Source organism: Bacillus sp. CGMCC 1.60114 (assembly GCF_042676365.1).
GTDB classification, from domain to species: Bacteria; Bacillota; Bacilli; order Bacillales; family Bacillaceae_G; genus Bacillus_A; species Bacillus_A rhizoplanae_A.
In genome coordinates, this window is the sequence record NZ_JBHTHG010000012.1 from 121168 (window position 1) to 300358 (window position 179191).

Consider the following 179191-nt stretch of genomic DNA (forward strand, 5'->3'; position numbering starts at 1 on the left):
GCGGAAACCGTTTTGGAAGTGTTATTAACCGTCTAAAAGGAGAAACAGTTCAATTGAATCAAGGTCCGAAACAAATAGAAGGAACTGTTGTCGGACGTACTAGAGATCATATTCTACTTGAGGTTGATGGTCAAGTTACGTATGTACCAACGTTCCATGTTCAAAGTATGCGTTGGAACTATAATAATGACAATAATGATGATAACAATAATAATGATAATAATGATAACAATAACAATAATGATAATAAAAATGATGATAACGAAACACGCAATAGCAATAGCGATAACAATCAAAAAAAGAAATGCAAACGTTGCAAAAAACGCCGTTAAGACGATAACGGCTCATGTACTAGAAAATAAAAATATAAGTAAATCCCAGATTACTCATTTTATAATCTGGGATTTACTCCTTAAAAGAATGGAATCCATTCTTTTATTTTATTCATCCAATTTTCCTGCTGTTCTTTTCTCTGTTTTTCTTCCTCTTGTCGTTTTTTCTCTTCTTCTCTTCGCTTCTTTTCTTCTTCAATAGTTTGTAACTGTTTTGTATACTCAGCTTCTGGTATAAGCGATAAATCAAAGTTTTTTTGACTCGGTTTTCCAACTGCTTTTTTCATAATATCTTGAAACATCGTTGTCGTTATTTGGCTACCGCCAGGAACAAAATGTTCACTATCTGTTTTATCGTAACCAACCCAAATGGACGCAACCAACTCTGGTGTATAGCCAACAAACCATGAATCTTTTGCACCGCTGTTCGGTCCATCTACAAGTTGTGTTGTACCTGTCTTCCCAGCAGTCTCTACATATTTAAGTTTTGCTTTTTCTCCCGTTCCTTTCTCTACAACCCCTTTTAATAAATATGTCATCTTTTGTGCCGTTTTTTCATCCGTAACATGGGTTTCTTTTTTATACCATTTTCCTACTATACTCCCTTCACTATCTTGAAGTTCCCGAATCGCATGTGCTTCCATTTGTACACCATCATTTGCAAATGTCGCATACGCTTGTGCCATGACAAGAGGAGACGTTCCTTCACTCATCCCTCCTAGCGCTAACGCATAAGATTGATCATTATCTTGAAGTGGAATACCAAAACGTTCTAAAGACTTCAATCCCTTTTCCAGGCCAATTTGCTCCAATAGCCAAACGGCAGGTACATTATAGGAATTAGCAAGTGCTTCATACATCGTCACATTACCATGGTATACATTCCCACTATTTTTCGGTGCATATCCATTAATGTCTAATGGTTCATCTTTTAAAACATCATATACCTCATATCCTTGTTCCAATGCTGGTGCATATACTGCTAATGGTTTTAATGTTGAACCTGGCTGGCGTTTTAATTGCGATGCATGATTAAACTGTAAAAATTGATACGGTCCTCTTCCCCCTACAAGAGCCGGAACACCACCTGTTTGGGGATTCATAAGTACAACACCTGTTTGCATAATCTGATCAGAAGTAGCCTTCGGAAAATAATGATCATTATTTACAACATCCTCTACCGCTTGTTGCATCTTTGGATCTAATTCTGTGTAAATATGATAACCACCTGATAAAATTTCATTTTGTGTCAAGTTGTATTTATTCATTGCCTCACGAACAACATAGTCAACATAGTAAGGATATTTCCCCTCATATTGATTTTCGACACCACGGTGAAGTGAAAGTCCTTCACCTTTCGCTATTTGAAATTGTTTCTCTGTAATATAGCCTTGTTCCTTCATTAAAGAAAGAACAACATTTCTTCTTGTAATCGATTTATTAAAGTCTTTAAACGGCGAATACGTAGAAGGTGCTTTAATTAATCCAGCTAAAGTGGCAGCTTCAGGAATTGTCAGCTCTTTTACTTCTTTATCAAAGTACGTCTTTGCAGCCTTTTTAATCCCCCATGCTCCTTCACCAAAATAAATTTGATTCAAATACATTTCGATAATTTCATCTTTTGTATATGTGCGTTCAATTTTCTTTGTAATAAAATATTCTTTAAATTTTCTTGAAAACGTCCGATCTTGTGTTAAAAATACGTTTTTAGCAAGCTGTTGTGTAATTGTACTTCCCCCAGCAACAACTTCTCCTGCTGTTACATTTTTAATAATAGCATTAAAAATTCCGCTATAAGATATGCCACGATGCTTATAAAACTTTTGGTCTTCTACTGCAACAACAGCTTGAATCATAACGTCTGGGATATCTTTCCGCTTAATTCCCTCTATTTTCGAAGAAGACAATTTTGCTGCCACTTGCTTATTTGCATCGTAAATCAGTGTTGGCTGAGGTACTGCATGTTTTAATGCCGATATATCTTGAATTGTAATCATAATGTTCACAAAGATAAACAAAGATAAGCCAAAACTTCCTAAAATCAACAATAATATTCGCAATTTTTTTCTTGTTTTGAACCACTCTCGTATACTTTGTAATTGAGTGCTGTTCAACTTCATTCATTCACTTCCTCTACCTTACTTTTAAATGTATATATATGGGTAACATCTATATCTTTACAAATTTTCTATGATATCGTTATAATTCGTCAAGTCTAAGCTATCTTTTTCATACTTTTTGCATGAAAAGGACATTCTATAAGTACAAGTATTACTAAAGAATTATTAATATTACTAATTTTTCAACTTGTCTAATGTTAAGTTTTTGTAAACTTTTCGATAAAATGTTTTAAAAACCGACAGCTTTTTGATAGAATGAACTAGCCAATATGCTTTACATAACTATTTTTTGGTGGGGGTAACAATATGGTTTTCAAATCGAAGAAAGATAAATTTTCAGAAATGCTAACGAATATTTCTGAAAATTTAAAAGAAGGCGCGCAATTTTTTGTGGAGTATAAAATTAAAAACGCAAGTGATTTAAAAGAATTCTCCATGCGCATGAAAGAATATGAGTCAAAGGGTGACTCATTTATTCACGAAATCATTATGGAATTAAACAAAGCATTTATCACTCCAATTGAACGTGAAGACATTTTGCAGCTTGCAATGAGTATGGATGATGTATTAGACGGATTAGATCATAGTGCAGGTCTATTTGAAATGTATTCTATTACAGAAGCAGACGAATACATGATTAAATTCGTTGATGCAATTAATCAGTGTGCAATTGAAATTGCATCGTCTATTGAGTTGATGTCCAATAAAAAGCTACTCGATATTCGTACAAATGCAATCAAAATTAAAGATTACGAATCAAAATGTGATGATATTCGCAGACATGCTATTAAGAATCTATTCTCCCGTGAAAAAGATCCAATTAAGATTATTCAATACAAAGAAATTTACGAAGAATTAGAAGAAGTTGCTGACAGCTGTCAAAGCGTAGCAAATGTTTTAGAAACAATTATTATGAAGAACGCATAAGGAGTTTGGTCATGGATACACTCTTGATTTTAACCGTTTTAGTTGTCATTTGTGCTCTGGCTTTCGACTTTATTAACGGGTTCCATGATACAGCAAATGCTATCGCAACAGCTGTTTCAACAAAGGCTTTAAAGCCAAGACAAGCCATTCTTATGGCATCTATTATGAACTTTTTAGGTGCAATGACATTTACGGGTGTAGCAAAAACTATTACAAAAGATATTGTCGATCCATTTACATTACCAAATGGTAGTGTTGTTATTTTAGCAGCGCTGATTGCTGCTATCGCATGGAACTTAATTACTTGGTACTATGGAATTCCAAGTAGTTCGTCTCATGCAATTATCGGTTCTATTGCTGGGGCGGCTATCGCTGCTGCTGGTTTTGGTTCATTAAATTATAAAGGCTTCATTAAAATTATTGAAGCTTTAGTTATTTCACCGATTATCGCTTTCGTCATCGGTTTTATCGTATATAGTATTTTTAAAGTTTCCTTTAAAAATTTTAACCTGACGAAAACAAATAAAAATTTCCGTTTATTCCAAGTGTTCACAGCCGCATTGCAATCTTATACACATGGCACAAACGATGCTCAAAAAGCGATGGGTATTATCACAATGGCCCTTATCGCAAATAATTATCATGCTTCAACAGATATCCCTTTTTGGGTACAATTGGCGTGTGCAACTGCAATGGGTCTTGGTACTTCTATTGGTGGATGGAAAATTATCAAAACTGTCGGTGGACAAATTATGAAAATTCGCCCTGTAAATGGCGTAGCTGCTGATTTATCATCATCAATTGTTATTTTCGGTGCAACTTTCATTCATTTACCGGTAAGTACAACACACGTTATTTCATCTTCTATTTTAGGTGTTGGCTCTTCACATCGCGTAAAAGGTGTAAAGTGGGGAACAGCAAAACGCATGTTAATTACATGGATTATTACACTCCCAATTTCAGCTTCATTAGCTGCTTTATGCTATTACGTATTAAACCTTATTTTCTAAAGAAAAGTCGTCTTCTTATCTAGAAGACGACTTTTTTGTGAACTCACATCATTCTGATTCAAAACATTGTATAATATATGATGTATTTGTTGCAAAAGAGGAGTTGTTACAGTTGGAATATATTATGCTATTATTTGTTGGATTATTAGCAGGAACAATTGGAAGTCTAGTTGGTCTTGGTGGGGGAATCATTATCGTTCCGCTACTGATTAACTTACATACTCTTTCTCCCCAATTGGCTGTTGGTACTTCAATTGTTACTGTCGTATTTACAGGTTTAGCTTCTACCCTCACATATATGAAGCATAAGCGAGTTGATTACAAAAGTGGCCTTATTTTATTTATTGGGAGTGGTCCTGGAGGAATTATCGGATCATGGGCAAATAAATTTTTAAATCAAGATTCATTCTCTTTATACTTTGGAGTTTTTCTCATTTTCGTATCTATTTTACTGATGCTAAAAGATAAAATGAAGCCCCTCTCCCTTTCAAACAGTTCAGTTATTAAACGCTCCTTTACAACTTCTGAAGGAGAGACAATAATCTATCAGTTCCCACCTTTTCTTGCTACCATTATTTCATTTGGTGTAGGTTTTATTTCTGGTTTATTTGGAATTGGTGGAGGTGCTCTATTAGTTCCAGCGATGATGCTTCTCTTTGCTTTTCCAGCACAAATCGCCGTTGCTACATCAATGTTTATTGTTTTTTTATCTGCAATTGTAAATTCAGCAACTCATATTTCACTTGGTAATGTAAGCTGGCTCTATGCCCTTGTTTTAATCCCCGGAGCATGGATTGGTGGGAAAATTGGAGCTTATATTAATACAAAACTAAGCGGTAACGCTATTATCAATTTATTACGCATTACCTTAATCATTCTCGGTGCACGTATGATTATTAGTTCCATTTTGTAACGCATTCTATTAGAATGCGTTATTTTTTTATATACATGTGTAAAGAAACACTCCTAATATAATACATAATAATGAGCAGACACAAAGTAAGATAAAGTTAGAAATGCGTAAATTCCTCAAGATAATCACTCCTATATTTATTACATCTTTTGTATTTTATCCTACTCTAACGTACAGTAAGACCCACCCTGAATTAAGTTGATAAAAATAAAGTGAAACTTCCATCAGTAGTGGATTAAGAATCCTATTTGCTTTATCATACCGAAAAAAAACAAGTTATACATTTACAATGCCCTAACAATATAGAAGCGAGTGTTACAAATCATATGTAATTATTACATTACATATACAATTTCATTGGTTTACATTTATAAAGTGAAACTTCTATTAGAGTGGAGGTACTACTGCCCGCAAATAGCGGGATAAAGTGAAACTTCCTTCCGGGAGCGTTTTTTCCCAGAAGATTAGTTGAACCAATCGGGCTTTTACGGGCAGTTATCCCACACCTATCTTCTTCGCCTCTCTCTCAATCTTGAGGTGGAGGCTTACTGCCCGTTAATGCGGGATAAACAAAAAACAAGCCGAGAAATACCTCTCTCCTAAATAAGGAGAAGCATTTCTCGGCTTGTTATATTTCCTTCAGTGTACAAGCGACCATCCCATAAAATCTTCATGGACTTTTCTTGCCCGTTTATCGTTTCTATCATATAATTCTGCGTAACTATCTGTTTCTTCATCATAAGCCATCGTATAAATAATTTGTCCATCTATTTCGACCGATAGAACAACTCCACCCTTCATTTCTTCTACATGTATCACTGCATCTGTTGAAATCTTCACATCAGTCATTTTTTCATCTAACATGGTATGCCCCCTAAAAAATATTCCTTTCTAGTACCGGTCTTACACATACACACTAAACAGTATACTACTGTAATATGATATATTTCGTCAATAAAATTGATGGACTTTATGTAAAAGTGTGTGTGTGTTTATATAAAGTGAATGTGGGCATAGGTTACTAAATTGCAGAATAAATCTATAAGATTTATTCTGCATTTCATAACTATAGTCTTATACAAACAATTCCTCTATAATAAAGCTAAAAGCAATATATAAAGAGGTGCTTACATTGATTTTACATAAAGGAGAAATACTATTTCGTCAAGGAGAGGAAGGCCCTCTATATTTTATAAAAAGTGGTCTATTAAAGGTAGTTCGTCTCCAAGAAGATGGCACGCCTTTTTTATTTAATATTATTGTTCCAGGTGAAACGATCCCTCACCACTCTTTAATCTCTCCAAAAGAATATCATGGCACTGCAATCGCTTTAATTAAGACAGAAGTAGAGCCGATTTTGTGCAACGCATGGTATGAACAATTACATGCAAATCCCGAATCTTATGCCGATATAGCCCTTCAGCTGCAAATAAAATTACGAACGATGCAAGAGCGTATTGATCAGCTGACAACCGTTTCTCCAAAAGAGCGGCTACTTCGTTTACAAAAATGGTTTACAACATATTTAGGAGACATTCCGATATATGAAATTTTAAACCAAACAGAAATTGGTCAACTCATTGGCATTCGGCGTGAAACAGCGAATCGTCTACTTCGAGAACAAACAAAAAACGAGGTGAACTAACACCTCGTTCTTTTTAATTACTGCAAGCTAGCTGCTGGTCCAAAGAATTCAAAGTGAATATTCTCTGGTGCCACTCCCCATTCTGTCAAAGCTGCATGAATATGCTTCATAAATGGTACCGGTCCGCAGAAGTAGAAATCTGCTTTAGCGGAAGGAACAATAGTTTGTAACCATGCTAAATCAATGAAACCTTCTTTATCATAATTTTTTACTTTCATATCTTGCTCAGTTGGATTAGAGTAGCAAGTATATACTTCTACTTTTTCATGTTCTTTTGCTACATTTGTAACATAGTCTTTCATTGCGTGTACATCACTGTTTAACGCTCCATGAATAAAGTATACATTACGGTTTGGCGATTGCTCAATTAATGTATTTAACATACTCATCATTGGTGTAATTCCTACACCACCACTAATCAATACAACTGGTAACTGTGAATCCATATTCAGCACAAAATCTCCTGCTGGTGCGCTTAACGGTAAAATATCTCCTTCATTTACATGATCATGTAAATAATTCGATACCATTCCATCTAGGCCTTCTGCACCTTTCTCACGTTTTACACTAATACGGTAGTAATCCTTTCCTGTTGCATCTGATAAACTATACTGACGGTTATGTGTATATGTTTCTCCTTCAATATTTAACTGTACACTTACATATTGTCCTGGTAAGAATGAAGATAGCGCTCCCCCATCTTCTGGTTTTAAATAAAAGGATGTAATCACATCACTCTCTTTTTCTTTTTTCACAACGATAAAGTTACGGAAATCTTTCCAACCGCCCGTTTTCGCTGCAGCTTCTTCATACAGCTCTGCTTCTATACCAATAAATGCGTCAGCTATCACACCATAAGCTTCTCCCCAAGCATCTAATACTTCTTGTGGAGCATCAGCTACTTCTTTAATAGCTTGTAGCAAGCATTTACCAACAATTGGGTAGTGTTCTGCTTTAATACCTAAGCTGCGATGTTTGTGTCCAATTTGTTTCACAACTGGAATGATCACCGCTAAGTTATCAATATAATTAGCAGCTGCGTATACTGCATTTGCTAATGCTTGCTGCTGTCTCCCTTGTTTTTGATTTGCATGGTTAAAAATATTTAATAGCTCCGGATGCTCAGAAAACATAATTTGATAAAAACGTGTTGTAATCTCCACACCTTTTTCTTGTAATAATGGTACAGTTGATTTTACAATTTCAATTGTTTTTGGACTTAACATACTATCCACTCCTCTATTTCCTTAGCTATTTCCTTAACTATTTCCATTGTATACGATATCAAAGATATAAGTTGTGATTTTAATCACTATAAACATGGTGGTTTTGTGAAAAACGTCATTAAGGAAACTTTAATCAGCGTCCGCTCCTACCTTATGTACTTGTCTCTCCATCTTGAGATGAGGCCTTACTGCTCGCGAATAGCAGGATAGATGACACCCTCTATCTTCTTTAAGAAATTCCTCGCGAGATTGAGAAGAATGTTACTGTATATGAAAGTAACATCAATAATAAAAAGACATACTAAGTATGCCTTTTTTACTGTGCTTGTAATGCCTGTTCTATTACTTTTACATCTTTCCCATTTCCAAACTCTGTATATCCCCAAATATTCGTCTCACCTGTATATTTATTTACAAGAATATCAAGGTCATGGTATATACGATGCGCATAAATAATATATTCAATATTACGAGCTGCTACCCCTTTTTTCAAAATTTCATAACTTCGTTTCACATCTCGTTTTATTTGCTTATTTTTCACTTTTGTTTCAACATCTTTTAATGAATGTTCCTGTTCTTGAAACCATTTAATTAAATGGTTCCAGTCTCCATCTGTATAGTTTTCTGCTTTTCCATAATTTAAAAAGCTGTTATAACTTTCATGTGTCGTGCGAATAAATTGCAGCACTTCTTTCGTCTCATTCACTTCTTCTATTTTCGGCATTGCTGCTACACCAACTGGCTTACTCGCATAGTGTACAAAAAATTTGGTTAAGCTGTAACTCATGATTCCCATGACAATAAGAGTTCCAAGTATACTCCACATTTTTTTCATACACCCTACTCCTTTTCCTTGTATAAATATTACATTTATTTCTATAAAAAGTAATATTTGTAATATTCTATAAAAAGAATGAGCATTCCTGTATAAATTATTCTTACCATTTCGACAACGTTTTTCTACAAATTACGTGTCGGAAGTTGTTCTTGCAAAATAGTATTTCCTTGATATGTAACATATCCAAGGACTGCAAGTAGTAACATATATAAAATGAACATACTTATACGAGTTTTCATATTTGCAGAATAGTACGTTTCATATTGTTCTTTTTCTTCTTCCCACTTATGTAATTTTCGCTCTGACACTGCTACTGCATCTTGCATCAATAAAAGATACGGTTCTCTTTCCTCTTCATACGGTACGTAATCAAGTGGTTCAAATTTAGGATACAAGTAATCTAATGCTATTTTTCTTTGACGCTCTTCTTTTGTTAGTGTTTTATCTCGTTCTTTTTGACTAAGCATCATCACTTCATGATGCATCATATAGATGGTGCGATGAAGTGCATCTGTTTCTCTCAATTCGTCTTTCAAACGTATAATATATTCTTTTACGGTATCTATTTTCCAACCAAGCTCTTGGATTGGTTGATTTCGCTTTGATACTCTGTGCCATTCTAAACAACCTAATACAAAAATAAATCCAAGGAAAATACTTTTTTGTACAATTGCATAACCAAGTAATATAACAAGGCCCAGCGCCCAAATTTTCGTACTTACAACAGAAACAATTCGTCCACCATCGAGTGGTGATACGGGAATTAAGTTAAAGAAATTAATCATACTACCAAGTACAATAACAAGTGCCCAGAACGGTTCTTTTGTTATCATATACAGCGGAATTGCTGGCAAAAAAGAAATTAAACCAAATAACGGTCCCATATATGCAATGTATGCCTCGTCTTTTGCGTTTTTAGGCAATTCTTTCATTCCTATAACCGCTCCCATAAATGGGATAAAAATAGCAGGTGATGTTGCAATCCCTTTTCTTCTTGCTGCCCACAAATGGCCCATTTCATGAATAAGTAATAAGTATACAAGCGCAACACCAAATTTCCATCCATATATCGCTGCATAAGCACCTAGAGATAACAACATACTAAATACAGTAGAAAACTTTGCTAATTTCACAATAGCAAATACCCATTTTAATTTAGACAGCAAAAAAACACCAACTGCTGCAATAATTCCCCATAATCCTTTTGTATTTTGTTTCATATTCCTCTCCTTACCAATAGTCTTTTTCTTCTTAATTATGCCATATATTTTAATTTTATTGGGAACGACTGTTTAATTCATCCATTTTTAGCCAATACTATACATGCAAGGAGGTGAAAACAGTGACATTACAATCTGTTATGATCGGTGCCTTATCTTTTCTAGCTTCTATGCTTATTTTTTATACTGTTGGACATGTATTACTATTGGATTGGCTGCCAAACAATATTTTTATTAGCTCCATTATCCTTTCTGCACTTATTATCGCTTATTTCATTACGCGAAAATCTATGAATGAACCGTCAACAAAAACAAAATAAAAGAGTGATGAGATTTTATCCATCACTCTTTTTCTCATTTCCTAGAAAAAACTTTACCTTTGTAAATCCATCTTCTCTCCATATTCTTTCACTATTTGAATAATATTTTGAAACGCACCAATCTCTTCTTTTTTATAATTAAACATTTTTAAATCATATTGGTCATAGTACGTTTCTAACATTGTTAGCTGAGAGGATGATAAATTGTTAGCAGGAATTAAAAAATTAACTTCATACTGTTTATATCCTTCTTTCACCATTTCACCTTGAATTTGTTCACTTTTTTCTTTATTGATTATCTTTTGTACTTTCGGAGGAAAATATATTTGAAAATAATAGTTTTTTTCTTTTTCTAGCTTTTTATATAATGCATCTGAAATCGTGTAATATACCGTATAATGAACTATATTTTCCTTTGTTTTAATATGAAAGCGCGTAATTTGTAAATCCTTTTTAGTAATTTCAGTTATAGTTGGCTGTTGTTCATCCTCATTTTGTGTTGAAGATACTGTCGGAAACAAAGAAAGTAGCTTTTCTGTATCCGCCTTTGATATAAGATAGAAATTATTTGTATCTGTTTCTTTTTGTAACCAACCTGTTCTCGCTTCTGTGCGAAGCCAAGCTTTATACTTTTCTTCTTGTCCGTTTTTCCTAATTTTAATTACATATTCTGGTTCACCTAATTCACCTATTACGTTTTGTTTCTCCGCTTTGTTTATAATATTTGAAATAATTTTCGCTTCCTCGTCCTTCAATATTTTATCCTCTTGTCCTGTTTTGGATACAATTATTTGTATATTCTCTTCCATAACACTCCCCGCTTCTTTTGCTGATTTCTCACCTTGTTCTATTTTCTTCCCCGTTTGATTACATGCAACTAATAAGAACAGAACAAATATAAACGACCATTTTTTCCGCATAGCTCCCATCCTCATTTCTCAAAATAAGAAAAACTTATTGTTCTCAAAAGAAAACAAAATCAACCTAACAAACAAAATTAGATATACTATACATGAAAGGAGGCTTTCAACATGTCAATAGATTTCCACAGTCCAAACAATAAGTATACGTATACAAATCGTCAAGCAACGGATTCATGGACATCTATGATCCAAAATATTGTAAGCATCAAAGAAAAGAGCGTGATTGATATTGGGTGCGGTGGTGGTATTTATACAAAACAACTCGCTATGATGGGGGCAGCTGAAGTAGTTGCTTTTGATTTTTCAAATGAGATGCTCGAAGCTGCCAAGGAAAATTGCGCTCACATACAACATGTTTCATTTGTACAAGGTGACGCTCATAACCTTCCTTTTGCAGATGCAACCTTTGATATTGTTATATCACGAGCTGTTATTCATCATCTAGAGCATATTCCTCAATTTTTCCAAGAAGCATTTCGTATTTTAAAACGAAACGGTATACTCATTCTCCAAGACCGAACAATTGAAGATTGCACGATTCCAGGAAGTTCAGAACATATTCGCGGCTATTTCTTTTCTTGTCATCCAAAATTAATCTATACAGAAGCAAAACGCAGACCTAAAGTAAATCAAATACTGCATTGGTTACACGACAGCGGCTTCCATACAAATCCTATTGAAACTCTTTGGGAAGTTCGTAAAGTACATCCTTCAATTGAAAGTTTACTTCAAGATTTATCTCCTCGGACAGGCCGCTCTATTTTACATGAATTATCGGACGATGAGCTTTTTCAATTATTACAGCATATTCACTCTAAACTTCACAACAAATCTCCTATTATAGAACAAGATCGTTGGACTATTTGGACAGCCGTGAAAGAGTAGCAAGCCTCACAATATGTGAGGCTTGCTACTCTTTCATAATCTTGTTCGGCAACACTCTTGATATCCACCGCTTCTTGCCTGTGCTCTACCACACTTTGAACATACTAAAAATCTGGATTGGTTTGCAAACAAACTACCTTTATCAAAAAGTAACACTCCTGCTTGTTTAAGCGAACGAGAATAATATAACCATATAAAACCACAAATTGCAGTAATACATAACAATACACCCATTACAAGCATCTTCGTCACCTCTGCTTTGTCTGTTCTTTCCAGCGAGTGGATGATTACATTATTCTCTACACTGAACAATAAATCCTTCTTTTCTTCATGAAAACTCCCTATACTTATCTTCCTCTCTTCTCTTTGAACCTTGAGGGGGGGGCTTATTACTCAAGAATAGCAGGATAAAAAATCTTATAATCTCCACAAAAAATTTACGATTTTTTAATAAAATAAAGTGTTGTCCTTCTATTACAATAAAAACACCAATATATGTAAAGGGGTGACAACATGATTAACTTTCTTTTATATATTCCTCTTCTCATTTCTATAACTCTTTCTTCATTTTTTTCCACTGCAGAACCTTCCGAAATACGGGTGCAAATAATCGGATTAAATGATTTACACGGACAAATTAATACGACTACAATGCTGCACGGACAACCTGCTGGCCGCGCCGATTATATAGCCTCCTATATCAAATCATATAAAGAACAATTTCCCCATACCTTACTTGTTCATGCCGGTGATATGATTGGTGGAAGTCCCCCCATTTCTGCTCTCTTTCAAGATGAGCCAACAATAGAGTTTTTAAATATGCTGAAATTTGATGTCGGAACAGTTGGTAATCATGAATTTGACGAAGGTACAGAAGAACTAAAACGACTAATTGATGGCGGTTTTCATCCAAAAACAGGTATGTTTCCAGGTAGCTCTTTTCCTTACGTTTGTGCAAATGTAGTAATTACTAACACAAATAAACCGCTATTTCCACCATATGCGATTAAATGGATTGATGGTATTCCCATCGCTTTTATTGGCATCGTTACAAAAGATACACCATTTCTTACTATGCACAATGATATGTCGGCGGTCACCTTTTTAGATGAAGCTACTGCTGTTCAAACATACGTACGAGAATTACAGCAAAAAGGCATCCATGCAATTATCGTTCTTGCTCATCTAGATGGTAAGACAACAGGCGGAATTACTTACGGACCACTTGCTGATTTAGCAAGCAAACTTGACGATGATGTAGATGTATTATTTGGTGGACATAATCATTCTTATATGAATGGTTATGTCAATGGCAAACTACTCGTTGAAGCGTATTCTTACGGAAGGGCTCTCGCGGATGTACAGCTCACAATCAATCGCAAAACGAAAGATATTACAAAAAAAACCGCAAAGATCATTCCTACTTATCATAATCAAATACAACCTAATCCAATTATCCGAACATGGCTACAGAGCTATCAAACAAAAATAGCCCCATTAACCGAGCAAATACTTGGAAAAAGCATACACAAGCTGACACGAGATCAAAATAGAAACGGTGAAGCAGATCTTGGTGCTCTTCTTGCTGCATCTCAGCGTCAAGCTATGCAGGCTGACATTGCATTCGTCAATCCAGGTAGTATCCGCCATGATTTACCAGCTGGTTCTATTACATGGGAACATACCTTTCTCATTCAACCTTTTGAAAATAAACTCATTAAAATGGAGTTAACTGGAAGAGAAATTCGAAGTGTACTGCATGAACAGTGGACTGAGGAAATACGTATGTTACAAATATCCGGAATTCGTTATACATGGGAAAAAAACGAGGTAAAATCGATTACACTAGAAAACGGTGAACCACTCCAGGATGATGCAACCTACTCTGTCGTAGTAAACTCTTTTCTAGCAAACGGCGGAGATAAATTTACAATTTTTAAAAATGGACGAAATCGTATTGAAGGTCCGACAGATCAAGAAGCATTTGTAAATTTCATCCGTTCGACTCCATCTTTGGAAATTATTCAAGCTAATCACATTCAAAAAATATATTAACGCTATAAATATGCCAAAAACAAATACACTACAGAAGATTTCTTAATCTTTTCTGAACATAAAAACTCCCGTAAATGGGAGCTTTTATGTTTGATATTCATATTATTGTTATAATACTTGCAACACATTCACGTAGTTTTCTAACTTTACTTTTTGCTGATTTCTTTCAAGTATTGTTTGAACCAGCATATAATCCCTCGTATGATGACACTTACATTTTTTATGGTCAATACATACAAAATAAAAAAGGCTTCTATATAGCCCCTTTATCCCGCTATTCACGGACAGTAGGACCCCCGCTGGGAAGTTCCACTTTATTTTGTAAGCTGATGACGAAACGCATAAATAACCGCTTGCGTACGATCACTTACATTTAATTTATTTAAAATATTACTTACATGTGTCTTTACTGTTTTTAAGGCAATAAAAAGCTCATCTGCAATTTCTTGATTACTCTTTCCTTGGGCAATTAATAGTAAAATTTCAAACTCTCGCTCTGTTAAATCTTCATGTAGCGACTGTTCTTTCTTTTGTCTCATACGTGACATCATTTTCCCGGTAACTTTCGGTTCAAGCACTGTTTCCCCATCGTACGTTGCCCGTACTGCATCTGCTATATCACTTGCTTTCGATGTTTTTAATAAATAGCTAGTTGCACCAGCCTCAATGACTGGATATAGTTTTTCATCGTCTAAAAAACTTGTTACAACAACAATTTTAGCTTCCGGCCACTCTTGAATGATCGCACGCGTTGCCTCAACACCGTCCATTTCATCCATAACAAGATCCATTAAAATAATATCTGGTTTTAGTGCTAATGCTAATTCTGAACCTTTTCTTCCGTTTTCTGCTTCTCCTACAACTTCAATATCCGGCTGAGTTGATAAATAAGCAGATACACCCATACGAACCATTTCATGATCATCAACGAGCAGTACTTTAATCATGCTGTTCCCCCTCTCTTTCTATAAGAATCGGCACTTTCACTTCAATTTGCGTTCCTTTATTCGGAAAACTTAATACTTTTAAAGTTCCGCCAATTTCATGGACACGTTCTTGCATAGAACGAAGACCGTATGATCCAGCTTTATTGACGCCTACTTCAAAACCTACGCCGTCATCAATAATCTTTAAAATTGCATATTCATCAATTTGACGCAGCCTTACTTCCGTTTTCTTTGCTTTTGCATGTCGCAACGTATTGGACAACGCTTCCTGTACAATACGGAATAAGTGATCTTCTACACCTTTTTTCAATTGAATTGGCTCAATCAACCATTCAATCTTCATATGTTGTTTTCTTGAGAGCTCCGATAATAATTCTTCAATACCTTCTGTTAATTTTTTTCCTTCTAATTGAACAGGACGTAAATGAAGAAGCAACGCTCTCATTTCTGATTGTGCATTTACAATCATATTTTCAACAAGTTGTAATTGTTTTTGAGTACCCTCTGATATATTAGTGGTTTGCTCATTAATTGCTGCCATCATCATCGACATAGCAAAGAGTTGTTGACTTACAGAATCATGAAGCTCCCTAGCTAAACGATGCCTCTCTTCTGAAATAACCTTTTGTCTCATTTCTTCATTCCAATGCGCCCGTTCATTGGTTACTTTTTGAAATAATCCCGCTTGCTCCTCTAATCTCTTAGCAAGTGCAAGTACCTTTCGCTCCACTTCATGGAATTCATCTTCTGCAGTAAACGAAGCATCCTTCGGGAAATTTCCTCGTTCTACTTCGAATAAAAAAGTCGTTAAACCTTGGATACGCTGCTGCATATAATAACCAATTGCATATCCAACAACTCCACCAATGAGAAGACTCATGCAGATAAGAAACAATCCAATTGGGACAGAAGCAATAGATTCTTTCCATAATAAATCATATACAGATTGCTCACTTTTCCATACATATACGATGGTACAAATGAATGCAATACTACTAGCAGATAACATGGAGTATCGAATATACATCCATGAAATATTCTTTTGCCTTTTCATTATACTTTCCTCACTTCCGTATCGCCTACGATAAGCGAAGAAATAATTTTAATACGCCTAGGAGCTTCTTTATAGTGTTCTGTTTTAAATGTTACATTACGATTAAATCCTGTTTCTTCATGATTCGGAAGCGAAATTTTTCCAACAATAACAGAATGATTTAAAGATAGTTCAATATCATATGGAACATACAAACGAATATTACCAATAACACCACGAATAACAATGACTGTTTCTCCTTCTGGAATCATAGCTGTTGTTAAATCAATTTCAACATCACCGATTCCATACTGGACATTAATATCTTCTAACTCATAAATATGATCCATTATTCGTACATTACCAACCATTATATTCTTAAGATACGGTTCTGTTCGATAGATTTGTTTTTCTTCATTTATATATCCTTTTTCCTTAATTTCGACCTGTACCATTTTTGACTTCTGCTGACCTTGCATAAGCTGATAACCAACGAAAGCTAAACAAGCAAATAGAACGAGCACGAAGGCTGCTGATGAAAACAAGAAGAATACGAAAATGAGTCCTCCGACAAATAAAAGCACATTCCCTCTCACATACCGACTCTTTTTTCGATAATTCCTTCCAAACATAATCATGATAAAAGCAAAAATAAGGGCACCCGGCTCAAAATGTCCGAGAATCATATCAAGAACAAGACCAAATCCAAATATAATGAGGAGCATCCCTATAAATTGTGTTTTTGAAATTTGTTTCTTCATCTCAGCTCCCCTTTCTTTGTCATATGTAAAGTGAAACTTCTATCAGTGGGGGAGTTTTTTTCATCCCCCACTGATAGTTAGTTGAACCAATCGGGCTTTTACGGGCAGTTTATCTCTCACCTAACTTCTTTGCTTTCACCGGATTTTGAGGTGGGAGTATTACTGCCCGTTAATGCGGGATAAACAGAAGAAAAAGGTATTGCATTCCAACACCTTTTCTTCTATCACTATATCATAAGCTTGTTTTATAATGTACTACAATTATTTTACTGATTCTTTTGTTAAAGATACTTCATCCTTTTCCTTCATTTCGCGCTCAAGTTTAGCAATTTTCATATCAAATGTATCCCGAGCATATTCATCATTGATGCGCAGCTCTATATTACGAATATGATCTTCAATTTCTTCAAATCGTAAAAACGGATTATTTTCCTCCATCTTATGAAGCGCAGAATTCATACGACGGTTTGCGTGTGCCATATTTTCACGCGCCATTAATTCCATACGCTTTGCATGCAGTTCTTTTAATTTGTTTTTCATTTGAGATAAACGATGTTCTAATTCATCAATTTGTTCCACAACTCCCGCGTACATTTCTTCTAAGCGAGCAACTTGCCCTTCATAATATGCTACTTCTTCTAAAGCTCGCTCATGCAACTCTAGGACGCCTGCTTCTTTTGCAACTTCCGCTTGTTTCGCTCTTTTAGTTGCGAGGTAACGGGCCCCTTCAAGTTCACGAGAAAAATTAGATTTTAATGTTTTATGACGCTCAATTAACTTTTCAATTTTTGTTACTTCACGCTCACTATCACGTAAATATTGATTTAACATCGCAATTGGATTTTTTCTTTCCTTTTCGTCTAAAACATTATGAAAATCTGCAAGTATTGCATCACGTACACGTCCGAATAATGATTGTTTCATTTTTAATCTTCCTCTCTTCTACTTTATTATTTTAGTTGTTTAATATTAGTTATTTTTCATTAATTTGTTCCATTCATCTTCAAAATTGCTATATGGTTTAGAACCTTCTGAAGCAAACTCTACTACAGCTTTTTCTTTTTTCCATTCGCGGTATCCATAATATAGAACAACTAATGCGACGATACCGATTAATGCTGGTGAATTTGAAAGGCCAATTGACAAGCCAACTAAACCGACAATACCCCAAGCTAACTTTCCAAAAAATGATCGTGCTCGCACAAATGATTTATAGCTCCAGTACACAATCCCCGCTCCAATTGCTAACCCTATAATACCAGCAAGACTTCCAAGAGCAATTAAAGCCAAAATACCGGCTGCGATAAACGCTAAAAACTGTTTCATCTTGTGCTTGCCTCCCTTCGATTTGATACTCTTATCTTAACTACTTTTTCATTTTTCTATAACGAGCTTAAGAACTGTTTTCTTCTCAGACTTAAGTCCTATTTCCTTTCAGACTCTTACTGTAATGAAATGCAGTGAAATTACTGCCCGCAAATAGCGAGATAAACAAAAAAGGATGCCTTCTACAAGACATCCTCTTTTTCTTACGCTGTTTTTACATATTCCTTTTTCTTGGCTACAGGTGAAAGACGCGGAAAATTAATTATAATTGAAATAATACCGCAAACTGCAACTAACATTGGATAAAATGAATACGGTAATAACTCAACTGGTGAAAGTGAAGCAAATCCTGCTGCTGTTAACATTTGCGCACCGTACGGGATTAACCCTTGCACGCTACAAGAAAATAAGTCTAACAAGCTCGCAGATTTTTTCGGATCAATATTGTATTGATCTGCAACATTCTTTGCCAGTGGACCTGTGAAAATAATAGAAATCGTATTATTTGCTGTGCACATATTTGTCATGCTTACAAGACCAGCGATTCCAAATTCAGCACCTTTTTTCGAGCGAATATTACGCGTTAGTACATTCATTAAATAATGAATACCGCCGTTATATTGAATAATTTCAACCATTCCACCGATTAAAATTGCTAATAATACCATCTCCATCATACCATTAATTCCTACTGTGACACTTTTAAAGAAACTTGCTAATGTGTAGCTGCCATCTAACATGCCAATGATACCAGCAAACACTGTTCCTCCAGTTAATACAACGAGTACGTTACATCCAAGCAGCGCTGTAATTAACACCCCTGCATACGGTAAAATTTTCACCCAGTTAAACGCATGTGCCGTCATATTTGTATGAGTTCCTAACGTAAGAACGATTAAAAGTATAGTCGTAATAATGGCAGCCGGTAAGACAATCAAGAAGTTTGTTTTAAATTTATCTTTCATTTCCGTTCCTTGTGTACGCACCGCAGCAATTGTCGTATCTGAAATAAAAGATAAATTGTCACCAAACATTGCTCCGCCAACAACTGTCGCCATAGCAAGTGCCATAGAAATATCAGTGTGCCCACTAATTCCCACTGCAATTGGCGCCAATGCCGCAATTGTACCCATTGACGTTCCCATCGCTAATGAAATAAACGCACCAATAATAAACAGTCCAGCAACTAATAAGCTTTGTGGAAAAATAGTAAGAGCTAAGTTTACTGTTGCTTCAACAGCGCCCATACCTTTTGCTGTTTCAGAAAATGCACCTGCTAATACAAAAATTAATACCATAATCATGATATCTGGATTGCCAGCCCCTTTAGCAAAACGTTCAACCTTTGTCGTAAAGTTCTCTTTTCTGTTCATTACTAATGCAACAGCAACTGCAATTAAAATAGCTACTACGATTGGTAACTTATAAAAATCCCCTGTAATGACACCAGAACCAATAAATAGTGCTAAAAATACACCAAGTGGCAATAGTGCCCATCCATTTCCTTTTGTTTGTTCCAAAGTAATATCCTCTCCTATTTCTAAATCTTTCCTTCACAAGAGCGAAAAAGACCTCTTCTAAAGAGAAGAGGTCTTATATATCATATAAGAAACACTCTTCTCATCTATCAAGCATATCGCTTGCTGGATTTGGCACAGCACTCTACATGAGTCCGCTGCCGAGGCATCTTAGGGCCAGTCCCTCCGCCTCTCTTGATAAGAAGGTTTCATATTATATTTTGTGTAAGTCAATCCTTTATTACTTTACTCGCTGCAAAAGAAAATGTCAAATATTATTTCTATCAAAATAGTTGGTATTTTTTGATATTTATGCGAAATTAGAAATAAATCACCCATTTCACACAATTAAAGACTATCTTTTATTTTCTGAATTTCTGTTTCTAAAATGGAAAACCATAAAAAATGTTCTTCTTCATTTTTTTTCATAAGCCACTTTGCTGTATCCCAGGCTAAATTATACTCTTCTTTTGAAATATTTCCGTTTGCATACGCATCTTCTAACTCATCTTCATCTAGTAAATACATATCACCATTTTGTAACAGCACAACATCTAAATATAAATCATCAAAATAAGGCATTCCTCTCGTATCAATTTTATACTCTTTTGAAACATCAATATAATATTGTACAAGCTCTTTTTTCTCATTTAACATAGCTGTAATCGCAAAATTTTTTCCATTTATAAAATACTGTACCCAAGTATAGCCGTTATTTGCAATACAAACCTTGCCATTACGATATTGCTTGTAGCTAGGCTCTTTCACTTGTTTTATATGTAGTATACCTAACATGCCATCTTGTACCTTTTTTACTGAATATGCTCTATCAATTAGCCGTTTCCATGATGATCCATCTCCATATTTTCGTTTCATTTGCAGCCACCTCTCTCATATAGAAAAACCCTCACGTTATACGTGAGGGTTTTATCGTAATTTAAGCTGCTTGCTTCTCTGAAATCTCTTTCAAATAAGCTTGTCCTTTTTCTGCGTCATATTGTCCTTCCCATTTAGACATAACAACTGCAGCTAATGAGTTACCTACTACGTTTACTGCTGTACGTGCCATATCTAAAACACGGTCAATACCAGCGATAAACGCTAAACCTTCAGATGGAATACCTACTGTATGAAGCGTTGCTAATAATACAACGAATGATACACCTGGTACACCGGCAATCCCTTTTGAAGTAACCATTAATACAAGAAGCAATGTAACCTGTTGTGTAATAGATAAATGAATACCATACATTTGCGCTAAGAAAATGGCCGCAATTGCTTGATATAATGTTGAACCATCTAAGTTAAATGAATAACCTGTTGGAATAACGAAAGATGTGATTGCTTTCGGACAACCGAAACGCTCCATCTTTTCCATAATCTTTGGTAGAACCGTCTCTGAGCTTGCTGTAGAATAAGCTAAAATAAGCTCGTCTTTTAAAATCTTAAAGAATTGAAAAATATTAATTCCAAATAACTTTGCCGTAAGACCTAATACAACAACAACGAAGAAAATCATTGCCCCATAAACAACAATAACTAATTTACCTAGTGGAACTAATGATGCTACACCAAACGAAGAAACCGTTACGCCAATTAACGCAAATACACCAAACGGCGCAAATTTCATTACTTGATTTGTCACCCAAAACATTGAATCTGCTACACCTTGGAAGAAATTCAGAACTGGTTTCCCTCTTTCCCCAATTGCCGCTACTCCTAAACCAAATAATACAGAGAAGAAAATAATTGCAAGCATATCACCTTTTGCCAATGAATCCATAATATTCGTTGGAACAATATTTACAAATGTGTCTGCAAATGAGTGGTGCTGTACTTGTTCTGTTGTAGCTGCATACTTAGAAATATCTGTTTTTTGTAAACCAGCCATATTCACGCCTTTTCCTGGCTGGAATACGTTTGCTACTAATAAACCAACAACAATCGCAATTGTTGTAATAATTTCAAAATAAAGGATTGTTTTTCCGCCTAAACGTCCAAGCTTTTTCACATCGCCAACGCCGGCAACACCAACAACAATACTTGCTACTACAATTGGTACAACAATCATTTTAATTAAACGAATAAAAATATCACCAATCGGTTTTAGAATAGTACCAACCATCGGATTGTGATAAAAGATTGCCCCTACAGCAATACCAGCTACAAGACCAATTAAAATTTGCCACGCAAGTCCAATTCTTTTCATACTTGCTGCAACCCCCTTCTTATATGTTCTTAAATCTCTTATATTCTATTTTTCTATAAAATATAAAAATCGCAGTATTAAATATTATAAGACTATTCAATACTTTCGCCCCTATTAAAATGATAAGACAAAAATAGAAATCTGACAACTAAATAAATTTTCCTCTGTCCAAATATTTTTCTTGACAAAAACAAATCTCATGTCAGAAAACCTCACATGAAATCGATTCCTCCCTTCTTATTTCTCGATATTTATTAGGTCCCTATATACACGAATTACTATAGTATAAACGAACAATTTATACATGATTTCTTTATAATTTTCGATATTTAATAACAAATACTTAAATTTTTTTTACATTATCATTACAACAATAGACATTTTTCTCCTTCCTATGATTATATAGAATAGGGAAAGGGGACAGACAGATGAACAAAAAAATAACAGCATTTAGTTTACTGACAGCCGGCACTATGTTCGTTTCTCCATTGCTTTCACCAGCATATGCGGAGACGAGTCAAGATAAATTATCTAATATCCAATCACAATTAGAGGGTAAACAACAAGAAATACATACGAAATCAGCTGAAAAACAACAAATCGAGAAAGAGATACAAGATTTACAAAAAAAAATCGATGAATTAACTACTTCTATTAATAAAAATGAAGCAGATTTAAAAGCAACAAAAGCTGAAATCGAAAAAACACAAAACATAATTGCAGAGAAAAAGAAGAATATTGAAGAGCTGCAAAAAAAAATCGATTCACGTCAAGAAGTAATTAAGCAGAGATTACAGTCCATGCAAGAAAAACCACGTACAAATATAATTACAGAAGTATTAATTAACACGAACAATATCGCTGAACTAATAGAAAATATGTATTCTGTAAGTGTAATTTTAAATAATGATACAGATATCGTGAAACAGCAAACACAAGATCAAGAAACTGTTAAAAAAGAAAAAGAAGTGATTGAGAAAAAGGAAGCACAACTTAAGGAATCTGAACAAACATTACAGAAACAACAGCAAGAACTACAAGGAAATCAGCAACAACAACAAACATTAATTACTGATTTACACGAAAAAGCTTCAAAAGTAGATTCTGAGATGGAAAGTTTAGAAGAAGCAAAGACTACTTTAGAAAACCAACGTCAAGCTGTTCAAAATGCAATTGAAGAGGAAAAACGTGCAGAAGAAACTAAAAAAGCTGAAGAAGCAAAAAAAGCTCAAGAACAAAAACAATCTCAGCAATCTGCTCCTTCAACGCAAAACTCAACTACATCTCAAGCGAAAAATACTGGCGGTTTTATTAAACCAGCAGCTGGTAGCTTTACTTCTGGATTTAATGATCCATCACGTGATCGTCATAAAGGACTTGATATTGCAGCTCCTGGAACCGTACCAATTTTCGCTGCAGCCGATGGAGTTGTTATTCGCTCCGATTTCTCTAGTAGCTACGGAAATGTTGTATACTTATCGCACCGTATGAACGGTCAAACATATACAACTGTTTATGCTCATATGAGCAGCCGCTCTGTTTCAGTTGGACAAAAAGTAACACAAGGCCAACAACTCGGTGTTATGGGGAACACGGGTGATTCACACGGACAACACTTGCACTTCGAACTACACATCGGCGAGTGGAATATAGAAAAATCAAACGCTGTAGATCCAGCTCCTTATATTAAATAAAAAAAACTCGGCAATTGCCGAGTTTTTTTATTTATGGAAAACAAGCGAACCCCATCATTCACCTTTCCATCAGTGACGCTTTTCTCACTGATGGAAAGCTCTCACCAATCGGGCGCATGCCAGCAGTTATCCCCCACCTATCTTCTTTGTTTTTTCTGAATCTTGAGGTGGGGTCTTACTGCCCGCAAATAGCGGGATAAAAAACGGAGAATATTCTCCGTTTTTTATTAACTAAAGTACACCAATAACGTTTAAAAAGACAAAAAGAACCGTAATTGGAATAACGTAGCGAAGCAAGAAAAACCATACATGAAATAATATTTTCCCTCTTGTGCCTTTGACTTCTAATTCCTGCATTAACAACTCTTTCTTCATTTTATTTGGTACAAAAAGCGAAATTGCTAACACACCAAGTGGAAGTAATACATTACTCACCGAAAAATCCAATAGATCAAAAACTGTCTTTCCGAATAATTTCACATCGCTCATGACTCCAAATGATAATGCTGCTGGAATTCCAACTACGAAAATAAGCAATCCAATTAAGAGCGATGCTGATGGACGCTTCTTTTCATCCTCTTTCGCTACGGAAGCAACTACAATTTCGAGCATAGACATTGCCGATGTAATCGTTGCAAAGAAAAATAGAATTAAGAATAAAATAAAGAAAAAATGCCCGAAAGGAATTTTTCCAAACACAGCTGGAAGAACGATAAATAGTAACCCTGGTCCTTCTGTTGGACTAACACCTAACGCAAAAATTGCTGGAAAAATCGCTAGTCCTGCAAGTACAGTAATAAAAACTGTTAAGCTAGTAATCGATATTGCTGATTTTGCTAAATGTTCTTCTTTTTTCAAATAGGAGCTGTATGTAACCATAACAGAAGCTCCAACTGTTAGTGAAAAGAATGATTGCCCCATCGCATATAAAATTGTTTTTGCTGTTAATTTCAAGAAATCCGGTTTTAAGAAAAATTTGACACCTTCCCACGCCCCGTCCAATGTAAGAGAACGAACAATAATTGCAAGAAACAGAATAAATAATAGCGGCATCATATACTTACTTGCTTTTTCAATTCCTTTTTCTACACCTTTACTTACTATAAAAATTGTGCACAGCATAAAAATAAATTGTGCTCCAATCGCACTTACTGGATTTGAGATTGTTTCTCCAAACAACCTTGCGTAATCAACGGCATTCCCCCATAATCCACCTGTTACACTATAAAACAAATAAAGTAAAATCCAGCCCCCTACTACGCTATAAAATGCTAAAACACAAAAACATGTCACAACCCCCATGCGGCCAATCCATGGATATAATTTATTATTTGGTACTAATACTTTATATGCTGTCACTGCTTCTTTCTGCGTACTGCGACCGATAACAAATTCCGCTACTAAAAGCGGCAGACCGATAAATACTGTCATGAATAAAAAGACAAGGAAAAAGGCTCCTCCTCCACTATTTCCGGCAACATACGGAAATTTCCAAATCGCTCCAAGTCCAACTGCTGCCCCGGCTGCTGCGAGTACAAAACCAATTTTCGACGTCCATTGCTGTGTTTCTTTCATTTCTACTTCTCCTTATCTGAATATCTTCATTTCTCCTGCTTATATACTTTCAGTTCATACTCGCTCACCTCCTTTAGAAAATAAAAAAGTCCCCTACACGCTGTTATGCATGTAGAGGACGATATATGTAATATAATACCGTGGTACCACCTCAATTGGATATAATTATCCCACTTTTCAGGTACAGGAATGCTTCCGATACCTTATCCTTGTAACGGCGGAACCCGGGTTGCCTACTATTAGTTCAACATACCTCTCGCAAGCCCATTCTGTATATTTTATCGTACTGGGCTCACACCTTTCCCCAGCTCTCTGAACGCTTCAAATATACGTACTCTTCTTGCTCATTGATTTCATGTATTGAAGTCAACTGTGATTATAGAGGAGATTTCTGTATTTGTAAAGGACAAATTAATTTACATCTCCTAAATATACTTCCGTCTTTTCATGGCGAATAAAATGTTGTTGCAATCGCACACGTAGTATTTGCGGATAGAGGCGATACTGTGTAATGTTACGTAACGGTAACCACTCTATTCCAATTTGACCCGTATCTAACTCTGTTGCTCGTTCTACATTCGGTTCACTAAGAAGTGTACATGAGAACATATATTCAATTTGATGAACATCAAAATCAAACGCGGCATATTCATGATTTTTACCAATATATTCTCTAATAAACAATAATTCATTTGGTTTAACTTCCGCACCGATCTCCTCTATACACTCTCGTTTTACCGTTTCCGTAAATGTTTCACCCGGTTCTTGACCACCGCCGACCAGTGTATAATATTCCCCATATTGGTCACGCTTTTTAATTGCCAAAAAATGATCATCCCGTACAATTAATGCTTTTACTGAATTTCTGATTTTCATATCTCTTCTCCCCCTTTTCAGGAATGCATTCTTTATTTTATTCAAAAGAGGGGAATATTACAAACTATCAAAATACTAGGTTTTCATCTAACGAATAGAAAAATTTTTCTCGTTGCTGTGCATTTTGTACATAAACAGACTTAAGTACTTCCTGTAACACAGCATTCTGCGTCTTCTTATCAACTTGTAGCCGCTTCACTTTCATACGTACATCATATAAGAAATTCACATATTCCTCATAACTATCATCATATTTCCCTGCAATTTCATCACGAATTTTTTTCGCAAGCTTTGGACTTGCCCCGCCGGTAGATACAGCAATATTTAATTTCCCACGATGAATAGCTGCCGGAAAATGAACATTACCACTCTCAGGATTTGTAATTACATTTACAAGTTGATTCGGCGCTGCGTCATTTGCAATTCTCTCATTTAACAGTGCATCACTCGTTGCAGCAACAACTAAAAACGCACCTGCAAGATCACTTGCTTCATATTCTTTTTGAAACCAGCGAATTTTTTCTTCTTCGACAAGCTGAACTAAACTTTTATCAAGTTTTCTACTAATCACAATAATATTAGCTTCTTCTTGCAATAAAGGTGCAATCTTAAATGCCGCGACTCGTCCACCGCCAATGAAAACAACACGTTTATTCTTTATTCGCACTGTTAATGGGTACATGTACATCCTCCCTTATCATTTCTTCGGTACGTTCAATTAGCATATCTTGAAAAGCTTGATTCTTACTTAAATACGGACATAATACAATATGAGAATGGTTATTTTTCCGAACTGCTTTTTCAATTCTCTTCATTAACAATCCTGTAAATAAAAGATACGGAAGGATAACAATTGGGGCATTCGTTGTTTGAACAAGTTCATGTAGCTTCTCCTCAAATTGCGGCTTGGCTGCTGCTAAATAACATACTTCGACCCTTACTACCTCATCTGCAGCTTCAAACAATAACGCAATATCTCTTACATCTCTTAACGTCTCCGCATCACTACTCCCTCTCGCCACAAGTAACAGGGTAACTCGTTTGCCAATCATTTTAATTCCGCTACCATTTAGAACTGCAGTAACAAGTTTACGAGAAACACCAAATGGATTTCCATATGAAAATGACACATGAGGATACTGATTTTGTAACCGTTCTAACTCCTCAGGAATATCCTTTTTCACATGAACTGCCGCTAATAAAAAGATAGGGACAATCACAATTTCAGTTGCCCCTTTTTGTACACAAGTTGTAATCCCCTCAGCGATAGAAGGTGGTGCTAATTCTAAAAAACATATTTGTTGAATAGGAGCTGATACACGTTCCATACACGATGTAACAAAAGCAGTCGCTTCTTTACATGCTTCCTGTAAACGACTGCCATGACAAATATATAATATTGCTTTCATATTAAAGTGCTCCGCTCAGTGGATACGACTGTTCAAATGTTTGTTCAAACCAATGAATTTTCTCACGGAAGCGTACGACTTCACCAATTACAATCATACTTGGATTTTGAACTTGCTCATTTTCTGCTACAGATACAATTGTTCCTAATGTTCCTGTAATTGTACGCTGAGATGCTGTTGTCCCCCACTCAATCATGGCTACCGGTGTATGTTCACTTTTCCCATGTTTTAAAAGCTGTTCACATATATAAGAAAGGTTGCTTACGCCCATATAAACAGCAAGCGTATCCACCCCTTTCGCTAAGTTTTTCCATTTCACTTCTTCCTCTGCCCCTTCTTTCCGATGCCCTGTTACAACCGCAAAACTTGTACTAGCATCTCGGTGTGTAACAGGAATTCCCGCATACGCAGCCGCCGCAATACCAGCTGTAATGCCCGGAACAACTTCGAATGGAATACCATGTTTCACCAAAGCTTCCGCTTCTTCGCCACCTCTTCCAAACACAAAGGGATCCCCGCCTTTTAGACGCGTTACAATCTTTCCTTTCTTTGCATATTTCACTAGAAAAGCATGAATGGTTTCTTGCTTCATTGTATGGTAGTTCGGAAGCTTCCCGCAGTAAATTAAATCCGCTTCTTGCTTTGCATAAGAAAGTAACTCTTTATTCACAAGACGATCATATAAAATGACATCTGCTTGTTGAATACATTTTACTCCTTTAACAGAAATTAAATCTGGATCACCAGGGCCTGCACCAACAATGTACACTTTTCCCATACTTTCTCCCCATTTCTTCTATAAAGTGAAACTTCCATTAGTAGATTTTTTTCTACTGATGGAAGTCTGCAAATCTTCATCTTACTGCCTATTAGCAGGCCTATTAAATCGTTTCTTGTTCATGCAAAACAAAAGCTGCACCCTTTCGAATTTTCTTTTTCTCATATAAAGAAATCTCTTTCACTTCGGGTAAAGGCAAAAAATATTTTTCAAGTTCTATTTCAACAAGACGAAATGCCTGCTCTTCACTTTGTGCAACAACGACTACAGGAACAACACCATTTGCTAAAACAGCCTCAAAACGATATAAGTCCATATTGTTCACCCTCCTACGATGCAATCACTTCTTCTAAAATCGTATCTAATGCTGCTTGTAAATCCGTTATTCCAACACGACCAACAAACTCATAAAATGTTTCACTAGGAAGTTTACTTTCTTTAAAGTATGTTAAAAATGCAACGAGAACATGCGGCAAGTCTTCACCATCAATTTTTCCTTTTAGCTTTTCATTATAAGCACCGCCATCTAGTAACGTCCCGCCTACATAAATTTCAAAAGCTTCCACAATTCCTTTTTCTTTCGTTTTCATTTTGACACCTTGCAAACCGATATCAGCAATTTGCCTTTGTCCGCAAGAGTTTGGACAACCGATCATATGAATACGAACTGGCACATCCAGTACAAGCTGTGTATCTAAATAATCCGCAATATTACGTAATCTTTCTTTTGTCTCTACTAATGCCAAGTTACAATATTCAATACCTGTGCAAGAAACTGCATAACCGATAAATGACTTTGGTTTTGTAGAGATTGCTTCTAATAATGGTTCTTGCAATAGTTCGTCAATATTTTCTTTTGGTACATTCGGAATAATAAAATTTTGTGAATTACATGTACGAATTTCACCGTTTCCATACTGTTTTGCAATTCTAGCAATCTCATACATTTCTTCTGCATGTAAGCGGCCAACTGGTACATTAAAACCAACATAGTGTAAATGATCTTGCCTTTGCTTATGAACACCGTAGAAATAACCAGCATTCCAACCCTTCAATGCACTTTCTCCTCTATCATGTAAAGGTCCTGTGTATTGTAATAACTGTTCTTTAAATTTTTCTGGTCCCCAATCTGCAACAAGAAATTTCAGACGAGCTAGATGACGCTTTTCACGATATCCAAAATCACGGAAAATGGTTGCAACGGCAATCGCTACATCTTTTACTTGCTCTGGTAAAACAAATACATCTAGTTCCTCTGCTAAATATGGCCGTGCTGATAAACCACCACCTACTTTTAAATGGAAGCCAATAACTGTTTCTCCGTTAACTTCTTTCGTTGCAGGTGTAAATGCCACACAGTTAATCTCAGCATTTGCTGAATTGAACACATTCGAACTAATCGACATTTTAAATTTGCGAGGTAAATTTGAAAACTCTTCATTATGCTGAAAATATTCATATACTTCCTGCACAATTACTTGTGTATCAAACAATTCATTTTCATCAATTCCAGCAAGTGGATTCCCTGTAATGTTACGTGTAATATCACCGCATGCACCTGCTGTCGATAACCCTACTTTCTCTAGCCGCTGCAGAATATCTGGGATTTGCTCAATTTGCAGCCAGTGAAACTGAATCGCTTGACGCGTTGTAATATCAAGTACATCACGGCCGTAATCTTCGGCGATAGAAGCAAGAGCCTCCACTTGTTCGTTTGTTATGATTCCAGATGGTATATTTACACGCATCATGAAATACCCCGCCTCTTTTGGGCGCTGCAAATATAAACCTGCCCACTTAAAAGAATCCCATTCTTCTTTCGGAATAGACGCAAATCCATGCTCAGCATAATACGGAATATCTTTAAAAATTTCTAAACCGTCTTTTTCTAATTTCTTTTTTTCTGTTGCATTTAGCTTTTCATTGTTCGCCCATACTTTTTCATACCCCATCATGTATCTCCTCCTATATAAAGTGAAACTTCTATAAGTGGAGGTTTTCTTCATCCCCCACTTATGGAAAGCCCGCCCAATCGGGCGCATGCCAGCAGTTATTCCCCACCTATCTTCTTCGCTTTCTCTAAATCTTAAGGTAGGGGTCTTACTGCCCGTTAATGTGAGATAAAGCCTCTTTCTTGCAAATAAGCAATAATTTGATCTGCACATTGTTCAATAGAATGACGATGCGTTTCTACAATAACTTCAGCTTGAATTGGCTCTTCATAAGGAGAATCGATTCCTGTAAACTGCTTAATCTCCCCGCTTCTTGCCTTTTTATAAAGTCCTTTCGGATCACGTTTTTCACATTCTTCAATCGGGCACTTTACGAACACTTCAACAAATTCACCTTGTTCTAATATGTCACGTACTTGCTGACGATCTTCGCGAAACGGTGAAATAAATGCTGTTAATACAATTGTTCCATTATCAACAAATAATTTCGCTACTTCACCGATGCGGCGAATGTTTTCTGTGCGATCACCTTCCGAAAATCCTAAATCTTTATTTAAACCGTGACGGATATTATCTCCATCTAACACATAATTACCAATATTCTTATCAAATAACTTGCGAGCTACTGCGTTTGCCACCGTTGATTTACCGGAAGCTGATAACCCTGTAAACCAAAGAACAAAACTATGATTTTGGTTTTGCTTTCGGCGTTCTTCCTTTAAAACAGATGCTGTATGCCAAGTAATATTTGTCTCCATCTTTTTCTCTCCTTACTTTGTCACGACTTCTTTTTGCAAACCACGAATTAATACTTCTACAACTTCTTTACGGCTAAATGTACTTGGCGGCAGTTCTCCATTTCGTAAGAGCTCTCTTACCTTTGTACCTGATAAAATGACATGATCTTCCTTTTCATGCGGACATGTTTTCGTTGATGCCATTCCCTCACATTTCACACAATAGAAACTATGTTCAAAAAAGAGGGGTGTAATTCCTAATTCTTCTATTGTAAAGTTCGTAAAAATTTCCTGCGCTTCATACGTACCATAATAATTTCCAACACCAGCGTGATCACGACCGACAATAAAATGCGTACACCCAAAGTTTCTTCTTACAAGTGCATGAAAAATCGCTTCACGCGGCCCAGCATATCGCATCGCTGCTGGAAATACCGCTAAAAAGACACGATCTTTTGGATAATAGTTTTCTAAAAGTACTTCGTAACTTTCCATTCGAACATCAGCTGGAATATCATCTGACTTCGTTTCTCCAACAAGCGGGTTTAAAAACAGGCCATCAACAATTTCAAGCGCTGTTTTTTGAATATATTCATGTGCGCGATGAACTGGATTTCTTGTTTGAAAACCAACGATTGTTTTCCAATCACGCCGTGCAAACTCTGCTCGTGTTTCACTCGGATCTAAATGATAAGCGGCAAATTTTTCTTTTCTAATCCGTTTCACAAGCGTAATCGGTCCTCCCACGTATATATCCGGACGCTCGTATAATTTCTTAACACCCGGATGTGCTTCTTCTACCGTTTTATAGACAAGTAACGCCTCCTTTTCTTTATCAGGCGTATAAATCTCTTGAACTTGAATCACACCGTAAGTTACACCTTCTTTTACAAGCCGAACTTCTTCTCCTACTTCTAATTCCTTCGCTTTTTCCTCTGTTATAGGCAATGTAATTGGAATGCTCCAAACATCTCCATCTACTAATCGCATTGTTTCTACTACTGATACGTAATCATTCTTTCCTAAAAAGCCAGTAAGCGGGCTATATCCACCAATCGCAATGAGCTCTAAATCACTTAATGCAATTCCATCTAACTCAATTTCTTTTACGATATGTGCTGTTTTATATGTTGTATCGATTCGATTTACTAATGTTTTTATATCACTCATTTTCTTTTCCCCTTCTTTATCAAGTTTTAACAGATAGTAACTTTTACCTCGCACTAACGTGCAGTAAGAACCCGATTGGTGAGAGCTTTCTATTAGCGGGCGATAAAGAAAAAATCTACTGATGGAAGTTTCACTTTATTGATAATGAAGACCACACTCTGTTTTCAGCTTTCCGGCCCAGCGCCCATCTCTCGAATCTCCACCCGCTTGCACCTGCACTGTACATTTTTCACATCCGATGCTCGGATACCCAATATCATGGAGTGGATTGTATGGCAAATTATGCTTATATACGTAGCGCCATACTTCTTTCCAAGTCCAATGAATAAGCGGACAGATTTTAACAGATTGAAAGCGATGATCTTGATTGACAAACTGTGTATGTTTTCGCGTTTCAGACTGTTCTCTTCTTAAACCGGATATCCATGCTTTCCTACCTGTTAGCGCTTCTTCTAACGGCTTAATTTTCCTTAATTGACAACAAAGGTTTGGATTATGTTCCCATAATTTATCACCATACTCTTTTGCTTGTTCCTCAAGTGTAAGTGCCGGTTGCTTTTCAATAATATTCAAATTAGGAAATCGCTCCCTGACTTTTTTGATCAAGTCATATGTTTCTTGAAAATGAACATTTGTATCTAAAAATACAACCTTTGCAGATGGATTTACTTGGTTAATTACATGCAATAAAACCATTCCTTCTATTCCAAAGCTGCATGCATAAACAATATCCTGATCATAATGTTCATATGCCCAGCGTATTGCTTCCAAAGCGCCTTTCGTTTCGTCGTCTTCCTGAAAGGAAACAAAATTATCTTGCCATGTTTCGTACGTTAACATCGTTCTCCCCCTTCACAACGCCCATATAAAAAGGCGGCTTTAATCTATAGAAATAGATTAAAGCCGCCTCTAGTTTTTCTAGTCAGCGTGCTTATTTTAAGCGTACTTTTTCACTTTTTTCAAGCTGAATCACTTTACCATCTTGCACAACAATTGTAATAGAACCATATTTCATATCAGTAAGCATAGATTGAATCTTATTTGCTACTTCTTCAAATTGTCCGCGTACTCCCACGAACAGCCCCCCCCTTTTTCATAAAAAAAATCTTTCCCATTTCGAAAAGACTGTTCCGGTAACGTATCTACCTTATCTTCCAAAATGGATGCCATTTTGCTGGAAGTAGCACCTTACTCCTATAAAGTAGGTTGCCGGGCTTCTTCGGGCCAGTTCCCTCCGCCACTCTTGATAAGAATTATATTTGTATTTTATCACAATTCTGATTTTTTTCAATCCCAGTTTTCCGATAAATTTTATTTATTATAAAAAAAAGGAGCTGTTCACCTAAACAACTCCCCCTTCAGCTAAGTAAGAACGTAGTCATACAAGTTCCTTTACACGTATGCGATCGTTCTCAATAAGATTTTCATACGATTCTCTTTCGACAACAACTTGTGATTTTCCGTTTTTTGCAAATACAACTGACGGGCGACGAATACGATTGTAATTATTCGCCATCGAATAACCATATGCCCCTGTACAAGAAATAGCTAAGAGATCACCAGAAACAACTTTTGGAAGCTCTACATCCCAAATGAGCATATCTCCACTTTCACAACATTTGCCCGCAATTGAAACAACCTCTTCAGCAGATTCATTCGCTCGGTTTGCTAGCAATGCTTCATAACGAGCTCCATAAAGTGCTGGGCGAAGATTATCTGTCATACCTCCATCAACTGATACATATTTACGGATGCCTGGAATATCTTTAATTGCACCTACTGTATACAACGTTGTTCCTGCATCTCCAACAATACTACGGCCTGGTTCCACCCAAATTTCTGGAAGTGGATATTCGCATACTGTAAACTGCTCGCGTACCGCATCCGTCACAGCTTTCACATATTCACCAAGGGCAAGCGGTGTATCCCCTTCCGTATAACGAATTCCAAAACCGCCCCCTACATTTAATACTGGAGCTACATAGTTCATTTCTTTTCGCACTGTTTCCAAGAAATTCTGAAGCACTTCAATCGCACGAATAAATCCTGCCGTCTCAAAAATTTGCGATCCGATATGAGAATGAATTCCTAATACACGATAGTTTGATTTTTCTAATGCATTTTTTATCGCTTGTGATGCATGCCCTGTTGAAATACCAAAACCAAACTTAGAATCATCTTGCCCGGTTGTAATATATTCATGTGTATGCGCTTCTACTCCCGGCGTCACACGCAATAAGATATTCACAATTTGCCCGTATTCTTTCGCTAAATCATGCAATACTTCTAATTCAAAAAAGTTATCTACAACAAAACAGCCGATGTTAGCTTCTAATGCCATTCTTATTTCTTCTTCTGTTTTATTATTACCATGAAAATGGATGCGCTCTGCTGGAAATCCCGCTTGCAATGCCGTATATAGTTCTCCACTGGAAACAACATCTAGCGACATGCTTTCTTCGGCAGCTAACCTGCACATTTCCATGCACAAGAACGCTTTGCTTGCATACGCTACTTGATAAGAGAACCCACTTTCCCTAAAAGCACGATGAAATGCACGACATTTCTCACGAATTGCTGCTTCATCGTAAACATAAAGTGGTGTCCCATATGCTCTTGTAAGTTCAGTAGCATCGCATCCTCCAATTTCTAAGTGTCCTTGCTCATTAATGCGGCTTGTGCCGTGTAAATACATGTGAATTCCTCCCTTATTTTCGCAAAACCCTCTATTACATTTATTATTTATTACTATTATTCCTAATTTGGATAAACAAAAAACGCGCGGAACAATGTTCACACGCGTTTCTTATTAGAAGAATATATGACGAAAAAATAAACGTAGTGTTATTTTCTCAAATAAGAAACCGCATCAAACATCTCCTAATAGCTCTCCATAAGCAAAATACTTATGACAGTACTACATTTATTCAATGCAGTCCCAATATATGAATGAAGTGGTCATTCATATATTTCGGCGATAACCCCTTTCAACCTATGATCACGAATACCACTTTATTTCCCATAGTTTACTTTTGATTATCGCAGCCTCTACCTTTGAGTGTAGATGAGGTAAGTCTATTTAATTTTCAAGCATCTTTTTGTTGCTATTAACAATAACAAATGACTAATTTATTTGTCAAACACTTTTTTTATATTGGTTTAGGACAAGTGAGTTTCGTATTATCTGGTAAGCGCTTTACATCTATATTTTTCACAGTCCATTCACCACTATCATTTTCAAATATAATCGTTACTTTTTCAAACGGAGGAAGCTTTTTCCCCGCTGTTCCTGGCTCATATTTAATTATTTCAATAGATGCCTGAAACAAATATGTACCACTGTACATTTTTTTTAGACTAACAATTTTCGGACAATCGTACGGCTTTTGTTTTCCATAATGTTTTTGAATTGCTTCATTTATCCTTGGAAACAACACAGAATAAAGCGCATCTTCTAGTAATAACGGTTCATGCTCAGCAGAGAAAGAAGCTGGATTTCCAAGTAAAATGAAACAACTTAATATAAAACAACATATTTTCTTCATAGTACTCCTCCATCTTTCAATCAATGCCTTTATTTTATCCTTCTCTTCTTTTTCTATCCAATTGTTAGAAAATCATCCACAATTTCGCTATGTTTTTATATAATAGTACACATAGTAAAAAACATATAGATATGTAGCCTATCATATACATAAAAAAGGCGATACTTGTAGGTAGTGGGAGGAGCCCTTTATGAGACAACGTTTGTTTCCAAAAGTACGATTTGCTCTCGTAGCTGTCGTCTTGTTATGGATTAAAACATATATTGTATACAGATTAGCTTTTGACATGAAAATTGATAACGCTTTCGAACAAATTATGTTGTTCTTTAATCCATTAGCTTCGTTATTGTTATTTTTCGGTTTCGCTTTATTAGCAACAAAACATCGAAACCGAATCATTATAAGTATTAGTATCGTGCTATCCTTTATTTTATTTGGCAATGCTATGTTTTATGGATTTTACGATGATTTTGTAACATTCCCTGTATTATTTCAAACAAATAATATGGCTGATTTAGGGACAAGTATTAAAGAACTATTTACGTATAAAACACTTCTATTATTTGCTGATGTAATTATTTTAGCCATTTTATCTCGTAAATCCCCTAGTTTTTGTGATACTACTCCTCTATCTCGGCAAGAGAAACGAACGTTTTTTAGCGGTGTAACAGCAGCATTAGCTTTACAAATGGTTATTTCAGTTATTTATAAACCACAACTTTTTTCACATTCATTTGATCGCCAAACAGTTGTGAAAAATCTTGGTTTGTATACTTATCATGTTTATGATATTGCACTACAATCGAAATCTTCTGCTCAGCGTGTCTTTGCAAGCGGAGATAGCTTTTCCGAAATTGATAACTACGTAAAAACAAAAGATAGACAAGAAAGCAAAGAGTTATTCGGTGTGGCAAAAGGTAAAAATGTTATTTTAATTTCAATGGAATCCACACAAAGTTTTGTCATCAACCAAAAAATAAATGGAAAAGAAATTACACCCTTTTTAAATGACTTCATTAAAGATAGCTATTATTTTGATAACTTTTACCATCAAACTGGACAAGGAAAAACATCAGACGCTGAGTTTATTATTGAAAACTCTTTATACCCGCTTGATCGCGGCTCTGTTTTCTTTACACATGCTAATAATGAATATACAGCTACACCAGAGCAACTCAAAAAATATGGATATTACTCTGCTGTATTTCATTCAAATGATAAAACATTTTGGAATCGTGATTCGATGTATCCTGCACTCGGATATGATCGCTATTTTAACTTACAAGACTATACAAATGCAGAACAAATGTCTGTTGGTTGGGGATTGAAAGATAAAGAATTTTTTGAGCAATCTATCTCAAAATTAAAATCTTTACCACAGCCATTCTATTCAAAATTCATTACATTAACAAATCACTTTCCTTTTTTACTAGAACCGGAAGATCGATTCATCGATGAATACAATTCGGAAAGCGGTGTTGTAAATCGTTATTTTCCAACTGTACGTTATACAGATGAAGCACTGAAACATTTTGTTAAACGATTAAAAGAAGAAGGATTATACGATAATTCTATTATTATTATTTACGGAGATCATTATGGCATTTCTGAAAATCATAATGCTGCTATGGCACAATTTATTGGAAAAGAAACGCTCACTCCTTTTGATGCGATGCAGCTGCAAAGAGTCCCACTCATCATTCACATTCCTGGCCAAAAAGGAAAAGTCATTTCAAAAGTTTCAGGACAAATTGATGTAAAACCAACACTTCTTCATTTACTGGGTGTAAAAACAAACAATTCTATTGAATTTGGCACAGATTTATTTGAAACAAACGATGAGCCACTTATAGTTATGCGCGACGGGAGTTTCGTAACAAATGATTATATGTATACAAAAAATGTATGCTATAACAAAAAAAACGGTGAGCCAGCTGATATTAACATTTGTCAACCATATATCAAAAAAGCGAAAACAGAATTGAATTACTCTGATAAACTCATTTACGGTGATTTATTACGCTTTGATCCGCATAATAAATATAAAACTGGTACGATGATAACGAAATTTGAATAAGGTGAAATTTTAATCAGATAGGGGTTTTCCATCCTTCACCTAGTTTCTTTGTTTTCTCTCAATATTGATGTGGTTGTAGGTCTTACTTCCTATTGATACAAAATAATAAACTAACCTCGAATTGTGACGATTCGGGGTTTATTTTTAACGTAATATGTCCTTTAATAAAAAATTCCTCCAAAAAGCAGGTTGTATTATATACTTTATTCATCCCAACAACATAATGGATTTCCTTGATTAATACTTCCGGTTTTACAACAAATGAAAATCCGTTGAAATCTTTCTCAAACCGAAGAATTTTTTCGTACGAGCACAGGAAATTTATGTTATGATAAAAAGGATAAACTTTCATAAACTAATCAAGAATCTATAAAAGAAAGCAAGGGATCATATTTTGTACAGAGCAGCCATTCCAAACTTATTTACGCTCGGAAATTTATATAGTGGATTTCTATCCATCGGCTACGCTTCATTAGGATACTACAAGTCAGCGGCAATTTTAGTTTTAATCGGAATGATGCTAGATAGTCTTGATGGAAGAATCGCACGCCTGCTTCGCGTCGATTCGCAACTCGGAAAAGAACTTGATTCATTAGCAGACGTAGTTACATTTGGTGCTGCACCCGCTGTATTGATGTATTACACATCCTTCTCTAATTACGGTATTATCGGACTATACATAGCAGGACTTTTCCCTCTATTTGGAGCATACAGATTAGCTCGCTTCAATGTCACACCATCATCAACATCAATGAAATATTTTACTGGTGTACCAATTACAGCAGCAGGTGGTCTTGTTGCCTTCCTTACTTTATTTTCACATACGATTCCAAAAATCGTACTTATTACAGTATTCGTGACATTCGCCTTTCTTATGGTTAGTCGCATTCGTATTCCAAGTATGAAAGATGTACCGATTCCAAAATATAGTATTATCGTGACACTCTTTTTAATCGGAATCATTTATACGATGTATAAAACGAGCTTCGGTAATATTTCAGTGTTTTTATTCATTGCTATTCCACTCTATATTTTATATATGCTGTCACAATTTCTTAGACATCGACCAGCACAAAAGAAACGAGCAAACAAATAGTAAAAAAGAATCCTTCCTTATGATAGGAAGGATTCTTTTTTATCCCGCATTAACAGCTGTAAGAGCCGGATTCGATTGGGCGGGCTGTACAGTCTTTACCGTAGAATCATAGTCTTCACGAGCTGCTTGTCAGCTACGAGGCGACTAGGCTCTTACCTCGACCGGACTATACCAGCTAGTTGTGCTTGACTTGGTTAGACACGCAATAATAAAAAGAGCTAGCAAAAATACCACTAACTCTCGTATTAATCAATAAATAGCCTAATTACAATCTTTGAATCAACCAATAAAATGCCAGCACAAAAATAAGGCAAGACGTTGAGATCATCATTTTACGATACCATGGGAACCTTCGCAGCCATATCAAGAGGGGCAATACTAGGCATAAGATCAATAGTTGGCCTGTTTCCACACCTAAATTAAACATCAGGAGTGAGCCAATCAGATTTTCTTTTGGAAGTCCTGTTTCAGCTAAAGCCCCGGCGAAGCCCATACCGTGAATCAGGCCAAATATGGCTGTCAATATCCACCGCCATTTCGCCTTTTGAACAAACATATTTTCCACTGCCACATAACAGATCGTCAGGGCAATCAAGACCTCGACCCAATGCGAACTGACCTGAACACGGTCGGTGGCCACCAAGAATAGTGTTATGCTGTGGGCGATTGTAAAAGCAGTAACAATTTTCAACGCATCCTTGAAGCGAGATGCGATTAATACTAAGGATAACAAAAACAACAAATGATCATAACCTGTCAAAATGTGTTCGATTCCAAGCTTAAAGTATTTCCACAAAACAGCGCCAATCTTAGGCTGGGGAACGTTGCTCAGATTATCACTTTTAGTGCTATCAATATGGGGAAGGTTGATCAGAATATCTCTATTCGTGCTATCAATCATATCCTGCTGAAAATATTCCCCTGCATGGACCATGAGTACACTCGTATGAGCAGGCGCATCGTCAAACACCAGATTGTAATGAAGATTAAATTGTTCGATTTCTTCATCGGCGATAAACTTCAGTTGAAATTCCACGCCTCTTACGGCACCCTTTTGCGCCATGTTCATCGAAACCAATTCCATCGTTAAGGGCTTCGAATCCGCATCTATGCGAAGACCTTTCTGGAGATAGGATTCGATTTTTCGCGAGGCCAGTTCATCGTTCACCATATTATCCAAGTCAGTACCGAATTGTGGAAACAAATCTTTTTGTTCAATAAAAAGATCATAGAGAACCTCGTTCCCTTCAATGTTTAAATCCGAGTAATTCATATTTATGGAATGCGCAAGTGAAGTTGTGGCAGTCCCAAAAAATAATAAGATCATGATGATGAACATGGACAGAAATGAACGCTGCTTCATAGTGGAACCTCTTTTCATGAAATGTTAGTATTACAATCTGCAATATAGTTTATCCGGTTACGAACGTTCATTCTGCAACTTGAACATGTTGCTCGACTTATTTCAAGCTGTCTAAGAGTGTTTTACTTGAGGGTTAAGGTTCAATACGTTCAGAACGATCGCAAGCGCCTCTGCGCGTGTGGAGTTGCCCTTCGGATCAAATAAGCCATTGCCCTTGCCGCTGATGATTCCCGCTTTTTCCGCATCCTTGATTTGATTTGCTGCATAAGAGCTTGCGCTTGCTATATCCACAAAGTTGCCTTTAGAAGCATTCTTTGTCCACTTTACTTAAGTCCACAATACGGGATAGAATAATAACCATTTCTTCACGGTTAATCGTTTTGTTCGGCTTGAACGTCCCGTCATCATATCCGGTAATCACTCCTGCGCTAGCAAGCTTCTCAATGGCGTCTTTATCCCAGTGTCTGTCAATATCTTTCACAACAACCGACTGGACAACAATTAGGTCAATTTCTACACCGACGGCGCCAGCGACTGTCACATTACATATAAAATATGAGCCGGTATCCCGTTGCAGAGCGAGGGAATGCAGCTTTAGTACACCTTTGGTACCATTAATCGTCCAAATAATGAGAGGAAGAAAATTGATCTCCCCCTCATTACCGATCCATCCTAAATTTCGCTAATGTGATGACACCTGCGTGTATACTTTTGGTTTCAAACACTTGAATTGCTCTACTTTTGTGTCAATACATATTGAGCGTCTCGTAGCAAATATTCAGCCGCTTCGCTTGAGATGTGCTTCCCGCATCGGTAACCAGTTCGACCGTAGCAGGCAACCCAAGAGCCGCGGCCGTCTTCGCTGTACCGTTGGCCAATTCGGTGATTGCTGCAGGTGGTTGGATGTTCAAGAGCGTCTTACCTTGATCAACGAATTTTACTCGATAAGTCGCTTTCGCTTTTAACGTTGTTCCTTCCACTGTTCCGTTCACGGTAAATGTACCCGCCTTCGCAACCATGTCTGCTGTGATTTCCTCCCATACAACATTCACTGCCCCTGTTGTTCCGTCATTGTATATGGCCTCAACCTGTGCAGGAAGTGCGGGTATTTCGCCTATGTTCGTATCTATGGCAACCGGTTTGAAGTCTACGATGTCTTCGATATTACAGTTTCTTATACAATATTTTGAACCAATTGATATTAAATCCGTCTGCAGCTGCCTGAAGCCTTATTGTATGCTTCCCGGCCGTCAGTGTAACCTCATCGGACACTGTTGACCAATTCTGCCACCCTCCTGTATTCGGCAATGCCGTTGTCTTCTGCGGAACTCCGTCTACGATAAATGTGATGCCGGATCCTGCCGACTTATTGACAGCCACCCTGTATTGCAGGGTATAAGTTCCTGATGACGGAATATCGATGTCACTGTATTCCATCCAAGAATCCGGACCAATATATCCAAGTGCCTGTCCGCCGCCAATGTCATTGGTGTCCTCTTTCTTTACATTGTTCATAGAGGTATAGTTTTCCGCCTGAATAAAAGCTGCAGCATCAACAGTTACACTGATGCTTGTTGTCAAAGGCACGTTATTGGGATTTTTCACCCCAGTTGGCAAAGTTACAGTTCCATTGACAGCGAAGGTTTGTGCAGCCTTTACAGTGGGATCATAGTTTGAAGCATCTACATTCCATGTCACATTGGCTTCTCCCTTGCCTGTATCAGTATCCAAGGATACTGATACAGGCAATCCAAGGGCATCCGCTGACTTCGCCGTTCCGATTGTCAACCCTGTTATGTCAGAATGCGCAGTGATGCTGTTTAAATTAACACTTTGAGCCTCAATGTCAATGTCCTGCGACGAACGGTTATACATGGAATCGTCGGCGAATACCCTGAGTATATATGGAGTAGTCGGCGACAAATCTGTAAACTTATAATGTCTGTATTCATCGAATGGTTTGTCTAACGGCAGCGAAAGGCTGTTAAACGATTTGTCCACTTTCCCCGTGAGCTTGTTGATAAGCTGAATATTATATTCCAAAACGCGCACATTGTCTTTTGCTTGCTTTATTGTAAAAGCAAGTTCGTTGTTTTTGTAGGAATCGACCGTAATACCCTCTTCAAACTGCGGAGCCATGAGTTCTCTTATATCGCTCCTGCTATAGGTAAAGGCCTCTTTTCCTTCACCAACGACTTTTACAGAAGGTATGCCTACATATTCATTTGTACTTAAATTATATTGTTTGATAATCATTTTCGAACCGTAAACCTCTATGAAATTCGCGATGCGAGGTGTGGTTTTGTAATTGATATACGAGCCTTCTATATATCCGCCGTACGGACCGTTATCAATATAGCTGGAATATGAACTCGCACCGCTGTCGAGATACGTAGCCGCACCTTGATAGTGAGAACGTTCGTCGGTCGGGTCGTATTGTGTATGACCTGACATATATACCACCTGCGAAAAATTATTGTCGGCAATATATTTACCTACATTATTACTTGCCGCGCTGCTCCATGCCGATCCCCACACGGTTCCGCTTATAGGGTAGTGAGAAGATACAAATATGGGTTTGGTTGGATCGTAATCCGCTTCTTTTTTAATTTGGTCAAGGAAATTTTTGGTTTTTCCCACCGTATTGTCGTTGTTATAATTTCCGTCAAAACCCACAAAATTATATCCTTTTACCTTTACCCTATAAGCACTATTAAAGAAATTGTTATCGTATGAATTCGTCGAGGCGTTCCACGCGCCCGCTGAACCGACAGGTATAAATTGTTCGGCGCCGCCCATATCATGGTTGCCTCTTACCATATAAAGCTTCGTATTGTCAAACAGACCCTCACCTTTAAGTTTATTGTATATGTCTGTCAGATTTTTCATCCACACATATTCATTGGCGTTGTTACCGCCGGTAACGTCGCCAGGAATAAAGAGTACGTCGGCCTGTGGGAATTGTCTCAGTTCTGTTCTGTAATCTTTTTCAATGCGCGCGATTGTTGCGGGATTAGCACTTACTTCCGGGTCGCTGTCCACAATCATATTTAAACCGGCGGGAGTTAATGTTTTATTGCTTTTTTGATAGATGAATATGGCGTTGTTTAGTTCACGTTCGTAATAATTGATGGTTTCCTGTGTATATAATTTTTCTTTTTGCGTTGTTGCAACCGTAGATGCCGTATTCAAGACCTTTTTCAAATAATCAAAATCGGTTTGGCTGAAGCTGTTGCCGAGACCGTCTGCTATTATTTTATTTGCTTCTGATATTTTGTCGTTAAGTGCGTTCATATCTACTTTATTTACAGCGTAACTATTATAATTAGCTTGAACTACATCACTGCTAAATGCACCTTTCCAAACATTCAGATCAGCTATATCGAATGAATTACCGCCATGTTTGCCCAATCCGTCGCTACCTATATTTAATGGATTCGATGTATCTAAAGTTCCGACCCCCAGCGAAGTTTCAGTCATTTTGTAACCATCAATATACAACGATCCGAGCATTTTATCTCTGTCTACAACAAATGTCACGTAACGCCAATTGGAAGCATTAAACGTGTCGCGCCCAAATTTTACTGATGCGGTCGGGAATCCTAAATTCATATTGACCGAATTAGCTGATGTATAAATCGCCCAGCCTTCGTTAGAGCTCTTAGTAAAATCCTTGTTTGATAATATTACCTGATTATTTTTAGTGTCACCCTTATACCAGAAGGATGTGGTAAAACTGTCATTACCAAAATTCAAGCTATGCTTCGTACCGACATAATTGCCGTCTCCGCTTTCTAAGTGCAGAGCTTTGGTCCCTGGTAACACACCGTCTACATAACTATAATTTCCATTTTCTGTCAAATTCTCTTGATTTACATCGTCCTTTAAATTATTATCGAATTTCATCGATGCAATAAGGGAGTTAGCATTTAATACTGCGTTCGTGGGTAATGAAGTTTTTTTGTCACCATTTGATGGTAAACTAACTACAACGCGTAATTTTTTACCAATATCATTTAACGTTACGGTGTAGCTTTTTGATGTACCACCCGATTTGACATTAATATATTTATCGCTTATACGTGACTCCTGTACTTGCCATTGAAATGTGAGATTTTTTCCATTTGACCCATGACCCATGATTGCACTGGCGGTGATCGTTTGACCGTAAACTGGCTGCATATTGTCGATTTTGACGAGTTTGCCGTCCGATTCGTTTGCAAGTGCGTCTGTGGTGGTCGATAACATAACGAATATCATCGTGAATACGAGGAAAATGGATAATATTCTTTTCATTATAGAAAACCTCCATATTTTAAGTATTTTAAGAGTCTGTTCAAAAGCTTGTAAAATTGAGTAAAAAACAAAGCCGTAGTGAAACTTTGATGCGGAACTCATTGATTATATCGATCATGTCGACGACTCCATTGTGCTGGAGAAGGTCGCCCCGCTTTACAAGGATGGCAGGCATCCTCCCATCGATCGAGATGAGAGGAGATTTTTTGTCACAGAAATCCCCCTTTCGTTTCCAATATTGGAACCTTGATGTTCTCCTTCTGCTGCTCTCATTAAACTGAAATGGTTCTTTTTGAATAGGCCCTTTTTGAATTGTAATGTAAAAATATTATATTTATATTTTCTCAGAGTTAATTTATTGTAAAATATGAAAATTCAGATTTATGCAAAAATGGAATTACAGATAAAAGTATCTAGTATATTCAAGGGAAACTTAATCGTTCATCGACCGAATATTTTATTTAAGGAGTACCGCCACATGTCCATCAAGCTAAGATCTTAAAGTATCCCCCAAACGGAAATTTTTTGTTTTTTATAGCACCGAAGTTCATTTTTATCGTTCTGGGGAAGAATGTGTTTCTTAACTTGATAGCGATGTGGCGGGACCCCAGACACAAAAAACGAATCATTTGATACGGTTAAAATAATCTATTTGGCAAAATAAAAAGTAGTTATCAAAAATGATAACTACTATGAAATCAAATATTATTTTATTGATTTTCTTATAAACCATTTCCTAAATAAATATACTAATCCAATTAAAGCTAAAACAGTAATAATAATTCCTGGAATCCCAAAACTATTTAATATATTGGTCCTCCTTTTTTAATATTAGCTTGGATTTATTGTAAAAGTACCACCCGAATGATTAACAGTAACCGTACACCATGTTGAAGCATAAGCTACAACCGCAGTATAATTCTTAGTTGCAGTTAACGTAGTATTTAGTCCAGAAGTAGAAATTGATCCAGAATATACTTTACCAACACCTCCACTTCCTACTAATCCATAAGCATCATGATAAACTAGTAGATTTTGTAACTTTGTAGCATATTATAACAAATATACATATATCTGTTATAAGGATATTATTTAATTTTTTGACAATTATATGTCTTAAAAGGAGGAGAGGAAGCAACCGTGACGTGAAGTGTGGGTTTGAAATAAAGTCACGATGTTTGTAAGAATGACGCGAAGCTTTGAACAAAGTTGCGATGTTTATAAAAATGATGCGATGCTTTATCTCTTTGATCGAAGAATTTTAAATGAATTTGGATTTTTTATTACATGAATTGTCCATTCAAAAAGAAAAGAATCCATTTTGATTAATGTTCTTTTTGAATGGACTCTTTTGCTTATTGTACAGTTAGTTTTCTTTAAATGGATTGTGATTTTGAATAAAATTTTGTTTTCACTTTTTGATCAAACTTTGTTTTAATGCCACACAATTTAGGATTAAGATTTTTATGGAGGGGAAGTATAAAGAAAGAAGGAATATACATTGTTGATTCTAAAGAAGTAGTTAGCAGTAATTTCAGGTGAAGATGATTGTGATATTGCATTCCATAAAAAAGAATGTTAGTCTAAAAATAGAATTATGAGAGGACTGATGGGTGAATAATGATTAACTAATCTATTTTTTAATTTGAAATTAATAACTTCAAACTACAAAATATAGGGTTAGTCTATCCATTTTTTATAAATCAGTTCATACTTTATTTGTCATGATTCCAATGATAAATAAGAACTTATTAAGTATAAGTGAAAGACTAATCCTTCCGATTACAAATTGGGAGGATTTTTTTATTCTCTTATAGGTAAGTTGATATTTATTAATCCGTAACTGTAACCTAACAAATAAAGGAGAGAGAAAAATGAGTAATTCAGACACTATTGTTACACATGTAATGCTCTATATAAGTCGTTAATATCCATCAAACTTATATAGAGGAATTAAAAAATTGATGGATATTCCGACTTTATATGAAAAGTGTTCATATATAAAGGAGGAATTATTATGTCAATGATAAAAGTTCAAGACTTAACTTTTTCATACCCAGGTAGCTTTGATAATATTTTTGAAGGTGTAAACTTTCAAATAGATACGGATTGGAAACTAGGGTTTATTGGTAGAAACGGACGAGGTAAAACGACATTCTTTAATTTATTATTAGGTAATTATGAGTATAGTGGGAAAATCACTTCTTCGGTAGAATTTAATTATTTCCCTTACCCAGTTTCGGATAAGAACAAGTTCACTCATGAAATCCTTGAAGAAATTTGTCCCCAAGCAGAAGATTGGGAATTTCTGCGTGAAATATCCTATTTACATGTTGATGCCGAGGCCATGTATCGACCATTTAAAACATTATCAAATGGAGAACAAACAAAGGTGTTACTTGCTGCACTGTTTTTGAATAAGGGTCAATTTCTATTAATTGATGAGCCAACAAATCATCTAGACACTGATGCACGAAAGATAGTCTCTGATTATCTAAGGAAGAAAAAAGGGTTTATTTTGATTTCACATGACAGAATCTTTTTAGATGGATGCGTTGACCATATCTTATCTATAAATAGAGCAAATATTGAAGTTCAAAGTGGTAACTATTCTTCTTGGAAGTTAAATTTTGATAGACAGCAGGAACACGAAGAGGCTACAAATGAGCGTCTACAAAAAGACATAGGGAGATTAAAACAGTCTTCAAAGCGTTCAGCAGATTGGTCTCATCAAGTGGAAGCTTCCAAAAATGGAACAAGGAATTCAGGATCTAAGTTAGATAAGGGTTTTGTAGGACATAAAGCGGCCAAGATGATGAAGAAAGCGAAGAACCTTGAATCAAGGCAACAAAAAGCTATTGAAGAAAAGTCAAAATTACTAAAAAATGTGGAGAAAACTGAGTCGTTAAAATTAGAACAATTGAAATTTCAGTCAAATGAATTGGTTGTTTTGGCTGATGTGTCTGTTAAGTATGATGACCAAATAATAAATGAACCAATTCGCTTCATAGTTGAACAAGGGGATCGAATTGTACTTGATGGAAAGAATGGAAGCGGGAAAAGTAGTATCCTAAAACTAATTCTAGGACATCCAATACAGCATACAGGCTCAGTTAATTTAGGTTCAGGACTCATCATTTCCTATGTCCAACAAGATACTTCTCATTTGAAGGGATCGTTATCGGACTTTATTGAAGAGCACGAGATTGATGAGACGTTATTTAAATCCATCCTACGTAAGATGGATTTTGACCGAATTCAATTTGAGAAAGGTATATCTCATTATTCTGGTGGACAAAAGAAAAAGCTGCTTATCGCTAAAAGTTTATGTGAAAAAGCTCATTTATATATATGGGATGAACCATTAAATTTTATTGATATTTATTCGCGTATGCAGATTGAAGAGCTTATTCAACAATTTAATCCCACAATGGTTATTGTTGAGCATGATAAGGCATTTCAACAAACAGTTGCAACAAAAACTATATCTATATAGTTCAAAGTGAATGATTGAAGGTATAATCAGTAAATCAAGTCATTAAACTATAGGGCGCTTTAATGGAGTGATGAAAAAAGCCTAATTCCTCTACAATAAATTGAGAAATTAGGCTTTTTAATAGGAAAAGTAGGATACATATTAACAGAATGCACTCGTAAATAGGAATATGATATAAGACCCTAAGGTTTTCCTACTATGAATAAAGTTTGACAACTTTATTCTCTCTACACACGGGCTTTCCATCAGTGGGGGATGAAGAAAATCCCCCACTGATGAAAGTTTCACTTTATTTCATAATAAGTTCTTTTTTATACACTGGAGTTAATGGCTCATTTCCTTCTAGCACTGCTAAAATATTACGCACTGCCATTTCTGCCATTGCATCCCGTGTCTCAATCGTTGCATTTCCAATATGGGGTGTTAACACAACGTTTGTTAATCCCTTTAGTTTTTCTGTAATTCTCGGTTCAAACTCAAACACATCAAGTGCTGCTCCTTCAATTTCCTTTGTTTCTAAAGCATGAGCAAGCGCGGATTCATTCATAATCGGACCACGTGCCGCATTAATAATATAAGCAGTTTTTTTCATCATTTTAAACTGTTCTTCATCAATCATATGATGCAACTTTGGATTATACGCACAGTTAATTGTAATAAAATCTGCTGTTTGTAATAGTTCTTCTAGCGTTACATATGTTGCCTCTAATTCTTGCTCCGCCTCATGCTTACGACTTGGCCCTGTATACACAATATTCATACCAAATGCTTTTGCTCGTTTCGCTACCGCTTTTCCAATTTCTCCAAGACCAATAATACCGATTGTTTTACCGTATACTTCACGTCCTAAGAAAAAGAGCGGTGCCCAGCCATTAAAACCAACTGTACGACATAGCGTATCGCCTTCTGGAATACGGCGCGCTGCTGCTAATAAAATAGCAAACGTTAGCTCTGCTGTTGCCTCTGTTGAAACTTTTGGCGTGTTTGTTACCGCTATGTCTTTTTCCACTGCATATTTATAATCAATATTGTCATACCCAGCACCGTAGTTTGCAATAATTTTCAAATGTGGTGCTGCATCGATAACTTCTTCCGTAACTTTTGTTGAAAGTAAGCTTAATAATGCATCCTTATCTTGTACACGTTTCACTAGTTCTTCCGTGCCAATTAACTCTTCCTTATCATACATTTCTACTTCATGACCTCGTAACAACTGTAGTCCGATTTCTGGAATTTGTCCTGCTACTAAAATTTTCGCCATAATTAAGCATCCTTTCCTTTTAACATAAAATGAAGCTTCTATTAGTGAAAGTTTTTATCATCTTCGTCTTCTCTGAATCTTGAAGTGAGCGTTCTTATTGCTCGCGAATAGTAAGATAAACACTTTCAATATTATTGTAAGAAATTCTATCGAAAAAAGACAAGGAATTTAATTGTTCTTGTAACCTTTCTTTACAAAATCATGAAAAAGAGGCTGAACACATTCAACCTCTTTTTTGCTATAGTTTAATTCCGCACTAATAGGCAGTAAAAACTCGATTGATGTAACTAAACATAAGTGAAGGTTATCCCCCAGTTATGGAAGTTTCACTTTATCCCGCATTAACGGGCAGTAAGACCCCCATCTCAAGATTTAGAGAAAAGCGAAGAAGATAGATGGGGATAACTGCCCTTAAAAGCCCGATTGGTTCAACTAACCATCAGTGGGGGATGAAGCCCCCCACTGATGGAAGTTTCACTTTATTTATCGCTTCCTTGCTCTAACTTTACATCAATCGTTCCTTCGGCTACTGTATCACTAATTTGTTCTTGTATAACTGATTGCTCTGATTGGTCTTTTTTTGCAACATCGCTCTGATTCGTTAACTTCCCAGTATCTTTATATTGTTGTTTCACCATAAGAACAGCCTCCTTTTTTGTTCAACGTTAGTGTAAACAAAAAAAGAAGTTTTCATCCCGCTATTCGTGGGCAGTAAGCCCCCCACCTCAAGATGCAGAGAAAAGCGATGAAGATAGGTGGGGGATAAAGAAAACCCCTACTGATGGAAGTTTCACTTTATCGCAAAACATTTTCTTCTACATATTCGATCGGTTTCATGTTCCGGATTCGTTTTTCAAATGTTGCAATGTGCGTCACACCATGATTACGAAGCGTCTCTATATTTTCTTTTACGTAGCTACCTAAATCATTCGGGAAATGCGCATCTGAAGAAATCGTAATCGGAACACCATAATGCACTAAACGTTGTAAAAACAAAGGGCTTGGGCACATTTCTCTGACAGGATACCGATAATATAAGCCAGCATTCACTTCCGTAGCTGTATTTGTTTCGATTAAAGCTTTGGCAATTTTCTCATAATACGGTAATTGCTGATTTTCATCTATGCGATAGTTAAACACTTTAATATTGTCTAAATGCGCAACGATATCAAATAATTCAGAACGTATCGCTTTTTCTAAAGTACAAAAAAATTCGGGATATAATACATGTAAATCATGCTGTCTAAAATAAGCGTCTGTATCTGGATTATCAAATCCCCATCCATTAATAAAATGAACAGAGCCAATGACATAATCCCAATTTCCTAACGTTAATAGTTTCGCTAGTTCCTCTTCCCCGCCAATAAAGTAATCAGCTTCTATTCCAAGCCGTAATATCACGCCTCGTTTGCTCCATCTTTCTTTCGCATCTTCAATTGCTTTTGTAAAATTTGCAATCGACTCTACTCTCACCTGATCCAGCCATTCTTTTTGCAGATGTCCAAGTTCTGTATCACTAATATCGACATAGCGCTCATAGTATTCCTTTGCTTCGTAAAAACGATATAAGTGGTCAACGATCCCAACTTCCCGTATTCCTTTGCGCACTGCTTCCTCTAAATATAAATCAATCCACTCCGGTGAAAATGCGCCTTCTTTTACACGCTTTTGCAAACGTTCCCCAGCTTTTAAGATCCATCCCATTGAATGTTTCTCTTCCTCAATCGGTGCAAAATACTCAAGCGCTTCATTTGTTCGAGATAACCACCGCATTGAATACGGCCCTTCTTCTAAGTGAAGGTGATAATCTACTCTCATCTTTCTCCCCTCCTATAATGTATCAATTTCTTTTCGTTCGCCCACTCTCGATAATTGCCCTTGACGTTTATTTAATTCTTCTATTATCTCTTGTAATGATACATTTTTTTCTACTAGCAATACTAAGCAATGATACGTAAAATCAACAACTTCTTTTATAAGCTCATCTTTCTCATTATTTTTCGCTGCAATCACAATTTCAGTACATTCTTCTCCTAATTTCTTTAATATTTTGTCTTCTCCTTTTGTAAATAAGTAATTCGTATACGATTCAGAAATAGGATTCTCTTTTCGCTGTTGAATTGTTTCATATAACTGTTGCAACACATCGCTCATTTCCTTATCCCCCTATAACACCTTATTATGAAAACATGACTTTTCTCCTGTATGGCACGCTACACCAACTTGCTGAACAACTACCATAATAGAATCTTGATCGCAATCTAAATATAATGATTTTACATGTTGAACATGTCCTGATGTTTCCCCCTTATTCCACAAACCTCTTCGTGAGCGAGAATAAAACCAGGTCGTTTTTGTTTCTAATGTTTTTTCATACGCTTCTTCATTCATATAAGCTAGCATCAAAATTTCTTTTGTACCCTCTTCTACTACAACAGCTGGCAATAATCCTTTTGAAAAATCCGGTTTCACAATCTCACCTCAATTTGCGCTTCTTGTAACTTTTGTTTCGTTTCTTGAATAGTCGCGGTGCCATAATGAAAAATAGAAGCCGCTAGCGCCGCATTTGCTGATGTTCGCTGAAAAACTTCTCCAATATGTTTAATTGATCCACATCCACCCGAAGCAATTACAGGAATACCAACGGCTTTTGAAACTGTTTCTGTTAAAAGTAAATCATAGCCATCTTTTGTCCCATCGGCATCCATGCTCGTTAAAAGTAATTCCCCAGCACCTAAACTTTCCACACGCTTTGCCCATTCGATTACATCTATTCCTGTATCAATGCGACCTCCATTTACATATACATTCCACTTATTTTCTCCGACCTTTCTTGCATCGATTGCAACGACTATACATTGAGAACCGAATTGCTCCGCTCCTTCTTGTATTAACTCTGGTCTTTGCACTGCAGCTGAATTTAATGAAACTTTATCTGCACCAGCTCGAAGTAATGCATACATATCTTGGACAGACGAGATTCCACCTCCAACTGTTAGTGGAATAAATACTTGAGATGCTGTACGTTCTACGACATCAATCATTGTTTTTCGTTCTTCGTACGTTGCCGTAATATCTAAAAACACAAGTTCATCCGCACCTGCCTCATTGTATGCAGCGGCAATTGCAACAGGATCGCCAACATCTTGTAACCCGACAAAATTTACACCTTTTACAACACGACCATTCTTCACATCTAAACACGGAATAATTCGCTTTGTTAACATATGCCTGTCACCTGTAATGCTTCTTCTAAAAGAACTTTTTTGTCATATAATGCTTTTCCAATGATAACGCCATATAAGTTCATATCCTGTAATTTCTCAACATCAGCAAGCGAACTCACACCGCCGGAAGCAACAATTTGAAGCGAAACCTCATCTTGCAATTTTTGTAATTGTTCAAAATTTGGACCTGCAAGCGTTCCATCTCTAGAAATGTCAGTAAAAATAAGCGTCTGCACACCCACTTTTTCCATTTCCTTTGCCAGTTGTACATAAGACGTTTCAGACACATCTAACCATCCTCGCGTTGCTACATAACCATTTTTAGCATCGATTCCAACAATAATTTTATCTCCATATAATCGAACTGCCTCTTCTACAAATGAACGATCATATAGTGCTGCTGTTCCAAGAATTACTTTCATTACTCCAACTGCTAAAAGTGTTTCAATTGCAACAATTGAACGAATCCCTCCTCCTACTTGCACCGGAATTCGCACTGCCTTACAAATGTCTTCAATGACAGAAAGGTTTTCTGAACGCCCTGCCACAGCTCCATCTAAATCGACAATGTGCAGTACACGTGCACCAAGTTGTTCAAATAGTAATGCCTGGGCAACTGGGTTTTCATTCATTACCGTTTCTTGTTGAAATTGCCCTTGATACAAACGAACGCAACGACCATTTTTTAAATCGATAGCTGGGAAGATTTCCATGTTTCTATAACCTCCTTAAAATTTCGTAATATTTGAATTCCTATCTCACCACTTTTTTCAGGATGAAACTGAGCCCCGAATACATTTCCTCTTGAAACAATTCCTGGTACGAAAACACCATACTCGCTATCGCCTACTACAACGTCATTCGGACATTGTGCATAATAAGAATGAACATAATAGACGAAAGCGCCATCCTCTATCTTATTCCATAAAGGATGTTCCTTTTTCTTTTGTAACTGATTCCATCCCATATGAGGAATTTTATATGGTACGTCTAGTTTCTTTATCGTTCCTGGAAGCAATCCTAACCCTTTCGTTCTTTCAATTTCTTCACTTTCTTCAAATAAAAGCTGCATCCCTAAACAAATTCCAAACAACGGTTTTCCTGCAATAGCAACTTGCTTCAAAACAGAAATAAGTCCTTTCTCTTCTAAACAACGCATCGCTCTTGGAAACGCACCAACTCCCGGCAAAATAACGCCGTCGCTATTCAGAAATGCTTCTGCTTCATCTGTTACAATATACTCTGCTCCAATATGTCTTAACGCTTGCTCTACACTTCGAATGTTGCCCATTCCATAATCTACAATCGCAATCATATTACAACATTCCTTTCGTGGAATTTACCCCTATAATTTTTTCATTTTTTTCGGTGGCATCATGCAGTGCACGTCCAAACGCTTTAAAAAGTGCTTCAATTTTGTGATGCGTGTTGCTTCCATATAAAACACGTGCATGTAATGTTATATTTGCTGTATGAGCTACCGCACGAAAAAATTCTTCAGCTAACTCCGTATCAAAATCACCAAGTTTTGGATTTGTAAATTCACCATCAAATACGAGATAGGACCTTCCACTTATATCAACTGTAACAAATCCTAACGCTTCATCCATCGGTACATAAGCTGTGCCATAACGATTAATTCCTGCTTTATCACCAAGTGCTTCTTTCAAACAATTCCCAAGAACAATTCCAACATCTTCTACCGTATGATGAGCATCGATATGCACATCACCATCAGCTTCAATTTGCAATCCGAAGCGGCCGTGTTTTGCAAATAATGTCAACATATGATCAAAAAAACCAACTCCCGTTTGAATTGAAACTTCTTGATTACCATCTAATTGCAGTGCTACAGATATCTTCGTTTCTGTTGTAATTCTCGTTTGTTTTGCGGCGCGCATTACTTTTCCCCTCCTTCAAAACGAATCTCAATTGCTCTCGCATGAGCTTGTAATCCTTCTTTTTCTGCTAGATTGACAATATGCTGTTGCACTTGCCCAAGAGCCTCTTTTGTATAAAATAAAAAGCTCGATTTTTTCATAAAATCATCAACAGATAATGGAGAAAAAAACCTTGCTGTTCCACTCGTTGGTAACACGTGATTCGGACCTGCCATATAATCACCTAATGGTTCCGGCGCATACGGACCTAAAAAGATAGAACCTGCATGTTGAATATATGGAAGAGCTGTCATTGGTTCTTTTATGTGCAGTTCTAAGTGTTCCGGCGCAATTTCATTTGAGAGCTGGAACGCTTGCTCCAACGATTCTACGACAAGAATCGCTCCGTTTCTGTTAATAGATTCACGAGCTATTTCACTTCTCGGAAGGCTCATCAATTGTTTTTCTATTTCTCTATTCACTTCCTGCGCTAATTCTAAACAAGTTGTGATACAAATAGCGGTTGCACGTATATCGTGCTCTGCTTGTGATAATAAATCAGCAGCAATATAAGCTGCATTTCCCGTTTCATCAGAAATCACAACAATTTCAGACGGGCCAGCAATCATATCGATATGAACTGCACCAAATACTTCTCGCTTCGCTAATGCCACATATATATTTCCCGGTCCTACAATCTTATCAACACGCGGAATCGATTCTGTTCCATATGCTAACGCAGCAATTGCTTGTGCTCCTCCTACTGTATATACCTCATCAACTCCAGCAACTTTTGCCGCAGCTAAAATATGTGGATCTACTCCTTCACAATTCGGCGGTGTTACCATGACGATCTTATTGACGCCTGCGATTTTTGCTGGTAAGACATTCATGAGAACTGATGATGGATACGCTGCCGTTCCTCCGGGTACATATACACCAACAGTTTGTAATGGCCGAACAAGCTGCCCGCGAATAATTCCCTCTTTTTCTGTATCAATAAAAGCTTGTCTCTTTTGCTTTTCATGATAGGAAATAATATTCTTCTTTGCTTCTTCCAATGCTGCTAAAAATGCTGGTTCAACACTTTGATAAGCTAACTCCATCTCTTCTTCCGAAACTTGAAATTTGGTTAACTCTACTTTGTCAAAAGCCTTCGTATACGAAAATAACGCTTCATCTTTCTTTTCTTTGACACTTACAACAATTTTTCTCACATCTTGTTGAATCGTTTCTTCGATTGTGTTTGCCTGTTCCCTTAACTGCTTCACCTTACATAAAACACCAGAATAATCCGCGCATGTAATTTCCATATTTACCCTCCTCTATTCCTTTTCTATTAAGACACTTTCCATTTTATTTATAATATTGAATATTTCGTCTTTTTTCATTTTTAAAGATGCTTTGTTTACAATTAAACGTGCTGAAATGTCACAAATTTCTTCAAATACTAGTAATCCATTTTCTTTCAATGTTTGTCCTGTTTCTACAATATCAACGATTGCATCTGCTAATCCTAATAAAGGAGCAATCTCTACAGAACCTTCTATTTTAATAATCTCTACATCTTCTCCCTTCTTACGAAAATATGCAGAAGTAATATTCGGATACTTTGTTGCAATCCTCTTTTTGTTATAACCGTTTGGACTATACGACGAAACGGAAGCAACGCAAAATTTACAACGCCCTACCCCTAAATCAATCATTTCATATACATCGTTTTCATATTCAAGCAAGATATCTTTGCCGGCAATACCGATATCAGCTATACCATGTTGTACATACGTTACAACATCAACTGCTTTTACAAGGATGAATGAAATTTGTGAGTTTTTACTTTGAAATACAAGCTTCCTTCCTTTATCCTTTAGCTCTGAGCAATCAATACCGATTCGTTCAAATAACGGAATCACATGTTTTTCTAATCTTCCTTTCGTTAACGCAATTTGAATGTTACGCATGAGGATTCTCCTTTTTTCTGCATGATCCATTTATCTTTCCAAACATATTCGACTAAAGTATCTCCTGATACATCAATTACAGTTTTCACATCATGTGTTCTTGCAAATTGAAATGTATCTTGTAAATTTTCTAACATTGACAATTCTACTTTTATACCATCTTTTCCAAGTAAAATACGTAATTTTTCTGCTTCGGAAATCATATCTAACGAATAATATATGAGAGCATCTATTTGTTTTTGGTATGAAATTTCTTTCCGTTCTTGTAAGGTACGTACAATTTGATTTACTTGTATTGCTAAACCTACTGCAGGTAAAGATTCACCAAAATTCCCAATCAATTCATCATATCTTCCACCACTAACAATTTCTTCTCCAACATCGCATATATATCCGCGAAAGATTACACCGGTATAATAATTGAGATGTTGGATCATCCCCAAATCAATAGATATATATTGACCATAACCAAGGCGATCAATGTTTTCATATATATTTTTTATCCTCGCAATTGCTCTTTTCATTTCTTTACTCACAGCAAGTTTTTCAGCTTCCTCAACTACTTCTAATCCACCAAATAAACGAGGTAATTTTTGTAATAATCGCACTGTTTCATCTTGCATATCCAACTGCTTTTCTTGTAAAAAACGGGACAAAGCGGCAAAATTTTTACTCTCAATATATTCTCGCAATGCATATTCATCTTCTTCTCGCAAAGACAATTTTTTCACAATGGATTTATAGAGTTCCACTTGGCCAATTTCAATTTTAAATGATTGAATACCAGCTGATTGTAAAGCTGCAATCGTACTTACTATACACTCGATTTCAGCACGTATATTATCAATACCGATAATTTCAATTCCAGTTTGTGTAATTTCATTATATTTACCTGTTAAAGATTCATTTGCTCTAAAAACATTCCCACTATATGTTAATTTCAAAGGAGTTTTCATCTTTTTTGTTCCAATTACACGTGCTAACGGAATTGTCATATCAGGTCTCAGAACGAGGATACGTCCTTCAGAATCAAAAAACTTATACATTTTCTCCTCATCCATAGGACGATTTTGAAATGCAAACACATCATAAAACTCAATCATAGGTGTCCGTATTTCTTCATATCCCCTATTGATAAATGTTCGTCTTAATTTTTGTTCAACCTCTTCCATCAATGTACATTCTTGAAACAAAAAATCTCTTGTTCCATTCGGATTGGCTCGTTTCCATTTTTTCATCATTACACCTCTACTTTCTCGGCACATATATACAAAAAATCTACAATGATAACATATTTAATATGCTTCTCTTACATGTCCATTATTAATTTCTTGAACTTCTCCTACTCACCACTCAGCTATCCCTTGTAACACACTAGAAGCGGGAATCTTCTGACAGAATTTTGATACATTATTTGTTACGAGTTCATCTTCGAAAATACTCATACATTCATAACATAGCGCTAAGAAAACGAAAAAAGAGCTATGTAGATAAAAATACCTACATAGCTCTTTGGAGAATGTAGGTACAACGGAACTAACCCTTGTACCTACACGTTTTTTCACGCTAGGTTCAAGGGTTTATGTATGATGATGTTGTGTAAATGAAATGACTGATTGTGTTGTGAACATTGTCATTACTCCCTTTCTCCTCTTTGTTTGTAGTCAGTATACTACCAATTAAATTAAAAGTAAATAATTTTCTATTATTTTTTTGAAATAATATACAATTTATACTCATATAAATACAAGTTAAAAAACTGACATAAAATCTTTCTTTTTAGATAAAAGAGAGCATCCAGCCATGCGAAGAAGCGGATAAACCCTTTACCTTCCCCATATAACACTAAACCAAAGAGAGGGAATAAGTGCAAGATACTTTTTCTTCTGCATAGAAGCAACTTATATACCGAAAAACCAAAGTGAATTTTTATACATTATCAACTTATTCCGCACTAACGGGCAGTACCCCCCACCTCAAGATCCAGAGAATGAGAAGAAGAGAGATAGAGCCCGATTGGGCGGGTTTTCCATCAGTGGGGATGAAGCCTTCCACCGATGGAAGTTTCACTTTATTTTCATCTCGTATTCAGTAATCGCACGCTCATACTGAAGTGTAACTCCAATATCATCTAAACCACTTAGCAACTTTTCTTTCCACATGGGTTCAATGGAGAAAGAAAAACAATCCTCAGAAGTTCTTATTACTTCATTCTCTAAATCTATTTCTATCATCGTCTGCGGTGCTACAGATGCGAGCTGCTTACGAATTTCCTTTCCCATCACAATTGGAAGAATCCCATTTTTTGTACAATTCATATAAAAAATATCTGCAAAACTTCCTGCAATAATAGCGCGAAATCCATAATCTGCAAGAGCCCACGGTGCATGTTCTCTAGAAGAGCCGCAACCAAAGTTTTCTCCTGTAATTAAAATTGTAGCTCCTTTTCGCTCAGGAGCGTTTAATGGAAACTCAGGATTTTCTTGACGATTATCTAAATAACGCCATTCATCAAATAAAAATTCTCCAAATCCCGTTCTTTCAATTCGCTTTAAATACTGTTTCGGAATAATTTGATCTGTATCAATATTATCATGCATCAATATTGCAGCCGTACCTTTATGAATACGAAATGGCTCCATCGTAGTTCTCCTTTCTCACATCAACAAAATGACCGTAAATTGCAGCTGCTGCAGCCATAGCTGGACTAACGAGATGCGTTCTTGCTCCTTTGCCTTGTCTTCCTTCAAAATTACGATTTGAAGTAGAAGCACAATGTTCACCTTCTGGCACTTGATCTGGATTCATACCGAGACACATCGAACATCCCGGTTCCCTCCATTCAAATCCCGCCTCTTCGAAAATAAGATGTAATCCTTTTTTCATTGCTGCATCTCTCACTTGCTTTGACCCAGGTACAACAAGAGCTCTTACTTCCTCTTTTACCTTCTTTCCTTTCACAACCGCAGCGGCAATTTCTAAATCAGATAAGCGAGAGTTTGTACAAGAACCGATAAATACGTGGCGAATTTGAATATCCGCTGTACTTAGCCCTGGTTGAAGTCCCATATAAGCATACGCTCTTTCATCATTGATATCATTTGCCTCTGGAAGAACTTCATCAACGCGCAGCCCCATTCCTGGATTTGTTCCCCACGTGATATACGGCGCCAAACTTGCAACATCAACTGTAATAACCATGTCGTACATCGCATCCGCATCCGTGTATAATTCATGCCATTTTGCAATCGCCTCTTCAAACTCTTTTGGTGCATATTGTCGTCCTTTTACATAATCAAATGTCACTTCATCTGGTGCAATAATCCCAGCCTTTGCACCGCCCTCAATCGCCATATTACAAAGCGTCATTCGTTCTTCCATTGTCATTTCTTTTACGGTTTCACCATAAAACTCTATGACATGCCCTGTACCGATGGCTACTCCATATGTAGCAAGCACATGTAAAATAATATCCTTTGCATATACTCCTTTTGGTAATAATCCTTTCAATTCAATTCCCATCGCTTTTGGTTTTCGTTGCCATAATGTTTGCGTTGCTAAAACATGTTCTACTTCACTCGTACCAATTCCAAATGCTAATGCCCCAAATGCTCCATGTGTTGATGTATGGCTATCACCGCATACAATTGTTTTTCCCGGCTGTGTAAGTCCAAGCTCTGGACCAATGACATGTACAATGCCTTGTTCCTCATCACCCATATCAGCTAACAGTACTCCAAATTCCTGACAATTTTTGCGAAGTGTATCCATTTGCTGTTTCGCAATTTTATCTGTAATATCCCAAACATCTTTTGTTGGAACGTTATGGTCCATCGTCGCAAATGTTAAATCAGGCCGTCTAACTGTTCGATTTGCAAGCCGCAAGCCTTCAAACGCTTGCGGCGATGTCACCTCGTGAACAAGATGCAAATCAATATATAGTAAATCCAAACCATTTTCATTCTTCGCTACAACATGTCGTTCCCATAGTTTATCTAATAGTGTTTTTCCCATTAGCGCCCTCTCCCTACTAATGCCTGTTCTTCCATTGTTTGTAATACATACTTTGTAAAAGAAGTTGTCGTTTCATTCCCTCCTAAATCCGCTGTACATTTTCCAGAACGAAGAACAGTGGAAATAGCTTCTTCAATTGCTTCTCCTTCTTTTCTTAATCCAAATGATTGCCCAAGCATCATTGCAACGGAGCGCAGCATTGCAATTGGATTCACCTTGTTTTTTCCCGCAATATCCGGAGCTGATCCATGAATTGGTTCGTAAAGAGATGGACCATTCTCCGCATGACTTGCAGACGGCAGCATCCCTAATGAACCCGCTAGTACAGATGCTTCATCACTTAAAATATCGCCAAATAAATTTTCTGTAACGATAACATCGAATCTTCTTGGATTACGAATTAATTCCATTGCAGCAGCATCTACTAATAAATGCTCTAACTCTACCTCTGGATAGCAAGCTGCTACTTCTTCTGTTACTTGTCGCCATAGTTTACTAGATTCTAAAACATTTGCTTTATCGATAGAAGTTACTTTTTTACGACGTTTCTTCGCTAATTGAAATGCATATGAAACAATTCGTTCTACTTCACGGCGATGATAAGTTAGTGTATCTGTTGCTACTTCTTCTGTTCGCTCTTTCGGAAATGAGAAATAGATACCACCTGTTAACTCGCGAACAACAACAAAATCAACTTCTTCTGCTGCCTTTAATGGTGATAAGTGCGCCGTTGCTTCTTCAACGGAAACTGGTCGAACATTTGCAAATACCCCTAAGCCTTTTCGAAGTGTAAGAAGTCCTTGTTCAGGACGCTCTTTTGCATGATCCCAATATGGTCCTCCAACCGCACCCAGTAATACTGCATCACTTGCTAAACAAGCTGTTAATGTGCGAGGCGGAAGGGGCTGACCGAATCCATCAATTGCCGCTCCCCCAAACAATTCATCCTGCAAATAAAAATGATGACCGTATAACCTTTCTACCATTTCTAATGCTTGCTTCGCGCTAGCCATAATTTCTGGTCCAACTCCATCACCAGCTAAACAAACGATTCGTTTTTCCATCTCCAGACACTCCTTTACGATTTTGTAAGTGATCGTAATGCTTTTAATTTCCCTGCTGCATATACGTAAGCACGAGCTGAAGCTTCCAGTACATCTTGCGCTACACCAAAACCTGAAACTTGGTGTCCATCTTCTTTCAATTCAACATGAACATGAGCTAATGCATCTTGTCCTTGCGTAATCGATTGAATACGATAGTCAGCAAGTTCACACTGTAAATGAAGAATTCTTTGAATCGCATTATAAATCGCTTCAATGCTACCGGAGCCAGTTGCGGCATCCTCCAGCACATTTCCATCAGCATCTTCTAAACAGATAGTTGCACTTTGAATGCTGCTTGATACAAAATGAACTTGCAATTGTTTAATATCGTACTGCTGTTTAGCAAACGCAGTTTCCCCCAATACAAGTGCCTGTAAATCTTCTTCTGTAATTTCTTTCTTTCGATCAGCTAACCGTTTAAAAGCACGGAACGCTAAGTCCCGCTCTTCTTCTGTAAATTCATAGCCTAACTCTTTCATTTTTTCTGTAAAGGCATGGCGACCAGAATGTTTTCCAAGTACAAATTTATTTTGTTCTTCCCCTACAAGAGAAGGTGAAATAATTTCATAAGTAGATGCTTCTTTTAAAACCCCATCTTGATGAATACCAGATTCATGGGCAAACGCATTTGCACCAACAATTGCTTTATTTTTCGGAACAATCATTCCTGTTAAACGGCTTACAAGTGTACTTGTTGCTTTAATTTCTTTTAATTGCATGGAAGATGACGCCCCGTAGTGATCATTTCGAATATGGAGGGCAACTGCAACTTCTTCGAGAGCAGCATTACCAGCGCGTTCTCCAATTCCATTAATCGTTCCTTCTACTTGAAGTGCACCGCCTTCAATTGCTGCTAATGAGTTGGCTACTGCCATGCCAAGATCATCGTGACAATGACAGGAGAAAATAGCTTTCTCATAAGATAGAACATGCTCTTTTAAATATCGAAAAAGAGAATAATATTCTTCTGGATTGGTATATCCTACTGTATCAGGAATGTTAATCACATCCGCTCCAGCGCGAATCGCAACCTCTGCAGCTTCCGCTAAAAAAGAAGGTGTTGTTCGCGTTGCATCTTCTGCAGAAAACTGCACCGTTGGAAATAATGACTTTCCAAGCTTTACAGAACGATGAATTGTATCTAATACTTCATCCTTTGACATACGGAGCTTATATTTCATATGAATATCGCTCGTTGCTAGAAATACATGTAACCGAGGAGATACGCCTCCTTTTAATGCTTCATATGCTGTACGAATATCACTTTCCTTTGCACGGGCCAGACTCATAACAGAAGCATTTTGAATTGTTTCAGCAATACGTTTCACCGACCGGAAATCACCTTCAGAAGCGGACGCAAAGCCCGCCTCCATCACATTAATTCCAAGCCTTTCTAACTGCCGTGCAATTTGTAATTTTTCTTGTTCATTTAAATTTACCCCAGGTGATTGCTCCCCATCGCGAAGCGTCGTATCCATGAACAAAATTTGCTTCATATTACTTAACCTCCATTTTCACTCTCGGCTTCACAAATGGCATCATCTCACGTAATTTACGTCCTACTACTTCAATTTGATGCTCATTCTCCTCCGTATTAATTGCATGGAATTTTTGTCTTCCTGCTTTATGTTCAGCAATCCATCCTCTTGCAAATGTCCCATCTTGGATATCTTTTAACACTTCTTGCATTGCTTGTTTCGTATGCTCTGTTACAACGCGCGGCCCTGATACGAAATCCCCCCACTGCGCTGTGTCCGAAACTGAGTAACGCATATTTTCTAATCCACCTTCATACATAAGATCAACAATAAGCTTTAGTTCATGTAAACATTCAAAATATGCAAGTTCCGGTTGATAGCCAGCTTCTACTAATGTTTCAAAACCTGCTTTCACAAGAGCAGTTGCTCCTCCACAAAGTACTGCTTGCTCTCCAAATAAATCTGTTTCTGTTTCTTCTTTAAATGTCGTTTGGAGTACACCGGCGCGAGTTGCTCCGATTCCATCTGCATACGATAGTGCTTTTTCATAAGCTGTTCCTGTTGCATCTTGATAAACCGCAAATAGTGCTGGTACCGCTCCTCCTTCTACAAATGTTCGGCGTACAAGATGCCCCGGTCCTTTTGGTGCTACAAGGAATACATCTACATCTTCTGGCGGTGTAATTTGACCAAAATGAACGTTAAACCCATGAGCAAACACAAGTGCATTTCCTTCTTGCAAGTTCGGTGCAATTTCTGTTTCATATACTTCCGGCTGTTGTTCATCTGGAAGCAATACCATTACAACATCTGCTAGTTTTGTAGCTTCAGCAACCTTATATACAGAGAAGCCATCTTCTTTTGCCTTTTCCCAAGACTTTCCTTGGCGAAGACCTACAACAACATCAAAACCGTTATCACGTAAATTTTGCGCATGAGCATGACCTTGAGACCCATATCCAACAATCGCTACTTTCTTTCCTTTTAAAACATTTACTGTTACATCCTTTTCATAATAAACTTTTGTCATTTTCTTTCTCCTCCTATATTTTAAAAATTAATTAATTAATTAACATTACTTGTTGTTTGTCTTGCTTTTTCATACTTCTTGTAAAAGCTGTTACTCCTGTTCTTGCAATCTCTTTTAAACCATATGGACGCAATAATTCAATAAGCGCTTCTACTTTTTCTTGCGTCCCCGTTACTTGAACGACGATGGAATCCTTCCCAACATCTATAACAGCTGCACGAAACGGTTCAATTAAACTATATAATTCAGATCTAGAAGCAATTGTCGTAGACACTTTAATAAGTGCAAGTTCTCTTGCAATCATTGCTTCCTCTGTAATATCAGATACTTTTAATACATCAATTTGCTTATGAAGTTGCTTAATAAGCTGCTCTACTTGCTGAACATCTTCAACGTGAACAACAAATGTCATTCTTGAAATATGTGATGATTCTGTATGCCCCACTGAAATACTTTCAATATTAAAATGCCTCCTCGTCATCACACCTGTAATACGGTTTAAAACCCCGCTTTGATTCCGAACCGTTGCTGTAACAATCCGTTTCACTCTTCCACCCCCTCCATTTGGTGAACACCTTTTCCTGGAGCAACCATAGGCATAACTTTTTCAGATTGTAAAACGCGGCAATCAATAAGAACAGGTTCTTGTAAACTCAGCACTTCTCGCAATTGTTCTTTTGCCGTTAGCGGATTTTCAATACGAATCCCTTTAATACCATAAGCATGAGCTAACATGGCGAAATCTGGTTGACAAGAAACTAAAGAATGAGAATAACGCTGATTATAAAACTCTTCTTGCCATTGTCTTACCATACCGAGTGCTTCATTATTTAAAATCAGCACTTTAACAGGAAGATGATGTTCCTTTAAAACACTTAATTCTTGCAATGTCATTTGAAAACCAGCATCACCTACGATCGCTACAACGAGTTCATCAGGCTCGGCAATCTGTGCTCCAATCGCAGCTGGCAGACCAAATCCCATCGTTCCAAGTCCTCCTGATGTAACCCATTTATCTGGCTGTTTCAATGTATAATATTGCGCGGCCCACATTTGATGCTGTCCAACATCTGTCGTTATAATTGCATTGCCATTTGTAAGTTCATGAAGCATTTGAATTACAGCTTGCGGTTTTAGCATTTGCGAATCGTCTTTATAGCAAAATGGATAACGACTCTTTCTTCTTTGCAGGAGCTCTAGCCATTCTTTATGATTTTGTTTCTCTCCTTTGCATACTAACAATGCTTCTAGAGCATGTTTAGCACTTGCTACAATTGGAATTTCTGTTACAACGTTTTTTCCAATTTCCGCAGGATCAATATCAATATGCGCTACTGTTGCACCCTTTGCAAAATACGCTAGATTTCCAGTCAGACGATCATCAAAACGGGCCCCTATATTTATTAACAAATCACATTCATACAAAGCCATATTTGCTGCGTAAGAACCATGCATGCCACCCATTCCAAAAAACAATGTATCATCAGATGGAAACCCTCCAAGACCAAGCAATGTATGAACAACCGGAAGCTGATACATACGAGCAAATGCAGTTAATTCACTTGCCGCTTTTGCATGCAATACACCAGCACCCGCTAAAATAAGAGGTTTCTTTGCTGCCTCAATTGCTTGCAGTAACTTGGTAATTTGCAATTGATTTGGATGATAATTCGGCTGGTATCCAGGTAAATCCATTTCTACATTGCTACATCGCTCTCCCGTTTCTACAACCATATTTTTCGGAAGATCAATGACGACCGGACCTGGTCTGCCTGTTGCAGCAATATGGAATGCTTCTTTTATAATTCTTGGTAAATCCGAAACATTTCGTACTTGATAATTATGCTTTGTAACAGGCATTGTAATTCCGATGACATCCGCTTCTTGAAAGGCATCACTTCCTATCAGCGTTGTTGAAACTTGGCCAGTAAATACGACAAGCGGTAAGGAATCCATCATCGCATCTGCTAAACCAGTAATCACATTTGTCGCCCCCGGCCCACTTGTAGCAATAACGACACCTGGCTTTCCAGTAATTCTTGCATATCCTTCTGCTGCATGAATTGCTCCTTGTTCATGCCTTGTTAAGATATGAGGAATTTCACAATCGTACAGCGCATCATATAGCGGTAAAACAGCTCCTCCTGGATAGCCAAAAATGACTTCTACCTTTTCCTTTCTAAGCGCATTTAACAATAGCTGTGCACCGGTTGCCATTTTCTCTTCCGTTTTTGAAGACATCGTTTCTACAAACCTCCTTTATGAAATACGCATATAAATAAAAAAGTCTTTCGCCCACACTCCAGCTATGTGCTGAAGGGACGAAAGACTTCGTGGTACCACCCTTCTTTGCAAGAAAAATTCTTGCCTCAGTGACTCTAATAGAGTCAAGCTAATAACGGAGCTACCGTCCAAACCTAAGCAAGTGCTTCAGCTTGGCACTCAAGGGCGATGTTCGTCAACGTGAACCATCGGTTTCCACCAACCACCGACTCTCTGTGAGGCTTCACAATCAACTACTCCTCCCTATCAACGCTTTATTCTCCCGCGAATGGAAGTTTTACTTTATACTTTCATAATTCCTCCTGTATTTGCCGAAGTAACAAGCTTTGCATATCGTGCTAAATATCCTGTTTTTACTTTCGGCTCTGGAGAAATAAATTGTTTTTTCCGCTGTTCTAATGCTTCTTTAGAAATTTCCCAATGAATAATACCATCTTTTAAATTAATAATGATTGGATCACCATCTGCCACATATGCAATTGGTCCTCCTTCAGCTGCTTCTGGCGATACATGACCAATCGCGATTCCCCTTGTCGCTCCGGAAAAGCGTCCATCAGTAATCAATGCAACCTTTGTTCCAAGTCCTCTTCCAACAATTGCTGATGTTGGAGCTAACATTTCCGGCATACCAGGTCCTCCTTTTGGACCTTCATATCGGATGACAACAACATGCCCTTCTTTCACAATACCTCTATGAATTGCAGCAACGGCTTCATCATGAGAATCAAAACAAATCGCTTCACCAACAAATGATGTAACAGATTCATCGATAGCTCCAACTTTTAGGACAGAACCATCTGGTGCTAAATTTCCAAAGAGAATGGAAAGACCACCTGTTTTACGATACGGTCGTTCTTTTGGACGAATTACTTTTTCATCTAAGATTTTTCCTTCTTCTGCTGTTTCATAAATGCTTTTCCCTGAAATTGTAATACGCTCTGGATGAATTGCACCCGGGATTTGTGAAAGCTCTTTAATAATAGCTGCTACCCCACCTGCTTCATGTACATCATGCATGGAGTAATGAGAAGCTGGGCTAATTTTCGCTAAGTATGGAACACGCTTTGCAATATCATTAATACGCTGCAAATCATATTCAATACCAGCTTCATTCGCGATGGCTAACATATGTAAAACTGTATTTGTCGATCCCCCCATCGCCATATCTAGCGCAAAAGCATCATCAATTGCTTCTTTCGTAATAATATCGCGCGGTTTTATATCACGCTCAATTAGATCCATTAAATGAAAAGCAGCTTGACGAATTAAGTTATGTCGTTCTTCACTTGTTGCAACAATCGTTCCATTTCCCGGAAGTGCAACTCCAAGCATTTCCATGATGGTATTCATAGAATTTGCTGTAAACATCCCTGAGCAAGAACCACAAGTTGGACATGCTGATTTTTCCATATCAATCAGCTGCTCTAAAGTTAATTTCCCTGACTTATGAGCGCCAACTCCTTCAAATACAGATGCTAATGAAAGCGGAGTTCCATCTTTTGATTTTCCGGCCTCCATTGGTCCTCCAGATACAAAAACAGAAGGAACATTTGTCCGAACAGATGCCATCAGCATTCCCGGTGTAATTTTGTCACAATTCGGCATAAACATAACCCCGTCAAACCAATGAGCTTGGATTACCGTTTCCGCTGCATCTGCAATGATTTCCCGACTTGGGAGTGAATATCGCATTCCGATATGCCCCATTGCAATCCCATCATCAACACCGATTGTATTAAATTCAAAAGGAACGCCCCCTGCTTCACGAATCGCAGCTTTCGCTACATCAGCAAGATCTCTTAAATGAATATGCCCTGGAACAATATCGATATATGAATTACAAATTGCAATGAATGGTTTATGAAAATCTTCTTCTTTAACGCCTGCTGCATGAAGCAAACTTCGATGCGGCGCTCGGTCAATACCTTGTTTAATCATATTGCTTCGCATCGGTTACTCTCCCATCAACCTACTTTATTTTCTTCATAAATTTTTTCGCCATCTTCTACAACAAGCTTACGAAATTCTTCTAACAAACGATTTGTATGCGCTCCTGGTTTTCCAGCTCCAATTTCTCTGCCATCAACCATTGTTACTGCAATAACTTCAGCTGCTGTACCTGTTAAAAATACCTCATCTGCTACATATACATCATGACGTGTAAATAATTCTTCCCTTACGTCATAGCCAAGCTTCTCACCAATTTCCATAATCGCATTTCGCGTAATTCCTTCCAGTGCTCCAGCAGAACTTGGCGGTGTAATTAACTTATTACCTTTTACAATAAATACGTTATCACCAGAACCTTCTGCAACATATCCTTGCTCATTTAGCATTAACGCTTCCTGCACACCGGCAAGTTTCGCTTCAATTCTCACTAAAATATTATTTAAGTAATTTAATGATTTCACTTGTGGCGTTAATACATCCGGACGATTCCGTCTTGTTGCAACTGTTACAACTGGAATTCCTTTCTCGTAATATTCTGCCGGAAATAATGCTAATTGTTCAGCGATTACAACAACATTTGGCTTTAAACACGAATCAGGATCTAAACCAAGATTTCCAGCTCCGCGTGATACAACTAAACGAATATATCCATTAGATAATTGATTACGTCGAATTGTTTCAACAACAATATTGGTCACTTCTTCCAACGCATATGGAATTTCTAGTAAAATGGATTTTGCAGATTCGTACAAACGAATGAGGTGCTCTTTTAAGCGGAAAACATTTCCACTATAGACACGAATGCCTTCAAATACCCCATCACCATATAAATATCCATGATCATAGACAGAAACTTTTGCTTCATTTTTTGGAACAAATTCTCCATTTAAGAAAATCCATTGCTCGTTCACTTGAAAGCGCCCCCTATATCCTTGAATTTTTTTATTGGTTCCTAGTTTACGCCCCCTTTTCAAATAAATCAAAGAAATTTTTTGAAAATTTTAAATTTTAGAATTTATGAACAACCCTCTTTATATTGATATATCAACATTGTTAACGTTTACAAAATGTCAAAAAATTTTTTTCGACATTTTTCTTACAAAAAAATATTTGTTTAGGAGAAGGAATTTTGTCAAAAGATGCGAATCTATTGTATTCAATAAACGGACGTTCTATCACATATTTTTAGAAAAAGACTAGTAATAAAGCGAGGTGAAAAAATAAAAAATAAAATTTGAGGATAACACTCATATTTTTTTCTTTTTACTCATAATCCTATTTTCAAAAATCATTTTGACAAATTTAAGGGGGCTAATAATATGGCATGTTTACAAATTAAAGGAACAAGACAAGAAGTAATGGAAATGCTTCAGTTATTTGATGTAATGAATACAAAAGGACTGTGTAAATTAGAAGATTATGTAGAATTACTTCCATATGCAGAGCAAAATAGAACAACGCAAAATCCTATGTACATTGCCTCAGTTGATGTACAATCAAATGATTATACGATGCAAGATGTACAAAACGATCGTTTTGTAAGCGACATGTTGACTGGGGTTTATAACGACTAACTCTTTCCTACTCCTGCCAAACATGTGAAACCTCTTTGTTAATTAGTGAATATTCTTCCGAAAAAGGAACATATTACTAGATGGCAGGAGGTGAATGATATGGCGAAAATTGGAGTAGAAGATTCTTTAACAAACGTAAAACAAGCACTAGAACAAAAAGGGCATGAAGTAGTCTCATTGCAATCTGAAAGTGACGTTCAAGGATGTAACTGCTGCGTTGTAACCGGGCAGGATTCTAACGTAGCGGGGATTAGCAACGCTGTGATAAAGGGATCTGTTATCGATGCAAGCGGGTTAACAACTGATGAAATTTGTCAACAAGTTGAGAGTAGAATTCAATAAAGTGAACTTTTAATTAGCAGGGATTCTCCTCATCCCTGCTGATTAAGAGCCGCGTTAATCGGGCTCTTACGGGCCGTTTCACATCACGAAACTTCTTACACACTGTCCGTTTCATTTAATAAAAAAGAAGGCACCTTTTACAAAAAGGCGCCTTCTTTTTTTATATTTAACTAACGGGAAAGTAACATATACTGGATGAAAGCCCTGCCTCTCTTTCATCATTGCGGTTCCAACGACCGCTCCTAATCCACTAGTACGTGTACATCTTACAAATACAATTCATCATATACACGTCACTAAAGTTGTTGGCATCATTGCCCGATCTTTAGCAAACAAGTGACTTGTATAAGTAAGGAATATCCAATATATACTAGCTGTAACCGAGACACGAAGATATATTATACTTTTCATCGATAAAAATGTCAATATTTTTACCAAAAATAAAAACAGACTGACAAGTAAGCCTGTTTGTTAAAACTGTACTTTTTCTTTTAGTAGGTACACAACAAATCCGCTCACTAACATACATAAACCGACGACAAAATTCTTGATGTTAATCATTTATACCTCTCCCTTGTTCTTTCCTAACTCTCGATTCTCTATATAGTCATTTACTTTATATTCGTATAATTTTTAAACACACTTCATCTACTATACCATAATTTCCTTAAAATGCAAGTATTCTGCTAACGCTTATTTACCAATCGCTGTACTGCATTCGGTACTGTTTCCAATGCCTTTTCTACAAGATGTGTACCGCTATGTAAGTGCATAACCTGAATTCCTTTTGCCCCAACTACTAAAAACGCAACAGGGTTAATGGAAACTCCTGCACCACTTCCACCACCAAATGGATGTAAATTTTGCCCTTCTTGTGCTTGTCTATTTCCTTCGAAATCACTTCCACCAGCACCAAAACCAAAAGCAACTTTCGAAACAGTTAAAATAACATTCCCATCAGCTGTTGATACTGGTTTTCCAACAATCGTATTCACATCCACCATTTCTTTTAAGTTTGCCATTGCTGTTTTCATTAAATTTTCAATTGGATGTTGTGTCATATAAACCACCTCTTTTTCCTATCAATTCCTTTTTATCGTTTCCAAAAATGAGGAAGACATACCAACTTTTGTAATTTAACTATTTTATGAAATGAAACTTCCATTAGGGAGAATTTTTTTCAGCCCTCACTGACGGAAATCCCTTACTAATCGGACCCTTACAGACAGTCATCTTATTTATTTTCTTAAAATCTTGACATAACGACGAAGAGGAGGATAAAAAAACAAAAGCAGTTCATACTAAACGTGAAGCTCTTTATGAAAGGAGATATTATATTGACTGATAAACATGAAGAACGTCATAGAGAAAGCGAAGATCATTTTGAAGAAGAATACGCAGCTGAAATTGCACCAAATGGTGTGCCTTATGATGGAAGAGACAATGGAAGAGACGAAGTAACAACAAAAGCAGGAGGTGCAACAGCAGGATTCATCGCTCTTGCTCTTGCAGTCTTATCTTTATTCACTTTTCCAACGCTCTTTGGACTTCTTGCTGTCCTACTAGGCATATATGCCTATAATCGCGGCGCCAATGTTACTGGTGGAATTGCAGCTGTAATGGGTGGCGTAGTAGCGATTGTTGCACTAATATTTCGAGCAGCTATTATCAGCTTGCTGTACTCTCTTTTTACGTAATAAAGTGAAACTTCCATCAGTAGGAGAAGGTTTATCTCCTACTGATGGAATGTGCCCAATTGGACACATTCCATCAATCAGAATCTTCCAGACAACTTTTCATGACGGAACATAATAAAAGGTATCTCGCTTCTCGCGAGATACCTTATCCTGTAAATACATCCTCAGATGGGTAACGAATTTTTTGTTTTGCTGGCCGTGCAAGTGAAAACACAAGTGTTAATGGTCCAATTAATCCACAAAACATAACAAACATAATCACGCATTTCCCAAAAGATGATAAATCAGCTGTAATTCCCATTGATAGTCCCACTGTTCCAAAGGCTGAAACTGTTTCAAATAACAATTCAATAAAACTAAATTGTTCAGTAAGCATAAGTATAAATACTGCTACAAAAATTAAAAATTGACTTGCAATTACAATAGATAATGCTCTCATCACTGTTGACATCTTAATTGTACGACGAAATAAAACAACATCTTCTTTTTTCTTAAAAAATGAAATAACAGATGTAATTAAAATAACAAAAGTCGTAAGCTTAATACCGCCTCCAGTTGAAACGCTTCCAGCTCCAATAAACATAAGTACCATCGTAAAGAACAACGTTGATTCCCTCATACTTCCATAATCAATTGTATTAAATCCAGCTGTACGAGGTGTAATTCCCTGGAAAAATGATGCCCACAATTTTTCACTTAACGATGATAAAGAACCCAACGTCTTAACATTATTATACTCTAATAAAAAGATAACAATCATCGCAAAAATACTCAACACAATTGTACCAACAATCATAATTTTTGAATGCAGTGCTAATTTTCGAAAACTTCGACTGTACCATATATCAATTAATACCGTAAAACCTAAACCACCTATTACAATTAAAGAACAAATACCAATATTAATAATAGGATCTCCAACATACCTCGTTAAATTATCTAGCCATAAAGCAAATCCTGCATTATTATAAGCAGCCACAACGTGAAACAAGCTGTAATATAACCCTTTTCCCAATCCGAATTCAGGAACAAAGCGGATGGCTAAAAATACAACTCCCACTAATTCAATACAAATCGAAAAGAAAAACACTCGTTTTACTAATTTTACAAGTCCGCCAATGTTCGTTTGATTTAATGCTTCTCCAATAAGAAGTCGATGACGTAATCCTATTTTTTTTCCGAGCACCCAAACTATTAAAATAGCAATTGTCATTAACCCTAAACCACCTGTTTGTATAAGAAGCATGATGACAACTTGTCCAAATATTGTAAATGTACTATTTGCATCCACTACACCTAAACCTGTTACAGTCGCAGCTGAGGTCGCTGTGAAAAAAGCATTAACCCAACTAATAGACGTTTTCGTGGCAATCGGTAATTTTAATAATATGCCGCCAACAAGAATTAAAGCAAAAAATCCAATCGCTAAAATTTGTGGTGGACTTAATCGTATAAAACGATCAGTTAAGTCACGTTTTTCTAGTATTTCCATAGTACTAACTCCCTTAATCCGTCCTCCATACATAGTTGAGCATAATCTTTTTTCTTTTGAATTTCAACTTTTATTTTTGGACAAAAAATAAAAAATCCCTTATTCTTTCACGCCAAATTCACATTGAATTCACATCATTCTTTTATAGTATAACTATCGAAGCTGTTCCTCCCTAATAATGAGACATCCCTAATGTCTCGAACAGCTTTCTATCCCTAACTTAAATTGACATAAATTGTCCCCCTTCCTAAGCCATCTTGCAATGACAAGATGGTTTTTTTTATCCCGCTATTCGCGGGCAGTAAGATTCCCACCTCAAGATTCAGAGAAAAGCGAGGAATACCTGCTCGCATACACCAAATTAGCGAAGGCTTTGATAAAGAAAAACCCCAATGATGAAAATTTCACTTTATTTAATAGCAAAGAAGAAGTGAATATGCTTCACTCCTTCCTTGATTTACTCCCTTTTTTCGAGCGATACTCTTTTCCTTTATTATCATCACCAGTAACAAACTCTGTGCCGAACTCCTGTTGATATTGTCCTACTTTGGGTGCTCCTTGATTCCCGCTTCCTTTACTACCATTACGACTTGACATACTTCTCTCTTCCCTTCTTTATAATGATATTGTTAGTATGCTCCAATCCATTCTAAATACACACGAAAAACCTTCGCGTTGATTGCGAAGGCTTTTGCATAGCAAGACCGCTCCTGCGGTATTCATTATTCTCAATATGTCATATAATTTTCTATCTTTTTAACCTTTACCTAATAATATAAGATATCAATATCGTTTCTTATCTAAATTAGCTTTTGTGTAATGGAAATCATGACTTTCATTTCCTCTTCAGACAAAGTAGAAAATCTATCTTCCAGATATATCTTTTTTTGTTTTTCCATTTCGGCTACTAGTTCTTTTCCTTTATTACTAATCTCCAAGTACACAACCCGACGGTCTGATGTACAGCGCGAACGCGTTACAAGTTCTTTTTTAATTAATTTTTCTGCAACAGCCGTAATGTGACTATTCGATACGTTTAGTTCATTCGCAACATGGGAAACCATTTCTTTTTGGACACGATTTAAAATACGCAACACGATAAATTCATTCCATGGAATATAATCACCGAAAATTTTGCTCATATCATTACGTAATGTACGAAACATAGCAAAAAAATTCGTAGACAAATCTTCCATTAGCAACTCGCGATTATTAGACATTTTGTACAGCCCCTCTATTTATTTAATATAATTAAATAAAAACATTATGAATTATATTAACGTACTTTTTGGAATTTGTCATCCATTTTATTCCGCTATTCGTAGGCAGTAAATCCCTCACTGATAGAAGTTTCACTTTATTTAGAAATTCATGTATCTTTTTTTAGTTACTTGGCAATAGATGATAAAGGTTGCTTTCATAAAATGCTGTAATTTTTATCAGCAAGAAAACGGGGTGCATAGAAGCACCCTGTTTTCATTTTATCCCGCTATTCGCAGGCAGTAAGCCCGATTGGTGAGAACTTCCCATCAGTAGGATAGATGAAAAAACCTCCACTAATGGAAGTTTCACTTTATTGTTCTAGCTTTTTACACTCGACAAAATATGGATTACCGATAAAAGTAACTTTACCAGCTTTCTCGTAAAATATTTGGTACAATATGAACAAATAGAGAAAGAGGTGTAGTACATGACATTACGTCAATGGTTTGAAAAAGGCATGTCCTTTGATACATATGTAAATAATATGACAGTCAATCAATACGAATTACTACATATTTATAACAACTTCTTAATTCCAAATGAACTTCTTCCTGTTTTAGAGCAACATCAAAACGATCGTTTAAACGTTATCGTTTTAACAGCAGATTGGTGTGGTGACGCTCTTCTTTGCGTACCAGTTATGAAACGCATTTGCGAAGTTGCCAATATCGAGATGAGTTTGCTCATTCGTGATGATAACCTAGAATTAATGGATCAATATTTAACAAATGGTACAGCACGCGCGATTCCAATTTTCATTTTTATTGACGCAGCAGGAAATGAAAAATATGTTTGGGGGCCACGAGCTCCAAAAGTTCAAGAATTCGTTACTTCTATGCGCGCTACATTACCAGAAAAAGACGATCCACAGTTTGAAGAAAAGCAAAAAGAAATGTATGCTGAGTTTCGTAAAACGTTAACTTCTGACACTTCCATTTGGGAGCACGTAATGGAAAATATGATTGAAAAAATAGCAAAATAAAAAAACTGCCAAATGGCAGTTTTTTATTATAAAACAAAGAAGTAAAACACCGCAGCAATAATAAAACGATAATATGCAAATGGTGTTAATTTCACACGAGATAATAATTTTAAGAATGAAACAATTGCTAGCATAGCAACTATAAATGCAGTAATAAATCCAGTTGCAAATAATGGGAGATCTGCTGCACTTAATTCATTCCAACTCTTAATTAAATCAAGACCTGTTGCAGCTACCATCATTGGTACCGCAAGAATAAATGTATATTCAGCAGCCGCTGTATGAGATACACGCGCTAATAAACCACCACTAATTGTAGATCCTGAACGAGAAAAACCAGGCCATAATGCTAAACATTGAAACATTCCAATCGTAAATGCTTGTTTATATGTAATGTCATCCAGTGTTTTCGCTGTGCTTGGCTTTGAGAATTTCTCAGCAACAATCATTAAGATACCACCAGCAACTAAACTAATAACAACTGGACCTGGTCCAAATAAAATCTCTTTAATTTTGTCATGGAGTAAAACACCCAGTATACCAGCTGGAATCATTCCGATAATAATATGTAATAAGTTTAACGATGGCCCTTGCTTTACTCGCCCAATTCCAACTAACGACCATAATCGCTTCCAAAATACAACAACAACCGCTAAAATGGATCCTAATTGAACAACAATTTCAAACGTTTTTGCTTTATCGCCTTCAAATCCAATTAAATGCCCTGTTAAAATCATATGCCCTGTTGATGATACAGGTAAAAACTCCGTCAACCCTTCAACAGCACCCATGATTAATCCAATTAACCAATCAGCCACGACCGTGCCTCCTTAATACTTTTTTCATACTTTATCATAATACCGCATCTTCGCTAAACACGCATCGTTTTTTTCAAGTTCCTTCAAAATGCACCAATATTGTTATAAATGCGTATTACTTTTCTAAATTCTTATTCAATAGTATGATTGAAGCGGCTTGTTCGTATTTTAGAAAGGAGTACATATGAAAGAAACTACATCGATTTCACAAAAAATCAAACAATTTGTCTTATTATTTTTCCCCATATTTGTTACACAAATGTCATTATTTTCAATGAGTTTTTTCGATACGACGATGTCAGGTCATGCAAGTGCCACTGATTTAGCTGGAGTTGCAATTGGAACAAGTATATGGCTTCCAATTAGTACAGGATTAACAGGTATTTTAATGGCAACAACTCCTATTGTCGCTCACCTTATCGGTTCCAAACAAAAAGAAAAAGTGTCTCATGTTGTGACACAAGCCGTATACTTAGCAATCTTAGTCAGTATTATTGTTATAATAATTGGATCCCTTGTGGTTTCACCAATTTTACATGCCATGCATTTAGAGAAACAAGTAGCCCAGATTGCTGCTCAATTTTTAAGCATTATCGCATTTGGTATCATCCCGCTATTTGTATATACAGTACTCCGCTGCTTTATTGATGCCTTAGGAAAAACACGCACAACAATGATTATTACTTTACTATCTTTACCGATTAATATCATTTTGAACTATATATTCATTTTTGGTCATTTCGGTTTTCCAAAACTCGGTGGAGTCGGAGCTGCCATTGCTTCAACATCGACATATTGGTGTATTTTACTTATTACTACTGTCATTATCCGTACGAAAGAGCCTTTCTCTTCTTATGGTGTCTTTCAACGTTTGTACCGCCTCTCTATATCAAGCTGGAAGGAATTATTAAAACTTGGTGTACCAATTGGATTTGCGATCTTTTTTGAAACAAGTATTTTTGCTGCTGTTACATTATTTATGAGTAATTTTAACACAACAACCATTGCCGCTCACCAAGCTGCGATGAACTTTGCATCTCTTTTATATATGACACCACTCAGTTTATCCATGGCAATGACAATTTCTGTCGGGTTTGAAGTCGGTGCTTCCCGATATAAAGATGCTAAGCATTATAGCTTTATTGGTATTGGATTAGCACTAGCTTTCGCACTGTTTTATTCCATCTTACTATTTTTATTTGATGACAATATTGCCTCTATTTATACAAATGATTCTGCAGTACACGACTTAGCGAAACAATTTCTCGTGTTTGCGATTTTATTCCAATTTTCTGATGCCGTTGCAACACCAGTACAAGGTGCACTTCGCGGTTATAAAGATGTAAATGTAGCACTTGTTATGACATTAGTTGCATATTGGATAATAGGTCTCCCGCTCGGTTATACACTTGCAACATATACAACTCTGGCTGCAAAAGGTTATTGGATTGGTCTAATTTTAGGATTAGCTTTCGGTGCAATCTTTTTACTCGCTCGTCTATTTCAAGTACAGCAAAAATATATGACATTAAAAAGTCGCTAAGCAGCGACTTTTTTACATATCCTTAATATTTCTTATATAAATAAAAAAGTAATAGGATTCTTTATAAAAGAAGGCTATAATAAATTTTGATATTTACATAAAGGAGACTAATTTAATATGAGGAAGATTTTGATCGCACTATTATTATTCATTTCTTCTATGCTTCCTATTAAGACAGCTGATGCAGAGACATACCAGCAAGAACATTTATTAATTGTCAATGTGTCAACGAATAAGATGGCATATTATGAAAAAGGTAAATTTGTAAAAGAGTTTACAGTTGCTACTGGAAAGAGCAACACACCAACACCCCTAGGAAAATATAGTATTGTCAACAAAATTAAAAATCGGCCCTACTATGCCAAAAATATTCCTGGCGGTGATCCACGCAACCCATTAGGAGATCGCTGGCTCGGTCTCGATCTTAAAGGAACGAAAGGAACAACATATGCCATTCACGGAACTAATAACGTAAGCGCCATCGGAAAATGGACAACACTCGGTTGCGTTCGCATGTATAATAATGACGTACGTTGGCTATTTGATCGTGTTCCTGTCAAAACAACTGTAATCATTACAAATCAAAAAACAACATATAAAGCAATTGCTGCTACATATGGATTCAAACTTACATAATATTTTTTTGGAAAAAAGGTTCTTAAGTAAGAACACCTTTTTTTCCTACAAACTATATACACAACACATAATAATAGGATATCTATATATCAAAACCACCTTTTATAATATCTCTCAACAATAATTTCCCCATTATTTTTATAAAAGCATTTTTTATTTTACGTATAACAAATAGAAAAATTAGATTTCCCACAAAAAAAGAAATGAAACATGAACGTATTCCCAGTTTTTTACACACAATAGAACGGGGCTTCCTTTACTATGTATCAGTCTTCTTCAATTTGATTAGATAACAAAATAAAAGAATTTCAAATGGCGAAAAATTACTTAGCCTTACGTTTATAGTTGCGGCTCTGTTTCACTCATCGATATGATCATTTTGAATGCTTTGGTATAGTAACGCAAATTATCGTATTACATTGCAGAACCTTCAGTATTAAACAAGCAATGCAATACGATAATTATGCTGTCGGACTTATGATTCTGCTATTATTCATATCTATCGGCTAGGTTCTTGCTCAGTGCTTAACATACTAAGAGTATATTTCTTCCTTATAACGTGCAACATATCAATAAAGTGAAACTTCTAACAGTAGGATTTTCTTCATCCCCCACTGATGGAAAGCTCTCATCAATCGGGCACATGCCAGCAGTTATCCCCTACCTATCTTCTTCGCTTCTCTCAATCTTGAAGTGGGGATCTTACTGCCCCAAAATAGCGGGATAAAAAACATAAAGGAGTTGCGACAGTGGACCAAAAGGACGAACAACAATCTTATCAAGAAGAATTTGCACCGGAAATTTCACCCGGTTATCGCCAAGATGTACATAAACCACCCCGTTATTCCAACATGACGTTTTTAGTCGGTATCGTTATTTTTGGAGCTATACTGCTATTACTTATTACTTTCGTATATTTTAAATAAAAGAAGGGACGAACTCATATGAATAATAACTCAGCAAGTTCAAGTAAAAGAGTTATAAAAACACAAAAAGGATACGCTGGAGATTCTTTAGACAAACATAGAGCTATCGAAAGTGCAAATCTTGATTTGAGTAAAAAGGAGATACAGCAGCAAAACGAGAATTTATAAACTGAAACTTCCATCAGTGGAGGTTTTTCATCCCTCACTAATGGTTATTTGAACGAATCGGGCTTATCCCCTACCTTCCTCGGTTCTCTCTGCATCTTGAGGTGGGGGGTCTTACTGCCCCAAAATAACGGGATAAAAAAGAAATCCCTAGCTAGGGATTTCTTTTTTATTATAACTAAACGAAAGAGGCGAAAAAGTGAAAAACTCAGACTATATGCAATATATTCAAAAAACACTCCCAACTTTTCCTATCCATTCCTTTCATCAAGATGAAAGCGGCTGGGATAATGTTGCTATTTTGATAAATGATGAATGGTTATTTCGATTTCCTAGAAAAGTTGAATACGCAAAAAAAATCCCTCTTGAAAAACAATTATATGAGGTACTGGCTCCTACGCTGCAAATACAAAAAATAGAAGTACCAAACTATCATATTCTATACGAAAATAAAACAGATACAATTCCTGTTTGCAGTTACTATAAAATGATCCATGGTAAACCATTCAAACCATCTTACTTACATAATCTCTCAATCAACGAAAAGACGAAAATTGTTACACAACTTGCATCATTTCTTGCTGCTTTCCATACAGTTCCTATTAAACTTGCAAAAGAGTGGGGATTTCAGGTCGAACAAACAGCTGAATATTGGAAGGAACTATATATGAAACTAAAACATTATCTGTTTGCTACATTTACAATAGAAGAAACTAAACAATTGCATGAACTATTTCAAACATTTTTAGAGCCATTATATACAAGCTCTTTCTCACAAACAGTTATTCACGCCGACTTAACACATAACCATATTCTATTTCATCCTCTTCTGAGACACATTGTTGGTATCATTGATATAGGAGATGCACAAATTGGTGATCCCGCATTTGATTTTGCTGGATTATACGCTGATTACGGCCATGCCTTTACATTAGAAGTATACGAAGAATATACTGCTTTAACGCATAGCAAGGATACAACATTTTTTGAACGAATTGTCTCCTTCTATCAGTATAGTCCTATACTGCATAACCTTCTAAATGGTTTTGACACAAATAATACAAAGATCATTGAAGCAAATCAACAAAAATTATTGCATGTTTTAAAGGGAATGCGCTAAACGCTTTCCCTTAATTTATTTTCTTCAAATTCCATTATTTTCTTATCCATTTCTATTACTAATTTATACAATTGAAATGCTTGAAAGATTTGTAGTCGTATCAAAAAAGGAGCTTTTTGTTTTTCTAACCATTGGAACACTTCTAATTCATTCCCCATTCAAAATTCCTCCTTTTGATTTTTCACCTCTTTACACTATAAACTTAATTCATGAAATGCTTTTCATGTCAACAATAAAAAAAGGTGCTTTTTCGCATCTTTTTTATAATAATTCGTCATTATTTGAATTGAGTTTTCCCCTGCACTTGCTTTGCCTCTCTCCCATGGTTAAGAAAAATGTTTTACAAACTCTATACCAAAACGAAGCCACGCTTCAACATCTTCGTCTTCTGGTGTTAATTCTACTTTTAATCCTTCAAGTACTACGTTAGCACCACATTCCTGTAATTTTTCTATTAAAATATCAACAGCTGCCCCGTATTTTGGATATGCAGAATCACAAGAACCAAATACCGCTGCTTTTTTCCCCATTAAATCCAATTTATCCATTTCATCATAGAAATCTAAGAAATCATCTGGTAAATCACCATCTCCCCATGTGTATGCCCCTAAAACAATCCCCTCATAATCTTCTAAAACAGACGCTTTTGGTGATGTTATAATATCAATTACTTCAATCTCTTTTCCAGCCTTGCGAATTGCCCCAGCAATATGATCTGCCATTTCTTCTGTATTTCCACTCATACTTGCAAAAATCATTACTAGCTTACTCATTGTACTCTCTCCCTTTATTATGTATCTCGTTCTCTTATTTTTAATATTTTGTATTTTTTTAGTATGAAACACAAAATTGATAATGATTATCATCTAAAAAGACATCCTTAGATTAATTGATAATGATTATCAAAGTCAATAACTTTTTTAAAAATTAATGAAAAGGTACAAGCTTGTCCGGGAGACATGCATATACTATGAATGAGCATAGTTCTTTCTTAACCCTCTCTAACGGAAAGAAATTGAAGCAACTGCGATATTCGCAGTTGCCTTTTTTTATCCTAGCATATACTTAATAAATGAAAGAGATTTCTCGTGAAAATAATCCCCATATGTTTTGAAAATTAATGAAAAGGTACAAGCTTGTCCGGGAGACATACATATACTATGAATGAGCATAGTTCTTTCTTAACCCTCTCTAACGGAAAGAAATTGGAGCAACTGCGATATTCGCAGTTGCCTTTTTTTATCCTAGCATATACTTAATAAATGAAAGAGATTTCTCATGAAAGGGCTTCCCATATGGACTGAATTTATTCAACTAATCATAAGTGAGGACCGTAGCACTGATGGAAGTTTCACTTTATCGTTTCAATAGCTTCATTGCCGCTTGCAAAAATAATTGCGCGCCACGAATTAGTGCTGTTTCATCCACATCAAATTTCGGATGATGATGTGGATAGCAAGTATCTTTGTTTATATTTCCCGTTCCTAACTTTACAAAACAGCCTGGAGCCTTTTGTAAGTATGCAGAAAAGTCCTCACCTCCCATAGAAGGGGAAAGAGAGATAATACTTTCTTCTCCAAATAATTCAATGGCACTATCTTCTACTATCTTTGTTACATAGGAATCATTTATTACCGGATCATAGCCATAACGATACGTATATGAGTACGTTGCATCATGCGCTGCTGTAATCCCCTTTACAATTTGTTCAATCATTTCTTTAGATTCTTGTCGCAATGTGTTTTCAAAACAACGCACCGTGCCTACAATCGTTGCCGTCTCAGGAATAATATTATCAGCTGTTCCTGCATGAAATTGCGTGACTGATACCACTCGTTGTTCAAATGCATCCGTGCGTCTTGACACAAGATGTTGCAAATTCGTAATCATTTGTGCACCAATTGCAATAGGATCCACTGTTTGTTTCGGATGAGCAGCATGTCCTCCTCTTCCTTTAACTTCAATTGTAAATACATCCGGTGCTGCCATCATTGGTCCATAAGAAATTCCTATTTGTCCACTCTCTAGTCCTGACATTACATGAAGACCAATGACATAATCTACCCCGTCCATAACTCCTGCTTCCACCATCTCTTTTCCTCCACCAGGGTATTGTTCCTCAGCATGTTGAAACAACAGACGAATTTCTCCATCCCAGTCCTCATTATATTTCACTAACGCCTCAGCTACGCCCAACAAAATTGCTGTATGTGCATCATGACCGCAAGCATGCATAACTCCTGGTACAATAGATGCATATGGTTTCATCGTTTGCTCCTGAATTGGAAGTGCATCTATATCTGCTCGAATGGCGATGACGTTGCCAGAGCCTTTCCCTTTTCGCCTTGCCATTACACTACATGTTGTTGGCCTCGTTAGGTCAAAATAAGAAAATGAGTGTAATGTATCATATATAAACTGTGCTGTATGCTTCTCCTGAAATGACAATTCAGGGTGTTGATGTAAATAACGTCGCCACATTCGAATGTTTTCTTCAGAAAGATATAATGACCAATCTACTTGTGATGATTTCATTCGTTTCAACTCCCTATTCTATTTTCAACAATCTTTCTACATCATCATGATAGTAACCCTTTGTATAACAAGATTTTATGTACTATTTTAGTTAGAAGAAATATAATCATGCCTCTTTCAAATGCAAAGGAATTACAATTCTATCTGGAATGTAATATAATTGTTAAGTTGGGGATTTTCTTTTTTTATATTTAGTGCTACTATCAGAAAAGAGCCTTTTGATATTACACTTTCCTAAAATGTGGAATTTCTGTGTTTTTCAAAGTGATGTAGGATATGATACTTACATACGGATACTATTTTGTAGAGGGGGAAAGACATGAAAACTTTAAAAGAACTATGGTCTCAACCACTCACGCAATGGCTTGCAAAAACTTGTTATTACCTTGCGATTTTACTTGCTTTACTATGGTTGTATGGATTCCAAGAGACAAACACAAGTACATTTATTTACAATGAATTTTAGGGTGGGAGCGTTATGAAGTTATTAGAACAAATCGAAAAGTGGGCAGCTGAAACGCCTGACCAAACCGCTTTCGTTTGGCGAGATGCGAAAATTACGTACAGACAACTAAAAGAAGACTCTGATGCATTAGCATATTGGATTTCTTCTCAATATGGAGATGACCGTTCGCCTATTATGGTATACGGACATATGCAGCCAGAAATGATTGTCTGTTTCTTAGGGTGTGTCAAAGCTGGTCATGCGTACATTCCAGTTGATGTATCCATTCCAGTTGATCGTGTGCTACGTATTGCAGAAAGTTCTGGTGCAAAGCTACTTTTATCTCCAACAGATGTTACAGTGGCTGATTTACCAGTTCAGATTGTTGACGGAACTAAATTAGAAGATATTCTTCTTACTCATAAAGGAAACAGAGCAAATCCTGAACATGCAGTACAGGGTGAAGACAACTTCTACATCATTTATACATCAGGAAGTACAGGAAATCCAAAAGGTGTACAAATTACCTATAATTGTCTTGTAAGCTTCACAAAATGGGCAATTGAAGATTTCAACTTACAAACAGGACAAGTCTTTTTAAACCAAGCACCATTCTCATTTGACTTATCTGTTATGGACATCTATCCGTCATTAGTAACAGGTGGTACACTATGGGCAATTGATAAAGATATGATTGCACGTCCAAAAGATTTATTCGCTTCTCTAGAACAATCCGATATACAAGTTTGGACGTCTACACCATCTTTTGCAGAAATGTGTTTAATGGAACCATCTTTCTCAGAAGGTATGCTTCCAAACATGAAAACATTCTTATTCTGTGGTGAAGTATTATCTAATGATGTTGCAAGAAAACTATTAGAGCGCTTCCCAAAAGCTACTATTATGAATACATATGGACCAACAGAAGCGACTGTTGCTGTAACTGGTATTCATGTAACAAATGAAGTAGTAGATAAATACCAATCACTTCCAGTTGGTTACTGTAAATCAGATTGCCGCATCATCATTATGAAAGAAGATGGTACTGTTGCACCTGATGGTGAAAAAGGCGAAATCGTAATCGTTGGCCCAAGTGTAAGTGTTGGATACTTAGGAAGCCCTGAATTAACAGAAAAGGCATTCACTGTTATTGATGGCGAACGTGCTTACAAAACTGGTGACGCTGGTTATTTAGAAAATGGACTTCTTTTCTATCATGGTCGTCTTGATTTCCAAATTAAATTACATGGTTATCGTATGGAATTAGAAGAAATTGAACATCACCTTCGTTCATGTTCATATGTGGAAGCTGCTATAGTACTTCCAATTAAAAAAGGTGAAAAATACGACTACTTATTAGCAGTTGTTGTTCCAAGTGAACATTCTTTTGAAAAAGAATTCAAATTAACATCTGCAATAAAAAAAGAACTCAATGAACGATTACCAAATTACATGATTCCACGAAAATTCATGTATCAATCTTCTATTCCAATGACACCAAATGGAAAAGTAGATCGTAAAAAATTATTGAGTGAGGTTACAGCATGACCCCATATGCATCATTTTATTTTTTCGTGATTGTAGGCATTTTGCTTATCCCTACCATCATTGCTGGGTTAAAAGGGAAAATGCTGCGCAAATATAATGCAGTTGTTACACTTATTATGCTGGCTATTATCTTTTCTGATAAACCAACACAAGCTGTTGCATTAGCGATATTTGCAATTTGGCAATTCATTTTGATTAAAGGGTACTTAACGTTGCGACAACGTGATAACAAAACAAGTACCTTTTGCATTGCTGTTATTTTATCGATTTTACCGCTTATCTTAGTAAAAATTGCACCTGTTGTACCAGCTTTAAAATCAACCTTATTTTTTGATATACCAGCTATAAAATTTGTCGTATTTCTTGGTATATCATACGTAACCTTTAGAGCGGTACAAATGATATTTGAAATTCGTGATGGGCTTATTAAAGAAGTTTCACTATTTAAGTTTTGGGAGTTTCTTCTGTTCTTCCCAGCGATTTCAACAGGCCCGATTGATCGGTATCGTCGCTTTCAAAAAGATGTAGAGAAACCACCATCAGGTGATGAATATAAGGAAATGCTTTATACGGGAATCAATCGTATTTTCCAGGGTTTTCTTTACAAATTTATTATTGCGTATTTAATTAAAACTTATATTTGGGATGCAGCAATTTCTAAACAAGATACATTTCTTTCATTTATGACTGATATGTACTCGTATAGTTTATATCTATTCTTTGACTTTGCAGGATATAGCGCATTCGTAATTGGTGTAAGTTATATGATGGGTATTAAGACGCCTGAAAACTTTAACAAGCCGTTTTTAAGTCGTAACATTAAAGACTTCTGGAACCGCTGGCATATGACATTATCTTTCTGGTTCCGCGACTTTATTTATATGCGCTTTGTCTTTTTTGCGACAAAGAAAAAACTAATTAAAAACCGTTATACAATTTCTTATATCGGTGCATTTTTAAACTTTGGAATTATGGGAATTTGGCATGGACTAACGTGGTACTATATTACGTATGGCTTATATCATGCAATTTTGTTTATTGCGTTTGATATATTCGAACGTAAAAATAAAAAGCATAAGTTTTGGCCAAATAATAAATTTACACATGTCCTTGGAATTATCATTACATTCCATTTCGTTTGTCTCGGTCTCCTACTCTTCTCAGGTAACCTAGGTAGACACTTTTAGTTAAAAACTTCTTAGGAAGTTACACATAATATATTATGGATATAAAGGAGAATACACAATGGCTGAATTTAAAGATCAAGTATTAGATATTTTAGAAGAAGTATGTGAAAATGATATCGTAAAAGAAAATACGGATGTACAATTATTTGAAGAAGGTATTCTTGATTCTTTCGGTACAGTATCTTTATTAGTAGAAATTCAAGAGCGTTTAGGTATTGAAGTGTCTATTTCTGACTTTGATCGCGACGAATGGGCAACACCAAACATGATTATCAAGAAACTGGAAGATATGCGATGAAAAAACCAACGTTTGGCCCGATGCTTCTAGCATTTGTTCTTTTTTGCGTGGTGTTATTTATCCCATCACGCTTCCTTTTACCACTTATCGGGGAGCAAAAGGTCAACGATGCCTCAACATCTTTAAAGAAAGAAATGTTCCAAGGCATTGCACTGCAACAAAAGGCGCTAGAAGATCCAAAATACCTTCCGATGTACGGTTCATCGGAATTTTCTCGGTTAGATGTATATCATCCATCTAACTACTTTAAAGTGAAAAATGAAGAATTTACTCCGTTTCTTATCGGTCGTGGTGGAACACAAAGTCTTACTCATGTGTTAAATTTATCATCATCAATGGATCAGTTAAAAGATCGCAAAATTGTCTTCGTCCTTTCACCGCAATGGTTTGAAAAACAAGGGTTAGACGAAGTTCATTTTGCGCCAAACTTTTCATCTCAACAAGCTTATCATTTAATCTTTAACAATGAATTAAAGCCTGAAATGAAAAAGCAAATTGCAAACCGCTTATTAAGTTTTGAAATTGTTCGTAAAGATACACTCCTAAAAACTTCTTTAGAAGGAATCGTATATGACGATACAAAACATAAAGTGAAAGCAGCGGTAGCAAAACCATTTGCGTACGTATATCGTAACATTTTGGATCGTAAAGATTTAGTTACATCAATGTTTGATATTAAACCGCGAAAAACACATACGGATCCTGAATTAAAATCCCTTGCATGGAACGATATTCGTAACCGTGCAGAAAAAACTGGTAAAGCGGAATCTCAAACGAATCCATTCGGTATTGAAGATCCCTACTATGACCACAAGATTAAGGATAAATTAAAACGTCTAAAAGGATATCGAGCAAATGAATCATTCGAGGAATCCCCAGAATATGATGATTTCCAATTAGTTTTAGACATTCTAAAACAATCGGGCGCAAAACCATTATTCATTTCTGTTCCAGTTAATGGTCCATGGTATGATTATGCTGGATTCCCGAAAGAACGACGTGATGTATACTATAAAAAAATAAATGAACAAATCGAAAAAGCTGGATTCCCAGTTGCAGACTTTTCAAGCCATGAATATGATAAGTATTTCTTAAAAGATACGATGCATCTAGGTTGGAAAGGCTGGGTATATGTCGACGAGGCGCTTCAGCAATTTTATAAGAGTAACTAAAAAAGAACGCTTGCATTTTCAAGCGTTCTTTTTTTATATATAGATTGTACTTTGTAATCTTTCTAATGTCTCTTTCGTTTCTTTAATCACGCGCATTATAATTTGCTCCGCCTCATCTGTTCTGGCTAATGCTGAAGCTTGTCCTGCCCAAAGTGACATATATTTACTATTATTTTGTATCGCTGCTGCTTGGCGAATTTCTGTTGTTAATACATTTTGAATTGGATATACAGGAAATTGTCCTTCTTTACTTTCCAGCTTGTCAATAAAAGTATTTCGGATTCCTCTCGCATATTTACCCGAAAATGCACGAGTCATTGTTGTACTTTGGTCTGTACTCATTATAATTGCCTCTTTATGGGCCTCATGAGCTACACTTTCATAACTCGTTAAAAATGCTGTCCCCATTTGTACCCCTTCTGCACCAAGTGCATAGGCTGCCACCACTCCCCGTCCGTCCATAATCCCTCCTGCCGCAACAATCGGAATATGCGGAACGGCATCAACAAGCTGCGGAATAAGCGCAGTTGTTCCAATCATAGAATCTTGTTCTTTTCCTAGAAATGTCCCGCGGTGTCCTCCTGCTTCACTTCCTTGACCAACAATAATATCTACTCCTAGATGGGCCAATATCTTCCCTTCTGCTACATTCGTTGCCGTACCAATTATTTTTATACCATTTCTTTTTAATAATGCTATTTCCTCCTGTTTTGGTGTATCAAAAGTAAAACTAAAAACAGGAACATTTTCCTCAATAAGAACTTGCAGCTGTTCTTTATAACTTTCCGGCAGCTGTAACGTTTGCTTCGCTATTCCCAATTGCAATTTTTCTCGAATGGGCTTTAACAGGTCTTGTGTCTCTTCTACTTGTTTTTCGTCAATTTGCACTTCTTCTGTAATAAATAAGTTCACTGCAAACGGCTTATCTGTTAACCCGCGAATGGTACGAATGGCTAAACGGATTTGTTCAGAACTCATATATCCTGCGCCCAATGTACCCAATCCTCCACTGTTAGATACAGCTGCTACTAGCTCTGGGGTTACAATTGTTCCCGCCATCCCAGCTTGAATAATAGGATATGTAATTTGCAGTTTTTCACATACTCGACTATGGAACATCTTTTCTTCTCCCCTTTCTCTTATACTTTCTTGTCACACCAAATGGTTTCCTTCTTTTCATAAGGATTGAATATCATATAAGCGAATATAATGAAAAAAAGGGGGGAATTTGATGCAGTATCCTAAACCGTTACAATACGGAGATACCGTTATGATTATTGCTCCAGCAGGTCCACCATCTATAGAACATATTCTTCAAGCAAAACAGAAATTGGAGGAAATTGGACTATCCGTTATAATTGGACAGAGCGTACAAGAAAAACAAGGCTATTTAGCCGGAGATGACGCCATTCGTGTTCATGACTTACATAAAGCCTTTGCAGATCCATATGTAAAAGCTATTTTTTGTGCAAGAGGAGGATATGGTACTGGTCGCATTCTACCTTATATTAATTATGCACTAATTCGCGATAATCCAAAAATTTTCTGGGGATATAGCGATATTACTGCTCTACATATTGCTTTTGGACAATTTTCACAACTCGTTACTTTCCACGGTCCCATGATGGAGGAAGTTGGAAAAGGTCTTGATTCTCTTTCTTTTTCCTCCTTCAAACAACTTTTCCATCCGTACTCTATCATTTTAGAAGGAGCAGAATTTATTCATTCTTTCGCTTGTTCTATTACCGCTCCTCTTGTAGGGGGGAATTTAGCTGTAATTACAAGCACACTCGGTACACCTTACGAAATTGATACAAGAAATAAACTACTTTTATTAGAAGAAATTGCAGAAGAACCGTATCGCATTGATCGCATGTTAAATCAATTGCGCTTAGGAAGGAAACTTGAACAGTGTGCCGGCGTTATCTTTGCAAGGTGTCACAACTGTACATCTCAAAAACCATCGTTATCTATTTCTGAAATTCTATATGATTACATTACATCTTATAATATCCCTCTTTTAAGCGGTTTACCAATTGGGCATATACAACCAAACATAGGAGTGCCTCTTGGCGTTCCTGTTACAATAAATGGGCCACAAAAGATACTTTCCATATCCTCTGGTATCAAGTGAAACTTCTATAAGAGAGGGCTTCTTCATCCCCCACCAATCTGCTTCGTTTTCTCTGAATCTTGAAGAGGGAATCTCATATTTCCCGTTAATGCGAGGTAAATTTTTATAGAAATAAAAAAAGGAGAAGCTACTTGCTTCTCCTTTTCTATTCATTAATTCTTATTGTTGTTATTGTTGTTATTCCCGTTATACCAATTATACCAGCAACAGTTGTTTTTATTTTTGTTATTATTATTGTTATTCTTGTTGTTATTGTTGTTATTGTTGTTATTATTATTATTACGGTTATTCCAATAGTTCCAGTTATTCCAACAGCAGTTGCTATTGTTGTTGTTGTTGTTGTTGTCGTTATTGTCGGCCATCTATCTCCATCCCCCCTTGGTCAAGCTACTAATACTATATGACGCATAGGAAAAATGGTAACGGTACTTTATAGATAATAATTAAAAATTCTTCTTGAAGCAATATCAGCAATTTCTGGAGGTGTAAATGTTTTATCGAGATCTGTACCAATATTTAAGACTGCTGTTGCTTCAGCATCAATGCTATCAAATAACTCTTTTCCACGAATCGTAATAACAGGTACATCTTCAGGCAGTACGGCCTGTAAAAATTCAAGCTGTGTAAAGAATGGTAAAATCCATCTTCCATCACCTTGGAAATAACGTAAATGCACTGTTCCTTGTGAATCTCCTTCTTCAATATCAACTGTCCCTGCAACATAAACGTATGTTGTTAACAATGTCTCATAAAATTCTTTTTGCTTTTGTTTATCATCATCAGCTAATGCTAATAGCATTTCTAGTTTTTTTACTGGAATATGTGCCATACGTTGCCACCCCTGTTTTCAAAATTATTGTAATGTAATTATACAAAATATTCTTATTTTTTTCTATAAAATTATTCTTTATTTTCTTACTATAATATTAAAGAAAAAATTCTCCTTTATTACAAACTTAATCCCGCTATTTTGGGGCAGTATGACTCCCACCTCAAAATTCAGAGAAAAGCGAAGAAGATAGGTGGGGGATAACTGCTGGCATGTGCCCGACTGATGGAAGCTTCACTTTATCTAAGCAATTTAAAACTTCTTCTGCGGTAACAAGTGTTACACACGCATCGTAAAGAGTCAAAGATGTCATTCACACCTAATATTAAACATGTCTTTCCTTGCTGAAAAATTTTTTTGCTGAATTCATTCAAAAAATACATAAAAACCCCTTACAAAAAGAATAAAAATGTATTATCATGTATTAAAATACAAAAATAAGAAAGGGGCATCACAGTGAAAATCTGGTTTTATGAAAAAACAACGACAATGGATGATTTGCTCGGTATATGGGACAATGTCCCAACTATTCCGAGAATCGGTGAAAAAGTAGAAATTTTAAAAAAAGTACGTACTGTAACAGATATTAAATATATAAAAAACGGTAATAATTTTCATGTAGAAATACTTATTTACTAAAGAGAAAAGCTCTCCGTATTTCCTTTAGGAGAGCCTTTCTCTTTCATCTACTTTTTTAATCACAATCATATCATCAACTAGTTCCACTTTTACGTAATCACGTTCTTCTAAACACAAATGATTGACAGCTTCATCAGGCAATTCCACAGCCATATAGCGTTCTGTTAATACAACTTGACTATATGCGGCTTGCTGTGCAATCCAGTTGACTTGTTTTTCTTCTTGAAGCACTCGTAGTGATGGCAATCCAACTTCTTTTACCATGCGCCAATTGTTACGAATAAAGGGAACAAGCCATAATAAACTAATGATAATAACAGCAATACCAATCCATAAATTACTTTGTGCTTGAAGATCAGCGATTTTCGCTGTTTCCTGTGCATGGCTAGTATCGCTAAATTGAATAATACTAACAATACTATTGTTGAAAGCATGCACAATAATATTCGTCCATAAGCTTTTTGTCTTAATATATAACAAGCACATAACGACACCAAATAAAAACGCACCAATCACATCTATATGTCCAAATCCAAAAATGAGTGAAGAAACAATAATAGCACGTTTCACCCCCCATTTATACGCCATTCGATTTAAGAAAAAGCCGCGAAAAATTACTTCTTCCATAATTGGTGCAAATATACAAGCTGAAATTACACTAAAAATCTTTGTAGAAGTAGTGCTCATATCAATAACATTTCCATCATTTAATAAATTAACTAGAAAGTCAGGAATCAGCTGAGCTAATATGTAAAACTGAATAAAAGACATACCAAATGAAAAAATCATTCCCATAGCAGTAGCAATCAAAATTAACATCCATGGAATTGATGCTGGTTTATCAAAAAAACTTGTAAATACTGCGTTATGTTTTTTCATCTTATAAAATAGCCAAAGTAATGGAAAAACAAAGAAAACCAATGTTTCTGAAACAAACTCAAATGAACTACCTTCAATACCTATTATTCCCAATGGAAGATATGTAATGAATGCACCTAAAATCATCCATCCAAAAAAACTACGAAGTCGAATACGTGAAAATACAAGATTAATAGAAAACACCCCCAACATGCTATATTTATATTATAGTATTAATACGCCGTAATATTTTCTTTTATTTATTCTTTTTATATCATCCTATAACCGCAGAAAATAAATCCCCGCTTAGCGGGGATTTATTTTCTTATAGAACATCACGCTTTTGGAACAATGCACTTGAAGCAACCAGTAAAACAACAAAATGGGCTAAAACAAATAACAATGAAGTTGTAAAGCTAAATTCTCAAAACATCGGTTTGGCCCCTTGACTTATCAACTCATTACTATCATACATATTTAAATTCAAGTGAAACATTACAATATATTTTGCTATACCCTTAGCAAATTGGAATAATAGTATTTTTAGCATTCCTTCCAGAAAAAAGAAAAATAGTGTAATTACTAAAGGTAAAACTGATTTTCGAAAAATATTAGCTAGAAAAAATGCAACTGTTGGATAAAATAATACGCCCTCGGCAAGCGCTGCTTCAAAAAGCTTTTGCATCGATATAGACGGAAGAATTTTTATCCAAATAAAAAAGCCCCCTTTAGGAATATTCCAGGTTGCAATTCCCCATAAATATTTCTCTAATGCTTCTAACATTGTACGGAGACGAATGGTGAGATTTACTCTAACCGTTTCAAGGTGTTGAGTATATAAACCGCTTGACAACCATTCAGCAGCTGCCCATTGTGATAATGAACTGGACCCATAATCAATTTGCATTTTAATATCAGCTAAACGATCGATTGATTTGGCTTATAAAACCCTGTTTTTACAAACTTATTCCAATCAGGGGGGCGGTATTTGCTAGTAATGTCCATGTATTATTGATTACTTTTGTACTAGCACCCATTTTCCCTTCAATTAACCCTTCCGCTTTTAATTCTTCTAAAGCTGTAACAACTGTACTTCGGTTTACTCCAAACAATTTAGCTAACTCACGTTGTGTCGGAAGCTTACTTCCTATCGGCCATTCCCCGCTTATAATTTTATTTTTTATATAAACTACAATTTGTTGATACAACGAGAGATGCGATAATTTGCTTAGTTTCCTATTTTCCTTCTCCATTAAAATCACCTACATTTGGTTGGTTTGTAAAACAATACAATTGGTTGAAGACATTTTATTAAATCCTTATTAACATAAAGGTCAATTAACATAATAAGGATGTGAAAATATGAAGAAACAGTGGGATTTTCGAATCATAGCTGCTTATGGATCTACAATTTTTCTTTGGGCTTCCGCTTTTCCAGCCATACGAGTCGGATTAGAATCCTATACTCCTGAGCATTTAGTTTTGCTTCGCCTATTAATCGCTTCGCTAGCGCTTATCTTCTTTGCTATCTTGACTCGTATGCAACTACCAGAATGGAGGGATATCCCTATTATTCTCGTATTAGGTTTGCTAGGGTTTACTGTTTACCATGTAGCCCTAAGTGCCGGAGAAGCAACTATTCATGCAGGTACCGCAAGCCTACTCGTTTCTACTTCTCCCATTTTTTCATCCATATTAGCTGCTTTATTTCTGCATGAACGATTTGGGCTTCGGGGGTGGATTGGATCTATTATTAGCTTTTGTGGTGTTGCTATTCTTTCATTAGGAAAAGATGGTTATTTCACGCTGAATAGCGAGGTTTTGTTAATTCTTCTAGCATCCTTTTCAGAAAGCATATACTTTGTGTTTCAAAATCGATATTTAAATAAATACGGGTTTCTTGCATTTACTTCCTATACAATTTGGTCTGGTACATTTTTCATGCTTCTCTTTCTCCCAGGATTAGGAGAAAGAATTATGCATTCATCTATAGAAACAACACTTAGTGTTGTTTATTTAGGTCTCTTTCCTACTATGATTCCTTATTTTGCTCTAGCTTATATCATATCACGTATAGGAACATCAGAAGCAACAACCTCTTTATACTTAACACCCGCTCTAGCAATTATTATTTCTTGGATATAGATTGGAGAAATTCCTACCGTTTTCTCAATAATAGGAGGGATAATAACTATATTCGGCGTTATTATAACAAATATAAAAGTTGATAAAAAAGAAACCCAAATAATGAAATTTGACCAAAATATTTTGTAAACTATAAATCTTACTTACCAAATGAAGAAAAAGGCTGTCTCCAAGAAGGAGATAGCCCTTTTCTTCATCTTGCTATATTAAAACTCAAAAATAAACTCCTTATCCTATAACTTCTGAACATTCGTTGCTTTTACATAACCGTCCCTCTTACAGAGAAAAAATCATGTTTTTTCGTATGAGTACGTAAACCATTTAACACAATTGGATTAATTTCTTTTTAACTTTGTCCCGCTATTCGCCAGCAGTAAGACCCCTATCTCGAGATTCAGAGAAAAGTGAAGAAGATAGATGGGGGATAACTGCTAGCATGCGCCCGATTGGGTGGGCTTTCCATCAGTTTTGGATGCAGACCCCCACTGATGGAAGTTTCACTTCATTTCGTTACCATTTCTGCCTCATTTTCTTCAAAAGGCCACTTCGGTAACATGTTACGAAGCTCCTTATCAGAACGATATCCAAGTGCGTATTCCGCTTGCATAATCGTATGAATTTCACGTGTTCCTTCGTAAATAACTGGAGCTTTTGCATTTCGTAAATATCGTTCTACTGGGAATTCATTCGAATATCCATAGGCACCGTGCACCTGCACTGCATCATTTGCCGCTTCAAATGCAGCATCACAAGCAATCCATTTTGCTAAAGATGTTTCCTGTGTATTACGTTTCCCTTGATTTTTTAACCATCCTGCTTTATAGACCAATAAACGCGATATTTCAAGATTCGCAGACATTTTCGCAATCATCTGCTGTACAAGCTGATGTTTTCCAATTTCTTTTCCAAATGTTTTACGCTCTTCACAATACTTTACACTCGCTTCTAAACTTGCTTGAATGAGCCCACACGCCCCTGCCGCTACTGTAAAACGGCCATTGTCTAATGATGCCATTGCAATTTTAAATCCTTCTCCCTCTTCTCCAAGAAGATTTTCCACCGGCACTTTCACATCATCTAGAAATACTTCTCCTGTATTGCCCGCTCTAATACCAAGCTTTCCTTTTATCGCTTTTGTCGATACCCCAGGAAATGTTCGTTCTACGATAAAACAAGAAATACCGCGGTGCTTTAATTCTGGATTTGTTTTTGCAAAAATTAAGAAGTGGTCTGCAACATCACATAAAGAAATCCATGTTTTAGATCCATTTAATACGTAGTAATCGCCTTGTTTTACCGCTGTTGTTTGCATAGCAACAACGTCTGATCCTGCATTTGGTTCAGTTAAACCGAATGCCCCAATTTTTTCACCTTTCGCTTGTGGAACAAGGTATTTTTGTTTTTGTTCTTCTGTTCCCCATTGGAGAAGTGTCATGCTATTTAATCCCGTATGTACAGATACAGCTGTACGGAAAGCTGTGTCACCACGTTCTAATTCTTCACAAACAATAGCGAGCGTATTATAATCCATACCAACACCGCCATATTGCTCTGGAATACAAACGCCCATAAACTGTAACTCAGCTAAACGCTTCAAGATCTTTTCTTCAAAATGTCCTTTTTCATCCCATTCTTTAATGTATGGAATGATTTCATTATCTACAAATGATCTCACTACTTTTCTGACACTTTGTTGTTCTTCTGTTAAAGAAAAATTCATTTGTACTGCCTCCTATATCCATTGGTTTTTTTTCATTTCCGTAATGCTTTCCTGCGAATACCCCAGTTCTTTCAAAATCTGTTCTGTATGTTCCCCGTGGAGTGGCGGATGTTTCTGCATCCGCACTGGTGTCTTTGCAAGTTTTAATGGTGAACCTACAAGTGTAAGATTTTCAATGGTTGGATGTTCCATATGAATTGTCATATCTCTCGAAACTGCCTGCTCTGTTTCTAACGCTTCCTTCACATTGAGAATTGGTCCATTTGGAATCCCTGCTTCATCCAAAAGTTGTTTCCAGTCCTCTTTCTTTTTCTTTTTCATTTCTTTTGCAATAATGTCTACAAGTTCTTCCCTATGCAAAAGACGATTTGCATTTGTTTTATAGCGATCTAAACGAGATAAATCTTGTCTACCAAGTAACAAACAAAACTTATGAAACTGTTCATCATTTCCAACTGCAACAACAAGATCTCCATCCTCCGCCTGAAATACTTGATACGGAACAATATTCGGATGCTGGTTTCCAAGTCTCTCTGGCAATTCTCCTGTACACAAATAATTGCTTGCTACATTTACTAATGCCGCTAATTGTGAATCAAATAAAGAAATATCAATTTCTTGCCCTTCTCCTGTTCTATTTCGGTGCTGCAAAGCGGCTAAAATCCCAATACACGTAAAAAGACCTGTGAGCACATCTGCAATCGCAACTCCTACTTTTGCAGGCTCTTCGTCCTTTCCTCCTGTTATACTCATAAGTCCACTCATTGCTTGAATCATATAATCATAACCAGGAAGATGTGAAGCAGGACCATTTTGGCCAAAACCACTAATAGAAGCTAGAATAATGTCTTCCTTCACCTCTTGTAACACTTCATAACCAAGTCCCATTCTCTCAAGTGTTCCAGGCTTGAAATTTTGTACAACGATATCAGCATGAGAAACAAGTTTTTTCAAAACATCCTTTCCCATTTGTGATTTTAAATTTAATGTAAGCGACTCTTTATTACGATTCGCACAAAGAAAGTAAGCGCTTTCTCCTTCTACGAAAGGTGGTCCCCATCCTCTCGTATCATCGCCATTTCCAGTATTCTCAATTTTTATTACCTCTGCTCCCAAATCACCAAGAATCATCGTACAAAAAGGACCGGCAAGAACCCGAGATAAATCAATAATTTTGATTCCGTGTAATGCTCCCTCCAACCCCTTCTCCTCCTATAGTAAAAACCAGTAAAACCAATTAGAGCAAACATAAGCATGGTGGTTTTACTGGTTTGTTTTTACACGTTATTGTATGGAATGATTATTGTACTTTTACTTGTGCTAACACTGATTCGAAAGTATTGATTACCATATCTACTTCTTTATAACTAATTGTAAGAGACGGTTCAATACGAATTGTTTTTGAATTAATTAACGTTCCTGCAACAAGGATGCCTCGATCAAACATTGCCTTCGATACTTCATAACCAATTTCATCTTTATGGAATTCGATACCAATCATTAAACCTTGACCACGAATTTCAAATACTTTGTCTTCATGTCCTTCCGCAGCCTTTTTCAACCCGTTTAAGAAATACTCCCCAACTTCCGCAGCTCGTTCTGGTAATTTGTCTTCCAATAATACATGGATTGTTGCAATTGCAGCAGCACATGCAAGTGGATTTCCACCAAATGTTGTTGTATGCATGAATGGGTTCTCAAACCAACTTTTAAATACTTTTTCTTTGGCAACAATTGCACCAGCTGGCATTACACCACCGCCAAATGCCTTCGCAAGACAAATAATATCTGGTACTACATCATATAATTCTGCAGCAAACATTTTCCCTGTACGTCCCATTCCAGTTTGCACTTCATCAAAAATGAGTAGTGATCCAAATTCATCACAGAGTTCTCTTACTTGTTTTAAATAATTTTCTGGAGGTAAAATAATACCGCCTTCCCCTTGAATTGGTTCTAAAATAACAGCTGCAACATCTTCCCCTACTAATGCACATGTTTCAAATGTTTTTCTCATCATCTCGATATCGCCAAATGGAACGTGACGGAAACCTGGAATTAATGGTAAAAATGGTTTACGGAACATTCCTTTTGCTGTTCCAGATAAAGATCCAAGACTCTTACCGTGGAAGGCACGTGTTGTTGAAATGAAAGTTGTTCGTTCACTATACATTTTTGCTAGTTTCAATGCCGCCTCCACACTTTCTGTACCACTATTTGTAAAGAAGGCATATTTCAAATCACCAGGTGTAATATCCGCTAAAATCTTTGCAAGAATCGCACGAAGTGGATCTAGTAAATCCTGACTATGCAATGCTTGACGCTTTAATTGATCCGTTACAGCTTTTACCACTTTCGGATTACGGTGTCCAACATTATAAATCCCGAATCCACCTAAACAGTCAATATACTTTTTACCATTGATATCCATAAAACAAGATCCTTCATCAGACCATTCTACTGCTGCAAATTGCCCATCTTTTGTTACTGTTTTTCTATATGCAAGAAAACCAGGATTGACATGCTCTCTAAATCCATCTACTGTTTCTTTTTGAATCCAGTTAGCCTCTTCTTCGGAGACCTTTTCTTTTTCAATTAATTGCAGTACTTTCGTAATATAATCATTTACATTTGAATTGTTTACATCCTGCTCATTGAATTTACTTTCTACATTCGTCACCATTTATTTCACTCCTATAGTCTTTTTATTTGCAAACCAACCAATTGGTTCTACTTCTAGATTTATATTAATCTGCTTAATTTCTTGGAATTCTTCTAAACCAAACGTTCCTAAACTACGACCGATACCACTTTGCTTATATCCGCCCCAAGGCGCCTCGTTGTATGTTGGATGATAGCTATTAATCCACGTAATCCCTGCGCGAAGCTTGCGGATTACGCGCATCGCTTTTGCGCCATCAACTGTAAATACGCCTCCAGCTAAACCGTAATCTGTACCGTTTGCTAGCTCAATTGCTTCCTGTTCATCCTTAAACTTTTGGATAACTACAACAGGACCAAAAATTTCTTCCTGCACAATACGCATATCAGGTTTTACATTGACAAAGACTGTTGGTTCAATAAAGAAACCATCACCTTTTCCACCCGTTGTAATACGCTTTCCTCCGCAAGCAATTTCTGCTCCTTCGTCTTTCCCAATCTCAATATAGCGTAATACTTTTTCCATATGCTCTTGACTTACAAGTGGTCCCATCTCTGATTCTAGGTTATCACCAGATCCAACATTAATTTGTTTTGCTCGTTCTACGAAATGAGTAACAAATTTATCGTAAACGCTTTCTTCTACAAGGATTCTTGATCCCGCTGAACACACTTGTCCAGTACCTGCATAAATACCAAACAATGCATAATCAACAGCAGTTTCAAAATCTGCATCTGCAAAAATAATATTTGGAGATTTCCCGCCAAGTTCTAGCGAAATCTTTTTCATATTATCTGCCGCTGTTCTCATAATGTGTTTTCCTGTTTTTGTTCCACCTGTAAAGGAAATCATATCGACTTTATTACTTGCTGCAATCTCATTTCCTACTATTGGGCCAGCACCCATCACCATATTCGCAACACCTTTTGGCAATCCTACTTTCTCAAAGATTTCAAATAACTTTGTTGCAGTGATTGGTGTAACCTCAGACGGTTTAAATACAATCGTATTTCCAGCCGCTAAAGCAGGTGCAATTTTCCATACACTCATTAATAACGGATAGTTCCAAGGAACAATTAATCCACAAACACCAACTGGTTCTCTGACTACCATAGCTTGCATTGGATCAGCTACATGATATGTTTGTCCATCTGGTTTTGTAATAAGCCCAGCATAATAACGAAAGCAAGCTGCCGCATCTCCGATATCGCCCTCTGCCTCGCGATGTGTTTTTCCATTATCCATTGTTTCAAGACGTGTAAGTTCTTCCTTATTTTTATCAATTTCATCTGCTATTTTAAATAAATAAGATGCTCTTTCAGCAGCGGATGTTTCTGACCAAATTCCGCTATCAAAAGTCGCTCTTGCCACTTCTATTGCTTCTTTTGCATCCTCGATCGTTCCTTCAGGCGCATATGCGATAACCTTGCCATTCGCAGGGTTAATAATAGGTCGTTTCTCTTGATTACTAGACTCTCTCCATTCACCATTTAGATACATTTTTAAATCTAGCATTATATATAATCCCCCTTTGTCGATCGTTCATATATTATATAAGCAATAACTGTGCCAACATTTGAAATACCAAGTAATCATACAAAAACTGACTATTTCTTCAAATAAAATGAAACTTCCATCAGTGAGGGTTTTCTTCATCCCCCACTGATGGAAAGCTCTCACCAATCGGGCGCATGCCAGCAGTTATCCCCTAGCTATCTTCTTCGAGTTCCTTACAATCTTGAGGCGGGGGGTTTTACTGCCCGTTAATGCGGGATAAAACATACGAACCTATGCATTTTTGCATAGGTTATTACATTTTGCATAATTACAACAAAAATAACAAAGAGAAAGGAGTAGTCCATGCAAACTTCTCCTTTCTCTTTTAGAAATATGGAATTGTATCAACTGCTATTTCCTTTTCGTTCATGATTTTTTGATATTTACGACTAACCGAAGATTGACTAATTCCAAGAGCTTTTGCGGCCTTCGTCGTTGTTTTATACTGCTTCATCGCAAGTAAGATTAATTGCTCTTCTACAGAATGTAAAGCTTCTTGTAATGGTAAGACCCTTGTAATAACTGGCTTTGATTTTTTAAAATCATAACCAGGGGTTAAAAATTTGCTAACAAATTCAGCTTCAATAACTGGATCATCTGCTGATACTACTAAACGTTCAATCATATTTTGTAATTCTCGTACATTTCCCGGCCATGAATAAAATTCTAGTAAATTCATTGCATCAGGAGTTAAATGGTAGTTTTTATTATATTTTTCATTTAATTGTTGTAAGAAATGAAATGCGAGTACTGGAACGTCTTCCATTCGTTCCCTTAACGGGGGAACTTGCAGCGGAATTACATTTAAGCGATAAAATAAATCTTCACGGAACGTACCAGTTTCCACCATTTTTTCGAGACTTTTATTTGTGGCCGCAATAATTTGAACGTTTATTTTCGTAGGTACCGTACTTCCGATTGGAATTACTTCTTGCTCTTGTAACACCCTAAGTAATTTCACTTGCAAATGTAAAGGCATTTCTCCAATCTCATCTAAAAATAAAATTCCTTGATCTGCTCGCTTAAAATATCCTTCTTTTCCATTTTTATCAGCACCAGTAAAAGCACCTTTCGTATATCCGAACAGCTCACTTTCCAATAATGATTCTGGTATCGCACCGCAATTTAATTTTAAAAACGGCTTTGAAGATCGATTTCCCAGTTGATGAATTGCTTGAGCAATCACTTCTTTTCCAACACCCGATTCTCCAGAAATAAGAACATTAGAAGAAAAATCAGCTATTTTTTTAGCTTGATTAATAATTTGTTCCATTTTCGGACTACAATAAATAAGTTTTTTAAGAAAACGATCTTTATTTTTAAAGTTGTCCAATTCCTTCTTATATTGTTCAGATATCTTTTTCATCTCATGCAATTCCGTCTTTAATCTCGTTGCTTCTGTAATGTCCCTTGATGCAATAATAATACGATGCAGTTCACCGGTTTCACTAAACACAGGGTTTCCAACCGCTAATATTTTTCTACCACTTTTTGTTTCCTGTACAACCGATACCTTTTTCTTTTGTTCTAGTACCAAACGAGTAACAGATGGACTAAATAAACCTTTTCGCTCTAAATCTAAAAGATTTTTTCCTAAAAGATCCTTTAAAGCTCCTCCCCAAAAATCATTGATAATGGTTTCACTATAACGAATTAATTCCCCTTTATGATTGACTACTAATATTTCATCATAAATACTAGATAAGATTGCATTTAAATCTTTATTTAAATCCTTTATATATTCAATTTCCATGGCCATATCCTCAACCATTGGTAAATCTTGTACAATAATAACCATTCCTTCAATGCTTTGATCGAAACTAGGAATCGGACTGTAATCAACTAATACTCCCATCTCATTTGTTATTTGTAACTGATTTAAAATCGTTTTTCCCGTTGCGTATACATTGTTAATATGTTCCCCATTAAAAATCTGATCTGCTGGTACATTCAATACTTTTTCAGAAGTAGATTTAATCATCTTTAAACCAGATTCGTTACAATTTACAATTTTCTTTTCCCTGTCTACCACAAAAATCCCCATTGGAATAGACATTAAAATGATTTTTAGTATATCTACACTTTTATTTTCTTGTTTAAATAATTCTGCAAAAACATCCTCTCTTCTTATGTATCCTTTTAACTCTCCTATTTCATCTTTCACAATGGCAATAGGCGCCCCAATAATTTGAAAGAGAGCCGTTAAGGAAATAATTTTACTAAGGTGACAGATTGTATCTAGTGAAACAGCATTTGAAAGTAATGCTTGGGCAGTTAATTCCTCATTTCTTGATAGCAGATCCTTTACATGGACGTATGCAAATAATTGATCATCCCTTTTTAAAAACAGAAAAGGTTCTTTTATATTTTTAACATCTATATTCCATTCCTGTTCAGGTTGATCAATAGGTAGAGAAACAATCTGTCTAATTTTTTTATGAGCAATGGAAAACATTCCGCTACCCCTCCTTTGAACTACTTAACTTGTATTGTATCACTAAAAATAGATTTTTTTAATTAATCTGACAATAAACATTTTTCCTTTATTTATTAAAAAAAGGAAGATGAATGCTTCCATCTTCCTTTTTGTTCTCTAATTAATCACTACCACCAATTAAAATATCTTCTTGAATATAAGCTAATACCATCCCTGGAATTACCTTATCTCCTGCTTCTACTTCTAAGGATTGTACTTCTCCACTACATCCCATTTTAATTACTTCCAACTCACCATTCATATTTTTAATAGCAAACAGTGGTTCCCATTCGTAAATTCGGGAGTCCTTATCAATAGCCACTTTTTCAACCGTTCCATAGCACGGGCTCGTAACGATCTCATAAAACAAAATGAATCATTCCCTTCTTTTATTCTATTAATATTGTTCTGCCAACATTTGTGGCTGAAGAATCATATGGAAAAAACTTCGAAAATCTTCTACATCTTCTACTTCAATCCCTAACTTAGGTGCCCAATATTGTTCCTGTTCAATATCTTCTTGACTTAATAGAATCATTCTTCCATTCTGAATAGAAGTAACCATTGCTTTTCCCAAAAATTGCAGTGAATACGTAACGGCTATATCATATCGATGACAATTCGACACGATACAATAATAACCGATCGGTTGTCTCTCAATTTCTTCTAATAAAATATCAAGCTTCATTTTATTCCTCCCTTTGTTAAAAGGTTAAAACTGCAACCAACCTCTTAGGCGCGATGCCTCTACAATTTTACGAACTCCCTCTATATAAGCAGCAATTTTCATATTTACTCCAAAATGTTTTGAAGTATTGAATACATCAGAAAAACTAGATGTGATTTTCTCCTTTAAGCATTGGTCGACATATTGCTCTGTCCAATAATACCCTTGGTTATTTTGACACCATTCAAAATAAGAAACAATAACACCTCCAGAGTTTGCTAAAATATCTGGAACAACCAAAATGTCTTTCCCTTCTAACATTGTGATCGCCTCTTTTGTTGTCGGACCATTTGCGGCCTCAATTACAATCTTACATCTAAGCCTTTCTGCATTATGTTTCGTAATCACTCCTCCAATTGCTGCTGGAATGAGTACATCACATTCTTTTTCTAACAGCTCTTGGTTAGAGATTGTTTTACTAAAGAGGTTTGATACTACTCCAAACGAATCTCGATTTTCTAGTAAATAAGGAACATCCAAACCATCTGGGTTGTGAATGCCACCTAAAGCATCAGATACTCCTACCACTTTCACACCAATATCATATAAATATTTTGCTAAATGACTTCCAACGTTTCCAAACCCTTGAATGATTACTCGCATATTTTGGAGTGGAATATGTTTCAGCTCGCTCACTAACTGAAGTGTATACAATACTCCTTTAGAAGTAGCTGTTTCCCGCCCTTGTGATCCCCCTAGCATCAATGGCTTTCCAGTTATAAAGCCTGGGGAATCAAATTCTCTAATATGATCATATTCATCTAGCATCCAAGCCATAATTTGAGCATTTGTATACATATCAGGAGCTGGAATATCTTTAGTAGGCCCAACAATTTGGCTCACTGCTCTTACATAACCGCGACTCAGTAACTCTAGTTCTCTAAAACTCATCTCCTGCGGATTACAAATAATCCCGCCTTTTGCCCCTCCATATGGAAGACCCGTTACTCCACATTTCAAACTCATCCAACCAGCAAGTGCTTTTACTTCCTCAGCTGTAACATCTGGATGAAACCGGATACCACCTTTTGTTGGCCCTGCTGCATCGTTATGCTGGGCACGATACCCTTGAAATACTTTTGTTCTTCCATCATCCATTCGAACAGGAATGCTTACTTCTAAAAAGCGCATCGGCTTTTTCAAAAATTCAAATACTTCCTCTGGATAACGTAAAATCTGGAGCGCCTCTTGTAATATAGACTGAAATTCCTCTAAAGGATTTTCAATCTCACCTTTTCCCTGTATAGATTGAGTTGTATTTTTTTCTGATTGAATTGCCACGATAACACCTCATTTATATATTTTTACTAGTTCTATAAAGCAATAAGCGTGCCAAATAAAAATATAATGTTTATCCCGTTATTCGTGGGCAGTAAGACCCCACCTCAAGATTGAAAGAGAAGCGTTGTCCAGCTCTAGCGGCTAGAATCTCCGGTCGTTTCGCCCCCTCGGCCGAGGCAAAAAGCGCCTCTCTGTCGGGTGCTCCAACGTCCTGCGATTCTGGGCGAACCGCTTTCGCTTTTCTACAGAAGATAGGTGGGCGATAACTGCTAGCATGCGCCCGATTGGTGAGAGCTTTCCATCAGTGGGGGACGAAAAAACCCCCACTGATGGAAGTTTCACTTTATATTCCCTTTTCAGCCTTCTCTCTGGAACTGATTTACAAATTTTCTCTCTTTCTTTATGAATTGTTGAATGACTTATGCAATATTGCATAATTTTAAAATCTCCAAAATAAAAAACATCGGAAAAATTCCGATGTCTTTTGTTATTTTACATTTCCTGTACTTCTTCAAAATGCATTTGCGGCGGAGCTGATCGAAACATGTTCGTAACATATAAAAGGTAACCAATTCCGATAGCAGCCCAGCTAAGTCCAAGAATAAGCGAATGAATATTGAGGTTAAACCATAACACAGCTACTGTACCTGCTCCTAGAATAGGCAGAACTAAGAAATTAAAAAAGTCTTTTACTGTTTTATATCTTTTTTGCTTTATAACATAGTAAGCGATTACAGATAAATTAACAAATGTAAATGCAATAAGCGCTCCGAAGTTAATAAGAGATGCTGCTGTTTCTAAATCGATAAATATAGCGGAAAGTGAAATAATTCCCACAATAATAATGTTATATACGGGAGTTCGCAAGCGAGGATGAATGTATCCAAATATCTTCTCCGGGATTACATTATCTCGCCCCATTACGTATAATAATCGCGACACACTTGTATGAGAAGCTAAACCTGATGCCAATGTTCCCATAAATGTCCCTACTAAAAAGAAAGTTTGAAATAATTTTCCTCCAACGAATAGCGCGATTTCTGGTGCCGCTGATTCTTGATCTTTAAATACGGATGCATCTGGAAAAAAAGATTGTGTGAAGTACGTAGTAACAATAAATAAAATTCCGCCAATTAAAGCGGTAAGAAAAATAGCCCGAGGAATTGTCTTCTTCGCGTTTGGTGTTTCTTCCGAAAATGTAGTTACCGCATCGAAACCTAAAAATGAAAAGCAAAGAATTGTGGCCCCCACAACTAACGATGATATGTGTATATCTGATTGAAAAAACGGCTGAATGGAAAAAACTTCTCCAGTTCCTTCTCCTGCTATCAATCCTTTTATAACAAGAAATACAAACACAACCATTACTAATATTTGAAACACTACTAAGAATGTATTGAAATTAGCAGTAACATTAACACTAATAATATTTACCAGTGAAATCAGTAGGACAAATCCAACAACCCATAACCAAGAAGGAACACCTGGAAAAAGTGCGGACATATAAATCCTCGTTAATAGCGCATTTACCATTGGTAAAAACAAATAATCCAATAACGCTGACCATCCGACAAGAAATCCAAGCCTTGCACTAATTGTCTTCTGGGTATACGTATAAGCAGATCCCGCAGTCGGAAAAACCTTTACCATTTTGCCGTAGCTTGCAGCTGTAAATAACATTCCTGCTAATGCAATAAGATAAGCTCCTGGAACATGCCCGCCCGTTTTTTCAGAAACGATTCCAAATGTATCAAACCCCACCATCGGCGTCATATACCCGACACCTAGCATGACAATTGACCAAAGTCCTAATGAACGTTTTAAACTAACTTCTTTTCCCACCTATCATTCCTCCTACTTTCTCTATCTAATTTCCATGTAAAGTTTGATAATGAGACAGAAAACGCTTTCAATAATCCGTGTATATGATATATCGCATTCCAAACCCTCCTTTTTCTATTTTTTAAATATTCATGCAATTTTTGAGCCAAAAATTTCTTGTTTAAAAACTTGAGAGGATAAGCCCATTTTCACGCTTCAAAGATACAGCAGGTAAGATTATTTTCTTTAAATTTTTTGTTAGTTTTTTATTCATTTTGACATAACTTATTCAGTCTCTCATACCACTACATACACGTGAAGTGACACTTTAATTAGTCGAAAAATAACAAATTTATTATGAAATAAAGTGAAACTTCCGTCAGTGGGGGTCTTACTGCCCGCGAATAACGGGATAATAACATTATGTAAACTATCAATACAAAAAAAGCTGCCTTCATATGAAAGACAGCTTTTTCAATCCTATCTATTAAAAATCAAATACGAAATCATCATCTGATAATTTTTCAACATTTGTTGCTTTTACATAACCATTCCCTTTTACAGAGAAGAAATCATGGTTTTTCGTATCAGTACGTAAACCATTTAATACAATTGGGTTAATTTCTTCTTCTTCAAAGTGCGGTTCTAATCCTAAATTCATTAGCCCTTTATTTGCATTGTAACGAACGAAACGATTCACATCTTCAACAAGACCAATAGATGTATAAATTTCTTCTGTGTATGCTGTTTCAATTTCATACAGTTCCACTAATAAATCCATCGTTTCTTTTTGTACTTCTTGTTGTTCTTCAGCAGAAAGCTCTGCAAAAACTTGCTGTGCTAAAATACCAACAAATACACCGTGGATAGACTCATCCCTGATTATCAAGTTGATAATTTCACCACTCGCCGTTAATTTCCCTTGCCCTGCTAAATACAACGGATAGAAGAATCCACTATAGAACAAGTAACTTTCTAAGAACACACTTGCTACCATTGCCATGTATAGTTCTTTTTTCGTTACTTGAGGTTTTAATAGACGACGGTAGTAATTTGTAATAATCCCTGCTTTTTTTACAAGTATCGGATGAGTATCTACCCATTCAAAAATCTCATCAATTTCTTCTTCACTTGCCAATGTCGTAAAAATGTGACTGTAGCTCTTCGCATGTACTTCTTCCATTGCTCCCATGAAAGCTAATACACTTTTTGCTTGTAAGTTCTCAAGGTGCACAAGAATAAGAGGCATTCCCTCGCCGCCTTGCTTCGTATCAAGGAGCGTTAAACCACCTAGTACGCGCTTATACGCTTGTTGTTCTTCTTTTGATAACTGCACCCATGTGTTTTTGTCAGAAGAAACTGCAATCTCCTCTTCTGTCCAAAACTGAGCGATGTTTTGCTTCCAAAACATTAAACTAAAATCGTCTTCTTTCTTGTTCCAGTTTACCGCGCGCATTGAATCACCCCTTCTTTATATTGTTACATTGTCCTAACGTACGGTAAAATTTCCATTTCATAATGAAAATCTAACCGTGCGTTAGAACGTAAATTTAATAACTAAGCATGAGCAGGGTGTTTCTGCCCCTGCTCATGATGATACTCTATTGTAAATACTACTTGTACAATTTGTTTCTTCTCTTTCAAAAGTAACTCATCATACCGTGCAAGCTACACACTCTTCGACACTTAACTTGCGTGTTCTTGTGTAATACAAACTCTTTAATCCTTTTTTATGAGCATAAATATAGTAACGTGCTAATTCACGTGTAGAAATATCACTATTTACATAAAGAATTGTACTAATCCCTTGGTCAACGTGCTCTTGAATTTCTGCGATTAAATCAATCAATTTAAACTGATTCATATCGTAAGAAGATTTATAATACCAGAACGTATCTTTTGATAAATACGGCATTGGATAATATGTTGTTGCATTCGCATACGTTCTTGATTCGATTTGACTTACGATTGGCATTACACTTGAAGTTGCATTTTGAACATAGCTAATCGATTGTGTCGGAGCAATGGCTAGTCGATATGAATTATATAAACCATGCTTCTGCACTTGTTCTTTTAAGTTTGTCCAGTCTTCTTTTGTTGGAATGTGGATTCCTTCAAATAATTGTTGTACTTTCTCAGTTACTGGACTGTAATCTGTTGTTTCATACTTCTCAAAGTATGTTCCTTTGGCATAATCCGATTTATCGAAGTCTTTAAATGTTTCGCTCTTCTCTTTCGCAATTTCCATACTCTTTTCGATGGAGTAGTAGTTAAGCATCATAAAGAATGTACGAGCAAACTCTTTCGCTTCTGCACTCTCATAAGCAATTTTATTTTTTGCTAAATATCCGTGTAAGTTCATCGCACCAAGCCCAACAGAATGAAGCTCATCATTTGCTTTTTTCACAGTCGGTGCGTTTGGAATAATTGTCATATCAGAAACAGCTGTTAAAGCTTCCATACCTGCATGAACCGCTTCACGTATTTCTTTATTCTCCATCACGTTCACGATATTTAATGATCCTAAGTTACAGTTAATATCACGGCGGATAATATCATCCGTACCATAATCATTGATTTCAGATGTTTCTTGTAACTGGAAGATTTCAGTCTCTAATGTTCAACTGAGGTCGCTACTCTCAGCCCGTTGCTTACACAACTGCTGTATGTCACCATACAGGACAGACTATATCATCACCTACAGCATAACCTGATTAGGTGCTCCGCTTTTCGAGCGCCGATTGCTTGCGCCCTACTCCCATATGGGATAGTCGTTAGGCATTTACTTATCTTAGTCTTTCAGAAAGTCTCTTATCATTTCATGCTGTCTCTTTTTAATTTTACATATGCAAAATGATAAGATACGCCCTGAATAAAACAACTTGTTCTAAGATAAGATTTAGCACGGTAGGTTACCTCTAATTAAGGCTTTCCCCGTTTAACGGAGTTTTCGACTAGCATTTCTACTAGAAGGTGCTACATAGTTAACACAAGTTAGACATCTTCACAGTTCCAACATCCTTTAACGGATGCTGCTTATTCGCATTTGATTTAAACATTAAGTATGGATAACCAGACTCAAGCTGAATCATTGCAATTTTAATAAGCATATCACGTGCGCTAATATCAAGTGGTTTCTTTTTGATATTCGGATTGCTCATCAGTTCATCATACATTTCATCAATGTCGATATCATCTAAATGTTTTCCGTACTCTTTATACACTGTATAAGGTGCGAAAACATGGAATGGTTCGTTTTTCTCCGCAAGCTCAAAGAACTTACTTGGAACGATAATTCCGATTGAAAGAGATTGAATACGGCTCTTCTCATCGGCATTTATTTTTTTTGTATCGAGGAACTCAATAATATCCCAATGGAAAATATTTAAATATACCGCTCCGGCACCTTTTCGTTGGCCGAGCTGATTCGCATACGAAAACGAATCTTCAAGTAATTTCATAACTGGCACAACACCGCTTGCCGCGTTCTCGATACCTTTAATTTGTTCACCGCGCGCGCGTAGCTTACTTAAGTTAAGCGCTACACCGCCGCCGATTTTTGATAACTGCATCGCCGTATTAATGTTAAATCCAATCGAGTTTAAGCTATCATCCATCTCTAACAAGAAACAAGACACCATTTCTCCTCTTCTGCTTCTTCCCGCATTTAAAAAGGTTGGTGTCGCTGGCTGATAGTTTTGTTTTACAATCATACTTGCGAATTGCTTCGCTTTCTCGACATTTCCTCGTCCTAAGTATAACGATACGATCGCTACGCGATCTGGATAGCTTTCTAAGTATCGTTTTTGATCATTTGTTTTTAACGCATAATCTTTATAGAACTTAGATGCTGCCATATAAGATTGAAACTCGAAGTTTTCGCCATATGTGATATCATATACAGCTTCTATCTCGTCCATCTTATACTCGCTTAACACATCATAGTAGTAATCGTTCTCCAACATATACTTGATGCGTTCTGCCACGCTATCAAAATGAACGGTATTCTCTTTCGCCTCTTCCATAAAGACTGCTAGTGCCTCTTTATCTTTGTGCAGCTGATAGAATCCGTCCTGCATTTGCGTGATCTCATTATTCAATTCAATGTGTCGCAATCTCTAGCACCCTCTCTTTAAAAAATTCTACATCTTTATTTGTTCCAGATAACTCAAATTTCGATACAATCGGCACTTCATATCTCGTTGCAATTTTGTCTGCACTTGCCCCAAACATATCTCCCCAATTGCGATTTCCGCTTGCAGATACTCCCTTTAAGCGTTCGTGATTACGTTCTAAAAATTTTAAAACACGTTCTGGCACATTTCCAAAACCTGTTGTGTACGTAATAAGGATAAATTCTTCGTCTAATACGAGATTTTCGTTAACTTGAACGGCCGGCATATTTAATTTATGGATGAAACGCTTCACATTTCCTGTCATAGAATCATATGCAACTAACATCTCCGACCCTCCTCTTACATCTTTTCATATCATGTTCGTTCTTGATGATTTCTCCATATATTGTATTACTTTTTAAAAAAGGACACAAGATATATGTATAATTTCTTTTTATTTAAAAATTTATTTTTTCGACAGAAACAGCCGATCTTTTTACAATACAAAGAATATGAAACAACATTCTAAAACGCATGTCAATAAAGTGTATTTCTAAAAAGTTGTCAACGGATTTACCCATGTTTTCAAAAAAGTTAACAGTATAAATTTGTCAAAAAAAGAAATATACCTACGAAATCTATTTTTCGTTTGTCAAAAAAAAACGAACAGTTTCCTTACTAGAAACTGTTCGAAACCGGTTACACATTTTCTATATTATACCCCTCTTACTTAAAAACAGCTACATTCAAATAAGAGATTTTCTTTTCAATATTCGTTACTAAAAAACTCACAATCTATCCTTTTTTGGTACACGATTAAAAATATCGCTGTGTCATTTACAACGAAAACGAGAAAAATGCGCAAAGTATCCTAAAACAAGCACGCGCAAAAGACAACTCCTATTAATTATTTTCTAGGCGCACTATGTCCTTCACAAATATATGATAGAAATTTTCATCTTTACATTGCATCGTAAAAATAGGGGATTCTTCATCGAAATACTCAATTGTACCCTTAACTTTTTGAATAGAATTTTGAAGTTTAGCTACTACAAGCACATTTTGTTCTTGTTCATACGCTGTTTTTAGTTGTTGAATGATCTCCTTCGTTCGCTTTCGTTTTTCAGGAAACATAACCATCCCAACAAATTTTCTTTCTTCCTCATCTTTCCAAAGATAATCCCAGTGCGGAAGTATTCCTTGCTTAAACTCTCCCATATGAGCTCCTCTCCTTATCTTTATCTCACCCTTTTTAGCAATTATCGCATATCTATCTTCTTTAGGCAGATAATAACTTCAAAAAAATTTACTTGTTTTAATTAGCAAACAAACTCATTAGCGTTTAAGTGGCAGGTAATTGACCTACGAGCGAGGTGTTTCCATATACGTATAGATAATTTCTCCCCCGTGCTGTGCGTTACCACGAAAATGTTTAAAATCTTGGCGTTCTACTAAAACTTCACGAAATGTATAAAAGACTTCTTTTGTTACAACATATTCTTCTATTTCCTTATTTTTAAGCTGATCTAAAATCATATTTACTTGTTGTTTATCCATACTGTTCGCCTCTCTATATTACTTTTATTTTACGATTTTCCCCAAATATCGACAATACACTTTTCTAATACAGTTAACAAATTATCCCGCTATTCGCGTGCAGTAAGACCCCCACCACTGATAGAAGTTCCACTTTATGATACAATAAAATGGACAACCAGGAGGGATAACATGATTCGGAAAGCAAAACAAACAGATACTAAGGCAATATCTCCTTTATTGTACAACGCACTGCATGAAGTTGCTGAAAAATTAACAGGTGGTACAACCGAAACCGAAGTTCTAGAAGGTTTAGAGTATTGGTTTACAAAAAAACAAAACCGACTCAGCTATGAAAATTGTTTCGTTGCAGAGCGTGATGGAGATGCAGTTGGTGTTATTATAACCTACCACGGAAGTGAAGCAACAAAGCTAGATGCCCCAATTGTAAAACGATTACGAAAAATGAAACAAGATTCTTCTATTATATTAGAAAAAGAAGCCGAAGAAGATGAATATTATATCGATACCTTGTCTGTTTCATCTACATATGGCGGACAAGGTATCGGTTCAAATTTAATTCTTGCTGCTGAAACACACGCCAAAGAAAAAGGGCATGAAAAAGTTTCATTGTTAGTAAATCTAGAAAATGAACCTGCATTTTCTCTCTATAAAAGGCTTGGTTATAAACAAGATAACACAATTACGCTTGTAGGCGAACCATATGCTCATTTAGTTAAGCATGTATAATATAAAACATTGCACCTATTTCACTTTATTCCGCTATTCGTGGGCAGTAAGCCCACCACCTCAAGATTCAGAGAAAAACGAAGAAGATAGGTGAGGGATAACTGCTGGCATGCACCCGATTGAGCGGGCTTCCATCAGTGAAGGCCCACTGATGGAAGTTTCACTTTATGGATACGTTACAAATACATTTCCTTCTATTACTTCGTCGAAAGTATAAATTGTACACTCCCACGGTTTCGTCTGAAACAGCGGCGGTCCATGCCATCCTCGAGTACGCAGCTCTTTACCAATCATCGCATTAAAATAACTATGTCCAATCAGAGCAACTCGCTGATATACGTTCGCATATCCAATCAATACATCCGCCGCTTGCTTCGCTCTTTCTTGTGCTTCTAAGTATGATTCAACATTCTTCGAATAACCGATCATCCAAAATGCGCGACCTAAAAACATCCATACCTTCGGTTTACATTTTATCCATCTTGGTACAGGTAAAAGAGAAGGAATAGCAGCTTCGCGAAAAAGTGGATTCTGTATAAAAATAATATTGTTAGTCAACATTGTTGCTGATTGAACAGCTCTTTTTTGATCACTTGCCACTATAAACTTTGAGGCTTCAATCACTTCAAGCGTTTTACTTGGAATGTCTGTGTCTCTCATAATATCTTCATACTCATATTTTTGCAGCCATTCTTGAAATTCTCGTACTGTCATCGCTTTTTTGTGAACACTAGAGCGCCCATGATTTATGAAAGAAATTTGCATCTTTCTCACTCTCCGTTCAACATGCTTCACATTATATTATTACAAATGCATGTATGTCTCATTCAGTACTTCCATCTTCATGACTAGAAAAAGAAGATACACTATCAATTCCCTCATAGTATATGTATGTTTCATGTTCTCGAATCATTTTTAATTTCGTATATGCAAACAGAAATAAAAGAATAGCTATCAAGCTCCCCACAATCTCAAGTTCCATTTTATCGCCCCTGTTCCATTATACTCCCATATATTCATGTTACAATTATGAAAATGAATTTCTTACATTCATGTTACAATTATGAATATGAGTTTCCTTCTATGAATTTCCTGTGAAAAATTAGTATTTTTTTCAAAAATTTTTCTTGGAAACATTTACAAAAGATGAAATATCGTTCAAAATAAAGAAAAATACAAAAAGAACGAATCTTGTTCTCTTTTTCGTAAAAATGTAACAAGGAGAGTTGCTTATGAAAATCGCAGAAGCTGGAGATATCATTGAATTCAAAGACGGTTTACAAGGGCGCGTTCAAAAAGTAAATAAAAACTCTGTTATCGTAGATATAACAATTATGAATAATTTTAGAGAGTTAGATATGGAACCGCTTACTGTTGTCAATCATAAAAACTATACAATTATTACGCAACATGCATAGAATACTAGAAAAAAGAGGCAGCGTATAAAGCTACCTCTTTTTTTCTTTAGCGATTATCTACTGTTTCTGGATATAAATCGTGATTCATTAAACGATATTCAGCCATTTTTTCATATTTTGTTCCAGGACGACCATAGTTACAATATGGATCAATAGAAATACCACCACGTGGTGTAAATTTACCCCATACTTCGATGTAACGAGGATCCATTAGTTTAATTAAATCATTCATAATTACATTCATGCAATCTTCGTGAAAATCTCCATGATTGCGGAAACTAAATAAATATAACTTTAACGATTTACTCTCTACCATTTTTTGCTCTGGAATGTAGCTAATATAGATTGTCGCAAAGTCTGGTTGTCCTGTTTTCGGGCATAAACTTGTAAACTCCGGACAATTAAATTTTACAAAATAATCACGATTTGGATGATTATTATCAAACGTCTCTAAAATTTCCGGGCTATATTCAAATAAATATTTTGTATTTTGATCTCCCAGTAATGTTACATCTTTCAAATCTTCATCTTTTCTTCCAGCCATTTTAAAAATCTCCCTTCATTCATACAGTAATTATACACCGCGTTTATTGCCCCATACTAAAGCGTGAAGTTGCGGTAATACTTTTGCATCATTCATTTCCTTACATTGCATTGCTTTGTCAATGAGCCATTCGTATTTTGTGAGCAGACGTTGGATTAACGATGTATCGTCTGTTGTCTGTGTATCATCATTTCCAACTTGTAAGAAAAACGGAACGTGCGGATAACGTTCATGTACTTCTTTTGCGTATACAAAATCTTGATCATCAAAGACAACTACTTTTAAACTAAAGTTTTTTCCATCTAACTTATCAATAATCGAATCTAGCATAGCAAAATTCGTTGTCATCTTTGAACTCGGTGGCTTTGGTGAAATTGTCAGCTCATCTATATGAAGTAACCAATCTTGCCACTTACTTCCTTGCGTTTCAATTGCTGTACGAATCCCTTTCTTTTTTAATAAAGAAATCAATTCTCCTAAATGTTTCAACAACGCTGGATTCCCACCTGAAATCGTTACATGCGAGAAATTTTCACCACCAATTTGCTCAAGTTCAGAAAAAATTTCTTCTGGCGACATTTGACGAATTTGATCTTTCGCAGAACCGTCCCATGTAAATGCAGAATCACACCATGAGCAGCTATAATCACAACCTGCAGTGCGAACAAACATTGTTTTTTGTCCAACAACCATCCCTTCTCCTTGAATTGTCGGTCCAAAAATCTCTAATACAGGAATGTTACTCATCCATCATCCACTCCCGTCTTGCTTCTGCATAACTTGTTGGTGTTTCAAATAAGCGCACAAATTCAACACGCGCTCCTCTATATTCATTTTGTCGATCACCTTTTTTTAGTGCCTCTTCCATTTTCTCAAAAATCCATACAACCATATTTTCAGCAGTTGTATTCATTGCTGGAAGTGTTTCATTTAGGTAACGATGATCTAAATATATTTCAATTTCATTTTTCCAAATTTCTTTTATATCACCAAAATCAATCGCTAAGCCAATTTCATTGACATAACCACTGATTCCAAAAACTACTTTATACGTATGCCCATGAAGGTTTTTACATTTTCCTTCATAACAATGTAGATGATGTGCAGCATCAAACGTAAATTCTTTACTAACCATAACGCGTTTATTATGATACTTCAGTTGCTTACGATCAATGTCTTGATCTATTTTTTGTAAGTTTTCAACAATGCGAAATCCAAAGAAGTTTTGTGTCATTATGCTTTTGCTCCTTTACGCTCTTGTACATATTTATCAAGTCCTGCTTTACGAAGCTGACACGCTGGACATTCACCGCAACCATCACCAATAATCCCGTTATAACACGTTAACGTTTTTTCACGGACAAATTCAAATGCCCCAAGTTCGTCTGCCAATTTCCACGTTTCTGCTTTATCAATCCACATAAGTGGTGTATGAATAACGAATGGATAATCCATCGATAAATTTAATGTAACGTTTAGCGATTTCACAAACACATCACGGCAATCTGGATATCCGCTAAAGTCTGTTTCACACACACCTGTTACGATATGGCGTGCCCCTACTTGTTTAGCTAACACAGCTGCAAACGATAAAAATAATAAATTACGTCCATCCACAAATGTCGACGGCAATTCCCCATCTTCATGTGTAATTTCCATATCTGTACGTGTTAACGCATTAGGAGCAAGCTGATTTAACAAGCTCATATCAAGTACGGTATGCTTCACACCTAATTCTTTTGCAATTTCAGCCGCACATTCAATTTCAAGTTTATGGCGCTGATTATAATTAAAAGTCACTGTTTCTACTTCTTCAAACTGTTCAAGCGCCCAAAATAAACATGTTGTACTATCTTGACCGCCACTAAAAACAACAACTGCTTTTTCCTTTTTCATTTCACTCATTCTCCTCTTTTCTTGATTACAAGAAGAAAGAGCGTTCTTGAACTGTCATACTAAAAAAAACAAAACAATATCTACAGAATATTGTTCTCTCCTTAGTTTTTTATAGAGGGAGTTCGCGAACCTCTCCCATGCTGTACATGGACTGTCTTCTTCAATTTTCATCTTTCATTGTAACATAGCAGGTATATAAGTGGAAAACGTCTATTTTTTCTGTTTTTTCTAAAAATAACATTTCATTTTCTTTCATATTAATAGTATGATAATTCTATATGTCGTATCTTTCACTTCTCACTACAAGGAGGTTTTAAAGCTGAAGCTTTTTATTATGTACCTCTTCTTAAATATATTGTTTATTTTGGTTACAATGTTAATTTATCATTTATTTTGGAGCGAAAAAGGAAATCGCTCTCCGAAGCTCAATTCGTTTGTATTTGTCCTCTCCTGCAGCATTGCCACTATTGTCTGTATGTCATTTGCTGCAAAAGTTGATTTTGGCTTTCAATTCGATTTCCGACATATCGTGCTAATTGTCGGAACATTATCTGGTGGCCCTGTTGCAGGTGGGGTAATTTTTAGTATTATGAATCTTTATCGTTTTCTTATCGGCGGGAGCGGTGTCATACCTTCTATTATCGCCTCTATCGTTTTGTACATTCTTCTTCTTACAACATACAAAACATATATAAAAGGGAAAATACGACCAAAAATGTATTTAGCTTTTTTTTACAGCCTAGTTTATGGAATAGTTTGGATTCCTTATTTTCTATCTATAGTCCCAAATCCAATGAACTATATACCTTATATCATCACATACGAATTATGCACAATTATAGGAACGATTTTAATTTTATACTTAATGGACGTTTTACAATCGCAAGTTCGTCTTGCAAAAGAACTTGTGAACGTCGAGAAATTTCAATTGATTGGTGAGATGGCTGCTTCAATTTCACATGAAATTCGAAACCCTCTTACATCAACGAGAGGATTTCTCCAATTGCTACAAGCGAAAAACTACTCAGAAAAAGACAAGCTGCTGTATTTAGACATCGCTATACGCGGTATTGATCAAGCCAATCATGTATTAACAGACTATTTAACATTCGCAAAACCAAGTATTGAAAAAATACAAGCGTTACAGTTAGAAGAAGAATTACTGCATGCTCTTACGCTCATGACACCATTAGCGAACCTTTCTAACGTTCGTATTCATTATACGAAACAAAGTAAAATATTTTACATAATGGGAGAAAAACAAAAGCTTAATCAATGTCTTTTAAACATTATAAAAAATTGCATTGAAGCGATGCCAAACGGCGGAGATCTTACTTTTACCTTAACACCCGCTCATAAACACATCCACCTGCATGTTCAAGATACTGGAATGGGTATGAGTAACGAACAAATAAAACGCCTCGGTTCCCCTTTTTACTCTACAAAAGAAAAAGGCACAGGTCTTGGAATGATGGTTGTGTTTAGTATTATAAAAGCAATGAACGGAAAAATTGATATCTCTAGTAAGAAAAATGTTGGAACGTCTTTCCTTCTTACATTTCCTTTACTAGAAAAAACGTGATGCAACTGCATCACGTTTTTTTCGTTTCATCCACAAGCTCCGCAAAAGTCTTCACTTTCCCATGTGGCTGCTGATGTTCTTTTCGCGCTTTCCATTGTCGTTCTTGCTCCTTCTTTTTATTTCCCATTATTTCAACTCCTTTTAAGATATCCTTATATAGGTTCCAACATATGAAGTAGGAATATACATACGGGAAGTGATACGAAATTTATGGAAATTGAAACAATAGTGGTGCATATCGCCTGCAAGAACTCTAAATAATCCATAAAAAACTTCCATGAGTGAGAATGAAGACCCACTGATGGAAGTTTCACTTTATCTTTGCAAAATTGAATGTTTTGCTTCTTTTAACTGTGTAAGATGACGTTGTTCATGTAAATCTAAGAATTGTACCCATTGATATAAATTAAGCTCATCAAATACAGGATGTTTAAGCGATTTTTCAAATAGTTCTTTTTCATTAACAATGCTATGAAGAACATGCAAGAGCTTTTCCCTTGAACTCTGCAGTAATTGAATCATTTGTGCTTTTTTCATTAGTGTTTCTGTAGGTTGCATTTGCTGAGGGGCTTCTCTCTTTCTTGTTCGATCGAGTGTAACTTGAAGGTCTTGTAGTGGAACAACTTTTCTTTCGTTCTTATGAAGTGCATATACAATTGCGGATGTAACAGATTGTTCAACAAGATGAAGGTGATGTAAAACTTGCATAATGCTCCATTTATCACGGCGCGGTTTCGTATTAATTTCTGTATCTGTTAACATTTCAATTTCGGATAAAAGCATCTGTCTTGTAGAGGACATCCCTCGTAACAACGTCTCCATATTCATATTTGCATAAGATTGCATCATATTTCTCCCCCCTATTTGGTTAAAAAGAGGCGCTTCTTCTAAAGAAACACCTCCTTTTTAATTATTCTAAATTTTCTTATATTATCTCATTTTTCCAAACATGTGTCGATTGCAATTTCATAAAAAACAGTGTATATTTTTTACAATTTTGTGTCATCTACTTTATCTAACCACGCATGAATTTCCTCGATAACACCCTTCACACATCCATCAGCAAACGGAGATGTTAAATTTGCCGTTTCAACTAATCGTAAGAATGATTTACTTCCGCCTTGACGGCAAAGATGAACATAATCTCCCCATGCCTCTTGATGATTCTCCCTAGAGCGTTTCCAAAACTGAAGCGCACAAATTTGTGCTAACGTATAATCAATATAATAAAATGGCGAATTATAAATATGCGCTTGACGTTGCCAAAAGCCTCCGCGCTCTAAATAATCATTTTCTTCATAATCACGGTGCGGTAAGTACTTTCTTTCAATCTCACGCCAAGCTGCTTTACGCTCAGCTGGTGATGATTCTGGATGTTCATATACAAAATGCTGGAATTCATCAACAGATACACCATATGGTAAAAATAGTAAAGCTGAACTTAAGTGTGAGAAGTAATATTTCTCCGTATCTTCTTCAAAGAATAATTTCATCCACGGCCATGTGAAAAACTCCATGCTCATCGAATGAATTTCACATGCCTCATATGTCGGCCAATTATACTCCGGAATTTCATAATGGCGGCTTTCATATACTTGGAAAGCATGTCCTGCTTCGTGTGTTAACACATCAATGTCACCAGACGTTCCGTTAAAATTTGAGAAAATAAAAGGTGCTTTATAGTTTTCAATATATGTACAATAGCCTCCGCCAGCTTTTCCTTTTTTCGCTACAAGATCAAGTAAATTATTTTCTAACATAAAGTTAAAAAATTCATTTGTTTCTTCTGATAGTTCTCTATACATTGTTTTGCCGTGGTTCACAATCCAATCCGCATCACCTTTTGGTACAGCGTTACCAGATGCGTATTCAAAATTCTCATCATAATACGCAAGTTTCTCTACCCCAATACGCGCCTGTTGCCTTTGTCTAAGTTCTGTTGCAACAGGAACAATATAATCAAGCACTTGCTTACGGAAATTTGCAACCATCTCTGCATTATAGTCAGTACGATACATTCTTGCATATCCAAGTTCTACAAAATTGTTAAAGCCCAGTTTCTTCGCAATTGTCGTTCTTACTTTTACAAGTTCATCATAAATACGGTCTAACTCTTCCTCATGCTCTGCTAAAAAACCATAATATGCCTCACTTGCTTGTTTACGCATATTACGATCTGTGTGCTCCATAAACGGAACAAGTTGTGATAATGTTCGCTCTTCTCCTTCAAACAAAATTTTAGCTGCCGCTAATAACTGTGTATATTGAGAAGATAATTTATTTTCTAACTGTAAATCTGCTACCACGTCATCGGAATATGTCTTCATTTCAGCCTCTGCAAGTGCAAAGAGCTGCGTACCATAATATTCTTCTAATTGTTTTCGAAATGGAGATTGTGTTAATGCGTCGTAATATTTTGTCACATATCCTTTCACAATTGGAGAATACTCATCAAAGAAATCTTGTTCTTCTTTATAGAATCCATCTGTTGTATCTATACTGTGACGAATATAACATACGTTATACATAGTGCTGAAATCATTGCGAATTGCATTAATATGTGCAATTACTTTCTTTTGTTCTTCCACTGTTTTTACATTCTTGAACTGCTGCAAAGCTTCTGTAAATCTTTCTTTTACTTCATCCATATTTGGACGTTTGTACTCATAACTTTCAAATGACATGTAAATAGCCCCTTTCTCTTCTAAAAAGCATCCTCGTACTATTATTCCATACATTTCGCAAATCCCCTTTATTGATCAGCGAAATTCACCCTACGCGTATTTTAAAATTCATACATCTTAATTTTAAACTTCAGATACATTAAAAATTCCATACGATCATCCATTAAGTAAGAAATAAGATTCAGCTAATCATCAGCAGGCTGCTCGCAAGTAGCGGGATAAAAAAAACTTTGAATTATTCATTCAAAGCTTACAAAAAACTTTATTATTTCTCATACTTTCCTATCTTCTTTAACAACGTTAATAGCTGATCTTTCTCATCCTTTTCTAACATATGGAATGATTCATGTATGACCTCTTCATGATTCGGAAAAATATTGGAAATCAATTGTATTCCTGATTCCGTTAAATGAGCATAAATGACACGCCGATCATTTGGACAAGGCTTTCGCTCTACAAGTCCTTTTTTCTCTAATTTATCAACAACATACGTAATACTACCGCTTGCAATTAAAATTCTTTCTCCAATTTGTTGCAACGGTTGATCTCCTTTATGATATAACAATTCTAGCACTGCAAACTCTGTTGGATTTAACCCGTTACTTTGAATAGATTTATTGGCAATATCCATAACCGAGCGGTGTACGCGCGATAAAGCGATAAATACTTTCAACGATTTGGAAATATCTTCTTTTTCATATTGAGACGTCATAACTCTTCAACCCTTTACTAAATTTCTTTTCAAATAATTATATTATATCGAATTTCAAAAACACCGTCTCGTTTAAATATATTTCAATAAAAAATAACATAAAAACACTGCATATTTAAGAATGTTTATATATAATGAAAATAAAAAAGAAGGAGTTAGCAATTTTGAACGTAAAACTACGCAATACTTATATATATATTTTACTTGTTATATTGCCAACCCTTTGTATGAGCGCTCTCTTTTTTTCATATCGCAAATATACAATGCAGCAGGAAAATGAAAAGGCAGCTCATAAAGTCGTATTTTTATATAGAGACTATTTAGATCGTTATCTTGGAGAAGCAACATCTGCATTAGAAATGCTTGCCATGGTTATTAGCGCAAAAACGAACAACAATAATGAAATGCAACAAGTTCTACAAAGTACAGATGAAAGAGACCCTCGCTTTTCTGGTCTGTATTATGCAAATACAGATTTTAAAATTACATTATCATCATCCAGTCTGAAAACAAATATTGATATCGCCGATCGTTCTTATGCACAAGAAACTTTGAAAAATAAAAAAACAACTGTTTCATCTGCACTTACTGATCGTGTTTCTGGACATCGAGTCATTGTAATCGCTACTCCTGTTCTGAATAAGAACAAAGATGTTTCTGGACTCCTCGTAGCAAGTTTACGATTTGACTATATTGCAGCATCTTTAAATGCAATCAAACCAAAATACCATTTTGAAGTGCATGATAAGCAAGGAATCTCATTTTTACAAGACGATCATCACAAATTTACTCAAAAAAACACACAACAAATTACTGTTCCATTAACAAGATTACCATGGAGCGTTACTGTTTACCCGCTACCTATTCAACAAACGGTTCTATATCGGAACGTCTTTACGGAATGTTTAATAACATTATTTCTTATGAATATTTTATTTTTAGTTATAAAGTATATGCTTTTGAAAAGACAAACAAAATTGGAAAGAAAACAAAATGAAGTACAAAAACTAGAATTAGTTGGCTCTTTTGCTGCAAGTACAGCTCACGAAATCCGCAATCCTCTTACAGGTATTAAAGGACTTGTTACGCTTTTGAAAGAAAAACATACAAATGAACAAGACCAATTTTATTTCTCAGTTATTGAACAAGAAATTGAGAGGATTAATGAAATTGCTAGTGAATTCCTTATCCTTGGAAAACCAACTGCTATTTTTGAAAAAACATACGATTTAAGAGAAATTATAAAAGAAGTTTCATTAATTATTAAATCCGAGGCAAATTTACATAACGTTCACATTTCCATACATATGCCAGAAAAGCCACTTCTTATTCGTTGTTCAAATGATCACATTAAACAAGTTATTTTGAATATTACAAAAAACGCTTTTGAAGCCATGTCATTAGATGATACATTGACAATTACAGCCGAAGCAAGTGGAAATATAGCTCAATTACGTATTGTAGACACAGGGAAAGGAATTCCAGAACACATCCAAAAAAAAATTTTTCATCCATTTTTTACAAATAAAGATACAGGAACAGGATTAGGCCTTGTCGTATGCAAAAGAATCGTTGAAATGTATAATGGTCAAATTACGATTAAAAGCAAAGAACATATAGGAACAACTGTATGCATTATACTCCCGCTCCATTCACAATAATCATCCCTTTTTTTCCATACAGGGATGATTATTTCATAAATGCTGTAATAAACATTCTCCAAAACATATTCGATTTCACACTATGTGACGTTTTAAAAAGTGGCGTTTTTAACATTAAAAGCCACTTCGATACTTTATTCTCTTTGTAACGTTGATATTTCATAATAAGCATGTCCAATTCTTGACTTACTTGAATTGTCTCTATGCTATCAAGTCCATTTACAAGCCCTAAATGAATCATTTCCTCGCGCTTCACATTAATATCGCGCAAAAGCTTGTCCATTGTAGATTTTCTTTTTGCTACAAACATGCATATCCCCCTCGATATTCTTCCGTAATCTGTATTTCCTTTTATCAAAAAATGGAAATTTCCGTTTCTCCCCCGCCAAATGCGAATGTTCAGAAAATTAAACATTTTCTCCCTGTAATTTACAAATCTTTATCCTCACCTTGAGAATTATTACAAATTATTCTATCTTTGTAAATACATTCGCAATAATAGACATTTTTTTTGTTTTATTTTATTTGAAATCCTACTTAATTGTAGATTTACCTTCTTTTCACAATTTTATTTTCGACATTTTGTGCGGTTAAATTACTTCAAAACGTAAACGATAACAATAGATTATCATTTATCTCGCATTAACAAACACTCACCCCGTCTCAAGATTATGAGAAATGAAAGAATATAAATGAGGAAACCAGCAGCAGATGAGATCCCCATCTACTAATGGTAGTTTTATTCGATTCATTTAAACCGGAAATGAACAATCTTTCGTCTAGTGATGAGTGTTTGTATTATTAAGAAGGGAGAATCTTACATGCGAAAATATATTGTTATCTTTTTACTTACGGCACTACTGCCAATCATAACTTTTTCTATACCGACCTACGCTCATACAAATAAAGTAGCGATTGTCATTGATGACTTTGGAAATAATATGAAGGGAACAGAAAAAATGTTATCTCTTCCTATCCCGTTAACTGTTGCAGTTATGCCCTTTCTTCCATCTACAAAACAAGATGCAACATCAGCTCATCAAAAAGGACACGAAATTATTATACATATGCCAATGGAGCCTGTAAAAGGAAAAAAGGAGTGGCTTGGTCCAAAAGCTATTACAACTGACTTAAGTGATGATGAAATTAGAAGTCGTGTCAAACAAGCAATTGAAGAAGTTCCCTTTGCAATTGGAATGAATAATCACATGGGTTCAAAAGCAACTGCTGATGAAAGAGTGATGCGTATTATACTATCAGTTTGTAAAGAACATGGTCTCTTTTATTTAGATAGTAAAACAAGTCCAAAAAGCGTTGTAAAAAAAATTGCTGAAGAAATTGGTGTACCTACTGTAGAAAATAAACTATTTTTTGATGATGTATATACTTCTTCTCACGTAACAAAACAAGCAAATTCTCTCTTGAAGAAAATAGAAAAAGAACCTGTTATGGTAGCTATTGGTCATGTTGGGCCACCGGGTGAAATTACCTCTTCCGTCATCCGGTCTTATATTCCAAAAATTCAAGAAAAGGCTGATTTCATCTTCTTATCTGACCTTGTATCACCAATACCACCTGTTTCTTCACAAAAATAGAGAGAGGCTTCTGCCTCTCTCTATTTCTAAATACGGTCTACGTGGCTGACTCGAAAACCTTTTTTCTCTAATCTCGCCACTAATATTTCTAGCTCTTTTTCGTTCAAATCTTCTGTAAGATTAACAATAACACGCCTTATATATTTATCACCATTATCTAACGTAAATAAGCCACCGATATTATAAGACTTTAATAATGTGCCAAGCTCTTTAATAATTCCTTTAGATTCATGCTTCGCTATCGTCAATATATACCCACCTGTATTCATTCCAAATGAGTCTTCAATCACATCAAAAATATTAGAATGTGTTAAAATACCAACAAACTCATGGTAATCATTTAGTACAGCTAGAAATGGCAGTCTACGAATTGTATAAAAAGCACGAAAAAAAGAATCCCGTTCAAAAATAAATGCTTGCTCATTTTCTATTAGTTCAGAAACACTTTCTTTCTTTTCTTCTTTCTCCCTGCATTTATTCTCTAGCGTATCCACTTTATAAATAATACCCTTAAAAGTCTTACTATCCTCTGTTAAAACAGGAATCGCTCTGTATCCGCTACGATTCATTATCTCTAATGCCCGCTCCACATCTTCACTCTCCGAGCAAGTCACAACTTGTTGCTTTGGAAGAAAATGATATTTAACTCGCAAAATACGTTCCTCCCCACATGACGACATGTAATCTATATATAATAAGGAGAGCCATATTTTATGAGTAAAAATTCACTTATAAAAACGCTTTCATTTTTAAGGTTACTTTGTACCTTATCACACTTCTCTTTAGGCATTTCTACCTAAAGAAAACTTTCAATTAAATAACTGAGCTTTTTGTTCCTTTAATCATTAACAGTTTTACATGGTAATTCATTAAGTACTCTAATCCTTCTAACCATTTTTTCGTTTCTTCTGGCGTTGTTCCCCATACAAATAATCCGTAATTATGAACAAGCACAGCTCCCCCACCCTCGGTAAAGCAAGGCACACTCTCTTCTAGCAAATTCGCAAATTTACTTTCATTTTCTACAATTGGAATTGTAATACCTGTAATGCCCTCCTTACCAAAAACACGTTCTACATTTCTTTGTTCAAATGTTACTTCGCCTTCTTTTCCATATAACTCAGACATTAAATGACTATCAACTGTTTGTACTTGTAAAATGCATTCTGCCTGACTTTTTTTATAAATATCTGCATGCATAAATGATTCCGAAGCTGGTTTCTCATCAATCGCAAATACTGATTCACACGTACTATTGACTACAATAAAATCATCCTCCGCAAATAACCCTTTATCTTTTCCTTCTATATTAACTAAAAACGTAAGCGGATCTTTAGACGTACACATTGATAAGCTAATTTTTGTCCCATAAAACCAATCGCGAAGAGCCAATTCCATCTTAATATCCCGTAATTCTTTCCATTTCTTTAAAAATAATAACATATCGTCACCCCCGTATTGTTATCTTCTATTTCTATGTAAAAGGCGATATTTTTTGATAATTCGCAAAATTTAATTGAATTATCACACGAGAACTCCTTTTTGTCAATATGCTTTTGCCATGTTCTATAAACTTTATCAAAATGAAAAGAGCCCTATTATAAGGCTCTTTTGTTCATCATAATTTGTAGCATAGCATTCTTCTCTTGTTCATTAATAATGCCTAGTTTTTGTAGTATATGTGCATATATAATTACCTTCTCACGCATTCTTCCACTCACCTCTTCCCCTTCTTTCCCCTGACCAACTTTTTTTCTATTGGTAAATTATATGATGCTCATGAAAAAATGTGTCCTTTTTTTATGCAAAGTCCATATCTTACAAATGTTGTTTTTTTCCATATATCTGCCTATACTAAACAATATAACTCTAAAGTCAACTCCCTACTACTTAAACACTAACTTGTCTTCTTGCATGAAAAGGTGGGGGCATCTACAAACATTGGCAAAGGAAAACTACATCCTTATGCGGAAGGGCAAAACATGCATGTATTTGCCATGACTTGCTTTAGACTGTGTCTAACCGAAATTCATCCCTTACCGCTGGGCTATTGCCCATCACGCGCTCGAAGATGGGATTTCTTGCGGAAATACGTTAAAGTTGAGGCGAAAAATATGAACATTGTTATTAGTACATTAAACGCAAAGTACATTCATACAAATTTAGCAATTCGTTATATTAAAGCATATGCTCAGCCTGAATTTGATTTAGAGATGGCTGAATATACGATTAACGATCCTGCCATGAATATTGTTACTGATTTGTATCGGCGCAAACCCGATGTAATAGGATTTAGCTGTTACATTTGGAACATTGAAGAAACAATTGAAGTCATTCAAATGCTAAAGAAAATTAATCCAAACCTTATCATTTTTGTCGGCGGCCCAGAAGTTACATACGATGTGCCGTATTGGCTAAAACGTGTTCCTGAAATCGATTTTATCATTATTGGCGAAGGAGAAGCTGCTGTAAAAAATCTTTTATTTGAAATACAAGGTACACAGCAATTTGAGAATCTTGACGGTATTGGATTTATAAAAGCTGATGGTACCCATGCAATAAAACCGCAACGTGAGAAACTAGATTTAAAAGAATTACCATCTCCATATCGTTTCCCAGAAGATATTCCACATTTAAGTAAACGCATCACCTATATCGAAACGAGCCGCGGTTGTCCGTTTAGCTGTCAATTTTGTTTATCTTCTATTGAGGTTGGAGTTCGTTACTTCGATCGTGAACGTATTAAAGAGGATATTCGCTATTTAATGAAGAATGGTGCCCGTATTATTAAATTCGTCGATCGCACTTTTAACATTAGCCGCAGCTATGCCATGGAGATGTTTCAATTTTTAATTGATGAACACGTACCTGGAACCGTGTTTCAATTTGAAATTACAGCCGATATTATGAGGCCCGAGGTCATTGAATTTTTAAATACACATGCTCCTCCTGGTTTGTTCCGATTTGAAATTGGTGTACAATCTACAAATGAGCAAACAAACGACCTTGTAAAACGACGTCAAAATTTCGAAAAATTAACGAGAACAGTTACAATGGTTCGTGATGGACAAAAAATCGCACAACATTTAGATTTAATTGCCGGGCTCCCCGAAGAAGACTATCATTCCTTCAGAAAAACATTTAATGATGTTTTTGCTTTAGGACCGGAAGAATTACAACTAGGCTTTTTAAAATTGCTGCGTGGTACGGGTCTTCGAATTCGAGCAAATGATCATCAATATATATACATGGATCAGGCACCATACGAAATGCTTGGAAATAATGTACTATCATTTGAGGATATTATTCGAATTAAACAGGTTGAAGATGTATTAGAAAAATATTGGAATGCCCATCGTCTGGACAACACTGTTTCATATATCGTGTCTTATGTATTTGACACACCTTTTGACTTCTTTCAAGAATTTGGATCTTATTGGGATACACAAAAATGGAGCCGAATTGGACACCAACTAGACGATTTATTCCAACGTCTGTATCAATTTTTACAATCAAAAAAAACTATACAACTTCATACGATTAAAGCCTTATTAACAATTGATTATTTGCAAAATCATAAATATCGTCCTCGTAAATCATGGTTAACGGAACAAAGGAAAAAGGAAGAAGTAAATTCCTACTACAAAATGATTCTAGAACATCCTAACATACTAGGAAGCGAATTTGCTGCTCTTCAATTGACAGAAAAAGACTTGTACAAACATACGGTTGTAGAGCACCTATCTTTTCACTACCATCATTACATACAAAATGGTGAAATTATTCCGAATCCTTCTATCCTTGTTGCATACTACAATCCAAAAACGACACAATGTGAATTATATGCAACAAATATAAGCCGATTAACAAAACTAGCATAACTTTATAAAGTGAAACTTCCATCAGTGGGGGATTCTTCATCCCCACTGATGGAAAACTCTCACCAATCGGGATCTTACTGCCCGCGAATAGCGGGATAAAAACAGGTGCTTTCATTCATATCGAAAGCACCTGTTATTCTAACTAACAGTCCACTGAATACCCGCTCTCTTTATTTCTTCTTCAAAGCTATGTGGCATGCTTTTATCACAAACAATATGATGTATATCTAAAAATCCAGAAATACGATAATTTCCTCTTACCCCCAGCTTCGTATGATCACATAAAATAAATGTCTCCTTTGCCTGTCGAATCATAGATTCTGATAACTTCGCTTTCTCCAATTCAAAACCTGAAACTCCGAAATTAGGCAAAAGTCCATCAATTGAAATGAATGCTTTGTCAAAGTGAAACTGCTGAATGACTTGCTGAGAAATAGAACCTGATACTCGGCAATGCTTTGGAGCCACTTTTCCACCAATAAACAACACTTGACCATCAATCATTTTCTTATTAATAAAAGAAATTAATTGCGTTGCAACAGGAAAAGAGCTTGTAATAACAGTCAAATTTTTTCGGTAAATAAGATATGGTACCATTTGGAGTGGTGTACTACCATCATCAATAACAATGACATCACCATCCTCTACAAAAGTTGCTGCTTTATAACCGATACGTTTTTTTTCTTCTAAACATAACATTTCTCTTTCTAGCATTGGAGGATCTATTTTAGTCCCTGGTAATCCAACTGCTCCCCCGTATACTTTCTTCAATTTCTTCTCGCGATCTAGGTCTCCTAAATGTCTGCGAATTGTCTCTGTTGATACCGAAAATTCTTTTGCAAGCTCTGACACCTTTACTTTTCCTCTTAACTCTACTTGTTCAATAATGATCCGCTTACGCTCTTCTCCGACAACAGACATGACTTCACCTCCAGTTATACAAATTCATATTTCTCTTCTATTGTTTTCATATGTATAATTTCAATATAAACGTAAAGTGTAAAAACCACATTAAACAAAGATTAATCTTTTGTTTAATGTTTATTTTTGTGTAATACGTTGCTACTTCTATGTTTTCTCCCTCTTTTTCGCCTACAACATAACAATGAATTTACAAACAATTAAAAAATCTATAAAAAATCCCACAAAAAAAAGAGACGTTTATAAAAAACGTCTCAATTTTTCTTGCCTTTTTTTGAGTTGCGATTTGCATATTTTGCAACATTTTCATTTTCGTACTCTACTGCAAATTCCGCATCCGGCAAGCTTTCTTTTGGAGTTTGATTGTTCTTTGCAGCTGCATTACGACTCACCTTTCGTTTTACCATACGAAACACTCCTTCATTCTTTATATAAAATCAATGCTTGTAGTACTAATATGGACATTGAAACCCTACCCTATAGATGGTAACTGTTAACAAGTTGCGAATATGCAATGTGAGGAAATGCTATAAATTAGGAAGGTATATATGCCTTTCACTTTCATAAACAAGGGGCGGTAAATGTGAAGAGAAACCAACCGATCGACTCTCCGATTCTTGATGAAACAATTCCGCATCAAATGAATTTTCCTTCTTTTAAAGGAACTGACATCACGATGCAACCACCATTCACCAATGAGTATGGCGTAATTATTGGTGATAGCCTATATAATTCAGAAAATAGCCCTCTGAACTATTGGAGCGATGATATTGATCCTGCTATTATGTCCGGAGATCAATGGATACATCCAACAAATGATATCGGCTGGATTTCTGAAGAAAATCAGGAATTACTACAAAGGAACAATAGTGATTCAGAAGACACTTTTATGCATCCGCAGTTTGGCATTAACGATTAAAGTAGAAAAAGGATTGTATTTTATAAAATACAATCCTTTTTCTTATCCAACAATAATCCGTTCTTTTGGATACTTATATCGAAGTGGTCTCTCTTTTCCGCCAATCACAAGTATGAACGTTAAAATACCAATCCGCCCAATGAACATAAGTGCAATTAATACAATTTTTCCAACTGTTGTGAGTTCCGGTGTTATTCCAGTCGATAAACCAACTGTTCCAAATGCTGAACATACTTCTACAACCAGATTCATTAATGGAAATGGTTCCGTTATACATAATACAAATAGTGCTACGGCACATAGTAAAGCACCCATCAACGTAACAACAAATGCTTTTATAATATCCTCTTCATGTAGTTGTCTCCCAAATACCCGTACACTTCTACCGCCTTTTGCAAAGGTATACAATACGAGAATACTAACTGCAAATGTTGTTGTACGAATACCACCACCGACAGAGCTTGGGGAAGCACCGATAAACATTAATATACTCATAAAGAAAAGTGTTGGGGGCGAAAATTCTTGAATATCCATCGTTGCTAAGCCGCCACTTCTTGTTGTAACAGATTGAAATAGTGTATAAAACAACATTTCATCCCATGATTTCCCATGTAAAAAATGATTCCACTCTAATAAAAAAATAACAATTGTTCCAACAACCACCAAAGCAAAAAATGTTGTCGTTGTGAGCTTTGTAAACAAGGAAAATCGAAATAATTCATGCTTCTTTTTACCTATATATTGTTTCACTTCAATCAATACTGGAAAACCAATTGCGCCTAAAATAATAAGAAGCATATGAATTATTTGTACGATATAATCTTTTTGGTACGGTACAAGCGATTCCCCCGTCAAATCAAATCCGCCATTCGTTGTAGCACTAACAGCTGCAAAAAAGCCATGGAAATATGCTTCCTTCCAATTAGGGAAATAATGTAAAAATCTTGTTCCCAATAAAATTGCGCCAATTACTTCAATCGAAACGATTAATATTAAAATTGAGCGCATTAAATGAACAAGACCTGCTAAATTCCTTTGATTTTGGTCTGCCATAATTAAACGCCGCTGCTGCAGGCCTATTTTCTTTCCTGTAATCATCCAAACAAATGTACCAAGCGCCATAATGCCTAGTCCACCTAATTGTAAAATAAGCGCTAATATAACAATGCCTGCTGTAGTAAATGTATCTGGAATCGATACAACAGATAAACCGGTTACACTTACTGCACTAACAGATATAAATAAAGCATCAATAAATGTCCACTCAACTCCTGGTTTTATAACAAATGGCATGCTTAATAATATAACAGACACAATAACAGCAATACCATAAAATAAAACGATAAGCTGTACGGGTCTTAAATGTTGTAACCATTTCCTAATATCTTTCATTCCATCACTTCTTTAACTTTTTTTACGACGAAATACTTCAAAATCTGAACTACTGCCATGTGCAAATAATTCCTGAAATATTTTTGCAAATACCATACTATAAACGGTACCATTCCCTCCATAACTTAATGCATAATAGAGGTTTGCAATCGATTCATCCTCTTTCAGAATGGGCATTCCATCATGCGTTCCGCCAAATATTGCTGCCCAATAATATTCTGCTTGTATGTGTTTCAACTGTGGAAATAATTTTGATGTTATTTGAACAAGAAGATTTCTTTTATGTAGTAGATGAGTGTCACCATATTTTTGTAACATACTCGGTTCATCTAGGCCACCGATTATAATTCGATTCTTATACGTGCGGCAATATAAATACGGACGCGCAGTTTCCCAAATTAACGACTGCTCGTACCATCCCTCAAAATTTGGTTGTTCGTTTGTTACAATTGCATAAGAAGTTGCCAAAGTTGCATTTGCTTCTTTTTTTATCTGTTGCGTTTCGTATCCTGTAGCTATAATAACAGCTTTAGATATAATTTTCTTTCCATTTTTAGTATAACAGATTGTATCTTTATGAACAGATTTAATATGAATAATCTCCGTATCTTCAAAAATACCCGTTCCATTCTTTTGCGCTGTATGAATAAGAGCATGTGTTAACACATACGGATTCACTTCCGCATCTCCTCTTGTGTATAAAGCAGCTGGTTTTGTAAATGAATAACGTTTCGTTATATCTTCTTCTGTAAAAAACTCAACAGGAAAATCATAATATCTTAAGGTTTCATACTCTTTTCTTAGAAATGAAACATCATCTTTATCACTTGCATAATATAAGCTTCCTCTACGAATAAATTCAGGATCTATATCGAGTTTTGTTACTACTTGCTCCAAAGTATCCAGCGCATCATAACATAAACGATATGCTCGAACTCCTTTTTCTTCACCAAATGTATGCACAAACGAAGTTAATGATTTATCTTGAGTGTATTGTAACAACCCCGTATTCGCAAGCGTACTTCCCCTTGCAACTTTTCCTTTATCTACAACTGCCACATGTAGTCCAATTGCTGATAACATATATGCAAGTTGAGCACCCCCTTGACCACTTCCAATAATAAGCACATCACATATCATATCATTTTCCAAATTTTCATAACAAGGTATAGAAATCCCTTCATCCCAAAACAATTTTCCAAGTAGCAGTTCCATCAAATCTCTCCTAAAATAAATTTATCTTTCTTTATCCCATTATTTTTCGTTATTTTCCATAAAAAAATCCAGCTAGTTTTCACTAGCCGGATTATACTATCATGCTTTAGCAGTGCGATTTTCCACTTCTCTCAATGCAAAATTACCCGTACTCAACTAACTATTAGTGGGAAAAATCACCCACTAATAGCAGTTTCGCTTTACTTTGAACGCTCTTCAAGCCAATTACCAATTGTCGGATATGTTTGTTTTACTGCTGTTCCTCCGTATACAATTGACATATGCCCTGTCGGGATACACACATATTGCTTATCAATACTAGAAATATGATCTAACAATGCTTCCACTTGACATGGAAGTGCAATATGATCACGTTGAGCAGAGATATTCAATACATTTGCTTTAATATTTTCTAATTTCACTTGTTGGCCGCGAATGATAAGTTCCCCTTTTACTAACTTATTCTTTTGGTAGAACTCACGAATCCATTGACGATATGCTTCTCCTGGAAACGGAATTCCATCCGCAACCCATTTTTGAACTAATCTCCAACTTTCTACAAACCGTTCGTTTTCTGAGCGATCAAGGAGCGCTACGTACGGACCTACAAAATTCGAAAGTGGTTTCAACATTTTATTTCCAAAGTCAATCATTTCTGGAGGGATATTTCCAAATGTATCAACTGCTTTATCTAAATTAAAATATTTTTCATCTAATAATGGTCCGTATAAACCTGTATCAGAAAAGTCAAATGGGCTCGTCATGAAAATTAAATTACGAATTGGCATATGCGGATGAAGCGCAGCATAAATAGAAGTTAAAGTTCCACCCATGCAATAACCAAGAAGAGAAATTTCTTCCGCATTTGCTGTACGCAATACTTTTTTCACAGCTTTTGCAATGTAATCAAGAACAAAATCATCAAATTTCAAATGACTATCTTCTAAACCAAATGTTCCCCAATCTAGCATATACACATCAAAGCCACGGTCTACTAAGTATTCCACTAAACTATTCCCTGGCGTTAAATCCATAATATACGGCTTATTAATAAGAGCATAAATTAACAAAATAGGAACAGAATGTGTTTTTTCTTGTTTTGGAATGTAACGATATAACTTCGTTTTGTTTTTCGTCCAAATAACCTCTTTCGGTGTTAAGCCTACTTGCGGCTCTGGTTCACGAAGTAACACTTCACTTGCTCGTCTAAAGCGTTTATATGCTTTTTGATATTCCTCTGGATATAACTCTAATTGTTTTTCCCATTCCGTTCTTAATGTTGTCATTTTTACAACTCCTTTATTTTCATTTCTTTTAGAAAGAAAGAAGTGCATACCTATCATAGACATGCACTTCTTTGTTGTTAGATTACATATATAAACCGCCGTTAATATTTAATTGCTGTCCTGTAATGTACGCACCATCGCGGCATAAATATACAACACCTTTTGCAATTTCATCTGCTTGACCGAAACGTTTCTTCGGAATTTTCGCTACGATTTGCTCACGAACGTTTTCCGGAACTTCTGCTACCATTTCCGTATCGATAAACCCTGGGCAAATTGCATTTACTGTTACATTCGTTCTTGCATACTCTAACGCTAAAGATTTTGTAAACCCAATCATACCAGCTTTTGCAGCTGAATAGTTCGTCTGCCCAAATCCACCAGCTTGTCCAATAATAGAAGAAATACTAATAATTCGTCCTTCTTCAGCTTCTGTTATGTATGGAAGTGCAGCACTTGTTGTATTGAATACGCTGCTTAAATTCACATCGATAACGCGATCCCAATCTTCACGGTTTAACTTTTTAAATGTACGATCTCTCGTAATACCAGCATTGTTAACTAAAATGTCTACTTTTCCAAAATGCTGTACTGTTTCTTCTACAAGACGCTTTGCATCCTCTAATTTAGAAACATCCGCTTGACAAGCATATACATCATGGCCTTCTTTTGCTAGCTCATTCACAAGGTTCTCAGCAGCATCTTTACTGCTATTGTAGTTAATCACTACTTTTGCACCTTCTTCTGCTAGTGCTACTGTAATTGCTTTTCCAATTCCCTTTGCTCCACCTGTTACGATTGCTACTTTTCCATGTAATTGAGCCATTTTTGCTCCCCCTTTGTTATAATTCGCGGCCTCATGATAGATGAACTTTTCCTAGACGTCCACCGCAATGAATAGACACATTTATAAATGATATACCGCGCTAGAAAGAGGTTCTCCCTTCCTCTTTCTGAACGAGTATATATTTAACGAAATTATTTTTTATTATCATTTTTCGCTTGTACTGCTTGTACTGCTGGTACCTGTAATTTTTCTAATACTTTATTTTGTTTTTCTAACAGTTCCAAAATTTTATCTAATTTATTTTCTAGTGTATGAATATCTTGTTTCACTTTTGTTACATCACGCTTTATTGTAGGAGATTGTCCAAGAGACTCTATCTTTTCATCCAAAAACTCTTCGATATTATCAACTTTGTTTTCTAAATTGATAACAAGAGAAGCAACTCTGGCAATATCTTCTTGCGTTGGGATATTCACTTTCTCTAAATATCCCTTCGTTGCATCATTCATCATCTTTTGATAAAACAAATTCAAATCTAGAACGCTTCCCATCCACGCAGAATATTCTTCTGTCTGGACCGTTTCATTGAGCGTTTTTCCCCAAAACTTTTCTGTCTGTTCGTAAACTTCTTTCCAAGCTTGTAATGGATCGAGTTTTTGTTCAATCACTTCTCCTACACTCCCTTATTTAGTTATTGAAACAATTCAATCTATTCATTATTTTCTAATATTCCGACTAAAAGTTCAAGTGTGTATTTAATTTTTTATTTTCCAAAAATACATTGACAAAAAATACAGATAGGTGTAAATTGCACATATAAGAAAAAAATTCCATCTAACTGATTCATGAGGTGATGCACAATCATGCTACAAAATGAACCAGAAAAAAAAGAAAGTTTGGATCCAATCCAAACGAAACAACCAAACTCCATGCCAAAAAACTTCTTAGTTCCATTCTTACTTCTCTGTCTTAAAGACTGGAGTCTTCACGGTTACAAACTCATTCAAATGCTAATGGATATTGGCTTTTCTTCTATTGATCAAGGCAATGTATATAGGACTTTACGCAAACTAGAAAAAGAAAACCTCATATCTTCTACTTGGGATACCAGTGAAGGAGGTCCAGCAAAACGGATTTATTCTTTAACGGAATATGGAGAGGAATATTTATCATCTTGCGCTACTTCATTTGAACAATATCAAAAAATGCTTCGTACGTTTTTTAACCTGTACACAAATGCATTCTTTCCATTTTCCACTGTTCCAACAAAGGATGAGAAATCTTCGTCCTCTTTTGGTGACACAGCAGATTAACCTGCGTTCACAATAAGTAAAAAATTTATTTGGAGGTCAAGTCATGGAAACGAAACCACACGAACTTGTTGATGCATTCTGGAAAAATTGGTCACACTCTCTTTCTCTTTTTTCTTCAGCGGGAAAACAAATGGAACAGCTTACATTAGAAACGTTGAAACATCAGCAGGAAGCTTTGCATAAATTAACAGAAAGTACAGAAGAAATCGAAAAAGAAATTCATCAATTTTCAGCACAAGCAAACGCGCAATATACCGAATATGTAAAACAATTTGCTGGGCATTCCTTTAATGAACAAATTGATGGCTGGCAAGAAAAATGGAATGAACTTTCTAACCATATGCAACAACTTACTGTGTCTCCAACAAAAGCATCTTTATCTTTACTTTCACAAACAAGTGAGCAATTCGAAGAAGCAGTGAAACAATTAATTAGCCAACAACAACAACAACGTCAAGAGGTTCAAAAACAATTAGAAAGTTTTTTAGAAGAATTCAAATCCATGCAACTAGACCTCGTAAAAAAGTTCGAGGAAAACTCAAACAATCTATTTACTTCCATGAAATAAGAAAAATGTGGAAACTTACTGCAAAAAATACTCGTCTCTTTCTTTCTCCCACTACATCAGGATGGCTCCCATTTTTCAACATGGAAAAGAAGGAGGAAGAAATGAATCTTTTTCAAGAAGCGGAATCTGTCCCTGAGCTTTATTATGATGAGATTCACATTGGTGATCAGGCTTCTTTAACAAAAACGATTTCAGACGAAGATATTCTTGCTTTCGCAAAACTTACCGGCGATGTAAATCCAATTCATTTACTTGATTCTTTTGCAAAAACAACGATGTTTAAAGAACGCATCGCTCATGGTATGCTTGTATCTAGCTTTATTTCAACAATACTTGGAACAAAGCTTCCAGGGAAAAATACCATTTATTTATCTCAAAATATGGCATTCCGTGCTCCTGTAAAAATTGGAGATACGCTACGTGTTGTCGCTGAAGTAATTGAAAAACGCGATGACAAAAGAATCATCACGTTACAAACAAATGTATATAATCAATACGATAAAGTTGTTGTTGAAGGTACAGCAACTGTCCTGAAAAAAGAGTAGCACTGCTACTCTTTTTTTCATTTCATCCAATAACTGTTAGTATGACCGATTACTTCCGCGTATGAGTGAAAACAGAACACATACAATAACATTATCAGCTACCATAAGCTGAAAATAAAAAAAGGGGTACATCTAATATGGCGAAAACAAATAAACTACTTGTTCCTGGTGCTGAACAAGCACTTGAGCAATTCAAGTATGAAATCGCTCAAGAATTTGGCGTAAGTTTAGGTTCTGACACAGCTTCTCGTTCTAACGGATCTGTTGGCGGTGAAGTAACAAAACGTCTTGTTTCTCTTGCACAACAACAATTACGTGGATAATTAATCAAATAGATAATGGATTTGAGACAGATGCCCTCTGTCTCTTTTCTTTTCTAATCTGTACAACATATAATCTTTTTCCTTGTTAGTAGTCTCTTCTTTTGCATGCAGAAAAAATATACATGTTAAATATGCGAGCAAACATTTTTTAATGGTTGACAAACATTAACAGTTCTCATATATTATAAGTAACAGCATATTTCCAAAGGGGAGTAGCGTCAGAGAAAATATTCTCTGAAACAAAGTCGTCATTACGTGGAATTATATTCCTCCGGCTTTGTTGGCATATCTTATTACATATGTCTAGCAAGACCTTTGCCTATCAACGGCAGAGGTCTTTTTTGCATTCTTGTCTAAATTTCTTCTCCGTTGATAGAGCTTATTTGGGGAAAGCTAAACAATGGGGAATTTTCTTCTTTTGTTTAGCACATATACAAACGAGAGGAGAATGGAAATGGATTTATCTTTATTATTGGAGTATGGCTGGGTATTACTTATTTTAATCGTTTTAGAGGGAATTTTAGCAGCAGATAACGCGCTTGTTCTTGCTATTATGGTAAAACATTTACCGGAAGAAAAGCGTAAAAAAGCCTTATTTTATGGGCTTGCAGGAGCCTTTGTATTTCGCTTTGGATCGCTGTTTATAATTTCATTTCTTGTCGATGTATGGCAAGTACAAGCGATCGGCGCCATCTATTTAATGTTTATTGCTGGTAACCATCTTGTAAAAACTTATGTAAAAAAGAATGTAACGCACGAAGAAACAAAGGAAAACGAGACAGAGAAAAAACAAGAAAACTTTTGGTGGACTGTATTTAAAGTAGAGGTTGCTGATATCGCCTTTGCTATTGACTCTATTTTAGCGGCTGTTGCATTAGCTGTGACATTACCGAAAACAAATCTTGGTACGATTGGTAGCCTCGATACAGCACAGTTTTTCGTTATTTTCGCAGGTGGTATGATTGGATTAATCATTATGCGCTTTGCCGCATCTGCTTTCGTAAACTTACTGAAACGTAAACCTGGGTTGGAAACTGCTGCATTCACGATTGTAGGCTGGGTTGGTGTGAAATTAGCAGTTCATACGTTGGCTCACCCTGCATTAGGTGTGATTCCACATGAATTCCCAGAATCAGCTACTTGGAAAATTATATTTTGGACTGTATTGCTTGGAATTGGTGCAAGTGGTTGGTTCTTATCAAAAGAAACAACACCAAATGTACAACAAAATTCGAAAAAATATAAAGAAAAAGCGCTGTAATTTCAGCGCTTTTTCTTTTCTTCAAAAATATACATTTTTTCTCATACATTGAAAATTCACCATATTATACAACAAAAATGTTAGCGCTTTCTTTTGAAATCATGTCCTTTTTGTGAAATATTGCACAAACTTATTGAAAGTAGAAACAAATACGTGTACTTTATTCATATCAAGAGTATTTATAAACGATGTATTAAAGGAGCGTAATGACTTATGCTAGAACAAGGAGTAGATTACGTTGTACAGCTTGCAAAGAAAAAGAAACAAATGCTAGATAACAATCCAATGCAATATTTTCTTCGTGCTGTACTTGCTGGTATCTATATTGGTTTTACGATTGTACTATGTTTTAAATTAGGAAATTTCTTTCATGATGCACATTCACCTGCCACATATTTAGCATCTTCTATGTTTTTTGGAATCGCACTCATTTTAATTATATATGGCGGTGCTGAATTATTTACAGGAAATACAATGTATTTCACAGTTGCAACTTTGCGAAAAGAGACCACAATTGGTGATACATTACGTAACTGGGGTGCTTGCTATGCCGGTAACTTAGTAGGGGCAATATTTTTTGCAGCACTCTTTTATGCGACTGGTATTTTTGAAACGATTAGTCACAATCACTTATTAAATGAAGTTGTTGGAACAAAGATGGGCGCATCAACAATGCACTTATTTTTTAAAGCAATTTTATGTAACTGGCTCGTTTGTCTTGCATGTTTCCTTCCTTCTCAAGTAAAGGGAGATACAGCAAAAATGCTTATGATGATGCTTATTGTTTTTACTTTTTTCTTATCTGGATATGAGCATAGCATCGCAAATTTATCGCTATTTGCACTTTCTTTAGTATCACCACACCCTGATACAATTTCTGTTGCAGGTGCAATTCATAACTTAATTCCAGTTACAATTGGAAATATTATCGGTGGATCTGTGTTTGTCGGCATGGTATATCATTATTTGACTAAAACAAAAAGTAAACCAGAATCTACAGAAAGTGGAATCATTTCCGCACAAGTTGAAGAAATCATTCCATTACAAGCGCATGTAAAATAATGCAAAACTTTCTTCAGTATGGGGGCTTCAGTCCCGCACGAATAACTGGAGCACCATCGAAAACATGCATTCCAACCTTATTGGAATGCATGTTTTTTAGTAACTTCCAACACATTTAATAAGAATAGATGAAGAAATTTCTCCGGACACCTTTCCTTTTTGTATGCGATTTAACATATAATATTGTCCTATTGTATCATTTGTATGAAGATAAATTTCCTCGACATGTAATCCTTCCTTACAAAAGGCATCGATAAAATACAATCCATTTCTCTGACGCAATCCCATATTATAATCAAGCGATAACGTATGTACCTTATTATTCCGAGTAAGCTCCAGTGCCTGTTCCACTGTCGTTGCTAACGTAAATCCTGCTGGGCAAGGTCTTTGATCATCCATATATACATTCATCTTATCCCTCCTCTACATATACATACTATATGCACCTACTGTCCCCAGTGCAATAAACGGAGCAAACGGGAGCGGTTCTTTATAAGTCATGCGCCGAAAAGCAATAGAAATAGTAAAAAAGCAAATACCAAACAATGAAGAAAAACAAAGTGATAGTAATATCGTTTTTGTTCCGACTACAAATCCAAGTAAAATGAGCAGTTTTACATCCCCACCGCCAATACCTGCTGGACAAATTACTTGAATGATATATAAAAGTACAAACATAACTGTTGCTCCTAATAATCCATCCCACCATAACGAAGGTGGAATAAAAAAACGTTCTATTACAAATATCACTGCAAAAAAGAATAAAATACGATTTGGAATTACCATATAGAGAAGGTCTGTAATTGTAACAATAAAAAGAAGGGATAATAGAGTCCAAGCGATAATAAGCTGCTCATTAGGGCCGATGAAAAGTGCTGTAAGAAGAAACGCTATACCTGCAACACCTTCAAACAGCGGATGAAAAGGTGAGATTTTTATATTACAGTGTGTACACCTTCCTTTTTGTAGGCAAAATGATAAAATGGGAATCAGCTCTTTTGCTTGTAATACATGATGACAATGGGAACAGTGTGAGCGCGGTTTTAAAATAGAATAGCCGAGTGGAATACGACCGGCAACAACTTGATAGAAAGAACCTAATATCAAACCCGTGAAAAAAGCATATACATAAAATAGCATTTCACCATCTCCTTTCGGCCTAGTATAACAAGAAAATTTAATATGCTGTATTTCCAAAAATTCACCTTTCCCTATAAAAAAACAGGCCCTTACTAGGCCTGTTTTTCTATTTATACAACAAAGTAAAATGCTTTTAACGGTCCATGTACACCAACAACAAGGTTCATTTCAATATCAGCAGAGTTACTTGGTCCTGTAATAAAGTTAATACAAGAAGCTGGTGCTTCTCCATTTTCTACACGTGTATTTAAATCACGTACTGCTTGTGTAATGCGCGGCACTAATGTTTCACGTGGAATAATAGCTACGTAAATAGTTGGTAAGAAGTGTAGTGAACGCCCTCTTCCTTTATGACTTTGCACTACAATTGTGCCAGATTCCGCTAACGTATAATCACTAAACGAAATTCCGATATTTGCTTGTTCCGCTAGCTTCATGTTTTCATCTTTCTTCTCGGGATCCCAAGTATTTACTTCTACATTTTCGCTCGGAAGTTCAGCTCCAAACAGCTCTTGTAATCCATACTCTTCAAAACGATCATCTTGAGATAACATAATTGGCCCGCCGCCATTTTCTGTGATAACTTTCTTGATTGCTGCACTTAATTCATCTCTATTCGTTTCAATGACAGTCGTATGAATGTTGTTACATTGTTTCTTAAATACTTCTAATAGTTCTTCTTGTGAGTAATCGTTTAACGTTTCCCAGTTCACATTATTTTTCCATTCCGGGCGCTGTACACCTTCTGTTTTACGCTCACGTCCAAGCTGTTTTGCGATATTCTCTAAAAATGAATCACGGTTTTGAATCGTTCCTGCCATTAGTTATTCCCGCCTTTCTTATGCTCTTTATACCAATCACGGAACCTTTCTTTGCTTGGAGCTGGGAATTCACGAATCTCCGTCCAATTTTTAAGCGGTCCCACACCTTTAGAAATGCGGTTTCCAGATGTGAATGGGCTCATTGCAGCTGGCGCCATTTTAGATCCCATTTTGTATAAAGCAGCAGAAGAAGCACCCATGCTAAACATCTTCATCGCAAGCTTTTCTGCAAGCGGTGCACGTCCTTCTTTTTCCACAATGACTTGACGATGTTTTAATAACAAGTCATGTAATGGAATTTTTACCGGACAAGCTTCTGTACATGCCCCGCATAAACTAGATGCATATGGAAGTTCTTTATAATCATCATATCCACCTAAAAGTGGTGTTAATACCGCACCAATTGGTCCTGGATAAATGGATCCGTAAGAGTGACCGCCAACATGACGATATACAGGACATACATTGATACATGCCGCACAGCGAATGCATTGCAGCACTTGACGGAATTCAGAACCTAAAATTTCAGAACGGCCATTATCTACAACAACTAAATGGAACTCTTCTGGTCCATCTACTTCGTCTTCTTGAATTGGTCCTGCTACTGTTACATAACTTGTTAGCTTCTGACCAACAGCACTGCGGCAAAGTAAACCAACAAGAACATCCAGCTCTTCCATTGTTGGAACCATACGTTCCATACCCATTACCGCAATTTGTGTTTTCGGAATAGACATCACAAGGTCTGCGTTACCTTCATTTGTTACTAAACAAAGAGAACCTGTGTTAGCAACTGCAAAGTTACATCCTGTTACGCCAATTTCTGCATCCATAAATTTTCCACGAAGAATTTTACGAACGAATTTCGTCATTTCATACGGATCATCAGAGTTTTCATATCCTAATTTTTCTTTAAACACACCTTGAATTTGCGTTCTATTTTTATGAAGTGCTGGTGCAACAATGTGAGATGGTGGATCATTGTCTACTTGTAAAATGTATTCCCCTAAGTCACTCTCAACAACTTCACAGCCAATTTCTTGAAGTACATGGTTCATACCAATCTCTTCTGTTACCATTGATTTTGATTTCACAACTTTTTTCGCTTGTTTCTTTTCAGCTACTTGTTTAATATACTCAGCTGCTTCTTCCTTCGTTTTCGCAAAGAAAACATGGCCGCCTCGTTTTGATACATTTTCGCTCAGTTTCATTAAATAATAATCTAAATTTTCTAGCGTATGCTGACGAATTTGTTCACCAAGGTTACGCCACTCTTCCCAGTTTCCTAGCTCATCAGCTGCCTCTAAACGTTTTGTATATAGACGCGTTTGTGCAGATGATACTGCTCCGCGCATAAATGAATCTTGAAGATTTTCGCCAACACGCTCATTAAATTTTTTATCACTAGTTTTCATAGACATAGCTTACTTCCCCCTCCATCAGCGGCTATTCAATACTTCAGCAATATGCATTACTTTCACATTTTTCCCTAAACGCTCGATACGCCCGCCAATGTTTAACAAACACCCACAGTCTGCTCCAATTAAATAATCTGCTCCTGTTTCCATGACACTGTCGACTTTTTCATCTACCATTTGCTCAGAAATTGGTGTCATTTTTACTGAGAACGTTCCCCCAAAACCGCAACAATTTTGTACATTTGGTAGTTCTCTCACTTCTAGACCTTTCACATTTGATAGTAAAATGCCTGGAGCTTCTTTTACTCCCAGTAAACGTGTCATATGACAAGATTTATGAACTGTTGCTACGCCATCCAAGCGAGCACCAACGTCAGTAACTTTTAACACATCAACAATAAATTGTGTCAGTTCGTATGTTTTTTCAGCTACTTTTTTCGCACGTGGTCCCCATTCTGGATCATCTTTAAATACGTGTGGATACTCGTGAAACATTGTCGCACAAGAACCAGAAGGTGTAACGATATACTCAGCGTTTTCAAATGTATGAATCATATGCTTCATTGCTTCTTTTGCCGCTTCTACGTGACCGCTATTATAAGCCGGTTGTCCGCAGCAAACTTGCGCTTCTGGAAATTCAATTTCGCAACCTAATCGCTCTAAAATTTCAACCGTTGCTTTGCCGACATTTGTTTCAAACATATCGACTAAGCATGTAACAAATAATGTAACTTTCATATTATAGTTCCCCCTCATTTCAATTCAGCCAACAATCATATGGTCATCAGATGACTTGGTAAAAAAGAAAGAAGCGAAACATAAATGATTCATGTTTTATTCTTTCTTCTATTCAGAAAACGCTTACTTATTCTTTCTCTATTTTATCAAAAAAATAAAATTTTGAAAGTACAATATTACGAATTTGTTTTCTCGATGCCTGTGACCATACATTCCACATTCGTTAGGTGATCTTGCATCGCTTGCTGCGCTGCTTCCATATCATTCGCTAACACTGCTTCATAAATTTTTCGATGCTCTTCTAGAAGTCTTTCTGCTGTTGTTTGTTCACCATATAAAATAATTCGTCTTGTTTCACCAATTGCTTCAGCAATCATTTCAGAAACATGGTTCATCAATTCTAACAAAATATTGTTGTGTGAAGCTTCTGCAATTGCCATATGGAAATGAAAGTCTGCTTTTTCACCAGCATTTTCATCTCCTACACTTTTTTGCATCTCATCTAACCAATGCTGCATATTGTGTAAATTTTCTTCTGTACGTTTTACTGCTGCGGCACGAACTGCTCCTACTTCAAGCACTTTCCGCACTTCCAATAAATTCACAATATCCTCTTGTTTCATTAATAAGGTTGTATTTAATGACGATGTTAAAGAAGATGCATCGAAATTCCTCACATACGTGCCTTCCCCTTGTTTCATCTCAATTAAGCCCATTGCTCGCAAGGCACTTAACGCTTCGCGCACAGCAGATCTGCCAACTTGAAACTGCTCTGCCAATTGATGAACAGGAAGAAGTTTGTCACCAGGCTTTAAAGTACCATTTTTAATCATTGCTAAAATGGCTTCCGATACTTCTTCGTAAATTTTTTTCGGCTTAATAGATTTGTACTCCAGTTGTATCACCCCAGTATCATCCAAACAACAATGACAACAATTTATCCCGTGCTAACGAGCAGTGAGGGATGAACTCCCTTGCCACCGCTAGAAGTTTCACTTTATATAGAAAATAGCATCCATATCCATTGTAGAACTAAATAAGCAGAAGTACAAACATTTTGTTCATAAAATAGACAAAAAAATCCCCCCACTACTCTTGGACAATAAAAAAACTACCTCAAGATTCAGTGAAAAAGATAGGCGGAAATAACTGCTGGCATATGCCCGATTGGGCGGGCTTCCATCAGTGGGAGAAGAAGCCCCTCACTGATGGAAGTTTCACTTGATCTCTTCACTCCGAAGAGATGATTGGTAAATAAATCACAATTGTTGTTCCTTTACCTTCTTCACTTTCAATATGCCACGTTCCGCCGTGAATGTGCACAATTTGTTTTACAATTGCAAGTCCTAGCCCCGTTCCACCATTATGACGACTCCTTGCTTTATCGACTCGATAAAAACGTTCCCCTAATTTTTCGAGGTGCTCGGGTCCAATGCCAATCCCAGTATCTATAATTTCTAGTTTACATTGCTCTGCTTGTTGCTCTAATTGCACATGAATAACACCGTTCTCATCTGTGTAGCGAATAGCATTATCTAATATATTATGAAGCACTTGTTGCATCCTATCTTCATCGATATTGACAATAATGTCCGGATCAAGAATTGTATGCAATGTAATTTGTTTTTCTATCACTTGTAATTCATATGTCTCTAGTACATCTTCAATTAATTGTGAAAATACAATCGGTTGCTTTTTAAGAGGAAAACGCTCTCCCTCAAGTTGCGCTAAATCAAGCAAGTCATGAACAAGACGCTGCATACGCCCTGCTTCTTTATGAACAAGTTGTGTGAACTTTAACTGTTGTTCTCCTTTTGCAACTCCATCAATAATTGCTTCACTATATCCTTTAATATAGCTAAGCGGTGTTCGAAGCTCATGTGACACATTTGCTAAAAATTCTTTTCGCTGCACATCCTCTTCTTCTAATGAACTTGCCATCTTATTGAACGCTTTGCCGAGTTTTCCAATTTCATCTTCTGATGAAATCGTAATCCGCTGCGAAAAATCTCCTTTTGCCATATGATGTGCGACTCGTTCCATTTGTGAAAGCGGCTTTGTAATTGCAATGACAATCTTTCGTCCAATCCATATAGTTAGCACAATCATTACAAGAGCAAGAGGAGCTAAAATGAGTCCCATTTCATAAATTAAATCTTTAATGCTTTTTAAAGGAAGATAAGAATATACAATACCGACTAGCTTTTTATTGTCTAACACAGGAATAACGACACCCATAATGTTACGATGAAAATGTTCTTCATACCCAATCTTCGTAATCGTATTTCCTTCTAGTAATGTCTGCCGATCATTCTCACTAATAATTGAATTGTAATGAACATCAAATGGAAGACATGCACTTAAATCACGCGGATTGCTAACAAACAGTACATCTGCGCTCGCAATTTTATCGAATGATTTTACCTTTTCTTCAAATACATCTATGGGCTCATCTGCTCTATATTGTGCCACAAGACGATTTCCCTCTGCTTTTAATGTCTCTTCAATATTTTGAACATATAATTTCTCATACGAATACAGCGAGACAAAATATAAAAACGAAACTGTTACACACACAGCACATGCAACTGTAAGCCATAACTTTTGTACCATCGTAAGCATCTTACACCTCAAATTTATAGCCTACGCCCCAAACAGTTTGAATACAATTCCCCTGTTTTTTAAGCTTTAAGCGCATTGTTTTCACATGTGTATCAACTGTTCGAGTGCTGCCAGCATAATCATAGCCCCAAACTTTTTCAAGCAATTGCTCTCGGCTAAATACTTGGCCATTATGTTGACAAAGAAAATAAAGTAAATCAAATTCTTTAACAGTTAATGAAATACCCTCGCCCTCTATTTCAACACGGCGACTTTTCTCATTAATTACAATTGGTCCAAATTCCATCTCTTCTTGCTCTTCATATTTCGTATATCTCCTTAATACCGCTTCCATACGTGCAATTAACTCTCCTGGGCTAAATGGTTTCACAATATAATCATCTGCTCCCGTCCGCAGTCCATTTACACGATTCCACTCTTCCCCTTTTGCTGTCAAAAAGATAATTGGAATATCTGATGTTTTTCGGATTTCTTTACATACTGTAATTCCATCCATTTCTGGCATCATGATATCTAAAATAACAAAATCAAAGTCTTCTGTTTCCAGTATGTGCAGTGCCTGTTTTCCATTCTGGGCTTCTTTCCACTCATAACCAAAGTTGTCTAAATACATACCAACAAGCTGCCTCATATCACTTTCATCATCAACAAGTAATACTTTATACTTACTCATTTCTTCTCCCCTACTCTTTGCACAAATTGAAATGGCCCTTTACCAACCGAAATCGTCTGTTTTATTTTCATTTCGTTTAAATCTACAACGTACACTTCATCACTATCATAGCTCGCAACATATCCTTCATTGCCAATTTGCCAAAATGCAAATGGATTCGATCCTACTTCAAGAGAATCTACTTCTTTATACGTTTTTCCATCGAACTTTCTCAGCGTGCTAGATCCGTGGCTAAGTACATAAATAAATTGTTGATCTGCAGACAAGTTGATTGGCATAAATGGTGCATCTAACGATTGAAGCATTTCGCCATTTTCGAGAGAATACTCAAGTACTTTTTCATTTACTTGTTTACCGTCACCGTGTCCACCAATAAAGATGTCCTTTCCATCTTCGCTAAGAACCGCACCAGTTGAAGCCGGCGGAATTACAAAAGAATTCACGACCTTTTTTTGTTTCACATCAATGCTAGACAATTTCGTATCATAAAAATTTAGGACATATAACATATCATTATGTTGCACCATAGTAAGCGGGCCTTTCCCCACCGGAATGCTCTCTTTTTCTTTTCCATCGGTTGTGAAAATACGAATTTTTTGCTGATTTTGATCTGCTACGAACAATTCTTTTCCACTTTCAGATAATAAGATATTTGCTATACCTTTTCCTGTATTCCATTTTTCAAGCTGCTTTCCATCTTTTAAGGAATATACATATATATACTCTAGTTGTTTTCCATACACAAGCAACCGATTCCCGTCTGGTAACAACGCTGTTCCCATAATAGCTTCATTTAAATGCCACGTTGCAATTGTTTTTTTCGTATCAGTATCGATAAAGCTAATACTTCCTTCTTTTATATTTGTCGTAATGAGAAGATCCTTTTTGGTATTAATAGATTCATAAGCTCCTCCATTACATCCTGTAAGTAATAATACGATACAAAGTGAAATAAGCCACCTTTTCAAAAAATTCCCTCCATCATGGACAATTTCGTTATACCTGTAAAATAGCAAATAATTGTGAGGAAAGTATGAAATCTTTTTTCTTTATAATAATCACTATATAATTGTAAAACAAATATAAATATAGTGGGTGTTAAAGTTATGCTATTCCCCGATTTAGCAAATAAAATTGTTCGCGAAGTACGAAGACTCATTACCGAAAATATTATTATTATTGACATAAACGGAACAATTATCGCAAGTACAGACCAAGCGAGACTTGGAAGCTTTCACGAAGGAGCTCTTCGTTGTGCTGAACAAAAAAGGACAGTAATTATTACAAACGAAGATGAAAAGTGTCTATGCGGCGTAAAAGCGGGCATCAATCTTCCTCTCCTCTTTCACGATGAAGTGATTGGTGTAATTGGTATTACAGGAGAACCAGAAAACATTTCTCAATACGGAGAAATATTACGGAAAATGACTGAACTATTAATTCACGAAAACTATTTTCTAGAACAGCTAGAACTTGAACAACGCTCATACGAGGCATTCGTATTTGATTGGCTTCAAGGTAACGATTGGTCTCCTAGCTTCTTAGACCGTGCAAAAACTCTTGGAATTGACTTACAAAAAAAGAAACAACTCATTTTATTTTCATATAATCAAGATGATACGATGCTCCAGCGGAAAATTTGGCAACATATACGCAATCTGTTACCAAAGCAAGACTTGTTTGTACGCTGGGGCAACGACCGGTTTATTTTATTTCAGTCGTTTGAAACAAAAAAAGAAACGTTTCAATTTTTAAAACGACTAAAATATGAGTGCGAAGCATTATTTCCTATTATACTAAGCATCGGTATTGGACAAGCAGTTGCACCAAATGAAATGCACCTCTCTTATGAACAGGCACTCCGAGCACTTACTGTTTCTCAAAAAACGACAGGTATTATTTTTAATGAAGATTTGCGTTTAGAAATGTGCCTTCAAGATATTACTTCCTATACGCGTGAAGAATTTTTGCAGCGCACAATTCATAAACTTCATACAGAAACAGAATTGATTCAAACATTACGTTTATTTATTGAAAACAATCAATCGTATAAACAAACAGCGGAAATCCTTCACATTCATATTAATACATTGCATTATCGCCTAAAGAAAATTGAAGAATACACCAAATTAGATCCAAAACAATTAAAGGATTTAGTCGTTTTATATTTCGCTCTACTCTTATTGGATAATCAACCAAAAAAAGAAGGGAAAATAGGATAATATTTGTTTGTTTACACATAGCGGGAGCCCCCGCTTTTTTTTATCATTAAAATATGAAAAACACTGTGACAAAGTTTGTATTCAGAAAAACTTTGCATAACAGTTTGAGGGGGATTTTCAGTATGTTAACACAACAAGTTGTTGATGCACTCGTATCTATTGTTGGTAAAGAAAATGTAGATACATCTAACATGGGACGTTTAACGTATAGTTACGATGCGACTCCAAACTTTCAAGCAATGCCAGATGCGGTTGTCGCACCTCGTAATACACAAGAAGTAGCAAAAGTTTTAAAAGTATGCAACGAACATAAGATTCCTGTATATGTACGCGGCTCTGGAACGAACCTTTGCGCAGGAACTTGTCCGCTAGAAGGTGGAATCGTCCTTATTTTCCGCCATATGAATCGTATTTTAGAAATTGATGAAGAAAACTTAACAATTACGGTGCAAGCTGGTGTCATTACATTAGATATTATTAACGCTGCCGAGGAAAAAGGATTATTTTATCCGCCCGATCCAAGTTCGATGAAAATTTCAACAATTGGTGGAAACATTAATGAAAATTCTGGTGGTTTACGCGGATTAAAATACGGAGTAACGCGTGATTATGTTATGGGACTGGAAATCGTTCTACCAAATGGTGATATGATTCGTACAGGTGGAAAATTAGCAAAAGATGTAGCTGGCTATGATTTAACACGTTTATTTATTGGATCTGAAGGAACACTTGGCGTCGTAACAGAAGCAATTTTAAAACTTGTTCCAATGCCAGAAACGAAAAAAACAATGCTAGCTTTATATCAAGATATTAATGAAGCTGCACGTGCTGTTTCTGCAATTATTGCAAATAAAATTATTCCAGCAACATTAGAGTTTTTAGATCAACCGACAATTGAAGTCGTAGAAGAATTTGCTCAAATCGGCTTACCAACGGATGTAAAAGCAGTTCTGCTCATTGAACAAGATGGTTCTCCGGAAGTGGTAAACCGTGATATTGAAAAAATGGCAAACATTTGCCGTTCTCTTCATGCTGTTGATGTTCGCGTTGCAAAAGATGAAACAGAAGCAGATGCGCTTCGCACAGCACGCCGCAGTGCGCTATCTGCATTAGCACGATTAAAACCAACAACAATTTTAGAAGATGCGACAGTGCCTCGTTCACAAATTGCACCGATGGTAGAAGCAATTAATGAAATTGCAAAAAAATATAACATTCCAATTTGTACATTTGGCCATGCTGGCGATGGTAACCTCCACCCTACTTGCATGACAGATGCTCGTAATAAAGAAGAAATGCACCGTGCCGAACAAGCCTTTGCGGAGATCTTCGCAAAAGCGATTGAACTTGGCGGCACCATTACAGGTGAACATGGCGTTGGGGCGATGAAAGCTCCTTATTTAGAGCTAAAACTTGGTAAAGAAGGCATTGCTGCAATGAAAGCTATTAAGCAAGCATTTGATCCAAACAATATTATGAATCCTGGTAAAATGTTTGCAAAAGACTCTCGTAAAAGAGTGGTGGCTCAGCAATGACTACATTAAATACAAAACAAATTCAAAAAGAATTTAAAGAACGTTTAAATGAAGATGAACTGCTGAACTGTATGCGCTGCGGCTTTTGTTTACCAACATGTCCAACCTATATTCAATCTGGGTTTCAAGAGTCACACTCTCCGCGCGGGCGCATTGCGCTAATGAAAGCAGTCGTTGATGGCTTAATTGAACCAGATGAAGACATAGAAAACACGCTAAATGTTTGTCTTGGCTGCCGCGCTTGTGAACCCGTTTGTCCATCGGGCGTTAATTATGGGCATTTATTAGAAGAAGCGCGTGATATTATAAATCAAAACAAAACATTCTCTATACCAGTCAAAGCTGTTCGTAAAATTGTCTTTAAAGGGTTATTCCCTCATCAAAATCGTATGCGGACATTAACAGGACTAATTGGGTTTTATCAGCGTTCCGGCTTACAAACATTCACACATAAAACAGGGATTATGAAGTTATTCCCTGAAACATTAGCAACAATGGATCTCGTTCTTCCCAAAGTACCGAAAATGAAAGAAATGAAAAATCGGCCTGAATTTTTATCAGCAAAAGCAGTAAAGAAAAAACGTGTTGCTTTCTTTACTGGCTGCTTAATGGATACAATGTTCTTAGAAACAAATAATGCGACGATGAAGCTATTGCAAATTGCTGGTTGTGATGTTGTTATACCAAAAGATCAAAATTGCTGCGGTGCTCTGCACGGCCATGCTGGTGAAAAGAGCGGTGCAAAAGAGCTTGCGAAGAAAAACATTCAAGCATTTGAAGACTTAAAAATTGATTATATTATTACAAACGCTGGTGGCTGCGGTGCCTATTTAGTTGATTACGACTATTTATTAAAAGATGATTCAGAATGGGCAGACCGTGCAAAACAATTTGTTGGGAAAATTAAAGATATTTCTGCTATATTAGTAGAATTAGATTTTCATAAACGCATCGACTTACGTCTGCCACCGCAAGTCATTACGTATCAAGATTCTTGTCATTTACGAAACGTGATGCGTACATCTTCTGAACCTCGCAAGCTATTACAAGCGATTCAAGGCGTAACTTATAAAGAAATGAAAGACGCTGATCGTTGCTGTGGTTCAGCTGGTATTTATAATATAGTACATTCTGAACTATCAATGGAGTTTTTAGACTACAAAATGAAACGAGTTCATGAAACCGAAGCAACAACAATTGTAACAGCAAATCCTGGCTGTTTATTGCAAATGAAACTTGGTATTGAACGTGTTGGTCTCTCCCATAAAATGCAAGGAGTTCATATTGTAGACTTATTACTTGAAGCAGTAACACAAAAAGAACAATAATTTTAAACGAAAAACGGGCGTACCTTTCTCTATTAAAGATACGCCCGTCTTTTTTATAGTCTACAACATTAAAAGTATGTTACTGTATCGTAAAAAAGAACGACAAAAAGATTACAATTATGTAAAAAATCATCCATAATATTCCTCGTTACTCCTCTATAAATGCTGATGTTATCCCTTTTCTCTTCCTCTCCACCGGAAGTTATATCCAATTTCCCTTTTATTTCTCCTCATAAAAAATACTGTCTATTCCTTATAACATCTAGTATTTCGGCATTTGTTCTTTCTCTAAAATCTAGGATAAAAAAGGAAATCTTGCAATCTATGAATTTTTTTCCAACTTTTTTTCGACAAAATCTGTGCTACGATGAGTGTGTCAGTCAGACAGGCCGACAAAAATAAGATCTGTGTGATAACAGTTTCATAAACTTTTACATAGGGGGACAATCATAATGAAAAAACGTGTTTTACTATCTGTAGCAGCAGCAACTGCTCTTACATTTGGATTAGGGACAAATGGTGCGAAAGCAGAAACAGTGCAACCATCACAAATTAAAGTTCAAAATATTTCGCAATCTCCATTTTTCATGCAGCATATGAATCAACAAGACTTCCAATCTTTCATAACATCTCTTTTAAACTCATATGCAAAATGGAATCCAGGTGCTTTCCAACCAGGTAACTGTGTAATTCCTGGACAACCAACTAACATAACTGTTACAACTCCTTGGGGAGATGTTGTAATTACAAATCCAATTAATAACAATGAAACAAATACACCTGCTGATAACAACCAAACTAATACACCTGCTGATAAACCAGCTGATAAGCCTGCTGATAAACCGGCTGATAACAACCAAGCTAATAAGCCTGCTGATAAACCAGCTGATAAGCCTGCTGATAAGCCTGCTAATAAGCCTGCTGATAAACCAGCTGATAACAACCAAGCAACTAAACCTGCTGATAAACCAGCTGATAAGCCTGCTAATAAGCCTGCTGATAAACCAGCTGAAGACTCAAAAGGTTCATTAAGCGCATTTGAGCAAAAAGTTGTTGATTTAACAAATGCTGAACGTGCAAAACAAGGTTTACCAGCATTAAAAGTAGACGCTGAGTTAAGCAAAATGGCACGTACTAAATCAGAAGATATGCAAAAAAATCATTACTTCGACCACACTAGCCCAACATACGGTTCTCCGTTTGATATGATGAAACAGTTTGGTATTTCATACAGATCTGCTGGTGAAAATATTGCACAAGGACAACAAACTCCAGAAGAAGTTGTACAAGCTTGGATGAATAGTGCAGGTCACCGCGCAAACATTTTAAATAGCGGATACACACATATCGGTGTTGGTTACGTAGAAAACGGTAACTACTGGACACAAGAATTTATTTCTAAGTAAGCACTCCGGCAAATAGCAAAATAAATAGAGCCTTCTAAAAAGGCTCTATTTATTTTGTATACATATAAGAATGTAATATATGAGAAAAATCATGAGGAAGAGGTATATCTACGTCAATTTGATGTTTTGTAATCGGATGTAACATTGTAATATGAGCAGCATGCAATGCTTGACGAGAAAGTAGGTTTGTTTTACCGCCATACAATACATCACCGACCAATGGATGACCAAGATAACTCATATGAACACGTATTTGATGTGTTCTTCCCGTTTCTAATTGAACTTTCACGAGTGTTATATTACTTTCCTTCGAATATTGCACGACCTCATAATGAGTTACAGCACGATCACCTTTTGGAGAAACACGGCGCCTCGATGCATGATGACGATCTCGTCCAATTGGAGCATCGATTGTGCCCCGCTTCTTTTGAATTTTCCCTTCAACAAGTGCCATATATGTTCTCTTAATTTTTCGTTCCATCAATAATCGATCCATAATTACACCAGCTAATGCGTGCTTTGCAAAAACGACTCCGCCTGTTGTATCCTTATCTAACCGGTGAATGTGACGTACTTTCGTTTCAATTCCTTGCATTTGTAAATGGAATGCTACATAGTTTGCTAATGTTCCTGTCCCGCCTTTATTTGCAGGATGTGTATCTACTTGAATTGGTTTATTAACAATTAATACATGGTCATCTTCATATATGACTTCTATATCGTAAAACTCTGGTTCCACGCCATACTCTTCTTGCACGAACATATGAACTTGCAATTTATCTCCTTCTTGCAGCTGTTCACTCCATCGTTTTCCTTCCCCATTAACAAGAATGCTTTTTTCCATACGATAGTGATGTAATAATTTTTTCGGAACCTGCCATTCTTCTTTCAAAATAGAATCAACCGTTCGTCCCTTCCATGCAGAAGGAACCGTAATTTCACACCATTCTCCCATTTTCTTTACTTTCACACAATCACCTAATTTCTATTAATTATCTTATTGTAACGGAAAATCCCATCTCATGCATAGTTAAAAAGACAGTTCAACAATGAATGAACTGTCCGTTAGAGCCCGATTGGTGAGAGCTAATAATCAGTGGGGGATGAAGAAAACCCCACTGATTAAAGTTTCACTTTACGCATGAAGTTTTTTTATTTCCAGCAACATTTCTTCAGCTTTTCTTTCATATGATAAGTCCTTAAAAAATTCCGCTAGCCTCTTGTAATCATTATAAGCATCTAATAATTGATCTATCGTTTTATGATTACATTTTTTCAGCGGTGTTTTCAATTTAACAGGGTAGCGATATTCTCCTACATCATGAATTTTATAATACTCCTCCTCTACTTGAATAACCTTCACAAGCTCATCTTCTTCTGCATCGAGTGTGTACCCATCAAACTCTCGCAAAAGTTCATAAATAATATGTGTCCATTCATCCTTTGGATAAAAACCTTTTTCTAACCGATAGCCGACAATGCGATACATATGTCCATCGTTTTCTGCAAATTGTACAGTATCATTCAATTTAAATTTAAAATAACGAAACATTGTCTTCACCCACTCTTATATGTAATCTCCTTATCTCATACTATTCGCTAAAAGGGTGGAAGGCTATTCATAGAAATAGCTCTCACCATATAAGATGAGAGCTATTTCTCAATGCATTTCTTTCTGTTTCTTCTTCGTAAATGGGAGCCACCAGTTCCACTCACCAAACATTTTCATTAAACTTGGTACAAGAATTAATCGAATAATTGTTGCATCAAGGAATATAGCTAGCGCAACGCCAATCCCCATTTGTTTCACTGGTAAAATATCAGTGAAAGCAAATGCACCTGTAACAACAATCATAATTAACGCAGCTGATGTAATAATTCGGCTCGTTGACACTAATCCTTCTAATGTTGCATAATCATTATCTCTTGTTTCCTCGTATAATTCATGAATACGTGAAATAAGAAATACTTCATAGTCCATACTTAATCCAAATACTAACCCGAAAATAAAGATAGGTAATACAAATAATACTGAGCTTTGTTCTAATCCAAAATGGCCTCCTTCAAAGAGCCAAATGATAATTCCAATGGTCGCACTTAAACTAAGCACATTCATCACAATTGCTTTAATCGGAATAAGTAAAGAACGAAATGCTAGCAATAAAATTAGAAATGTTGAAGTGAAAATAACAGACATACCAATAACTACTTTATTTTTTATCTCATCTTCTAGTTCTTGTTGAAATGTTGTCATTCCGCCTAAATAATACGTTATCCCTTCCGTTTTATAATTTCCTTTAAAATCTCGCACCCATTGCTTTGCTTTTTCTGTTCTTGGCTTTGTATCTAAAATAATTCCAATGGTCGTCTTATTATCTTTCACATACGCATCTAATACCGGTTCTACTTGTGCACGATTTGGCGATTGCAGCATTGCTGACAGTTGTTCTGCAGACATATTTCCAAGCTGCTCGTATAGACTTTTCACTTCATATACATCTTTATCATTCTTTAATTTCTGTACAACCTTTTGCAACACTTGTAAATTTTCTTTTTCTGTTACATTTCCTTTTGTCTCAACAACAAGTGTCACATCTGCATGAGTTTTTACCATTTTATTAAACGCGTCTTCATAACGTTCATAGGCAATGCGCGCTTCACTTTTCTTAGGTAATGCTTCTACACCAGGGAACTGTAAATCTGCACCACGAAGCGGTAATAAACAAATAATAATAAATGTAAATACAGCAACTGTCATCACAATCGGATACTTCATTACAAACTGTGCAAATTTACGCCACATAGGTGCTGTACGATGAACATTTTGGTTCTTTCCTATTAAACGTTTTCCCATTAATGCTAACAACGCTGGAAGCAACGTTAAAGAAAATAAAATACTCATTACTACAACAATCATCCCGCTAATTGCGACAGATTGAATATAATCGATTTTGAAAAAGAACAAACCAGATAAACCGACAAATACGCATAACCCTGAAAAAATAATGGCGCGTCCTGCCGTTTGATATGTAACGATAATTGCTTCTTTCACAGAACGATGCACAAGCTCTTCTCGAAAACGATTCACAAATAAAAGGGCAAAATCAATAGATAAAGCAAGCCCAATCATCGGTGCCACGTTTAACACAAAAATAGAAAGTTCCTTTTGTTCTCCAACAAAATATAAAATCCCCATCGTACTAATAACACTTAGCGCTCCGTTTAAAATAGGCAAAATAGACGCAAACAAACTACCAAAAGAAAGCAATAACACAAGAAAAGCGATCGGCAAACCAATCATCTCTGCTACTTTCAAATCATGTTGTGTTCTTGCATTTATTTCATCATTAATGATTGGATATCCAGTTGGAGACACTTTTACTTCCCCGTTACTTTCTTTTTGAATCTCCTTTGCAAAAGCTAATGTTTTTTCTTTCTGCTCTTTATTTGTTTTCCCGGAAAATAAAATGGTTGCATAAGCAATATCATCCTGTAACATTGCTTTATTTTCTATAGGATGATGAAAAGAATTATATGTTTCTTCATTTTGAATTTTTTTTACAATCTCATCTATTCTCTCTGTAAATCTTTGCTGAGACACACCTTTTTCTTTTTGAAAGACGAGCAGGAGCGTATCTTGTGACTGTTTAAAGTCTTTCTCTAATATCCCTTTTGTCGTTAGATAATCGCCTTTCGTTTGAAATCCATCTCCGCCTAATATTCCCGGAAGCTTCGGTGCAAATATGCCAAGTGTTATAGCTAGCAGTACTAATAGAGCAATCGTTGTATAGCGAAATCGATATAAGAACGCTCCAACCTTTCCCCATGCATCTACTTTATGTATAGTTGTTTTCACCCATTATCACCTATCCCTCTTCTCCATTCTATGTCTTAGTGTATCATATTCATTCTCTGGCTCGTAAAGTGAAACTTCCATTAGTGGAGGTTTTCTTCATCCCCCGCCTAGCTTCTTCGATTCTCTCTCAATCTTGGGGCGGGGGCTTACTGCCCACGAATAGCGGGATAAAAAAAAACGCGATTTCATCTAAGAAATCGCGTTTTTTTTACTTTCCTTTTCCTGTCTTTAGTTCTGTCCAGTAACGATCATAATCTTTTAATTTCCCATCCACATCAACAAGCCATTCTGTACGATTTAATTCTTCTGGTGTTAAGAAAATCATGTGATTTTCTTGGTATTCTTTACTATGAAGAGGACGAGCTTTTTCATTTGGATTACTATATCCAATGGATTCATAGTTTTTCACACTGACTTTTGGATCCATTAAGTAGTTAATAAACTTCTCTGCAAGCTCTTTATGTTTTGCGCCCTTTGGAATCGCTAATGTATCTGCCCAGATTGTTCCGCCTTCTTTTGGAACTACGTAATCAACATCTTTATTCTCTTTTGCAATGAATGCTGCATCTCCAGACCATACTGTACCAATCCATGCTTCTTCCGTAATGAAATTTTGCTTAATATTATCTGTATCAAACGCTAATACATTTGGTAATAATTTTTGAATATCCGTGAAAGCTGTTTTTAATTCAGCATCATTTTGCGTACTATTTGAAAATCCATTTTTCTTAAGTCCCATACCAAGCACTTCACGAGAATCATTTAATAACGCTACGTGACCTTTATATTTTTCATTCCAAAGATCACTCCAACTTGTTGGCGTTTCTTTCACATATTTTTTATTATAAGCAATCCCTGTTACGCCCCATGTATAAACGATAGAATATTTATTTTCCGGATCAAACGGAGGCGTTTTAAAGTTCGAAACAAGATTTTCTACATTCGGAATGTTCTTTTTATCTAACGGCTCCAACAAATTCATGTTTACCATTGTTTTTACCATATAATCAGACGGTTGAATTAAATCATACTGTGCACCGCCTGCTTGTAATTTCGCAAGCATTTCCTCATTACTTGCATACTTATCATAGTTCACTTTAACGTTATATTTCTTTTCAAAGTCTTTAATAACTTGCTCATCAAAGTTATCAGCCCAGCTGTAAATATTTAATTCCTCTTTCTTTTCGCCGCATCCTGCTAACACTCCAGCAGTAATTCCAAAAGTAAGTACTGTACTTGCAGCTACTTTCATCCATTTCATTTGCATTCCCTCCCTAATTTGAGCTTAATAAATGCCCCCATCTATTATAACGGCAGATGGCCTCCTGAATTTTCTTCTCCATCCGTACCCTTATTACGGAACACTTCAGAAGCAATCATTAATCCGACAATCACAACAATCAAAATTGTAGAAAGTGCATTGATTTCTGGCGTTACACCATGTTTTACCATACTGTAAATATACAGCGGTAATGTTGTTGATCCTGGTCCTGATACGAAGAAGCTAATAACGAAATCATCAATAGATAATGTAAATGTCAATAATGCCGCTGAAATAATAGCTGGTGCAAGTCCTGGTAGTGTCACATATCGAAACGTTTGCCACGGGGTCGCACCTAAATCATTTGCCGCTTCTTCTAAATCACGTCCCATACCAGAAAGTCGTGCTGATAAAATAATAACAACAAATGAAATACTAAATGTAATATGAGCAATAATAATTGTCATTTGTCCAAGTTCAATACCAAGCTGACTAAACAAAATGAGAAGTGATAATCCCATTAAAATATCTGGAATTAAAATTGGTAAATATACAAGTCCGTTAATTGCACCTTCAAAACGATATTTATAACGATGCAGAGCAATTGCAAACAACACACCAAGCAGCGTGGAAACAATTGTCGTAACAACAGCAATTGTTAAACTGTTTACAAACGCATCCAGTACATCCTGTTTTTGAAATAAATCTGTATACCAATGAAGTGTAAAACCTTGCCACTCCGCATTAATACGCGAGTCATTAAACGAATACACCATGAGTACCATCATTGGTAAATAAAGAAACAATAAAATCAGCCATGAATAGGTGACTAAAAACTTTTTCATATTCGTTTATTCCCCTCCGTTTCCATAGTTATATACTTTCGTAGCACGATAATATAAATAAATTAAGAGAACGGAGAATAACACAACAATGATAGACAATGCTGATCCAAACGGCCAATCACGTGCACCTAAAAACTGATTTTGAATAACGTTTCCGATTAATGCAACTTTCGAACCACCCATAATATCGGATACAACAAACATACCAATAGATGACACAAATACTAAAATAGAACCCGTCGCTATCCCTGACATCGTCATTGGAATCGTTACATGCCAAAACGCTTTAAGCGGTGTAGCTCCTAAGTCATATGCAGCTTCTAATTTTCTCTTATCAAGCTGTGCAATTGCTGCATATACAGGTAAAATCATAAACGGTAATAGCGAATATACCATTCCTAAAATAACAGATGGCATATTATATAGTAAATTTAAAGGTTCACTAATAAAGCCTAATTTCATCAATACAGTATTGACAAGTCCTTGTGAACGCAAAATAATAATCCAAGCATACGAACGTATTAAAAAGTTAATCCAAAACGGAATCGTTGCAAGAAGTAGTAAAATAGAACGCCATTTACGATCAACAATTGTTATCGTATAGGCAAATGGATACCCAATCAATAAACAAAGTACTGTTGTAATAACCGCAATTTTCACTGTTTGCCATAACGTCTCTATGTAGAGCGAATCAAACACACGTCTAATATTCTCTAACGTAAAGCTCATCTCAACTGTCCCATACGTCCCGCGCTGTAAAAATGCAAAAGCTAATACAAACAAAAGCGGAACTAAGAAGAAGATAAACAACCAAGTAAATGTAGGTAACGCAAGTAATTTCCCTTTTTTCAATTTAAGGTCACCTCATCCTCTTGCTCCCAGCCTACATATACATTATCACCAATGTTCCACTGCATTGCTTCTTCTGCACCTTGATATGCCATCCATAGTTCTGCCGTCTTCTCATCGCGAATATATAATTTCTCCATATTTCCAACAAATTCAATATCTTCAATATGACCAAAGTGGTACCCAGGGGCAGCTTGTTCTTCCACTGAACGTACTTTCACATTTTCTGGACGTACCGATACATAAGTTTCCCCTGTTTGAATAATATTATTTTCTCCAATAAACTTTGCAACGAACAACGTTTTTGGTTTGTGATAAATTTCTTTTGGTGTTCCAATTTGTTCAATATGACCTTTGTTCATAACTACGATGCGATCGCTCATGCTCATCGCTTCTTCTTGATCATGCGTCACATAAATAAATGTAATACCAAGATTACGTTGCAAATTTTTCAATTCACGTTGCAAGTCTTTTCGCAGTTTAAAGTCTAACGCTCCTAACGGCTCATCCAATAATAAAACACGAGGATTATTTACAATTGCACGCGCAATCGCCACACGCTGCTGTTGTCCTCCAGAAAGTTTAGCTGGCTTACGATTACGGAATTCTGTTAACTGTGTTAAACGCATCGCTTCCTCAGCACGCTCTTGTTGTTCAGCTTCAGCAACTTTTTGCATCTTCAGCCCAAAACGAATATTTTTCTCAACAGTCATATGTGGGAATAACGCATAATGCTGGAATACTAAATTCATATGACGTTTATAAGGAGGCAAATCGTTAATCTTTTCTTCATCAAGTGCAATCGTACCTTTTGTTGGTTTCTCAAAACCAGCAATCATACGAAGTAACGTTGTTTTCCCACAACCGCTCGGACCAAGAATTGTTACAAACTCTCCTTCTTTAATATCTAAAGAAAGCGGCGGAATAATAACTTGATCCCCAAAATATTTTTCTACTGCTTCGACTTTAATAATATTTTTCATTTCCTCATCCTATCTATCTCATATTTTTTATATGAATTTAAACAAAAATTATGTTTTATACCACATGAACGAGCGGTAAAAGTTTGAATAATTACGAAGGCTTACATTTATGTAATATATTTGATTCAGTTCCATTTTATATGATACACACCTCGAATAGAAAAACCCCTTCAATATGAAGGGGCCTTATCATACACCTACGCTAACTAATAAATACCATCACTATTTTAACAATTTTCGAATGAATTTTAAAGCACTTTTTGTAGAAGAATAGCGCAATTTCATATCAAATACTGTGGATTGAGATAAAATACTTTTATAGTGTGAAAAGGTTTGAAAGCTGTACTCTCCGTGATAACTACCCAATCCACTTTGACCAACCCCGCCAAACGGTAAATATGGAGTCGCTAAATGATACACAACATCATTGATACAGCCGCCGCCATAGGAAATGGATTGCGTCACTTGCTTCTGTACATCTCGGTCTTCAGCAAAAACATATAGTGCTAACGGCTTCGGATGACGTTGAATAGTTGCAATAACATCTTCTATATGCTCATATTCTAGCAATGGTAAAATCGGCCCAAAAATCTCATCTTCCATTACTTTATGATTCCATGTCACATCTGTAAGCACTGTAGGTTCAATAAGTAGTTTATCATTATCGTAATTACCGCCTATTACAGCCTTTCCATCTTCTAAAAACGAACACAATCTTTCAAAATGACGCTCACTTACAATACGAACATATTTTTCATTTTGCAACGGCTGCTCTCCGTATTGTTCACGCAAAGCCTTTCTCATTTCTTCTATAAACTGTTCTTTAACAGAGGAATGAACATATACATAATCCGGTGCAACACACGTTTGTCCTGCATTTAAAAATTTTCCCCATACAAGCCGTCGTGCTGTAACATCAAGCTTCGCATCTTCATGTACAATACAAGGGCTCTTACCGCCAAGTTCAAGTGTAAGAGGTGTCAATTGCTTTGCTGCTGCCTCCATAACAATTTTCCCAACTCCGACACTCCCGGTAAAGAAAATATAATCAAACGGCTCCTTTAATAAAGCTGTACTCGTCTCAGCACCACCCTCTACCACAGTAACAAGCTCCGCTGGGAATAGTTCCGTTAACATTTTCGTAAGAAGCTTAGAAACATTCGGCGTTAACTCTGAAGGTTTTAATACAACTGTGTTTCCAGCTGCAAGTGCTCCAATTAACGGGGCAAGTGCTAGTTGAAATGGATAATTCCACGGGGCAATCACTAATGTTACACCATATGGTTCAGGAATCATTTTCCCCTTCGACCCAATATGAGTCATGGCCGTTTTCACTCGTTTTGGTTTACTCCATTTAGAAAGGTTCTTTATCGTAAAAGAAATTTCTTTTAATGTATACCCAACCTCTGTTGTATACGATTCATGCTCTGATTTATTTAAATCCAGCTTTAATGCTTGGAAAATTTCAGGCTCATAGCGCTGAATACTTGCATATAGCGCTTGCAATTGTTTCTTTCTCTCATCGATTTCTCTTGTTTTCCCGCTATAAAAGTGCGTTTTTTGTCGTTCTATAATCGATGCAATCTCCATAAATATTCACCTCTCTATTTCATCATACACCATAATAGATTCTTGTTTCTTCCTATTTAAAATAAAACTTCTATGAGTGATTTTTGCATTCTCGACTAATGCAAAGCTCGCATCAATCAAGCGCATGCTAGTAGTTATCCCCCACCTATCTTCTTCGCTTCTCTCTCAATCTTGAGGTGGGGGTCATACTGCCCACGAATAGCGGGATAAAACGATATGTAGGATTTAATTATATATTACTTTACAAATGACTTGAAACATATTTGCCCATGAAAAAAGCTGTTGAAAGGAAGTCCTTTCAACAGCTTCTCCATTATTTACGGTATACGCGAATTGCACCTGCAGAATGATCGTCTGCTTGTCCAACTACTTCAAACTTCAGTCCAAGCTGCGGCACTTTACGTCCTGCATCTGGAATTGCGTCGTTCATATACGCTTTAGAGTCATCAAACTTCGTTACACCTGGTAATCCTTTGTAATCAAATGTGCCGCGTAATGGAGATACAACTTTCCAAGCCGGTGTTTGATCAAATGAGAACGCAGCATCTGCAATTTGGTATCGTGTGCTATTCTCAACAGATGGTTTACCGTTTAATGTTCCCCAAATTGCTTCTGGGTGAGAGTCAACAACACCAAGGAATCCTTCACCTGGGTGAACACCAACCCAATTATCTGTAAAGCTAGAGTCTGCATACCATACAACAAGACCTGTATTGTACACTGGTCCGCGGCCATATTGTAATGCCTCATCTGCACCAGCATAGTTTCTCCACTCTAAATAGTAGTTATGTTTCTTTTTCTCAACACCGTTTGATACAGTGAAGCCGTTTAATTTAAATTGCGGTGTACCTTCTGCATCATCAGAGAACACAACTTTGCCATCTACAGTTAATGTAGCATTATCAAGAGTAAAGCCGTTTGGAGCTAAACCACCATCTGTAATATATTCGAATACTAATTTAACTTTTTTACCTTTAAATTGGCTTAAATCGTATGATTTATCTACCCATTTACCGTCAGTTGTATCCATGCCGCCTTTAACATTTTCGTCACCGATTGTGTCAACTAACGTTTTTGCCCCATCTTCTGCTACTGCATGTACTTTAAGGAAATCATAACCAGCTTCGATTTCATACAATGATTTAAAATCAAATTTTGCATTTGTTGCATTTGTTAAATCAAATACTGGCGTTTCTAATGTTGTATGAAGATCATCGCCTTTTGTACTATAGTAGTATTTTTGGCCAAATGCAGGCTGAATACCTTTTACATCTTTATCTGGTAAATTTACACGAATCAGGCCAGGACGAGCTGATTTCGTTACACTTTGATCTAAGAATGTTGCAAAACCAATCCCTTTATTTAACTTATCATAATCTACTTCAACGATATTTGCCCAGTTACCGCCAATGTTCTTTTGAAAGAACTCTTTGTTTTGCGGAGAGAAGCTTGTTGGTGCTGTACCTGCAATGTTACCTGCCCAACTGCCGCCACTCATAATAGACCAAGCTTGAATCGGCTCACCTGCTCCAGTATATTGTGTATCATACTCATCAGGAAGACCTAAATCATGACCATATTCATGTGCGAATACACCAACTGCTCCGTCTTCCGGCTCAATTGTGTAATCGAATGCTGCCATCTTACCGCCCCAGTTATTAACTTTTGCTTTTGTACCATCAATTGGATATACTTTTCCAAGGTTCCAGCGATGTGACCAAATTGCGTCGTCACCTAACTTGCCACCACCTGCTTCTTGACCGACTCCAGCATGAATAATCATTAAGTGATCAATCAAACCATCTGGCTCATTTTGATTTCCGTCTCCATTTAAATCGTATTGATCGAATTGATCAAATTGAGATAGGTCAATACCGCTATCTACAGCTGCTTTTAATGCATCTTTTACAAGATCGCGAGGTCCTTTTGGTCCTTTATTATCATGACCGCCAGTTGCAGCATCTGCCCCATAATCTGCCGCCTTACCTGGAACTGTTAACCATTTCGTTACTGTTCCATCTACTGTATAGCTACCGCCTGATTGCTCTTCATAGTACTTCTTAAATGTTTCAATTTTTGAACCATCGAATAATGTAAACGGTTCATCACCAAATAACATTTTTTGATAATGTTCCTGATTAAAATCATTTGAATACATATAACCAGGTTCTTGATCAATGTTGTTATGCTTAAAGTCAGCATATTCTACAAGTAATACAAGAACTTTATCTTTGCGAACAGGTCCATTATATTCTTTTTGCTTCGCTGGAGTAGTTGGTACTTTGCCGTTTAGTCCCGTTTTACCAACAGCTTGTCCAGCTACCGGACCGCCGACATGTTCATTTGCTTTTTCTTTCGTGTCAGCCTTTGCATCTTTTACTTTTTTCAGAAAATCAGAAGCTTCTGTTGTAACGCTATCCCCTGCCGCTGGTTCTTTTCCAGCATTTTCACCTTTTTTCTTCTCTACGTATTTATCAACAGCTTTTAATGTGTCTTCTTTCGACGTAGAGTCACTAATTACACCACGTTTCTTTAATGCATCAGCCAATCTGTCTTCTGGAATTAAATGATCATCGATTGGACTAGAAGTTACTACATTAGATGGTGTAGCCGCATAAGCAGATTGGCTTCCAAACCCAAACGTGCAACTAAGCACAGCTGTCGCCGCAAGCGTAGACAGCACCTTAAAAGGCTTTTTTTTCATCCCTATTTCCTCCCTAAAATCAAATATGTACCAATATTTTGATAATATTAAAAATTCGGTCAATTTACAATATATTGTCTTATTTTGTAATATTTTTGAAAAAATCTGTAGTTCAATATAAACTTATATACCAATTTACCTATATATTTTCAGAAAATATTGATAAATATTGATAAACCTATTAAAATCTCTATATAGAATTACAAAATCTTAGCTATATTTTAAATAATTTTCAAATTATACATAAATTTTACATTTTCTTAACAGATTTATAGCTTTTAATATTATAATGGTATTTATGTAACTATTTATTTCTATATCTTTATATAAATAGGAAGTGTTAAGGGGGAATCGTGTTTGCAAATAAATGAGAACGAAATACTAGATCAAGAGTGGATCGATTTACTGGTGGAAGCTTTAGACATGAATATTTCTATCCAGGAAATCGTGAATTTTTTGAAACATGCAAACCAAGGATCACAGAATTAATCCTCACTGTTCTTTTTAAAGAAAAATGTGTTATAATAAATTACATCTTAAGTCGACAACATACAGTAAGAAAGGTGCGTTAACATGATTGGAGAACGTATAAAACGACTGCGACTACAAAGAGGTATTTCGTTAACAGAACTTGCTGAAAAAGCAGGCGTTGCAAAGTCATACATTAGCTCGATCGAACGGAACTTACAAAAAAATCCTTCCATTCAATTCCTTGAAAAAATCTCAAACGTTTTGCATGTTCCTGTTGATGTACTCCTTCATGACGAGCCAACAGAAGAATATGCAATGGACTCAGAATGGATGAATCTCGTTAAAGAAGCCATGCATTCTGGTGTTTCAAAAGAACAGTTCCGTGAATTTTTAGAGTTCAATAAGTGGAAGCAAAAACAAAAATAATATATTGTGAACAGAGTGTTCTCTATGGAGACACTCTTTTTTATTTACATAACAAAAGCGGGGAATTTCCCCCGCTTTTATTATATTTCTTATTTTTCTTCGCCTGCAGTTTGTGAAGCGTTGAATGTCCATTCTAAATTCAATTTGTCGCCTTGGAAGATATTTTGATCTTGTCCATTATCTTCGAAAACAAATTGCACCCATAAGTAATCTTCTGAGCCAGCTTTTAAGCCGCCTTCTTCAGTCCATTCAGGAGCAAATACATCTTTTGCAACTACATCAGGTGCATCTACTTTGTTCTTTAAATCAGCCAATGTTGTTTCATAAATTGGCTGACTTTCTTTATCCCAATTCCAGAAAAACTTAACTTTGATATGGTTTCCGAAATCTTCAGTACCGTTATCACTCTTTGCATCTGCTACTTTATAATCTGTTTTTAATTTTACATCCTTAATATCAAGTGTACCTTTATTAATTAGCTTAAACTCTCTCAATACTGTATCACCAGGCTTTAAGTTATCAACTTTAACAATTTGCTTTGGGCTAACTGAAAGATCTAACGTACCTGCTGCAAATGTATTATTTGATACCTCTTTATCGCTAAAGAATGCAAATGTTCCTCCACCAATTAAAGATAACCCTAATGCTGCTGATGCTACTCCCATACCTAACTTTTTCTTAAGACCCATTCTAATTTCCCCCAATTTTCTTTTTATAGTTAGCTCTTATGTAGATAAGAGGTGTAACTGATAGAATAATTGTTTTGTTGCGACATAAACGTTGTAAATATGATCCCTCTTTATCTCTATGTATGTTCTTTAATAAGCAACCTACGCAACCCTACGTTCATTATAAAGAACTTACGGTAATGAAATAAAATGCCAAAAACTTTTAAATTTTCTAATTTTTTCCGACTTTATTCTGTTTTCCTTTCCTTTTCGTCATCTTTCTTACAAATTCTCTTTTTTTCATACAGACATAATATTTCCAAGCAAAAAGATAAGGCACATCTTATCTTTTCTCTTTATCATCGTTTCGTTTGCTTTTGGCATACAAATACCCCACAAATAGACACCATTGTGACTCAAAATTACATTACTGATTTGTTTCCGGCAGAGTTGGTGCTTCCGGTTTTACTTCTTCTTTACTTTTTTCAGATTGTGGAGATGTTGGGTTAACTTGATTCAGCTGTTGCTCTTGCTGAGAAGAGGTTTCAGGTTGTGCAGGTGGTTGTTTCTGTTTTTCATTTGCTTGTTTCTGTTTTTCGTTTTCTTGTTTCGTTTTTTCTTCATTGATTTGTTTTTCTAATGCTTGAATCTTCTCATCGGCTTTTTGTAAAATCGCTTGCTTGTCCACATCACTGCGAATACTTTGAATTGTTGTAAACCCAGCTTGTACATATTTGAATTCAGCTTGTGTGGATTCCTTGTTTTCAGTTTGTATCTCTTCTGCCACTTTGTTGTAGTACGATTCAACCTCTGTATAAATGGTTCCTAGCGCTGCTATCTCTGTCTTAATTACTTCGCGGTTCTGTTTCCATGTAGCAAGCTTACTTTCTAACTCTGTAACAGTTGCATGTGAGTTTGTTCCACTACTTATTACATTGTAATGATTAAAGGCAGCTTCCCTATGTTGTCTTGCTTCTTCTGTTAACTTTTCAATTGTTTTCGGGAAAACTGTTGCGGCAGATAGAGTTGCATCTACTGTTTGTTGATTTGAAAAAGATGCTTCCGTATACGTTACTACTTGAGATCCCATATAAAAGGCTATAGAACATACACACGGCAATATGAGCATATTTCTTACTTTTTTTGTTGGTTTTTTCATAGTCACATCCCCCATTACGGGCATTTAAGTTCTTTATAAAAAACTTTATAATTCCAATTGAAAGAAAAGATATTACATACATCCAAGTTCCATATGTATTTGTTAACCCTCGATAGTCGAAGCGTATAACCATTTTATCCCGCATATTGATCATGCTTCCATCAGTGGGGGATGAAGAGCACCCCACTGATGGAAGTTTCACTTTATACAGAATGCTCGACATCAGAAGACTTCTTTTTCTTTTCGGAGTCTACGCTGCGTATCACTCCAAAAATAGTAACCATAGAATAACCTAACAATAAGACACCTGGAATAACTAGTAACAATGCTGCCCCCGCTTTAGAATTTGCATAGTTTAATAGATATCCAACATATGGAACTGTTATATCTGCATATTTTCCAACTACATTTTCAGCAAGAACAGGCTGTAAGTCAGGACCGTTATTGTTGTCCCCTTTTGTTTCGTAGGATACTTGCCCATTTGTATTTTTCACATCAATAATGCGGTGAGTAATAAGCTTATTATCTTTTTCTTTAAACGTGATGACATCGCCTTTTTTATATTTTGAACCGTCCTTTGTTGGTTCAATTGCGATAATAGATCCTGTTAAAAACGTAGGTTCCATTGACCCTGATAGTACTGTCTTAAATTGATATCCCATTACTGTTGGTTCGCCGCCACTTGCCTTTGCTGAAATCACAACAAATGCTAAGCAAACCATGATAGCAAACAAAACAAACGAAATGATATTACTCAGAATTTTCCAAATTAATTTCATGTGTCTCGTTCCTTTCCTTAGTCTCTATGTAAGCAAAAGTTGAACATACTTAAATTAAACGTTCGTTCAAAAGAACTTATAATTATCTTATAATGAACAACAAGGGACCGCAATAAAAAAATAGGCAAAATTTATTTGCCTATTTTTACTGCGACAATGCTCGCTTTTTTTTACGCTTCCACAGAAATACTCCAATACCAATGATAGTAAGAATACCTGCACCAATTCCAGCCATTCGTACATATGAAGGAGTTGAAGTTACTATTTCAATCTCATTTTTCTTCTCAAATGCAACATCTTCTTTTGAAAGAACCTTTATACTCTCTAATGTTTCATTATTCTTTTTAATATCTACCGTTCCAACAACATCACCGCGGTGAAGACCTGTTTTATATACTTTTTCTTTATCAATAGGATTTTCCTTAAAAACAGCTTGTACATTTTTGGCTTCACCTTGCTTTAATACAAGATCCACGCTTCGTTCTAACTCACCGTTTACTGACTTATTCAAGTAAGGCATTTCCTTTGTCCAATTGTTTTTATCAAGTACTTGTTGTTTTGCAAATTGCGGAAAAGCATAATCAGCAATTTGTTTCATATCTTCGTAAATTTCTGGCTTTTGTGAAGCCATTACAACATTAATAATACGATTTCCATCTCTTTCATTTATTTCTACAAGCGTATTACGAGCTTCATTTGTAAAACCTGTTTTCCCGCCAATACAATATGGATTTTCAAAATATCTTCCTTTATTAAAAATAGAAGCTGTTTGTCTTGACGTTGTAACAGTTGTTCGTTTCGTATTCATTGCCTTTATAATTTCCGGATACTTCATCACACCTCTTGTAATCATTGCCATATCATAAGGTGTTGTATAATGATTGGGATCATGAAGACCGTTTGGCGTAACAAAGTGACTATCCTTTGCACCCAGTTGCAGTGCCTTCTCGTTCATCATCTTCGCAAAATTTTCCGGACTTCCTGCAATATGCTCTGCAATCGCATATGCCATATCATTCGCACTCAGCACCATCAAAATCATAAGGGCATTATCCCGATCTACTGTCTCTCCTGGTTGAAATTCAATTTGATAATTACTTTTTTCTTCTTCAAGAGCTTTTGGAGAAAATGCAATTTGCTCTCCTGGCTTCGTATGCTCCATCAATAAAATACTTGTCAATACCTTTGTTACACTAGCTGGATAAGCATGCTGATGCGCGTTTTTATCATACAAAACATCCCCTGTCTTCGCATCAATAGAAACTGCATATTGTCCAAACACATTTGGTACAGGTGGAGTTTCTGCATAAAATTTAGCAGGGGCAATAAAAAATAAACCGCTTGCAATAATTAATACCAAAATTTTCTTAAAATTTCCCATACAACTCTCCTTTTCCCTCTCCCTTTATATGTACAAATAGATTATTAGATATAAATATAACAATAAAATAATATATGTTTTTTACTCACTATCTTTTACTATATCATAATTTTACAAAAAAATACAGAAAAAAACGACATAAAAAGAAGGAGGCACTATTCCTCCTCATCTGTCTTATCTGCCTTATCTTTCGCATCTTTTAATAACTCCATAAACTTATTACTAGCTTCCTCTTCTGTTGTCTCCTCCGTTATCCCTATAAATGACCAGTTCTTGGACTCTACCCATTTCATAAACTCATCTGAAAATTCCTCATGAGTTATATCTACATCAAGAATTGCTCCATTAATAGCAATTGTTCTATATCTTGGTACATACATTTTAAAAGTTTTTCTTCGCATACATACCCCTTCATTTATATATTTTTATACAAAATATTATTTGTTCGTTTATATAATATATTAATAGAATAGTAAAAAATCAACACTCATTACGCCCTAAAAAAGTCTAAAAATTTAAAATAAATATATATTCTACTTGATTTTACTATAAGACTATTTTACAATTAATTGCATATCAGTTTATACTACATATAAGTTTCCTGATCCCGTAGCTCAGCAGGGAGAGCGCCACCTTGACAGGGTGGAGGTCGCTGGTTCGAACCCAGTCGGGATCATACTGAAACCCCTTGATATTCAAGGGGTTTTTATTTTGTATTTCTCAATTCTAAGGCCACCAAAAAACCTCTAGTCACAAATTAGTCATCCTATCATAAATGATGAGTAAAAATAAATTCACGATTTCTCTATTGCAACTGCCTGTACAACTTTATTTGAATTTTAATAGGATATTATGAAAGATTTATATTTTTATAGGAGTTAACGTAGTTTGCAAAAAGAAAGAGGAAAGTTGTAAAAAACAAAATACAGTGTAAAGAAGGTGATAAATAAAATGGTGAACAATGAAGAAACACTTTGTCGTAAGTTTGCAAAAATTATAGGCGGTCAATCAGGATTTGCGGGTGGAAAGTGTGTAGCTACAATATCTCGAGATCAAATAAACGCAACGATTTTGGAAAAGAGATTTGGGGTAACTTCTTCTTTCTCATTCGAATCAATAAATAATTTAAGTGGCGAAGCTTTATGTTTAGGAAGAGTAGCACTTTTACAAAATGAAGTGGAGCCATTTATTACTGTAATTGAAGCTCAGGAAATAATAGTTTCGTCTATCCACAATGAATGGTTGTTCGATAATCCACGTTTGATTTATGTCAATATCGAATCTGTTGAAGAACCATTGACTTTTGCAAGAAAAGTCAAAAGAGCGTTAAAAGCTATTTGACCATAATCTTTGCACCAATTAAAGGAACCTCATTCTCTTTTCGTTTGACGTAAAATCATATGCACCTTACAAGTTAGATAACATAAAATTCAGAGAGAATAAGATTACTTATTCTCTCCTTCTAAAAATTAATTCTCTTTTTTTATATTTTAAAATTACATTTTTGGCTTCGATAAATCCTGCTTGAGAAGTTACCCCTGATAATAATCCTCCAAAGCCTCTGTTTTAAATTCATATTTTGTAACAGAACCCCATAAAATATTGCGCAAAGCATTTACACCTGTTGTCTTTTGAATATAGGCTATCTCGGTAGCCCTTAACAAAAGTATTTCCTTTGTAAAAAGAAAATTACTATTAATAGATTTTTATAGCCTTTCCCCATTTGTTGCAATTACATCTTTATACCAGAAAAAGGACTTCTTCTTTTTCCGTTCTAATGTGCCGCTGCCATCGTCATGTTTATCAACATAAATGAAGCCGTAACGTTTGGAGAACTCACCTGTTGACATACTTACCATATCAATACAGCCCCAGCTTGTGTAGCCTATTAATTCAACACTATCTTCAATGGCTTCACCCATTGCTTTCACGTGCTCACGAAGATAGTCAATTCGATAGTCATCGTTGATTGTGCCATCTTCTTCTATTTTGTCATAGGCTCCTAACCCATTTTCTACAACAAATAGCGGTTTCTGATAGCGATCATATAATTTGTTTAAGCTAATGCGTAATCCTTCAGGGTCGATTTCCCAGCCCCAGTCGCTTGCTTTTAAGAACGGATTTCTTATGCCACCAATAATATTCCCTTGCGTTGCTTCTGCATCTGTCTTCACTTTCTTCTCAGTGCGGGACATGTAATAACTAAATCCAATATAATCAACAGTGCCTTCTTTTATTAATTCTAAGTCACCATCTTGAATCTCTAATTCGATATTATGTTCTTTAAAGTACCTCTTCATAAAAGCTGGATACTTACCCCGTACTTGCACATCTGCACAATAGTAATTGAAAAGCTGTTCTTCCTGAAGGGCATACATTACATTTTCCGGATTGGAATCAAAGGCATATACAGGCGCAAAGAGAATCATACAACCAATTTTGGAATTAGGAATGATCTCATGGCATGCTTTAACCGCAATGGAGCTTGCGACAAATTGATGATGGTATGCCTGAAAGGTAGGCTGGTATTTATCCTCTTCTTTTTGAATGGAAAAACCAAGACCTTGAATCGGCATCACCAAGCTGCTATTGATTTCATTAAAAGTCATCCAATACTTTACTTTATTTTTATAACGATTGAAAATAGCTTTTACATATCTTTCAAAGAACGTTACCACTTGACGGTTTCTCCAACCACCATATTCTTTTACTAAATGCAGAGGCATTTCATAGTGAGAAATGGTTACAACCGGTTCAATACCGTATTTATGCAATTCATCAAAAACACGATCATAAAAAGCCAATCCTTCTTCATTCGCCTCTAACTCATCGCCGTTTGGAAAAATTCGTGTCCAGGCAATCGACATACGGAATGCCTTGAAACCCATTTCCGCAAACAACGCAATATCTTCTTTATACCGATGATAGAAGTCAATCGCTTCATGATTTGGATAGTAGTATTGATCACGATGGATTTCAAAATCAAAACCTGGATTCATTAATATTTTATACCGTTCGTTTCCACCTGGAAGGACATCGGCAATATTTAGCCCTTTATTCCCTTCACTAAATCCGCCTTCTATTTGATTAGCTGCAGTAGCCCCTCCCCATAAAAAATCTTGAGGGAATTGATATGTTTTCATTTGGATTACCTCCAGAAATTTATGCCATTATTATTTTTGTTTAAAATTCTCTTCCTTATAAGTAACTACAAAAAAATCATAACTACGTTTAACAGGATAGTAAATGAATGAAGGGTATTTAGTTTTTTATAACGGAAAAAGTGACTTGTTACATAAATGTAACGTTATGTTTCATATGAAAAAGTTGTGCTAAAATGTAGTTATCATTTTTTGCAGGTTACGATACTTTTTTACTGAAGGAGAAACTGGATCAATGTTTTCCCATGACATAATCGCTTCTTTTAATGAATTAGAAACTTCTTTATACAACTATATTTGTCAAAACGGTGATAAAGTGGCTTATATGCAAATTCGCGAACTAGCAGATGAAACCCATGTATCAACAGCTACAATTTTACGTTTTTGCAGGAAACTACATTGCGAAGGGTTTTCCGAATTTAAAGTAAAGCTTAAAATGCACTTAAAAGAGAATAAAAAGACGCTCATAAAAAGTTCCCACCGATCAGTAATAGAATTTTTTGAGCGAACGTTAAAGGGTGACTTAGAAGAAAAAATTAAGGAGGCTGCAAGTCTCGTTATCCAAGCAGATAACGTTATTTTTATTGGAATCGGCAGCTCTGGTATTCTTGCTGAGTATGGTGCAAGATATTTCTCAAGCTTAGGTAAATTTTCGCTATATATTAAAGATCCTCACTTCCCAATTCACTCTAAACTCCGTAATAATAGCGTAACGATTGCTTTATCTGTCTCAGGAGAGAATAATTTTACCGTCACTCATCTTAACCAACTTAAACAAGAAGGAAGTAAAATCATTAGTATTACAAACAATACACTCTCAACCATTGCAAAAATCTCTGATATAAACATTCCCTATTATGTAACAGAGGAATTTTTTGAAGAATCTAATATTACTACACAAGTACCTGTTGTTTATATTTTAGAATCTATGGCTCAGGAAATACATAAACTTAATCAATAGGCTGATTACTTCTACACCCATAGCATGTGTAACTGGAAATAAAGGTTTCTTTAACTACGACTCGAATTTCAACATAAAAAGACAGGAGCTTGTTGCTCACTGTCTTTTTATATTGAAATTATATATTTAGTTGTAATAATTAATCCTATTACCAATAGCTTCGATTGAATAATAAATGACTTTTATTAAATATGTACCAATCCCTATCCTAGCGTTGTGCTTTTGATTTTATCCTTGCGCAACCTTTCACAATCTCCCTGAATGTTCATATGATATAAAGATTCAGATAATCTTTTTTGATGGATGGCCATTTTCATCACATTTTACTCCATAAAGATAACTATCTTTCCAATAAACGGTATTATAATAATTCTTTTCATATATAACAATATTATTTTCTTTATTTTTCAAAATATCTTAATTGTCAAATTCCAAATTCGTATATGTTCTACATGAATCATGCTTTCATAACTAAAGGGAAAAAACAGTGCTTTAATTCCGCAAAAACACTGCCTATTTCCTTTTAGACCATTTTTATATCTTCCTAAAAATTATCACTGGTTCTAAAGATAGGACATAATTAAGCATTCAATGGCAATGATAAATTTATACAAAAGATTTATTTATATGCTTGTAAATTTTTCAAAATACAAAAATCATCTCGAGCTCTTAAGAGTTTGGGGAATCTTACGGAAGATAGGTCTTTTTCTTTAACCACTAAATTTATGCAATATTGTTTTCGTAAAGGAGAATCAGATATGTCAGAAACAATGGCAGGACAAGAGTTATCAAGTTCATCTGCTAATTCGGAACAACATGCTGTACTGAATGAACTATTAAAACCCGAAGTTCAGCAATCCTTAACTGCCTTAATAGAGCAGTTGCCAAAATTGAATGAGCTTGTAAGCATATTGACTAAGTCTTATGACTTTATCCAAGCAGTCGCTACTGATGAGGTATTAAAGAGCGATACCGTTGGAGCGATTCAAGAAATTATGGATCCTGTAACAGACTGCGTAAGAAACATCGCAGTCACTGCTATAGAAGCGAAAGATCGTGCTGAGGAAAGCAATGAGGTAATCGGTCTTTTTACTCTTTTAAGGATGATGAAAGACCCGCAAGCACAGAAGCTTTTCCGTTTTATAAATGCCTATCTCCAAATTAGCAGGGAACACAATAGACACGAATAAATCTTTTATATTCAAAATTAATAAGGATGGAGGATAAATGATGGTAAAACATATTGTCATCTTAGGCGCTGGTTATGGCGGACTTCTAGCAGCTTTAAACGTTCGCAAGTACTTAAGCAAGGATGATGCACAGGTTACTGTAGTAAACCAGTATCCAACACACCAAATCATCACGGAGTTGCACCGTCTTGCGGCAGGAAGCGTCGCTGAGCCAGCCGTATCTATACCACTGAAGAAGCTTTTCAAGGGAAAAGACATCGATCTTAAGATCAATAAGGTTGATTCTTTTTCAGTAGACAAAAAAGAAGTAAAACTTTCAGATGGTTCCACTTTAACATATGATGCTCTCGTCGTCGGTTTAGGAAGTAAAACTGCTTATTTTGGTATTCCAGGACTTGAAGAGAATAGCTTAGTGTTAAAATCAGTGGAGGATGCTAACAACATCCATCAACATATTGAAAAGCGTATTCATGAATATGCACAGACAAAAAATGAAGCTGATGCTACTATTTTAATCGGCGGCGGCGGATTAACCGGCGTTGAGCTGGTCGGTGAAATCGCTGATAAACTTCCTAACCTTGCTAAAAGCTATGGAGTGAACCCTAAAGAAGTGAAACTTTTGCTTGTCGAAGCGGGTCCAAAAATTCTTCCCGTTCTACCGGATTCACTCATTGAACGTGCACAGACTAGCCTAGAGGCGCGCGGTGTTCAGTTCCTATTAGGTCTTCCCGTAACAAATGTTGCAGGCAATATCATTGATTTAAAAGATGGTCAGAAGATTGTAGCGAATACTTTCGTTTGGACAGGCGGCGTACAAGGCAACCCTCTAGTAGGTGAATGCGGCCTTGAAGTGAATCGCGGACGTGCAACCGTTAATAATTACCTTCAATCTACGTCTCATCCAGATGTGTTTGTTGCCGGTGACTGTGCCGTTGTGTTTGGTCCAGATGATCGTCCATATCCGCCTACTGCGCAAATTGCTTGGCAAATGGGAGAACTAATCGGCTACAACTTATTTGCATATCTAGAAAACAAATCATTTGAAGAGTTTAACCCAATCAACTCAGGAACGCTTGCAAGCCTAGGCCGTAAAGATGCTGTTGCCACAATTGGAGCAAGCTCCACTCAGCTCAAAGGAATGCCAGCATCCCTAATGAAGCAGGCAAGCAATGTTCGTTACTTGTCACATATTCACGCGTTGTTTAGCTTGGCTCATTAAACCAAGCGAGTATCAAAGTGACAAACATCCTGTATATTTAAATGAAAACAGATTTAGATGTAGAAGGAATTCTGTATAATTTACAATATTTTTAGGTATTCTAAGGATGTGAGATGTTATCATTTCACACACAACCCTAAACCAAAAGGCTTCCTCACCCGAAGCCTTTTGGGCATACTTAAAATGTTCATACATCCATTAAATTTGTCGATTTATCCAGAAAACAATCAACGACATTTTGAACCCCGGCCATTTTTTATAACCAGCTTGCTTTGTAAATCCAACGTAAATCATACATATACAAATTGAATATTTTAATACCGTACCTCTCCTTTTCATTCGGATAACATATTAACCCATCAAAAAAGAAGCTAATTGTTTCGGACCCAGTCGGGATTATACAAAATAAAAAGCCTCAATCTTTTTATTTTGAAGAGATTGGGGCTTTTTTCATTCTTGCTTCAACTTAAGCATGATTCTCCTAATTCATATTAGATCTAGTCTAGTTGACCTTAACTTTTCTGTCTAACTAAGTGTAGCCTATCTAGGTATAAAGTATAAAAATTAAGGTTATAGTACTCCTTAGAAACCACCCGTACCCATACCTGGGAAACCACCCATGCCTGGGGAACTGCCCATGCCCATGCCTGGAGAACCGCCCATACCCATGCCTGGAGAACCGCCCATACCCATGCCTGGAGAACCGCCCATACCCATGCCTGGAGAACCGCCCATACCCATGCCTGGAGAACCGCCCATACCCATG

Annotated in this window: 178 protein-coding genes, 1 tRNA gene, 5 pseudogenes, 4 riboswitches and 2 other annotated features (1 of these 190 cut by a window edge); of the genes and pseudogenes, 54 read left to right on the forward strand and 130 right to left on the reverse strand. The window is 36.1% G+C overall.

The genetic code is table 11. The features are described from left to right. Positions 1-332, forward strand: the 3' portion of a protein-coding gene (locus tag ACFQZ1_RS06620) for a hypothetical protein (RefSeq protein WP_377881322.1). Its footprint begins 310 nt before the window's first position; 332 of the gene's 642 nt are visible here — the last part of the coding sequence; the start codon falls outside the window, past its left edge; it ends in the stop codon at positions 330-332. 80 nt (positions 333-412) lie between these two features. Here the strand turns inward: ACFQZ1_RS06620 and ACFQZ1_RS06625 are convergent, their stop codons facing one another. Continuing rightward, complete coding sequence (locus ACFQZ1_RS06625; protein ID WP_377881323.1) at positions 413-2452, reverse strand: transglycosylase domain-containing protein; 2040 nt, start codon at positions 2450-2452, stop codon at positions 413-415. Between the two features lie 306 nt (positions 2453-2758). Here ACFQZ1_RS06625 and ACFQZ1_RS06630 point away from each other — a divergent pair, with 306 nt between their 5' ends. The 3 genes from ACFQZ1_RS06630 (at position 2759) to ACFQZ1_RS06640 (ending at position 5302) form a co-directional block, all read left to right on the forward strand. Then, positions 2759-3379, forward strand: coding sequence for a DUF47 domain-containing protein (locus ACFQZ1_RS06630; RefSeq protein WP_377881324.1), 621 nt, complete (start codon positions 2759-2761; stop codon positions 3377-3379). An 11-nt stretch (positions 3380-3390) separates the two neighbouring features. After that, positions 3391-4389: an inorganic phosphate transporter gene (locus tag ACFQZ1_RS06635; RefSeq protein WP_377881325.1), complete on the forward strand. Its 999-nt coding sequence runs from the start codon at positions 3391-3393 to the stop codon at positions 4387-4389. A gap of 112 nt (positions 4390-4501) precedes the next feature. Then, positions 4502-5302 (forward strand): sulfite exporter TauE/SafE family protein, encoded by an 801-nt coding sequence (locus ACFQZ1_RS06640; protein WP_377881326.1) that lies wholly within the window; start codon positions 4502-4504, stop codon positions 5300-5302. Positions 5303-5941: 639 nt separating this feature from the next. Here the strand turns inward: ACFQZ1_RS06640 and ACFQZ1_RS06645 are convergent. Continuing rightward, on the reverse strand, positions 5942-6166 hold the full coding sequence (locus tag ACFQZ1_RS06645; protein WP_336482743.1) for a hypothetical protein: 225 nt from the start codon (positions 6164-6166) through the stop codon (positions 5942-5944). Positions 6167-6434: 268 nt separating this feature from the next. On the opposite strand from ACFQZ1_RS06645, the gene ACFQZ1_RS06650 reads away from it, so the two are divergent. Next, the gene (locus tag ACFQZ1_RS06650; RefSeq protein WP_377881327.1) at positions 6435-6947 is read left to right on the forward strand and encodes a Crp/Fnr family transcriptional regulator; all 513 of its coding nucleotides are present in this window, start codon (positions 6435-6437) and stop codon (positions 6945-6947) included. A gap of 17 nt (positions 6948-6964) precedes the next feature. On the opposite strand, the gene hmpA is transcribed toward ACFQZ1_RS06650, so the two are convergent. The 3 genes from hmpA to ACFQZ1_RS06665 all read right to left on the reverse strand — a co-directional run bounded on the left by hmpA (position 6965) and on the right by ACFQZ1_RS06665 (position 10231). Beyond that, a complete protein-coding gene (gene hmpA, locus ACFQZ1_RS06655) occupies positions 6965-8173 on the reverse strand; it encodes an NO-inducible flavohemoprotein (protein ID WP_377881328.1) in 1209 nt (402 codons plus the stop codon). 316 nt (positions 8174-8489) lie between these two features. Beyond that, positions 8490-9008, reverse strand: a complete 519-nt coding sequence (locus ACFQZ1_RS06660) for a hypothetical protein (RefSeq protein ID WP_377881329.1) — start codon at positions 9006-9008, stop codon at positions 8490-8492. Positions 9009-9133: 125 nt separating this feature from the next. Beyond that, on the reverse strand, positions 9134-10231 hold the full coding sequence (locus ACFQZ1_RS06665) for a site-2 protease family protein (RefSeq protein WP_377881330.1): 1098 nt from the start codon (positions 10229-10231) through the stop codon (positions 9134-9136). Between the two features lie 122 nt (positions 10232-10353). Here ACFQZ1_RS06665 and ACFQZ1_RS06670 point away from each other — a divergent pair, with 122 nt between their 5' ends. Next, positions 10354-10551 (forward strand): hypothetical protein, encoded by a 198-nt coding sequence (locus ACFQZ1_RS06670; RefSeq protein ID WP_377881331.1) that lies wholly within the window; start codon positions 10354-10356, stop codon positions 10549-10551. Positions 10552-10604: 53 nt separating this feature from the next. Here ACFQZ1_RS06670 and ACFQZ1_RS06675 read toward each other — a convergent pair whose 3' ends face one another. Continuing rightward, positions 10605-11471 carry a YhfM domain-containing protein gene (locus tag ACFQZ1_RS06675; protein ID WP_377881332.1) on the reverse strand — a complete coding sequence of 289 codons (867 nt, stop codon included), beginning with the start codon at positions 11469-11471 and terminating at the stop codon, positions 10605-10607. A 111-nt stretch (positions 11472-11582) separates the two neighbouring features. On the opposite strand from ACFQZ1_RS06675, the gene ACFQZ1_RS06680 reads away from it, so the two are divergent. After that, the gene (locus ACFQZ1_RS06680) at positions 11583-12359 is read left to right on the forward strand and encodes a class I SAM-dependent methyltransferase (protein ID WP_377881333.1); all 777 of its coding nucleotides are present in this window, start codon (positions 11583-11585) and stop codon (positions 12357-12359) included. Positions 12360-12392: 33 nt separating this feature from the next. Here the strand turns inward: ACFQZ1_RS06680 and ACFQZ1_RS06685 are convergent, their stop codons facing one another. Then, positions 12393-12602 carry a hypothetical protein gene (locus tag ACFQZ1_RS06685; protein ID WP_336483020.1) on the reverse strand — a complete coding sequence of 70 codons (210 nt, stop codon included), beginning with the start codon at positions 12600-12602 and terminating at the stop codon, positions 12393-12395. A gap of 270 nt (positions 12603-12872) precedes the next feature. Here ACFQZ1_RS06685 and ACFQZ1_RS06690 point away from each other — a divergent pair, with 270 nt between their 5' ends. Next, entirely contained in the window at positions 12873-14414 is a 1542-nt protein-coding gene (locus ACFQZ1_RS06690; RefSeq protein WP_377881334.1) for a bifunctional metallophosphatase/5'-nucleotidase, read from the forward strand. Between the two features lie 314 nt (positions 14415-14728). On the opposite strand, the gene ACFQZ1_RS06695 is transcribed toward ACFQZ1_RS06690, so the two are convergent. The 8 genes from ACFQZ1_RS06695 to gltP all read right to left on the reverse strand — a co-directional run bounded on the left by ACFQZ1_RS06695 (position 14729) and on the right by gltP (position 22207). Continuing rightward, complete coding sequence (locus ACFQZ1_RS06695) at positions 14729-15361, reverse strand: response regulator (protein ID WP_377881335.1); 633 nt, start codon at positions 15359-15361, stop codon at positions 14729-14731. Next, entirely contained in the window at positions 15354-16415 is a 1062-nt protein-coding gene (locus tag ACFQZ1_RS06700; RefSeq protein WP_377881336.1) for a sensor histidine kinase, read from the reverse strand. Before ACFQZ1_RS06700 ends, ACFQZ1_RS06695 begins: the two co-directional genes overlap by 8 nt. Further along, entirely contained in the window at positions 16415-17155 is a 741-nt protein-coding gene (gene liaF, locus ACFQZ1_RS06705; protein WP_377881337.1) for a cell wall-active antibiotics response protein LiaF, read from the reverse strand. The genes ACFQZ1_RS06700 and liaF overlap by 1 nt, the downstream gene beginning before the upstream one ends. 261 nt (positions 17156-17416) lie before the next feature. Beyond that, positions 17417-18079, reverse strand: a complete 663-nt coding sequence (locus tag ACFQZ1_RS06710; RefSeq protein WP_377881338.1) for a PspA/IM30 family protein — start codon at positions 18077-18079, stop codon at positions 17417-17419. A 45-nt stretch (positions 18080-18124) separates the two neighbouring features. Next, the gene (locus ACFQZ1_RS06715; RefSeq protein ID WP_377881339.1) at positions 18125-18481 is read right to left on the reverse strand and encodes a lmo0954 family membrane protein; all 357 of its coding nucleotides are present in this window, start codon (positions 18479-18481) and stop codon (positions 18125-18127) included. 203 nt (positions 18482-18684) lie between these two features. Next, positions 18685-20001 (reverse strand): Na+/H+ antiporter NhaC family protein, encoded by a 1317-nt coding sequence (locus ACFQZ1_RS06720; protein WP_377881340.1) that lies wholly within the window; start codon positions 19999-20001, stop codon positions 18685-18687. Positions 20002-20098: 97 nt separating this feature from the next. Beyond that, a riboswitch (SAM riboswitch) is annotated at positions 20099-20203 on the reverse strand. Between the two features lie 143 nt (positions 20204-20346). After that, positions 20347-20874, reverse strand: coding sequence for a ribonuclease FAU-1 family protein (locus ACFQZ1_RS06725; RefSeq protein WP_377881341.1), 528 nt, complete (start codon positions 20872-20874; stop codon positions 20347-20349). A gap of 61 nt (positions 20875-20935) precedes the next feature. Next, positions 20936-22207, reverse strand: a complete 1272-nt coding sequence (gene gltP, locus ACFQZ1_RS06730) for a glutamate/aspartate:proton symporter GltP (protein ID WP_377881343.1) — start codon at positions 22205-22207, stop codon at positions 20936-20938. Between the two features lie 428 nt (positions 22208-22635). Between gltP and ACFQZ1_RS06735 the strand changes: the two genes are divergently transcribed. Then, the gene (locus ACFQZ1_RS06735) at positions 22636-23901 is read left to right on the forward strand and encodes a murein hydrolase activator EnvC family protein (RefSeq protein WP_377881344.1); all 1266 of its coding nucleotides are present in this window, start codon (positions 22636-22638) and stop codon (positions 23899-23901) included. Between the two features lie 231 nt (positions 23902-24132). Here ACFQZ1_RS06735 and ACFQZ1_RS06740 read toward each other — a convergent pair whose 3' ends face one another. From ACFQZ1_RS06740 to ACFQZ1_RS06800, 13 genes are all read right to left on the reverse strand, one after another. Continuing rightward, entirely contained in the window at positions 24133-25476 is a 1344-nt protein-coding gene (locus ACFQZ1_RS06740; protein WP_377881345.1) for a sodium-dependent transporter, read from the reverse strand. 111 nt (positions 25477-25587) lie between these two features. After that, positions 25588-25833 (reverse strand) — a binding site (T-box leader). Between the two features lie 54 nt (positions 25834-25887). Beyond that, positions 25888-26352 carry an NUDIX domain-containing protein gene (locus tag ACFQZ1_RS06745; RefSeq protein ID WP_377881346.1) on the reverse strand — a complete coding sequence of 155 codons (465 nt, stop codon included), beginning with the start codon at positions 26350-26352 and terminating at the stop codon, positions 25888-25890. A 67-nt stretch (positions 26353-26419) separates the two neighbouring features. After that, the gene (locus ACFQZ1_RS06750; protein WP_377881347.1) at positions 26420-27034 is read right to left on the reverse strand and encodes an NAD(P)-binding protein; all 615 of its coding nucleotides are present in this window, start codon (positions 27032-27034) and stop codon (positions 26420-26422) included. Beyond that, positions 27003-27761: a sirohydrochlorin chelatase gene (locus ACFQZ1_RS06755; RefSeq protein WP_377881348.1), complete on the reverse strand. Its 759-nt coding sequence runs from the start codon at positions 27759-27761 to the stop codon at positions 27003-27005. Before ACFQZ1_RS06755 ends, ACFQZ1_RS06750 begins: the two co-directional genes overlap by 32 nt. Before the next feature lies 1 nt (position 27762). Further along, positions 27763-28539: a uroporphyrinogen-III C-methyltransferase gene (cobA, locus tag ACFQZ1_RS06760; RefSeq protein WP_377881349.1), complete on the reverse strand. Its 777-nt coding sequence runs from the start codon at positions 28537-28539 to the stop codon at positions 27763-27765. A 103-nt stretch (positions 28540-28642) separates the two neighbouring features. Next, positions 28643-28855: a DUF3906 family protein gene (locus ACFQZ1_RS06765; protein ID WP_377881350.1), complete on the reverse strand. Its 213-nt coding sequence runs from the start codon at positions 28853-28855 to the stop codon at positions 28643-28645. Positions 28856-28868: 13 nt separating this feature from the next. Next, positions 28869-30491: a nitrite/sulfite reductase gene (locus ACFQZ1_RS06770; protein ID WP_377881496.1), complete on the reverse strand. Its 1623-nt coding sequence runs from the start codon at positions 30489-30491 to the stop codon at positions 28869-28871. Positions 30492-30649: 158 nt separating this feature from the next. Then, on the reverse strand, positions 30650-31249 hold the full coding sequence (cysC, locus tag ACFQZ1_RS06775; protein ID WP_377881351.1) for an adenylyl-sulfate kinase: 600 nt from the start codon (positions 31247-31249) through the stop codon (positions 30650-30652). Between the two features lie 12 nt (positions 31250-31261). Next, positions 31262-32398, reverse strand: coding sequence for a sulfate adenylyltransferase (gene sat / locus ACFQZ1_RS06780; RefSeq protein ID WP_377881352.1), 1137 nt, complete (start codon positions 32396-32398; stop codon positions 31262-31264). Positions 32399-32533: 135 nt separating this feature from the next. After that, positions 32534-33238 (reverse strand): phosphoadenylyl-sulfate reductase, encoded by a 705-nt coding sequence (locus ACFQZ1_RS06785; RefSeq protein WP_377881353.1) that lies wholly within the window; start codon positions 33236-33238, stop codon positions 32534-32536. 91 nt (positions 33239-33329) lie between these two features. Then, the gene (locus tag ACFQZ1_RS06790) at positions 33330-33473 is read right to left on the reverse strand and encodes a YezD family protein (RefSeq protein ID WP_377881354.1); all 144 of its coding nucleotides are present in this window, start codon (positions 33471-33473) and stop codon (positions 33330-33332) included. 69 nt (positions 33474-33542) lie between these two features. Continuing rightward, positions 33543-33651, reverse strand: a riboswitch (SAM riboswitch). 125 nt (positions 33652-33776) lie between these two features. Further along, positions 33777-35093, reverse strand: coding sequence for a diaminopimelate decarboxylase (lysA, locus tag ACFQZ1_RS06795; protein ID WP_377881355.1), 1317 nt, complete (start codon positions 35091-35093; stop codon positions 33777-33779). Positions 35094-35274: 181 nt separating this feature from the next. Continuing rightward, a riboswitch (Lysine riboswitch) is annotated at positions 35275-35457 on the reverse strand. A 90-nt stretch (positions 35458-35547) separates the two neighbouring features. Next, complete coding sequence (locus ACFQZ1_RS06800; RefSeq protein WP_377881356.1) at positions 35548-35943, reverse strand: DUF3888 domain-containing protein; 396 nt, start codon at positions 35941-35943, stop codon at positions 35548-35550. Positions 35944-36133: 190 nt separating this feature from the next. Between ACFQZ1_RS06800 and ACFQZ1_RS06805 the strand changes: the two genes are divergently transcribed. Then, positions 36134-38020: an LTA synthase family protein gene (locus ACFQZ1_RS06805; protein WP_377881357.1), complete on the forward strand. Its 1887-nt coding sequence runs from the start codon at positions 36134-36136 to the stop codon at positions 38018-38020. A gap of 394 nt (positions 38021-38414) precedes the next feature. After that, positions 38415-39116: a CDP-diacylglycerol--serine O-phosphatidyltransferase gene (pssA, locus tag ACFQZ1_RS06810; protein ID WP_377881358.1), complete on the forward strand. Its 702-nt coding sequence runs from the start codon at positions 38415-38417 to the stop codon at positions 39114-39116. Between the two features lie 265 nt (positions 39117-39381). Here pssA and ACFQZ1_RS06815 read toward each other — a convergent pair whose 3' ends face one another. The 5 genes from ACFQZ1_RS06815 to ACFQZ1_RS06835 all read right to left on the reverse strand — a co-directional run bounded on the left by ACFQZ1_RS06815 (position 39382) and on the right by ACFQZ1_RS06835 (position 44775). Next, entirely contained in the window at positions 39382-40479 is a 1098-nt protein-coding gene (locus ACFQZ1_RS06815) for a HupE/UreJ family protein (RefSeq protein ID WP_377881359.1), read from the reverse strand. Positions 40480-40590: 111 nt separating this feature from the next. After that, positions 40591-40770, reverse strand: coding sequence for an S-layer homology domain-containing protein (locus tag ACFQZ1_RS06820; RefSeq protein WP_377881360.1), 180 nt, complete (start codon positions 40768-40770; stop codon positions 40591-40593). Between the two features lie 10 nt (positions 40771-40780). Continuing rightward, the gene (locus ACFQZ1_RS06825) at positions 40781-41020 is read right to left on the reverse strand and encodes an S-layer homology domain-containing protein (protein ID WP_377881361.1); all 240 of its coding nucleotides are present in this window, start codon (positions 41018-41020) and stop codon (positions 40781-40783) included. Between the two features lie 205 nt (positions 41021-41225). Further along, complete coding sequence (locus ACFQZ1_RS06830; RefSeq protein ID WP_377881497.1) at positions 41226-41696, reverse strand: Ig-like domain-containing protein; 471 nt, start codon at positions 41694-41696, stop codon at positions 41226-41228. Next, on the reverse strand, positions 41644-44775 hold the full coding sequence (locus tag ACFQZ1_RS06835; protein ID WP_377881363.1) for a carbohydrate-binding protein: 3132 nt from the start codon (positions 44773-44775) through the stop codon (positions 41644-41646). Before ACFQZ1_RS06835 ends, ACFQZ1_RS06830 begins: the two co-directional genes overlap by 53 nt. A 2017-nt stretch (positions 44776-46792) precedes the next feature. Between ACFQZ1_RS06835 and ACFQZ1_RS06840 the strand changes: the two genes are divergently transcribed. Next, on the forward strand, positions 46793-48271 hold the full coding sequence (locus ACFQZ1_RS06840; protein WP_377881364.1) for an Lsa family ABC-F type ribosomal protection protein: 1479 nt from the start codon (positions 46793-46795) through the stop codon (positions 48269-48271). Positions 48272-48560: 289 nt separating this feature from the next. Here ACFQZ1_RS06840 and ACFQZ1_RS06845 read toward each other — a convergent pair whose 3' ends face one another. The 21 genes from ACFQZ1_RS06845 to ilvE all read right to left on the reverse strand — a co-directional run bounded on the left by ACFQZ1_RS06845 (position 48561) and on the right by ilvE (position 69372). Further along, positions 48561-49532, reverse strand: coding sequence for an NAD(P)-dependent oxidoreductase (locus ACFQZ1_RS06845; RefSeq protein WP_377881365.1), 972 nt, complete (start codon positions 49530-49532; stop codon positions 48561-48563). 479 nt (positions 49533-50011) lie between these two features. Then, positions 50012-50170, reverse strand: coding sequence for a DUF4025 domain-containing protein (locus tag ACFQZ1_RS06850; protein ID WP_230573925.1), 159 nt, complete (start codon positions 50168-50170; stop codon positions 50012-50014). Between the two features lie 157 nt (positions 50171-50327). Then, a complete protein-coding gene (locus ACFQZ1_RS06855) occupies positions 50328-51350 on the reverse strand; it encodes a histidinol phosphate phosphatase domain-containing protein (RefSeq protein WP_377881366.1) in 1023 nt (340 codons plus the stop codon). A gap of 12 nt (positions 51351-51362) precedes the next feature. Next, on the reverse strand, positions 51363-51686 hold the full coding sequence (locus ACFQZ1_RS06860) for a phosphoribosyl-ATP diphosphatase (protein ID WP_336482707.1): 324 nt from the start codon (positions 51684-51686) through the stop codon (positions 51363-51365). Between the two features lie 12 nt (positions 51687-51698). Then, positions 51699-52004, reverse strand: coding sequence for a phosphoribosyl-AMP cyclohydrolase (gene hisI, locus ACFQZ1_RS06865; protein WP_336482706.1), 306 nt, complete (start codon positions 52002-52004; stop codon positions 51699-51701). Further along, on the reverse strand, positions 52001-52759 hold the full coding sequence (gene hisF / locus ACFQZ1_RS06870) for an imidazole glycerol phosphate synthase subunit HisF (RefSeq protein WP_377881367.1): 759 nt from the start codon (positions 52757-52759) through the stop codon (positions 52001-52003). The genes hisI and hisF overlap by 4 nt, the downstream gene beginning before the upstream one ends. Next, entirely contained in the window at positions 52753-53472 is a 720-nt protein-coding gene (hisA, locus tag ACFQZ1_RS06875; protein ID WP_377881368.1) for a 1-(5-phosphoribosyl)-5-[(5-phosphoribosylamino)methylideneamino]imidazole-4-carboxamide isomerase, read from the reverse strand. The genes hisF and hisA overlap by 7 nt, the downstream gene beginning before the upstream one ends. After that, positions 53445-54074, reverse strand: coding sequence for an imidazole glycerol phosphate synthase subunit HisH (gene hisH / locus ACFQZ1_RS06880; RefSeq protein ID WP_377881369.1), 630 nt, complete (start codon positions 54072-54074; stop codon positions 53445-53447). Before hisH ends, hisA begins: the two co-directional genes overlap by 28 nt. Position 54075: 1 nt before the next feature. Beyond that, positions 54076-54660 (reverse strand): imidazoleglycerol-phosphate dehydratase HisB, encoded by a 585-nt coding sequence (hisB, locus tag ACFQZ1_RS06885; protein WP_377881370.1) that lies wholly within the window; start codon positions 54658-54660, stop codon positions 54076-54078. After that, entirely contained in the window at positions 54660-55952 is a 1293-nt protein-coding gene (gene hisD, locus ACFQZ1_RS06890; RefSeq protein WP_377881371.1) for a histidinol dehydrogenase, read from the reverse strand. The genes hisB and hisD overlap by 1 nt, the downstream gene beginning before the upstream one ends. A gap of 12 nt (positions 55953-55964) precedes the next feature. Beyond that, positions 55965-56600, reverse strand: coding sequence for an ATP phosphoribosyltransferase (hisG, locus tag ACFQZ1_RS06895; protein ID WP_154712361.1), 636 nt, complete (start codon positions 56598-56600; stop codon positions 55965-55967). Continuing rightward, on the reverse strand, positions 56576-57838 hold the full coding sequence (locus ACFQZ1_RS06900; protein ID WP_377881372.1) for an ATP phosphoribosyltransferase regulatory subunit: 1263 nt from the start codon (positions 57836-57838) through the stop codon (positions 56576-56578). The genes hisG and ACFQZ1_RS06900 overlap by 25 nt, the downstream gene beginning before the upstream one ends. 828 nt (positions 57839-58666) lie before the next feature. Further along, positions 58667-59242 (reverse strand): 3-isopropylmalate dehydratase small subunit, encoded by a 576-nt coding sequence (gene leuD / locus ACFQZ1_RS06905; RefSeq protein ID WP_377881373.1) that lies wholly within the window; start codon positions 59240-59242, stop codon positions 58667-58669. Continuing rightward, positions 59220-60614 (reverse strand): 3-isopropylmalate dehydratase large subunit, encoded by a 1395-nt coding sequence (leuC, locus tag ACFQZ1_RS06910; protein ID WP_377881375.1) that lies wholly within the window; start codon positions 60612-60614, stop codon positions 59220-59222. Before leuC ends, leuD begins: the two co-directional genes overlap by 23 nt. Then, positions 60614-61678 (reverse strand): 3-isopropylmalate dehydrogenase, encoded by a 1065-nt coding sequence (gene leuB / locus ACFQZ1_RS06915; RefSeq protein WP_377881377.1) that lies wholly within the window; start codon positions 61676-61678, stop codon positions 60614-60616. Before leuB ends, leuC begins: the two co-directional genes overlap by 1 nt. 14 nt (positions 61679-61692) lie before the next feature. Continuing rightward, the gene (locus ACFQZ1_RS06920) at positions 61693-63216 is read right to left on the reverse strand and encodes a 2-isopropylmalate synthase (protein ID WP_377881379.1); all 1524 of its coding nucleotides are present in this window, start codon (positions 63214-63216) and stop codon (positions 61693-61695) included. 1 nt (position 63217) lies between these two features. Beyond that, positions 63218-64228, reverse strand: coding sequence for a ketol-acid reductoisomerase (gene ilvC, locus ACFQZ1_RS06925; RefSeq protein ID WP_377881380.1), 1011 nt, complete (start codon positions 64226-64228; stop codon positions 63218-63220). Between the two features lie 31 nt (positions 64229-64259). Next, entirely contained in the window at positions 64260-64775 is a 516-nt protein-coding gene (gene ilvN / locus ACFQZ1_RS06930) for an acetolactate synthase small subunit (protein ID WP_336482694.1), read from the reverse strand. Further along, complete coding sequence (ilvB, locus tag ACFQZ1_RS06935) at positions 64772-66469, reverse strand: acetolactate synthase large subunit (RefSeq protein ID WP_377881381.1); 1698 nt, start codon at positions 66467-66469, stop codon at positions 64772-64774. Before ilvB ends, ilvN begins: the two co-directional genes overlap by 4 nt. 73 nt (positions 66470-66542) lie before the next feature. Beyond that, positions 66543-66770, reverse strand: a binding site (T-box leader). 23 nt (positions 66771-66793) lie between these two features. After that, the gene (gene ilvD, locus ACFQZ1_RS06940) at positions 66794-68461 is read right to left on the reverse strand and encodes a dihydroxy-acid dehydratase (RefSeq protein WP_377881382.1); all 1668 of its coding nucleotides are present in this window, start codon (positions 68459-68461) and stop codon (positions 66794-66796) included. A 14-nt stretch (positions 68462-68475) separates the two neighbouring features. Next, a complete protein-coding gene (gene ilvE / locus ACFQZ1_RS06945) occupies positions 68476-69372 on the reverse strand; it encodes a branched-chain-amino-acid transaminase (RefSeq protein ID WP_377881383.1) in 897 nt (298 codons plus the stop codon). Positions 69373-69780: 408 nt separating this feature from the next. On the opposite strand from ilvE, the gene ACFQZ1_RS06950 reads away from it, so the two are divergent. Both ACFQZ1_RS06950 and ACFQZ1_RS06955 read left to right on the forward strand, forming a co-directional pair. Further along, complete coding sequence (locus ACFQZ1_RS06950) at positions 69781-70035, forward strand: DUF3911 family protein (RefSeq protein ID WP_377881384.1); 255 nt, start codon at positions 69781-69783, stop codon at positions 70033-70035. Between the two features lie 99 nt (positions 70036-70134). Beyond that, entirely contained in the window at positions 70135-70377 is a 243-nt protein-coding gene (locus ACFQZ1_RS06955; RefSeq protein ID WP_377881385.1) for a YkuS family protein, read from the forward strand. Positions 70378-70848: 471 nt separating this feature from the next. On the opposite strand, the gene ACFQZ1_RS06960 is transcribed toward ACFQZ1_RS06955, so the two are convergent. Together ACFQZ1_RS06960 and ytfJ are read right to left on the reverse strand one after the other, a co-directional pair. Then, positions 70849-70938, reverse strand: a complete 90-nt coding sequence (locus tag ACFQZ1_RS06960) for a phosphoribosyl-ATP pyrophosphatase (protein WP_377881386.1) — start codon at positions 70936-70938, stop codon at positions 70849-70851. Between the two features lie 125 nt (positions 70939-71063). Further along, positions 71064-71438, reverse strand: a complete 375-nt coding sequence (gene ytfJ / locus ACFQZ1_RS06965; RefSeq protein ID WP_377881387.1) for a GerW family sporulation protein — start codon at positions 71436-71438, stop codon at positions 71064-71066. Between the two features lie 258 nt (positions 71439-71696). On the opposite strand from ytfJ, the gene ACFQZ1_RS06970 reads away from it, so the two are divergent. Continuing rightward, complete coding sequence (locus ACFQZ1_RS06970) at positions 71697-72074, forward strand: imidazole glycerol phosphate synthase (protein WP_377881388.1); 378 nt, start codon at positions 71697-71699, stop codon at positions 72072-72074. A gap of 145 nt (positions 72075-72219) precedes the next feature. On the opposite strand, the gene ACFQZ1_RS06975 is transcribed toward ACFQZ1_RS06970, so the two are convergent. From ACFQZ1_RS06975 to ACFQZ1_RS06985, 3 genes are all read right to left on the reverse strand, one after another. Beyond that, on the reverse strand, positions 72220-73566 hold the full coding sequence (locus ACFQZ1_RS06975; protein ID WP_377881389.1) for a TrkH family potassium uptake protein: 1347 nt from the start codon (positions 73564-73566) through the stop codon (positions 72220-72222). A gap of 441 nt (positions 73567-74007) precedes the next feature. Then, positions 74008-74163, reverse strand: a complete 156-nt coding sequence (locus tag ACFQZ1_RS06980; protein ID WP_098309527.1) for an imidazoleglycerol-phosphate dehydratase — start codon at positions 74161-74163, stop codon at positions 74008-74010. A gap of 203 nt (positions 74164-74366) precedes the next feature. Then, complete coding sequence (locus tag ACFQZ1_RS06985; protein WP_377881390.1) at positions 74367-74786, reverse strand: MarR family winged helix-turn-helix transcriptional regulator; 420 nt, start codon at positions 74784-74786, stop codon at positions 74367-74369. Positions 74787-75256: 470 nt separating this feature from the next. Here ACFQZ1_RS06985 and ACFQZ1_RS06990 point away from each other — a divergent pair, with 470 nt between their 5' ends. Next, on the forward strand, positions 75257-75811 hold the full coding sequence (locus ACFQZ1_RS06990) for a thioredoxin family protein (protein WP_377881391.1): 555 nt from the start codon (positions 75257-75259) through the stop codon (positions 75809-75811). A 26-nt stretch (positions 75812-75837) separates the two neighbouring features. Here the strand turns inward: ACFQZ1_RS06990 and bacA are convergent, their stop codons facing one another. Next, on the reverse strand, positions 75838-76629 hold the full coding sequence (gene bacA / locus ACFQZ1_RS06995) for an undecaprenyl-diphosphate phosphatase (RefSeq protein WP_377881392.1): 792 nt from the start codon (positions 76627-76629) through the stop codon (positions 75838-75840). 184 nt (positions 76630-76813) lie between these two features. Between bacA and ACFQZ1_RS07000 the strand changes: the two genes are divergently transcribed. From ACFQZ1_RS07000 to ACFQZ1_RS07020, 5 genes are all read left to right on the forward strand, one after another. Continuing rightward, a complete protein-coding gene (locus ACFQZ1_RS07000) occupies positions 76814-78172 on the forward strand; it encodes an MATE family efflux transporter (protein ID WP_377881393.1) in 1359 nt (452 codons plus the stop codon). Positions 78173-78289: 117 nt separating this feature from the next. Then, on the forward strand, positions 78290-78808 hold the full coding sequence (locus ACFQZ1_RS07005; protein ID WP_377881394.1) for a L,D-transpeptidase: 519 nt from the start codon (positions 78290-78292) through the stop codon (positions 78806-78808). Positions 78809-79557: 749 nt separating this feature from the next. Continuing rightward, positions 79558-79734 (forward strand): 2-isopropylmalate synthase, encoded by a 177-nt coding sequence (locus ACFQZ1_RS07010; protein ID WP_377881395.1) that lies wholly within the window; start codon positions 79558-79560, stop codon positions 79732-79734. A gap of 18 nt (positions 79735-79752) precedes the next feature. Next, on the forward strand, positions 79753-79902 hold the full coding sequence (locus ACFQZ1_RS07015; RefSeq protein WP_377881396.1) for a hypothetical protein: 150 nt from the start codon (positions 79753-79755) through the stop codon (positions 79900-79902). 214 nt (positions 79903-80116) lie between these two features. Then, the gene (locus ACFQZ1_RS07020) at positions 80117-81019 is read left to right on the forward strand and encodes an aminoglycoside phosphotransferase family protein (RefSeq protein WP_377881498.1); all 903 of its coding nucleotides are present in this window, start codon (positions 80117-80119) and stop codon (positions 81017-81019) included. Here the strand turns inward: ACFQZ1_RS07020 and ACFQZ1_RS07025 are convergent. From ACFQZ1_RS07025 to ACFQZ1_RS07035, 3 genes are all read right to left on the reverse strand, one after another. Continuing rightward, a complete protein-coding gene (locus ACFQZ1_RS07025; RefSeq protein ID WP_377881397.1) occupies positions 81016-81177 on the reverse strand; it encodes a hypothetical protein in 162 nt (53 codons plus the stop codon). The two genes, ACFQZ1_RS07020 and ACFQZ1_RS07025, sit on opposite strands and share 4 nt — an antisense overlap. Positions 81178-81345: 168 nt before the next feature. Continuing rightward, positions 81346-81792 carry a flavodoxin gene (locus tag ACFQZ1_RS07030; RefSeq protein ID WP_377881398.1) on the reverse strand — a complete coding sequence of 149 codons (447 nt, stop codon included), beginning with the start codon at positions 81790-81792 and terminating at the stop codon, positions 81346-81348. A gap of 583 nt (positions 81793-82375) precedes the next feature. Next, positions 82376-83554 (reverse strand): M20 metallopeptidase family protein, encoded by a 1179-nt coding sequence (locus ACFQZ1_RS07035; RefSeq protein ID WP_377881399.1) that lies wholly within the window; start codon positions 83552-83554, stop codon positions 82376-82378. Positions 83555-83873: 319 nt separating this feature from the next. Between ACFQZ1_RS07035 and ACFQZ1_RS07040 the strand changes: the two genes are divergently transcribed. The 5 genes from ACFQZ1_RS07040 to dltD are packed head-to-tail and all read left to right on the forward strand — an operon-like array spanning position 83874 to position 88204. Then, positions 83874-84020: a teichoic acid D-Ala incorporation-associated protein DltX gene (locus ACFQZ1_RS07040; RefSeq protein ID WP_377881400.1), complete on the forward strand. Its 147-nt coding sequence runs from the start codon at positions 83874-83876 to the stop codon at positions 84018-84020. Between the two features lie 12 nt (positions 84021-84032). Beyond that, positions 84033-85547: a D-alanine--poly(phosphoribitol) ligase subunit DltA gene (dltA, locus tag ACFQZ1_RS07045; RefSeq protein ID WP_377881401.1), complete on the forward strand. Its 1515-nt coding sequence runs from the start codon at positions 84033-84035 to the stop codon at positions 85545-85547. Continuing rightward, positions 85544-86734: a D-alanyl-lipoteichoic acid biosynthesis protein DltB gene (gene dltB, locus ACFQZ1_RS07050; protein ID WP_377881402.1), complete on the forward strand. Its 1191-nt coding sequence runs from the start codon at positions 85544-85546 to the stop codon at positions 86732-86734. The genes dltA and dltB overlap by 4 nt, the downstream gene beginning before the upstream one ends. A gap of 58 nt (positions 86735-86792) precedes the next feature. Next, positions 86793-87032 carry a D-alanine--poly(phosphoribitol) ligase subunit DltC gene (gene dltC / locus ACFQZ1_RS07055; RefSeq protein ID WP_377881403.1) on the forward strand — a complete coding sequence of 80 codons (240 nt, stop codon included), beginning with the start codon at positions 86793-86795 and terminating at the stop codon, positions 87030-87032. Next, entirely contained in the window at positions 87029-88204 is a 1176-nt protein-coding gene (dltD, locus tag ACFQZ1_RS07060; RefSeq protein ID WP_377881404.1) for a D-alanyl-lipoteichoic acid biosynthesis protein DltD, read from the forward strand. The genes dltC and dltD overlap by 4 nt, the downstream gene beginning before the upstream one ends. A gap of 33 nt (positions 88205-88237) precedes the next feature. On the opposite strand, the gene ACFQZ1_RS07065 is transcribed toward dltD, so the two are convergent. Further along, positions 88238-89323, reverse strand: a complete 1086-nt coding sequence (locus tag ACFQZ1_RS07065; RefSeq protein WP_377881405.1) for an NAD(P)H-dependent flavin oxidoreductase — start codon at positions 89321-89323, stop codon at positions 88238-88240. A gap of 112 nt (positions 89324-89435) precedes the next feature. Between ACFQZ1_RS07065 and ACFQZ1_RS07070 the strand changes: the two genes are divergently transcribed. Continuing rightward, positions 89436-90338 carry a S66 peptidase family protein gene (locus ACFQZ1_RS07070; protein WP_377881406.1) on the forward strand — a complete coding sequence of 301 codons (903 nt, stop codon included), beginning with the start codon at positions 89436-89438 and terminating at the stop codon, positions 90336-90338. 131 nt (positions 90339-90469) lie between these two features. Continuing rightward, positions 90470-90742 carry a hypothetical protein gene (locus ACFQZ1_RS07075; RefSeq protein WP_377881407.1) on the forward strand — a complete coding sequence of 91 codons (273 nt, stop codon included), beginning with the start codon at positions 90470-90472 and terminating at the stop codon, positions 90740-90742. A 26-nt stretch (positions 90743-90768) separates the two neighbouring features. Here the strand turns inward: ACFQZ1_RS07075 and ACFQZ1_RS07080 are convergent, their stop codons facing one another. After that, complete coding sequence (locus tag ACFQZ1_RS07080; RefSeq protein ID WP_377881408.1) at positions 90769-91167, reverse strand: SseB family protein; 399 nt, start codon at positions 91165-91167, stop codon at positions 90769-90771. Between the two features lie 456 nt (positions 91168-91623). Between ACFQZ1_RS07080 and ACFQZ1_RS07085 the strand changes: the two genes are divergently transcribed. Continuing rightward, positions 91624-91806 (forward strand): DUF3913 family protein, encoded by a 183-nt coding sequence (locus ACFQZ1_RS07085; RefSeq protein ID WP_377881409.1) that lies wholly within the window; start codon positions 91624-91626, stop codon positions 91804-91806. Positions 91807-91830: 24 nt separating this feature from the next. Here the strand turns inward: ACFQZ1_RS07085 and ACFQZ1_RS07090 are convergent, their stop codons facing one another. The 3 genes and pseudogenes from ACFQZ1_RS07090 to ACFQZ1_RS26680 all read right to left on the reverse strand — a co-directional run. Then, a complete protein-coding gene (locus ACFQZ1_RS07090; RefSeq protein WP_377881499.1) occupies positions 91831-92859 on the reverse strand; it encodes a CPBP family intramembrane glutamic endopeptidase in 1029 nt (342 codons plus the stop codon). Between the two features lie 130 nt (positions 92860-92989). Then, a pseudogene (locus tag ACFQZ1_RS26675) lies at positions 92990-93307 on the reverse strand (ABC transporter permease); the annotation flags it as partial. Positions 93308-93585: 278 nt separating this feature from the next. Next, positions 93586-93917: pseudogene (locus ACFQZ1_RS26680) on the reverse strand (winged helix-turn-helix domain-containing protein); the annotation flags it as partial. Between the two features lie 109 nt (positions 93918-94026). Here ACFQZ1_RS26680 and ACFQZ1_RS07100 point away from each other — a divergent pair. After that, positions 94027-94938 (forward strand): annotated as a pseudogene (locus ACFQZ1_RS07100) (DMT family transporter). A 104-nt stretch (positions 94939-95042) separates the two neighbouring features. On the opposite strand, the pseudogene ACFQZ1_RS07105 reads toward ACFQZ1_RS07100, so the two are convergent. From ACFQZ1_RS07105 to ACFQZ1_RS07180, 16 genes and pseudogenes are all read right to left on the reverse strand, one after another. Continuing rightward, positions 95043-95155 (reverse strand): annotated as a pseudogene (locus ACFQZ1_RS07105) (ribonucleotide-diphosphate reductase subunit beta); the annotation flags it as partial. Between the two features lie 156 nt (positions 95156-95311). Beyond that, positions 95312-96529, reverse strand: a complete 1218-nt coding sequence (locus ACFQZ1_RS07110) for an acyl-CoA dehydrogenase family protein (protein WP_377881410.1) — start codon at positions 96527-96529, stop codon at positions 95312-95314. 12 nt (positions 96530-96541) lie between these two features. Continuing rightward, positions 96542-97729, reverse strand: a complete 1188-nt coding sequence (locus tag ACFQZ1_RS07115; protein WP_377881411.1) for a CaiB/BaiF CoA transferase family protein — start codon at positions 97727-97729, stop codon at positions 96542-96544. A gap of 100 nt (positions 97730-97829) precedes the next feature. Further along, a complete protein-coding gene (locus ACFQZ1_RS07120; RefSeq protein ID WP_377881412.1) occupies positions 97830-99212 on the reverse strand; it encodes a putrescine aminotransferase in 1383 nt (460 codons plus the stop codon). Further along, positions 99213-100706, reverse strand: a complete 1494-nt coding sequence (locus tag ACFQZ1_RS07125) for an aldehyde dehydrogenase family protein (protein ID WP_377881413.1) — start codon at positions 100704-100706, stop codon at positions 99213-99215. 367 nt (positions 100707-101073) lie between these two features. Continuing rightward, a complete protein-coding gene (locus tag ACFQZ1_RS07130; protein ID WP_377881414.1) occupies positions 101074-103203 on the reverse strand; it encodes a sigma 54-interacting transcriptional regulator in 2130 nt (709 codons plus the stop codon). A 142-nt stretch (positions 103204-103345) separates the two neighbouring features. Continuing rightward, positions 103346-103594 carry a biotin/lipoyl attachment domain-containing protein gene (locus ACFQZ1_RS07135; RefSeq protein ID WP_336482651.1) on the reverse strand — a complete coding sequence of 83 codons (249 nt, stop codon included), beginning with the start codon at positions 103592-103594 and terminating at the stop codon, positions 103346-103348. Between the two features lie 27 nt (positions 103595-103621). Continuing rightward, the gene (locus tag ACFQZ1_RS07140; protein WP_377881415.1) at positions 103622-103912 is read right to left on the reverse strand and encodes an SAV0927 family protein; all 291 of its coding nucleotides are present in this window, start codon (positions 103910-103912) and stop codon (positions 103622-103624) included. A 24-nt stretch (positions 103913-103936) separates the two neighbouring features. Further along, positions 103937-105232 (reverse strand): Glu/Leu/Phe/Val family dehydrogenase, encoded by a 1296-nt coding sequence (locus ACFQZ1_RS07145; RefSeq protein WP_377881416.1) that lies wholly within the window; start codon positions 105230-105232, stop codon positions 103937-103939. Between the two features lie 492 nt (positions 105233-105724). Next, entirely contained in the window at positions 105725-107074 is a 1350-nt protein-coding gene (locus ACFQZ1_RS07150) for an APC family permease (protein WP_377881417.1), read from the reverse strand. 466 nt (positions 107075-107540) lie between these two features. Beyond that, positions 107541-108509, reverse strand: coding sequence for a class 1b ribonucleoside-diphosphate reductase subunit beta (gene nrdF / locus ACFQZ1_RS07155; RefSeq protein ID WP_377881418.1), 969 nt, complete (start codon positions 108507-108509; stop codon positions 107541-107543). 198 nt (positions 108510-108707) lie between these two features. After that, entirely contained in the window at positions 108708-109658 is a 951-nt protein-coding gene (locus ACFQZ1_RS07160) for a ribonucleotide reductase large subunit (protein WP_377881500.1), read from the reverse strand. A 382-nt stretch (positions 109659-110040) separates the two neighbouring features. Then, positions 110041-111168 (reverse strand): annotated as a pseudogene (locus ACFQZ1_RS07165) (ribonucleotide reductase N-terminal alpha domain-containing protein); the annotation flags it as partial. After that, positions 111155-111514, reverse strand: coding sequence for a class Ib ribonucleoside-diphosphate reductase assembly flavoprotein NrdI (gene nrdI / locus ACFQZ1_RS07170; RefSeq protein WP_377881419.1), 360 nt, complete (start codon positions 111512-111514; stop codon positions 111155-111157). The gene nrdI and the pseudogene ACFQZ1_RS07165, both read right to left, overlap by 14 nt. A 557-nt stretch (positions 111515-112071) precedes the next feature. After that, complete coding sequence (locus tag ACFQZ1_RS07175) at positions 112072-112386, reverse strand: hypothetical protein (protein ID WP_377881420.1); 315 nt, start codon at positions 112384-112386, stop codon at positions 112072-112074. 144 nt (positions 112387-112530) lie between these two features. Then, positions 112531-112725, reverse strand: a complete 195-nt coding sequence (locus tag ACFQZ1_RS07180; protein WP_377881421.1) for an abortive phage infection protein — start codon at positions 112723-112725, stop codon at positions 112531-112533. A gap of 171 nt (positions 112726-112896) precedes the next feature. Between ACFQZ1_RS07180 and ACFQZ1_RS07185 the strand changes: the two genes are divergently transcribed. Beyond that, positions 112897-113454, forward strand: coding sequence for a GNAT family N-acetyltransferase (locus tag ACFQZ1_RS07185; protein ID WP_377881422.1), 558 nt, complete (start codon positions 112897-112899; stop codon positions 113452-113454). 165 nt (positions 113455-113619) lie between these two features. Here the strand turns inward: ACFQZ1_RS07185 and ACFQZ1_RS07190 are convergent, their stop codons facing one another. Continuing rightward, positions 113620-114219: a histidine phosphatase family protein gene (locus tag ACFQZ1_RS07190; RefSeq protein WP_377881423.1), complete on the reverse strand. Its 600-nt coding sequence runs from the start codon at positions 114217-114219 to the stop codon at positions 113620-113622. Positions 114220-114277: 58 nt separating this feature from the next. Then, a complete protein-coding gene (locus ACFQZ1_RS07195; RefSeq protein ID WP_377881424.1) occupies positions 114278-114436 on the reverse strand; it encodes a hypothetical protein in 159 nt (52 codons plus the stop codon). Positions 114437-114686: 250 nt separating this feature from the next. Here ACFQZ1_RS07195 and ACFQZ1_RS07200 point away from each other — a divergent pair, with 250 nt between their 5' ends. Next, positions 114687-114872: a YkvS family protein gene (locus tag ACFQZ1_RS07200; RefSeq protein ID WP_154712412.1), complete on the forward strand. Its 186-nt coding sequence runs from the start codon at positions 114687-114689 to the stop codon at positions 114870-114872. 46 nt (positions 114873-114918) lie between these two features. Here the strand turns inward: ACFQZ1_RS07200 and queF are convergent, their stop codons facing one another. Genes queF through queC form a run of 4 tightly spaced genes read right to left on the reverse strand, consistent with a single transcriptional unit; the run spans position 114919 to position 117321 of the window. Continuing rightward, positions 114919-115416 carry a preQ(1) synthase gene (gene queF / locus ACFQZ1_RS07205; RefSeq protein ID WP_377881425.1) on the reverse strand — a complete coding sequence of 166 codons (498 nt, stop codon included), beginning with the start codon at positions 115414-115416 and terminating at the stop codon, positions 114919-114921. Positions 115417-115446: 30 nt separating this feature from the next. Beyond that, complete coding sequence (gene queE, locus ACFQZ1_RS07210; protein ID WP_377881426.1) at positions 115447-116163, reverse strand: 7-carboxy-7-deazaguanine synthase QueE; 717 nt, start codon at positions 116161-116163, stop codon at positions 115447-115449. Beyond that, complete coding sequence (queD, locus tag ACFQZ1_RS07215; protein ID WP_377881427.1) at positions 116156-116650, reverse strand: 6-carboxytetrahydropterin synthase QueD; 495 nt, start codon at positions 116648-116650, stop codon at positions 116156-116158. The genes queE and queD overlap by 8 nt, the downstream gene beginning before the upstream one ends. Beyond that, positions 116650-117321 carry a 7-cyano-7-deazaguanine synthase QueC gene (gene queC, locus ACFQZ1_RS07220; protein ID WP_377881428.1) on the reverse strand — a complete coding sequence of 224 codons (672 nt, stop codon included), beginning with the start codon at positions 117319-117321 and terminating at the stop codon, positions 116650-116652. The genes queD and queC overlap by 1 nt, the downstream gene beginning before the upstream one ends. 86 nt (positions 117322-117407) lie before the next feature. After that, positions 117408-117451: riboswitch (PreQ1 riboswitch) on the reverse strand. A gap of 234 nt (positions 117452-117685) precedes the next feature. Between queC and ACFQZ1_RS07225 the strand changes: the two genes are divergently transcribed. Next, positions 117686-118894, forward strand: coding sequence for an ATP-binding protein (locus tag ACFQZ1_RS07225; protein WP_377881501.1), 1209 nt, complete (start codon positions 117686-117688; stop codon positions 118892-118894). A 10-nt stretch (positions 118895-118904) separates the two neighbouring features. On the opposite strand, the gene ACFQZ1_RS07230 is transcribed toward ACFQZ1_RS07225, so the two are convergent. The 4 genes from ACFQZ1_RS07230 to ACFQZ1_RS07245 form a co-directional block, all read right to left on the reverse strand. Then, positions 118905-119021 carry a DUF6254 family protein gene (locus ACFQZ1_RS07230; protein WP_377881429.1) on the reverse strand — a complete coding sequence of 39 codons (117 nt, stop codon included), beginning with the start codon at positions 119019-119021 and terminating at the stop codon, positions 118905-118907. 188 nt (positions 119022-119209) lie between these two features. Next, a complete protein-coding gene (locus tag ACFQZ1_RS07235; RefSeq protein WP_377881430.1) occupies positions 119210-119743 on the reverse strand; it encodes a DinB family protein in 534 nt (177 codons plus the stop codon). 140 nt (positions 119744-119883) lie between these two features. Continuing rightward, positions 119884-121578 carry a M3 family oligoendopeptidase gene (locus ACFQZ1_RS07240; protein WP_377881502.1) on the reverse strand — a complete coding sequence of 565 codons (1695 nt, stop codon included), beginning with the start codon at positions 121576-121578 and terminating at the stop codon, positions 119884-119886. 265 nt (positions 121579-121843) lie between these two features. Further along, positions 121844-122290: a MarR family winged helix-turn-helix transcriptional regulator gene (locus ACFQZ1_RS07245; RefSeq protein WP_377881432.1), complete on the reverse strand. Its 447-nt coding sequence runs from the start codon at positions 122288-122290 to the stop codon at positions 121844-121846. A gap of 164 nt (positions 122291-122454) precedes the next feature. Here ACFQZ1_RS07245 and ACFQZ1_RS07250 point away from each other — a divergent pair, with 164 nt between their 5' ends. Beyond that, positions 122455-123951, forward strand: a complete 1497-nt coding sequence (locus ACFQZ1_RS07250) for an ATP-binding protein (RefSeq protein ID WP_377881433.1) — start codon at positions 122455-122457, stop codon at positions 123949-123951. Between the two features lie 28 nt (positions 123952-123979). Here ACFQZ1_RS07250 and ACFQZ1_RS07255 read toward each other — a convergent pair whose 3' ends face one another. Further along, positions 123980-124261: a Spo0E family sporulation regulatory protein-aspartic acid phosphatase gene (locus tag ACFQZ1_RS07255; protein WP_377881434.1), complete on the reverse strand. Its 282-nt coding sequence runs from the start codon at positions 124259-124261 to the stop codon at positions 123980-123982. Between the two features lie 511 nt (positions 124262-124772). Between ACFQZ1_RS07255 and ACFQZ1_RS07260 the strand changes: the two genes are divergently transcribed. Beyond that, positions 124773-125546, forward strand: a complete 774-nt coding sequence (locus ACFQZ1_RS07260; protein ID WP_377881435.1) for a divergent polysaccharide deacetylase family protein — start codon at positions 124773-124775, stop codon at positions 125544-125546. A 26-nt stretch (positions 125547-125572) separates the two neighbouring features. Here the strand turns inward: ACFQZ1_RS07260 and cbpA are convergent, their stop codons facing one another. The 3 genes from cbpA to ACFQZ1_RS07275 form a co-directional block, all read right to left on the reverse strand. Next, positions 125573-126199, reverse strand: a complete 627-nt coding sequence (gene cbpA, locus ACFQZ1_RS07265; protein WP_377881436.1) for a cyclic di-AMP binding protein CbpA — start codon at positions 126197-126199, stop codon at positions 125573-125575. A 160-nt stretch (positions 126200-126359) separates the two neighbouring features. Then, complete coding sequence (locus ACFQZ1_RS07270; protein WP_377881437.1) at positions 126360-126989, reverse strand: class II aldolase/adducin family protein; 630 nt, start codon at positions 126987-126989, stop codon at positions 126360-126362. A gap of 155 nt (positions 126990-127144) precedes the next feature. Further along, positions 127145-127267, reverse strand: coding sequence for a hypothetical protein (locus tag ACFQZ1_RS07275; RefSeq protein WP_377881438.1), 123 nt, complete (start codon positions 127265-127267; stop codon positions 127145-127147). A 393-nt stretch (positions 127268-127660) separates the two neighbouring features. On the opposite strand from ACFQZ1_RS07275, the gene ACFQZ1_RS07280 reads away from it, so the two are divergent. Beyond that, a complete protein-coding gene (locus ACFQZ1_RS07280) occupies positions 127661-129427 on the forward strand; it encodes a B12-binding domain-containing radical SAM protein (protein WP_377881439.1) in 1767 nt (588 codons plus the stop codon). A gap of 138 nt (positions 129428-129565) precedes the next feature. On the opposite strand, the gene ACFQZ1_RS07285 is transcribed toward ACFQZ1_RS07280, so the two are convergent. Both ACFQZ1_RS07285 and ACFQZ1_RS07290 read right to left on the reverse strand, forming a co-directional pair. Beyond that, positions 129566-130348 (reverse strand): DeoR/GlpR family DNA-binding transcription regulator, encoded by a 783-nt coding sequence (locus ACFQZ1_RS07285; protein WP_377881440.1) that lies wholly within the window; start codon positions 130346-130348, stop codon positions 129566-129568. A gap of 254 nt (positions 130349-130602) precedes the next feature. After that, positions 130603-130755 carry a hypothetical protein gene (locus tag ACFQZ1_RS07290; RefSeq protein WP_230576014.1) on the reverse strand — a complete coding sequence of 51 codons (153 nt, stop codon included), beginning with the start codon at positions 130753-130755 and terminating at the stop codon, positions 130603-130605. 176 nt (positions 130756-130931) lie between these two features. On the opposite strand from ACFQZ1_RS07290, the gene ACFQZ1_RS07295 reads away from it, so the two are divergent. Continuing rightward, on the forward strand, positions 130932-131267 hold the full coding sequence (locus tag ACFQZ1_RS07295) for a DUF3905 domain-containing protein (RefSeq protein WP_377881442.1): 336 nt from the start codon (positions 130932-130934) through the stop codon (positions 131265-131267). Positions 131268-131309: 42 nt separating this feature from the next. Here the strand turns inward: ACFQZ1_RS07295 and ACFQZ1_RS07300 are convergent, their stop codons facing one another. From ACFQZ1_RS07300 to phaR, 5 genes are all read right to left on the reverse strand, one after another. Then, positions 131310-132659 carry a TrkH family potassium uptake protein gene (locus tag ACFQZ1_RS07300; RefSeq protein WP_377881443.1) on the reverse strand — a complete coding sequence of 450 codons (1350 nt, stop codon included), beginning with the start codon at positions 132657-132659 and terminating at the stop codon, positions 131310-131312. A gap of 12 nt (positions 132660-132671) precedes the next feature. Further along, positions 132672-133874, reverse strand: coding sequence for an NAD(P)/FAD-dependent oxidoreductase (locus tag ACFQZ1_RS07305; protein WP_377881444.1), 1203 nt, complete (start codon positions 133872-133874; stop codon positions 132672-132674). Between the two features lie 200 nt (positions 133875-134074). Next, a complete protein-coding gene (gene phaC / locus ACFQZ1_RS07310; protein ID WP_377881445.1) occupies positions 134075-135160 on the reverse strand; it encodes a class III poly(R)-hydroxyalkanoic acid synthase subunit PhaC in 1086 nt (361 codons plus the stop codon). Between the two features lie 82 nt (positions 135161-135242). Further along, on the reverse strand, positions 135243-135986 hold the full coding sequence (gene phbB / locus ACFQZ1_RS07315; protein WP_377881446.1) for an acetoacetyl-CoA reductase: 744 nt from the start codon (positions 135984-135986) through the stop codon (positions 135243-135245). Between the two features lie 152 nt (positions 135987-136138). Then, positions 136139-136615: a polyhydroxyalkanoic acid synthase subunit PhaR gene (gene phaR, locus ACFQZ1_RS07320; RefSeq protein ID WP_377881448.1), complete on the reverse strand. Its 477-nt coding sequence runs from the start codon at positions 136613-136615 to the stop codon at positions 136139-136141. A 195-nt stretch (positions 136616-136810) separates the two neighbouring features. Between phaR and phaQ the strand changes: the two genes are divergently transcribed. From phaQ to ACFQZ1_RS07350, 6 genes are all read left to right on the forward strand, one after another. Continuing rightward, positions 136811-137260 carry a poly-beta-hydroxybutyrate-responsive repressor gene (gene phaQ / locus ACFQZ1_RS07325; protein WP_377881449.1) on the forward strand — a complete coding sequence of 150 codons (450 nt, stop codon included), beginning with the start codon at positions 136811-136813 and terminating at the stop codon, positions 137258-137260. A gap of 43 nt (positions 137261-137303) precedes the next feature. Further along, positions 137304-137828: a polyhydroxyalkanoic acid inclusion protein PhaP gene (gene phaP / locus ACFQZ1_RS07330; RefSeq protein ID WP_377881451.1), complete on the forward strand. Its 525-nt coding sequence runs from the start codon at positions 137304-137306 to the stop codon at positions 137826-137828. Between the two features lie 101 nt (positions 137829-137929). Beyond that, the gene (locus tag ACFQZ1_RS07335) at positions 137930-138373 is read left to right on the forward strand and encodes a MaoC family dehydratase (protein WP_377881453.1); all 444 of its coding nucleotides are present in this window, start codon (positions 137930-137932) and stop codon (positions 138371-138373) included. Positions 138374-138510: 137 nt separating this feature from the next. After that, positions 138511-138696 (forward strand): alpha/beta-type small acid-soluble spore protein, encoded by a 186-nt coding sequence (locus ACFQZ1_RS07340; RefSeq protein WP_377881454.1) that lies wholly within the window; start codon positions 138511-138513, stop codon positions 138694-138696. 454 nt (positions 138697-139150) lie between these two features. Beyond that, positions 139151-139957: a TerC family protein gene (locus ACFQZ1_RS07345; protein WP_377881455.1), complete on the forward strand. Its 807-nt coding sequence runs from the start codon at positions 139151-139153 to the stop codon at positions 139955-139957. 213 nt (positions 139958-140170) lie between these two features. Next, entirely contained in the window at positions 140171-141019 is an 849-nt protein-coding gene (locus ACFQZ1_RS07350) for a formate/nitrite transporter family protein (protein WP_377881456.1), read from the forward strand. A gap of 96 nt (positions 141020-141115) precedes the next feature. On the opposite strand, the gene ACFQZ1_RS07355 is transcribed toward ACFQZ1_RS07350, so the two are convergent. The 9 genes from ACFQZ1_RS07355 to ACFQZ1_RS07395 form a co-directional block, all read right to left on the reverse strand. Next, positions 141116-141430 (reverse strand): cyclic-phosphate processing receiver domain-containing protein, encoded by a 315-nt coding sequence (locus tag ACFQZ1_RS07355; RefSeq protein ID WP_377881457.1) that lies wholly within the window; start codon positions 141428-141430, stop codon positions 141116-141118. 12 nt (positions 141431-141442) lie between these two features. Next, positions 141443-142159, reverse strand: a complete 717-nt coding sequence (locus tag ACFQZ1_RS07360; RefSeq protein WP_377881458.1) for a prepilin peptidase — start codon at positions 142157-142159, stop codon at positions 141443-141445. Between the two features lie 110 nt (positions 142160-142269). Then, positions 142270-142980 carry a LutC/YkgG family protein gene (locus tag ACFQZ1_RS07365; protein WP_377881459.1) on the reverse strand — a complete coding sequence of 237 codons (711 nt, stop codon included), beginning with the start codon at positions 142978-142980 and terminating at the stop codon, positions 142270-142272. Then, entirely contained in the window at positions 142980-144401 is a 1422-nt protein-coding gene (locus ACFQZ1_RS07370) for a LutB/LldF family L-lactate oxidation iron-sulfur protein (RefSeq protein ID WP_377881460.1), read from the reverse strand. Before ACFQZ1_RS07370 ends, ACFQZ1_RS07365 begins: the two co-directional genes overlap by 1 nt. Positions 144402-144419: 18 nt before the next feature. Beyond that, a complete protein-coding gene (locus tag ACFQZ1_RS07375; RefSeq protein ID WP_377881461.1) occupies positions 144420-145136 on the reverse strand; it encodes a (Fe-S)-binding protein in 717 nt (238 codons plus the stop codon). A gap of 176 nt (positions 145137-145312) precedes the next feature. Then, positions 145313-146002, reverse strand: a complete 690-nt coding sequence (locus ACFQZ1_RS07380; RefSeq protein WP_377881503.1) for a FadR/GntR family transcriptional regulator — start codon at positions 146000-146002, stop codon at positions 145313-145315. Positions 146003-146366: 364 nt separating this feature from the next. Further along, positions 146367-147758, reverse strand: a complete 1392-nt coding sequence (locus tag ACFQZ1_RS07385) for a sensor histidine kinase (RefSeq protein ID WP_377881462.1) — start codon at positions 147756-147758, stop codon at positions 146367-146369. Position 147759: 1 nt separating this feature from the next. After that, positions 147760-148431 carry a response regulator transcription factor gene (locus tag ACFQZ1_RS07390; RefSeq protein ID WP_377881463.1) on the reverse strand — a complete coding sequence of 224 codons (672 nt, stop codon included), beginning with the start codon at positions 148429-148431 and terminating at the stop codon, positions 147760-147762. Beyond that, positions 148428-149399, reverse strand: coding sequence for a YncE family protein (locus ACFQZ1_RS07395; protein WP_377881464.1), 972 nt, complete (start codon positions 149397-149399; stop codon positions 148428-148430). Before ACFQZ1_RS07395 ends, ACFQZ1_RS07390 begins: the two co-directional genes overlap by 4 nt. A 138-nt stretch (positions 149400-149537) precedes the next feature. Here ACFQZ1_RS07395 and ACFQZ1_RS07400 point away from each other — a divergent pair, with 138 nt between their 5' ends. The 4 genes from ACFQZ1_RS07400 to ACFQZ1_RS07415 all read left to right on the forward strand — a co-directional run bounded on the left by ACFQZ1_RS07400 (position 149538) and on the right by ACFQZ1_RS07415 (position 154922). Further along, positions 149538-150653, forward strand: coding sequence for a CdaR family transcriptional regulator (locus ACFQZ1_RS07400; RefSeq protein WP_377881465.1), 1116 nt, complete (start codon positions 149538-149540; stop codon positions 150651-150653). Positions 150654-150775: 122 nt separating this feature from the next. Further along, positions 150776-152188 (forward strand): glycolate oxidase subunit GlcD, encoded by a 1413-nt coding sequence (gene glcD, locus ACFQZ1_RS07405; RefSeq protein ID WP_377881466.1) that lies wholly within the window; start codon positions 150776-150778, stop codon positions 152186-152188. Further along, complete coding sequence (locus ACFQZ1_RS07410; RefSeq protein ID WP_377881467.1) at positions 152185-153516, forward strand: (Fe-S)-binding protein; 1332 nt, start codon at positions 152185-152187, stop codon at positions 153514-153516. The genes glcD and ACFQZ1_RS07410 overlap by 4 nt, the downstream gene beginning before the upstream one ends. A gap of 452 nt (positions 153517-153968) precedes the next feature. Next, positions 153969-154922: a CAP domain-containing protein gene (locus ACFQZ1_RS07415; protein ID WP_377881468.1), complete on the forward strand. Its 954-nt coding sequence runs from the start codon at positions 153969-153971 to the stop codon at positions 154920-154922. Between the two features lie 49 nt (positions 154923-154971). Here ACFQZ1_RS07415 and ACFQZ1_RS07420 read toward each other — a convergent pair whose 3' ends face one another. The 9 genes from ACFQZ1_RS07420 to ACFQZ1_RS07460 all read right to left on the reverse strand — a co-directional run bounded on the left by ACFQZ1_RS07420 (position 154972) and on the right by ACFQZ1_RS07460 (position 167010). Continuing rightward, on the reverse strand, positions 154972-155892 hold the full coding sequence (locus tag ACFQZ1_RS07420) for an RluA family pseudouridine synthase (RefSeq protein ID WP_377881469.1): 921 nt from the start codon (positions 155890-155892) through the stop codon (positions 154972-154974). Positions 155893-156057: 165 nt separating this feature from the next. Beyond that, positions 156058-156474, reverse strand: a complete 417-nt coding sequence (locus ACFQZ1_RS07425) for a histidinol dehydrogenase (protein ID WP_377881470.1) — start codon at positions 156472-156474, stop codon at positions 156058-156060. A 108-nt stretch (positions 156475-156582) separates the two neighbouring features. Beyond that, positions 156583-158778 carry an MMPL family transporter gene (locus ACFQZ1_RS07430; RefSeq protein ID WP_377881471.1) on the reverse strand — a complete coding sequence of 732 codons (2196 nt, stop codon included), beginning with the start codon at positions 158776-158778 and terminating at the stop codon, positions 156583-156585. A 208-nt stretch (positions 158779-158986) separates the two neighbouring features. Further along, a complete protein-coding gene (locus ACFQZ1_RS07435) occupies positions 158987-160039 on the reverse strand; it encodes a polyamine ABC transporter substrate-binding protein (RefSeq protein WP_377881472.1) in 1053 nt (350 codons plus the stop codon). A 44-nt stretch (positions 160040-160083) separates the two neighbouring features. Next, on the reverse strand, positions 160084-160884 hold the full coding sequence (locus ACFQZ1_RS07440; protein WP_377881473.1) for an ABC transporter permease: 801 nt from the start codon (positions 160882-160884) through the stop codon (positions 160084-160086). A 6-nt stretch (positions 160885-160890) separates the two neighbouring features. Further along, entirely contained in the window at positions 160891-161736 is an 846-nt protein-coding gene (locus ACFQZ1_RS07445) for an ABC transporter permease (RefSeq protein WP_377881475.1), read from the reverse strand. Next, positions 161733-162716: an ABC transporter ATP-binding protein gene (locus tag ACFQZ1_RS07450; protein WP_377881477.1), complete on the reverse strand. Its 984-nt coding sequence runs from the start codon at positions 162714-162716 to the stop codon at positions 161733-161735. The genes ACFQZ1_RS07445 and ACFQZ1_RS07450 overlap by 4 nt, the downstream gene beginning before the upstream one ends. Before the next feature lie 222 nt (positions 162717-162938). Next, positions 162939-164306: an aldehyde dehydrogenase gene (locus ACFQZ1_RS07455; RefSeq protein ID WP_377881478.1), complete on the reverse strand. Its 1368-nt coding sequence runs from the start codon at positions 164304-164306 to the stop codon at positions 162939-162941. Between the two features lie 313 nt (positions 164307-164619). Next, on the reverse strand, positions 164620-167010 hold the full coding sequence (locus ACFQZ1_RS07460; RefSeq protein ID WP_377881479.1) for an immune inhibitor A domain-containing protein: 2391 nt from the start codon (positions 167008-167010) through the stop codon (positions 164620-164622). Between the two features lie 357 nt (positions 167011-167367). Here ACFQZ1_RS07460 and ACFQZ1_RS07465 point away from each other — a divergent pair, with 357 nt between their 5' ends. Together ACFQZ1_RS07465 and ACFQZ1_RS07470 are read left to right on the forward strand one after the other, a co-directional pair. Beyond that, a complete protein-coding gene (locus ACFQZ1_RS07465; protein WP_377881480.1) occupies positions 167368-167499 on the forward strand; it encodes an anti-repressor SinI family protein in 132 nt (43 codons plus the stop codon). 84 nt (positions 167500-167583) lie between these two features. Next, entirely contained in the window at positions 167584-167907 is a 324-nt protein-coding gene (locus ACFQZ1_RS07470; protein WP_377881481.1) for a helix-turn-helix domain-containing protein, read from the forward strand. An 89-nt stretch (positions 167908-167996) separates the two neighbouring features. Here ACFQZ1_RS07470 and ACFQZ1_RS07475 read toward each other — a convergent pair whose 3' ends face one another. The 5 genes from ACFQZ1_RS07475 to ACFQZ1_RS07495 form a co-directional block, all read right to left on the reverse strand. Then, complete coding sequence (locus tag ACFQZ1_RS07475) at positions 167997-168596, reverse strand: TasA family protein (protein ID WP_377881483.1); 600 nt, start codon at positions 168594-168596, stop codon at positions 167997-167999. A gap of 406 nt (positions 168597-169002) precedes the next feature. Continuing rightward, positions 169003-169734 carry a DUF4047 domain-containing protein gene (locus ACFQZ1_RS07480; protein WP_377881484.1) on the reverse strand — a complete coding sequence of 244 codons (732 nt, stop codon included), beginning with the start codon at positions 169732-169734 and terminating at the stop codon, positions 169003-169005. A gap of 203 nt (positions 169735-169937) precedes the next feature. Further along, positions 169938-170513: a signal peptidase I SipW gene (gene sipW, locus ACFQZ1_RS07485; RefSeq protein WP_377881485.1), complete on the reverse strand. Its 576-nt coding sequence runs from the start codon at positions 170511-170513 to the stop codon at positions 169938-169940. A gap of 145 nt (positions 170514-170658) precedes the next feature. Further along, positions 170659-171894, reverse strand: coding sequence for a D-alanyl-D-alanine carboxypeptidase family protein (locus ACFQZ1_RS07490; protein ID WP_377881486.1), 1236 nt, complete (start codon positions 171892-171894; stop codon positions 170659-170661). A gap of 155 nt (positions 171895-172049) precedes the next feature. Beyond that, entirely contained in the window at positions 172050-172295 is a 246-nt protein-coding gene (locus ACFQZ1_RS07495; protein ID WP_377881487.1) for a hypothetical protein, read from the reverse strand. 202 nt (positions 172296-172497) lie between these two features. Between ACFQZ1_RS07495 and ACFQZ1_RS07500 the strand changes: the two genes are divergently transcribed. Next, positions 172498-172570: transfer RNA gene (locus tag ACFQZ1_RS07500), tRNA-Val, on the forward strand. Positions 172571-172845: 275 nt separating this feature from the next. Continuing rightward, the gene (locus ACFQZ1_RS07505; protein WP_377881489.1) at positions 172846-173235 is read left to right on the forward strand and encodes a DUF1259 domain-containing protein; all 390 of its coding nucleotides are present in this window, start codon (positions 172846-172848) and stop codon (positions 173233-173235) included. Between the two features lie 365 nt (positions 173236-173600). On the opposite strand, the gene ACFQZ1_RS07510 is transcribed toward ACFQZ1_RS07505, so the two are convergent. After that, the gene (locus ACFQZ1_RS07510) at positions 173601-175037 is read right to left on the reverse strand and encodes a glycoside hydrolase family 1 protein (protein WP_377881490.1); all 1437 of its coding nucleotides are present in this window, start codon (positions 175035-175037) and stop codon (positions 173601-173603) included. A gap of 253 nt (positions 175038-175290) precedes the next feature. On the opposite strand from ACFQZ1_RS07510, the gene ACFQZ1_RS07515 reads away from it, so the two are divergent. From ACFQZ1_RS07515 to ACFQZ1_RS07525, 3 genes are all read left to right on the forward strand, one after another. After that, a complete protein-coding gene (locus tag ACFQZ1_RS07515; RefSeq protein ID WP_377881491.1) occupies positions 175291-176016 on the forward strand; it encodes a MurR/RpiR family transcriptional regulator in 726 nt (241 codons plus the stop codon). Between the two features lie 758 nt (positions 176017-176774). Further along, a complete protein-coding gene (locus ACFQZ1_RS07520) occupies positions 176775-177206 on the forward strand; it encodes a helical membrane plugin domain-containing protein (protein WP_377881492.1) in 432 nt (143 codons plus the stop codon). A gap of 40 nt (positions 177207-177246) precedes the next feature. Further along, positions 177247-178425, forward strand: a complete 1179-nt coding sequence (locus tag ACFQZ1_RS07525) for an NAD(P)/FAD-dependent oxidoreductase (RefSeq protein ID WP_377881504.1) — start codon at positions 177247-177249, stop codon at positions 178423-178425. A gap of 582 nt (positions 178426-179007) precedes the next feature. On the opposite strand, the gene ACFQZ1_RS07530 is transcribed toward ACFQZ1_RS07525, so the two are convergent. Beyond that, positions 179008-179191: hypothetical protein (locus ACFQZ1_RS07530; RefSeq protein WP_377881493.1), on the reverse strand; the 184-nt coding region annotated here is incomplete at its 5' end.

Excerpts from the sequence above, each read along its gene's own strand:
- ilvD (WP_377881382.1), bottom strand. The coding sequence starts at position 68,461 with ATGCGAAGCAATATGATTAAACAAGGTATTGACCGAGCGCCGCATCGA.
- ACFQZ1_RS07180 (WP_377881421.1), bottom strand. The coding sequence starts at position 112,725 with ATGGATAAACAACAAGTAAATATGATTTTAGATCAGCTTAAAAATAAG.
- ACFQZ1_RS07385 (WP_377881462.1), bottom strand. The coding sequence starts at position 147,758 with ATGCTTACGATGGTACAAAAGTTATGGCTTACAGTTGCATGTGCTGTG.
- ilvB (WP_377881381.1), bottom strand. The coding sequence starts at position 66,469 with ATGTCTTCAAAAACGGAAGAGAAAATGGCAACCGGTGCACAGCTATTG.
- ACFQZ1_RS07270 (WP_377881437.1), bottom strand. The coding sequence starts at position 126,989 with ATGTTATTATTTTTAAAGAAATGGAAAGAATTACGGGATATTAAGATG.
- ACFQZ1_RS06680 (WP_377881333.1), top strand. The coding sequence starts at position 11,583 with ATGTCAATAGATTTCCACAGTCCAAACAATAAGTATACGTATACAAAT.
- ACFQZ1_RS07280 (WP_377881439.1), top strand. The coding sequence starts at position 127,661 with ATGAACATTGTTATTAGTACATTAAACGCAAAGTACATTCATACAAAT.
- leuB (WP_377881377.1), bottom strand. The coding sequence starts at position 61,678 with ATGGAAAAACGAATCGTTTGTTTAGCTGGTGATGGAGTTGGACCAGAA.
- ACFQZ1_RS06630 (WP_377881324.1), top strand. The coding sequence starts at position 2,759 with ATGGTTTTCAAATCGAAGAAAGATAAATTTTCAGAAATGCTAACGAAT.
- cysC (WP_377881351.1), bottom strand. The coding sequence starts at position 31,249 with ATGGAGACAAATATTACTTGGCATACAGCATCTGTTTTAAAGGAAGAA.
- ACFQZ1_RS07025 (WP_377881397.1), bottom strand. The coding sequence starts at position 81,177 with ATGGGGAATGAATTAGAAGTGTTCCAATGGTTAGAAAAACAAAAAGCT.
- ACFQZ1_RS07240 (WP_377881502.1), bottom strand. The coding sequence starts at position 121,578 with ATGTCATTTGAAAGTTATGAGTACAAACGTCCAAATATGGATGAAGTA.
- ACFQZ1_RS07525 (WP_377881504.1), top strand. The coding sequence starts at position 177,247 with ATGGTAAAACATATTGTCATCTTAGGCGCTGGTTATGGCGGACTTCTA.
- ACFQZ1_RS07365 (WP_377881459.1), bottom strand. The coding sequence starts at position 142,980 with ATGGCAGGAACGATTCAAAACCGTGATTCATTTTTAGAGAATATCGCA.
- ACFQZ1_RS07040 (WP_377881400.1), top strand. The coding sequence starts at position 83,874 with ATGAAAACTTTAAAAGAACTATGGTCTCAACCACTCACGCAATGGCTT.
- ACFQZ1_RS06660 (WP_377881329.1), bottom strand. The coding sequence starts at position 9,008 with ATGAAAAAAATGTGGAGTATACTTGGAACTCTTATTGTCATGGGAATC.
- ACFQZ1_RS06975 (WP_377881389.1), bottom strand. The coding sequence starts at position 73,566 with ATGGAAATACTAGAAAAACGTGACTTAACTGATCGTTTTATACGATTA.
- nrdI (WP_377881419.1), bottom strand. The coding sequence starts at position 111,514 with ATGTTAGTTGCATATGATTCTATGACAGGAAATGTGAAGCGTTTCATC.
- ACFQZ1_RS07015 (WP_377881396.1), top strand. The coding sequence starts at position 79,753 with ATGAATAATAACTCAGCAAGTTCAAGTAAAAGAGTTATAAAAACACAA.
- ACFQZ1_RS06745 (WP_377881346.1), bottom strand. The coding sequence starts at position 26,352 with ATGAAAATCAGAAATTCAGTAAAAGCATTAATTGTACGGGATGATCAT.
- ACFQZ1_RS07455 (WP_377881478.1), bottom strand. The coding sequence starts at position 164,306 with ATGGAGATTGCATCGATTATAGAACGACAAAAAACGCACTTTTATAGC.
- ACFQZ1_RS07480 (WP_377881484.1), bottom strand. The coding sequence starts at position 169,734 with ATGAAAAAACCAACAAAAAAAGTAAGAAATATGCTCATATTGCCGTGT.
- ACFQZ1_RS06840 (WP_377881364.1), top strand. The coding sequence starts at position 46,793 with ATGTCAATGATAAAAGTTCAAGACTTAACTTTTTCATACCCAGGTAGC.
- ACFQZ1_RS07195 (WP_377881424.1), bottom strand. The coding sequence starts at position 114,436 with ATGGAACTTGAGATTGTGGGGAGCTTGATAGCTATTCTTTTATTTCTG.
- ACFQZ1_RS06785 (WP_377881353.1), bottom strand. The coding sequence starts at position 33,238 with ATGTTAACGTACGAAACATGGCAAGATAATTTTGTTTCCTTTCAGGAA.
- ACFQZ1_RS07065 (WP_377881405.1), bottom strand. The coding sequence starts at position 89,323 with ATGTTCCATAGTCGAGTATGTGAAAAACTGCAAATTACATATCCTATT.
- ACFQZ1_RS07460 (WP_377881479.1), bottom strand. The coding sequence starts at position 167,010 with ATGAAAAAAAAGCCTTTTAAGGTGCTGTCTACGCTTGCGGCGACAGCT.
- liaF (WP_377881337.1), bottom strand. The coding sequence starts at position 17,155 with ATGAAGAAACAAATTTCAAAAACACAATTTATAGGGATGCTCCTCATT.
- leuC (WP_377881375.1), bottom strand. The coding sequence starts at position 60,614 with ATGGGAAAAACACTATTAGATAAACTATGGGAACGACATGTTGTAGCG.
- ACFQZ1_RS06700 (WP_377881336.1), bottom strand. The coding sequence starts at position 16,415 with ATGAAAAGGCAAAAGAATATTTCATGGATGTATATTCGATACTCCATG.
- ACFQZ1_RS07410 (WP_377881467.1), top strand. The coding sequence starts at position 152,185 with ATGACTACATTAAATACAAAACAAATTCAAAAAGAATTTAAAGAACGT.
- ACFQZ1_RS07235 (WP_377881430.1), bottom strand. The coding sequence starts at position 119,743 with ATGATGCAATCTTATGCAAATATGAATATGGAGACGTTGTTACGAGGG.
- leuD (WP_377881373.1), bottom strand. The coding sequence starts at position 59,242 with ATGGAGCCATTTCGTATTCATAAAGGTACGGCTGCAATATTGATGCAT.
- hisA (WP_377881368.1), bottom strand. The coding sequence starts at position 53,472 with ATGGAAATCTTCCCAGCTATCGATTTAAAAAATGGTCGTTGCGTTCGT.
- ACFQZ1_RS07440 (WP_377881473.1), bottom strand. The coding sequence starts at position 160,884 with ATGAAAAAGTTTTTAGTCACCTATTCATGGCTGATTTTATTGTTTCTT.
- ACFQZ1_RS07110 (WP_377881410.1), bottom strand. The coding sequence starts at position 96,529 with ATGAATTTTTCTTTAACAGAAGAACAACAAAGTGTCAGAAAAGTAGTG.
- dltC (WP_377881403.1), top strand. The coding sequence starts at position 86,793 with ATGGCTGAATTTAAAGATCAAGTATTAGATATTTTAGAAGAAGTATGT.
- ACFQZ1_RS06990 (WP_377881391.1), top strand. The coding sequence starts at position 75,257 with ATGACATTACGTCAATGGTTTGAAAAAGGCATGTCCTTTGATACATAT.
- ACFQZ1_RS07305 (WP_377881444.1), bottom strand. The coding sequence starts at position 133,874 with ATGGAACTGCTACTTGGAAAATTGTTTTGGGATGAAGGGATTTCTATA.
- ACFQZ1_RS06985 (WP_377881390.1), bottom strand. The coding sequence starts at position 74,786 with ATGTCTAATAATCGCGAGTTGCTAATGGAAGATTTGTCTACGAATTTT.
- ACFQZ1_RS06980 (WP_098309527.1), bottom strand. The coding sequence starts at position 74,163 with ATGTCAAGTCGTAATGGTAGTAAAGGAAGCGGGAATCAAGGAGCACCC.
- ACFQZ1_RS07335 (WP_377881453.1), top strand. The coding sequence starts at position 137,930 with ATGAATCTTTTTCAAGAAGCGGAATCTGTCCCTGAGCTTTATTATGAT.
- ACFQZ1_RS07120 (WP_377881412.1), bottom strand. The coding sequence starts at position 99,212 with ATGGTGACGAATGTAGAAAGTAAATTCAATGAGCAGGATGTAAACAAT.
- ACFQZ1_RS06955 (WP_377881385.1), top strand. The coding sequence starts at position 70,135 with ATGGCGAAAATTGGAGTAGAAGATTCTTTAACAAACGTAAAACAAGCA.
- phaC (WP_377881445.1), bottom strand. The coding sequence starts at position 135,160 with ATGACAACATTAAGAACGGAATGGGAAAAACAATTAGAGTTATATCCA.
- cobA (WP_377881349.1), bottom strand. The coding sequence starts at position 28,539 with ATGGGAAAAGTGTACATTGTTGGTGCAGGCCCTGGTGATCCAGATTTA.
- ACFQZ1_RS07505 (WP_377881489.1), top strand. The coding sequence starts at position 172,846 with ATGGTGAACAATGAAGAAACACTTTGTCGTAAGTTTGCAAAAATTATA.
- ACFQZ1_RS06685 (WP_336483020.1), bottom strand. The coding sequence starts at position 12,602 with ATGCTTGTAATGGGTGTATTGTTATGTATTACTGCAATTTGTGGTTTT.
- ACFQZ1_RS06845 (WP_377881365.1), bottom strand. The coding sequence starts at position 49,532 with ATGGCGAAAATTTTAGTAGCAGGACAAATTCCAGAAATCGGACTACAG.
- ACFQZ1_RS07350 (WP_377881456.1), top strand. The coding sequence starts at position 140,171 with ATGCTAGAACAAGGAGTAGATTACGTTGTACAGCTTGCAAAGAAAAAG.
- ACFQZ1_RS06715 (WP_377881339.1), bottom strand. The coding sequence starts at position 18,481 with ATGAAACAGTTTTTAGCGTTTATCGCAGCCGGTATTTTGGCTTTAATT.
- phbB (WP_377881446.1), bottom strand. The coding sequence starts at position 135,986 with ATGGCTCAATTACATGGAAAAGTAGCAATCGTAACAGGTGGAGCAAAG.
- ACFQZ1_RS07510 (WP_377881490.1), bottom strand. The coding sequence starts at position 175,037 with ATGAAAACATATCAATTCCCTCAAGATTTTTTATGGGGAGGGGCTACT.
- queE (WP_377881426.1), bottom strand. The coding sequence starts at position 116,163 with ATGAGTAACATTCCTGTATTAGAGATTTTTGGACCGACAATTCAAGGA.
- ACFQZ1_RS06750 (WP_377881347.1), bottom strand. The coding sequence starts at position 27,034 with ATGTACCCATTAACAGTGCGAATAAAGAATAAACGTGTTGTTTTCATT.
- ACFQZ1_RS07230 (WP_377881429.1), bottom strand. The coding sequence starts at position 119,021 with ATGGGAAATAAAAAGAAGGAGCAAGAACGACAATGGAAAGCGCGAAAA.
- ilvC (WP_377881380.1), bottom strand. The coding sequence starts at position 64,228 with ATGACAAAAGTTTATTATGAAAAGGATGTAACAGTAAATGTTTTAAAA.
- queC (WP_377881428.1), bottom strand. The coding sequence starts at position 117,321 with ATGAGTGAAATGAAAAAGGAAAAAGCAGTTGTTGTTTTTAGTGGCGGT.
- ACFQZ1_RS06960 (WP_377881386.1), bottom strand. The coding sequence starts at position 70,938 with ATGATTAACATCAAGAATTTTGTCGTCGGTTTATGTATGTTAGTGAGC.
- ACFQZ1_RS06735 (WP_377881344.1), top strand. The coding sequence starts at position 22,636 with ATGAACAAAAAAATAACAGCATTTAGTTTACTGACAGCCGGCACTATG.
- ACFQZ1_RS06665 (WP_377881330.1), bottom strand. The coding sequence starts at position 10,231 with ATGAAACAAAATACAAAAGGATTATGGGGAATTATTGCAGCAGTTGGT.
- ytfJ (WP_377881387.1), bottom strand. The coding sequence starts at position 71,438 with ATGACACAACATCCAATTGAAAATTTAATGAAAACAGCAATGGCAAAC.
- ACFQZ1_RS06740 (WP_377881345.1), bottom strand. The coding sequence starts at position 25,476 with ATGAAAGAAACACAGCAATGGACGTCGAAAATTGGTTTTGTACTCGCA.
- ACFQZ1_RS06860 (WP_336482707.1), bottom strand. The coding sequence starts at position 51,686 with ATGAGCGATGTGTTGCAACAGTTATATGAAACAATTCAACAGCGAAAA.
- ACFQZ1_RS07375 (WP_377881461.1), bottom strand. The coding sequence starts at position 145,136 with ATGAAAGTTACATTATTTGTTACATGCTTAGTCGATATGTTTGAAACA.
- nrdF (WP_377881418.1), bottom strand. The coding sequence starts at position 108,509 with ATGCGCGCGGTAAACTGGAACAAGAAAGAAGACGATTTTAGTTTAATG.
- glcD (WP_377881466.1), top strand. The coding sequence starts at position 150,776 with ATGTTAACACAACAAGTTGTTGATGCACTCGTATCTATTGTTGGTAAA.
- ACFQZ1_RS07125 (WP_377881413.1), bottom strand. The coding sequence starts at position 100,706 with ATGCTAGATTTAAAAATGTATCTAAATGGTGAATGGAGAGAGTCTAGT.
- ACFQZ1_RS06900 (WP_377881372.1), bottom strand. The coding sequence starts at position 57,838 with ATGAAAAAATGGAAACGAGCCAATCCGAATGGAACAAGAGATTTTTTG.
- phaP (WP_377881451.1), top strand. The coding sequence starts at position 137,304 with ATGGAAACGAAACCACACGAACTTGTTGATGCATTCTGGAAAAATTGG.
- ACFQZ1_RS06690 (WP_377881334.1), top strand. The coding sequence starts at position 12,873 with ATGATTAACTTTCTTTTATATATTCCTCTTCTCATTTCTATAACTCTT.
- ACFQZ1_RS07390 (WP_377881463.1), bottom strand. The coding sequence starts at position 148,431 with ATGAGTAAGTATAAAGTATTACTTGTTGATGATGAAAGTGATATGAGG.
- hisG (WP_154712361.1), bottom strand. The coding sequence starts at position 56,600 with ATGCGTAACATTCAAATTGCGTTAACGAAAGGAAGATTAGAAAAACAT.
- ACFQZ1_RS06695 (WP_377881335.1), bottom strand. The coding sequence starts at position 15,361 with ATGATTAAAGTACTGCTCGTTGATGATCATGAAATGGTTCGTATGGGT.
- ACFQZ1_RS06920 (WP_377881379.1), bottom strand. The coding sequence starts at position 63,216 with ATGAAGCAAATTTTGTTCATGGATACGACGCTTCGCGATGGGGAGCAA.
- ACFQZ1_RS06805 (WP_377881357.1), top strand. The coding sequence starts at position 36,134 with ATGAGACAACGTTTGTTTCCAAAAGTACGATTTGCTCTCGTAGCTGTC.
- dltA (WP_377881401.1), top strand. The coding sequence starts at position 84,033 with ATGAAGTTATTAGAACAAATCGAAAAGTGGGCAGCTGAAACGCCTGAC.
- ACFQZ1_RS07000 (WP_377881393.1), top strand. The coding sequence starts at position 76,814 with ATGAAAGAAACTACATCGATTTCACAAAAAATCAAACAATTTGTCTTA.
- hisB (WP_377881370.1), bottom strand. The coding sequence starts at position 54,660 with ATGCGCGCCGCAAAACAAACGAGAATTACAACAGAAACGAAGATATCT.
- ACFQZ1_RS07080 (WP_377881408.1), bottom strand. The coding sequence starts at position 91,167 with ATGGCACATATTCCAGTAAAAAAACTAGAAATGCTATTAGCATTAGCT.
- ACFQZ1_RS06855 (WP_377881366.1), bottom strand. The coding sequence starts at position 51,350 with ATGAGAGTAGATTATCACCTTCACTTAGAAGAAGGGCCGTATTCAATG.
- ACFQZ1_RS07035 (WP_377881399.1), bottom strand. The coding sequence starts at position 83,554 with ATGAAATCATCACAAGTAGATTGGTCATTATATCTTTCTGAAGAAAAC.
- sipW (WP_377881485.1), bottom strand. The coding sequence starts at position 170,513 with ATGAAATTAATTTGGAAAATTCTGAGTAATATCATTTCGTTTGTTTTG.
- ACFQZ1_RS07490 (WP_377881486.1), bottom strand. The coding sequence starts at position 171,894 with ATGGGAAATTTTAAGAAAATTTTGGTATTAATTATTGCAAGCGGTTTA.
- ACFQZ1_RS07495 (WP_377881487.1), bottom strand. The coding sequence starts at position 172,295 with ATGCGAAGAAAAACTTTTAAAATGTATGTACCAAGATATAGAACAATT.
- ACFQZ1_RS06710 (WP_377881338.1), bottom strand. The coding sequence starts at position 18,079 with ATGAAACAATCATTATTCGGACGTGTACGTGATGCAATACTTGCAGAT.
- dltD (WP_377881404.1), top strand. The coding sequence starts at position 87,029 with ATGAAAAAACCAACGTTTGGCCCGATGCTTCTAGCATTTGTTCTTTTT.
- queF (WP_377881425.1), bottom strand. The coding sequence starts at position 115,416 with ATGGCTGGAAGAAAAGATGAAGATTTGAAAGATGTAACATTACTGGGA.
- ACFQZ1_RS07370 (WP_377881460.1), bottom strand. The coding sequence starts at position 144,401 with ATGTCTATGAAAACTAGTGATAAAAAATTTAATGAGCGTGTTGGCGAA.
- ACFQZ1_RS06635 (WP_377881325.1), top strand. The coding sequence starts at position 3,391 with ATGGATACACTCTTGATTTTAACCGTTTTAGTTGTCATTTGTGCTCTG.
- ACFQZ1_RS07435 (WP_377881472.1), bottom strand. The coding sequence starts at position 160,039 with ATGAAATGGATGAAAGTAGCTGCAAGTACAGTACTTACTTTTGGAATT.
- ACFQZ1_RS06725 (WP_377881341.1), bottom strand. The coding sequence starts at position 20,874 with ATGAAACGAAAATATGGAGATGGATCATCATGGAAACGGCTAATTGAT.
- ACFQZ1_RS06850 (WP_230573925.1), bottom strand. The coding sequence starts at position 50,170 with ATGGTGAAACAACAATATAAAGATACTGGGAAGTTAACGAATCAGAGC.
- ACFQZ1_RS07175 (WP_377881420.1), bottom strand. The coding sequence starts at position 112,386 with ATGGGAGAGTTTAAGCAAGGAATACTTCCGCACTGGGATTATCTTTGG.
- ACFQZ1_RS07425 (WP_377881470.1), bottom strand. The coding sequence starts at position 156,474 with ATGTTTCGTTATTTTAAATTTAAATTGAATGATACTGTACAATTTGCA.
- gltP (WP_377881343.1), bottom strand. The coding sequence starts at position 22,207 with ATGAAAAGAATTGGACTTGCGTGGCAAATTTTAATTGGTCTTGTAGCT.
- ACFQZ1_RS06675 (WP_377881332.1), bottom strand. The coding sequence starts at position 11,471 with ATGCGGAAAAAATGGTCGTTTATATTTGTTCTGTTCTTATTAGTTGCA.
- ACFQZ1_RS07340 (WP_377881454.1), top strand. The coding sequence starts at position 138,511 with ATGGCGAAAACAAATAAACTACTTGTTCCTGGTGCTGAACAAGCACTT.
- ACFQZ1_RS07190 (WP_377881423.1), bottom strand. The coding sequence starts at position 114,219 with ATGCAAATTTCTTTCATAAATCATGGGCGCTCTAGTGTTCACAAAAAA.
- hisH (WP_377881369.1), bottom strand. The coding sequence starts at position 54,074 with ATGATTGCGATTGTAGATTATGGAATGGGCAACATTCGAAGTGTAGAG.
- ACFQZ1_RS07200 (WP_154712412.1), top strand. The coding sequence starts at position 114,687 with ATGAAAATCGCAGAAGCTGGAGATATCATTGAATTCAAAGACGGTTTA.
- dltB (WP_377881402.1), top strand. The coding sequence starts at position 85,544 with ATGACCCCATATGCATCATTTTATTTTTTCGTGATTGTAGGCATTTTG.
- ACFQZ1_RS06950 (WP_377881384.1), top strand. The coding sequence starts at position 69,781 with ATGGCATGTTTACAAATTAAAGGAACAAGACAAGAAGTAATGGAAATG.
- ACFQZ1_RS07005 (WP_377881394.1), top strand. The coding sequence starts at position 78,290 with ATGAGGAAGATTTTGATCGCACTATTATTATTCATTTCTTCTATGCTT.
- ACFQZ1_RS07285 (WP_377881440.1), bottom strand. The coding sequence starts at position 130,348 with ATGTCTGTTGTCGGAGAAGAGCGTAAGCGGATCATTATTGAACAAGTA.
- ACFQZ1_RS07140 (WP_377881415.1), bottom strand. The coding sequence starts at position 103,912 with ATGAAGCTTGATATTTTATTAGAAGAAATTGAGAGACAACCGATCGGT.
- ACFQZ1_RS07290 (WP_230576014.1), bottom strand. The coding sequence starts at position 130,755 with ATGGTAAAACGAAAGGTGAGTCGTAATGCAGCTGCAAAGAACAATCAA.
- ACFQZ1_RS06755 (WP_377881348.1), bottom strand. The coding sequence starts at position 27,761 with ATGAAAGCAATATTATATATTTGTCATGGCAGTCGTTTACAGGAAGCA.
- hisD (WP_377881371.1), bottom strand. The coding sequence starts at position 55,952 with ATGGAAATTACATGCGCGGATTATTCTGGTGTTTTATGTAAGGTGAAG.
- hisF (WP_377881367.1), bottom strand. The coding sequence starts at position 52,759 with ATGTTAACAAAGCGAATTATTCCGTGTTTAGATGTGAAGAATGGTCGT.
- ACFQZ1_RS06770 (WP_377881496.1), bottom strand. The coding sequence starts at position 30,491 with ATGGGGTATGAAAAAGTATGGGCGAACAATGAAAAGCTAAATGCAACA.
- ACFQZ1_RS07255 (WP_377881434.1), bottom strand. The coding sequence starts at position 124,261 with ATGTTTGTAGCAAAAAGAAAATCTACAATGGACAAGCTTTTGCGCGAT.
- ACFQZ1_RS07245 (WP_377881432.1), bottom strand. The coding sequence starts at position 122,290 with ATGACGTCTCAATATGAAAAAGAAGATATTTCCAAATCGTTGAAAGTA.
- ACFQZ1_RS07225 (WP_377881501.1), top strand. The coding sequence starts at position 117,686 with ATGTTAATTTATCATTTATTTTGGAGCGAAAAAGGAAATCGCTCTCCG.
- ACFQZ1_RS07360 (WP_377881458.1), bottom strand. The coding sequence starts at position 142,159 with ATGCTATTTTATGTATATGCTTTTTTCACGGGTTTGATATTAGGTTCT.
- ACFQZ1_RS06765 (WP_377881350.1), bottom strand. The coding sequence starts at position 28,855 with ATGGACTTATATCGTTTTGAGGCTGTTTTAGCAAATGGTGTTGTTCCT.
- ACFQZ1_RS07475 (WP_377881483.1), bottom strand. The coding sequence starts at position 168,596 with ATGGGTCTTAAGAAAAAGTTAGGTATGGGAGTAGCATCAGCAGCATTA.
- ACFQZ1_RS06625 (WP_377881323.1), bottom strand. The coding sequence starts at position 2,452 with ATGAAGTTGAACAGCACTCAATTACAAAGTATACGAGAGTGGTTCAAA.
- ACFQZ1_RS07400 (WP_377881465.1), top strand. The coding sequence starts at position 149,538 with ATGCTATTCCCCGATTTAGCAAATAAAATTGTTCGCGAAGTACGAAGA.
- ACFQZ1_RS07130 (WP_377881414.1), bottom strand. The coding sequence starts at position 103,203 with ATGTTTTCCATTGCTCATAAAAAAATTAGACAGATTGTTTCTCTACCT.
- ACFQZ1_RS07515 (WP_377881491.1), top strand. The coding sequence starts at position 175,291 with ATGTTTTCCCATGACATAATCGCTTCTTTTAATGAATTAGAAACTTCT.
- ACFQZ1_RS07345 (WP_377881455.1), top strand. The coding sequence starts at position 139,151 with ATGGATTTATCTTTATTATTGGAGTATGGCTGGGTATTACTTATTTTA.
- ACFQZ1_RS07020 (WP_377881498.1), top strand. The coding sequence starts at position 80,117 with ATGCAATATATTCAAAAAACACTCCCAACTTTTCCTATCCATTCCTTT.
- phaQ (WP_377881449.1), top strand. The coding sequence starts at position 136,811 with ATGCTACAAAATGAACCAGAAAAAAAAGAAAGTTTGGATCCAATCCAA.
- ACFQZ1_RS07185 (WP_377881422.1), top strand. The coding sequence starts at position 112,897 with ATGATTCGGAAAGCAAAACAAACAGATACTAAGGCAATATCTCCTTTA.
- ACFQZ1_RS06835 (WP_377881363.1), bottom strand. The coding sequence starts at position 44,775 with ATGAAAAGAATATTATCCATTTTCCTCGTATTCACGATGATATTCGTT.
- sat (WP_377881352.1), bottom strand. The coding sequence starts at position 32,398 with ATGAGTGATATAAAAACATTAGTAAATCGAATCGATACAACATATAAA.
- hmpA (WP_377881328.1), bottom strand. The coding sequence starts at position 8,173 with ATGTTAAGTCCAAAAACAATTGAAATTGTAAAATCAACTGTACCATTA.
- ACFQZ1_RS06645 (WP_336482743.1), bottom strand. The coding sequence starts at position 6,166 with ATGTTAGATGAAAAAATGACTGATGTGAAGATTTCAACAGATGCAGTG.
- ACFQZ1_RS07070 (WP_377881406.1), top strand. The coding sequence starts at position 89,436 with ATGCAGTATCCTAAACCGTTACAATACGGAGATACCGTTATGATTATT.
- ACFQZ1_RS07355 (WP_377881457.1), bottom strand. The coding sequence starts at position 141,430 with ATGAATGTATATATGGATGATCAAAGACCTTGCCCAGCAGGATTTACG.
- ACFQZ1_RS07300 (WP_377881443.1), bottom strand. The coding sequence starts at position 132,659 with ATGAAAGATATTAGGAAATGGTTACAACATTTAAGACCCGTACAGCTT.
- ACFQZ1_RS07450 (WP_377881477.1), bottom strand. The coding sequence starts at position 162,716 with ATGAAAAATATTATTAAAGTCGAAGCAGTAGAAAAATATTTTGGGGAT.
- lysA (WP_377881355.1), bottom strand. The coding sequence starts at position 35,093 with ATGTATTTACACGGCACAAGCCGCATTAATGAGCAAGGACACTTAGAA.
- ACFQZ1_RS07260 (WP_377881435.1), top strand. The coding sequence starts at position 124,773 with ATGCGAAAATATATTGTTATCTTTTTACTTACGGCACTACTGCCAATC.
- ACFQZ1_RS07415 (WP_377881468.1), top strand. The coding sequence starts at position 153,969 with ATGAAAAAACGTGTTTTACTATCTGTAGCAGCAGCAACTGCTCTTACA.
- ACFQZ1_RS07520 (WP_377881492.1), top strand. The coding sequence starts at position 176,775 with ATGTCAGAAACAATGGCAGGACAAGAGTTATCAAGTTCATCTGCTAAT.
- ACFQZ1_RS07030 (WP_377881398.1), bottom strand. The coding sequence starts at position 81,792 with ATGAGTAAGCTAGTAATGATTTTTGCAAGTATGAGTGGAAATACAGAA.
- ACFQZ1_RS07470 (WP_377881481.1), top strand. The coding sequence starts at position 167,584 with ATGATTGGAGAACGTATAAAACGACTGCGACTACAAAGAGGTATTTCG.
- ACFQZ1_RS06970 (WP_377881388.1), top strand. The coding sequence starts at position 71,697 with ATGAAAGGAGATATTATATTGACTGATAAACATGAAGAACGTCATAGA.
- ACFQZ1_RS06800 (WP_377881356.1), bottom strand. The coding sequence starts at position 35,943 with ATGAAGAAAATATGTTGTTTTATATTAAGTTGTTTCATTTTACTTGGA.
- ACFQZ1_RS06815 (WP_377881359.1), bottom strand. The coding sequence starts at position 40,479 with ATGAAGCAGCGTTCATTTCTGTCCATGTTCATCATCATGATCTTATTA.
- queD (WP_377881427.1), bottom strand. The coding sequence starts at position 116,650 with ATGACACAAAACTTCTTTGGATTTCGCATTGTTGAAAACTTACAAAAA.